Genomic DNA, 210611 nt, shown 5'->3' with positions numbered 1-210611 from the left:
TCGGGGTGTCGGTGGGGGCGGCCGTGACGGTCTTCTGATCGGGGGTGGATGTGTCTGATGAGACCAGGACAAGAGACATCACTGGATTCCTTGGCATGATCCTCGCCGATTGGCGGGCGATGCGGGGCCGCGGGAAGGTCGGGCCGGGAAATCGTCTGCGGGAACCGGGAGGGGGGTTCTCGATATTGTGGGGGACAGGATGAGCCTGTCAGCCTATTAATGCAAGACTTTATTTAATTGATTAATAATTGTGGGTGCAGGCGTGATGGACCGGCCCCCGGGTGGGGCCGGTCGGAAATCAGGCTGGTGTATGGCCGTCAGGCTTGCCGTTGTCCTGCGCCCCATCCTGAACCGGCGGCTTTGGAGTGGCGGGGGCGTCATTGGCAGGAGCCGGCAGGGCGACGTCTGCGGTGATGCGCATGGCGTTGCCGGGCGGTGTCGTGAAGTAGGACGTGCCCGTGTAGAACTTGACACTTGCGGCAGCGAGCTGATTGGTGATGCGGCGGTAGAACTCGCGTTTGACCTTCCATTTCATCATGGGCGTCGTGCGGAAGCTGCCGAGGAGGGTGGCGCCGCCGCTGTCGCTGTTGTCCACGCCCAGATCGTTGTAGTCCGACAGGATCATGGGGCCGAAAACCGGATCGTCGCGCATTTCCTTGAGCGTTTTCGCCATGATGGCGGTGACGCGGGGCAGGTCCTCGGAAAGGTCAAGCTGCTGCTTGACGATGACCTGGTTGTAGCCGCGGGCGGTGTTGGCGATCGAGGAGACGGACGAGAACGGGATGATGTGAAGGTCGCCGTTGATGTCGCGGACCTTCACGGTGCGGATCGAGAGGTTTTCCACTGTTCCCGATACGCCGCCGGTCGTCACCCAGTCACCGACCTGGATGGCGTCTTCCACGAGCATGAAGAAGCCCGTGATGAAGTCCTTGACCAGGCTCTGCGAACCGAAGGCGATGGCGGCACCCATGATGCCTGCACCCGTGAGCAGCGGGGTAACGTTGATGCCGATCTGCGAGAGCGTTGTGACCGCGACGATGATGATAATGATCGCCAGAAGGACTGTCCGGATGATGGGCAGGACCGTGCGCAGGCGGGTTGCGCGCGACATCTGGTCCGACTTCTCGAAGCGGGTGAGCTGCTGGCTCAGGAAGGCGTTGATGATTTCCCAGATCGTGACGGCCACGGTGAGGGCGACCAGCATCGTCAGGACGGCATCCATCAGGTGACGGCCGACGGCGTTGTGCATGAAGAAGCCGAATGTGGGCAGGCCCCAGGCTTCGGTCATGGCGATCAGGGTCAGGAACAGCAGAACACCGGTCAGGATCCTGCGGGCGAAGGGATAGTAGCGGTCGGCGCGCTTCTGAAGATCGGGAAAGCGCTCGGTCAGGACCGGGTTGATGCGGAAGAATCGGTCCTGCAGGCCGTAGGCCATGACCGCGACCAGCCGCGAGGCGACCAGGATGCCGATGGTGATGCCGGTGGTGTCGAGGATCCAGCGATAGCCGCCGGGCAGATGCGCGGCCCAGACGACCCAGAGCGAGACGTCGAGGAACATGGCCGGGACCCACCACAGGCGTGTGATGGCGACGATGAAGGTCCACATCGCGGTGTCGGGAACGGCGCGGGGCTGAAGCGCGCGGCTGACGAGGTGCCGGATGCGCCAGATGAAGATGGCGATCAGGATGTGCTCGATCAGGACCACGCCACGGATCATGGCGTCCGTGCCGCGCGGGGAGAGGTTGAACTGGCTGCCCAGTGTGGAGAGGCAGAAGATGATGGCTGGCGCTGCCACCAGCACGTTCCACCAGCGGGTCAGCAGGAAAGCGGTCGCATCCGTTGCGGGCAGCAGGCGGATGGTGGGGGAGCGGGGCGCGAAGCCTGTCTCGACAAACAGATACAGGCAGCGGGCGGCAGCATAGCAGTTGGCGAGCGTTGTGATGACGTTGTCGGTCTTCTCGCTCCAGGGCAGGACCAGAACGGCGAGATAGGCGACGGCCAGAAAGGCCAGGACGGGAATGGCCTTCAGCGCGAAATGCCCCAGCGCGTAGGGGACGCGGGCAAGGAAGCGCAGGGTTTCGACCTGTCTCCGCTGGTCCGCGGCGCGGGTCTGGCTGGAGCCGTCGACGATGGGTTCCTGCGGCGTGGTGGCCTCGGTTTCGGTGGTGTTGCGCTGTTCCCTGTTTTCAGCGTTCTGCGTGAGCTGGCGAAGGGGTTTGCGCAGGCTGAGGGAGACGATCCGCTCCAGCACGAGGCCGCAGACCATGGCCACGAGGCCTCCAGCGAAGGCATGGAGAATCGTGGTGCGGGTGTCGGCCGAGGCGAGTGTCGTATGCGCCCAGCGACCGACGATTCCGAGATCGCTGAACAGGCCGAGGAAATTGTGCAGATAGCCCAGCGCCTGAAGGCGGATGCTGCTCAGGCCGGTATGGATATCGGGCGGGACTTCGGCGACGGGCTTGGCGGCGGCCGCTTTGGCCGGTGTGGCTTTTGCCGGCGCTGCGGTCGCAGGTGCCGGTGTTGCTGCCGGGGTTTCAACCTGAAGGCCGCGCGCCATCAGGGAGAGGGTATGGGTGAAGGCGTCCCGCTCCTTGGGGTTGTTCAGGACGTTGAGGAGCTGCTGTGCTTCCTGCTGGTTCAGGGGGGTGGCTGTGGTGGTATCGGCCGCCCGGACCGGGAACAGCGTCAGGACACCGAGAAGCAGGAAGAGGAAGATGCCGAGGACGGCGCGTCCGGTTCGGGTGGGAGACGATGGAAACGGATCGGGACGGGGTATCGACGGCATCGGTCTGATGAGTCCTTGCAAATTACGCGGTCTGCCGCGCGGTCCGGTGTCCGCACGGGATGGTCCGCCGGGGGCGGTCTGGTGCTGTAAACATGGCACAGGGCGGCGGCCCTGTCCTACCCTCTTCATGCGGGTGTTTCATTCGGAAGGGGGGATCTCGTTCCGTGCGAGCCGGTCGAGGGCGTCGGCGTTACGGATGGCCCAGTGATAGAGAAGCTCAACGGGCTCCACGAAGGTCTGTCCGAGTTCCGTCAGGCTGTAATCGACATGCGGTGGCATGATCTGCCGGACGTTGCGGCGGATAAGACCCTGCGTTTCAAGATCACGAAGAGTCTGGGTCATCATTTTTTTCGACAGATCGGGAATGCTGCGCTGGAGCTTTCCGGGGCGGGCCGTACCGCCCAGAAGATGCAGTGTGTGCAGGATCATGGTGGTCCATTTGCCGCTGAAAAGCCTCAGGATCCGGCGCGGTGCACAGTCTTCGGCGAAGGGTGCCTGACGGTAGTGATCGGGCAGCGGCGATGTCATGGAGTGGGCACCTTCTGGTCACCAGGGCACGAAAAGGTGCCGTCTGGTGGAAATGGGGATGTCGTATCAGATGTGGAGCAGACCCCGTTTTCTGCAAAGGAAAAATCCCATGACCTCTTCTGTTCCTGCTGTCACACTAGGCCGGACTGCCCTGGTGGTCGGGGCGACGGGTATCGTCGGCCAGAATCTTGCGGCGCGTCTCGTGGCTGAAGGCTGGACGGTGCATGGTCTGGCGCGTCGGCCGCGTCATGACGTGGCGGGCGTGCTGCCCGTGGCGGCCGATCTGCTGGATCCATCGTCGCTTGCCGGGGCGCTGAAGGACCTGCGGCCGAGCCATGTCTTCTTCTGCTCCTGGATGCGTCAGGCGACCGAGGAAGAGAACTGCCGCGTCAATGCGGCGATGGTGCGCAATCTGTTTGCGGCGCTGCCGGAGCCGGGGCTTCTGGTTCATGCGGCGCTGACGACCGGCATGAAGCATTATCTCGGCCCGTTCGAGGCTTATGCGTCGGGAGAGCCGCCCGTGACGCCGTTCCGGGAAGAAGTGCCCCGGCTGGATCTGCGGAACTTCTATTACGATCAGGAAGACGCACTGTACGAAGCGGCTGAGCGACATGGCTTTTCGTGGAGCGTGCATCGTCCCCATACGGTGATCGGCTATGCGGTCGGCAATGCGATGAACATGGGAAGCACGCTGGCGGTCTATGCGACGATCTGCCATGAGACCGGGCGGCCCTTCGTGTTTCCGGGATCGCCTATGCAGTGGGATGGCCTGACCGACCTGACCGATGCGCGGCAACTGGCGCGGCAGCTGCTCTGGGCGTCCACAAATGCGGCGGGTCGGAACGAGGCGTTTAATATTGTGAATGGCGATCTGGTACGCTGGAAATGGCTGTGGCCGCGTCTGGCAGCGTGGTTCGGGATCGAGGCCGCACCCTATCCGGGCCATGTCACCTCGCTTGAGGAAACGCTGTCTGGCGATGCGGAACTCTGGGAGCAGATTGCCGCGAAATACGGTCTGACGGAGAGCCGGATCGGGCGGCTGGCCTCGGCCTGGCATACGGATGCGGATCTCGGACGTCCGGTGGAATGTGTGACGGATATGAGCAAGAGCCGCCTCGCCGGGTTTGTGGATTACCAGTACACGCCCGACTCTTTCACCGATCTGTTCACCCGTCTGCGGGCGGAGCGGCTGATCCCGTAAGGGACGGTTTTTCAGGGCATTTGCGGTTTCACTACCGTAAAGGTCCTGTTTTCCGTTTCAGTCAGTGATATGGTTGCGGTTCTGTCCTGATTGTTGGAATGAGCCTGTCTTGCATCGAGTGTTCAGCATGTCCGCCCTGCTTCTGGCAGGGTTTCTTGGTCTGGGGTCTGCGTCCGCGCTGGCAGCGGAGAGCGCGCCCGTTACGTCCGGGAATGATACCGCAACCCTTGTCACGGATCGCGATGCGGTCGGGCCGGACCAGCATCTGCGTGTCGGACTGCGGCTTCAGCTCAAGCCGGGCTGGCATACGTACTGGATCAATCCGGGCGATGCCGGGGACACGCCGACGCTGGATGTGACGGCGGACGGCGCTGCGACGGGCAAGGGTGGTCCGATCCACTGGCCGGTGCCGGTGCGTATCAGTGAGGGCGGCCTCATGTCCTACGCCTATGTCAACGAGGTGACGCTGCCGGAGGATCTGGTTCTCAAGGGTTCGGGTGGCACGACGCTTCATGCGCATGGGGAGTGGCTTGTCTGTGCGCAGGTCTGCATTCCTGAAAGCGGTGATTTTACACTGACTCTGCCGGCTTCGGCTCAGGACGCTCCGGAAGGGGCACAGGCTGCCCTGTTCCATAAAGCGGATGCGGCCATGCCGGTGGCGTCGCCGTTTGCGGCCAGTGTTTCTGCTGATGGCGTTCTGACGCTGTCGGGCAAGGGGCTCTCTGCGGCATCCGTGTCGCAGGCGTGGTTCCTGCCGCAGGATGGGGGCGTGATCGATCAGGTGGCGGACCAGCCGTTGCATGTGTCGGACGGGCAGCTGACGCTGGGGCTGAAGTTCCTGAAAACGGCGCATCGGGACAGGCCGCTGGCGGGTGTGGTCGTACTCAAGGATGCGGCGGGGCAGGAAAGTCCGTTGCAGATCGAGGTGCGGCCGGTTGGGGGAGCGGCTTCTGCGCCTGTGCAGGATGCTTCGGCTCAAGGTCAGGCATCGGGTGCGGAGGTGCCGACGGGCGCGGGATGGCTGCGGGTTCTGCTGTTTGCCTTTGTGGGCGGGCTGATCCTGAACCTGATGCCCTGCGTGTTTCCGGTTCTGGCGATGAAGGCGCTGTCTCTGGCAAAAATGGGCGGTGCGGGACGGGGTGTGCAGCTTCAGAGCGCGCTGTTCTATACGATCGGGGTGATGGGCGCATTTGCGGCTCTGGGTATCGTCATGATCGGGCTGCGTCTGGCCGGGTCTGCGGCGGGATGGGGCTTTCAGTTCCAGTCGCCGGGATTTGTGGTCGCGGTCTGCTGGCTGCTGTTCCTGATGGGCCTGAATCTGCTGGGTGTGTTTGAAGTCAGCGCCGGGCGTCTGGGTCAGATCCAGACCGGGAGTGGTCGTGGTGGTGACATGATGACGGGCCTGCTGGCGGTCATCGTGGCGACGCCCTGTACGGCGCCGTTCATGGGAGTCGCTATCGCCGGGGCGCTGGGCGGGCCGCCGGTGATGGGCGTTCTGGTGTTCCTGTCGATGGGGCTCGGGTTGGCGTTTCCCTATATTCTGGTGGCCGGCGTTCCGGGCGTGGCGTCACGCATGCCGAAGCCAGGAGCCTGGATGGGGATTCTCAAGCAGGTTCTGGCATTCCCGCTGTTCGCAACCTGTGTGTGGTTGCTCTGGGTCGCGGCGATCCAGCGGGGCGTGACGTTTGTGGCGCTGACGGCCGGGGGCGTTGTCCTGCTCGGGTTTGCAGGCTGGATCTATGGCGTCGGCCAGCGGCGTTCGATGTTGGAAGGGGGGCGTGGGACGGTGGCGTTCTGCCGTGTTGTGGCAGCGCTGTGCGTCGTGGTGTGTGGTGCTGCGCTGGCGCAGGGACTGCGGGCCGCGCCTGCTCCCGTGGCGGCTGGGGCAGCGGAAGCGGGTGTCGAGCCGTTCTCCGAGGCGCGTCTGGCGGAGCTTCGGGCGCAGGGCAAGCCGGTGTTCATCGACATGACGGCATCCTGGTGCATCACCTGCATGGTCAATGAGCGTGTGGCGCTGGATGTGCCGTCTGTTCAGGAGGCCTTCCGGTCCCGCGGGATCGTATTCCTCAAGGGTGACTGGACGAACCGCAATGCCGCGATTGCGACGTTCCTCAAGGCCCACGGGCGCGATGGCGTACCGTTCTACATGTATTACGCGCCGCATCAGGACGGTGTGGTGCTGCCGCAGATCCTGACGCCTGGCATCGTGACCTCGACGATTGGAAAATGAGCGCGTTACTTCTTTGAATTTTGAAAACCCTGTTCCCGGCTCGGGAGCAGGGTTTTTATATCCCGCGGTTTTCAGCGACCCGTGTTGCGGGGATCGTCCTGCGGGTTCACGTAAGTCATGCTGAACGGCCCCGTGCCCGAGACCTGAAGAACCGCGCCCTGGCTTCCGGCCTTGATGGCGTGGGGGACGTTGACCGGCAGATGCACGAAACCACCCGGACCCATATTGCGCTTCTGTGCTGCGGAAAAATCCTGTCCCACGAAATGCTGGATACTGCCGCTGATGACGGTGAGCATCTCGTCCAGATTATGGGTGTGGGGCGGAATGAACGAGCCCGAAGGCATCATGACGCGGAGGGTAAACGGGCCCGGCTTGCTGGTATCGCCGGTCAGGATGGCCATTTTCGTTCCATGCGGGAACATGGGCGGCGCGGGCTGCCATTTTACGGCGTCCGAGCCCGGAATGATGGTGACGGCGGACTGGTTGGGTGCGGGTTCCGGCGGAACCGGGGCGCTGTGCGCGTGCGATGTCACAATGAGCGTGGTGCAGAGCAGCAGGGCTGAACTGGCGAAATGCTTTTTTGAAATATTGCCGGGGGGCATGGGGGTCTCCTCCGTCCCTTAAGGGCGTATGCGTGCCGTCTTGCGGCAACGCGCTGGAGGAGAGCCGGTTTGGAATGCAGGGACAGGAACCGGTGGGTTGCTGTCCCACAGGATCAGAAGGCGGTGGAGACCGTTCCGGTCATGGTGAAGCGCGGAGCGACCATGAAGGAGTTTCCGTAGCCGGTATAGGACGCCATGTTCCCGCTGTAGACGGTGCTCGGGTCCTTGGCGCTGTAGACCGCGCCCATGGCGCCGGTGCGGACGACGGAGCCGGTCAGGTTGGTGAAGTTCAGGCGGAAGGTCGGGGACTTCGCGAACATGAACGGCTTGAAGTGATAGCCCATGGAGAGGGTATCGGTGACGTAGCCCGGAATGCGCTGGTCGCCGGCGATGCTGACGGACTGCGGTCCGGTGTAGTGGACGGAGCCGTTCGCGAAGAAGCCCTTATAGGTATAGGTCAGGCCGAAATTCGCGATGACATGCGGGGCCATGACGGCCTGCGTGCCTTTGGAATGCAGCATCGTGTTCAGATACGGATCGAAAACGTTGCTGTCCTGGGTGGCGTGCAGGTATTCGACCGAGGCGTAGGGGCTGAAGCCATGGATCGGTCGTGCCGCGACCATGACGTCAAAGCCGCGCATCTGCTGGCTGCCGATATTGAACGGCTTGTAGCTGTTCATGCCGACATACTGGTCCACGATGCGGTTCGTGACGTTGTAGTTGAAGAAGGCAACGTCCGCGATGATGTGGTCGTCATGATAGCGGTAGCCGAGTTCTTCCTTGATGGAATACTGGTTCTTGGGGATCGCAACACTGGTGTACAGCCAGCCGAGATCGACCGCGCTGGGCTGACGGTAATCACCTTCCACGTTCAGGTAGATCTGATGGTGGTTGTTGATGCGGTAGCCGATCGAAAGCTGCGGTAGCGGCGCCGTGCGGTTGCCTTCCTGGCGGCCGTAATAGTCCTTGTTCCAGATGTTCGTCATGACGAACTTGAAGCCGGCATCCACCGTCAGGTGATCGTTGAAATACTTGGCGGTGTCATGCACGAACAGCGAGTGGATCTCGTAACCGGCCGTCTGCTTGTCGCCAGCAGAAATCAGATAGGCTGCGTTGTTCGGGCTCGGCGCATTGCCGTCCGGCATCTGGTAGCTGGTGGGGTAGGACTGGATCGTCTGGGTGTTTTCATACCAGTAGCCGACCGAGAACGTGTTGTGACGGTCGATTTCCCAGTTGAGTTTCGCGACCGTACCGACCGAGCGGTATTCGTTCTGCAGGAAATAGCTGGTCAGACCCCGTGTTACGCCGTTTGAATCGGTTGTGGTGCCATCCGGCGACGCGTCCCAGCCCTGTCCGAAGCTGAAATAGGGGTGGATGTCGAGCGACAGGCGGGACGGCAGGGCAATATGGACCGGAGCCGAGATGAAGATCTGGTTCCAGTGATCGTTGTTGTTGCCCCAGTAATTGTTGCTCGTCTTGTCGTTCGTACGGCCATAGCCCTGACCGGTATGCTTGTAGCGGAAGAACTGGTCAGAGGTCGGGTAGTTGTCGATGATGAAGTCGGCGGAGTTCCAGGACAGGAAAAATTTGGCATTGGAGCCGTTTTTCCAGTCTTTCTGCAGGCCGAAATCGATGTGCTTGCGCTGGTTGATGCCAGCGCCCATCCACGACCGGGCATGCGTGTTGGAGAAGGAGAAATAGCCGCGCACGCCGCTATGGCCGATTTCGCCTGATTCGAGGCGGATGAACTCGCGCGACAGGTTGTTGGTGCCGTAGGAGAAGTCGATCAGGCCACCGCGCTTCTGCGCGGGGGTGCGGGTTTCCTCGGCCATGACGCCACCGGCTGCCGACATGACGGGAAGATCCGTTGCGGAGGAACCCGGCGTGACGCTGACGCTTTCAAGGTTCTCGGAATCGACGTTTTCGCTCAGATACTTGGCTGCGGCGGCGGGGGCGCCGTCCACCATCAGGCCCATGTCCAGATCGGTCAGGCCGCGGGACTGGATCTGTCCGCCTTCCATGCCTGACGAATCCGGCGTCGTAACGTTGAGGCTCGGCAGGTTCTGGATCAGGTCAAGCGCCGTGCTGGTCGGCGCGCGCATGTTGATGAATTCCTTCGTGACGGTCTGCACTGCATGTGGCGCGGTTTCGACGCGCATCATGCCGCCTCCGCCGTTCAGGGCGCGGCGCGAGGAGGTGACGGAGACCGTTTCGGCCGCGGAGGCATCAAGGGCATGCGGGCGCGGTGCCGCTGCGGGCCGGTTCGGCGCTGCGGTGCTGCGGGCCGTGCTGCGGACGGGGGCATGATGACGCGAAACGGGGTGTTTCGTGGTCTGCGCGGCGCGCGCGTCCGTGCCGAATGCAACAAGGGCGCTGCCGGCGAGACAGGTTACTGCAAGAAGCTGGCGTCGATAGCCCGGTGACCAACGGTTGTCTTTCATGCTGCCGGGCTCCTGTCCTGTCGAAACGAAAGGTTCACTTTGGGAACGGTATTTATTCGAAATGTGGATGTAAAACGGATGGCCTATCCGCACCAAAGATAAAATGCAGGGCAGGCCATTGCCGTTTTTAGGGTGGTGCAAAAATGTGACAGTCTATGTCTCCCAATAGACGCAGAGATCAGGGGGCGGGCTGGGACTGGGCCAGAGGGGACAGGAACTCCTTTTCGAGTTCGGAAATCACAAGCCGTGCAGCGCCCGAAAGCTGGCGGGAATGGTCCACGCACAGGGCAAGTGTCAGGGGGGCAAGATCGTGATTGGAAATCGGAATGAAAGCCAGTTCGCCGCGCGTGATCTCTTCCATGACGTCGAGTTCGCTGAGGATTCCGAGGCCGACGCCTTCGCGGACCAGGGACTTGATCATCTGGATGTTGTCGGATGTCGCGGCGGCCTGGATGTCGAGATTGCTGTCGATTTCAAGGATTTCGATCTGGCGTTGCAGGGCAAGCGGGGCCTGGGGCATGATCATCGGGTAGTTCATGGCCAGACTGAAGCGGGCACTCTTGCGCTCGGCGACGGGATGGTTCGGCAGGCAGATGAAGCCCAGCGGAAAGTCCTTGTGGGCGCGGACCAGAAGCCCGCGGGCATGGGTCGGATTGAGCAGCAGGGCGACATCGACCGCCCCGTCGATCAGAGTGCCCTGGATGCGGCTGTTATCCAGGACGTGGGTGCAGATGGTGATGCCGGGATGGGTGGTTCGCAGGGCGCGCAGCAGACGCGGCAGGAACCCGCGGGTCAGGGCGTCGGGGACGGCGATGTCCACCTGGCCCCGGCGCAGGCCGCGCATGTCCTCGATCTGGACGCACATATTGGTCAGGTCCCGCGACCACTGCTTGCCGTGGGCGTAGAGGAGTTCACCCGTCGCTGTCAGGCGCAGGCCGGTGGGAAGACGTTCGAACAGGGGCGTGCCGAGAGACTCCTCGCCCTGCAGGATCTGCCGGTCGATGGCTGAGGCGGCGATGCGCAGATGTTCGGAAGCCCGGCGGATCGATCCGTGCTGGGCCACGGCAAGAAAGTAACGCAGGAAGCGTGAGAAGACAGGCATGGAAGAACTGCTCTCTTTTTGCGAACGGGAGATGCGTTTTTATGGAGTATACGCCCTTACAACGGTATGAAACTATCCCGACCGACAGGTGACCTGTCATTTTGTTGCGGAAAGACGGTCTGGCGGCGTCCGGATGCTGCTTTGTCCGTACCGGTTTTTTGGGATTTGACCACATGACATCCACCGTTTCTCCCGTCGATGCTCTGGCTGCGCTTTCGGAGCGTGTGCGGGAGGATCTGGCGAAAATCCGCTATGCGACCGGCAACTGGAGCCTGACGCAGGAGCGGGACGGGAAGGCGGTTTTGGATGTGGCCATCATTGGCGCGGGACAGGGGGGTATCACGTCCTGCTTCGGTCTGCGCCGTCAGGGTGTGACCAATGTGCAGGTATTTGAAAAGGCTTCCAAAGGCGGCGAAGGGCCGTGGGTGACGTTTGCGCGCATGATCACGCTGCGTACGCCCAAGCATGTAACCGGGCCGGACCTGGGGATTCCGAATCTCACGCCGCAGTCCTGGTTTGAAGCGCGCTATGGAGCAAAGGCCTGGGAGGATCTGGACAAGATCTCCCGCCATGACTGGCAGGCCTATCTGGACTGGGTCCGGGAGACGCTCGATATCCCGGTCGTGAACGATCAGGAACTGGTGCATGTCGGCTGGGACAACGGGCTGCTGAGGCTGACGTTCCGCAACGCGGCCGGTCAGGAAACGGTGCGTCTGGCACGGCGGATGGTGCTTGCGACGGGTATTGAGGGCGGTGGGACGTGGCATGTACCGTCCTTCATTTCCGATACGCTGCCGAAATCCGTTTATGCGCACACGCATGAAGATATTGATTTCGACGCTCTGAAGGGCAAGCGGATCGGCGTTCTGGGCGCGGGGGCATCTGCGTTCGACAATGCTGCCACGGCGCTGGAAAAGGGTGCGGGGCGGGTGGATCTGTGCCTGCGTCGGGCGAAAATCCCTGCCATTAATCCGTATCGCTGGATGGAAAATGCAGGCTTTCTTGCGCATTTCTCGGAACTGCCGGATCTGACGCGCTGGCGTTTCATGCGGCAGATCTACAGCCTGAACCAGCCGCCGCCGCAGGATACGTTCTGGCGCTGTCGCCGTCATGAGAACTTTGCCTTTCATCCCGGAACGCCCTGGACAGCGACGCGGATGGACGGGGATGAAGTCGTGGTGACGACGCCGCAGGGCGAGATGCGGTTTGATTTCCTGATCATTGGGACGGGGTTCACAATCGACCTGTCGCAGCGGCCGGAAACGAGGGATGTTGCGTCATCTGTTATGCTGTGGCGCGATCATTTCACGCCGCCTGAGGGGGAAGACAGCGCGCTTCTGGGCAGCCATCCGTATCTGGGTGCGCGGTTCCAGTTCCTCCCGAAGGATGCGTCTGACCCCAAAGCACCGATGCTGGCGGCGATCTACAATTTCACGTTCGGGGCCATGCCGAGCATGGGGCTTTCGGGTGCGTCCATCAGTGGCATGCGCTTTGGGGTGGAGAAGCTGGCTCGGGGCATTGCGCGGGATCTGTTCGTCGAGGACGGCGAGAAACATCTGGCGAGCCTTCTGGCCTATGACACGGAAGAACTCGTCAGCCTTGATCCGCCGGTGCTTTGAGAAGGAAGACGCCCATGACGCAGGACAGCTATCCGCGGGACATGATCGGTTATGGCCGCACGCCGCCTGACCCGAAATGGCCGAATGGCGCGCGCATCGCCGTGCAGTTCGTCATCAATTACGAGGAAGGCGCGGAGAATTCGGTCCTGCATGGTGATGCGGGATCGGAAGCGTTCCTGTCCGAAATGGTGGGCACGAAATCCATTATCGGGGCGCGTTGCGCGCAGATGGAAAGCCTGTACGAATATGGCAGTCGGGCGGGGTTCTGGCGTCTGCGTCGTCTGTTCGATGAAGCCGGGATGCCGGTGACGGTGTTTGGTGTGGCGAAGGCGCTGGCCCGCAATCCGGACGCCGTGGCAGTCATGAAGGAGAGCGGCTGGGAAATTGCGTCCCACGGTCTGCGCTGGATTGATTATCAGGATTTCCCCGAGGATTTGGAGCGGGCGCATATCCGCGAGGCCATTGCGCTGCATACCGAAGTCACGGGAGAGCGGCCGCTCGGTTGGTATCAGGGGCGCACGAGCCCGAACACCGCACGTCTGGTCGCGGAAGAAGGCGGGTTTGTCTATGACGCCGATTCCTATGCGGATGACCTGCCGTATTATGACCGTTCCAATGGCCGGGCGCAGTTGATCGTGCCCTATACGCTCGATGCCAATGACATGAAGTTCGCGGCGCTGAACGGTTTTACGGAAGGCGAGCAGTTCTTCATCTATCTGCGCGATGCGTTCGACATGCTATATCGCGAGGGCGGACGGATGATGTCGGTCGGGCTGCACTGTCGTCTGGCGGGCAAGCCGGCGCGGGCAATGGGACTGCTGAAGTTTCTGGAGCATATCCGCAAGCATGAGGATGTCTGGGTGGCGACGCGGCTGGATATCGCGCGGCACTGGCTGTCTGTGCATCCGGCATGAAGATTTCTGACGTCAATGCGCTGTCGGATGAGGCGTTCGTTGCGCAGTTCGGTGGGCTTTATGAGCATTCGCCCTGGGTGGCGGAAGGGGCGCTGAAGGCGCGGCCTTTCGCGGATGTGGACGCTATGCTGTCCGCGTTTGCGCGGATCGTGCGGTCTGCGGGTTCTGAGGCTCAGCTTGCGCTGGTGCGGGCACATCCGGAGCTTGGGCACCGGGCCGGGATTGATCCGGATCTGACGGAACATTCCGCGTCAGAACAGGCTTCGGCGGGGCTGGATCGTCTGACGCCTGCGGAATATGAGCGGTTCCGGGGGCTGAATGACGCGTATCGCGCACGGTTTTCCATGCCGTTCGTGATCTGCGTGCGCAAGGTCGCTGCACCCGGAAAAGCTGCGAAAACCGTGATTATGGATGAGATGGAGCGTCGTCTGGCTGGCACTCCCGAAAAGGAACTGACCGAGGCGCTGACGCAGATTGATGCGATTGCAGCGCTTCGTCTGAAGGATATGTTTACGGCATGAGTTCTTTATCCACGCATGTTCTTGATACGGTTTCCGGCAAGCCGGCTGCAGGGGTGAGTCTGCGTCTTCTGCAGGGGGATCGGGTTCTGTTCGAGGGGCAGACCAATACGGATGGGCGTTGCCCGGAACTGCGGGATGTTGCAGTTTCGAAAGGGATTTATTGTCTGGAGTTCCGGATTGGCGACTATTTCCGAAAAGAGGGGCAGGTTCTGTCCGATCCGCCGTTTCTGGATGTGGTGCCGATCGTATTCGGACTGGCAGCGGAGGCTCATGCACATGTGCCCCTGCTGGCGGCGCCGTTCGGATATTCTACCTATCGCGGAAGCTGAGGGCTTTTCATGACTGCCGAGAACGCCGCGACGACCGGTCTGCATCCCGTTGACGAGAAACTGCCGGTCTGGCGGCTTGGGGCCTACGGGTTGCAGCATGTGCTGGCGTTCTATTCGGCGGCGGTTATTGTTCCGATCCTCGTGGCGGGTGCGCTGCATCTGCCGCGCGAGACGCTGATCCATCTGATTGATGCGGATCTGTTCACCTGCGGGATTGCGTCCCTGCTTCAGGCAGTGGGGTTTGGCCCGGTCGGAGTTCGGCTACCGCTGTTGCAGGGCGTGACGTTCACGGCCGTGGGGCCGATGATTGCGATTGGCTCTGCTGTTGGGGGTGGAACACCGGGGCTTTTGTCCATTTACGGGTCCGTCATCGTGGCGGGTTTCGTGACGTTCCTGATGGCGCGGCATTTCGCGGGGCTGGTGCGGTTTTTCCCGCCGGTTGTGACGGGGTCTATCATTCTTATCATCGGTCTGGCGCTCTTGCCGGTGGCGGCGAATGACATTGTTTCGGGTGCCAGTCCGTCTGTGATGCAGGACCATGTTCCGCTGCGGAGCATCTGGTACGGGCTGGGGACACTGGCGTCCATTCTGGTGATCCAGAGGCTGTTTCGCGGCTTTATCGCTACGATCGCCGTGCTGATCGGTCTGGTTCTGGGAACGCTGGTGGCCTGGGCGCTTGGGGATGCGAATTTCGGGGATGTGGCCTCCGCACCGCTTCTGTCCATCACGCACCCGTTTTATTTCGGAACGCCGACATTTCATCCGGTCTCGATCCTGTCGATGGTGATCGTCATGACGATTTCCATGATCGAGACGATTGGCAATGTTTATGCGACGGGTGAAATCGTCGACAAGCCGATCACATCCGAAGATATCGCTCGCACGCTGCGGGCCGATGGAATCGCGACCATGCTCGGCGGCGTGCTCAACTCCTTTCCCTACACCTGTTTTGCCGAAAACGTCGGTCTGGTGCGGATGACGGGGGTGAAGAGCCGATGGGTCGTAGCGGCTGCGGCGGTCATCATGATGATGCTCGGCTGCCTGCCGCGTCTGGGCGCGCTGGTGGCTGCGGTGCCGTTGCCGGTTCTGGGTGGGGCGGCGCTGGCGATGTTTGCGACTGTGGCGGTTGTGGGCGTGCAGACGCTGTCTCGGGTGGATTTCAACCGGCAGAGCAATGTGATCATTGTGGGCACCAGCATCGGGCTGAGTATGCTGGCGACGGCCCAGCCGCATATCTCCGACACGTTTCCGATGTGGGCGAAGATCGTGTTTGGAAGCGGGATTACGCTCGGATCGCTGTCAGCGATCCTGCTGCATCTGATTTTTAATGTGAAACGGACGATTCACGAGGTGGCTCATGCGACGGATGTTCCGCGTGAGGCGCTGATTGACGAGCGGATCCGGGAGGGGTGAGGCTCACGGCTCTACCCTGAAACCCGCCAAAGGCCAGGGGCTTCCGGACACCGTTTCATAAAATCAGGGTGCAGGGATCAAGATCCCTGCCGGGCCCGGGCAGAGCCCGGAATGTCCCGTCAGAAGCCGGTCTGGGCGGAAAAATAGAACCCCGTCTGATCCTTGTAGGTCGCGATCGTACCCAGAGACACATACGCCAGCGTGACGTTCAGATGCTTGTTGACGAAATAGCTGGTGTAGACGTCGAACCAGTTGCTTTCATCGGTGAAACGCTGGTTGCGTGGTTTGGTGCGGTATTCGACGCCGACGACCAGACCAGGGATGAAAGACGGCAGATAGCCGAGCGAACCCTCGAACTGGGCGTGATAGTTGTTGTCCCTGTCACCGCCGAAACCGAGGATGCCCCACTGGTTGCCTTTGGTGAAGCGGACGGTGGTGTCGATCAGGATGCCGATTTTCGGAAACAGCTTGGTGACGGCAAGGTAGGCGTCTCCTCCATCCGTGTGCATCGAGCCGACTTCGTGGATGACCTTGCCGTCACTGTCATGCTTGTACATGCCGCCGATGGCGACCTGCGGGATCAGGGTGTTGTCCGCGACGTGACCAAAGAGGCGGACCTTGGCACCTGCGACGTCGAGATCGAACTGGTAGCCGTTGCCGATACCAAGTTTCGCGCCGGTGCCGCGGGTCTGGAAGAAGTTGTGGGTGTAGGAAATCTCGACGCGGTCGAAGAAGCCCATCGAGGCGCCGACATTCTGGTCCCAGTAGCTGGTAAGGTTCACATAGCTGTAGTGCATGGCCATGCCAGCGCTCTTGCTGGAGCCATAGCCGCCGATTGTGGCCCAGCTTGCGATGCCGCCGCCGCTTGCCCCTTCGAGCGAAGAAAGGCCGCTGGTCCCAAGTGCGCGCTGTCCGTCAAAGAGGGTGCGGAACATGGACTGTCCGTTGCTGTTTCCGTCATCGCCCAGCGTGACCTGAGGTGTGGTGGTGCTGGTAGCGGCTTTGGCGTCCTGTCCCGTGATGAGGGTGCCGAGGGACAGGAGGGCTGTCATGGACGTCAGGATACGGAAGGACTGAGCAGCGGTGGGGAAACGGTGCATGATTCCTGCTTTTAAGTCGCGCGCCCGAAGAGGAGCTGGAGTATTCCCGTAGATGAAATACCTTTTGCTGTATTTACTGCCGCGAGACTGAAAAATAATTAAGACAACTCTAGAGTTCAAAAATTTCCCCATGTCAAAGAAAAACGGCACTGAGTGCCATTTTGAATTTAATGTGTGTTCCTCCGGCTTCAGACCGGGCTGCGTTTGTGCAGGAGCTCGCCGGCGACATAGGTAGCGGCGATGCTGCGGTCGTCCCCGAGCATGGTCAGGGCGAAGAGGCGGTCGGCGAGGGTTTCAGCGGTCCGGGCGCGGATCCGTCCAAGCGGCGTGGCGGCCGGATCGAAAACGCACAGATCGGCGTATAACCCGGGCCTGATGCTGCCGATCCGGTGTTCGAGTCCGAGGGACTGCGCGCCGCCAGTTGTGGCGAGCCAGAGTCCCTGTGCGGGATGGAGTTTCGTCTGAAGGCCTTGGGCGACCTTGTAGGCGTCGGACAGGACCTGAAGCAGGGACAGGGACGGTCCGGCGCCGATATCGCTGCCGATCCCGACATGGACGCGGCGTTCAGGATTGAGAGCCTTGAAGAGCGGGAAGGAGCCGCTGCCGAGGAACTGGTTCGAGCCGGGGCAATGCGCGATGGAGCATCCGGCGTCGTGGCAGCGCTGGAAATCGGCTTCTTCGGCATGGACGGCATGGGCGAGGATCGCGCGTGGACGCAGGAGACCGGCCTTGTCGTACACGTCCAGATAGGAGGCGCGGTCGGGGAAGAGTTCGCGGACCCAGGCGATTTCCGAACGGTTTTCCAGCAGATGGGTCTGCATGAACAGGTCGGGTTTCGTGGCGAGCAGGGCGCCTGCGAGATCGAGCTGTTCGGGTGTGCTGGTGGGGGCGAAACGTGGGGTGACGGCATAAAGCTGTCGCCCGCGGTTGTGCCAGCGGGCGATGAGTTCGGCGGACTGGTCATAGCCGCTCTGGGCGGTGTCGCGCAGGTTTTCGGGTGCGTTGCGGTCCATCAGGACCTTGCCGGCGATCATGCAGGTATTGAGGCGTTCGGATTCCTCGAAGAATGCATCCACGGAGTGGGGATGGACGGTGCAGTATACGGCGGCCGTGGTGGTGCCGACGCGCAGGAGTTCGGTCAGGAACTGCCGGGCGACAGCGCGGGCATAGGTGATGTCGGCGTAGCGGGCTTCTGCGGGGAAGACGTAGTTTTCCAGCCATTCCAGAAGCTGCTCGCCGTAAGACGCGATGACCGGAAGCTGCGGGTAGTGGACATGCGTGTCGATCATGCCGGCGGAAATCAGCATGTCGGGATAGTAGTCTACGGCTGTTCCGGCGGGGATGGTGTCGCGCAGGCTGTCCCAGGAGCCGGCGGCGGTGATGAGACCGTTTTCGGTCAGGATCAGGCCATCGGGCTCGTGGTGCAGGGCGTCCATGGGATCGGTGGTGAACGGATCGGCATGGAAGGTCAGGAAGGGGCCGCGGATGGCTCGGATCTGGGTCATGCGGGTACCTTACGCAGGGATTTCGGTGCGGGGAACGGGTTTGTGGGGCCAGGGCGGGTTGGCGGCCGGCATTGGCAGTCGGTGCGCGGCTGGCTTACAACACTGGCAGGAAGAACCGGCTCCTTGCGCGTTCTTCAGCATGAGCTCTGGAGTATCCGCAAATGATGTCGAATGATCCTGTTTCGCCGCCTGTTGCACTGGATGTGCCGGAAGGACTTGCCGCTTCCGTGGACGGAAAGGCGAGCGGTATGGATGCCGTACCGGTTCCTGATACTGCGGATGTGACGGATTCCGGCACGGGCGGCGATGATGGTTCAGCGTCTCCGGCGTCTGGCAGTATCGAAGGGCCCTATCTTGCCCCTCCGCGTGTGCCGGTTCTGGAAGGCGCGAGGGGGGTGCGGTTCGATTTCAATGATGGGGCGCGTGTCATGGTGCCGTCCCTGGAGTGCGATGGTGTGCCGTCGGGTTCCCAATGGCATGTGCGGCTTTCGGACCATGTGACTGGAAATGTGCTGTTTGATGCGCGTCTGAAGGGCGGCACGGTGGCGTCCACCAAGAAGTTCTTCGTGCCATTTCGGGTGGATGTCTGGCTGGAAAAGCCGGGCGAGACGCCGGAGCAGGTGCTGCATCATGATCTGGCGCTGTCGGGACGGCCGGTTCTGGTGCAGCTTCCTGTCGGAACGCTGGGGGATACGCTGGCCTGGTTGCCTGCGGTGCGGCGTCTGGCGCAGGAGAGCGGGGCGCAGGTGACGTGCTCGGTCTCCGAAGCGATCCTGCCGCTTGTGATGGGCGCCAATCCGGAACTGACGCTCGTGGGGCATGACCGCTTGAAGGCGGAACCGGATTTCACGGCCCGGTTCTATGCAAGCTACAATATCGGGCTGTTTTTTGCGGACAGGGAGCATACTCGCCAGCCGACGGATTTCCGTCATGTCGGGCTGCACCGGACGGCGGCTTACATCCTTGGCGTGGATCCCTGGAACGATGCGCCGCCGGGCATCACTATTCCCGATGGCGGGATACCGCCCGTTGCAGAACCGTATGTGGTCATCGCTACGCAGGCCAGTACGCAGTGCAAGTACTGGAACAATCCCGGTGGCTGGCATGAGGTGATCGCGTTTCTGAAAAAGGCGGGTTATCGCGTCATTTGTATCGATCAGAAGCCGTATCATGGCACGGGGTATGTCTATAACCATATCCCGCACGGGGCCGAGGATCAGACCGGAAACCGACCGCTGACCGAGCGCGCGCGGTGGCTGAAACATGCGAGTTTCTTCATCGGTCTGTCGAGCGGGCTGGCCTGGCTGGCGCATGCGGCGGGGACGCCGGTGGTGATGATTTCAGGGTTTACGCATCCGGACAACGAGTTCGCTACGCCCTATCGGGTCATCAACTGGCATACCTGCAATTCATGCTGGAATGACCCGGCCTTCCAGTTCGATCACAAGGACTTCTTCTGGTGCCCGCGCCACAAGGGCACGGACCGGCAGTTCGAGTGCTCCCGCCTGATTACCGGGACGCAGGTCATTCACACCATCAGGCGGCTGATGAAGGATGGCGGCCTTGCAGGAGCCGACAGTCAGCTTGCGGCGGTGGGGTAACGCTTCCGAAAACTGGGTCTGTGCTGGCATGGCGGGCGTGGCCCTGATATCTGCAGGGTCTGAATGTCCCACCTGATCGCGGCTCTGTCTGCGATCCCCATGTCCCGGATGGTTGCCCCATGTCTGATGCGCCTGATGCCCTGGAACCGATCCGCATTGTCGCGCTGTATCATTTCACGCCGTTTGAAGATCCGGCCGCATTGCGCGGGCCGCTGTTGGAACTGTGCGAAAAGGAGGGAATCAAGGGGATCCTGCTTCTGGCGCGTGAGGGGATCAACGGGACGATTGCCGGGACCGATGAGGGCATGGAGCGCGTGATGGCGCATATCCGTGCGCTTCCGGGCTGTGCGGATCTGGAGAGCAAGGACTCACGGGCTCCGGAACTGCCGTTCCGCCGCATGAAGGTGCGGCTGAAAAAGGAAATCGTCACGATGGGCGAGCCGGATATCGATCCGCGCCAGGGCGTGGGACGGTATGTGGCGCCGGAAGACTGGAACGCGCTGATTTCCGATCCGGATACGATCCTGATTGATACCCGTAATGATTACGAAGTGGCGATCGGGACGTTCAAGGGCGCGGAAGATCCGAAGACGAAATCATTCCGCGAATTTCCCGAATGGTTCCGCAGGCGTCGGCAGGAACTCGAAGCGAAAGGCCGTCTGCCGAAGATCGCGATGTTCTGTACGGGGGGCATCCGCTGCGAGAAATCGACGTCCTTTGCGCGGGCGGAGGGTGTGGACGAGGTCTATCATCTCAAGGGTGGTATTCTGAAATATCTGGAGACCGTTCCGGAAGAAGAAAGCCTGTGGGAAGGCGAGTGCTTCGTGTTCGACCAGCGTGTGTCGGTGAAGCATGGGCTGGAAATCGGGACGCATGATGTCTGCCATGCCTGCCGTCGACCGCTGAACGCGCACGACAAGGCCTCGCCGCTGTTCATACAGGGCGTGTCGTGCCCGCATTGCCATAACGAGCGGACGGAAGAGCAGCGTCGCCGTTATGCCGAGCGTGAGCGTCAGGAAGCGCTGGCTCAGGCGCGGCGGGCCGGGCATCTGGGTGTTCGTCAGAAGTGATGGCGGGCGCGACGGCTGCTGAGGGTGTTCCGCAGCGGCCGGATGTGGCCCGGCGGATGTTCCGGATTGCGGGGCGTTATGCGCTGATCAATGCCCTGATCGCCATCCCTCTGCATCTTCTGATTCGTGCCGCGGGGTTCGGGGGAAGCACCGCGACGTGGAAGCATGGAGCTGTCGTGCTGGCCGTGGCGGCCGTTGTGGTTGCGCCCATCATGGAAACGTTTCTGTACTTCTGGTTGCCGATCGTAGTGGTGCGGAAGGTGCTGGGGCAGCGGTCTGTGACGCCGTTTGTGGCGTGGTTCGCCTGTGTGGGGCCATTTATTTACGTTCATTATGGCGGCGATCTGGGACGAACTGCTCTGACCGCACTCTGTACCGGAGTGGTGGGCGGAAGCTGTTTCTATTTCTGTTTTCTGACCGCCGAGAAGAATGCGGGGATCAGCCCGTTCTGGACGACGGCGCTGTGCCATACCCTGTTCAATGGCTCGCTTTTGGGCGCCGTCGTGTTGGCTTATGCTTTAGGGGTCTGGTCCTGAAGAAGATTTGACGCTTCAGGACCAGACCGGGTCAGGCTTTGGTTTTGTTGCGGGATCCGGTGGGGCGACCTCTGGGCTTCTTTTCAGCGCTGGCTTTTTCGACTGCCTTGTCCTTGGCAGCCTTTGCCTTTTTCGCGGCTGTGCGTTCGGCTTTCGGCGGCGGCAGGCTGGCGGCGAGCATGGCCTGCGTGATCTTGGTGGCCGTGACCTTGCGCGGCTGTCTCGCGCCTGGTGCGTCCAGAAGCGGGGCGAGGAAGCGGCCGGTATGGCTGGTTTTGCAGGCGGCAATATCTTCCGGCGTTCCCGCTGCAACGATCTGACCGCCGCCATCTCCGCCCTCGGGGCCGATATCAATCAGCCAGTCCGCTGTCTTGATGACTTCCAGATTATGCTCGATCACCAGAACCGTGTTGCCCTGATCGACGAGGGTGTGCAGCACTTCGAGCAGCTTGCGGACGTCTTCGGTGTGCAGGCCGGTTGTGGGTTCGTCGAGGATATAGACCGTGCGGCCGGTGGCGCGCTTGGCCAGTTCCTTCGACAGCTTGACGCGCTGGGCCTCGCCGCCCGAAAGCGTGGTGGCCTGCTGGCCGAGGGCGACATAGCCCAGCCCGACCTGTTGCAGGATGGCGAGACGGTCGCGGATCTTGGGGGCGGCCTGAAAATACGGCAGGGCCTCGTCCACGGTCATGGCCAGCACGTCTGCGATGGATTTGCCGCGGAACTTCACGTCCAGCGTTTCGCGGTTGTAGCGCGCGCCCTTGCAGGTGTCGCAGGTTACGTACACGTCCGGCAGGAAGTGCATCTCGATCTTGAGAACACCGTCGCCCTGACAGGCTTCGCAGCGCCCGCCCTTCACATTGAAAGAGAAGCGTCCCGGCTTGTAGCCGCGCGCCTTGGACTCGGGCAGTTCGGCGAACCAGTCGCGGATGGGAGCGAACAGGTCCGTATAGGTTGCGGGGTTGGAGCGTGGGGTCCGGCCGATCGGGGACTGGTCGATCTCGATGATTTTGTCGAGATTGTCCACGCCTTCCAGACGGTCATAGGGGAGCGGCGTCTGGCTCGATTTCATGAGCTGGCGGGACAGCGCCTTGTACAGCGTGTCGATGACCAGTGTGGATTTACCGCCGCCCGAAACGCCCGTGACGGCGATGAATGTGCCGAGCGGGAAATCGACCGTCAGATCCTTGAGATTGTTGCCGCGTGCGCCGTGTAGGGTAAGCATTCCGCTGGGCTTGCGGCGTTCGGTCGGCACGGGAATGACCTTGCGGCCTGACAGATAGGCGCCGGTGATGCTGTTGGGGTTTTGGGCGACCTCGGCCGGGGTGCCGACGGCAATGACTTCGCCGCCGAGCTTGCCTGCGCCCGGTCCCATGTCGATCAGATAGTCAGCGGCGCGGATGGCGTCTTCGTCATGCTCAACGACGATAACGGTGTTGCCGAGGCGCTTGAGGCGTTCGAGCGTACCGAGCAGGCGTTCATTGTCGCGCTGGTGCAGGCCGATTGAAGGTTCGTCCAGCACATACAGCACGCCCGTCAGGCCCGAACCGATCTGCGACGCCAGACGGATGCGCTGGCTCTCGCCGCCGGACAGGGTTGCGGAGCCGCGCGAGAGCGTGAGGTAGTCCAGCCCGACATCATCGAGGAAGTGCAGGCGGTCGGTGATTTCGCGCAGGATGCGACGGGCGATCTCGGCGCGTTGTGGGGTGAGGGTGGCTTCCACGGTGGAGAACCAGTCGAGCGCCTTACGGATCGGCATGTCCGAGGCTTCGGCGATGTTGAGGTCCTTAACCTTCACGCACAGGGCTTCGGGCTTGAGGCGTGCGCCGTGACAGGCATGGCATGGCTTGTCGGACTGGTAGCGGGAGAGCTCCTCGCGCACCCACATGCTGTCCGTCTGGGCCATGCGGCGGCGCAGGTTCTTCAGCACGCCTTCGAACGGCTTGGTGATGATATGGACCTTCCCGCCGTCGGTATAGGGAATGTCGATCGGCTCTTTGGAACCGTTGATGATGAGATCCTGCGTGGCGGGCTGGAGGTCAGACCAAGGCGTGTTCATGTCATCGCCGCAATGGCGGGCGAGGGCGGCGAGCGTCTGGTCGTACCAGTCCGTGCTCGCGCCCTTCCACGGGGCGATGGCGCCTTCGGCCAGTGTCAGACTGTCATCCGGGACGATCAGGTTCGCGTCGAAATGGGTCTCGGTGCCGATGCCGTCACAGACCGGGCAGGCGCCCATTGGCGCGTTGAAGGAGAACAGGCGCGGCTCGATTTCCTCGATCGTGAAGCCGGAGACCGGGCAGGCGAAGCGGGAGGAAAACACGACATGCGCCGGGGCCTCCTTTTCGCCTGCGCGTTTGACTTCCTCGGCGTAGGCCAGACCATCGGAGAGTTCGAGCGCGGTTTCGAAACTGTCGGCGAGGCGGGATTCAAGCCCTTCCTTGACGACAATCCGGTCCACCACAACCTCGACCGTGTGGCGCGTCTTGCGGTTCAGTTCCGGGGCGTCGGCGATTTCATACAGTTCGCCGTCGATCTTCACGCGGGTGAAGCCCTTGCGCGTCAGTTCGGCGAGCTCGCGCTTGCAGTCGCCCTTGCGGTCCCTCACGACGGGGGCGAGCAGCATCAGGCGCATGCCGTCCGGCATGGCCATGACGCGGTCCACCATCTGGCTGACGGTCTGCGCCTCGATCGGCAGGCCGGTCGCGGGAGAATAGGGAATGCCGACACGCGCCCAGAGCAGGCGCATGTAGTCGTGGATTTCCGTGATCGTGCCCACGGTCGAGCGGGGGTTCTTGGACGTGGTTTTCTGTTCGATCGAGATGGCCGGGGAAAGGCCCTCGATGGAGTCCACGTCCGGCTTTCCCATCAGTTCGAGGAACTGGCGGGCATAGGCGGAGAGGCTTTCCACATAGCGCCGCTGGCCCTCGGCATAGATCGTGTCGAAGGCCAGGGAGGACTTTCCGGAGCCCGAGAGCCCCGTGATAATCGTCAGGGAATCACGGGGGATCGTGGCGTCGATATTCTTGAGATTATGGGCGCGGGCCCCACGGACACGGATCGAATGGTTGTCTGGAAAGCTCACGGAGACCCCGGAATATGGAGAAAAGGCGATTGTGAAAGCTGAACGCCCTGAGAAGGACGCTGGATCAATTATAGATGGGCGTTTAGGATAGGATGAAAAGAACAATTCGAGAAAATTGGTTGGGACGGGAATGGCAGGCAGCGTCAACAAGGTGATTCTGGTTGGAAATCTGGGCAAGGATCCGGAAGTCCGCAACACGCAGTCGGGGGCGAAGATCGTCAACCTGACCGTTGCGACGTCCGACACCTGGAACGACAAGCAGTCGGGGGAGCGCAAGGAGCGCACCGAGTGGCATCGCGTGGTGATCTTCAACGAGCGCACGGCCGATGTGGCCGAGCGTTATCTGCGCAAGGGCCGCAAGGTCTATATCGAGGGTGAACTCCGTACCCGCAAATGGACCGACCAGTCCGGCCAGGAAAAATACACGACTGAAGTCGTGATCGACCGTTTCCGCGGCGACCTGGTGCTGATCGACAGCAATCGCGGCGGTGGCGGCGATGATGGCGGTTTTGACAACGGTGGTGGCTATGGTGGCGGTGGCGGCTTCGGCGGCGGAAACCGGGGCGGCTCAGCTGGCGGCTCGGGCGGCTTCGGCGGTGGATCCCGCGGGAACACGGGCGGTGCTTCGGGTGGAAGCCGCTCGGGTGGCAGCAATGGCGGCTGGGATGCACCGCCGGATAATGATCTGGACGACGAAATCCCGTTCTGATCCGGTCAGGAAAATCGGGTAGCAGACAAAAAAAGGCGGATGTCGGTCGACATCCGCCATGGCAGGGTGTTTTCCTGTCAGCCCGTGGATCGGGTCTCAGAAGATCGCGCGGTCCGGAATACTGGACGGGTCAGGCGTCACCACGGCAACGGAGTTGGCGAAATGGCTTCGACCATCGGTTCCATTGGCAACACCGCTTGAGCAGGCGGACAGGGCAAGAGCGCAGGACAGTAATACTGCGTCGAATACCAGAGCTTTCTTTCTGATCATCATTGTTATTCTTCCTTTTCTGATCGTGATGACCATACGATCCTGAAAAAGGAGAGTGAAATCTTATGTTTCTATCTGTTCATAAGTACCACTTATGATCGGAGCTATGATGCGCCCGCCCAGGAAAAGGCAATAAAAAAAGCCGGTGCATCACTGCACCGGCTTTCCCGTAGTCCTGCTTTTTCAGCAGCACTCAGGCTTCGACATAAGCCTTGACGATGGTGTCGGGGTCCTTGACCACGCCACCGGCGCCCGAACCGCGCTTGAGCTGGTCCACGTATTCCATGCCTTCGATCACCTTGCCGACAATCGTGTACTGACCGTTCAGATGCGGGCTGTCGGCAAACATGATGAAGAACTGGCTGTTGGCGGAGTGCGGGGCCATCGTGCGAGCCATGCCCACCGTGCCGCGCTCGAACTTGGCCTTGTCCGTGAACTCGGCCTTGAGGTCCGGATAGGAGCTGCCGCTGGTGCCGGTTCCCGTCGGGTCGCCACCCTGGGCCATGAAGCCCTCGATCACGCGATGGAACGCCACACCGTCATAGAACCCTTCGCTGGCCAGACGCTTGAGGCGTTCGGACGCCAGCGGGGCCAGATCGGGGCGCAGCTCGATGACGACCTTGCCAGTCTTGAGCTCGAAAACCAGCTTGTTGCCGTCGGGCACTGCAGTATCGGACATCTTGGAACCTTCCAGAAAACATTGAAGGTTCCTATGTCGGCCCTCGACCCAGTTTCGACAAGACGATACGGGCAACATCTTCGCTGACGAAGGGAGAAATATCGCCCCCCAGCCGTGCGATTTCCTTCACGATGCGGCTCGCCGTGCTGCGATGTTCTTCGGATGACAGCAGAAAGACCGTCTCGATTTCCGGCGCCAGGCGACGCAGTGCACCGGAAAGCTGGCTTTCATAGTCGAAATCGCCCCCCGAGCGCAGGCCGCGCACGACCGTTCCCGCGCCCGCCTGACGGACGGCATCGACCAGCAGTGTATCGAAGCCGACGACCTGGATCCGGTCGCCATGCGGCAGCTTGTCCACTTCATGGCGCAGGGCGGCAAGGCGCGCGTCCAGATCCAGCAGCGGCTGCTTGCCTTCATTGACCGCTACGCCGACCAGCAGGCGGTCGAACAGGGCCGAAGCCCTGTGGATGATGTCGAGATGCCCGAACGTGACCGGATCGAACGTGCCGGGATAGAACCCGACACGGGGATCGGTCGGCACGTCAGGCGTCAGGTGCAGCATCGTCACCAGCGGAGGGCGCTTCGGAAGCCGCGTCAGGTGAATCTGCCTCGCCAATCACCTTGGCGCCGGCTTCGGACCCTTCGTCGGTGTCGCCTTCTTCCGTGTCGTCTTCGAGGACGGGGAAGACGCAGATGACGGTCTCGCTGTCATTGAGACGGAACAGGGTCACACCGCTGGCCTGACGGGACATGACACGGACCTGCGAAACCGGAAGACGGATCAGACGGCCCGTATCCGTGACGAGCATGACGTCTGTCCCGTCCAGCGTCGGCAGGGTGCCCACCACTTCCTTGCCGCGACGGTTTGCGGAGAAGGTCATGTTGGTGATGCCCTGACCGCCACGGCCCGACACGCGGTAGTCATAAGCCGAGGAGCGGCGACCGAAGCCACCATCCGTCACGGTCAGGAGGATTTCCTCCTGCTGTTCCAGTTCCTCGAAACGCTCCTGCGTCAGATCGCCCGTGATCTCGACGGTTTCCTCGTCGCCGGAAACGGTCTCGTCTTCGGCACTGTCATCCAGAGCCGCATTTTCGGCGCGGCGCTTGGCATTGGCCATGCGCAGATAGGCTGCGCGTTCTTCGACACTGGCATCTACGTGATTGAGGATGCACAGGGAGATGACCGCATCGCCCTCGCCTAGGCGGATGCCGCGAACACCCGTGCTGCCACGGCCGGCGAACACACGAAGTGTTTCATCCGTGATCTGGAAGCGGATGCAGCGTGCATTCTTCGTCGCCAGGAAGACGTCCTGACCCTCGCGGCAGGTTGCTACGCCGATGAGGGAGTCCCCTTCATCCAGCTTCATGGCGATCAGGCCGGAAGCGCGGATGTTGCGGAAATCGCTCAGGCGGTTGCGACGCACATTGCCGCTGGCCGTCGCGAAGGCGAGGTGCAGGTCTTCCCACAGCTCCTCGTCCTGCGGCAGCGGCAGAACGGCCGTAATGGAGTCCGTGCCCAGTTCGGGCAGCAGGTTGACCAGCGCGCGCCCCTTGGCGGTCGGCGCGGCTTCCGGCAGGTGCCAGACCTTCATCCGGTAGGCCTTGCCGCCCGAGGAGAAGAACATCACCCACTGATGCGTGTGCGCATTGAAGCTGCGGACGATGATATCGTCCCCACGGCGTCCGGAGGCCGTGCGGCCACGGCCGCCACGGTTCTGGGAGCGGAAGACCTCCAGCGGCGTACGCTTGATGAAACCGTCGCGGGTGATGGTGACGACCATCTGACCCGGTTCGATCAGGCTTTCATCCGTCTGGTCACCGAGTGCGTCGGAAATTTCCGTCACGCGCGGCGTGGCAACCTCGGCGCGGGCGGCCAGCAGCTCCTCGCGCATGACTTCCATCCGGCGCGGACGGCTCTCGATGATCGCCAGCAGTTCGCCGATTTTCTGCGCGACTTCGCCCAGTTCGCCCTGGATCTTCTCGCGCTCCAGACCCGTCAGGCGCTGCAGGCGCAGTTCCAGAATGCCGCGGGCCTGTGCTTCCGTGAGGCGGACCTTGCCATCGATGATGACATTGCCCTCGTCATGGATCAGTTCCAGAAGCGGGATGACTTCCGAAGCGTCCCATTCGCGCGCCATCAGCGATTCACGGGCCGTGGCGGCATCCGGAGCCGCGCGGATCAGCGCGATGACCTCGTCGATATTGGCAACAGCCAGAACCAGACCAACCAGCAGATGCCCGCGGTCACGCGCCTTGTTCAGATCGAAGCGGGCGCGGCGCAGGATGACTTCCTCGCGGAAGCGCAGGAAGGCTTCCAGAATGTCCTTCAGCCCCATCGTCCGCGGCTTGCCATCGTCGAGCGCCAGCATGTTGGCGCTGAAGGACGTCTGAAGCTGCGTGAAGCGGTAGAGCTGGTTCAGCACCACATCCGGGGTCGCATCGCGCTTGAGCTCGATGACAACACGCATGCCCGAACGGTCGGACTCGTCGCGGATGTCGGAAATGCCTTCGATTTCCTTGGACCGCACCAGATCGGCGATCTTTTCCTGCAATGTGGCCTTGTTCACCTGATACGGGATCTCGGTGATGATGATGGCCTGACGGTCCTTGCGGATCTCCTCGATCTCGGCGCGAGCCCGAACCGGGATGGAGCCGCGACCGGTCTCATAGGCGCGACGGATGCCGCTGCGGCCCATGATGATGCCGCCCGTCGGGAAATCCGGACCCGGGATGATCTGCATCAGTTCGTCGAGTTCGATGGCCGGATTGGCAATCATGGCCAGCGTGGCGTCGATGACCTCACCCGGATTATGCGTCGGGATGTTGGTTGCCATGCCGACGGCAATACCGGCCGCGCCGTTGACGAGCAGGTTCGGGAAAACCGCCGGCAGAACCTTTGGCTCGTTCTCGCTCTCGTCATAGTTCGGCTGGAAATCGACAGTGTCACGCTCGATATCATCCAGCAGGAAGGACGAGGCCTTGGCCAGACGCGCTTCGGTATAACGCATGGCAGCCGGGCTATCGCCGTCCACCGAACCGAAATTGCCCTGACCGTCGATCAGCTTGACGCGCATCGACCAGTGCTGCGCCATCCGGACCATGGCGTCATAGATCGAGCTGTCACCATGCGGATGGTATTTACCCATCACGTCACCGACGGCACGGGCCGACTTGCGGTAGGGCTTGTCGGCGGTGAAGCCGCTTTCACGCATGGCGTAGAGAATACGGCGATGGACCGGCTTCAGACCGTCCCGAACATCCGGCAGCGCACGCGATACGATCACGGACATCGCATAGGCCAGATAGGAGGAGCGCATCTCCTCCTCGATCGTCACAGGAAGACGGCCGGAAGGGGTCAGATCAGTCGGCTCGGTCAGCTCGGTCAAGACAGGTCACCACGCTAGAATTCAGTTGCCTGATCATACCGCATGCGTCGCCGACACGCCACACCCGGCTCCTGCAGGAAGCGTCTCCGTCGTGGAGGGTTCCTGTTCCCTCATGCGGCAGGAAATGTCACGCGCACGAAAGATTCACGAATTTGCACAGGATATGGGTCTTGGTTTGTATATTATTAACTTGCGCAACTTATTTGAAGCCGTTAGCAATTCACAAACACGCTCCGGCGAGTCTCTGCCGGAAATCTTTTTGGAAGATCTCATCATGGCCGATACGACCACCGGAACCGACGACGTCACCTACAACAGCAGCGAAACCAGCTTTCACCAGCATGATTATGCCTGGCGCTGGGTTGGCCCGGCTACGGGTGGTGACTGGTCCGATCCGAACAACTGGGTCCTGAGCAATTCCGGTAATCCGGTGGACACGACGGGCGATTCCTTCAGCGGCTATGCCATCCCCCAGAGTGAGCAGAACGCTGATGTCAATGTCGGTTCCTACGGCAGCGCCACCCCGAGCGTGGTTGTCTCGAACGCCATACTCTACAATCAGATCCGCAGCCTCAGCGTCTGGCAGAACAGCACCCTGAAGATCACCGCACAGGGTGGAAACGGAAACGTTTTCGCAACGGCCGGTCTGGAAAACTATGGCACGGTCATCATCGATACTCCGTCGAAAGTCGAACTCGGTGGCGTGACGGCGGGTGACGGCATCCTGACGATCATGAACAACGACGGGAACGTGACGCTCGATGATGCGCACCTGAACAACGGTACGCTGAACCTGGTCAACTCGACCCTCGGCAGCGTCGCCTCTCCCGTTACGGTCTCCGGTGGTACGATCAACCTTCAGCAGAGCAGCACGCTCGTTGCGGACCTTTATGGTGAAGGCTCTACGCTCAATGTCGATCCGGCAAGCGTCAACACCATCTATGTCAACGACCGCAACTCCAACAACAGCGGTTCCGTACAGAGCACTGTCATCAATGGTGTGTCCGAAAACACCCATTTCGGCATCCTGAGCGGCACTTCCAAGCCGACCGCCGCCACCTACACCGAGAACTCCGACGGGTCCTACACCCTGACGATCAAGCTCGATGACGGTCATTCCATCACCTATCCGACGGTTCATGTCGCAGATGGCTTTACGCCTGCTGCCCAGGCCACGATCGTTCAGGATGGATCGAATGGCTGGTTGATCGAAGATACCGGTACGGCAACGGCTTCGGCCTCTTATGCTACCAGCGACCTGCACCAGCAGATGGCTTCGACGGCCGCTGCCGCAGCCAGCGCCGGAGGTGATACTTCCCAGTACAGCATCAACGCCGTCAGCTATCACAATCACGATGCCGCATGGCGCTGGACCGGTCCCGCCACTGGCGGTGACTGGTACGATCCGAAGAACTGGACGCTGTATAACAGCCAGAACCAGCCCGTTGACACGACAGGTACTTCTTTCAACGGCGACGCCATTCCGCAGAGCGAGCAGAACGCTGACGTCAATGTCGGCTATTACGGCAACACCACGCCGACCACCGTTGTCGCCAATGCACCGTCCTACAACCAGATCCGCAGCCTCAGCGTCTGGCAGAACAGTACGCTGGAAATCACGGCACAGGGTGGCAGCAATTATAGCGGTTATGTCTTCGCAACAGCCGGTTTCGAGAATGACGGCACGATCCTGATCAATACCCCGTCGAAGGTTGAACTCGGCGGCGTCACCATGAATCGTGACGATGGCACGATCACGATCATGAACAATGACAACAATGTCGTGTTTGATGGCAACAGCGTGAACAACGGTGGCACGATCAACCTGATCAACGCCACGCTGGGAACTGCCACGAACCCGATCTCCATCAATGGAGGGACGGTCAATCTCGAGAAGGGCAGCAGCCTGTATCTGGCGCCAAGCGAAAGCCTCAGCACCGTCAACGTTGATCCTTCGACGGTGAACACGGTGTATGTTGAAGCCAACGGTTACCTGCACAATAACTCGGCCAACACCCAGAATTTTGCGATCAACGGCGTTTCCGCCAACACACATTTCGGGATCTCCGGCGTGTCTTCCGCTCCGACGGCAGCCACCTACACCCCGAATGCCGATGGCTCCTACACCCTGACGATCACGCTGGCTGACGGTCGTGAGCTGACCTATGGCGATATCCATACGGCTGACGGCTTCACGCCGGCTGCCACGGCATCCATCGTTCAGGACGGCACCAATGGCTGGATTGTCGAAGATGCCGGCGTCACGACCTGCTTCCTCGCAGGCAGCATGATCCGCACGCCGGAAGGTGATGTCGCTGTCGAGAGCCTGCGCCTGGGCAGCACGGTTCTGGCCTTCGTGAACGGCGAAGCCGTGGAGCGGACCGTGACCTGGGCCGGCCGTGCGCACATGCTTGCCAAGGCTGGACTGAGCGATGCCGAAGCCGGTTATCCGGTTCGCATTCTGAAGGACGCGTTTGCCGAGGGTGTGCCTTACAAGGACATGCTGGTCACCCCGGAACACTGTCTGTTCCTGAATGGTGGTTTCGTTCCGGCCCGTATGCTCGTGAACGGTCGTTCCGTGATCTATGATCGCTCCCTGCCGTCCTACGATTACTTCCATGTGGAAACGGCCGAGCATTCCGTCATCATGGCAGACGGCATGCTGACGGAAAGCTATCTCGACACCGGCAACCGCCATTCCTTCCGCCAGAATGGCACCGTCGTTTCGTTCGGTGGTCGTACACGCAACTGGAACGATGATGCGGCAGCCCCGCTGGTTGTCAGCCGCGACGTGGTCGAGCCGATCTTCCGTCAGATCGAGGCCCGCGCCATCGAAGCCGGTCTCGAGAGCACCATCCAGGCTCCGGCCCTGACCGAAGATGCCGGTCTGCACCTCGTCACCAGCACCGGCCAGACCATCCATCAGGTCCGGACGGCCAATGGCCGCGCGATGTTCATGATCCCGTCCGATGTGACGGAAGTGCACCTCGTGTCCCGGACCTTCCGTCCGAGCGAGACGGTTGGACCGTTCGTGGATGACCGCCGTCAGCTCGGCGTTCTGGTTGGTGAAGTCACGCTGTTCGACTCAGGCAACACGATCCGTATCGATCAGCATCTGACCGATGCCGGCCTGGCGGGCTGGGACGTTCAGGACGATGCGGCTGCCCGCTGGACCAATGGCAACGCTCTGCTGTCCCTGACGGCTCGCCAGCCGAACAGCCTCGGCATGCTGGCCATTCAGGTCCTGGAAGCAGGTCCGTACGTGCTGGCTTCTGAAGGTGAAGCCGAAACGGCACACACCGCCTGAGACCAGACGAACTGAAACGGAAAAAGCCTCGTCCCTTCGGGGATGGGGCTTTTTTGTCCATTTTCCCCGTGTGGGTGCAGGGCACGACCCCAACGAAAAAAGGCGCCCCTGTATGGGACGCCTTTTTCTGTAGGGTAGTCTGGGAGCGGGCTCAGAAGTTGGCGTTGATCCGTCCGTAGTAATAACCGCCGGTGATGGGGACCTGCAGCGAGAACTGGTCGTAGATCTGGGCGCCGCGGGAGTTGTTGACCTGCGGGACGCGACGGGGGCGGACGTTGAAGATGTTGTTCGCGCCGATGGCCAGATGCCAGTTGCTGTTGAAGCGGTAGCCGACTTCGATATCCGTCAGCCAGCGCGGCGTGTTCTTGAACTGCGAGAAGCAGCTGTTGGAATAGGCCAGGCTTCCGCCGCTCGGGCAGGGGAGCGTCTTATCCGTCCAGTCATAATAGGTCAGCATGGACGTGGTTTCGCCATACCGTGTCTGGCGGACGTTGAAGTCCCATTTTCCGACCGTATACAGCGCGTTCAGGATGATCTTGCTGCGTGGATAGGCGGTCGTGATGTAGGCGATATTCTGCGCATTCAGCAGCGGATTGCCGTTGGTGTCGGTGCCATTGTGGTGCAGACGCGTCCGGTTCAGGTCCAGCGCCATGCTGAGGTTCAGGTTACCGGCATTGTGGAAGCGGATCATGTAGTCCGCCTTGATATCCAGACCCTGCGTGCGGGTGCTGGCGCCGTTGGTCATGTAGTATGCAGAGACGTTGTCAGGCGTGATGCTGTTGAGCGGCAGGGAGTATCCCATGGCCTCGATGGCCTCGATTGCGGCCTCGCCCTTGACGGTGCCACCCCCCACGATGCGGTCACGCAGATTGATCTGATAGACATCCGCTTCGACATGGAAGTTCCTCACCGGCTCCACGACGATACCACCGCTGGCACTGACGGAGCGCTCCGGCTTCAGGGCACTCGCCCCCAGGACGCGGGCAGCCGTTGAGCTGACGGGCAGCAGACCGGAGGCCCCGGTCGGGTCCACGTTCATGGCGCTGTAGTGCTGTTCGGCCAGGGTTGGGGCACGGAATCCGGTGCTGATCGTGCCGCGCAGTGCAATCTTGCTGGTCACGTCATAACGGGTCGAGACCTTGCCGTTTTCCGTGTTGCCGACATCGGTATAGTGCTCGAAGCGCCCCGCGAAATCGAGATCCCAGTGCTTGAGTGGGTGGAAGTCGCCATCGACATAGGCCGCCCAGATGTCACGGCTCCAGTTGCCGGCACTGTTGGGGCCGAGACCGGCATAGCCCTGCGTCCCGCCCAGTTCATAGGACGGCGGAGTACCAGCCTTGATCTGGTAGGTTTCGAGGCGATGCTCGCCACCGAAAGCCAGTGTCATGGGGACAGTATGGGCAATGTTGAACTGGCGGCGGAAGTCCAGATTGTTGGTCCACTGCGCCATGCGATAGGTCTCGGCACGCGTCGTGCTGGGCGACCAGCCACAGCCATCGGTCGAGTAATAGGATGAGGTCGGATCGGTCGAGCAGGTGCTGGCGAGCATGCCCGTATTGGCGGTGTTCTTGTTGCCGATCTTGTTGCCGTCAGCACCGTAAGTGGTGCTCAGATCCCAGTCGAACCCGAAGAAATTGTCGCCCTTGAGGCCCAGCGTGGCAGCGTAGTCGTTCTCTTCCGACGTTTCGAGCGGGGAGAAGCCGGCCGGATACATTGTGGGGGCGATATTGGGCGTCCGGTAGTTCTCGTAGGCCTCGCCGTGGCGGTGCATGTAGGTGATGAGCCCGTAGAAGTTCACGCCTTCGGTGATGGTTTTGCCGAAATCGATGGCGAGGCTTTCACGCGTTTCTTCGGGCGTGCTCATGATCTTGTTGGAATCAGCGGGCACGTTCATCGCGTTTGGAACGACACCGTTATAATATCCGGTCGTGGTGGCGTTGTTGGGCCAGCTTCCGATCAGGCGGTGGTCGCGCGCGCCGACGACCATGTGATCGGTGTGGTAAACTTCGCCGCTGAGATGCAGATAGCCGTCATTGCCCCATTTCACGCCACCATCGGCATCGACCTTATACTGCCAGCCGTCGCCGTTATAGGCGTTCGCGCCGGTCTGCACCGAGGTGTGCATGCCATGGGCCTGCTTCTTGGTGATGATGTTTACCACCCCGGCAATGGCGTCGGAGCCGTACATCGCGGCGGCACCGTCTTCGAGCACTTCGATATGGTCGATGGCGCTTGCGGGGATCGTGTTCAGATCGGCGCCTGTGGAACCGAACTGCGGGCCAGCATCGGCGGTGATGTTGGCAGTGTTATGGCGGCGCTTGCCATCCACCAGGACCAGAACTTCGTTCGGGCCGAGCCCGCGCATCTGGATGGAGGATGTCAGGGCTGCGGAATCCGCGCCCATGGCCTGTACGTTGATGGAAGCGTAGGTCCGGGTCAGGGCATCCGCGACGTTCATCATACCGGAATGGCGCAGTGTTGCGGCTGAGATCACGCTGACGGGGGACGAGCTTTCACGGGCCTTGCGGTTGGTCGCATGCGTACCGGTGGTGACGTTGATGGTCTCGGCTTCGCCCGTGAAATTGACGTCGGTCTTCTTCTTGCGTGGCGCAGCAACGGCGGGTGTGGCCGTCGCAGCCGCAGGATGGGCAGCACTGTGAGCGGCGCTGCTGGGCTTAGCGCTGTGATGACGTGTGGCGGGATGCGCCGTGGTGGTTGCTGCCAGGGCAGACATGCAGGGCATGACGGAAACTGCCGTTGTCACGAGCAGGGAGATGCGATGCCGGGATTTCATTACTACTATCTATACCTCCATGATCCGCCACTCTTGGGTTCAGAGGGGATTTCGATATAGTAATAATAAAATTTCGTTACACGAAAGTAGCAAATATGATTCTTGTGACAGAGTTCTTTCCTGTTGCAGAATGGCAACAAGATGTATTTTCGGTCGATAAATTAGAAATGAAATTCCGCAGCGGATACGCTTTGAGAAACATATCGCTGATCAGGATGTCCGGGGGGGCTGACAGGGTGCTTGGAAGGAAATACTTGTTATTGCAGCGTACCGAGATTTGTCATTCGTCCAGACGGACCTTGCGGTTGCGTTTGATGCCGGCCCGGTGTGATTTTCCGTCAAGGCGACGCTGCCGGGCCGCTTTCCCGGGGCGGGTGGCTACGCGGAAAGTGGGGCGATGGGCCGCCTTGCGAATCAGCTCCGCCAGACGTTCGATGACGTCCTCACGGTTTCTCTGCTGTGTGCGAAAGCGGCGACCGGTGATGACGATTTCGCCATTCTGGGTCGCGCGGCTGCCTGCGAGTTCGATCAGGCGTGTCCGGACGCGGTCTGACAGGGCCGGAGAGCGCGCGGCATCGAAGCGGAGCTGCGCGGCCGTGGCCACCTTGTTGACGTTCTGTCCTCCCGGACCGGATGCCAGGATATAGGTGACTTTCAGCTCGTCCTCTTCAAGCAGGAAGCCGGGAAGAATCTCGATGGGCATCTGTTTCTTCCTTTCGGGACTGAAAAAAGGATGGCTGCTGTCAGGAAATGCAGGACGTCGCGCCCATAGCCTCTTTCGGCGCTGGAGACCATGGAGCGATGTGACGTGTTGTCATGCGGATGAGGACGAAAGCCTGTTTTTCCGGATGGCGAGGTTGACGCCCTCATGGGTTGTGAGGTAGCCAGCGTGCGGATGAACCGGTAGCTCAGTTGGTAGAGCATTCGACTTTTAATCGAATGGTCCTGGGTTCGAGTCCCAGCCGGTTCACCAACAACTCCAAATTTCCCGCAGGAAAAGCCATTTTTATCAGGATTGGCTTTTTCGCCCACGTTCAAACCCATGTTTGATAATGGGTTTCAGAGGGACGTTGGAAAACACACAGTGACAAAATCTGGGGTCGCTTTTGTAGTGCATGCTGATTCGTCATTTATTTAATCTGCAAGAAACTGAAGCCTAGGGCCTGTTAGGTCTTGAGATGATCTGCGGTTGCGGCGATGCAGATAACGGCCATGAAGGATGTGGCGGTTTTTTCGTATCGTGTGGCGACCGCCCTCCACTCCTTGAGACGTGCCCACAGGTTTTCGACGAGATGTCGGTGCCGATAGGTCCATTTGGGGTAGGCGACCTGTGGTTCGTTGCGTTTTGTCGGGATGACCGGGCGTAAGCCCCTGTCCCATAGGGCTTCCCGAAACCGGTTCGAGGCATAGCCCCGATCGCAGACGACGTAGCGCGGAGCCGGTGGCAATGCCCCGCATAAATTCCATGAATATCTCTGGAACCGGGGATCTCGTCCTGTCATCTCGCCAAGAAAGAATGATCCAGAAGTCGCCTGTCCCAGATGGGCTTACAGACATCGGCATCTGGTCGAAAACCTGTGGGCAAGGCTCAAGGAGTGGCGGGCTGTCGCCACACGATACGAAAAGACAGCCGCGTCTTTTCTTTCCGTCATCCTCATCGCTGCTACAGCAGACCATATCAAGACCTAACAGACCCTAAACTATGCAATAGAAATGCACCATTCTTTTTACCAACCAGCCTTATCGATCGCGGAAATGGGTGCTTGCAGAGGTTCCCAGCCGCGCGTGCGGGCACGCTGAAACTTGGCGCTGGCGTCATATTGCCGTTCATTCGGCAGCAGGTCAGACGCCTGCAAGCGTCCCATCGCAGCCAACAGCATCGCTTCAGCCACAATCGTATCGTGCCGACTGCTCGCAAGCTCCACCTGCGCCGTACGTAAATTCTGGTCGGCATAAAGCACATCCGTCGTGCTGCGCAGACCGTATCCGTATTCCAGCTGATAGCCTTTCAGCGTCGTCTCACCCGATTGAACTTCGGCCATACCGGCTTTGATCGCTTCCAGGCCGTTCTCCACGGCCTGCCAATTCGTCACTACAGTTTGAAGAGCAGTACGCTTGGCGAGTTCAACGTTCTGTCGTGCCTGCTCGTCCTTTGCACGTGCCTGGCGGATCTGGGAATTGTAAAGGTCGCCATTGTAGATCGGCTGTACCAGCGAGACAGTTCCTGCAACCTGCTCACTATATTCCCGCCCACGAAACGGCGAGCCCGGGCCGATCGTACCAAATGTGCCCTGGACCTGAATCTGTGGTCCCCATTGCGAACGTGCGGTGTCAATATCGGCGATCGTGGCATCCCTGGTTTCGCGCATCTGGGCAAGCTGGGGATTGGCAGCGATTGCTGTTTGCACCGCTTGCTGGACGTTTGAAGGAATGCCCGGAAGACCATCGGGCATGGTCAGGTTTTGTGGTTCGACACCGATCACTGCTCGAAACAATGCTTCCGAGGCAGCGAGCGTCGCCTGAGCCTGTGTCAGTGCCACTTCTGCCGAGCGACGGCGTGTCTCCGCCTGCTCGACATCGGTCCGTGTGACCTGCTCGCTTGGCTGACCGCCAAGGGTGTAGCGCGATGTGGTCAGCTCCACCTGCCGCGCTAGCATATCCAGGTCAGCACGACGCACCTCCAGAACGTTCCGGTCCCGCAGGACGTCCATGTAAGCAGTGATTGCATTGGTAAAGACCTGTGATTCCGTCAGCCTTAGAGCATGGCCTTCTGCCCGTGAGCGCGCGTCCGCGGCCCGGACCTGATTGGCCACGTGGCCAAAAGAATAAAGCGTCTGTTTGGCCGTGACATAGCCTTCGGCATAGTTCGACGTGTATGTGCCCAATGCGAAAGCGTTCGTATAGGGTCCCTGCTGATAATTGGCATCCATGTTAACCGTAACGGTCGGACGCCAGCCGGCTCGCGACTGCGACGAATTCTCCGTCACCGCACGCTGATTGGCCTGCTCGCCCAGCAGGGTCGGGTTGTTGCGATATGCCAGCGCGAGAGCCTGCGTCAGGGTCTGCGCCTGAGCCGCGGTCGAAAGAAGCAATGTTGTTCCGATAAGCGACATTGTGATTGAGCGCATATTCGTTACTCCGCCCTGAGTGCACGCGCAGGTTCGGCGCGTGCAAGACGGATCGTCTGTCCCAGCACGGTTAATCCGGCAATCGTCAGCGCCCCGCCCACAGCAATGATGAAGGACACCGGCCCAAGCGAAATCCGTTCATCGAATTCTGAAAGCCAGTCTCGCATGATGGCCCAGGCAATTGGGCAGGCAATGAGCGAAGCAATGATGACGGGGCGAAGGAAGTCCCGTAGCAAAAGCATCGTGACCTGCAAACTCGTTGCACCCAGCGTCTTACGAATACCCATTTCATGGACGCGTCGTGCGGCTGCAAAGGCAGAAAGCCCGTAAAGACCAAGCGCTGCGATCGCGACCGCAGCGACTGCTCCGAGCGTGAAGATGCGTCCACGCTGTTCGTCGCCACGATAGAATTTTTCCAGCCGCGCATCGGCTGTCTGGAAATGGCCTTGCACGTCAGGCAGAACGCTTGACCAGGCGAGCCCCAGACGGCGTTCCATTTCTGGGACCGGCACGTCGGAAAAGCGGATAGCGGGGATCGGCTGTTCAAACTGCGTATTGAAACGAGGATTGAACGTCATGATTTCAGGATAAACAGATTGGCGTGGGGATTCGAAACGTAGATCCGCCATGACACCTATGATGGTTGCGGACCGGCCACCGGCTTCGATGACCTTACCGATGGCGTCGGCTGGTTTTGCGAAACCGAACCGCGTCGTCGCTGTCTCATTGAGAATGATGTTGGTCATCGCCGTGGGCGTCTTTTTGTAATCTGGTCGACTGTCCTGCCCTCGTGATGCATCGAACCAGCGACCGGCCAGCATGCGGGGCTGATAGACCTGAAGATAATTCTCATCGCATCTGTCCTGTAACAGATGAACCCGCACCGGGCCGTTGGGGCCATCATAGGTAAACGTCGAATGGCTCCTATTATTTGGGCTGGGGGCGAGCATGCCATAGGTCACAGCCAACACGCCGGGAACAGAGGCAAGACGGTCATGCATCCGTTGCTGCGTTGCGATGTCGTCCGACGGAATAGCTGATCCAATCAGGAGCCCCGACCGGACAAACCCTTGGTCCGCGTGTTTGAGAAACTCGGTCTGCTGATGGATGACGAGCATGCCGATCACAATAGTGATCGCGATTGCGAATTGTCCGATGACAAGACCATCGCGCATGCGACCGGCCATTCGTCCCCCTGACGGCATTCTGGCGGCCGCTAGAACACGGGCAGGCCGATACCCAGACAAAATGAGGGCGGGATAGAGCCCACTCGCAAGGCCGCATCCGAGAATAACCAGCGGCAAAACAGCCAATACAAAGCCATAGGAAATTGTGATGTTTTCGCCCGTCAGACTGGCGATTCCGGGCACCAGAAGTTCGCACAAGGCCACCCCGATTAAGCCTGCAACGAGTGTCAGGACCACCGCTTCGCCGAGGAACTGTACCAACAACGCCTTGCGCGTGGCGCCGAGAGTCTTGCGAATTGCGACTTCTCGTGCGCGAAGAACTGAACGCGCTGTGGCCAGGTTGATCGCATTGGCACAGGCCAGCGCCAAGGCCAGCAGTCCGACAAGGCCGATCCCGTCGATGACGTTGCGCTCCACGCCGTCATCAGACGCTACGACATGCGCATCGTAAAAACGCCCGTTACGGAGGGGCGCCAGGGTCAGCGCATATGTTTTGTCAGGATGTGGTCCAAGGCCGATATCGCTATCGTCAGGCCCTGACGCGCGGCGCATGACGAAGTCGTGCAGGTGTGACTGGATGAATTCCCGATCCTGCACGTGTCTGAGCTTAAGGTATATATTGCCGCAATCGCTGCCCCATCGTGAATAGCAGCTTGAAATCCGTTCGTGTTCCGATGAGATCGGAATCATCATTTCCGTATCAGAGAGGAAATTTGGACCGGACATGTCCTTCGTAACACCTGTTACGATGTGACGGCTCATCTGACCGTAGTCATCGACCGTAACAGTACGCCCCAGCACATCTGACGTTCCGAAAATCCGTTTTGCCGCATTTTCCGATATTACGATCCCGTCAGGCCGTCCCAGCGCGTTAAGCTGCCCGCTGATGAGTTGAAGGCCAAAAACGTCCAGAATGGATGGATCGACGAAGGCCCCCTGAAAGGTGACAAGTGTTCCATTCAGACGCACCTGAAGAAATTCTCCCTCGATACGGACGCTGTCTTTGATCTCGGGAAAATCTTGCCTCAGGAATGGCAGAGCATAAAATGTCGTACCAGCATATTCGTGGGTTTCGGTTCCCGGGTTGCTGGCAACGGTGTCGAGCCTGAACAGGCGATCCACATCTGCAAAACTAGAATTGTAGCTGTATTCGAAGCGCACGAGCAGAGCGAGGGTGAAAAAGACGCCGATGCCGAGCGCCAGACCGAACACATTCAGCCCGACATAGAGTGGATGCCGTCTTGCCTGTCGAATGACACTGCGCAGGATGGTCGTAAGCATCTTTCGCTTCTCCCTCAGATTGCGTTGCGCACGGAGATCACGACCTGGCCGTCGAGCATGTCGATGCGGCGTCGGGCGAGATCGGCGTGGCTGGGGGAGTGCGTAACCATGATGATGGTGGCGCCCTCGTCGTTAAGGCGCTGGAGAATATCCATCACCTGTGCGCCGTTCTCCGTATCGAGATTGCCGGTCGGTTCATCAGCGAGGATCAGGCGCGGCTCGCCGACGATCGCGCGCGCAATGGCCGCACGCTGCTGCTGGCCGCCGGAAAGCTGCGACGGATAGTGCCGGCCGCGATGCGCGATGCCGACCCGGTCCATGGCATGCGCCACACGGGTGCGGCGTTCACCTTTGGGCATGTTGCGGTAGACCAGGGCAAGCTCGATGTTTTCTTCGATCGTCAGTTCGTCGATCAGGTTGAAGCTCTGGAATACATAACCAAGATGCTCACGACGGAATCTGGCCAGCGCCGCTTCGTTCAGCGCCGTCAGTTCATGCTCGCCGAACCGGTAGGAACCCGCTGTCGGACGATCGATCGTGCCGAGGATATTGAGCAGCGTGGACTTCCCGCAGCCCGACGGTCCCATGATGGAGACGAAGTCGCTTGCCTCGATCTGCAGGTCGATGTCGTGAAGTGCTGTGGTTTCCACTTCATCAGAGCGATAAAGGCGCTGGATGTGCGAGAGTTCGATCAGCATATATGGAGCCTTTTGCTTAGTGGACTGCGAGATGGTTGAAGTTCTTGTAGGAATTGTAAGAAGAAACGATCACCTGATCGCCCTCGTGCAACCCACCAGTGATTTCCACCTGGTCCGGGTTGCGCCGACCTGAGGTGATACTGACGCGGTCTGCCGTACGACCGTTCGAGGCCATGACGAAGGCCGACGATCCTCCACTGGCTTCCAGCCACGCCCCATTCGGCAATACGAGCGCACGATGCGTTTCGCCCAGTGTGATGCGCAGATCCACACTCTCGCCGCGGCGTAGGTCGCCAGGAGGAGGCCTGTCGAAGGTCAATTCGGCGCGAAACTGACCGCTCGTAACTTGTGGATGGACGCGCGAGACAGTCATGGGAATTTTGGTGTTGCCGAGATCGGCTTCCGCGCGCTCGCCCACGGCGACACGACCGAGATAGAATTCATCGATGTCCGCATCCAGCCGATACAGGCCCTCGCTGTCGATCTGTCCGATCTTGTCGCCTGCCTTTAGCGACTGCCCGGACTGAAGATCGAAATTGGTGAGGCGCCCCGGCAACGACGCGCGAAGAACAAGAGCGTCCAGACTGGACTCGACCACATCGAGATTGGAGCGCAGACGCTGCGCCTCCTCGTCAATTTCCGAGCCCTGACGGTCTGCAATCTTGAGGTCTTGCGTCAGCGCGCCTTCCAGGCGTTTGAGGCGCTGGTCGTAGTAATTCGCCTCGTCTCGGTAGGACTGCACATTGGCGTCGGATTCAAAGCCCTGACCGTGCAGTTGTTCACGGATCGAAAGCTCGCGCTGCGCTTTGAGAAGATTGTAGCGCGCTTCTGCCAGTTGTGTTTCCTCAGTGGTACGCGTCTGCTGCAATGTTAGCCGTTGTGCACTGACTGCGCCGAGCTGGCTTGCGATCTGTGCCTCGCGCGACGTGACGTCCAGTTGCAGTTGCGGGTTCGTCAGACGGGCGAGGATCTCTCCTTTCTTCACGAGGGCACCGTCCCGCGCGACTACCTCAGCCACTTCGCCCCCCTGCACGGCATCAATGTAGGTGACGTTTAACGGCGCGACCGTCGCGCGGACCGGCAAGTAATCGAGAAATGGTGCGGAACTGACTGTTGCCAGTGAAAACTGGTCGTGCGGCACGGAGAGCGTGCCGGCTGCGGGCACAAGCCTCCATCCGGCCACAAGCGAGGCAACGATCGCGATGGGCACGCCGTAGCGCAAGGCACGGCGAGCCAAAGTTCTTCGTTTTGACGGCCGGACCGCACGATCCATGCCGGTGCCCGGCGCGGAAGGCGGCCTGTCGGTGTTGGAAAGACTGTGGGGGACCGGTCGATCCATACGCTGTTTCTCCTCTTGGAAAAAAGTGTATCATGGTGCCAACAAATGTTAGTTCGTTGAAAAACAACGATTATTTTCCTATCATGATCTCTGCATGTCCGCTTCCGGACATAATGTCCGGAAGCGGACACCCTCAGGCACCGTGTCAAGAGGAAAACAAATGGATGACGTAACGAATCGACAGGATCTCTGATGGTGCAGCACGATGAGAAGCCGTTAATGCTGTTTGTTGATGACGATCCTGACGTTCAGTCAGCAGCGCGGCTGCTGTTCAGACATCGCGGTTTGGATATCGTGTGCGCCCATGATGCGCAGTCGGCCCTGACGCAGCTTGCGACGCATGCAATCGATCTCGTGCTGCTTGATCTAAACTATAGCAAAGGAGCAACGAATGGTGCCGAGGGGCTGGCGCTGTTGAAAGACATGCTCGTTCTGCGTCCTGAGTTGCCGGTTGTGGTTGTCACTGGGCATAGCGGTGTTGCGATCGCCGTTGCAGCGATGCGAACCGGCGCGCGCGATTTCGTCATGAAGCCATGGAATAACGAGCGTCTGATGACGCTGATCGAGAAGATCCTAGCCAGTCGGCCAGTTGAGCGCAAAACGGCGACAGAGCATACCATGATCGTGGCCTCGGCGGCGTTGGGGCGGATCGTCGCAGAGGCGGATCGTCTCGCGCCCACACGCGCGCCAATTATCATCTGCGGCCCACCGGGCAGCGGCAAGACGCTTCTGGCACGGCGTATTTTTGCCCTGTCCCGCGATGCAGGACGTGAAATCCTGATCCGTGCGGACGAATGTGGCGCATTACCGGAGGAACAGGGGAACTGGCTAATCCGTGATGTTGAGGCGCTGACACCGACGCTCCAGCGCCGATTGGCCGACAGTCTGGAGAGGACGGATCTGCCGCGTGTTGTCGCGCTCTCATCTCTTGATCGGAACGTTCTGGAAACGCGTTTTGATCCCAGATTGATGCTTCATCTCGGGATGGTGGTGTTAACGGTGCCGCCCCTGGATCAAAGACCGGATGACATTATGGCCCTGACTTCTCATTTTTTACATTATTTTGCTACCCGTCACGGCCTGCCGGAGCCTGAGGTGGACGATGTCTGTCTTGCATCCCTGAAAACGGGGGACTGGCCGCAGAACGTGCGGTCCCTTCGTGTCCGGGTCGAGCGCGCGGTTTTGACGGGAACCTGGCAAATCCCTTCCAGCGAGCAGCATGGCAATGCAGGAGTTCCCACAACGCTTTATGAAACGGAACGCCTGCTCATCGAAACGGCACTGCGCAAGCACGGATTCAATATCACACAGGCCGCGCGGGAGTTAGGGCTGACGCGCCCGGCACTGTATCGCCGGATGGCGCGGTACGGGCTATAGATGCGTATCGTTCTCGCTATATTGGCAAAATTGTCAATCATCATCGCAGCCTGTCTGCTGACAGGCCCGGCCTGGCAGAACGGGTTTTTTGCGACGGCCGTGCTTATCGTATGTATGGCTGTATTCAGCATGGTTTCGCTCATCGCAACGCAGCTTGAACTGTTACGCCACACTCAGCGTCAGGAACCATCCGTCGTTCAGCCTGCAGAGCGCGAAACACTGCTTAACCGTGTTCTTCTCGATCATGCTCCGGTGCCGCTGCTGTTTCAGAAGACAGACGGTACGCTTCACGCCGCCAATCGGGCAGCGCGACGTCTTTTCGAAACGGAAGGACGGCTGATTGCACCACCATCCTCTCTTCTTGCTTTTATCGAACCCGATAAAAGCGCATCGGAGAATGCTATCATCCGCCTGCCCTCATCGGGGGGATCGTCGCGTGTCTATGCCGTGTCGGTCGGCCAGGGAGGTGGCGTTGGTGGAATCGTCGCTTATCTGGCGCTCATGGATGTTGAAGCGCGCATGAACGCCGCCGAGGCACAGGCGCTTCGCGAGCTGCTCCAAATTCTCAGCCATGAGATCATGAACTCCCTGACACCGATCGTCTCTCTCTCGGCGACGGCAGCCGAGTTGTTCAGCGAAGTTCCGACGCGTGAGACAGGGAGAATGATCAACGAGGCCCTCGCAACAATCAGGCGACGTGCCGACGGGCTGGATCGGTTCGTGCGCGGCTATCGCGATCTTGCGCGCCTGCCGACACCAGACCTCCAGCCGATAGACCTTGGGGAGTTGCTATGTGAGACGGCACGACTCTTCGATGCGCGATGGGCCGGTCGCGTCGCGCTCGAACTCTCGTTGCCGCCGGAGCGGATCATGGTCAGGCTGGACCGGGGGCAGATGGAGCAGGCACTGCTCAATCTTTTAAATAACGGAGCGGAAGCCGTTCTGGGGTACCCTTCGCCGCGCGTAAAACTCGCTGGGGCATGGATTGACGAAGCTGTTCGGATCACAGTGCAAGATAATGGCAAGGGCATCGACCACACACAGCGTGAGCGTATTTTCGAACCCTTTGTTTCCTTCAAGGCGAATGGAAACGGGATCGGCCTGAGCCTCGCAAGGCAAATCGTACGCAGCCATGGTGGGACACTGGCTCTGGAAAACGAAACGGCGCCAGGAGCATGGACGACACTATTTTGCATCCGCCTGTGAAAACAGCCTTTTGGAGAAACATCAGTAAATTTGGACGTTGATCAAAGCAAAGCTCTGTCTGAACGTCGGCTTTCCGGAAGCTCGAACAGCTTTTCTTACGACCGGGATGAGGCGCATCCCGCCTGTCTGCTTCATATTCCTTGAGTAGACAGGCAGTTTTCGGGGGGTAAGCAGATGGTCTGTTATCAGGCGACGAAGCCGGAAAACGGACATTACCACCCCACTTCCATTTGGCGCAGTAAAGCGCTTTTCAAGTGATCAATGGTTTGAACGCCTTATGATCGTCAGGGCCCGCTCAAGCACGGCGTCTTCTTTGTCCACCAACATCTCCCGGGTCAGCGGGATATCGACGTCCGGTCGGACACCAATACCTTCAAAGGGTGAGCCGTCGGGATAGTATTCCCGCCGGGTACTGACGCGAAAAGTCATTTTTAACTCTGGAAATCCCACACTGTAGGGCTGTCCGGTGCTGCCCTCAGTGGTTTCTCCCAAGATCGTGGCACGATGCGATATGCGCATGGCGGCCACGAAATCTTCGCAGGCCGATACACAATGGCGGTCGGTCAGCACAAAAACACGTCCATGGAATACAGGATGATTGGGTTGGATTAGCTCGCCACCGTCCCGAACCATGGCGTTAGGCAGCATACCGTCACCGGATTGAGACCATGCCTCCACAGTTCCTATATGTAGGGGCGTAGCGCTCAGCATATCGTGCATTGGCTTTTCCAAAACGGTATAAATGAGATTAATCGGCGTTGATCCTCCACCATTACCACGTAGATCGAATAGGAGAGCGGGTGCGTCAGTATGAGCCTTAACTGCATCGACGGCAGCATTTTCATATTCAGGCTTGCCGAAACTGGGGATAGCAATCCGGACAATGCCATCTTTCGAAACGTTGGTTTGCGTATTGCTGGGCGGCATCGGCAAGCCACTTGATGAACCAGTATTAAGAGCGTCTCGATCAATTATGACCTGTTTGCCGTTACCAAGGAGCAGTGTGAAGCGAGCCGGCCAAACTAATCCAAAAGTAAAAAGATGATTCTCGCTGGCGACGAGATTGCTGCCTCGAACGTAGGGCAGCCGCTGTTCGACCCACTTGCTAAACGGTTCACCATCGATTGCAGTAATGATATCGCCGGGTATCAAATTGGGATGATGCGATCGAGTAATAACCCAGCCGCCCTGCATATTTTGAGCTCGAAACGGCAATGTATCGCGGCAAACTAATTCTTTATCGAAAAAATTGGTATGTCCGTTAGCGAGGCTTCCGAACAATTTCATGACAGACAGGTCAAAAATGATCCGGGTCTTCGCGGTGATGGCCTGATCAATAAAGGCTCTGTATTGGGTATCAAATTCATAATCCGATGGGAGTGCCTCCCAGTGCGCGAAATAATGCTTTACGGTGTCGTAAATCCGAGTTGCAATCCAAATTTTTTGATCGAGCGACGGTGCTGGTAATAGGGCGGCGGCACTCGGCGCTAGGCAGGGTGTAGCTGCGCGAATGCTCGAAAAAGTGCTGACTGTGACAAGCGTCCCTATGAGAAACAAGAATACCCGCATTGCTACTACCCCTTTACGATTTCGCAACAATATGCGGCACTGGCCCGATCAAGGGAAGGCCGTTGACTGCCGCTATTGGCAGTATTCCATCAAATTGATTCGATTGTCGCCAAAGTCCGTCAACGGGAAATCAAATCGCGGCAATACGTGTCCGACATGAGGCGAGACCGGAAGCGCAGCTACCGTCGACGGATTATGACGGTTACCTTGGTATGCTTTTACCTGAGGTCCAGATGAAGGAATTGATTGAATTCACCCGGAACGTAGGAGCCAAAGGCTGTACCCTTCACAAACCCTCGACGCTGATACAGCTTGAGCGCAGGTTCGAATGCCGGTCCGCTACCTGTCTCAAGGCTTAATCGTTGTACACCATGCCTTTTGGCAGCGGCGATAATGGTCTCAAGGACAGCTGCACCGGCTCCCATGCGCAGGAAGTCCGGATGAGTTCGCATGGATTTCACCTCAGCAGTGCCATCTTCTGTAATTTTCAGCGCGCCAATGCTAGCAATGCGCTCCCCGTGCCAAGCTGTCCACACGGTTACGCCCGAGCCTTGCAAGCCTGTGAGATCTAGCGCGAAGACGCTACCCACTGGCGAGGAGGCGTGCATGCCTGCGAGGTGAAGTGTCAACAACGCACGTGTCTGATCTCCGGAGAGATCATCCTCCTTGATCTTAAACATCCTACCCTGATCCTCAGTTGCGCCTACGATGCAAGATGTCCGCTCTCCGCCTCACGCACAAGACCCGCCTACGGCTCAGATGTAGGCGTAAACCGCAGGTCCGCTTCCGCCGCTTGAGCGGGCCCAACGTCCCCGCTCCGAGGGGACAAGAGGTCCAATCATCGACTATTCCTGATCCGTCAGATCGCCTCGTGTCATGCCTGTTCTCTCTGCCCGTTATCCCACAGCCAGAAAGTGAATCAGATCTTGCCCCAGACCAATAGGTCTTTTGTCAACGTGACCCAGGTAAAAATTACCACTCCTTCGATCCTTCCCTCTTCGCCTTCCCCGAGTGTTGCTGGCCGGGAATGGCGCGGAGCAGCGTCTGTGTGTAGGGGGAGGCAGGTTCCCTGAAAATTTGTTCCGCATCGCCGTATTCCTCCTGTTTGCCATACCGGATGATGGAGAGCGTATCGGCAATCTGTCTGACAACGGCGAGATCGTGAGAGACGAAGACGAAGGTCAGATTGAGTTCTTTCTGCAATTCGGACAGAAGCTCCAGAATCCGGGCCTGTACTGTCACGTCCAGTGCGGAGACGAATTCATCCAGTACAAGGATGTCAGGTTGGGCCGCCAGTGCGCGCGCCAGGGCAACGCGCTGGCACTGGCCGCCGGATATTTCCGAGGGATAACGCTCCAGAAGGGCCAGCGGCAGATGCACGCGTTCCAGAAGGTCATGAAGACGTGCCTGACGCCAGGCCTGCCCTTCAGGAAAATAATTGCGCAGAGGTTCTTCAATAATGCGACGGATTGTCAGTCGTGGATCCAGAGAACTCCAGGGGTTCTGATAAACGAGTTGCATGCTCCGCAGACGCTGTCGGCGTTCTGCGGACGTCTCGGAGAAGATGTCTTTGCCCTGAACATGAACAGAGCCGGATTGCGGGGGGATGAGCCCCATCAGGCATCGCAGGAGCGTCGTCTTGCCGGAGCCTGACTCTCCAATAATACCGTGCGTTGTTCCGGGCTGCACGTCGAATGAAAGGTGACTGACAGCGGTTCGTGAGCCGTATGCGATCGTAAGATCTTTAACCTGAATGGCTGGCTGCGTGCCTGAAACAGGGCGCTCTGGTGTTGCTGGACGTGAGTGGAAAGCAGGAGAATCGGCGAGCAGCTTTCTGGTGTAGGAAGACCGGGGATTTTCGAACAGATTACGGGTCGTGTTCTGCTCTGCGATCTGGCCATGCCGCAGGACGATCATGTCGTGTGCGCGATCCCGTGCAACGGCAAGGTCGTGGGTGATCATCAGCACAGAGGATCCGCTTTCTTCCCGCAGACGGTCAAGCAGGTCCAGGATCTGGCCCTGAATGGTGACGTCCAATGCGCTTGTCGGCTCATCGGCAATGATGAGGGGAGGGGCAAGGGCTACGGCAATGGCAATGAGCACGCGCTGCTTCATGCCGCCTGACAGCTCATGTGGGTACTGTAAAAAGCGACGTTCGGGTTCGGAAAAGCCGACATGCTCTAGAAGGTGCAGGACGTGCGCGCGTCTTTCTGCCCGGCGCTGGGACGTATGAAGGCGGAGTACCTCTTCAATCTGCCTGCCGACGGGAAGACGCGGATCGAGCGAACTGGAAGGATCCTGCGGAATAAAGCCGATCTGGTGGCCGCGGATGGCATTCAGAGCGCGTGGTGTTGCGTCCGGAAGGGAGATGCCGTTCAGGGTGATGATGCCGTGCGTAACGCAGGCACTGGGCGGCAGCAGCTGAATGATCGCTTTGGCAATGGTTGATTTTCCCGACCCGGATTCCCCGATCAGCGCCATCGTCTGGCCGGGAAATGTCTGGAAGGAGATGTTTTCCACGGCCGGCTTTCCATCATAGGAAATGCCCAGGTGACTGACATCGAGGACAGGGCGCTGCGTGTTCATGGCTGATCCCCCCTCGTGCGTGTCATGGCGTGACTAAGGCGGTTTGTTGCGAACGCGACGGTCAGCAAGGCCAGACCGGGAAAGGTGGTCATCCACCAGGCGGTAGCCAGATAGTCACGGCCTTCTGCAATCATCAGTCCCCATTCCGGCGTTGGAGGGGGCGCGCCGTAGCCGAGAAAGCCGAGTGTGGCGAGGGAAAGGATCGCCATGCTGTAACGCAGAACAGCCAATCCCAGAACCGGGCGGAATGCATTGGGAAGGATGTGCCACCAGATCATGCCCCCAAACCCTGTTCCCGACAGGCGCGCTGCCTCGATATAGGGCATGGCGCGCAGACTGCGGACCAGATTGCGGATGATCCGTGCAAAGCCTGCGGTCTGGCTGATGCCGACGGCTATGGCGGCATGAACGGGGCCGAAACCTGTCAGGATCACGACGGTCAGCGCCAGAAGCAGTTCCGGAATAGAGAGAAGCACATCAATGATGCCTGAAAGGGCCGCATCCACAACCGGTGCGGACAGCGCTGCCAAGCCGCCGATAAAAGCGCCGAGAACCACGCCAGTCAGGGTTGCCAGAAGCGCCGCTGGCAGCGTTTCCCGTGCTCCGTAGACGATGCGCGTCAGAACATCGCGGCCGAGTTGATCTGTTCCGAACCAGTGCGTCCAGCCTGGGGCCAGAAGATGCTCCTTCGCAACGCCTGTCACGGGATCACTGTGGGTCAGGGTGAATGGGAAGAGGATTGCCAATCCGAAAACGGCAAGAACCCCTATGGACACGACGCTTTCCGGGCCGGGAGGGAGGAAGCGCTTCATGATCCGGATGTTTCCTTCCATCCGGCTGAGGAACGCAGGCTCGGATTGATCAGTGGAATCAGCAGGTCAACCACCAGGTTGGCGGCCACGAAGCCCGTGGCGCCGATCATGACAACAGCCTGCAGGACCGCGACATCCTGTCCGGACACGGCATCGCGGGTGAGACGTCCCAGCCCGTTCAGCCCGAAGATGGTTTCTGTCACGATGGCTCCCGCAATCAGTTCACCGAAGGAAATACCGGCCATCGTCAGGCACGGCGTGACGGAATTGGGCAGGATATGTCTGAAGAAGACGGACCGCTGACTGGCGCCCTTGGTGCGGATGGCCATGACGAAGGGCAGTCTTTCGGTTTCCTCAATCTGCTGGAGCAGAAGTTTGGCCTGTGGAGCTGCGATCGGCAGGCTGACGGCAAGAGCGGGAAGAATGGTCCCTTCCCAGGGACCTACGCCCACCACAGGCAGAAGACGGAGTTTGAAAGACAGGACCTGGATGATGAATATCCCTGACCAGTAGAGGGGGATTGCGCTCCAGAATCCGGGGATCGCCTGAAAAATCTGACGCAGCGGGCGAGCTGGAAGAAGGCTGGCTCCTATGGCAATCAGGAGTGTCCAGACAAGCGAGAGGATAAAACCTACTACGGCCAGACGCAGAGTGACGGGCAATGCAGCTTCGATCAGCGTCCGGACAGGTACACCGAGCTGGACGGAATATCCGAAATCTCCGTGAAGCATCCGCAGGATGGTGTGGAAATACTGGAACACCGGGCTTGAAGAGCCGCTGTAGAGAACACGCATGGCTTCGATCTGTTCGGGGGAGAGGCCAAGCTCGGGATCCATGAACCGGACCATGACGGCATCGCCGGGCATCATCTGCAGCAGGAAAAATGTCACCGTGAAAGCACCCCACAGGATCAGAAGGGCGCGGATGAGCTGTATGCAGACATGTCGGAAGCTGCTCATGGGCGGTTCAGTTCCACATTCTGAAAGACAGGCCGCCCAACAGCTTCGAACCCGAGGCCCGTCAGGTTTGGAGAGGTGGCATAGACCTGCGGTTCCTCGAAAAGCGGGATGTCATAGGCCTTGTCGATCAGGTATTCCTGCACCGCAACGACCTGTTTCAGACGTTCGGCGCGATCGGTTCGGGAGGCGATATCGAGCAGCATTGCGTTCAGGGTTTCGTCCTGAAAATGCTGTACCTTGTTGCTCTGCCCACCTTTCTGCAAAAGGGCATCCCGGTTTTTGGGAAAGAATTCGCTTTTCAGCACATCAGGATCTGCCCGGCCGACTTCCGAAACAGTCAGAGGGGTTCTCTGCGGGTCAAGGTTGTCGAGCAATACCCCTGCGGCAGAGCCAGACATGATATCGAGTTCAACACCCAGCCGGCGCCACTGCTGCGCCACAAGCTCAAGCATTGTCTTGTTCTGCGGATGAGGGAGGGAGATGTGAATTCCCAGACGCAGCGGATGTCCGTCCTTGTAGCGCAGGCCGTTTTCGCCGCGTCTCCATCCCGCGCTGTCGAGCAGTTGACCGGCAAGGACGGGATCAAACTTCAGTTTCTCCGAAAGATCCACAAATCCGGCGGCTTTCGACGACAGCACGGAACGCGCCAGAGGATAGTTCTCCGAATAGAGAACAGTAACGATTTCCTGTCGGTCGGTTCCGTGTAGCAGAGCTTTGCGAACGCGGATATCCGCCACAAGGGGGTTATCGGGCCGAAAGGCGATGCCAGTGTTTACACCACGGGTCGAGGGCGCATGGAGGCTGTAACCAGCATGTCTGATCTGTTCTTCGTCATAAGCCTCGACCTGACGGATGATATCCGCCTGACCGGCCAGAAGTGCGCCGACACGGATGCTGTCTTCTGGCACGACCAGAATCTTGATCTGGTCCGTCTTTGCCCGCGCCGGACGGTTTTCCGGACCCCAGTTGTAGTCCTTGCGGGCAGAAAGATCGACTTCCTTGCCCGGAATATCTGCCGAGACGACGAAGGGTCCGGAGCCAATGATGTTGGTGGCTGTTCCCAGTTCGTCGAAAGAGCGTTGCAGGGTGCCGGGTGAGACGATCCCCGATCCCAGAACGGAGGTGGCCTGCAGGAAGCCGGGCGCGGGATGGGTGAAGTGAAATCTTACGGTGAGGGGATCAATGACCTCCGCGCGGTCGAAATTGCTGATCGCCTCTGAAACAGGAAAATGCAGCGCTGGGTTGCCTTTTCCATAGGTTTGGTAATTCTGGGCTACGGCCCGCGCGTCAAGCGGCGATCCATCCGAGAACGTGACACCGGGACGGATATGGAACGTGTATTCCGTATCATCCTCATTCATGGACCAGTCCGTTGCCAGCCATGGCCTGATTTCCAGCGTCGTGGGGTCCTGCCAGGTCAGACGGTCCGTAATCTGGCTCAGAATTCCACCATTGGGATAAAATCCTCCAGCGGGCGGATAAAGGTTCGTGTGCTCCTGCGGGTCCAGATACGTGATGGTTCTGTTCTGGGAATGACCTTCTGCGCCAGGCATGGAAAGCGCGCAGATCAGCGCAAACAGGCCCGCGGGCAGCGACCGGAGAGGTGAGGCAGCGGGAACCGGCATTTTTACCTTCGCAATGATGTGGTCGCAGGCAGAATGAGGAACATTATCAACATAAAATATTAGTGTTAATTGGGATTATGCTATCTTGGAATGATAATTATGGACAGGGGCTGGCAATGAGATCAGAAAAATTTCCTGTCTGTTTTAAATGCGACACGCTCCTTTTTGGCCATGATTCAAGGAAAATCCTTGGTTTTTTTGGGAATATAAAACACTATAAAATATAGCTTAATTAAAATAATAACTTGCAACAAAGTTTTTCCTGTATCAGAAATCACTAGGAACTTTTCTACATAGTGATTCGCAGTCGGAATAACATCATGCCTGTTAGTGAAATAGAGATGCTGTACAGACGGAGTTATGATCGCCTGCAGTATGCAGGCATACGCCCCGTGACGCTTGCGACCACCCTGCTTCTGTCTTTGGGCGTAGCGCCTGTGGCTGTCGCATCGGATGGAACAAAGCATACCGATGATGAACGGTCGGTCCGGAGAAGTCACAAGGAAAGCCGCATGACGGCTGAGGTGGCTCAGGCGCGTCCTGAAGGTCATGTATCCGCACGTCAGACGCGTCCTGGAGCGGAATTACATCCCGTTGGCTCGAGGGATGTGGAAGATCATGGTGCTGTGGAACAGGTCGTGGCCAGGGGAAGTCGGGAGAATGTTGCTTCTGCTTTCCGGGTCTCCACGCCAACGAAGAGTACGGTGCGGGTTGCGACCGTGACGGGGGCTCAGCTTCTTCAGACCGGGCAGACCAATGTCATCGCGGCATTGCAGCAGACATCCCCTGAGTTGAATGCGCCACCGGGTGGGGGTGGGGGTGCCTATTCCACAACTCCAACTCAGACTGTCATCTTAAGAAACCTGAACGCCGATGAGACCCTCGTTTTGGTCAATGGTGTCCGACGCCATATCAGTGCCCTTGGAAACTGGGGGGACGGCCCGGCGAAGGGGACTCAGCCGGCCGATCTGAGCCTGATTCCCCTCAGTGCAATTGATCATATCGAGATCATTACGGAAGGTGCTACGGTTCTTTACGGGCAAGATGCCATCGGGGGCGCCATTAATATTGTTCTCAAGTCCGGTGCCAGAAATGGTGGCACCGTCAATCTCATGAACAGTGGATATTATGCTGGAGATGGTCAGGCCGTTGAGGCTTATGGCGACATTGAACGCAAGATAGGCAATCAGGGCGGTGGTATCGATATTGCCTGGCAGGTTCTGAACCAGCTTCCCAGTCATCGTGATGCCCTGAATACGGCCAATCTCTACTCTCTGCCGCAGGATGCGGAGATGCAGCGTCGCGTCGGGCAGGACGTCAATCGCGTCGAAGGTGTCAGCAAATCTCTTGCGGAAGTGTTCAGCTTCAACGGGCATATCCCCATTACGGATCGGGTGGAGGGCTATGCGACCGGAACGCTGGCACATCGTTCGACGGATCGCGTCGGGTTTTTTCGTGGTCCGGCCAACAACAATACAACGCGCGAACTTTATCCGAATGGATATTCTCCAATCGAAACATTTGATGAGCTGGATTTTCAGGTCAATGGTGGCCTCCGTGGCGTTCTCAATGACGGGCTGGCCTGGAATACCTATGCGTCCTTTGGTCGTGAGCGGGTGAACGAAGATGTTGAAAATGATGAAAACCCGACATTTGGCGTTGATAGCCAGACAAGTTTTCATCAAGGCCAGCTGATTGCATCCGAACTGATCGGCGGAGCCAAGTTCTCGAAAAAATTCGCTATCCCGCGTCTCGCCAAACCTGCGGAGCTGAATTTTGGCCTTGAGTACCGGCACGATACCTATCAGATCGGCCAGGGTGACTATCAGTCCTGGGCGACCGGACCCGTGCTTGTCGGGCAGACGGGTGTCCAGCCAAGCTCCGGTGCAGCGGGGTATGCCGGGTTCGAACCCCAGAATGCTGGCAACTGGTCGCGGGATATTTTCGACGGGCACGTTGGATTGGATCTGTTCCTGACGCAAAAATGGGAAATGACGATCGGGGGACGGGCTGTCAGCTATTCCGACAAGGGGGCTGCGCCGACTGGCTCTATCGGGATGCGGTATAATTTCAGCAAGCGTTTTGCGCTGCGTGCCAGTGTCAACACGGGTTATCGCGCGCCTACTCTGGGGGCCGTTCATTACAATGCGACATCTACCGGTCCGGGACAGGTGACGGAGAATCTTTCGTCATTTGATCCGGTGGCCAAGCTTCTGGGTGCTACGGGCGTTAAAGGTGAGACATCCCGCAGTTACGATATCGGGTTCGACTGGTCTCCGCTCGATGCGCTTCATCTGTCGCTGGATGGCTACCGCATCGATATCAATGACCGGATCGAAAGCACAACGGAGTTTTCCGGAACCCAGATGAACGAATTCCTTTACGCCCAAGGCATCACCAGCAGCCCGACGGACAGGATATTCGTCAATTACATGACCAATATCGGCAATACGACAACCAACGGTTTTACGGCCAAGCTGAGCTACCAGTTTCCGCTTGCGCCACGTTGGGGGGTGCTGATCGGAAGTGTGCAGGCCAATGTGGCTGATACGGAAGTCACCCACTACGCTGCCACACCCGCGGTTCTGCAGCAGTTGGGGCAAACGTATTACGACAGCCTCTCGCGCAACAATCTCCTGAGGGCTTCTCCCAAGAACAAGGAGTCCTTTGCCCTGAACTGGTCCAAGGGGCGGTATAATGTGTACGTGCAGGAGCAGCGTTATGCCGGGGTGGAATGGATCAACTACAGCGGCGATCCGTCCTCGACCTGGACGCATATTCGTCCGCAGGTTCAGACCAATATTGCGTTCAGTGCGCAGGTTGGACACGGTTTTACCCTGACGGCAGGGGCAAACAACCTGTTCAATAAATTTCCGACCCGGGTGAAGGAAAGCACGCTTTCTGAAACCCAGGGAACCATCAAGTATCCGACGACCGCTCCTGGCGGATATGAGGGTGGATATTACTATGCGAAGGTCGGATATGTCTTTTGACCCACCATTTTACTTCATTCTTTTTGGGTGATTCGATGACTACAGGATTTTCCTTCGAAGCGGAGCCGCCTCAGGACCTTATCGATTATGTCGTTGGGATCGAGAGCGGATCATGGCTTGATACTCTGCGGCGTGGCCGCAACGCTCTGCGTGATAATGCCCAGCAAAGCGCGGTGCTTCTACTCAACCCGGAGCGAGACGAAGGCTTTTCAAGGACAGAGCGTTTGGCCGTCGCGTCATTTGTCGCGGGACTGCATGGGGAACAGGACATTTATCGCCTGTATCTGGGTCTTCTGGAACGGAGCGGAGAAGGCCATGCTCTCTCCGCCGCCATCAGACAGTTCGTAAGTGAGGGCAGAACGAGAGGGCCTTACGGGGCTTACCCGAAAGGGGCACTGTCTAAGGAAGATCTCAATGGCCTTGTGTTCGATGTTTCTGCCGGGAAAATCGGAAATCGACTGTCTGCCGCTCTGAAGCATGCGCATCTTCTTGTGTATCATCCGCGCGATGCGTCGGCCGACGCGCTTGAGGCTCTACAGCAAGCAGGGTGGAGCGAAACAGCCATCGTGACGCTGTCCCAACTCGTTTCGTTTCTCACTTTTCAGGTCAGGATCATTCATGGCCTGACAGTGCTGCGTCATGCCGGCCCCGCCGTGGGTCAGGGTCTTCCGGAGAGCACATCATGAGCATTACCCAACAGAACGCATCCCCCCAGGAGCACCGGGAACCTGCCCTTTTCACTACGGCCCTTCTGGACTGGCATCCCTGGCTTTCGCCGCTTGAAGAAAGCGAACTGACGGAAGTTCATTATGAAGGGCTGGTGGACCGCGCCCGCGCCAAGTCCCCGTATTTCATGCTGCTGGCGCGTGATCCGCAGGTTCTGGGCGCGCGGACCCGCAGCGACAAGGATATCTTTTACAACACGGCTGGTGGACTTCCTCGCAGGGAGCGTGAACTCGCTGCAACGGCTGTTTCACGGTTCAATGGCTGCATTTACTGCGCGTCTGTTCATGCCCGTTTCAGCGAACGGCAGGGAGGTTCAGCCGAGGCGCTGGCCGTCTTGCTTGCAACCGGAAGCCTGCCCGTCGATGCGACGGAGGCATGGTTGCTTGTCGCGGAAGTGGCCCGCCAGATCTCGGAAACGCCCGTTGGTTTTTCAGACGTTCATGTGCGTGTTCTGCGTCAGGCCGGTTTTAATGATGCGGAGATCTTCGATCTGATCAATGCGTCCTCGTTTTTCAACTGGGCGAACAGGCTGATGCTGTCTCTGGGGTATCCGACCCTTCCGGTAGAAAAACAGGCCTGAGAATTCCTCCCGGAAAAGGTCATTATTGCGGACGCATGGAAAGATCCTGCGCCCGGCTTTATTGGGAACATATTGAAAGCGATTTCGACCGTGTCACGAAAACAGTTCGGATTTTTCACGCGTCTTCTGGATGCCGTTCCGGCCAGCCAGCGTTACGCGCTGGCGCTTGAACAGATCAGGGCCGCAGAGACTTACGGTTTCAAAAGCGCCTGGGTGGCGCAGCACCATTTCCACGGCGATGAAGGGGGGCTGCCGTCTCCTTTTCCTTTCCTGTCCTATGTTGCGGCGAATACGTCTCGTATTCGTCTGGGGACGGGAGTGGTCACTCTCGTGATGGAAGATCCCGTGCGCGTGGCCGAAGATGCGATCGTGACCGACATCCTGTCACAGGGGCGGCTGGAAGTTGGATTCGGTTCGGGGGGAACGCCAGCGTCCTATCTGGCGTTCGGGGAGCGTTTCGAGAATCGTCATGCAACCTTCAACCATAACCTGAATACGGTCAAATCCGCCTGGAAGGGCGAAGAACTTCCAGGCGGGAATCATCTGTGGCCGCAGGGGACGGGACTGGAAAAGCGGAGCTGGCAGGCGACTTTTTCGGCATTTGGTGGCAAAAAGGCCGGAGAAGACAGTGACGGCCTGCTGCTCTCCCGGACGCAGCCGCGCCCTGCCGGACGGCCGGACGCGAGCCTGTCGGATCTTCAGTTGCCGATCGTTGAGGCATATCTTGAAGCTCTGCCATCGGGGCAGGAACCCCGGATCCTTGCTTCGCGATCGGTTTTCGTCGCAGATGACCGGGAAGAGGCCCTGCAACTGGCCAGAAAAGGTCTGTCGCGGCAGGTGAAAAAATTCAGGGCAGCGGGGCATACGATTGACGATACGAATATCGATACCCTGATCCGGACATTTGATGTTCATCTGGGAACGCCAGATGATGTCTTGGCCTCTCTGTCAAAAGACAGAACGCTCGATCATGCGACTGAAATCGCTATTCAGGTTCATTCCGTCGACCCTGAACACCATTTCATTCTTCGGTCCCTGGAGCTCTTCGCTACTCAGGTCGCGCCCCAATTATAGATCGAAGTAATCGAAAACCAGGTCACGTTGACAAAAGATCTATATGATCTGCCTGAGATCTGATTCACTTTGTGCCCCTTGGTTAAGGGGCAGAGCAAAGAGATATGGCCTAAGGCGGGCTGACGGATCAGGAATGGACGATGATTGGCAGCATCGTGGTCCGTGCTCACTCACAGGCTGTTTGCGCAAAGGGGCTCATCCGGAGGGCTTGGGTGGATTACGTGGCGGCGTTACAGGGACTGCAACCGCATCGAGCGGATGTTCAGCCACCTCAAGCTGCAACCCGCTACGACAAGACTGCCCTGTTCTTCATCAGTTTCCTCAACCTCGCCGCCGCAAGGTTCTGGGTCAGGTCTTTTGTCAACGTGACCTAAGCTCTCACGGCAGAGCAAATTCTACCTCCCGTGCCAGTTGGGCATCTTTATGTTTTTCGACGCGCTCGACTTCGTTCCAGAGTGTGCTTCGGTCCAGAAAAGCCTCTGACGCGCCTTTGGGGAGCAGGATCCGGGAGTGGATGACCCCTGCCTTTCTCGTGAAGATGAGAGAGAGAGCCATGCCGAAAGCGTCACTTCGGCACTTGCAAGAGAGACCAATGTACAGGCGCGCACCTGCCTGATCCGGCTGGGATGAAGAGGCGGCAGATCCTGTGAGCAAGAGGCCTGACGCAGGCTTTCAGGCTGTCGAGAGGTAGCTCAGGGCCGTTTTGCGGCGTAGGATAGCGCAACGGAACGACATTAAGGGGGAAACGCTGATGACGCGCGTTCGGATTGGGGCGGCGCTTGCGCTGCTGGCGGCTCTTGCGGCCTGTGGGCCGGATTATGGTGGTCAGGGGTCGCGACAGTTCCGTGGCGATGACTACGGAAATGTCGGTGCGGGGCGGAGCAGCTACGGCTATCAGGGTGGTCCGACCTGAGGCTTGCTCAGGCCGGGAAGGTTCAGGACAGGGCGTCCTGAACCAGTTTTTCCTGCTGGGCGGCATGGACGCCCGGTAGTCCTGTCGCGGGAGAGGCAGCGCCTTCGCGGCCGACATAATCCGGGCGCTGCACGCGATGATTGCAGCTTCGCAGGGCGCGTTCGATGCGACGGTCCACGAAAATCCATGCGCCGTTGTTCTGCGGCTCTTCCTGACACCACAGAACCTGTTCCGCATCCGGGTGGCGGATGAGCTGCTCCATAAGGGCGTGGTGCGGGAATGGGTAGAGCTGTTCGACACGGATGATGGCGACGTCGTCGCGGTTCTGGCGCGTCCGTTCGGCAACGAGATCATAATAGACCTTGCCGGTGCACAGGATGACCCGGCGTGCGCCGTCTTCCTTTGCCGGGTCCGCGATGACGGGCTGGAAGCGCGTATGCGGTCCCATTTCGTCCAGCATCGAAACCGCATCCTTGTTGCGCAGCAGGGATTTGGGCGTGAAGACGACCAGCGGCTTGCGGCAGCGGCGCGCAATCTGGCGGCGCAGGGCGTGGAAGTAATTGGCGGGTGTGGTGATGTCGCACACGCGCATGTTGTTTTCGGCGCAGAGCTGAAGGATGCGCTCTGGGCGGGCTGAGGAATGTTCCGGGCCGCCACCTTCATAGCCATGCGGCAGAAGCAGGGTCAGGCCGGAGGTCCGCAGCCATTTGGTTTCACCTGATGCAATGAACTGGTCGAGGATGATCTGTGCGCCATTGGCAAAATCGCCGAACTGCGCTTCCCACAGAACCAGGGCTTCCGGATCGCCGAGGGAATAGCCGTATTCGAAGCCAAGGACGGCATATTCCGAGAGCGGCGAATTCCAGATGTTCAGTGGTGCCTGATGGGGCGCGATATGGGTCAGGGGCGTGTCTTCGCGACCCGTTTCCTGATCGAAGAGGACGGCGTGACGCTGGCTGAACGTCCCACGGCGGCTATCCTGCCCTGACAGACGGACGGGGTGTCCGTCCATCGACAGGGTGCCGAAAGCAAGGGCCTCGGCCGTGGCCCAGTCGATCGGGCCGCCATCGGCGACGGCCTTGCCGCGCGCCACGATCTGCCGGGCCAGACGGGGATGAACGGCCAGATCTTTCGGGATCGTGCCGATGGCCTCTCCGACTTCCTGAAGGCGCCTGAGAGGGACGCCGGTCATGGGTTGGATACGGTCCTGCTCATCCTGCAGGCGCGTCGGGTCTTCCGGGCCGTCCAGCCAGTCCGTGCTGTTCGGACGATAGGTCTTGGATGTTTCGAACTGTTCTTCCAGACGGTTCTGGAAGTGGGTCCACATCTCTTCGACCTCGGCTTCGGTCATGACGCCGGTGCGGACCAGATGCTGGGCGTAGAGGCTGCGTGTCGTGGCGCGGGACTGGATGGCGTGGACCATCGCAGGCTGCGTGAAGGCGGGTTCGTCGGCTTCGTTATGGCCGTGGCGGCGATAGCAGACGACATCCAGCACGATGTCGGACTGGAAGGTGCGGCGCCATTCATGGGCCAGAAACGCACAGCGGGAGACAGCTTCGGGATCGTCGCCATTGACGTGCAGGATGGGGGCCTGAACGGATTTGGCGATGTCGGTGTTGTGCAGGCCGGAATGGGCGTCGGACTGGACGGTGGTGAAGCCAATCTGGTTGTTGATGATGACGTGAACCGTGCCGCCCGTCCGATAGCCTTCCAGCTTCGAGAGGCTGAGGGTTTCGTACACGACGCCCTGTCCCGCGAAGGCTGCGTCCCCATGAACGAGAATGCCCAGATGGTGCTGGCGGTCCCGGTCCTTCTCGCGATCCTGATCGGCGCGCACACGGCCGAGCACGACCGGGTCCACGGCTTCCAGATGGGATGGGTTGGGCAGGAGCGAGATGCGGACGGTGTGTCCGGCGTGCTCGAGCGTCGTGGCGGTGCCGAGATGGTATTTTACGTCGCCCGAACCCTCGATGGTGTCGGGCTTGAAGGATGCACCGGCGAATTCACTGAGGATGGCGGCAAACGGCTTGCGCAGGATGTTGGCCATCACGTTCAGGCGGCCACGATGGGGCATGCCGAGCGAGACGGAGCGCACATCGTCCTGTGCGGCGGTATCAATCAGGGTCCGCAGGGCCACGATAACGCTCTCGCCGCCTTCAAGGCCGAAGCGGCGCATGCCCATGAAACGCTTCTGGCAGAACTGCTCGAAGCCCTCGGCGCGGGTGAGGGCGAGGAGAATGCGCTTCTGGTCCAGCGAAGGTGCGGGGGCCGGATTTTCCAGACGGTCGATCCACCACTGGCGCTGGGCCTGGTCCTGAAGATGCATGAACTCGACCGCTGTCGTGCCGCAATAGGCGCGGCGCAGACGGGCGATCAGGTCCCGGTCTGCGCCGGGAGGCGTCAGTTCGGGGATGTCGGGTGTGGGGGCGAGGCCGAGCGGATCCAGTGCTGCGATGGAATGTCCGCGCAGGCGATAGGCGAATTTCAGGCTCTCGGCGCTGGCGTCGGTCTGATCAGCCGTATCCGTGCCGGTCAGACGCTCTGAGCCGAGGGTCTCGAACAGGGAGGCGAAGGCCGGGTCCACGGAGGCCGGGTCGTGCTGCCAGCGTGTGTGCAGCTCCGCCAGATAGACGGTGTTTTCGCCGTTGATGGCGTCCCGGTCATCACGATGGTCGCCCATGAACTTGTCTCCTGTGTCCCCGGCTCCTGTGACCTGTGGGGAGCCGGGGGCCTGTCTGGTGGTCGTGCACTCTAACGGATTGGCGGAACAGGGCCAATCTTCGTCTGTCCCGCGCGCCGTCTGTTCAGAGACCGAAGCCGCGTTTCATGGCGTCGATGCGACGGGTGATGGAGTGGGTGGCGACCGGGGTATCTGTCCGGTCGAAGATATGGCAGGCGCCGGGTACGATTTCCAGCTCTACAGAGATTCCCTGATGGATCAGGCGCTGTGCGTAGGCGAGATTTTCATCCAGAAACAGGTCCAGCGCGCCGACGGACAGGTAGACCGGGGGCAGATCGGACAGGTCGGTGGCGCGGGCCGGGGCGGCATAGGGCGAGACGTCGGCCGAACCGGGCGCTACGGGATTGAGGAGGGCCGTCCACATGAAGGTATTGCTGGTACGGGTCCACAGGAACTCGCCCCCGACCGGGGAAGCATCGGGCTGGCCCGTAATCGTGCAGTCATCGAGCACGGGATAGATGAGGTTCTGGAACAGCAGTGCCGGTCCTTCCCGGTCCCGGGTCAGGAGCGCCAGTCCCGCAGCAAGGCCGCCGCCCGCGCTCTCGCCGGTCAGGCCGATGCGGGCGGGATCAATCCCGAGTGTGTCGGCGCTGCGGGTGATCCAGCAGAGCGTGGTGTAGGCGTCCTCGATCGCGGCCGGAAAGGGATGTTCCGGAGTGAGGCGATAATCCGGGGAGATGACCACGCAGTCCAGTTCCTGTGCGAACTGGCAGAGCTGGGTCGTGGTGAGCTCGGGCTGGCCGGCGAAATAGCCGCCGCCATGCAGATGCAGAAGAACCGGGCGCGGGCCTGTGGCCTCTTTGCGGGGACGGACGGTCAGGAGGCGGATGGGAGGTGCGTTTTCCGTGCCGGGGATGTTCAGGCGCTCCAGGGTGACGGGATAGTCTTCGGCCTGAAGAAAGGACTGTCCGGCGGCCTGTTCGAGGCCAGCGCGAAAGGCGGGCAGGGATTCCGCAGAAAGATCGACCGTCGGGATCTCTTCAAGAAGGGGAAGGAGTTCGGGAAGGACGAGGGAGCGTGTGTTCATGAAAGGACGCCTTGGGTCGAGGAAGGGGCGAAAAATGAGGCAGGAAAATCGAGCATAATTCCAGTGGTCGGACCGCTTGAAGGCAAAAATCTGTTCATTGTGCCACAAAGTTGCCGCAACTTTTCAGGGCTGAGAGTCGTCTAGTCTGGTGACCGGTCCTGAGCCGGCCTTGTTGGGATGGGAGTTTCGCTGATGCGTGCTCTTCTGTTTCTTGCAGTTCTGACGGGAAGTGGTCTTGCGCTGACGGATGTGTCAGCTGGAGCGCAGGAGCTGCGTCGGGACGGTCTGTCCGCGCATGCGGTTCTGACGGATGAAGTCAGCCAGTCGGGTGTGGATCACCGGATGCTGGAATGCCGGACCGATCCGCGCCTGCTTCATACGGTCTGGGACGGGCGCTCCTCTCCGCATCCGGAGCCCCATGTCTGCACGGGTGGTGCGAACCACCTGGGGGCAGGATATGTCCGCTATCTGGCGACGAGCCGGATGGTGAAGGCACATAAGCCGCTGCGGGGGTAATATTCTTTCGCAAAAGGCAGGTCTCACATGTGTGGAATAGGCCTTGTCGCCGACGTGGGCCGCGTCTAGCCTCCTGCGCCATGAGCAGGATTTCCCTTGATTATGATGCGTTCGAGAGCATGCCCGTTGCGGAAAAACCGTTTCCGCATCTGGTGGTGCCGCATTTCATCGGCAACGACGATCTGAAGGCGGTTGTCTCGGACCTGCCGGAAATGAAGTCCGGCGGCTCCTTTCCGCCGGAAGCGCTGAAGCTGACGCCGCGTGTCTCGGCCATGATTGCGGAATTGCAGGGGCCGAAGCTCAAGGCGCTGGTGGCCGAGAAATTCGGGCTGGATCTGGCGGATGCGCCGACCATGCTGACAATGCGCGGGCGCACGCGGGAAAAGGACGGGCGGATCCATCGGGATTCCGAGGCCAAGCTGGTCACGATCCTGCTGTATCTGAACCCGCGCGGGGAAGATTGGGCGTCGCGCGATGGCTGTCTGCGGCTGCTGAACGGGCCGGATGATGTCGAGGATTTCGATGTCGAAGTGACGCCTGCGGAAGGGACGCTGCTGGTGTTTCCGAACGGTCCGGCAACCTGGCACGGGCATCGGCAGTTCGTGGGAACACGGTATGCGATCCAGCTCAACTACATGGCGACGGGGCGCAAGGCCCGCTACGAACTGCGGCGGCACCGTCTGTCGGCGCTTTTAAAGCGTCTGCCCTTTTCGGGCTGATTTTCAGGGAACGGGAAAAGATCATGGGTTATCGGGTTGCGGTTGTTGGCGCCACGGGTGCGGTGGGGCGTGAACTGCTGCGAATTCTGGCGGAGCGGGACTTTCCGGTCGATGAAGTTGTGGCGCTGGCCTCTCCGCGGTCGGCCGGGCGTGAGATTTCTTTCGGGGACAAGAAAGTCCTGAAAGTCCAGAACCTCGAGACGTTCGACTTCAAGGGCTGGGACATTGCGCTGTTTTCGCCGGGTGGTGCGGTTTCGGCCGTCTATGCGCCCAAGGCTGCGGCTGCGGGCTGTGTGGTGATCGACAACACGTCGCATTTCCGCATGGAGCCGGGCGTGCCGCTGATCGTGCCGGAAGTGAATGCGGCAGCGATTGGCAAGGCGAGCCGTGGCATCATTGCCAACCCGAACTGCTCGACCGCGCAGATGCTGGTGGCACTCAAGCCGCTGCATGATCTGTTCCGGATCAAGCGCATCGTGGTCTCGACCTATCAGGCCGTTTCGGGCGCCGGTAAGGACGGCATGGATGAGCTGTTCGCCCAGACCAAGGGCACGTTCGTCAATGATCCGCCGACGGTCGCGCAGTTCACCAAGCAGATCGCCTTCAACGTCATTCCCCATATCGACCGTTTCATGGACGACGGTGCGACCAAGGAAGAATGGAAGATGGCGGTCGAAACCCGCAAGATCATGGACCCGGACATCAAGGTTCTGGCGACATGCGTGCGTGTTCCGGTCTTCATCGGACATTCCGAGGCCATCAGCATCGAGTGCGAGAAGCCGGTTGATCTGAAGAAAGCGCGTGAGGCGCTGCGCAAGGCGCCGGGCGTGATCCTGCGCGACGAGCGCGAAGACGGCGGCTACGTCACGCCGATCGAATGTGTGGGCGAAGATGCGACGTATGTCTCGCGTCTGCGGATCGATCCGTCGGTCGAGAACGGTCTGGCGCTGTGGTGCGTGTCCGATAATCTGCGCAAGGGCGCAGCGCTCAATGCGGTCCAGATTGCGGAAAGCATCGTGGAACAGGGACTTCTGAAGGACGGGCAACTGTTCCGTCGCAACGAAGTACCGGATGAAGATGAAGACTGAGTGATGACGTCATCCCGCACAGAGACGGTTCTTGCGGCCAATGAGGATATCGAGCGTCTGTCGCTCGATGTTCTTCTGGACCGGCTTCTGACGTCCCAGAAGGCGGCTCTGGACCGGGTCGGTGAGGCATTGCCGTCCATCGAGCGTGCCGTTGAGGCCGCTGTGCCCCGGCTTCAGGCCGGCGGGCGGCTGGTTTATGCGGGGGCGGGGACGTCCGGGCGGATCGGATTGCAGGACGGTGTTGAACTGACGCCGACCTTCGGTCTGGCTCCGGAGAAACTCGTCCTGCTTCTGGCCGGCGGGGCGGGTGCGACGACCCAGGCCGCCGAGGGCGCAGAAGACCGGGAAGATCAGGCGCGGCTTGATCTCATGGAACATCATCCGAATGAACATGATGTGGTGATCGGCGTCGCGGCGAGCGGCAACACGCCCTATACCTGCGCCATCGTTCAGGTCGGGCGGGAAGCGGGTGCGCTGACGATCGGTGTCAGCGGCAATCCGGAATCGCGTCTGCTACGGGAAGCGGAACTCGGGATCTGCATCCCGACGGGTGCTGAGGTTCTGGCGGGGTCCACACGCATGGCTGCCGGGACTGCACAGAAAGTCACGCTGAACCTGTTTTCCACGGCGCTGATGACGCGGCTGGGGCACGTCTATCGCGGGCGCATGGTGGATATGCGCATCAGCAATGACAAACTTCAGGCGCGTGCGGAGCGCATGGTTATGGAGCTGGCTGGCGGGACGGCCGAGGAGGCGCGTGAAGCCCTGAAACTGGCTCAGGGGAATACGAAACGTGCGGTCCTGCTGCGGCGTGGGGTGGCTCTGGCAGACATCGAAGCACTTCTGGAGCGGTGTCAGGGCAATCTGCATCTGGCGCTTGCGGAGCTTTGAGCGCGACACGAAACACAGGCGCGCCCGCGATGGTCTGGGCACTCGGGCTGATGAGCGGCACGTCCCTGGACGGTGTGGATGCCGCCCTGATCGAAACGGATGGCGTGCGCATCGGGCGGATGGGGCCGTCCCTGACCGTGCCTTACAGCCCGGAGCTGCGCGCCCGGACCCGCGAGCTTCTGGATCGTGCGACAGGTCTTGCTGCTGATGATGCCGAAGTTCTGGCCGTCACGCGGGAGCTGACCCTCCGGCATGTGGACGCCGTGCGTCTGCTGCGCGAGAAAGCGCCGGGTCTGGAGCCCGCGGTCATAGGCTTTCATGGCCAGACCATCCTGCATCAACCGGAACGCGGCCGAAGCTGGCAGATCGGGGATGCCCGGCTGCCGCAGGATCTGTGTGGTGTGCCGGTCATCCACGATTTCCGGTCGCGGGATCTGGAAAATGGGGGGGAAGGGGCGCCGCTGGTGCCGGTGTTTCACGCCGCCCTGCTTCAGCAGGAACAGCGCCCCGTGGCCGTTCTCAACATTGGCGGAGTCGCCAACGTGACGGTTCTGGGCCCCCAGGACCAGCATGGGCAGCGCGGCGTCTGGGCCTGTGATACCGGCCCGGGCAATGCCCTTCTGGACGACTGGGCTCTGCGGCATACCGGCAAACCGTGTGATTTCGGGGGCGCGCTGGCGTCTTCAGGAACGGTTCGTCAGGATGTTCTGGAGAAGCTGCTGGCGATCTCATATTTCGCGCGGCCCATGCCCAAATCGCTTGATCGGCTGAGCTTTCATCCGGAAGCCATGGCGTATGTACGGGATCTGTCTGCGGAAGATGGGGCGGCGACACTGGCAGCCTTTACCGTCGAGGCCGTGGCCCGGACGCCGTTTCCGGTGCAGCCTGAAACGTGGTTTGTCGCAGGAGGCGGGCGCCATAACCCGGTGCTGATGGACGGATTGCGTTGTCTGGGGAATGTGGCATCCGTGGATGTCCTGGGATGGGACGGGGATGCTCTTGAAGCGCAGTGTTTCGGCCTTCTGGCCGTGCGCTGTCTGCGGGGGCTGCCTTCTTCCTGGCCGGGAACGACCGGTGTCAGACAGCCCTGCATTGCGGGAAGAGCCGTCTGACGGCTTCCCCGCAGGTCTGAGCGGGATCAGACGGAAGCGAGTTCCGGCCAGCCGGTTTCCGGGCGGTCGAGATGCTTCAGAAGGTCGTGGTCCGGCGTGTTGACGAGATCCTTGACCAGGGTCTTGAAAAGCTTCTTTGCCGTCGGCTTGTCGAGATGCTCGCGGATTTCGTGCGAGGCCTGAGCCGGAGCAACAAGCAGAATGCCTTCGACGTCGCTGTTCTGTGCGGCCTTGTTGATATGGGCGGCCAGATCGCGCGTGAAGTGCTCCTTGAGCTGCTCATGCGGGTTTTCGCGCGGCGCCTTGATGGAACCGACATCCGTTTCCGCGTTGGAGCCCTTGTGCAGGTCGAAATTTGCAATGGTGCGCAGCTGTGCCCCTTCGAGGCGCAGGAAGCGGGCTTTTTCGCCGTCAGCAACAACGTAAATGACGGGATCCTGTGTAGCCATGTCTGGAAAACCTTGTTTCAAAATCAGATGGTGTGTCTGTAACAGCTTCGAGATGGGATGGTTGCCTGCAGACGACAAGATCATGCAGAGTCGTATTCTTCTAACCCATTGAAAGTATTTGGATATTTCGTTTCTTTGAATGTTTTTTGAAGAATTCCGAATTTTTTTGTTGAAACACGGGGAAGATGTGCTCAATCTCTGAATTGAGCCTACCAGAAAATCTTTTCCAAAGGCTCAAAGGAGGCAAGTATGGCTCTGACGAATACTCTTCTGCCGTATGTTGGTCCTATGACCGTCGCTGTTGCGGTGTTTGCCTATACTTTGCTGCAAGGGACCCGGAAACCGGATGTTTCCTATGCGAAGGTAAGGCATCGACGATAGCGTCCCGCAAGGGGCGCGTATCTCCAGACGCTTTCCCTCTTTCCTAAGTCAGTGCCCGGTTCCACAGTAGAGGGCACTATGGCATTTCTTCACAAAACACCCCGCATCGCTCCTCCGCCAGAAGGCCGGACCGGTATTCTCCTTATCAATCTCGGAACGCCTGATGACACAGGCTATTTTTCGGTAAGGCGATATCTGAGCGAATTTCTCTCTGACCGTCGTGTCATCGAGAGCCCCCCACTGATCTGGCAGCCCATTCTGCAGGGTATCATCCTGACAAAGCGCCCCTTTGCCAGCGGCGCAAACTATGCGCGGATCTGGCATAAGGAAGAAAATGCCTCGCCATTGCGGGTCTATACGCGCAGGCAGGCCGAAGGGCTGGCTGAGCGGCTTCGGGCCGATGGTGTGCCTGTCGAATGGGGCATGCGCTACGGCCGTCCTTCCGTTGCGAAGGCTGTTGAGAGCCTGATGGATCAGGGCTGTGACCGGATTATCAGCATTGCGCTTTATCCGCAGTATTCCGCTACGACGACCGCAACCGCCAACGACCAGCTTTTCCGCGCGCTCATGCGTCTGCGTCGTCAGCCTGCCGTCCTGACTGTTCCGTCCTTTCCGGATCATCCTGCTTTCATACGCGCCCTCGAGACGTCCGTGCAGGACACGCTTGCGGGTCTGAGCTTTAAGCCGCAGCAGATCGTGGCGTCGTTTCATGGCCTTCCCAAAACCTGTATCGAAAAGGGCGACACCTATCGCGATGAGTGCGAGCGCACGATCTCGGCCCTGCGTCAGGCTTTGGGGCTGAGTGAGGAGCAGATGCCCCTGACGTTCCAGTCCCGTTTTGGGCCGCTGGAATGGGTCCAGCCTTATACGGCGCCCTTCGTCCAAGCCCTGCCGGCCCAGGGAATCACGAAGATTGCCGTCATCATGCCAGGCTTCATGGTGGATTGTCTCGAGACGCTGGATGAGATCGGAAACGAACTTCGGGAAGAATTCATGGAAGCGGGGGGGGAAGAGTTTGCCCTTGTGCCGTGCCTGAACGATTCGAAAGGAGCGATCGATCTTCTCGAAGACCTGTCCCGCTCTGCCATGGCAGGCTTTCAGCGCGGCTGAGCCTCGCCGCTTTTCAACTGTCCTCAGGACCCTACCCGTCAGCGGATGGGGTTTTTGTGAGTCTAGGGTCGGAAAGACCGGTGCATTTTATTTAGCTTGCAGTGCGCGCAGCTTTTTCCTATAACTATGGCACTGAGCCATAAAAGATAGTCAAAAATCGGTTCAGAACGCAATTTCACAGAATGATTTTCATAAAGGCCACTCTCTCGGGGAGCGGACTTTTTTTGTTGCGTACGTCAGAAGCAAGACACGTTTTCCTGCACAAATATTACGGCTCAGGACAGGATTTCGACCGTCTCTTCTGTTCGGTCTCCAGTAGCGGTGTTCTTCCGGTTACTGGAGACCGTCTGATTCTTTTTCATTTTCAGTTACGGGAAAAATCATGAACGCTGTTTCCAGCACGCAGAGCGCAATCCAGTCGGGTTCGCGCTGGACGATCGCTGACGCGATGAAGATTCATACCGATGATCCGACGACGACCATGCCGGTCATCGATTATGCTTTCCCGGTCATCGATTCCGATGTGTGGCAGTGGGATACCTGGCTGCTGCGCGACATCCACGGCAAGACCGTGACCTTCAAGGGCTGGTACGTCATGTTCGCCCTCGTGGCCGACCGCTCCGCAACGGGCGATACGGTCGAGGGCTGGCACAGCCGTAACAACTATTCCTATATCGGCTACTACTACAGCCGTACCGGCAACGGCGCGGACTGGACGTTCGGCGGCCGTGTCATCAAGGAAGGCGCCAATTCCCGCAGTTGGGAATGGTCCGGCTGCGCGGTCATGCGCGAGAACAGCAACAGCACGGTTGATCTGTTCTACACCTCCGTCAATGACACCCCCTCCGAGTCTGTTCCGTCCTACACGACGGGCCGTATTCTCGCGGACGCCAACGGCGTGTGGTTCGAGGGCTTCGATGTCTGCACGGACATGTTCCAGGCGGACGGCGTGAATTACGCCAATATCGTCGAGGACCAGTACTGGGACTTCCGCGATCCGCATATCTTCCGGAACCCGGACGACAATCAGATCTACGCCCTGTTCGAAGGCAATGTCCCGGGCATGCGCGGTGACTTCACCATCGGCTCTGACGAAATGGGTCTCGTGCCGCCGGCCACGACCGTTCCGGCCGGGGCGCAGTACGGTGCGGCCGCGATCGGTATTGCGCGCCTGACATCCGACGCCACCAAGGGCGATTTCTCGCAGTGGGAAATGCTGCCGGCGCTTGTCACCGCGCTCGGCGTGAATGACCAGACGGAACGCCCTCATGTCGTGTTCCAGGACGGTCTGACCTATCTGTTCACGATCTCTCATCACTCCACCTTTACCGGCAATAGCACGGGCCCGGATGGTGTGTATGGTTTCGTGTCGCGCAACGGCATTTTCGGTCCGTATGCTCCGCTGAACGGCTCCGGCCTCGTGCTCGGCAATCCGTCTTCGGCGCCGTACGAGACCTACTCGCACTTCGTGGATCCTGCTGGCTACGTGCAGTCCTTCATCGATACCCTGCCGCAGCCCGGTTCGGCTGATCCGCAGAATCCGGAAACTTATCGTATCGGCGGCACGCTGGCGCCTACGGTGAAGATCGTTCTCGACGGCGAACGGACCTATCTGACGGAAGTCCACGCTTACGGGCAGGTCTACGCCCAGGGCGTCTGGCCCACTTCTTCGGCCTGGGACAAGCGTTCCTGAAGCCATTTTGCCCTCTCCCGAAAGGGGAGGGCATCTTTTTGCGTTTCAGGCGCAGATATGCGCTGGCCTATGGCCAAGAAACGGTTTTAGCGATTTCTGAAGAAATTATCGGCTGGTCGGAGTGAGAGGATTCGAACCTCCGGCCCCTGCGTCCCGAACACAGTGCTCTACCAGGCTGAGCTACACTCCGGCCGACGGCGCTTGTCCTACAGGGGTTAACGCTTTCCTGCAAGGGGGCTTGGGTGAAAAATCAGAGAATGAGTGCCGTTCGGCTGAGATGCCGCCATGACCAGAGGACAGCTCTCGCCTGTCCCTGAAGATTCCATACGGGCAGAAGCCCCACGCCTCCGTCGGCAACGCTGACGCGGGAGTCGGCGGAATTGTCGCGGTTGTCCCCCATGACAAAGAGATGGTTTGCGGGAACGGTGAAAGGGGTGACGTTATCCAGTTCGCCGTCCTGCGACAATTTGAGGATATCGTGCCGCACATTGCCCGGCAGGGTCTCTTCATAGCGCTCTGCGGGCAGCCAGACACCTCTGCGGCTTTCCTCTCGCGCGGGCCCCCTCTCTTTCCAGGGCAGTTCCGTGCCGTTCAGGATGACGTGTCCATGAACAAGTGCAATCCGGTCACCGGGAAGGCCAATGACGCGTTTGACCCAGCTCTGATGCAGATTGGCGGGCGCGCGGAACACGACAACGTCTCCGCGATGGGGTAGGTGTCCGAAGAGGCGCCCTTCCGTTTCTGACGAGGGCCTGAGAGCGTCTCCGAATGGGAGGTTGGCGGTGCTGAGACCATAGCTTGGCACAACGACGCCGATCTGGTCGCCAATCATCAGGGTAGGCTCCATTGAGGCCGAAGGCACGACATAGGCCGCGGCAAGAGCGCTGTGAATGGTCAGAAAGCCCAGAAGGACAGGCAGGAAAGACAGAATGTCACGGGTCAGTTGGCGCAGGGTCATGATGAGGGTCTCCGTAAGAGGAAGAGTGCCTCATGGGGACCGGAGTGCCAGTTAAACCTGTGTCAGGTCCTGTCATGAAAAAAGGGGCGTCCCGTCATGGGGCGCCCCTTTTTTGCCGTTTCAGGAACAGGACGCCTTACAGCGCCTTTTCAAGCTCAGGCAGGACTTCGAACAGATCGCCCACGATGCCGTAATCGGCAACCTTGAAGATTGGGGCTTCCGGATCGGCATTGATCGCCACGATGACGCGGCTGTCCTTCATGCCGGCCAGATGCTGGATCGCACCGGACAGGCCCACTGCGATGTAGAGTTCCGGCGCCACGATCTTGCCGGTCTGGCCGACCTGCATTTCGTTCGGGGCGAACCCGGAATCCACGGCCGCACGGGATGCGCCGATGGCGGCGTTCAGCTTGTCGGCGATGGGTTCGAGCAGCTTGAAGTTTGCAGCGTCCTTCATGCCCTTGCCGCCGGAAATCACCACGCGGGCGGATTCCAGTTCCGGACGGTCGGATGCGGAAAGCTCAACCTTCACGAAGACAGACTTTTCGCTGGTCGGAGCCTCGATCGTCTCAATGGCAGCAGAGCCACCCTCGGCAGCGACCGGATCGAAATTGGAGCCGCGGATCGTCAGCACCTTGATGCTGTCGGCGGAGCGGACCGTCGCCAGGGCGTTGCCAGCATAGATCGGGCGCACGAACGTGTCGGCATCCTTGATCTCGACCACATCGGGAATGGGCTGCACGTCCAGCAGGCCTGCCAGACGCGGCAGGATGTTTTTTCCGGTGGCGGAGGCGGCGGCCACGATGTGGCTGTAGTCCTTCGCGCGGGCAGCCAGCAGATCGGCGGCAGGCTCGGCCAGATCGTTGACCAGACCCGGCACGCTGAGAACGCGCGTCACACCCGGCAGGGCAGCAGCGGCCTGTGCGCCGTCTCCGAACACGATGGCATCGACGGCACCGAAGCGGGAGGCCGCGGCAACGGCCGAACGGGAAGCCTGACGGACCGCGCCGTTTTCGACTTCAACCAGAACAAGAGCGGTCATCAGATCACCTTCGCTTCTGTCTTGAGCTTCTCGACCAGTTCGGCCGCGCTGTTCACCTTCACGCCTTCCTTGCGCTCGGACGGCTCGGCCACGGAGACAACCGTGAGGCGCGACGCCGTATCAACGCCGAGGCTGTCGATCTCGATCGTCTCGAGCGGCTTCTTGCGGGCCTTCATGATGTTCGGCAGGGACGCATAGCGTGGCTCGTTGAGGCGCAGATCCGCCGTAACCACGGCCGGGAGCGTGAGGGACACGACTTCCGTACCGCCATCGATCTCGCGGGCAACTTCGACGCGGCCATCGGCAACCGTTACGGCACTTGCGAACGTGCCCTGCGGCCAGCCGAGCTTGGCGGCCAGAATCTGGCCCGTGGCATTCATGTCGTCGTCGATCGCCTGCTTGCCCATGCAGATCAGACCGGCTTCCTCGCGCGTGGCGATCGCCTTGAGCACGTTGGCCACGGCGCGCGGCTCAAGCGCGTCGTCCGTGCGGACGAGAATGGCGCGGTCCGCACCCATGGCCATGGCCGTACGCAGAACATCCTGCGCGGCCTGTGCGCCGATGGTCACGGCCACGACTTCCTTTGCGGCGCCCTTTTCACGCAGGCGCACCGCTTCTTCGACCGCGATTTCGTCGAACGGATTCATGGACATTTTCACGCCCTGCGTTTCGACACCGCTGCCATCGGCCGCTACACGTACCTTGACGTTGTAATCGACCACCCGTTTGACTGGGACCAGAACTTTCATCGTCATCTTTCGCTGCTGTCGCCGCCACAAAAACGGGCGTCACCGTAGCGGGACTGACCGGAAAAGTCACACTCCGTTCTGGCGGTGCCCTTTTGCGGGAAGAAAATTACATCCCGACCGGATAGTTCGGACCGCCACCGCCTTCGGGCGTGCACCAGTCGATGTTCTGCGTCGGATCCTTGATGTCGCAGGTCTTGCAGTGCACGCAGTTCTGGGCGTTGATCCGGAGCTGCCAGGCGTTTTCGCCCGTCTGTTCCTGTTCATACACACCAGCCGGGCAGTAACGGCTCTCCGGCGAATCGAACACGTCATGATTGACGGTGCGCCAGATGGCCTCGTTGCGCAGCTTGAGGTGAACCGGCTGGTTTTCCTCGTGATTCGTGCCACTCAGAAAGACCGAGCTGACGCGATCGAAGGTGATCTTCCCGTCCGGCTTGGGATACTCGATCTTCGTGCACAGCGACGCCGGACGCAGCGTCTCGTTATCGGCATGCGGATGGTGCAGCGTCCAGGGCGCACGACCACGCAGGATCATGCTGTCGATCCCGGCATAGAGCGCGCCGAGCTTCATGCCCCATTTCGCGAAAGCCGGGCGGATGTTGCGGACGTCGCGCAGTTCGGACCACAGCCAGGACTGGCGGACGCGCGCCGTCATGCTGGCGGCTTCCTTTTTGTCCTTTTCCAGAGCCTCGGCCACGGCTTCGGCCGCGATCATGCCGGACTTCATGGCCGTATGCGTGCCTTTGATCTTGGGCACGTTCAGGAAGCCTGCCGAGTCACCAGCCAGCACACCGCCCGGGAAGGTGAGGCGCGGAATGGACTGGAAGCCGCCTTCGGACAGAGCACGTGCGCCGTAGATCAGACGCTTGCCGCCCTCGAAATGCTCCCGGAAAGCCGGGTGCAGCTTGGTGCGCTGCATTTCCTCGAATGGGGACAGATAGGTGTTGGCGTAATCGAGGCCGGTCACGAAGCCGAAGCTGACCAGATTTTCCCCGAAATGATAGAGCCAGGCGCCCCCATAAGTATGGTCATCGAGCGGCCAGCCAAAGCTGTGCTGCACAAGACCGGGGCGGTGCTTTTCTGCCGGGATTTCCCAGACTTCCTTGACGCCGAGGCCATAGGTCTGCGGATCGACGCCTTTGCGCAGACCGAAACGCTTCATGGCGTGGCCCGTGAGGGAGCCGCGTGCGCCCTCGGTCAGGATGGTCTGCTTGGCGCGCAGGATCATGCCGGGCGTGAAGTTCGGCCCGTGCTCGCCGTTGCGTTCGATGCCCATATCGCCCGTGATCACACCGGCGACGCGGTTGTTCTCGATGAACAGTTCCGCGCCCGAGAAACCCGGATAGATTTCCACGCCAAGGGCTTCGGCCTGCTCGCCGAGCCAGCGGCAGACTTCCCCGAGCGAGACGACATAATTCCCGTGATTGGCCATCTGCGGCATCACGCGGTCCAGATACGGAACTTCGAACGAGCGCGTTTCGGTGAGGAACAGCATCCGTTCTTCCGTCACCTGCGTGCGCAGGGGGGCGTCCAGATCGCGCCAGTTCGGCAGAAGTTCGTCCAGCGTGCGCGGCTCGATGACGGCGCCCGAGACGATATGGGCGCCGATTTCGCTGCCTTTTTCAATCAGGCAGATGCCCGCATCCGGCATCAGCTGTTTCAGGCGGATCGCGGCGGAGAGACCGGCGGGACCGCCACCGACCACCACGACATCGAATTCCATTTCTTCGCGTTCGATCTGGATCATGATGTCAGGAAACTCGCTGAATAACTGGATTGGAGATTTCAGGGACGGCGCGTGAAGGTCCAGTAGAACGGCACGCGCCCTTCGCGGAAGGCCTTGGCCTCATAGCGCGTGGGCGACCAGCCGTCGGGACGTTCCCTGGCCGGAGGCGGCGCATCGAACAGGTCCTGCTGGCCCATCACTTCCGTGACCCACTCCTGATAGACGGGATGGTCACTGGCGACGCGCCAGATGGCTCCGGGTTTCAGGACGCGGTGCATCTGCTTGATGTTTTCCGGATGCACGAAGCGGCGCTTGGCGTGCCGGGCCTTGGGCCACGGGTCCGGGAACATCAGATAGGCCCGGTCCAGGCATGCGTCGGGCATGTCCTTGAGCAGCAGGCGGGCGTCTTCGGCCCAGATGCGGAAATGGGGCGGCGGCGTGGCCGTGTCTTCCTCACCCTCAGGCACGAGACGCGAAAGCAGGGAGCACAGACCGTTCTCGAAGACCTCGGAAGCGATATAGCCGACATCCGGGTTCAGTTCGGACTGGCCGATGGCATGTTCGCCGCCGCCAAAACCGATTTCGAGAAAGACGCGTGAGACCGCATCGGAGAATCCCGCAGCAGGATTTTCCGGTGAGGTAAAGGAAAGCCGGGGCAGCGCTTTCTCAAGAAGGTGCTGCTGCCGGGCCCGGAGCGGATGGCCGCGCTGGCGGCCGTAAAGCCGCTCCGGCTGGGGTTTGAGAGACTCGACCAGGGGTTTTCTGCCAGATTACCGGTTGAGGGCGCCACGCAGCGTGGTGACCAGATCCGTCTGCTCCCAGGTGAAGTTGTCCAGAACCGGATCCGGCGCACGACCGAAATGGCCGTAAGCGGAGGTCGGAACATAGATCGGGCGGTTCAGACGCAGATGCTTGCGGATGCCGCGCGGGGACAGGTCCACAACCTCGTTGAGGATCGCACCCAGACGGGCTTCGTCCACGTCCTTGCCCGTTCCGTCGAGGTCAACATAGACCGAGAGCGGCTTGGACACGCCGATGGCGTAGCTGAGCTGGATCGTGCAGCGGTCGGCAAGGCCGGCAGCGACGACGTTCTTGGCGAGGTAACGTGCGGCATAGGCTGCCGAACGGTCCACCTTCGTGGGGTCCTTGCCGGAGAATGCGCCGCCACCGTGCGGGGCTGCGCCACCATAGGTGTCGACGATGATCTTGCGGCCCGTCAGGCCGGCATCGCCGTCCGGTCCACCGATGACAAAGTTGCCGGTCGGATTCACGTAGAACTCGTCTTCCGGGCAGGTCCAGCCTTCCGGCAGGATGCCGTTGACCACGTCGCGCAGCGTCTCGCGGATCGTGTTTTGGCTCATGCCCTCGACATGCTGCGTGGAAATCACGACGGACGTGACACCGACGGGCTTGCCATCGACATAACGCAGCGTGACCTGGCTCTTGGCATCCGGCAGAAGGCCGACGCCGCGGGCATCGCCGTTCTTGCGGTAGTCGCGGATGCGCTCGAGGATCGTCTGCGCGTAATACAGCGGCGCAGGCATCAGGTGCTCGGTCTCGCGCGTGGCGTAGCCGAACATGATGCCCTGGTCACCGGCGCCCTCGTCCTTGTCGCTGCCGCTGTCAACGCCCTGGGCGATGTCGGCGGATTGTGCGTGCAGGTAGGAGGTGATGTCGGCTTTCTTCCAGGAGAAACCTTCCTGGTCGTAGCCGATGTCCTTGATGGCTTCACGGGCGCGGTCGATCAGCGTGTCTTCGACCTCTTTGGGGCCGCGGACTTCACCGGCCAGGATGACGCGGTTGGTGGTGACCAGCGTCTCACAGGCAACACGCGCTTCCGGATCGGCCTGCAGATAGGCGTCCAGAACGGTATCGGAAATGCGGTCCGCCACCTTGTCGGGATGGCCCTCGGAAACGGACTCGGACGTGAAAAGAAAATCGCCGTGATTGCGCACTCAGGGACCTCGCAGGGAATGAGTGGTGAGAAGGGCCACAGGGTGTCTTGGCAGACAGGCTGTGGCATTCAGGGAGGGGACGGCTTGGCGGAATTGGACGCAAGGGTCAAGGGGTAGCAAGAGGTCTGAACCCGGTTTTCTGCGGAAAAGGCCCGGAAAACGGCAGATGATCACAAAAAAGAGAGGCTCGGAACCCTCCTTCTTTTTCAACCGTGAGGTCTGGTTGACGTTCAAATGCAGATCGGCAATCCATCTGTCAGATGGGATGCGTTCCTCATGAACAGTCGAGCAGGACAAGCATAATGGCTGAGCAGTTTAGCGGTAAAGTCTGTCTGGTCACCGGCGCAGGTGGCAATATCGGTCTCGCGACCGCCCTCCGTCTGGCCGGGGAAGGAACGGCCATTGCCCTGCTGGACATGAACCGCGAGGCTCTGGAAAAGGCTGAAACAGCCGTTCGGGAAAAGGGCGTCGAAGCCCGCTCCTATGTCTGTGACGTCACATCCGAAGACGCCGTGACCGGGACGGTGGAGGCCGTGGTCCGGGATTTCGGGAAGATCGACTTCCTGTTCAACAATGCCGGGTATCAGGGCGCTTTCGCCCCTGTGCAGGACTACCCGTCCGAGGATTTCGCGCGCGTTCTGACGATCAACGTCACCGGCGCGTTCCACGTGCTCAAGGCCGTCACGCGCCAGATGATCGCGCAGAACTATGGTCGCGTCGTCAACACCGCCAGCATGGCCGGTGTGAAGGGGCCGCCGAACATGGCCGCCTATGGTGCCTCCAAGGGCGCCATCATCGCCCTGACAGAAACCGCCGCGCTCGATCTCGCCCCCTACAACATCCGCGTGAACGCCATCAGCCCCGGTTACATGGGCCCCGGCTTCATGTGGGAGCGCCAGGTCGAGCTTCAGGCCAAGGTCGGAAGCCAGTATTTCTCCACCGATCCCAAGGTCGTGGCCGAGCAGATGATCGGCAGCGTCCCGATGCGCCGTTATGGCGACATCAACGAAATTCCCGGCGTGGTGGCCTTCCTGCTGGGGGATGATTCCAGCTTTATGACGGGTGTGAACCTGCCGATTGCTGGCGGCTGATCGGGGGAGTCCGGGCTCTGCCCGGGCCCGGCAGGGATCCTGATCCCTGCACCCTGATTCCGGCTCAGGGTTTGAGCGCGTCGGCCATTGTGTAGAGGCCAGCGGGACGTCCTGCTAACCATTTTGCGGCCAGCAGCGCGCCTCTGGCGAAGACCCTGCGGTCCAGTGCGCGGTGGGACAGGGTGATCTGTTCGTCGGCGGCCATGAGGACGAGATCGTGTTCCCCTACGATCTGTCCGCCGCGCAGGGAGGCGAATCCGATCGCTCCATCCGGCCGGCGACCATTCTGGTCGGTCCGGGCTACGTCCTCGAAACTGACTCCACGTCCTTTCGCCACAGCCCGGCCAATCGCCAGCGCCGTGCCGGACGGGGCGTCCAGCTTCTGACGGTGATGAACCTCGAGAATTTCCGCATCATAATCCGGCAGGCCTGCGCCAAGCTGACGGGCCAGTTCCAGAAACAGTGTCAGCGCCGGTGAGAAATTGGCGGCCTGAAGAACGGGAATATGCTGCGCCGCCGCGTTCACGGCATCCTGCGCCCCCTGATCGAGGCCCGTCGTCCCCAGAACCCAGGCGCATCCGGCCTGCGCAAAGGCTGCCGCATGAGCCGGGACGGTCGAAGCATGGCTGACATCAATCACCACATCGCAGCTTTTCGCAAGCGTGGCAGGGTCGGTGGTGATGTTGCGCTGGGCGTCCGCAGTACGGGACAGGCCGCCCACGAGGGCAGACCCGGCCTCTTCGGCGCAGAGCGTTCCAAGCCGGCCCGTAATGCCGGCGATACCAATACGGGGAGCGGAAATCAGGGTCATGGTCGGTCCATCAGAACGGAAAAATCAGGTGTTGGCGTCAAGTCGGGCGTCAAAACGGCTGCGGGCCGCCTCGATTTCGGGGCGGTTCGACAGCGCCCACTGACCAAAGGCTTCGGTCAGTGTCCACAGTGATTCCCCAAGCGTCGTGAGTTCATAATCCACGCGCGGCGGAGTCGTCGGCGTCACGGTCCGCAGGACGAGGCCATCGCGTTCGAGATTGCGCAGGGTGAGCGTCAGCATCCGCTGTGAAATCCCGTCGATCGCGCGGCGCAGTTCGCTGAAACGGTGTGGTCCCCGACCGAGCGACTTGACGATCAGGATGCTCCATTTGTCCGTCGTGCGCGCCAGAATGGAGCGGATGACGGCGCAGGCATCGCTGTTCTGCGCGCAGGTTGACGGGGATGGGGACGGGGCAGTCTCGCTGACGCGAACATCCATGTGCCTATGGCTCCGGAATGTGCCTTCTTGCGGCGGGGTTCAAAGGTTCCTTATCTGGTGCTGGTTACGATCAGGAACCGGAAAGATCAAAATGAAACTTCTCCACATCGATTCCAGCATCCTCGGTGACAGCTCCGCCAGCCGTCAGGTCAGTGCCGCGGCTGTCGCCCAGTTCCGCAAAAAAGACCCGTCCGTCGAGGTCATTTCCCTCGACCTCGCCAGCGATCCGCTGCCGCATCTCGATGTCGAAGCCCTGTCCTGGCTCGGCAAGGAGCTGACGCCGGATGTTTCGGGCCGCCCCGAACTGATCGCTGGCGCCAATGCCCTGAAGGACTTCAAGGCCGCGGACATCGTTGTCATCGGCGTGCCGATGTACAACCTGTCGATTCCCAGCCAGCTCAAGGCCTGGATCGACCGCATCATGGTGGCGGGCCAGACGTTCCGCTACACGTCCGGCGGTGGGATCGACGGTCTGGCCAAGGGCAAGAAGGTCGTGCTCGCCGTGGCCCGTGGCGGCCTTTATGGCGAGGGCTCCCCGGCCGCGTCTTTCGAGCATCAGCTCAGCTATCTGAAGTCCGTCTTCGCCATGATCGGCATCACGGACCTCACCGTGATCGAGGCCGAAGGCCTCGCCACGAATGGTGGTGCGGACCGTGCCCGCATCCTGTCGGACGCGGAGCAGAAGGCCAGCGCGCTTTAATCAGTCCGTCACGCCCGTATCCGGTCCGAACGTCTCGTAACGCAGGCGTTCGGCCGGAACACCGGCTGCTGGCAGGCCATGCACCATGTCATGCATGAAGCCTGTCGGACCACACAGATAGGTCGAGACACCGCCAGGCAGCTGCTCGGCGACCCAGGCGGCGGTCGGGCGCCCCTCTTTCTCCGTCAGGCGTGTGACCACTCGGATGCGACCTGCCGAATTGCGGGACAGTTCCGCCAGCCGCTCCGCGAACGGCGCGGTTTCTGCGGAATGGGCGATCTGCACGACATGAACGGGTGCCGTGACGCCGGGCTGAGCCAGTGCTTCCAGCATCCCGATCATCGGCGTGATGCCAATTCCGGCGCACACAAAGGCCAGCGGTCCCTCGACCTTTTCCGGCAGCACGAAATTACCGGCAGGCGGCGATAGCAGGACCTGCGTCCCCTCACATGTCCCGCTGTTCAGCCAGCCCGAAACCGCGCCGTTCGGAACGTGGCGCACGCTGATGCGATAGCTCTTCCGGTTCGGGCTGGACGTGATGCTGTAATTGCGGCGCGTCCGGCCATGGCCCGGAATATCCAGATCGACGCCCAGATACTGCCCCGGAACGGCGCTGATGACCGGCTTGCCGTCCACGGGTTCCAGTTCAAGCGACGTGACATTCGCACATTCCGGCACCGCGCGGGCAATGCGGAAAGGACGCCAGCCGGTCCAGCCGCCTTCGGCATGGGCGCTGCTGTCGTAAAGCTGATGCTCACGGCCGATCAGGATATCCGCGAGCGCCCAGTAGGCCTTGCCCCAGGCATCGAGGATTTCCGGTGTTGCGGCATCGCCCAGAACGGCCGAAATCGCGCCGAGCAGGGCCGTGGCGACATGCGGATAGTGTTCCGGCTGGATTTCGAGGCTGGCATGTTTCTGTGCGATCCGTTCGACCGCACCACCCATTACACCCAGATTGTCGATGTTCTTTGCATAGGCCAGCACGGCCATGGCCAGCGCCCGGGGCTGCGTTCCGGTGGACTGATGGGTTGGGTCGAACATCTCCGCAATTGCGGGATCGGCCAGCAGGCGGCGGTACATTTCGGACGTGATCGTCACGCCATGGGCTTCGAGCGCCGGGATGGTCGCCTTGATGATGGCGATGGTCTCGGGCGTGAGGCTGCGGTCGGCGGAAGTGGACATGAGCGGTCCCCTTAAAGGTGTATTTGAAATACATCTTTAAAAACGTGACCTGCGCCTGTCAATCTGGCAGAGGAGTCGCCATGCGCCTGACACTGCACACTGATTACGCCCTGCGCGTGTTGATCCACCTTGGCGTTCACACGTCACGCCGCGTCTCCATCCGCGAGATCGCGCAGGCCTATCGCATTTCCGAAAACCATCTGGTGAAGGTCGTGCACCGTCTGGGGCAGGGCGGTTTCGTCACGACCGTCCGCGGGCGTGGTGGCGGGCTGGAACTCGCGCGTCCGGCTTCAGAGATCAATGTGGGCGCGGTCGTCCGTTTCACCGAAGACGACATGATGCTGGTGGACTGTGAAGGCCGCAACAGCACGGACGGACGGCCCTGCGTCCTGTCCCCGGCCTGCGTGCTGCGTGGCGTGCTGGGCGATGCGCTGGACGCGTTTCTGGCGGTGCTGGACCGCTACACGCTCGCCGATCTGCTGACAGGTCGTGAGGCAGGCCTGCTGGGCCTGAGCATTCCGGAAAACTGATATTTCCAGAACGTGAATGGACCCTTCTGTGCCCCCGTGCGTCATCTGGGATGAACGCAAAACAAGCACAGATCCGAGGAGCCTTTCATGAGCCAGCAGAATTTCCGCAGCATCCTGACCGGATCGTTCTCAACGCCCTGCGACGACAACCCGACCGTCGCCATGATCGAGGCCGCGTACCGGCACCATGAGATCGATGCCCGTTACATCAACTGTGACGTCAAGGCGGAGGGTCTGAAGGACGCGGTCGCAGGCGCGCGGGCCATGGAATGGGTCGGGTTCAACTGTTCCCTGCCGCACAAGGTCGCGGTGATCGAGCATCTTGACGAACTGGCAGAGTCCGCCCGGATCATCGGTGCGGTGAACTGCGTTTCCATCCGGGACGGGCGTCTGATCGGTGACAATACGGACGGGAAGGGCTTTCTGGCATCACTGAAACAGGTCGCGGACCCATCCGGGAAGAAAGTCCTGCTTCTGGGTGCGGGGGGAGCCGCGCGTGCCATCGCCGTGGAACTGGGGCTGGCGTCCGCTGCCCACATCACGGTCATGAACCGCGATCCCAAAAAAGCGGAAACCATTGCAGCCCTTGTGCGGGACAATACATCCGCCGGAGCCGACGTTCAGGCCTGGGACGGTGAGGCCAGTGTGCCTGAAGGCGTGGACATCCTGATCAACGCGACCTCCATCGGTCTGGGTGATGCCGATGCCATGCCGCCCCTGAAGGCTGAAACCCTGCGCAAAGGGCTGATCGCTGCCGATGTCATCCCGAACCCGCCCAGAACGCGTCTGCTGCGCGAAGCGGAAGGCAGGGGCTGCACCGTGCTGGACGGGCTCGGCATGCTTGTCAATCAGGGCGTGATCGGCGTGGAGCACTGGCTGGGGAAAACGCTGGATGCCGGGGTGATGGAGCAGACCCTGAAGGATATTTTCGGCGCGGCCTGACATGAAAAAACCCGGTGTCTCCGTAGAGAGCACCGGGTTTTTGCAGATCTGAAAGATCAGCGGCCTTCGAAGAAGTCGCGGACCTTGGCAAAGAAGCCGCTGTTTTCGGGGCTGCCTTTGGCATGGTCGTCCCCGGCTTCCTTCTCGAATTCTTCGAGAAGTTCGCGCTGGCGCTTCGTCAGATGGCTCGGCGTTTCGACGGAGACCTGAATGTACATGTCCCCACGGGCCGAGGAGCGCAGGACCGAGAAGCCCTTGCCACGCAGGCGGAATGTCTCGCCCGTCTGCGTCCCGGCGGGGATACGGACCTTGCTGCGGCCACCATCCACAACCGGAACCTCGACTTCCGTGCCAAGCGCCGCCTGCGTCATGCGCAGCGGAACGCGGCAGTAGATGTTCGCGCCGTCGCGCTGGAAGATGTCATGCGACAGGACGGAGATGTGGACATACAGATCGCCCGGCTGCACGCCTTCGCCACCGGCCTCGCCCTTGCCGGCCATGCGGATGCGCGTGCCATCCTCGACCCCTGCCGGGATGTCGATGCTGATGGTTTCCGTCTTTGCTTCCGTGCCCGTGCCGTGACAGACCTTGCACGGATTGGCGACGGTACGTCCCGAACCATGACAGGTCGGGCAGGGGCGCTCGACGAGGAAGAAGCCCTGCTGTGCGCGGACCTTGCCCGCACCATGACAGGTCGGACAGGTGCTGCTGCCAGCCTTCGGATCGGCCGAACCCGAACCATGACAGGCTTCACACGTCACGCGCGTCCGGACCTCGACGTCCTTCGTCACGCCCGTGAAGGCCTCCATCAGCGTGATGTCGACCTGGACCTGGACATCCGCCCCGGTCCGGCGTCCACCACCCCGACGACCCCCCATCATGTCGCCGAACATCTGGTCGAAGATGTCGCCCAGACCGCCTGCACCGGCAAAGCCACCACCGAAGCCGCCGCCCATTCCGCCCATGCCACCTTCGAAGGCATCATGGCCGTAGCGGTCATAGGCTGCACGCTTCTGCTCGTCCTTCAGGACGTCATAGGCTTCGTTGATTTCCTTGAACTTCTGCTCGGCGGCATCGTCACCCGGATTGCGGTCGGGATGGTACCGCATGGCCTGTTTGCGGAAGGCTTTCTTCAGCTCGTCCTGCGAGGCCGTGCGGGAGACTTCAAGGGATTCGTAGTAGTCGATTCTGGTGGCCATGGTCGGTCCTTGGGGCGGTCCTGAAGGCGGTCCCTGTGGAGGGCCGGAAAACAAGAATGGCGCCCACCCCCTTGCGGGAACGGGCGCCCTCGGAAAACAGGGTCAGACGGAGCGTTCAGCTCCGCCTGCGGAAGTCACCCGATCAGTGCTTCTTGCTGTCGTCTTCGAGGTCTTCGAAGTCGGCATCAACGACGTTTTCGTCTTTCTTTTCGCCTTCCGGAGCAGCAGCTCCTTCAGCGCCCTGACCAGCCTGGTACACGGCCTGACCAACCTTCATGGCAGCCTGCGTCAGCTTCTCGCTGGCGGCCTTCAGGGTGTCGAGGTTTTCGCCACCCAGAGCTTCGCGGGCTTCGGCGATCGCGGCTTCAGCTTCGGACTTGTCAGCCGCCGGAACCTTGTCGCCACCTTCAGTGATGGACTTCTCGGTCTGGTGGATGAGGCTTTCCGTGCTGTTGCGCAGCTCGACCAGTTCACGCTTGGCCTTGTCGGCAGAAGCGTTGGCTTCCGCGTCCTTGACCATGCGGTCGATGTCGGAGTCGGACAGACCGCCAGAAGCCTGGATCTTGATCTGCTGTTCCTTGTTCGTGGCCTTGTCCTTGGCAGACACGTTCACGATGCCGTTGGCGTCGATGTCGAAGGTGACTTCGATCTGCGGCACGCCACGCGGCGCCGGAGCAATGCCCTGAAGGTCGAAGTTGCCCAGCAGCTTGTTGTCAGCTGCCATCTCACGCTCGCCCTGATAGACCTTGATGGTCACGGCGTTCTGGTTGTCTTCGGCGGTGGAGAAGGTCTGGCTCTTCTTGGTCGGGATCGTCGTGTTGCGGTCGATCAGACGGGTGAACACGCCACCCAGCGTCTCGATACCCAGCGACAGCGGCGTCACGTCGAGAAGCAGGACGTCCTTGACGTCACCCTTCAGGACAGCGCCCTGAACGGCGGCACCGATGGCGACCACTTCGTCAGGGTTGACGTTGCGTGCCGGATCCTTGCCGAAGAATTCCTTAACCGTCTCGATGACCTTCGGCATACGCGTCATGCCGCCGACCAGGATGACTTCGTCGATCTCGTTGGCGGAGACGGACGCGTCCTTGATGGCTGCACGGCACGGGCCGAGCGTACGCTGGATCAGGTCTTCGACCAGGCTTTCCAGCTTGGCGCGGGACAGCTTGACGACGAGGTGCTTCGGACCGGAAGCGTCAGCCGTGATGAACGGCAGGTTGATCTCGGTCTCCTTGGAGGAGGACAGCTCGATCTTGGCCTTCTCGGCGGCTTCCTTCAGGCGCTGCAGGGCGAGCTTGTCACCACGCAGGTCGATGCCCTGGTCCTTCTTGAACTCGTCGGCCAGGAACCCGATGATGCGGTTGTCGAAGTCTTCACCACCCAGGAACGTGTCACCGTTCGTGGACTTCACTTCGATCACGCCGTCGGAGATCTCGAGGATGGAGACGTCGAACGTACCACCACCAAGGTCATACACGGCCACCGTGCCGGAATCGCGCTTGCCAAGGCCATAGGCGAGGGCGGCTGCGGTCGGCTCGTTGATGATGCGCAGAACTTCGAGGCCAGCGATCTTGCCGGCATCACGGGTTGCCTGACGCTGGGCGTCGTTGAAGTAGGCCGGAACCGTGATGACAGCCTGGGAGACGGTCTCGCCAAGATAGCTCTCGGCGGTTTCCTTCATCTTGCCCAGAACATAGGCCGCGATCTGCGACGGAGCATACTTCTCGCCACGTGCCTCGACCCATGCGTCGCCGTTGTCGCCACGGACGATGGCGTACGGCACCATCTCCTTGTCCTTCTGGACGGTCGGGTCGTCGTAACGACGGCCGATCAGACGCTTGACGGCATACAGGGTGTTGGCCGGGTTGGTGACGGCCTGACGCTTCGCGGCCTGTCCGACGAGACGCTCACCGTTGTCGGTGAAGGCGACCATGGACGGCGTCGTGCGGGCGCCTTCGCTGTTTTCGATGACCTTGGTTTCGTCACCCTCGCGTACGGCAACGCAGGAGTTGGTGGTACCAAGGTCAATGCCAATGACTTTGCTCATGTAATATCAGTCCTCTCAGCGGTCCGTCCCGGCCCTGTGAGGCACCGGGTCGGACCCTATTGACGTATCCAGACCCTCACGGGCCTGTGTTCCGACTACTGATCTAGGCAACGGCGCAAGGTGTTTCAAGCACTTGGACGACACATTTCGTCGAGAATGTTCGCTTCATGGGGCCGGAAGGGGAAGATGGCTGTTTCCGATACGGACATCCCCCTCTAGTAAGGTTGGACCTTCCGCTTTGCCTGCCAATGGGACAGTCTTCAGACAGCCATGCCGAATCATCCTTACTTTCGTGCCACGCTGATGGCTGCCCTGGCCGTTTTCTCCGCAACCGGTCTCTCCGCCTGTGGCCCGATGGGGCCCGGAAAACTGCGGAACGACCAGCTCGAATACTCCCGTGCGCTGGGCGATACCCAAAAGCACGAGATGCTGCTGAACATCGTTCGGCTGCGCTATGCCGATCCGCCGACGTTCCTTGATACGACGCAGGTGATTGCGGGCTACAGCGTTTCCAAGAGCATCAGCGGCGGCTTTTATGCCTATCCGGCGACGGCGGTCGGGAACTACCTGTTCGGCACGGGAACCATGTCCCTGGGTGAGAGCCCGACTTTCACCTATCAGCCGGTGACGGGGCAGCAATATGCCGAGAACGTGGTCCGGCCGATCTCGCCGACGGTCATCATGCCGCTCAGCCTCGGTGGCCTGCCGATCGACACGCTGCTGCGTTTGACGGCACAGTCCATTGATGGACTTTCCAATGTCCGCGGGCTTGGCGCGGGACCGTCTGGGGGTGGCTCGGTCCGCTTCTATCTGCTTCTGCACGACCTGCGGCAGCTTCAGATCCAGGGGGCCATGACCATCCGGATCACGAGCGAGACTCCGCCCCCGCCCGACAGCAAGAAAAACGGGGGCAAGTCCGACAGCAATGGCAACGGGGGAAGCAGCACGGGCACCGAGCGCTCCTATCTGGTCCTGACCTCGACATCGGACAGCAACCTTCTGGCGATCCAGGCGGAGGTGCGCCGTCTGCTGCATCTCGACCCGGGGGCTGAGGAAGCTGAGATCGTCTATGGCCCGTATCCCAAGCATCCCGGCAAGCAGATCGCGATCCTGACGCGCTCCATGCTCGCGATGCTGACGCAGCTCGCCTACGAGGTCGAGGTACCGGAAGATGACATCAAGAGCGGCCGTACGCCCCCCACGATCGGGCAGGTCGGGATCGAGAACCGTCCGGAAGTCGTGATCCATTCGAGCCGGGAAGAGCCGGACTCCCGCTATGCCGCGGTCAGTTACAACAACACCTGGTTCTGGATCAGCGATCGCGATTTCCAGAGCAAACTGGCGTTTACGATGGTGCAGGTTCTTGCGGCCCTCGCGGCGACGAACCATACGGCAGGGGCGGTTGTAACAATCCCGGCCGGGTAATAAAGGTAACGTGTATTTGAATTTGTTGAAGTGCAACCGTGTTATTACACGGTTTTGTTAGAATTATATTCAACAATATTGAAAAAGAACCGTAGCTTTCCTGAAAGTCTGGACTTACCGTCCGGACTTTCAGTTCTGGAGGCTTTCACCAATGCCAAATACTTATGGCAGCAGAACCCTGACCGAGTGGCTCACACTGCTCCTGGGGGGTGTCATCATTCTGGTGGGGCTGTACTTCGTGATCGCCGGGGGCGACCTCGCGATGCTGGGCGGCTCTGTCTATTACGTCATCTGTGGCATTCTGCTGGTGGCTGGCGGTGTTTTCATGGTCATGGGGCGGACGCTGGGCGCATACCTGTATCTGGGTGCGCTGGCCTACACCTGGGTCTGGTCCCTGTGGGAAGTGGGCTTCAGCCCCGTTGACCTTCTTCCGCGCGCTTTCGGCCCGACGCTGCTGGGCATTCTTGTCGCCCTCACCATTCCGGTTCTTCGCCGGATGGAAACCCGCCGTACCCTGAGGGGAGCCGTCTGATGCGCAGATCCCATCTTCTCGCCACCGTTGCCTGTGCCACGCTGGCCTGTGCACCGCTGGCTGCCAATGCCCAGTTCGCCCCCGCAGGCAGCGGTGGTTCGCCGACCTCTTCCGTGCCGGGCCCCGGCAATGGCAGCGGCAATTCCTTCGAGCCGACCGAGAACACGCCAGCCGCGAAGAGCCGCTTTTCCGGCCCGTCCCCCTATGCGCCCCAGGCTCCGGGTGTGAACGCGGCCAACCTGCCGGATATCGGGTCCATGGATCCGAATGATGTTCCGCAGATGGCCCCGCAGCAGAGCGCCAGCCCCGCCTCCGGAGACTGGGCCGCCTACGGCCATGACGACAGCCAGATGCGCTATTCGCCGCTGTCAGAGATCACGCCGCAGAACGCCGATCAGCTCAAGGTTGCCTTTGTCTATCATACCGGCAGCTATCCGCGGCCGGGCCAGACGAACAAATGGGCTGCCGAAACCACGCCGATCAAGGTGGGTGACGGCCTCTATATGTGCTCGGCCCAGAACGACATCATGAAGCTCGACCCGGCGACGGGTAAGGAGATCTGGCGTCACAACATCAACGAGAAATACGAAGCCATTCCCTACACCGCCGCGTGTAAGGGCGTGACGTATTTCACGTCGTCGCAGGTGCCGGAAGGCCAGCCCTGCCATAACCGTATCCTTGAAGGCACGCTCGACATGCGCCTGATCGCGGTTGATGCCGCGACCGGCAATCTGTGCGAGGGCTTCGGCAATGGCGGCCAGGTCAACCTGATGCAGGGTCTTGGCGAATCCGTCCCCGGCTTCGTTTCCATGACGACGCCGCCGCCGGTCGTGAACGGTGTGGTTGTGGTCAATCATGAGGTTCTGGATGGTCAGCGCCGCTGGGCCCCGTCGGGTGTGATCCGTGGCTATGACGCCGAAAGCGGCAAGTTCCTGTGGGCTTGGGACGTGAACCGCCCCGATGACCACAGCCAGCCGACCGGCAACAACCATTACAGCCGTGGCACGCCGAACTCCTGGGCTGCGATGACCGGCGACAATGCGCTGGGCCTCGTCTACGTCCCGACCGGCAACTCGGCTTCCGACTATTACAGCGCCCTGCGTAGCCCTGAAGAAAACAAGGTGTCGTCCGCAGTCGTCGCGCTGGATGTGAAGACCGGCTCTCCGCGCTGGGTTTTCCAGACCGTTCACAAGGACGTCTGGGACTATGATATCGGCTCGCAGGCCACGCTCATGGACATGCCCGGCCAGGATGGTCAGCCTGTCCCCGCACTCATCATGCCCACCAAGCGCGGCCAGACCTTCGTGCTCGACCGTCGTGACGGCAAGCCGATCCTGCCGGTCGAGGAGCGTCCCGCTCCGTCGCCGGGCGTGATCCCGGGCGATCCGCGTTCGCCGACGCAGCCCTGGTCCACGGGTTTTCCGGCCCTGCGCGTACCGGATCTGAAGGAAAAGGACATGTGGGGCATGTCCCCCATCGACCAGCTCTTCTGCCGTATCAAGTTCCGCCGTGCGAACTATACGGGTGAGTTCACGCCGCCGAGCGTCGACAAGCCCTGGATCGAATATCCGGGCTATAACGGCGGCAGCGACTGGGGCTCCGTGTCCTATGACCCGCAGAGCGGCATCCTGATTGCGAACTGGAACATCACTCCGATGTACGACCAGCTCGTGACCCGCAAGAAGGCTGACGAACTTGGCCTGATGCCGATCGATGACCCGAACTACAAGCCGGGTGGCGGTGGTGCCGAAGGTAACGGCGCCATGGACGGTACGCCTTACGGCATTGTCGTGACCCCGTTCTGGGATCAGTACACGGGCATGATGTGCAACCGTCCGCCCTACGGCATGATCACGGCCATTGACATGAAGCATGGCCAGAAGGTGCTGTGGCAGCATCCGCTGGGAACGGCCCGCGCCAATGGTCCGTGGGGTCTGCCGACGGGTCTGCCGTGGGAAATCGGTACGCCGAACAATGGCGGCTCTGTCGTGACGGCCGGTGGCGTGGTGTTCATCGCGGCGGCTACGGATAACCAGATCCGTGCCATCGACGAGCACACCGGCAAGGTGGTCTGGAGCGCGGTTCTGCCGGGCGGCGGTCAGGCGAACCCGATGACCTATGAGGCCAATGGCCACCAGTACGTCGCCATCATGGCGGGTGGTCATCACTTCATGATGACGCCGGTCAGCGATCAGCTGGTCGTCTACGCCCTGCCCGATCACAAGGGCTGAGAACGCGGGGGCTGAGGCCTCCGGATGACGGAAGGGGTAGTTTTCGTGCCGGAAATGGCACGGAGACCGCCCCTTTGTCGTTTCCGGGGCCGTTTTTTCCATTTTTCGGGTGGGAAGCGCATCCAGACCCGGCTACAGGCTGTCTTCCTTCACAGAGATCTTCCCGGAACAGGCCACCTCCGACCGTCATGACCGACCGCTCTCCCGTCATCCTTCAGGTTCTTCCCGCGCTGGGCACGGGCGGCCTGGAGCGCGGGGCTGTGGAGATTGCCGCGGCAATCTCGCAGGGCGGTGGAACGGCACTGGTTGCCTCGCGCCCCGGCCGGCTGCTGGTGCAGCTCCGTCATGCCGGCGCACGGCATATCGAACTTGATCTGAAGAAAAAATCCCCTGTCGCCGTGCTGCGCAGGGCGCGGGATCTTCAGGCGATCATTCGCAGCGAGGGCGTGGATCTTGTGCATGCCCGCTCGCGGATTCCGGCCTGGGCCGCGTGGATCGCCTGCCGCCGGGAAAACATCCCGCTCGTGACGACATGGCATGGCGTTCATGAGGCGAAATGGCGGGCCAAGAAGTTTTATAATTCCGTGCTGGCACGCGGCACCCGCGTCATTGCGATTTCGGAGTTCATCGCCCGCCGCCTGCGCAGCGAATACGCCGTGCCGGAAAGCCGCCTGCGCGTCATTCCGCGTGGGGCGGATCTGCGGGAGTTCACGCCCGGCACGATCTCCGGCGAGCGTGTGCAGAAACTGGCCGAGGTCTGGCGCGTGCCTGTCGAGGCAAGGATCATCCTCATGCCCGCACGGCTGACGGCATGGAAAGGGCAGGGCGTTCTGGTCGAGGCGCTGGGCCTGCTGCGCCCGCGGATGGGGAGAGGCTGGATCTGCGTTCTGGCCGGCCCGGAGAACGACCGGAAGTTCTCCCGCAGGCTGCAACAGCGCGTGCGGGAACTTGGCCTTGAGGAGCATGTCCGCTTCGCCGGAACCTGCACCGATATGCCAGCCGCCTGCGAACTGGCGAGCGTTGTCGTGGCGCCCTCGCTCCGGCCCGAGCCGTTCGGACGCACACTGGTGGAAGCGCAGATGATGGGTCGCCCCGTGATCGGCACGGCACAGGGGGCCATGATGGAGACAATTCTGCCCGGTGAGACGGGTCTGGTCGTGCCTCCGGATGATCCGCAAGCTTTGGCGGACGCGCTGAAAAGCGTTCTGGAAACAGACGAAGACGCGCTGGACTGGCTGGCGGAAAAGGCCCGGGCCCATGCCGTCGCCAACTATACGACAACGCTGATGCAGGCCCGCACGCTGGGTGTGTATGACGAACTTCTGGGCACCCGTCTGCGGGAGACATTCGAGGAATACAGCCATGACCAGTAAGGACGCAAAACCGACAGAGCAGATCATCCGTGACCGCGCCGCGGCCGCGAAGGAAGAGCGTGAAAACCGTGAGGCCAAGGCGCTCCGGGCCAATCTGATGCGCCGCAAGCAGCAGCAGCGTGCGCGGCCGCAGGATGACGCTGCCTCATCTTCTAGTGATGATCGCTGAACCTCTGTGAAACGCAGCTTTCCCCTTCCTACGCCGCAGGAACTGGCGCTGACGGGCGTGACGGTGCTGTGGGGCGGGACATTTCTCGTGCTGCACATCGCCATGCAGCAGTGCGGACCGCGTTTTTTCGTCTTTGTCCGCTTCATGATGGCAGCGGTGTTCGTCGGGCTGCTGGCCGGGCGGAAACTGCTGGATTTCAACCGACGTGAAATCCGGGCGGGCGCGCTGATCGGTGTGGCCCTGGCGACCGGCTACGTGCTGCAAAGCGCCGGCCTTCGCGACATCACCAGCAGCCGCTCCGCCTTCATCACGGCACTGTATGTACCGCTGGTGCCAATCTTCCAGTGGGCGTTCCTGCGCAAGGCGCCACATCTGATGAGCTGGCTGGGGATCGCGCTGGCGTTCGCCGGACTCGTCTGTCTGGCGGGGCCCGCTGCGCTGTCGCTGTCCTTCGGGCGCGGGGATCTTCTGACGCTGTTCGCAGCCATCGCCATTGCGGTCGAGATTGTCCTGATCAGCCTTTACGCGCGGGGTGTGGACAGCCTGCGCGTGACGGTCATGCAGCTTTTTGCCGGAAGTCTTTTCGCCGGGTTGATGGTCCCGGTTTCGGGGGAGGCGATTCCTGCGTTCTCGTGGATCTGGTTCAGCTGTGCACTGGCACTGGGCGGCCTGAGCGCGCTGGTGCAGGTTGTGATGAACTGGGCGCAGAAATCCGTCTCGCCCACAAAGGCGGCCGTGATCTATGCCGGAGAGCCGGTCTGGGGCGGGCTCGTAGGCTGGCTGGCGGGTGATCATCTGCCCCCTGCGACCCTTCTTGGTGCCGCGCTGATCGTGGGAGGCGTGCTGACCAGCGAACTGCGCCCGCAATGGCTGGAGACCCTGCTGGGACGTGTGCCACAGACGCTCACGAAAAATGACTGACCCGACACATTGCGTGATCGTCCATCGCTCGCTAGAGCAGGTGGGTTAAGACGCAGAGAGCGGTTTCAGCCGCTCTCGTTCAGGAGTGCCTTCATGCCCATCATGCCCGACACATGGATCCGCCAGATGGCCCGGGAAAAAGGCATGATCGAGCCTTTCGTGGAGGCCCAGAAGCGCGAAGGCGTCATTTCCTACGGTCTGTCGTCCTATGGCTATGACGCGCGCGTGGCTGATGAATTCAAGATCTTTACCGACGTGGACAGCGCTATCGTCGACCCGAAGAACTTTGCCTCCAACAGCTTCGTAACCCGCACCGGCGACATCACCATCCCGCCCAACAGCTTCGCGCTGGCGCATACGGTTGAGTATTTCCGCATCCCGCGTGACACGCTGGTGGTATGTCTCGGCAAGTCCACCTATGCGCGTTGTGGTATTATCGTGAATGTCACGCCGCTGGAGCCGGAATGGGAAGGCCAGGTCACGATCGAGATCAGCAACACCACGCCGCTGCCCGCGCGAATCTATGCAAACGAGGGCATCTGTCAGTTCCTGTTTTTCCAGGGTGCCAGCCCCTGTGAGGTCAGCTACGCCGACCGTGCTGGAAAATACATGCGCCAGTCCGGCGTCACCACGCCCCGCCTCTAAAGCCCAGCTCTCAAGGCCTGTTTCTCAAGGATCGCACCATGGACCGTTTCATCATTCGCGGTGGCCGCCGCCTGACAGGCGAAATCGAGATCGGGGGGGCCAAGAACTCCGGCCTCAAGCTCATGGTCGCGGGCCTGCTGACATCCGAACGGCTGGTGCTGTCCAACGTGCCAGCCATTGCGGACATCAAGACGATGCGCGACCTGCTGGTGGGGCTGGGCATCACCGTCGAGGAGGCGGGGCCACGCACGCTCTCCATCGGTGGCGAGATCGGCTCCGTCGAGGCGCCGTATGACATCGTCTCCAAGATGCGTGCCTCCATTCTGGTGCTCGGCCCTCTTCTGGCACGGGCCCGTGAGGCGAAAGTGTCCCTGCCGGGTGGCTGCGCCATCGGAACGCGCCCTGTGGACATGCATCTCAAGGGGCTGGAGACGCTGGGCGCCGAGATCCGTCTGGAGAACGGCTATATCAACGCGACTGCTCCGGACGGGCTGAAGGGTGACCGGATCATCCTGCCGTTTGCCAGTGTGGGCGCGACCGAGAACCTGCTGATGGCCGCAACGCTGGCCAAGGGACGCACCCATATCGTCAACGCCGCGCGCGAGCCGGAAATCAGCGATCTGGTGCACTGCCTCAACGCCATGGGCGCGCAGATCACGGGCGAAGGCTCGGGCACGCTGGTCATCGACGGTGTTGAGAAGCTGCACGGCGCGCATTATGCCGTCATGCCGGACCGGATCGAGTGCGGCACCTATGCCTGCGCGGCCGGCATCACGGGCGGCGACCTGCTGCTGGTGGGCGGACGGGCCGATGATCTGGGCGCCGTGATCCGCACGCTTGAGGAAACGGGCGTCGAAGTTGTGGAAGAGGCGCGCGGTCTGCGGGTCCGCCGCAGCGGCACGCTTCAGGGCGTGGACATCATGACGGAGCCGTATCCCGGCTTCCCGACCGATATGCAGGCGCAGTTCATGGCGATGCTGTCGGTGGCCGAGGGCGCGTCCATGATTACCGAGACGATCTTCGAGAACCGTTTCATGCACGTCCCGGAGCTCAATCGCATGGGCGCACGCGTCAACGTGCATGGCCGTTCCGCCATCATCCGTGGTGTGCCGAAGCTGTCGGGCGCGCCCGTCATGGCGACCGATCTGCGGGCGTCGTTCTCGCTGATCCTGGCAGGCTTGGCTGCGGAAGGTGAGACGCAGCTCAGCCGCATCTATCATCTGGATCGTGGCTATGAAGGCGTGGACCGCAAGCTCGCTGCCTGCGGTGCCGATATCGCCCGCGTCTCGGACTGACAGGTACAAAAGTTTTTGGTGAAGCTTTTTTCAAAAAGCTTCAAAGATCTCCGCCTTTTTGAAAAAAGGCGGAACCCAAAAACTTTTATACGTTTGCGACCAGATCCTTCAGGACGGCAGCCGTGCCGCGTGTTTTCAGGTCTTCGCGGGTCTGGATGAAGCGCGTGAGGAACTCGGCCGAGGCTTCAAGCCCCCAGCCGGCAAACACGCTCATATCCAGAGCCTTTGCGGGGTTCGCATCCAGCGCCAGAGCACGGTCTTCGGCGCTGAGGCGCGGTTCCGTGACGGCGAATGTGGCCTCCACGTCATCGCGGCCGGTCAGATAGGCACAGTAACAGGCGAGAACGAAGGCGATCCGGCGCGGGTCCTGAGACTTTTTCAGAACGTCCTCGGCCGTGGCCCGCAGGAAGACCGGCAGCTTGGACGTGCTGTCGGATGTGATACGCAGAAGCTGGTCGCTGACGGCATGGTTGCGGAAACGCTGCAGAAGCTGGGCCGCGTAATCCGGCAGACTGATGCCCGGCGGGGCGGTAAGCTGCGGCTCGACATCATGGCGCAGGAACTGCTGCAGCAGGGCGGCCAGATGTTCGTCGCCCATGGCCTCATCGACCAGCCGGTATCCCATCAGCACGCCCGGCAGGGCCAGCGTGGAATGGGACGCGTTCAGCATCCGCAGCTTGACCTGTTCGTAAGGCTCGACATCGTCCGTGAACAGCACGCCGACCTGCTCCCAGGCCGGACGTCCGGCCGGGAAATGGTCTTCCACGACCCACTGGATGAAGTCCTCGCAGAACACGGGAACACGGTCCTCGATCCCGCTCTGCGCATCCAGACGCGTCACGTCGGCGGGGTGGACGGCCGGGGTGATGCGATCGACCATGCAGGACGGGAATGCGACATTGGCCTCGATCCATTCCGCCACTTCCGCGTCCCGCAGGCGTGCGAAGGACAGCACGGCGTTGCGCGCGACATCGCCATTTGCGGGAACGTTGTCGCAGGACAGGATGGTGAATGGCGCAACGCCGGCGTCCCGGCGCTGACGCAGGGCTTCCGTCATCAGGCCAAACGCCGTGTGCGGGACCGGGCGGTGCAGGTCTTCGGCAATGGCGGGATGTTCGGTCATGAACCGACCGGCCTCATCCATGTAGTAGCCGCCTTCGGTCACCGTCATGCTGACGATGCGGATGGCCGGGTCCGTCAGACGCTTCAGCGCGGCCTCACGGTCGGCAGGGGCATGGATGTATTCGACCAGCGACTTCACGATCCGGACTGTATCGGGCCGGTTCGGCGGGCATTCGCGCAGGGTGTAGAGCCCGTCCTGCGCGTGCAGGGCCTCGGCTTTCGCCACTTCCGCCGGATGGTCCATCAGACCCATCCCGACAATGCCCCAGCCCGACTGGTCCGCCAGCGCAAGCGCGCGGTCCGTATAGACGGCCTGATGGGCACGATGGAAATTGCCGACGCTCAGATGGACAATGCCAGGCGTCACCGCATCCCGGTCGTAGGACGACGTCAGGATGGAGTCCGGGAGGTGGGACAGGGTCTGGGAAGTCAGGATCATGGACAGGATCTTTCAGGCGAAAGGACCGGCTTCTTTTAGAAGCCTCCCATTCCGAGGAAACCGTTTTTGTATTTTGTGAATTATTTCTAATAATGCTCCCGAATACGCGAGCATTAGCGGAAATGGTTATTTCCCATAAATATGGCGACCTTTTCCGTTTTTTCCCGTCTGTCCTATGATCGGCGGACCCATTCTTCGTTTTTTGCAGGACAGTTTCTCATGAGTGCCCCCATCCATCGTCTGAGCGTGGACGAACTCGTCCCCATGGTGCGGTCTGTTCTGCAGACCGAGACGGACATGATTGCCAATATGGCCAATATCGCGGCCCTGCTGTTCGAGGCTTTGCCACAGATCAACTGGGCCGGGTTCTATCTGTGGAAAGAGGCAGACGGGCAACTTGTGCTCGGGCCGTTTCAGGGCCGTCTGGCCTGTACGCGGATTCCGCTCGGGCGCGGCGTCTGCGGGACAGTCGCGCAGAGCCGGGAGACGCTGGTGGTCCCGGACGTGCATGCGTTTCCCGGGCATATCGCCTGTGACGCAGCATCGGAATCGGAGATCGTGCTGCCGGTCGTGGCCAGAGGTACGCTCGTGGGCGTGCTGGACATCGACAGCCCCGTAAAGGACCGGTTTTCCGACGCCGACCGCACACGGCTGGAAGAGGTGGTCCGTCTGCTCGTGGCCACACTGGAAGGTTGAGCGGGGACTGGCCCCGCTCTTTCGGGAGTCAGGCCGGAACGCTGACGGACAGGTGGCTCATCAGGTCCGGCACGTCCTCGACGACCGTGAACAGCTTGCGGGCCGACGGGTCCGCAAACCCCTGATCGACCGCATCATTCAGCGTGTTAACCAGGGACGTGGCCCAGCCGCCGATATTGACGATGTAGATCGGCTCCTGATGCAGGCCGAGCTGCTTCCAGGTCATGATTTCCATGAGTTCGTCGAACGTGCCGAGGCCGCCGGGAATGATGGCGTAGGCGTCGGACAGCTCGAACATGCGGGCCTTGCGGGTGTGCATGTCCGGCGTGACCTCAAGCTGCGTCACACCCTTGTGCATGACTTCGCGGGCATGGAGAAATTCGGGAATGACGCCGATGACCCTGCCGCCCGCCTGAAGGGCTGCATCCGCTACCGTGCCCATCAGCCCGACATGGCCGCCACCATAGACCAGTGTGATTCCGTGTCGCGCCAGGGCCGTTCCGATCTCTTTTGCACCTTCGGCATAGACGGGAGAGTTGCCGAAGCGGGAGCCACAGAAGACGGCGCAGGAACGAATGGTCATGTCGGGTCCGTGTAAGTTGAAGCGAGGATCTGTCACGTGCTCCGGCGGCCCAGGGAACGGCTGATCACCACCCCCACCAGACAGCAGATGGCGGTGGTGGCGAACATCGTCCTGTAACCGGCGAACTCGATGACCTGTCCAAGAAACAGCCCCGAGCACGCGATGGCAAGGTCAATGAAGATGGAATAGGCCCCAAGAGCCGCCCCGCGGTTCTCCGGACCCGCGCTGTTAACGGCCAGAACGCCGAGGGCCGGGAAGAGCAGCGAGAAGCCCGCCCCCGTCAGTGCAGCGCCCACAAGGGCGGCGGATGGTGTCTGGAAAATGCTGAGCGTGGCGAGTCCGAGTGCTTCCACCAGCAGCGAGACGATCGCCACGAACACGCCCCCCCGCTTTGCGATCTGCGAGGCGAAGAAAAACCGGATGACGACGAAAGTGAATCCGAACACTGCCAGCGCCGTCGCCGCCCCTTGCCAGTGCAGCACCGAATAATACAGCGCCAGGAACGACGAGATCGCCCCGAATCCAATGGACCCCGCCGCCAGGGCTGAACCATGCGGGAGGACGAGTCGGAGCGCGCGGGCAAAGGGAATGGGCTGGCTGGTCGAGGGGATGGGTTTGACCGCCGGATAGAACCCGATCAGCGCCAGACCGAACAGCGGCAGGGCCACCGAGAGTATGCCCACCGAAACCAGCCCGCCATAGGGTGCGTCCAGCATGGACAGCTTGGCTCCGATCGGCGCACCCAGCGCAATCCCGCCATAGGAGCAGATGCCGTTCCACGAAATGGCGAGGGCAGTATTTTCTGCTCCGGCGCGCCGGATGTTCCAGACGATCACCCCGGTCGCGGCCCAGCTTTCCGCCCATCCCAGCAGCAGGCGGCTGAACAGCAGGACGCCCAGCGACAGGAGCGGCGTGGCGGCCAGCAGTCCCGATCCGGTTATCAGAAGGCCGGACAGCAGACAGGTGACGAGCCCGCCGATGACTACGGGTTTGGGACCGATCCGGTCTACCAGCCGCCCGGCGGAGGGGCGGGCCGCGAAGGTCGCGAAATACTGGAGCGAGAATGTGATGCCCGCGACGGTTGTGCTGTAGCCCAGGCCCTGATGGACGAAAATCGTCAGGACGGCATTGGGCAGGCCGATCACGATATAGACGAGAAGATTGAACAGGACGACGGCAAGAACGCGTTTCGTCGGTGAGTCCGCCGGCGTGTCTTGCGCGGTCATGGTTCTGCTCTCCTGAGGCTCGGCTGTAAAAAAGATCTTCTCTGGCATAGGCCAGATGAGGGAGGTCGTCACGGGGCCGTGTTTTTTCGCACTTCACAATAGCGCGTGAAATCGTCTGCAATCAGAGGCTAAACGGGCTGACGCAGACGGGACGCAATGGACGTGCAGACAGTCTGGCGCAGTGGCATGGGCATGGACGGCAGGGCATACTGTTCGCGCTGTCCTGTCCGCAGGCTGAGGGCCTGAAGAATGCCCTGTTTTCCCGTGACATAGGCCCGGTCGGTCTGAACAGGGGCGGTGGCACTTCCGGTTCCGTTTCCCGTCAGCATGGCGTTCTGCCGGCAGTAATGCAGTGTCCCCACGAGGTTCGCGGGGGTCGCCGAGGACAGGTCCGGTTCTCCCAGAAATGCTACCGAATTGCGGGCCGGGGAGAAAGGGTGTCCCTGCTGGTTGCGAGAGAGGGTTTTCTCGAAATCCGGCGACAGAGCGGTTCTGGAGGCACAGCCTCCCATCATCAGGAGCGGCGCCAGCAGGACAGTGGCCGGAAAAGTGGGGCGGGGCATGCGTTGGTCCATGCGGTGGAAAAAGGGCCCGTTCAGAACAGGCTGATCCCCAACGCATCAGACGCCGGAAAGAATGCAATTCTGTCCGGCCAGCGCCGGGCGCCCTTAGAACAGCAGTTCCATCTGGTCACAGGGCGCGCTCTTCGCCGCATGAAAGCCCGACAGTGTCAGCCCGAGCAGTCGCACGCCGGGTACGAACGGAAACAGCGGCGTCATGAGGCTCTGGCCCGTCTCCAGCAGGACGTCTTCGGACGGAACCGATGCAGAGAGGGTTCGGGCGCGGGTGATCTGGCGGAAGTCGGCGTATTTGACTTTCAGGGTCACGGTCCGGGCCTGAAGCTGGCGGCGCTGTGCGCTGCCCCAGAGTTTGGCGGCGATCTGCGCCAGTGCCTGATGCGCGTCGTTTCTGGAAGTCAGGTCCTGAAGATAGGTCTGCTCCGTGCCGAGGGATTTGCGTTCCCGGTTCACGACGACAGGGCGGTGATCGATCCCGCGCGAAATACCGTAATAGAACGTCGCCGCCTTGCCGAAATGCCGGGTCAGCGTCTCGATGTCCCGCTCCCGCAGATCGGCTCCCGTCTCAATGCCGAGAGCACGCATTTTCCGCGCCGTGGCTGGCCCGATACCGTGAAATGCATCGACGGGGAGGGCAGACACGAAGTCCGGTCCCATCGCGGGCGTGATGACGAAAAGTCCGTCCGGCTTGCGGTAATCCGAGGCCAGCTTGGCCAGAAACCGGTTGTAGGATACGCCGGCCGAGGCAGTCAGTCCCGTCTCGGCATGGATATCCGCGCGGATGCGGTCCGCGACAAGAGTGGCCGAACCATAGGCGCCCAGATGGTCCGTCAGGTCCAGATAGGCTTCGTCCAGCGACAGCGGCTGGATCAGGGGCGTGTAGCGCGAGAAGATGTCGTGGATCTGCGCCGAGACGCTGCGATAGACGTCAAACCGCGCAGGCACGAATACAAGCTCCGGGCAGAGGCGCCTGGCCGTGACCGACGGCATGGCCGAGCGGACCCCGAAACGCCGGGCCTCATAGCTTGCGGCGGCCACAACGCCGCGTGCCTCGCCCCGCCCAACCGCGAGCGGGCGGCCGCGCAGGGAGGGGGCGTCCCGCTGTTCGACAGACGCGTAAAATGCGTCCATGTCGATATGCACGATCCGGCGTTGCTCCATGATGCAAGTTTCGCCGATTCGGAAGAACGAAACAAGATCAGGATCCGTCCATGAGCTCCGATAAAAGCCCCGGGAAAAGTCTCGAAGACGCCCGCAAAGATGCCGGTTTCCAGACGCTTTCGACCCGACTGGCCTATAGCAACCCCTGGACCGCCCTGCGCGAGGACATCATCGTCCATCCCAACGGCAAGCAGGGGCTTTATGGCATTGTCGAGCGTGGCGAGTTCGTCGTGATCCTGCCCCTGCATGCCGACGGCAAGATCACGCTGATCCAGCAGTTCCGCTATCCCGTTGGCGAGCGGCTGTGGGAGCTTCCGATGGGGATGTGGGAGACGAAAGAGAACGTCGATCCGGTCGAACTCGCGCTGGGCGAACTGCGGGAGGAAACCGGGTTGCGCGCCGGTGAGATGATCCATGTCGGCAGCATGTATCAGGGTGCAGGCTACTCGAACCAGAAAGGTCATGTCTTCCTGGCCCGCAACCTGACGCGTGGCGAAACGGATCGTGAGGCGACGGAAGAAGACATCACCTGCCACGACATGACGCTTGAAGCGTTCGAGACCATGATCCGGGACGGCGAGCTGAAATGCATGGTCTCGCTGGCCGCTTTTGCGCTGACCCGGGCAAAAGGGCTGATCTGAGGGGTTTTCCTCCGACCTCACGGAACCGGAGATGTGTCTGGGACGCTAGCTGTGCTCCAGCACATCATGAAGGTCCCGATGGTCGAAACCGCATCGCCGTCTCCCGATACCAGCCAGATCATCGCACGCGGCCATCCGACCGATAATGAACTCCTGGCCTTTTATCGCTCGGAAATCCGGTTCGAGACGGAAGTCGTGAACGGCCGCCTTCAGGCCCTTCTGGGGTCGCAGGCGTTTCTTGTCATCGCCTATGCGACGGCCATGACCGGTTCGACCAAAAGATGGGGTGACAGCATGGTGCTTCTGCTCCCGCCCCTGTTCTCACTCCTTGGGTTTGTCCTTGCCCTTATGGCACTGCCGGGCATCCGGGCGGCCTATGCGGCAATCGGGAAATGGGAGGGCAAGCAGCGGATCCTGCATACCCGCAGCCCGGACCTGACCGATTTTACACTGGCCCCCAATGAGGACGAAACCCGCGACATGATGCGCCGTGCCCAGCGTGGCGCACTGTTCGCCCATCAGGCCCCGTTCATCTTCATGATCGCCTGGGCACTCTTCGGGATCATCCCGTTCTATCTGTACCTGAAATAGCGTCAGATCACGGTGTCAAGAAAGACGACTGTCGATCCGCCCCCTTCGACCAGATGCGTAATCGTCTGGTTGAACACCCTGCCGTGCTCGGTTGCCATGTGAGCCTCGAAGGCCGCATCATCCCGGTAGGTTTCTTCGACATGAAACATGTCGGGGTCCGAGGCGAGCGTATAGACCATGAAACGCTCACAGCCGGGTTCGGCGCGAACGTCCCCAGCCAGTTTCGTCAGCAGATCGCGCAGGGTTTCGCGCTTTCCGGGCAGCGCTTTGAGCGTGGCGTAAAGGGACTTGGCCATGACGCGGAACCTCGTGCTGTTGGAAGGTCCGTTATCATTGAGCCGTTAAGGCCGATCCGCAACGGCACAGCTGCGTGAGGCTAGGATTTTTCCAGCAGGGCCTTGCAGCGCATCCAGGACATACGGTCGCGGAAGATGAACAGAACGTAGTAGTCCAGCTCGCGACTGCGGGTTTTCGTGGTGCGGGTATAGAAGGGATAGACGTCGAACGGCCCCTGAAGTCCGGTCGGCGCGGGTTCGGACGGCAGGATGCAGTTTACCCGGAACAGCGGCATATAGACCGCATCGTCCCCGGGATTGCGCCGCACATGCCACAGGTTGCGCCGGAACTTCTTCAGCCGTTCAGGCAGAAGAAAGACCATCGATTTCTCGATGAATCCCTCTCCGAAATGCTCCGGCCGGTAATACCGCATGTCCTCGGGCATGTTGCAGAAATGGGGATGGTCCTGAACGATCATGGCCCATCCTTTACGGCATTGTGCCGTCCGTTGGGAGAGGTGCTCCAGTGTTCCCCGCCTTATTCGGCCGGAGCATTTTCCGAAGACGCCTCGTCAGCAGCCGGGGCGCCGATTTCCGCAGCGGCACGGCGCAGGATGGCCACGATCCGCCGCAGTTCGTTCGCATCCGCGCCACGGCGGGACTTAAGGGCGGCCTTCAGCGCAAAGCGCGCATCATGGAACTCCTGCCCCAGCGTCGGGTCGAGGTCGTTGATGCCGGTAAAGGCCTCGCGGACATCAGCCATACGGGCACCGATCCGGCTGAGAACATCGAGGATGCGATCGGCCTCCTCTTTGTTGGCCTCGTGATGCGCCTTTCCTTCATCCGTCAGGCTGTAGAGCTTGCGGTTGCCTTCCTGGGTAACGGCGGCAAGACCGGTTTCTTCCAGATAGGTGAGGGACGGGTAGATCACGCCGGGGCTGGGCTTGTAGAAGCCGCCGGAGCGCTCCTCGAGGCGCCGGATCAGCTCATAACCATGGGCGGGGGCTTCGGCGAGCAGGGCCAGGATGACGAGCTGAAGCTCATCGGCCGTCAGCTTGCGACCGCGTGTGAAGCCTTCGCCTCCCAGATCACCACCAAAGCCCTTGCCGAAACGGCCCCCCCGCATTCCGCCGCCCATTCCGCCGCCACGGCCGCCATGCCGACGGCCGAAACCGCCTTCACCGCGCTCCATGCCCCGATGGCGTCCGCCGCGTCCTTCGCTGCGCCCGCGGTCTTTGTTGGGGCCCTGGCCCTGCTCTGCTCCTTCTGCGACGGGGCCTCCCATGCGGAAGAAACCGCGGCGATGGCCGCGATGGGGGCGCTGTCTAGCATCCGGACGGTCTGTGTTGAAGCGGTCAGTCTTGTGTTTGAACATTGTGTTCTCCTATTCGATATATCGAACGATATAGTATCTTAAGATATATCTTCAAGAGAAAAAGATAGTGGGTCGATTTTTTCCCCGGCCCTTGTTCCGGCACCCCCGGTGCAGGCATGAAATGCTGTTTATGGTCCGGGCCGTAGCCGAAGGGCGCTCCGGCTGGTATCGGGCAGGGATGGGTAGCCCGATTCCTCTTCCCCCCGATCCGGAACTGCGTCGCACGCTGCGACAGCTCGTCCCCTGGCGCGCGGCCCTGACGATCGGCGCGATGCTGGTACTGGTGGCAGCCCTTCAGCGCCTGCCGTTCATTCATCACCTGCTGGAAAACGCGCCGCACTGGCACGAGACGCCGGGCGCGCCGCTCTGGTTCCTGCTGCTGGCCGTGCCCTACAGCGCGTGTGGACTGCCGCGACAGGCGCTCTGCGTGGCGGCCGGACTGGCATTCGGACTGTGGGGCGGCCTTGTCCTGTGTTCGCTGGCCTATATGCTGGGGGCGGTTCTGGCCTATGGATGGGCGCGCGCACTCGCTCCTGCTGCGTTCCGGGCGCGGCTGCATGACAGACTGCAGGCGGACTACGCGGCCCTGGCCCGGACGCTCCACGCCAAGCCTTTCCGGGCGGTTCTGACGCTGCGCCTGATGCCGGTGGGATCCGCCCTGCTGGTCTCGACGGCGGCGGGACTGTTCGAGCTGCCGCTGCTGCCATTTTCGGTCGCGACATTCCTGGGAGGGCTCCCGCAGACCCTGATCTTCGTGCTGGTCGGCTCCGGGACGCGGATCGGGCATGTCCTTCAGTTGGGGCTTGCGGGAATCCTGTTCGTCGTGTCGGGTGTGCTGGGCGCCATTCTGCTCCGGCAGCATGGCCAGGCCGTCCCGAAGGACAACGCAGACACTCCGGCTTCCTGAAAAAGCTTCACACCACGCAACCTGAATTGAACAGGCAGACGCGCATGACAGATCAGAACATGACATTCAGACGGGGAGATCCCCTGCCCGCATGGCTGCCGGTTCTGCTGGGAATCTTTACGGCTGTCGGGCCGGTCTCGACGGATGTCTATCTGCCGGCCCTGCCTGAAATGGAGCGTCAGCTTCACACGGCTGCGGGCTCGGGCAGTGCCACGATGGCAGCCTGGGTGATCGGGCTGGCCATCGGGCAGATCACCATCGGCCCGATCTCGGACCGCTTCGGCCGCCGCTGGCCGCTGCTGCTCGGCATGCTGGGTTATACGCTGGGCGAGATCGGCTGCGCGCTGGCGCCGAGCATGACGTTCCTGTGCATCTGCCGTGTTTTTTCCGCCATCATGGCCTCGGCCGGACTTGTGGTGCCGAATGCGTGCATCCGCGATCTGACGGAAGGCGATGCCTCGTCGAAAATGATGTCCCGTCTGATCGTCATTCAGGGCACGGTGCCGATTCTGGCCCCCATGCTGGGCGGCTTTGCGCTCAAATTCGTGGACTGGCGCGTTATCTTCTGGGCCACGGCCGTCTATGGCGGCCTCTGTACCCTCCTGCTGATGACGATCTTCCCCGAGACGCTCGCTGCGGAAGACCGGCGGGACCTGCGTCCCATCTCCATCATCGAACGTTATATCTATATCCTGCGGACGCGCAGTTTCATCACGAACGGTCTGGTCTGGAGCTTCCTGGGCTTCGTGACTTTCACCTATCTGACGGCCGCCCCCATGCTGTTCGAGGACGTGTTCGGCATGTCGCCGTTCCATTACGGCATGCTCTTCGGCCTGTTCGCGATCTGCATGATCGGTGCGTCGGCCATCAACGGGCAACTCGTCGGACGGGTCAGCACAGGACGGATGCTGTTCTCCGCGCTGGGCGTCAGTCTGGCGGGCTGTGCCATCCTGCTGCTGCTGGCGCTGGTTTCGAATTATGATCTCGATCCGCAGGGGCACATCAAGGCGATGTTCCTGTGGCCACTCATCGTCGCGCTCATCATCACGATGGGACCGACGGGCATCATCGGTCCGAACTCCATGGTGGGCGTCCTGTCTGAACAGTCCGACCGTGCCGGTTCGGCCTCGGCGCTCGCAGGGACAATGCAGTATCTTTTCGGCGCCGTGGCGAGCGCCCTGTTCGGACTGATGCCGTCGGGGACCGCCGTTCCGATGGCGATCTTCATGTGTTTTGCCTTTGCCGCGGCCATGGGGTTCGCCCTGCTGCGTCCCAACCTGCCTGCCGTGGCAGAACCGTCGCACCACTCCTGAGGAAATATCCATCATGAAGGCCCTTCTGGTTGAAGACGATGCCGCCATCGCGCTGGTGGTCGAGACGGTTCTGGTGCGTGAAGGCTGGACCGTGCGCCATGTCCTGGACGGTGCCTCGGCGCTGGAAGGGGATGAGGCGCCGGATCTTCTGGTGACGGATCTCAACCTGCCCGGTGCGCAGAACGGGCTGGAAATCGCGCATCTGCTGCGCGAGCGCCGCCCGCAGATGGCCGTCGTGCTCATGTCGGGGGACTACGAAGAAAGCGATATGGCCCCGCAGGGTATGGCCGTCCTGCCCAAACCGTTCCGCAGGGCAGGGCTTCTCGCAGCCATCGCACAGGCCACCGAACAGGTACGGGATCAGACGTAAGGTCAGGCGTCCGGCGCAATCCGGGCTCGAGGACAGGGGTTGAGTTGGGGGGGAGACTCCCCTACATGCCGCGCTGTTTGCCATGACCAGATGAAAGCAGTGCCGCCATGTCGTTTCAGGATCCCCAGCCGCTCGATCTCAAGAACTACATTCGCGAGATTCCGGATTTTCCGAAGCCGGGCATCCTGTTCTACGATATCTCGACCCTGATCCGCTCGCCTGACGCCTGGCAGGTTGCCACTGCCCGTCTGGCCCGCGTGATCGCCGCCTGGCAGCCGGACATCCTGGCCGGAATCGAAAGTCGCGGCTTCCTGACTGCCGCACCGCTGGCCCTGCGTCTGGGTTGCGGCTTCACGATGCTGCGCAAGCCGGGCAAGCTTCCGGGCAAGACCATTTCCCTGAAATACGGCCTCGAATACGGCGAAGACGAACTGCATATCCAGGCGGACGCCATCAAGCCGGGCCAGCGCGTCGTGGTTCTGGACGATCTTCTGGCAACGGGCGGCACGCTGGCGGCGTCCATTGATCTTCTGCGCAAGGTCGGTGCCGAAGTTGTGGGCGCTTCCGTGCTCATCGAACTGGCGGGCCTGAAGGGCCGCGAGAAACTGGACGTTCCCCTGAACGCTTTGATGACATACGACGACTAAGGCGACGAACAAGGAAAAATCAGATGTCGGGCACCTCTTCCGAAAGGATTTCCACGCTGTGGCAGACACGGTACCGCACACCGGCGCCGAAAACACTGCCGGACAACGCGGTGCTCGACCTGCTGATGTCGCATCATTCGGTCCGGACCTATCTGCCCGATGCCCTGCCTGAAGGCACGCTGGAAGCCGGTATCGCCGCGGCATCCTCGGCCGCCACGTCCAGCAATCTTCAGGTCTGGTCCGTTGTAGCCGTCGAGAATCCGGAGACGCGCGCAAAGCTGGCCGAGCTGTGCGGAGGACAGAAACATATCGAGGTCGCGCCGCTGTTTCTGGCCTGGATCGTCGATCTGGCCCGGCTGGAGCGGATCGCCGAGCGGGCCGGGATGGGTCATGAAGCGCTCGACTACGAAGAAGTGTTTCTCATGGCGACGCTCGATACCGGGATCGCCGCCCAGAACGCCGTGACCGCGTTCGAATCCCTCGGTCTGGGCACGGTCTATATCGGTGGCCTGCGCAACCATCCCGAAGAAGTCGCCACGCTCCTTTCCCTTCCGCCGCGTTCGGTCGCGGTCGTCGGGCTCTGTGTCGGCAAACCCGATCCGGCCACCCAGAACGGCTACAAACCGCGTCTGGGACAGGACGTCGTCCTGCATCGCGAGCGTTACAGCACGGAAAACGAGGCCGAAGGCATCGCCGCCTATGATCGCATCGCGGACGACTACCAGAAAGAACAGGGCCTGACCTCGCGGGCCTGGTCGGAGACGGTGGCAAAACGGGTGGACAGCTTCAGAGGCCTGAGCGGACGCCACGTTATCCGCACGGTGTTGCACAGGCTCGGCTTTCCGCTCCGCTAAATGTGAAACCCGTGTCGGGAAAGAAATTCCGTCTGCACCAAAAGTGTCCTGGAAAGATGAAAGACGTCTTTTTTCAGGGATTTGGTGCAGATACTGGAACTCAAAAATAAACCATTCCCCCGGAGCTTCCTTTCGGGAAATATGCGGAGAGGGTTTTATTTTAAACTTGCGTCCCTCCGGAAATTGACGGCATATTCAGAGCGCAGCTGTTTTTCTGGCTGGAGAATATCGTCCTGCGTTTATGCGCATGGGCGCACCTTCCCCCTCTGAAAAAACTGATTACGTGAATGTTTGCGCGTAAAGCTGCGTTATCAAAGGAGACCTGCAATGGCGACAGGTACAGTAAAGTGGTTTAACGCCACGAAGGGCTTCGGTTTCATCCAGCCCAGCGACGGCACCACAGACGTTTTCGTTCACATTTCTGCTCTCGAAAAAGCTGGGCTGCAGAACCTGGACGAAGGCCAGCAGGTCTCTTACGAGATTGAAGACGGCCGCAACGGACGCAAGTCCGCAGGAAGCCTCAAGGCGATCTGAAGAAATGGTGGCTTCGGCCACCATTTTTCGTTTCAGGTGCTTTTCCGCGCCATCGCTTTCGCGCAGGCGCACGGTATAACAGCGGCTCTGCCCTGCTGTGCCGGAGCCGCGCCCTGACTTTTACCCTTCCTCCCGAACTTCCCGTCACGGCGATCCTGCCGGCGCTTCTGGCCACGCTGGAGACGCAGCCCAACGCCGTCCTCGTCGCTCCTCCCGGTGCAGGCAAGACGACACTGACGCCGCTCGCCCTTCTGGACGCGCCCTGGCTTGGAACGCAGCGTCTCATTCTCGTGGAGCCCCGTCGCGTGGCGGTCCGTGGTGCGGCCTCGCGCATGGCGTCGTCGCTGGGCGAGAAGCCGGGCGGCAGCGTGGGATTCCGCACCCGCACCGATTCCGCCGTCTCCGCCCGAACGCGCATCGAGGTCGTGACCGAAGGTCTGCTCCTGCGCCGCCTGCTGACTGACCCGCTGCTCGATGGTGTAGGTGCGGTGCTGTTCGATGAAGTGCATGAACGCTCGCTGGATCTGGACGCGGCGCTGGCGTTCTGTCTGGACATGCAGCGCGAAATGCGGCCGGATCTGCGGATACTGGCCATGTCCGCCACGCCGGATGGCCGCGCGTTCACAACGCTGATGAACGGCCCGCTGATCGAGAGCGAAGGCCGGCAATACCCCATCGATATCCGCCACACTCGCGACATTCCCCACATGCGGGACCTGCCCGAAGCCTGCGCCCGCGCGATCCGTCAGGCACTGGCGGAAGAAGAGGGCGACATTCTCGCCTTCCTGCCCGGAGTGGGCGAAATCCGCCGCACACAGGCGCTTCTGGACGGTACGGTTCCGGTCTTCCCGCTGCATGGCGAACAGACGACCGAGGATCAGGACCGCGCCATCGCCCCGTCCGACACGCGCCGTGTCGTGCTGGCGACGTCCATTGCCGAAACCTCCGTTACCGTCTCCGGCGTGCGGATCGTGGTGGATGGCGGTCTGCGCCGGGCTCCGCGCCTTGACCCGAATACCGGCCTGTCGCGGTTGGAAACGCTGAAAATATCCCGCGCCACCGCCACCCAGCGGGCAGGCCGTGCGGGGCGACAGTCTCCGGGTATCGCCATCCGTCTGTGGTCGGAAATGACGCAGCGCAGCCTGCGCCCGCAGGACGCTCCCGAAATTCTTGTCGCGGATCTCACGGATTTCGCGCTCGTCACGGCCGCGTGGCAGGAGGTCATGGGGACGGCGCCCGATAGCCTGCTCCTGCTGGACACGCCCCCAACGGGCGTGCTGGCGGGGGGGCGTGAACTGTTGCGTGAACTCGGCGCACTCGATGACGCCAACCATATTACCGTCCTAGGCAAACGCATGGCGTCTCTTGGCACGCATCCGCGTCTGGCCGCGATGCTCTGCGCGGCCCGTACCTTGCCGGAGCGTGTGACGGCGGCCTGTCTGGCAGCCCTTCTGGAAGAGCGCGATCCACTCCGTCCGCGTCCGAACCGCCCTTCCGGTCCTGCGCCGGGGGCCGATATCCGCGTACGCTTCGCCCTGTTTGAGCGTGACGATCCCCGCGCGGATCGGGCCAGCCTGTTCCATATGCGTCAGTCCGCCAAACGCTTCCTGCGCCGTATGGGCGACCGGGACGCGCCGCTCGCACCGCTGCCGGACCACGCAGGCGCGCTGCTGGCCGCCGGTTTCCCGGACCGTGTTGCACAGGCTGCTGGCGAACTTGGACGTTTCCGGCTGGCAGGCGGGGGAAGTGCCCGCGTCTCGGCCAATGACCCGCTGGCCCGCGAAAAGCTGCTGGCCGGTGCGGCGTTCCATACGCGGACCTCAACGGAAATCACGCTCGCAGCCCCGCTGGATGCCGAGAACCTGCCTCAGACCCTGCTGGACCGGACCCGCGAGCAGGTGGAAACGACTCTGGACGGCACATCCGGCCGCATCATCGCCCGCCGCAGGCTCCGTCTCGGCGCGCTGGTTCTGCGGGACCGCAACGGTGAAATCAGCCCCGAGGAAGCTCAGGGCCTCCTGATGCAACAGGTCGCTGCGAATCTGGCGCAGGCCCTGACCTGGACGGACGCCGGGCGCCAGTTTCAGGCCCGCGTGGCCCATGCCCGCGCGACCTACGCGCCCCATCTGCCGGACCTGTCCGATGACGGGCTGGCGGCATCGCTCGACTGGCTGGAGCCCTATCTGGCCGGGTGTGACCGGCTGTCTCAGGTCAAGGCGCTGGACCTGCTGTCCATTCTCCGCGCCCGTCTGGACTACGCCGATCTCGGCGCGCTGGACCGCAAGCTCCCGCCGCGCCTGACGCTCAAGGCCAGCACGCACGACATCGACTATACCGGTGCGGTCCCCACGGTCTCTGCCCGCGCGCAGGCCTTTTACGGCACGGCCCGGACGCCGGAGCTCGCCGATGGGCAGCTTGCCCTGCAATGCGCGTTGCTGTCCCCGGCGGGGCGTCCTCAGGCGATCACCGCCGATCTGGCGGGATTCTGGAAAGGAAGCTGGGCCGATATGCGCCGGGACATGCGAGGGCGTTATCCCCGCCACGACTGGCCTGAAGATCCCGCGACCGCCGAGCCACCCAAACCGCGCCCTAGGCGTTGAATCGCCATGATCTTAGGATGTGGAACAATTCTGTGTTAGCAGCAGGGCTATGACGATGTTCCTGTCCTGTTTCCCATGAACCGCACCCTGCAGGCTGCTGCGATCGGTGCCGGAACAGCCACTGTCGTGACGGTGGGGCTGATGCTGGCTTTGCGCGGCCACGGGAATACTGCGCAGCCGCTCCCGCATCCTGCAGAACGGCCGCAGAAGCCGCTGGTCATGCAGGCCCCCGCGCCCAAAATGCTCCCGACGATCATTCCCGACCGCACGGTCGCGGGTGAAAACACGGACGCACAGGGCATTCCCACACAACCCGCCGTCGTGCCTGCGCCTGCGCCTGCTCTGCCACCGCTTCTGGTCAAATACGGCCCGCTGAGCTTCGCCCCGCTGGTGCGGCAGGTGATCCCGGCTGTCGTCAACATCGCCATCACCCAGAACAGCCCGGACGGTCACGACCACATCCCGCCCCAGATTCGCGGCACCCCGCTCGAAAAGCGCTACCGGGACCGGATGAAGCGCCAGCAGGAAGAAATGGTCGGCGCCGGATCGGGCTTCATCGTTGATCCATCCGGCATCATCGTTACGAACCGCCATGTCGTGGGCGGGGCGGACAAGGTCGTGGTCTCGCTCTCCAACGGGCATGAAATGCCGGCGCGCCTGCTGGGTGCCGATCCGCTGACGGATATTGCCGTCATCAAGGTCGACAGTCCCGAGCCGCTCCCGCATGTCACCTGGGGCGACAGCCAGCAGACCGATATCGGGGACTGGATTCTCGTCGCGGGCAATCCGTTCGGGTTCGGGTCGTCCGTCACGGCGGGCATTGTCTCGGCGGTCGGGCGCGATCTGGGGATCGGGTCGCTCGATGATTTCATCCAGCTCGACGCCCCGATCAATCCCGGAAATTCGGGCGGTCCGGCCTTCAACATGCGCGGACAGGTCGTGGCCGTGAACGCCGCCATCGTGACCCCGGCTGGCGGCTCGGTCGGCATCGGCTTCGGCATCCCGTCCGAAATCGTCGCTCCGATCGTCGCGGAAATCGAGGCGACCGGCCACGCCGAGCACGGCTGGCTCGGCATCACGCTCGATGACGGGGATACCGCCATCGGTATCGCCGGTGTCGATAATGGCGCTCCGGCCCAGAAGGGCGGTCTGCGGCGCGGGGATATCGTGACGCAGGTGGATAATGTGCCCGTCACCAGTGCGCGGATGTTGCTGCGGAGTATCGCGGCGGCCCGTCCGGGGGTGGTTCTGACGTTCCGGATCCAGCGGGGAAAACAGTCCCTGACGCTGCCCATCCATATCGGCGCGCGCCCCCGCGATGCCGATGACTGAGCCGCCATCGGGCAGAAAAACCCACATGGGATTGTGTGGTGTCTTTCTGCTGGGCGCGCTTGCAGGATGCAGCGCCGTTCCCTCGTCGCATGATCGCAGCGGCTACCGGGATGGACTGTCAGAAGCGTCCCCGTTCTCGTGGGGACCGATCAGCGCATCGTCCCTGCGTGATGCGCAGCAGGACGATTTCGACAACGCCATCCCGCGCTAGACGCACCTTTCTGTAGCAACCGCCTTTGACGGCTCCTCTCAAGCCGGTATTCTTCCCCGCAGGAACGGCAAGACTGCGTTCGGAAGGAAGAGAGACAACGATGCGTATCCTGCTGGTCGAGGACGATCCGACTGTCCGTGCTTTCGTGCTCAAGGGTCTGCGGGAGGCCGGGCATGTCGTGGATGAAGCGGATAACGGCAAGGACGGCCTGTTTCTGGCCGTCAGCGAAAATTATGACGTCGTGATCCTGGACCGGATGCTGCCGGGTGGCATCGACGGTCTGCGGATTCTGGAGACCCTGCGCGGGCAGAAGAATGCAACGCCCGTCCTGCTGCTCTCTGCGCTGGCGGATGTGGATGAGCGCGTGGCCGGTCTCAAGGCCGGTGGCGACGACTACATGACCAAGCCCTTCGCCTTTTCCGAACTTCTGGCGCGTGTCGAGGCGCTGGGCCGTCGTGGCCGCCCCGAAAGCGCCCCCCAGACGCGGCTTGTGGTTGGCGATCTTGAAATGGATCTGCTGTCCCGCACCGTCAAACGCGGCGGCGAGAAGATCGACCTTCAGCCGCGCGAATTCCGTCTGCTGGAGTTTCTGATCCGTCACGCCGGACAGGTCGTAACCCGCACCATGCTGCTGGAGCGCGTGTGGGACTATCATTTCGACCCGCAGACCAACGTGATCGACGTGCATGTCTCGCGCCTGCGCCAGAAAGTGGACAAGCCGTTCGACAAGCCCATGATCCACACGATCCGCAACGCCGGCTATATCCTGCGAGCGGACTGAGGCCTGATGTTCCGGCGTAAGGTCCGCCGTCTCGGACGGTTCCTGAAGCGGCGCCTGCGCTGGCCCATCCGTTCGGCCGGGCTGAACTTCGCCCTGGCTTACGGCCTCGTCTTCGTGATTTCGGCCGGGGCGTTCCTGTCCTTCATCTGGTGGAACACGACCGGCCAGCTCGACAGTCAGGTCGAGATCGCGGTGCAGGTCGATGCCGTGGACCTGTCCCATCGCTGGGCTCAGGGCGGCCCGTCCGCGCTCAGCCTCGCCATCCAGGACCGGCTGGACCAGAACGTCGATGACGACGAGCTGTATCTTCTGGTTGGCCCGGACGGCCGCAAATTCGCCGGAAACCTGCCGGGCTGGCCCGTCGTCATCACCCGCCTGGACACGTTTTACGAACTGGCCATCAAGCGCGACGGTTTTCGCACCAACGCCAAGATGCACGCCTACCCCCTGACGCAGGGTTTCCGGATGATTGTCGGGCGTGATGTTCGCGGGCGACAGCTCGTCCGGCACGTTCTGACCGATACCCTGATCTGGGCCTGGATCATGGTGACATTGCTGGCAGCCGGTGGCGCGCTGGCGATCCGGCGGATCTTCCGGCAGGTCGTCCACTCCATCGCCCGCACCACAGCGGCCGTGGCGCAGGGCGATCTGAGCCAGCGTATCCCGCTCACTGGCAACGAGACGGATCTGGTGGGCCAGACCGTCAACACCATGCTCGAGCGGATCAATCGCCTGATGGATGGCGTCAAACAGGTCTCCAACGCCATCGCCCACGACCTGCGCACCCCGATCGCCCGTGCCCGTGCCCGGCTCGAGGACGCCAACCGCACCGCCACGTCTGCCGAGGAGCTGCATGCTGCCATCGACCGGGCGGTCATGGATCTCGACCGGGTGACGTCGATTTTCGAGGCCCTGCTGAGAATCGCCCAGCTCGAAGCCGGGGCCAGACGCGCCGCCTTCACGGTGCTGGACATCCGCCCGCTGCTGGAAGGGCTGAGCGAACTCTACGAGGCTTCGGTCGAGGATGCGGGACTGCGTCTGGATTTCAGGGCAGGGGCGGTCCAGCCGGTCAACGGCGATCCGCACCTGCTGCAACAGGCGGTCGCCAATCTGCTGGACAACGCCATCAAGTTCGCCCCCCCCGGAACCACCATCACCCTGTCGGTGGACATGCAGGGCGAGCGTCTGGCCATCACCGTCGCCGATCAGGGGCCCGGCATGAGTGAGGACGATCTGGGCCGTGCTTCGGAGCGCTTCTTCCGCGCCGAAACGGCCCGCAACACACCAGGCGCCGGGCTGGGTCTTTCGCTGGTGCAGGCCGTGATGAGCCTGCATGGCGGCGCGCTGGAACTCAAAGCCGGTGAAGTGCAAACCGGACAGCCCGGCCTGACCGCGACGCTCCTGCTTCCAGTCGTCCCGGCTGTTTCGAAAAAGGGATGACGGAAGTTTCATCCGCACCCCACCCTGCGCTTAGCTGGAATGGGCTAGACAATCCGTGATGCGCTTCTCCCTGCCTTCACCGACCGTTCTTCCGGCCTTCTGTCTGCTCGGCTGTCTGGCTGCGTCACCGGTCCTGCGCCCGGTGCAGCATCAACCGTCGGGACATTCGGACGATGCCATTTCGGTGACGTCCGAAAACGCGGAATACTGCGCCCGCCTGCGGAAAAACGTGGATACCCGGCTGGCCGCTCCTCCCGCCGCCATCCCGCTGGGAATCATGGAAGACGCCCGTCACCTGCGCGCGCAGGGCGACCTTCTCTGCACGCAGGGCCATGTCCGCGCGGGGATCGAACGCCTGCGCCGGGCGTTGGTGCTGCTGAAACACGCTCCGGAACCGCGCTGACGGCATTTCGGACGTCCTCAAGACACCTGTTCTCAGGAGACCTGATGATCCGTTTTTTTTGCCTCCGTTCCGTTCCGCTACTGGCGGCGACTCTGGCCTTCTCGCCCGTCGCTCTGTTCGGGGCGGGTGCTTTTCCCACCGCACAGGCAGCCGACATGCAGCAGAATACGACCCAGCTTGATTTCAGCGTCATGGGGCAGGCCCATGCGGTCCCAACGGAACTGACGGTGCGCCTTTCCGTCCGCTCCGACAGCCCGTCCGCCGCAACGGCCCAGAAGGACGTGAACAGCCGGATGGCCGCAGCCATGAAACTGGCTGGCGGTCAGGACGGAATCGTGGCGAAGGCGGGGGGATACTCCATCTATGAAAATACGCCCGAACATGCCCCCAGGAACTGGACGGCCCGGCAGGAGCTTGAACTCAGTGGACAGGATTCCGTGCGGCTGCTCGGTCTGGCCGGGCAGCTTCAATCACAGTCCCTGATGCTGGAAGGCCTCGACTGGTCGCTCGACGACGGCACCCGAGACCGCCTGCTCCAGGAAGCCCGCACGGAAGCCCTCAAAAAGGTCCGCTCCCAGGCCGAACAGAGCGCGCAGACCCTGGGCCTGCGCCTTGCGCGCCTCAAGGAAGTCCGCATTTCCTATCAGGAACCGGGACCGCGTCCTGTGATGCTCATGGCGGCCCGCATGGCCGATGCCGCTCCACCGCAGCGCAGCCCGGACGAGCAGACCCTTCGGGTGAATGTTTCCGTGCAGGCCGAACTGTCGCCATGACCATCCCCCGGGCGGGGCTTTTCGGGTCATGGTGACGGTCTGGTTTGACGGCGGCTGTCCGCTCTGCCGGCGCGAGATCGCGTTGATGAAACGTCTGGACCGCCGTGGTGCCATCCGCTTCATCAATCTGGAGTCGGCCCAGGGATGCCCGCTGGACCGGGCCACCCTGCTGGCCCGGTTCCATGCCGAGGAAGACGGGCATCTTTATGAAGGTGCTGCTGCCTTCGCCGCCATGTGGCGCGCCATTCCCCTGCTGCGTCCTCTGGGTCTTGCAGCCCGCAATCCGGTCGTTCTGGCCGTTCTGCAATGGGGCTACGGCAAATTCCTGCGCATCCGCCCGTTTCTGCAGCGCCTGACCCGCACACTGGAAGGCTGAATCGCACAGCAGGACGGGAAAACGGAGGATTTTAAGGGTTTCTTAGGAGGCGTTCGCTACGACGGAAAAAAAAAGGAGCCTTCATGCCCAACTCTTTCCGTTTGCTGGCGCAGGACATTCTCGCTCTTGGTGAGGCAGGTGACATCCCGTCTGCGCTCGAAAAGCTGCGTGAAGGCATCCAGACCCTCCCTCAGGATCCCCATTCCACGTTTCTGGCAGGATGTCTTTATGAACGCTTCAGGGACTGGCCGCAGGCGCGCAGCTTCTATCTCCAGAGCCTGCACATGAACGTGCATGCCCCGAGAATCTGGCATCGTCTGGGCATTGTCTGTCTGGAAGCCGGAGACCTGGACGGTGCGGAGAGGGCGCTGAAAGTCGCGATCCAGCAGAAGCCGTCCGAGGCCCCCTATTACATCGATCTCAGTCTGGTTCAGGCCCGCAGGGGGCTGTTTGACGACGCTTTGGAGAACGCCGTAACCGGTGACGCGCTTTTCCCCGACCATGTCCCGGCCATCAATAATATCGCGCATGCCCTGCAATGCCTTGGCCGAAGCGAGGAGTCGCTGCCGTATTATGACAGGGCCATCGCACTGGCTCCCGAAAACGGTGTCTGTCGTTTCGGACGTGCGGTCAGTCTTCTGAAAACCGGAAATTTCGACGCCGGATGGCGGGAATATGAATGGCGCTGGCGCTGCTGCCAGACCCCGCGCACAGACCTCACTGTCCCGCAGTGGGAAGGGGAAGACCTGAGCGGCAAGACCATTTTGGTCCATCACGAACAGGGCTATGGCGACACACTGCAGTTCATCCGCTTTGTACCCCTGCTCAAGGCGCGCGGAGCCACGGTCGTGGTTCAGGTCCCCATCCCGCTGGTCAGGCTTCTGGAACGGGTGGAAGGGATCGATCAGATCGTCTCTGTGCTCGATCCCTCGCTGCATCTGGACCTGCACTGCCCGATGGTCGGCCTGCCATTCCGCCTGAAGATGACGCCGTCCACAGCGCCCGGCTGCCCATACCTGTCCGTTCCCGTTGAAGAGCAGGTCAGGGAAGGAGGCGCGCTTCGTCAGAGCCTGACGGAAAACACCGCACAGCCCGATCTGATTGTCGGGCTCGTCTGGAACGGTGACCCGAGAACGCATGATCCTGTTGCCACACAGGTTGATCGACGGCGGAGTGTGCCTCTGGAGAAACTCGCGCCCCTGATGGAAGTGGACGGCATCCGTTTCGTCAGTTTCCAGCTTGGCATGCCCAAAAACCAGATTGCCGAAACGGGTCTGCCCGTGCTCGACGTGACGGACGGGATCACGGATTTCGCCGATACGGCGGCCCGGCTTTACGGTGTGGACCTGCTGGTCAGCGTGGACACATCCATAGTCCATCTGGCTGGTGGACTCGGTCTGCCGGTCTGGATGATCTCACGCAGCGATGCATGCTGGCGCTGGGGCGAAACCGTCACGACGACGCCCTGGTATCCGAGCATGCGGATCTTCCGCCAGCCCCGTTCGGGGGACTGGGAAACCCCGGTCACCGAGATCGCAGGAATGCTGCGGCAGTTCGTTGCGCTCTACCGGACGAATCTCGAGGCCGAGGCAGCCTGACGGACAGGGCATAAAAAAACCGGCCGATCCCGAAAGGGTGGCCGGTTTTTCATTTGCGGACTGAAAGCGCCCCTTAGCGGGGTGCAATCACCATCAGCATCTGGCGGTTTTCAAGGCGGGGCATCTGCTCCACCTTCGCCTTTTCCTCGACTTCCTGGCGGATACGCTCAAGCATCTTGATGCCGAGCTCCTGATGGGCCATTTCGCGGCCCTTGAAGCGCAGGGAAATCTTAACCTTGTCGCCCTCGTCAAGAAAGCTGTGAATGGCCTTGAGCTTCGTCTGGAAGTCATGCTCGCCCGTACCCGGACGAACCTTCACTTCCTTGATCTCAATGACCTTCTGCTTCTTGCGGGCTTCGTTCTTCTTCTTCTGCTGCTCATACTTGAACTTGCCGTAGTCGAGAATCTTCACGACAGGAGGAACAGCGGTCGGGCTGATTTCCAGAAGGTCGAGACCCACCGAAAAAGCGCGCATCAGGGCATCCCGGGTCGTCATGACGCCCTGCATTTCGCCTTCTTCGTCAATCAGACGAACCTGCGGAACACGGATTTCCTCGTTGACGCGCGGTCCTTCACGGGTGGGCGCGGCCTGCATCGGCGGTCTAGCTATGGTCAGCTCCTGTCATCAGTTTCGTTCGGGCCCGGTCACCAGCATCCGCCTTCACGAAGAAAGGCGGGATACGGCCATTCCCGATCCCGTTCCTTCTGCACATAGTCCTGCCTTACGCCCGGTGCAAGGGGATTACGTTCAATCCTTTGCAAAGCGCGCGATGTCGGGGGCCTGCGCCTCTTTCGCAAGGGCTGCAACGGCGTCGGCGAGCGACAGGATCTCCTGTGCCGCGCCGCCCAGACGCCGCATGGCAACCTTGCGTTCCTCGGCCTCGCGGCGACCCACGACAAGAATGACCGGAACGCGCGCAAGGCTGTGTTCGCGGATCTTGGCGTTGATCTTGTCGCTGCGGGTGTCGGTCTCCACCTGGAGTCCCGCCGCCTTCAGGGTCGCGGCCACTTCGTTGGCATAGTCGCCGGCGTCGGAGACGATGGACGCCACGACAACCTGCGTCGGCGCCAGCCAGAGCGGGAACTTGCCGGCATACTGCTCGATCAGGATGCCGATGAAGCGCTCGAAACTGCCGAGAATCGCGCGATGCAGCATAACCGGGCGATGACGGTTGCTGTCCTCGCCAATGTAAGACGCATCCAGACGCTCCGGCAGGACATAGTCCACCTGAAGCGTACCGCACTGCCAGTCACGGCCGATGGCATCCGTCAGTACGAATTCCAGCTTCGGACCGTAGAACGCGCCTTCGCCCGGGTTGTACTCGTACTCGACGCCCGCGATTTCACAGGCCTTCTTGAGCGAGCCTTCGGCCCGGTCCCAGACTTCATCCGAGCCCGCACGCGTTTCCGGACGGTCGGAGAACTTCACGCGGAAGCTGTCGAATCCAAGATCGGAATAGACCTCCGCCAGCATCTTCACGAACTTCGCGGTCTCGTCCGCAATCTGGTCGTCCGTGCAGAAAATATGGGCGTCGTCCTGCGTAAAGCCGCGCACGCGCATGATGCCGTGCAGCGCACCGGACGGCTCGTAACGGTGACACGCGCCGAATTCCGCCATCCGCAGCGGCAGCTCACGATAGGAGCGCAGACCGTGACGGAAGATCTGCACGTGGCACGGGCAGTTCATTGGCTTCAGTGCGAGGGTCTTGTCCTCGTCCTCGACAGTCGCGATGAACATGTTCTCGCGATACTTGTCCCAGTGGCCCGAAGCCTCCCACAGGGCGCGGTCCACGAGCTGAGGGGTGCGCACTTCCTCGTAGTTGTTCCGCTCCTGCGCACGACGCATGTAGTCCTGAAGGACCGTGTACAGGCGCCAGCCCTTGCGGTGCCAGAAAATCTGCCCGACGGCTTCTTCCTGAATATGGAAGAGATCCATTTCGCGCCCGATGCGGCGATGGTCGCGCTTTTCGGCTTCCTCAAGGCGCAGGAGATGGGCGTCCAGCTCCTTTTTGTCGCGCCAGGCGGTGCCGTAGATGCGGGTGAGCATGGGGTTGCGATGATCGCCGCGCCAGTAGGCCCCCGCCACGCGCATCAGCTTGAATGCCGTGCCGACATCGCCGGTCGTGCGCAGATGCGGACCACGGCACAGATCGAGCCACTCACCCTGACGGTAGATCGAGATCTGCTCGTCTTCTGGCAGATCCTGGATCAGCTGGGCCTTGAAGTCCTCGCCCTTTTCTTCAAAGAAACGGATGGCCTCGTCACGGTCCCACACCTCGCGGACGAACGGCGTATTGGCCGCCACGATCTCGCGCATCCTGGCTTCAATGGCCGGGAAGTCTTCCGGGGTGAACGGCTTCTCGCGGGAGAAATCGTAATAGAAGCCGTCCTTGATGCTCGGTCCGATCGTGACCTGCGTTTCAGGCCACAGGGACTGCACGGCCTCGGCCAGGACATGCGCCGCGTCATGGCGGATCATTTCCAGCGCATCCTCATCCTTGCGGGTGATGAACTTCACGGACGCATCGCTGCTGATTTCGGTGCCGATATCGACGGGCTTGCCGTCCACTTCCATCGCCATGGCAGCCTTGGCGAGACCCGGCCCGATGGAGGCTGCGATCGTCGTGCCCGTCACCGTCCCGTCGAATGTGCGGACGCTTCCGTCGGGGAGTGTGATGGCGGGCATGGAGATCGCTCCTGTGCGAGTGGGGACGGCAGATCACTCTGCCGAAAAACGAACCGGTAAATGGCCTCAATCCCCGCCGCCCTGCAACCCCCAGACGGACAGACAGTCCGTTTTCAGGTCGCTTTGTCCATCTGGAGCACGAGGGGCGGGACATTACCGGGATCGGACTGCCGCTCTTCGTCCCATCCACAGGTGAGATAATGGACGAGCGGCCAGATCCCGTAATAGGCATCCTGCGCCACATCCGGGTTGTTGCGAGCATAAAAAACCGGATCGAACACCCGGTATTCGTGCTGCTGTCCGTCATCCCGTGCCCGATGCGTGACAAAGCCAGCTGGAACGTCGAGGGACGGATGCGGAATGGTATTGCCGGTTCCAAGCAGGATATCCGGATCAATTCCCAGTTCCCGCAGACGCTGTGCGATCACGGGAGCATAGATATTCGGGACGGGCCGGTATCCGGCGGCAAAATCTGCGGCGCCGGTTTCGAAGTAGAAGTGAAGATGCGTCCCATCCTGAGGGTGCTCCAGCGTCTCGCCGGCGTCCGAAGCAGCCAGTTTCTGCCGCGCGAAACGGCGGATTTCTTCATAGTCCGGGCGATTGTGCAGATGGAGATGCACGAACGGCGTGCGGACGTAGCGCTCGGGATAGATGCTCTGAGGGTTGTGAAACCCGCGGTCCAGACTGACGAGCGTCTGCGCCCGGAACAGCCCGCGCCGCACGATCTGGGGCAGATAGTAATCCGGAGCCTCCGGCACATTCAGCAGCAGCCGGTCCGTAATGAACGTGGCGTTTTCCTGCACCAGATACTCGAACTGCCGCCGGATGACCTCCGGATCGAGCGAAAGCTGGTCCAGAAAGACCGTCAGGAACTCGTCGCAATCCAATGGTACGGCAAAATCGCAGGCATTCTCCGCGTCCCACTGCCGGATGATCCCGGCAATGACATCCCCCTTGTGCAGGAAATCGCCGGGGGACGCATGGTCCCTGACGATGTGGACACCTTTGCCTTCATACCGCGTCTGGATGTCCAGAACCGTCGGATCGGTTGAGCCGTTGTCGATGACAGTCAGATTTGAAAAACCGAAGATCGCTGCGTGCCACAGAATCCAGGGCTCCAGCAGTGTCGCCTCGTTCTTCTGCATCATGACGCAGCGGACCCGGGTCATCGGGAGAGCATCGCCTCCATGCAGGTTTCGACCCGGGAGGCGGGCAGCATCGCCAGATCAGGCACCACGATCAGATCCGTCCGGCCTGCCGTGGGGGTGAGGGGAGCCGTCAGGCGCGGATCGCTGTCATGCCCGAAGAGCGTGATGCAGGGCGTGTCCATTGCAGCGGCCAGATGCATCGGGCCGGTGTCGTTCCCGATTACGATTTTCGCCCGGTCCAGCACGCCAGCCAGTTCCAGAAGCGTGGTCCGGCCTGTCAGGTCGAGGGCGGTAGGGCAGAGGCGCAGAATGTCCTGAGCCAGCGGAGCCTCGGCCTGCGTTCCCACGATGACCGGGCGAAGGCCTTTGGCCACAAGCGCAGTGGCGATCTCGGCGAAGCGCGACGTGGGCCAGCGTTTCTGCGGGCGGTGGAACGCCGCCCCCGGCACCAGAACGGCGTAGGGCGCTGCGATTTCAGGCCCATGTCCCTGAAGCCAGCGCGGAACACTGCGGGGCAGTGGTGTGACGCCGGCATCATGAAGCTGGTCATCCAGACGGGCCAGCGTATGCATGTCGTTGCGTGACGGATTGCCGTGCGGATGGCAGCACCCGCCGGAAATGCCCGACCAGTTTGCGGGCTGTCCGGCAAGGCGGAAATAGGTTTTCGAACGCCCCGAGGTCTGAAGATCGAAGACCCGGTCGTAGCCGCGGAGTTTTCTGGAAAGGCGCCACAGTCCCGGCAGGTTGCTCATCGACGGGCGGTCATCCGTCAGGATTTCGTCGAACCACGGCGCAGCACGGGCCAGATCCACGAAAGGCGCAGTGGTCAGGAGGGTGAGTGTGGCGTGGGGAAAAGCGGCCCGGATGGACGCGAAAGCTCCGAATGCCTGAACGAAATCGCCCAGGGCGCCGAGCTTTATGACAAGAATGCGACTCATGAGCCGACTTTAGCAGGGTGTTGCGGAACGCCAACCATTCCCGGTTGCCGTTCCGCAAAGAAATCCCCGACGTGGGATTTCGGTCCTTCGCCCCTCTGCTTCGGGGGAAAGGATCAGACCGTCTTGTCGACGCCCTGAGGGGCAGCCTGTGCGCCACCCTTGGCAACCACGACCATGGCCGGCTTCAGCAGACGGCCCTTGAGCAGCCATGCCGGCGTCCAAGACTGCATGACGTGACCCGACGGATGCTGGTCGGACGGCTGTTCCGCCATCGCCTGGTGCAGGTTGGCGTCGAACGGCTTGCCGGTCGGGTCTTCGCAGGTGATGCCGTGGCGTTCGAGAATGTTGATGAAGGAGCGCTCGGTGCCTTCGATTCCCTCACGCAGCTTGGTGATGAGGACATCCTCGCCTTCCGTCTTGGCAGGCAGGGATGCCAGGCCACGCTGAAGGTTTTCGGCAGCCTCGACCACGTCACGGGCGAATTTCTGGATGGCGTACTGGCGCGCATCCTCGATATCGCGCTTGGCGCGGGCGCGGATGTTCTGGCTTTCGGCTTCGGAGCGGACCCAGCGGTCCTTCAGTTCCGCGACTTCGGCCTCAAGGGCTTCGATCCGGGCTTCCGGTGTGGTCTCTTCCAGCGTTTCACCGCCGGTTTCGTTCATGCCCGGAGTCTCATGGCCGGAGGTCTCGACGCCCTGTTCAGGCACGTCGTGGGCCGTTTCCGGCGATGCGTTGTGGTCTGTCATGTCACGACCTTCTTTAGTGGGACGGGCCATCATGCGGCCCCGTACTTCTTCAGGAGATAACGCTGATTGTCTCAAAGACAAGGGTTGCGCGGTCGCATAGCGACGCATCATGTCATTGAAAAGCCTATTTTCCGCCATCATGGATCATGGGTTATAGGTAAAAAGCCGCAACAGTTTTCAGCAGACGGACCCCTCATGGAGACGCCCCGAACCCCCTACGCGCCGTCCGCGCCTGCCTCGCAGACGCCGACCGGAGCCTCCGCCGCGCCGATCATCGCGCTGGTGGACGATGACCGGAACATTCTCGCCTCCGTCCAGATGACGCTCGAAGCCGAAGGATTTACCGTCCACACCTATACCGATGGCGAAAGTGCGCTTCAGGGCATCACCTCGCGCCCCGTCAGCCTTGCGGTTCTGGATGTGAAGATGCCGCGCATGGACGGCATGGAACTGCTCCAGCGCCTGCGTGCGCGCTCGAACCTGCCGGTGATCTTCCTGACGTCCAAGGACGAGGAACTCGATCAGCTCATGGGCCTGCGCCTGGGGGCTGACGACTATATCACCAAGCCGTTCTCCCAGCGCCTGCTGATCGAGCGCATCCGCGCCCTGCTGCGCCGTCAGGATGCCAGTCGGGCCGAGGCCACGGGTGTTGCCGCCGTCGGCTCCGCCATCGTGCGCGGCCAGCTCTCGCTGGACGAAACACGCCATCAGTGCCTGTGGGGCGGCCAGGACATTGCGCTGACGGTCACGGAGTTCCTTTTGGTCAAGGCGCTCGCTTTGCGTCCGGGCATGGTGAAGTCGCGTGATCAGCTCATCGACGCCGCCTATGGCGACAACATCTATGTCGATGACCGCACGATCGACAGCCATATCAAGCGCGTCCGCAAGAAGTTCCGTCAGGTGGACGATGAGTTCAACCAGATCGAGACGCTGTACGGCATCGGCTACCGCTACCGGGACGAGTAAGCGCGCGTGGATGATGACTCCGCTTCCTTCCCGACAGGTCAGGCACTGGACGCTGACCGGCTCGAACAGGGCCGCGACCGGCGCCGCGCCGAATCGGCCCGTGCGGGGCTGGGCGAGTCCCTGCGGAGGGTCGGCGCAAAGATCCTGAGGCGTCTGCGCCCCCGCCGGGCGTCGGAGATCTCCCTGTCGCGCCGGCGTCTGGCTTCGCCGCTTCTGGTGCGGATCCTGCTGCTCAATGCCCTGCCCCTTGCGCTTCTGGCCGTCACGCTGCTGTTTCTGGACCAGTTCCAGAACGGCCTGCTGGAAACCGACGTCAATGCCCTGCGCGAGCAGGCCCATATCTATGCCGGAGCGCTTGGTCAGTCCGCCGTCCGGGTGAGTGCCCATGCGCCCGGTCATCCGGCGCCCGGCGGCAATCTGGAACTGGACGTCGCGCAGGCCCGCCCCCTGCTGGCCCGTCTGACCGAACCGAGCCCCAATGCCCATGCCCTGCTGTTCGATCCGGACGGCAAGCTTGTCGTGGACAGTCGCACGGCTTCGCGTGGCAAACAGGATCATGCCGCTCCCGACCCTGTCGATGGAGGATCGTGGCAGCCGCCCCGGAACAATATTCTCGAAAGTTTCTACGACTGGCTCCTGTCGCTTCTGCCGCTGACGTCCAGCGAGGAAGTGACGCTCGACACCAACGACACCGCCATGGACGGCCCGCATGATGCCCAGCCATTCCATTCCCAGGCGGAACTGCCGCCCTTCATCCGGCGCACCAAGGACCATCAGCTTGTTGTGACGGTCGTGGAGCCTGTCGTGCGCGATGGCGTGACGGTTGGCGAGATCCAGCTGACCCGCCATGCGCCCGAAGTGGATCGCACGCTCTTTGCCGTCCGGTCCTCGATCCTCTCACTGGTTCTGGCGGCGCTGGTCGTGACGGTCCTGCTGTCCTGGTACCTGTCGCTCACGATCGCCCGCCCGCTGCTGACGCTGGCACGGGCATCCAACGACATGCGCGAGACGGATGGCCGCAAGGATCTTGTGCCGGAGCGGCTTCTGGCCCGGCGTGACGAAATCGGCGTTCTGGCCCGGTCGCTCCGCGGCAGTGCGCTGGCGCTGTGGGCGCGGATGGATGACATCGAACGCTTCGCCGCCGATGTCAGCCATGAGATCAAGAACCCGCTCTCTTCCATCCGCTCGGCCATCGAGACGCTTCCGCGCATCCAGATCGCCGAACGGCGCGAGAGGCTGCTCGGCATCATCAACAGCGACGTCAAACGGCTCGACCGTCTGATTACGGACATTTCCGATGCCAGCCGTATCGACGCGGAACTCTCCCGCGTACGTCCCGAGCCCGTTTCGGTCGTGGCTCTTCTGTCCATTCTGGCGGAAATGCATCAGACGACACGCCGTGAGAATGATCCTGTCCTGCGGCTGGACGTTCGCGATCAGGATCCGCCGCTGAAGGCGCTGGCCGTGGAGGACCGGCTGGTGCAGGTCCTGCGCAATCTGATCGGCAATGCAGTGTCGTTCTCGCCGCCAAAAGGCATCATCGCCCTGCATGCCAGCGCGCGCGATATTGCAGGGGAAGGGCCCGGGACCGGCAGTGTGGTTGAAATCACCATCACCGATCAGGGCCCCGGCATTCCGCCCGGAAAGCTCGACAGCATTTTCGACCGTTTCTATTCAGAACGGCCCCAGACCGAAAACTTCGGCCAGCATTCCGGACTCGGCCTCGCGATCAGCCGGCAGATCATTCACGCCCTGCGCGGCAGTCTGTTCGCCGAGAACCGGATGGATGCGTCCGGGGCGATCCGTGGCGCCTGTTTTGTGGTGCGGCTGCCCCGCGCGCCCTGAGGCTGGCAGCCCGGCCGGGGCCTGAATGGTAATGGCCGGTCCTGAGGACAGCCCGTCGATCACGCCCGGCACGAGCGTCGCCGCAAAGGGGAGGGCCAGGACCAGCAGCGGGAGGAGATGTCGGGCCATGACCGTTACTTCCTGCCAGATAGTGCAAGGAAGACATGTCCGTTCCTGCGGCTGGCCCGCTGCTGGTCGCGCAGGTCATACAGAGTGGTCCGGGCATCGGAGAGGGCAGCCTGTTCGCAGTCGGTCACATCGGTTGCGAGCAGCCAGTCCTCCTCCTGAAGCTGGTGGCAGACGGCGTGGGAGGCCTGCGTAATCTGCTGCGTCGCCGTTTCCCAGCCCTTCCGGGATGTGAGATCCAGCGAGGAGAGATCGACTGTCATACTGACTCTGCCAGTGCTGGCCGGGGTCGGAGTAGCCTGAGCGGCCTGAAGCGGGAGGACAATGCTGGCAGACAGGGCGCAGAGCAGAAGGGAAGAAAAGCGGGTCATGGCATGAAGCTCCTGAAGAGGAATCCGACGCTCGTGGCGTCTGGAAATCTTCAATGCATGAAGCGTGCCAGTTTCTGTTTTTCGCGCCTTAAATTCGTTCGGGAAAGTTATTAAAAGCCATTGATCCGTAAAAACGGCACTTCACGCCATAAAATGGCGTGTTTTGCTGTTATTTATCTGGAGTAGCGGTCAGAGTGAGGGCGATGCGCTGCTCGGGCAGGGGAAAACGCTGCACGATCTGCAGGGTCAGCGCGGGTTTTGCCGCTGCCAGTGCCTCGTTCAGGGCGCCCTGACACTGGGCGAAGGTCTGGCCTTCGCGAATCATGGCGGCGACGTGCCGGGTATGGCCCAGGGTGAGGCCATGGTCGGCCAGAGCTTCGGAAATGGCGGAAAGTGCTGCCTGACATTCATCCGACAGCCGGCCTGGACGGTCCCCGTCCGGACTGAAGCCACTGAAATCGGTGCAGGTGACTTCGTCTCCATGTACGGTGACGGTCTGGTGAGGGAAGGATGCGCCCATGGGTTCGTGGTCCTGCTCCGTGTCAGGGATCCGTCATGCCCCTGTCCAGCCCAAGGTCTTAGTCCGCTCCCGTGGAGGTCGCAATCCATCATGTCCGTCCTGTCATTTCTGCCTGAAGGCTCGGTCCATGCCTGCTGTGTGGCGTGGAACGGAGACGGCGTGCTGATTTCCGGCCCTCCCGGCTCGGGGAAATCCGAACTGGCCCTGCGGCTGATGGATGCGGGTTTCGATCTCGTGGCGGATGACCGGGTTGTGCTGGACGGCGCCGTGGCCTCGGCTCCTGAACGTCTTGCGGGGCTGATCGAGGTTCGGGGGGTTGGAATCCTTCGGACACCTTTTGTCATAAAAGCAGCGGTGCGTCTGCGGGTCTGCCTGGGGGAGGGGCAGCCGCGTCTGCCGGAGCCCTGCCGGGACCCCTGGACGGGAGCGGTCATGCTGCGTCTGGAGCCCGGTTTTCCGGGAACGGTGGCGCGGATCAGGGCGGCCCTGAAGGCCTGTTGCGGCACCTATGAATGGGTCGCCGGCGCAGGCGAAAATGTTGCGGAAACGTGAAGGTGCGAAATAGTTCCGCACAAAAAGAAAAAGGGCTAGAGTGTGGCGCATGGCATCGGCGAACCATCCCGAGTCTGGCTCCATATCCGGATATGATCATGGTTCCCGCCGGATCCTGATCGTGACGGGTCTGTCCGGGGCGGGAAAATCATCCATATTGCGGGTTCTGGAAGATCTGGGTCATGAGGTCGTGGATAACCCACCCCTGAACCTAATCCAGGCGCTCGCCTCACGGGCCGGACAGAATCTGGCCATCGGGATCGATGTCCGCAGTCGCGGGTTCGAGGCCTCCCGCGTGCTGGAAGAGCTTGAACGCCTGCGACTTCTGCCCGACTGCTCGGTCCAGCTCCTTTACGCCACCGCCGAACCCGAAATCCTTCTGCGTCGTTTCACCGCCACGCGTCGCCGCCACCCTTTGGTGACCAGCGGCACCATTCTTCCCGGAATCGAACAGGAAACCGCTCTTCTGGCCCCGCTGCGGGCCAATGCGGATCTGGTTATCGACACGTCCGACCTGCCATCTCCCGAACTGCGACAGCTGATCGAGACGCGCTTTGGCAGCACGGGCGGGGAAGGGCTGACGGTTGCATTGATGTCCTTTGCCTATCCGTCCGGTCTGCCCCGCGAGGCGGACATGGTTTTTGATGCACGCTTCCTGCGCAATCCCCATTATGATTCCGCTCTTCAGCCCATGACCGGGCTGGACGGGGCAGTGGTGCAGTATGTGAAGTCGGACCCGGCCTATCCCGCATTTTTCGGCCATATCCAGAGCCTTCTTGAGCTTGTGCTTCCCCGGTTTGTGGCGGAAGGCAAGAAATACGCGACCATTGCCATCGGGTGCAGTGGCGGTCGCCACCGCTCGGTGACGATCGTTGAAGAACTCGCCCGCATTCTCCCGAAAACCGTACCGGTCGGGCCAATGATGGTCCTGCACCGCGAACTTGCCCGCAAGGGTCTGGCGTCCTGGCGCTGGGCCGTTCCACCCCAGGATCCCTCACAGGACACAACGGTATGATCGGACTGATGCTGGTAACGCATGGGCGCCTTGGGGATGTCCTGCTGGAAACGCTGGTTCACGTCGTGGGACCCCAGACCCAGGTCGGTGTGGTGGGCGTGGCGGATGATGATGATCCGGCGATGCTCCGCCCGGCGGCCGAACGTCTGCTTCAGCGTCTCGATACCGGTGACGGGGTGCTGCTGCTGACGGATATTTTCGGCAGTTCGCCGTCCAATCTGGCGCTTTCCCTGCGGGAGCCGGGACATGTCGAGGTCGTGTCGGGTGTGAATGTGCCCATGCTGGTCAAGCTGGCGAAAACGCGGCGGGATCTGGACCTTGCAGGCTGCGTGGAAAAGGCCACAATGGCCGGGCGGAAGTATATCGCCGTGGCGTCCCAGCTTCCGGACCCCTGTCTTCATGGCGGGCCGCGTGCCTGTACGCTGCCGGTTCATTGAATTGAGTTCACTGAATGAGCGACACGACCCTTTCTCCCGGCACAGTTGCCCCCCGCACCGTCACCATCGTCAATCATCTGGGCCTTCATGCCCGGCCCGCTGCCAAAATCGTCACCACGGCCGAGCGTTTTGACGCCGAGACCACGATCGCGCATGGCACCAATGTCGTTTCCGCCCTGTCGATCATGGGGCTGATGATGCTGGGTGCGGGAGAAGGGCAGGACGTCACGCTGCGCGCCCATGGTCCGCAGGCGGCCGAAGCGCTCGATGCGCTGGCAGCCCTGATCGCGGACGGGTTTGGCGAGCGTGACTGAAGCCTCAGGGCGACCGACCCGCAGCCGTTCCGCCCGCTCCTCCCGCCGCAGCCCGCGCTCCGGCGTTTTCCTTCAGGGCAAGGCCATCACGCCGGGCATGGGGCTTGGCCCCGCAGGGCGTGTCGAGGAACTTCCCCTTCCCGACATTACCGAGCGCTACAGCGCCATCGGGCCGGAAGCCGAGGGCGTCCGGCTGGATGAGGCGATCGCCCGCGCGCTTCACCAGATCGAAAAGATGCGGGACCGGCTGGTCGGCTTGCCGGAAGAGGGCCGCGAGGAAATTGCCTCCCTTCTGATGGTCTATGAGCGGATGCTCGGCCCGTCGCGGCTGCTGCGTCAGGTCCGCAGCCGCATCGCCGATGAGGGGCTGTGCGCCGAGGCCGCCGTTTCAGAAGTTACGCGGGAACTGGCGTTGCAGGTCTCGCGCATGGCCGAGGCCGTGGCGCGCGAGAACAATACGCAGGAAGCCGATGCCAATCTGCGTCTGGCGGGAGAGTTCGAGGAAATCGGCCGCCGCCTCGTGCGGAACCTGACCGGCATTTCCTATCGCGCGTTTTCCAGCCTGCCACCTGGCTCCGTTCTGGTGGCCGAGCAGCTCCGTCCGGCCGATGTCGCCATGATCGACCCGGCCCGGATTGCGGCCGTGGTGACGCAGGGCGGTGGTGGGGCCGATCACACGGCCATCCTGCTGCGCGCGCTCGACATTCCCGCCATCCTCGCCGTGCCGAACCTCATGGCGCAAGTACAGGAAGGCGAGATGGTGGTCGTGGACGGGCATCTCGGCACCGTCACGCTTTCCCCCAACGAAACCGAACTGCGTCTGGCGGCGGAATCCGCACAGCGTGAAGTGAAGGAAAAGCGGGCTTTCGGGCGCCTCAAGCGCCTCCCAGCCCAGCTTCAGAGCGGCGAAGACATCGAGCTTTCCGCCAATCTTGAACTTCCGGCGGAACTGCCGATGCTGATGCGCAATGGCGCCAAGGGCATTGGCCTGCTGCGCAGCGAGTTCCTGTTCGGTGAACGCGAGGATCTGCCGGACGAAGACGGCCAGACAGACGCCTATCGCGCCATCGTCCAGGCCATGGACGGCCGCCCCGTCACGATCCGCGTGCTGGACTGGGGCGGCGAGAAGGGGCGTGCCTGCATGCGCAGGCTGGGTCTGGCGGAGCAGGTCGCGGATGGCGACAATCCAGCGCTGGGTCTGCGGGGCGTGCGGCTTCTGCTCCGGGTGCCGGAGGTTCTGGAGACGCAGTTCGCGGCCATTCTGCGGGCCGCCGAGCCTGCCGAGGGCGTTCCCCCCGGCCGGGTGCGGATCCTGCTACCGATGGTCACGTCCCCGGACGAAATCGTGGATGCCCGCGAGATTTACGACCGCGTTGTGCGCCGCCTCAAGCGCAAGGGACACACGCTCCCCGATCCGCTGCCCCCGCTGGGGATCATGGTCGAGACCCCGGCTGCGGCCCTTACGGTGGATACGCTGGCCCGGCACGCCGATTTCATGGCGCTCGGCACCAATGACCTGACGATGTACACGCTCGCCGTGGACCGCGCGGATTCCATGGTGGCGGACCGCTACAGCCCACTCCATCCCGGTGTGCTGAGGCTGATTGCGGCTGCGGCGGATTCGGCGCTGCGCGCGCGCCGTCCGATTTCGGTCTGTGGGGAAATGGCATCCGACCCGCGGGTGGTGGCGCTGCTGATCGGCCTGGGTCTGCGGTCCTTTTCCATGAACTCCGCCTCCCTGCCGCGGGTGAAACGCCTGATCCGCACCCTCACGCTCGAAGACTGCGACCAGTTGCATCGGCAGGTCATGCTCGAAACCGACCCGGTCGTGATCCGAGATCTGGTGCGGCAGTTCGCGACCTGATGGCTGTTTGTGGCGGGGTCTCTCGGCAAAGCGCGACGGGGATGCCATATTGACCCTCATGCCGGATTCTTCTGCCATTGCTGACACGCTCACATTCTCGCCCGAGGTCACGGAACGCCTCGACCGCACGGCCGAATGGTGCCAGCGCAACGGACAGCGCCTGACGGAAACCCGCCGTCTCGTGCTGGGTCTGATCCTGTCGAGCGAAAAGCCCTCGGGCGCCTATGACCTGCTGGCCAGACTGCGCCCCGCCCATCCGAAAGCCGCGCCGCCTACGGTTTACCGCGCGCTGGAGTTCCTGCTGGAGAACAGCCTGATCCACCGTCTGGAGCGGCTCAGCGCCTTTGTCGGCTGTTCGCATGCGGTGGAATGTCCGCATGGCTGCAATCATCATGACGCTGGCGGGATGCACCGCGCGCAGTTCCTGATCTGCCGTGGCTGCGACCGCGCCTGGGAACTGGAGCAGGACGCCATCGCCCCGGTCCTGACCCGCGCGGCGCAAAGCATGGGATTCCGTGCCGAAGCCGCAACCGTTGAAATCGAGGGCCTGTGCGCGGCCTGCCAGAAAGCCGGCGTTACGCCGGTTCGGCGTCCCAAAACCGCAGCGGGCTGAGACATCATGGGCCGCCGTTCCCCGCCCCCGGCGTCCCTGTTTGAAAAGCTGCCGAAGTCTCGCCGTCGCCGCTCCTCCAGTGCGCCACTTCGCGTTCCCGCGCCTGCGGCGGAACAGCCGGACCTTCTGGACTGGAGCCCGCCGCTCACACATCTGGCCGCTGCGGATGTCGAGGCCTGTTTGCTGGATCCCGCCGGTTTTCGCCCTCCCGCGGGAGAGGCGTTTGTGTACCATCTGACGGATGCCGGAACCGCCCTGGACTTTGTGGAAAATGGTCTGCCGCTGGCGGACAGCCTCATGTTCCGCACGGCCATCAATCTGGCGGAAGACCTCGCGGATATCTCTGCCGCCGGCGAGATGGGCGTTGTCCGGGTGCGGCGGCGTCTGATCCAGCCCTGGCTGACGGAGGATCGCCAGGACGGCCGGCCGTGCTATGTGCTCGGACCATAAACGTCATGACAGACACCATGAGAGGCAGGGAGAGGAATTCTTTATGGCAGCACAGTCGGGCCTTCTGGCCGAGGTCACGCGCGGCGGACGTGTGGAATCCCACCATCTGGGCCGGGCCGTCGTCGTGGATGCTGATGGTGGCATGGTCTGGTCCTGCGGTGACGTGGATGCCGCTGTCTTCCCGCGCTCGACCGTCAAATCCTTGCTTGCCATCGAACTGGTGGAAAGTGGCGCGGCTGACCGTCTTGGACTGAGCAGTGACGCGCTGGCTCTGGCCTGCGCCTCGCATGGCGGCGAGAAGGCCCATGCCGAAATGGCTGCCACGATGCTGGCTTCCGTGGGCCGGGATGTCGGGTCCCTGGAATGTGGAACTCACTGGCCCACCTATGAACCCGCGGGCCGCGCTCTGGCTGCCGCCCATCAGAATGCCTGCCCGCTGCATAACAACTGCTCCGGCAAGCATGCGGGTATGGTGTGCCTGTCCTGCGATCAGGGCATCGATCCGACCGGCTATATCGATCCGTCCCACGAAATCCAGCGCCGCGTGACTGATGTGCTCGCCGCGATGATGGATACGCCGCATGACGACAGCAATCGCGGTATGGATGGCTGCTCCATGCCGACTTACGCCGTTCCGCTGAAAGCTCTGGCGAAAGGTTTTGCAAGATTTGGCGCGGGAACCGGACTGTCCGAAGGGCGTTTCCGTGCGGCTACACGACTTCGTGAGGCCGTGGCAGCCAATCCGTTCATGGTCGCCGGGACGGGGCGCTACGACACGAAGATCATGGATCGCTTCGGCACAAGGGCTTTCGTGAAGATGGGCGCGGAAGGTGTGATGATTGCCTCCCTGCCTGAGCTGGGCCTCGGTCTGGCGATCAAGACCGATGACGGCGCCAACCGTGCCGCAGAGGTCGCGATGTCCGCCCTGCTGCGTCGCTTCGGCGGGGAAACCCTGTGTGTGGACGCAGCAGACCGCGACATTCTGGACACGACATCCGTCCAGACGCTGCGGAACTGGAACGGCTTCACGGTCGGCGAAATCCGCAGTGCCCTGCCGCTGTAAACGGTTTTGTGCTATAGATTATGGCTATGACATCCCGGCAACAGGAGGGTGTCACTTTATGACTGAGTGAAAGGAACGCACGACCAGATGAATGATCAGGCCGGAACGACAGAGACCCTCTTGCCGCAGGATGACACCAGCACATCCATTTTCGATGCAACACGCTTCAAGATCATCGCCATCGGCGTGATCGCGGCGCTGGCGGGCCTCATGTCCGGACTTGATATCGGGGTAGTCGCGGGTGCGCTGGATCTTTTCGGCAGGGAATATCACGCGTCCACCGTTGCGCTGGAATGGGTCGTCAGCTCCATGATGGCCGGTGCGGCAGCAGGTGCGCTGAGTGCGGGCTGGATGTCCAAGGCGCTTGGCCGCAAGCATTCCCTGATCGTGGGCGGCGCGATTTTCGTCATCGGGACGATCGGCTGTGCGATGAGCTGGTCGGTCGCCTCCATGATTTCCTTCCGGGTCGTCATGGGGATTGCGGTCGGCATTTCCGCCTTCACGGCACCGCTCTACCTGTCCGAAATTGCCAGCGAGGATGCGCGCGGGGCGATGGTCTCGACCTATCAGCTCATGGTGACGGTCGGCATCTTCATCGCGTTCCTGTCCGATACGTATTTTTCCTATAGCGGCAACTGGCGCTGGATGTTCGGCGTCGCCGGTATCCCGGCTGTTCTGTTCCTGATCGGCGTCCTGTTCCTACCTTACAGCCCGCGCTGGCTGATGGCGCAGGGGCGGCAGAAAGAAGCAAAGCAGATCCTGCTGGACCTGCGGGATGATCCGCTGGAAGCCGCCAAGGAAATCCGCGCCATCCGCGAACAGCTGGAGACGAAACAGGAAGGCTTCAAACTTTTCCTGACCAACTCCAATTTCCGCCGCTCCGTGGCGCTGGGCGTGATGCTGCAGATGATGCAGCAGCTCGCGGGTATCAACATCGTCATGTATTACGCGCCCAATATTCTCGCGGCCGCGCATTTCGATGCACAGTCCCAGATGTGGTGCACGGCGATCATCGGTCTGGTGAACATGCTCGCGACCTTCGTGGCGCTGGGCCTGGTCGATCGCTGGGGCCGCAAGCCGATCCTCTATGCGGGTTTCACGGTCATGGCGCTTGGCATGGGCGTGCTGGCCATGCTGCTCCAGACCGGAATGACCACGCAGTCCTCCCAGATTGCTGCAGTCTTCCTGCTGATGATCTTCTGCGCCGGTTTCGCCATGTCGGCGGGGCCGCTGACATGGGTCCTGTGTTCGGAAATCCAGCCGCTGGCTGGACGCGATTTCGGGATTGCCATTTCGACCTTCACCAACTGGATGACAAATCTTCTGGTGGGTGTCAGCTTCCTGACGCTCATGCAGACGCTGGGAACGGCGGGTACGTTCTGGCTCTTCGCCGGGCTGAACGCGCTGTTCCTGCTGCTAACGATCCTCTTCGTCCCCGAGACCCGGGGTATGTCTCTCGCGGTCATCGAAAAACGGCTCATGCAGGGTGTGAAACTCCGTAAACTGGGCCGCTAGAATTTTCCGGGCATCACCATCGAGTGACCATGCGCCCGGCCCCTCTGGCCGGGCGTTTTCATGTAAACCTTCATCAAGGAAACGCGCTTGAGCGAATTCTCCAGATCTTCCCGTGACCTCAGCCGCAATGTGGGCAAGGGCGGCGTCCTGCTCGTCTATGCGCTTTATATCGCCCGCTTCTTTACGGGGATCAGCCTTCTGGCGGGTGTGATCCTTGCCTATATTCTGCGCGGATCGAGTGGCGGCGTGGAGCGGCTGCATCTGAACTGGCTGGTGCGCCTGTTCTGGTACGACGTGGCGTTCATCATCGGCACGGCCGCCCTGTTTCTGGCCTGCTTCATGACGGAACCGCCGGGAAGCTCAGGGCCCGGTCAGCTTCTCTTCCTGCTCCCGATCGGTATTTTCGTTGTGTGGAACATCGTCCTGCTGGTTGCGCTCATTGTGGGCCTGCGGGGCTTTCTGGCCGGACGTGGCCCGCTGCCGGAACGCTTCCGCGTTCTGGCCGAGTAGGTTTCGCCGTCGAACTGGCGTAATTCGCCAGTTTCCCGGATTTTGGACTGGCTGGTCTTGCCAGAGAAGCGGGAAAGCCGGTTCTGGCACGGTTCATGCATCAAGGTTGCTGTCGAGTTTTTCTCAGAGGAGCTTTCCCTCATGTACGCATCCTACGCCCCGTATGAACCCGCAAACCGCTACGGCCGCGGACACGACGCTGAAACAGGGCGTGATCTGGTCCTGCTGGTTTATGCCCTGTACATCGCCGGCTTCTTCACGGGCGTGACCGCCCTGATCGGGGTGATGATCGCGCATTCAGGGCGCCGCTCCGCGACGGGTCTGAAGCGCGCACAACTGGACTGGCAGATCCGGATGTTCTGGTACGGTGTTCTGGCCCTGACGGTCATCGGGATGATCCATCTCATGGTCGCGGGTCTGGGCGCCATCACGGGCGGTCTTGGACTGGTGTTCATGGTGGTGCCATGGGGGCTTACGCTTGCCTGGGGAATCCTTACGGCCTGGGCGATCGCGCGCGGCGTTCATTCCGCTCTGCTCAATCGCCCCGTTGCCACTGCACAGTTCTGAAGCCGGAAAGATCGCACCCCATGACCCGTTTCACGCTCTCTCTTCCCGTCCTCGCTCTCGGGAGCGCACTGGCCTTTCCGGTCTGCGCCGCACCGCTGAGCCAGTCCTCGATTTCGGACGATATTTCCCAGTCCACCCTGCCCGAAGGCGGGAAGCTCTCTACCATCAGCGGAGATGTCAGCGTCGGGACATCGGATGGCAGCCTGTCCGTCCGGACCGTCAGCGGTGACATCCACGTCACGCAGTCGCGAGGCCCGCTCGACGTCCATACGCTCAGCGGTACGCTGGATGTGGAGCACGCCGCCGGAGCCGTCGAGGTCCGCAGCGCGAGTGGAAACGTCACGCTGGATCACGCGGACGGCGCCGTCTCCATCCGCACCATGAGTGGCGAAAGCACTCTCGATCACGCGGGCCGGGACATCATGATGCGCAGTGTCAGCGGAGACATGACCCTGATGCTCGACACCGCGCCCCAGATGCGCACGATTGATATCGGCACGCTCAGCGGCGACATGACGATCCATCTGCCTCACGGCTTCGGCGGAACATTCGATATCCGCCTGAAACAGCGTCGTTCAGAGACGACGCTCCCTCTTCAGCAATCCCTCGGTCTCACGGTGCAGATGGGGAACTGGGAGAAAGAATCCGGCCATTCGGAAGAAGTCCGGACGATTACGGCCACCGGCAAGGTCGGCGATGGCCGCGATCACATCATCGTTCGCAGTGTGGTCGGAACCCTGAAACTCGTTCAGGACTGAGCGACGCTTTCAGAACCCATCGCCCGCAGCGTCTCCGCCATGAACTCTGGCGGAGCCGCCTGCGCGCTGAGCGTGTCAGACGGCAGGTTCAGTTCCAGACTGCGGGCCAGAAGATGCAGCACAGGCGGGGTTGATCCGTCCGGAGCCGCGGTTCCGTAAACCGGATCGCCAAGGATTGGTGTTCCGAGCTCTGCGCAATGGATGCGCGCCTGATGCGTGCGCCCCGTAAGCAGTTCCAGTTCCACCCAGCACAGACCTTTGCTCCGCCCCAGAACGCGCCAGCGTGTGCGGGCCTCGTCGCCCTTTGCATCAACGACCATCCGCCAGCCTAAGGCGTCAGACTGACGCAGAAGCGGCGCGTCGATTTCGCCGCTGTCCTGCGGAAGATCGCCCACCACGACGGCCCAGTACAGCTTGCGGACCTGCCGCTCCTGAAACGCCTTCTGCGCTTCGATCAGTGCCGTCTTGCGCCGTGCGACCAGCAGACAGCCGGATGTATCCGCGTCCAGCCGATGCGCCAGCCACGGTCCCCCGCGCGGATGCGGGAGCAGTCGCGTTTCAACGGAATCCCGTGTGGATGGCCCGGGATGAACCGCCAGCCCGGCTGGTTTGTCCAGGATCAGGAAGCGGGGTGTTTCCAGCAGGACGGGAATGTCCATGCCGGGGTGAAATGGTGTGCGGAGCCCTTCCGGGGCAGGGGAGGCGGCCTGCTGGGGCAGGCGCCGTGGTTTGTGTGCGTTGCGCGCGGCTTTTGCGCGGCGGATCCGGTCTTTCCGGTCAGTCTTCATGCTCTTCCTTGCGGCGGATCAGGATCTCGCGTTTGCCCACATGGTTGGCAGCGCCGATGATGCCTTCCTTTTCCATCTGGTCGATCAGTTTGGCCGCGCGGTTGTAGCCGATGGAGAGATGGCGCTGGATGAAGCTGGTGGAGGCACGGCCTTCGCGCATGACGATGTCCACCGCCTGATCGAACAGGCTGCCTTCTCCGTCCCCGCCCGAACCGGACCCCGCCGTCAGGCCGCCCGCGCTGTCGTCATCCTGCCCGGAGACCACGTCATCATTATAGATCGGGTCTCCCTTGGAGCGCAGATCCGCCACCACGGCTTCGACTTCATCGTCGGCCACGAACGGGCCGTGGACACGCGTGATACGTCCGCCACCCTGCATGAACAGCATGTCACCCTGGCCCAGAAGCTGCTCCGCGCCCTGTTCCTGAAGGATGGTGCGGCTGTCGAACTTGCTGATGACCTGGAAGGAAATCCGGGTTGGGAAGTTGGCCTTGATGGTGCCGGTGATGACGTCAACGGAAGGCCGCTGCGTCGCCATGATGACGTGAATGCCGGCTGCACGGGCCTTCTGGGCCAGACGCTGCACCGCCGTCTCGATTTCCTTGCCCGCGACCATCATCAGGTCGGCCATTTCGTCGATGACGACGACGATATAGGGCAGGTTTTCCGTCGCGACCTGCTGTTCGTCGAACACCGGACGGCCCGTCTCGGGATCGAAGCCGGTCTGGACCCGCTTGGTGACCATTTCACCCGTGGCGCGAAGCTGGTTCACGCGCTCGTTGTAGCCGTTGATGTTGCGGACCTGAAGCTGCGCCATCAGGCGATAGCGCCGATCCATTTCCTGCACGGTCCATTTCAGCGCGCTGACGGCCTTGGCGGGTTCCGTCACGACCGGCGTCAGGAGATGCGGAATGCCATCATAGATCGACAGTTCGAGGATCTTGGGATCGATCATGATCAGGCGGCACTCTTCCGGGCTGAGCCGGTAGAGCAGCGACAGGATCATGGCGTTCACGCCCACCGACTTACCCGAACCCGTCGTACCTGCGACGAGCAGATGCGGCATTTTTGCGAGGTCCGTATAGACCGGCACACCGGCAATATCCTTGCCGAGTGCGATCTGAAGACGTCCGGTGCCGTTCAGCCATTCCGGCGTGCGCAGCAGTTCGGAGAAATAGACCGTTTCGCGCTTGGCGTTCGGGACTTCAATACCGATCACATTGCGACCCGGCACGGTCGCGATACGGACACTCAGAACGGAAAGCGAGCGCGCCACGTCGTCGGCAAGCCCGATCACGCGGGACGAGCGGATGCCGGGTGCGGGCTCGAGTTCGTAAAGTGTAACGACCGGGCCGGCATGGATATCGCCGATCGTGCCCTGCACGCCATAATCAGCCAGAACGCTTTCCAGCAGGCGCGCATTGGACTGCAACGTCTCCTGCGACGGACCCGTTACCGCATGCGGCGGCGGCGGGTTCAGAAGGGACAGGGAAGGCAGTTCCCAGCCGGTCGTTACGGCATTGCGCGGCGCAACAGGGCGTGCGGGCACAGGCTCGGGCGGACGTTCCGGACGGCGCATTCCGAACAGGCCGCGCTTCTGCGGCTCGGGTTCGGGAGGCGTGTCGATGCTGCTCTGCGGCAGGTCCTCGTCCATTTCGTCGTCGATCTGGCGCCGCGCGGGCGGCAGCGGCGTGTCGCGCTGGCGGGCGATCTGGGCCAGACGCTCGGCATAGGGGTTGGACGGGACGTCCTCTTCTTCGGGTGCGGGGGTCTGGCGCGCGCGGGCGGCCGCGGCTTCCGTCTGGCTGACCGGGCGCGTTTCCGCGGCAGGCTGGCTGTAGGGATCGTCCTGCGTTTCCATCGGTGGCTGCATCCAGCCGGTATTCTGCGGCACGAAGGGCGCGGGACGGGAGCGCGGATCGCTCTTGCCGAAGCTGCGGCGCAGGAAAGAGAGGGGGGCCGCATCCGCAGCGGGAGCGCCACCAGCGGGGCTCGGCTGGAATTCATACATCCGCGGGTCGGGCGCGGGTCGATCGGTGGTCTGCGGGCCGTTCATGCGCTTGGCGAGCGAGAAGGGCTGGCGGCCCAGCAGCATGAGTGTCTGACCCAGTGCGCGCCATTCGCGGGCTTCAAGACCCATGGCCAGCGGGAGCAGAAGCCCCATCAGCAGCAGGACCAGAATGACGGCAATCGCGTTTCCGGCGGAACCGGCTTCCGCATGGGCCGCGTCCAGCAGGCGATGCGCGCAGGACACGCCCATTTCCCCGCCCAGACCGCTGGCGGTCGGCCAGGCGACTTCAAGCCCGGGAACGAGTAGCTGGAGCGTGCCGATGAAGGTGGCGCTGGCGGGCAGGAGGGCGAGGGCAGCCACGATCCGCAGGATCGGCAGGCTCATGCCGTGATGGCGGACCATGCGCCAGGCCCAGGCCAGCAGGATGACGATCGGCATGCCGCTGCCGAGGCCGAGCCACTGAATCAGTCCGTCCGAAATGGTCGCGCCTGTACGGCCCAGCAGGTTCGTCGGCTGCGTTCCGGTCGAGGTGTTGAAGGACGGATCGTGCGGATTGAAGCTCCACAGGGCGATTCCGACCGCCACGGCGAAGATCAGCAGGACAAGCCCGAGCAGCTCCATGCAGCGTGCGCGCAGGGCACTGCGCAGTTTTGGTGTCATGTGCCGGTCATGCGCGTTGCGGACGATGTTGCGCACTGTACTGGTCGATCGGCTGAACGCGGCCAAGTCTCGTCACCCCGTCGGTTTTCTGGATTAGCGGCTTGTAAAATTCACTCTGAACTATAGCCGACAGGGTACTGAATACAGAGGGAAAATTAAGGAAAAGTGGAGGAATGCCTCCAGATCGTCACCTTCGCGGCCCCGAAACGACGCTCGCAGAGGATTTCTGGCGTCAATGTGGGCATAAAGTGTTCGGAAGGTGGTACGATGGGCGTGAATTCTTCCGTGGCGCCCGTCTCGCCCACGATCAGCGCGCCTTCCGCCAGCCAGCCGGTCCGCGCCAGCGCCCGCAGACCCGATTCGACCAGACCTTTGCCGTAAGGCGGGTCCAGAAAAACCAGCGTGTAGGGTTCCGTGGCTTTGGGCGGATGCGTGACGCTGCAACTCAGGACGCGGGAGCGGTCTCGGGCCTTGCAGATGTCCAGATTGGCGCGCAGGGCTGCAAGCGCATTCCGGTCGCGCTCGATGAACGCGGCCTTCTGCGCCCCGCGCGACAGGGCTTCGAGGCCCAGCGCACCGGTTCCGGCGTAACAGTCCAGCACGAGCGCCCGTTCCAGCTCGTCCCGCCCGTACCAGGGGGCATGGGCGAGCATGTCGAAAATCGCCTGTCGCGTGCGGTCCGATGTGGGGCGCGTACTGGTTCCGGACGGCGCGGTCAGGGCGCGGCCCTTGTTGTCTCCTCCAACAATCCGCATCGATCAGCGTGTCCGGTGGCGCTTCGGTGCGGGAAGGTCCGGTACCTGTTCGCGCAGCGTCTTGCCGGGAACTTCCTCAAGCTCGCGCGCCTTCAGCGAACCAAGCTGGAACGGTCCGTAGGACAGGCGGATCAGGCGGCTGACATGCAGGTTCAGCCCTTCCATGACGCGCCGGATCTCACGGTTCTTGCCTTCGCGCAGACTGACCGTCAGCCAGGAATTGTCGCCCTTTGTGGAGTCCAGAGCGGCCTCGATGGAACCGTAGCGCACGCCTTCATATTCGAAACCGTCGATCAGCGAGGCCAGACGCTTTTCATCCACGACGCCAAAGACGCGCACGCGGTAACGGCGCACCCAGGAATTGCCCGGAAGCTCAAGGCGGCGGGCCAGTTCGCCGTCATTGGTCAGCAACAGCAGGCCTTCGGAATTGATGTCCAGACGCCCGACGCTGATGACGCGCGGCATGCCCTCGGGCAGCGTGTCGAACACGGTCCGGCGGCCCTGCGGGTCCTTGTGGGTCGTCATCAGGCCATCGGGCTTGTGATACCGCCACAGGCGCGTGCGCTCGGGGGAGTCCACGGGCTTGCCGTCCACCAGCACGATGTCGCCCGGCTGCACAAAAGTCGCCGGATGCGTGACGATCTGTCCACCCAGCTTGATGCGGCCATCCTCGATCATGCGTTCGATATCGCGGCGACTGGCTACGCCGGCGCGGGCCAGCGCCTTGGCGATGCGCTCGCCTTTCGGGCCTGAGGTTTCCATGCCGGGGGCGGTGTTTTCGGTATTGTCGTCGGTCATCGTGCAGTCTCCACAAGCGCCGCATACAGGCGACGGTCGCCGGGGTCGAGGGAGAATTCGGGATGCCACTGTACGCCGATGGCAAAACCGGGGCCTTCAAGCTCGATGGCCTCGATCGTTCCATCCGGCGCGCGGGCGCAGATTCTGGCCGCTCCGGGGTCGCGCACGGCCTGATGGTGCGAGGAGTTCACCGCCATACGGTCCGCTCCCACGATCTGCGCGAGTTTTGTGCCGGGGACGATCTCGACGTCATGTCCGGGCTCGTGGCGCGGATTGGGCTGTTCGTGTTGCAGGGCCCCCGGTTGCTCTTCCGGCAGATGCTGGATCAGCGTGCCACCGGCCTCCACAGCCAGAAGCTGCATCCCGCCACAGATGCCCAGAACCGGCTTGCCCTGCGCCAGCGCAGCGCGGAGCAGAGCAAGTTCCGCGGCTGTCCGCGCCGGGCGCGGGCTGGTCATTGGATGAGCCGGCTCACCATACAACGCCGGATCGACGTCAAATGCTCCGCCCGTGACGATCAGCCCGTCCAGCCGCGCCATCAGGGCTTCGGCATCGCAGTCATAGCCCAGACAGACCGGCATCCCGCCAGCATCGCTCACAGCCGTCAGGTAGTTTTCCCGCAGCGCATGGAACGGATAGCGCGAGAACTGCCCCGGCCCACCGGGTTCATGATCCAGTGTCAGGCCGATCAGTGGCGCGCGGCGCGAAGGGGATGGACGGGGAAGGGTCATGCGCCGCATCATCGCATCATGATTCAGGGTGAGACAAGGATTCAGACGGATATCGGCCCGGCCATGCAGACCGCACTGCAGGCCGCGCGTGAGGCGTCGTCGTGCGGAGAAGTGCCGGTGGGCGCGGTCGTGCTCGGTCTCGACGGGGGCGTTCTGGCCGTTGCGCGCAATCACGTGGAGGGTACGCATGACGCTTCGGCCCATGCCGAGCTTCTGGCGATGCGTGAAGCAGCATCTCGACTGAAAAATCCGCGCCTGACGGACTGTACCCTGGTCGTGACGCTGGAGCCGTGCCCGATGTGTGCGGCGGCGATCGTGCATTTCCGGATCGGGCGCGTCGTGTTCGGGGCCTATGATCCCAAGGGCGGCGGCGTGGAACATGGGCCGCGCATTTTCGAGCGTCCGTCCTGTCTGCACCGTCCCGAAGTGATCGGCGGCGTCTGCGAACGCGAGGCGTCGGAACTGCTGAAGGCGTTTTTCCGCAGACTGCGCACTCCCGCGCAGAAGAGAGTTCCGGACGCCTGAATTCACAGTCCGTCATGAACTTACGGATGTTTCACACGCCGGTCAGCTTGCGGAACGGGAACGGGGTCCATAGTTCAACGCTATAGCCATGATGTTTTCGTAACCAGTCGGGATTGACATGACCTCACGTTTTCGCGCGTCCCTCTCCGCCCTCGCTGCCACCACGATGCTGGTTTCGGCGCCGTTCGCTTTTGCGGAAGCGCCCTCGGCGGCTCCCCAGGCAGGTGCCACGACAGCCGCCAGCGGAGCCATCAAACCGCAGACTGGCGTCCAGACGCTTCCCAACTTCGTCAATCTCGTCAAGCAGGTGAAGCCGGCCGTCGTCTCCATCACGTCCCACATCAAGGCGGATGTGGCCGATGAAGAGGAAAACGGTCCGGGCGGTGGCGGCGGACAGGGCGGCGGCATGCCGTTCCCGTTTCCCTTCCCGTTCCAGATGATGCCGCAGCAGCAGCCCAACCGCACGGTTGAGGCCCGCGGTTCGGGGTTCATCATCTCGTCTGACGGCTATGTCGTGACGAACAACCACGTCGTGAACGGCGCGACCAAGGTGACGGTCACGCTCGATGACGGCACGACGCTGCCCGCCAAGATCATCGGACGCGATCCGAAGACGGATGTTGCCCTCCTCCGCGTCAAGCCGACCGGCAAGCTGCCGTTCATCGAGCTTGGCGATTCCGATGAGGTCCAGCCGGGTGAGTGGGTCATTGCCGTGGGCAATCCCTATGGTCTGGGCGGCACGGTGACGGCGGGTATCGTCTCCGCGCTGGGCCGTGACCTGCATTCGGGCGCCTATAACGACTTCATTCAGGTTGATGCGCCGATCAATCACGGCAACTCGGGTGGCCCGCTCTTCACGCAGGACGGCAAGGTCGTGGGCATCAACTCCATGATCATCTCGCCCAATGGGGGCGGCTCGATCGGCATCGGCTTTGCGATCCCGTCCGACACTGTGAAATCCGTCGTGAGCCAGCTTGAAAAGACCGGCCATGTCACGCGCGGCTATCTTGGCATTGAAGGACAGGACATCTCGCCGACCATGGCGCAGGCCCTGAACCTCCAGTCTCCGGAGCCCGGTGCTCCGCCGCGCGGAACGCTGGTGGCGTCTGTCTCCAAGGGCAGCCCGGCCGAGAAGGCCGGCATCAAGAGCGGCGATGTCGTGACCACGCTGAACGGCAAGCCGATCAAGAACGGCCACGATCTCGCGGTGAAGGTCGTCTCCATTGCGCCGGGCACGCCCGCGACGCTCGGACTGCTGCGTGACAGCAAGCCGATGACGGTGAACTTCACGGTCGGCAACCTGTCCGCCCAGGATCATTCCTCGGGCGATGCAACCGACAGCGCACAGTCCGGCGCGGGCAAGCTGGGCGTGTCTCTGGCATCGCTGACACCGCGGGCGCGTCAGGAACTGGGCCTCGATGACAGCGTGCAGGGCGCAGTCGTGGCCGATGTCGTGCAGGGTTCTCCGGCCGATCAGTCCGGCATCCGTCCGGGCGACATCATCGTGGCGGTCGGCAACCACGTCACGCCGTCGCCCAAAGCCGTTGTGGCGCAGGTGCATGAGGCGCTGGGCCGCAAGCAGCCGCCGCTCCTGCGGATCCTGCGTGACGGACAGCAGCTCTTCGTTGCCGTCTCCCCGAACGGTTCGGACGACGACAGCTCTGACGACGCCCAGTAAGAGGCACATAAGAGGCACACCAGAACTAGAAAAGGCGGGACGGGTCAGACCTTCCCGCTTTTTTGTGTTTGTTTTCGTATCGTATTCGAAATACTGTCGGGCTTTCACCCGAGCCGGGACTGTGTTGGCGTGGACCTGATCACTGTTATGAAGTTCGTCGGCGCAGCATTGGCTTTGCTGGCACTGACCTTTCTGCCGACGATCATTGCGCTCTGTACCCGCAAGGTTCACTGGCGCGAGGCGTTTGTAGTCAATCTGGCATTTGCCTTCACGTTTGCGGGCTGGTTCGCCGCCATTGCTTGGGCCGCGACCGGAGACGATGCGAAGATCAAAACCCGCTTCAGGGCGCTTTCAACCCGCAAGAAGGTTCTGCTCGTTGTGGAACTGGTCTGCGTGGAAGTGGCAGTGACGGGGTATGCCGTATTCCACCATTCCTCCCACGCCACGCATCTCCTGCACTGAGCCTCTATCCGGGTCAGCGCTCCGCCTTGCCGATGCGACCGTAAAAGAACCACACGCCCAGTATCTGCGAGAGCAGGATCGTGGCATTGCACGCCGCCGTCGACAGGCAGGCCCCCGCCAGCCCGAAATGCCGGGTCAGGACATACAGTGCGGGGAAATAGACCGCCATGATGGCCGTGCGGTTGGTCATGAGGAACTTCACATGTCCCACGACGATCAGCAGCGGCTCCAGTGGAATGACCAGCAGGCTGAACACCGCCGCCAGCAGCATGATGGAAATATAGAGCGACGTGTGATGCACATGGACATGCAGCAGGAAGCGGAAAATCGTCGAGCCAAAGAACGCCGAGAGCAGCAGAAGCGCGACTGAAAGCCCGCTCAGAACGCCGAACATCTTCCACGTCACGCGCTTGAGCCCCCGCCAGTCCTGCCGGTCCCGCATCCGGACCAGTTCGGGATAAAGGACCGGAGAGATGAGCTGCGCAGGAGTGACGATCCCGTCCGCGATCTGGCGGCAGACGCGGAAGACGGCGGCTTCCGCCGGTCCCAGCCCGTTGCCGACCAGCAGCGTTGCGACATGGCCCGAGATGTTACCCAGCGTCTGGTTAACGCTGGCCGCGCGCGTGAACTGCCACATGCCCGGAAGCTGCCAGCGCCAGTGCCGGAAGGCCCGGAAATACCGGAACTGGAATTTCCGGTGCAGGATATCCAGCGCGTAATGGATGTAGAAGCCGTAATCGATGACGATCGTCATGGCCCAGACGAACAGGAAATATCCGAGCTTCAGATGCAGCACATAGCCCAGCAGGACCCCGAACGTCTTGGCGAGGGCCGCACAGCTGTCGATAATCGGGACGAGATGGAATTTCCCCGCCATCCGCAGGATGCCGTTCGCCCAGCCTGAATACATCAGCGGACTGACGAACACATACAGGTCCGCCAGGAGCCGGACATGGGTGGACCAGTGTGCGGTGTGTCCATAGATCTGCACGCCCACCAGTCCAAACACGATGGCGAACGCGGCCGAGAGCGTGTCGAGGCGGATGCAGAAATGGATCACCCGGTGCAGGAGATCCGTATCGCCATTGCCGAAGCTCTCGCTGCCGAAACGGATCAGCGTCTGCCAGGACTGCATCCGTGACAGGACCGAACTGGTCGAGGCCAGCGAATGGATCAGGATCAGCAGTCCGAAATCGGACAGGCCCAGCGCCCGGACGGCCAGGGCGATATAGATGAAGCTGCACAGCGCATTGGCGATGCGGCCAAGGGTGAGCACGCTGACGTTTCGGAAAATGGATCTGAAAACGGAGCGCTCGCCGGACATGCGGGCCTTACTGACCACAAAGCCCCGAAACTGTCCATGCTGCGTGGCCATGCCGCAGGGGAATGTCGCGGGAGGCGGATGTTTCTTGACAGGGGGCGGTCAGGGATTATGAAGGAATTATTACACATCTCGTTGTCAGGGTTTCTGCAGACGGGATCTGGCAGCGATCCGTTTTTCCTGAAGGCCACACCACGAAAAAATGCAGGTTTCAGCCTGTTTTTTCAGGCAGGACGCATCTGATCAGTCATGAAAATCGCCTTCATCTACATCGCTGAACCATATCAGTGCTACCACACGGCCTCGGTCGCCAGCGCCCTTGCCGCAATTCCGGGTCATGACGTGGTGGAGTATTACAGCTTTCCGGAAACGGTGGAGCATCTCTCCCGCATCCGCCAGGCGCTGGACGTGCCAGCCCTGCCGCTGAAGGCTTTTCCCAAATCCCTCAAGGCCCGCCTACTGAAGCGCGCAAGACGGCTCGATCAGGAGCGACTTGTGGTGCTGCGGGAGAACATCGCCGAGCTGAACCGGTACGATGCGGTGGTGGCGACGGAATACACGGCGGGTGTTCTGAAGGAGATGGGACTTTCCGGCCCGAAACTCATCCTGCTCATGCACGGTGCCGGGGACCGCTACGTCAATGACGAGCATCTCGTCCGTGAATTCGATCTGACGCTCGTGCCCGGTCCGAAAGTGGAAGGCTATTTTCAGGACAGGGGCCTGCTGCGGCCGGAGACCACGCGCGTTGTCGGCTACCCGAAATTCGACGTGTTCGAGGCCGTGCAGCGGGAGAAGACGATCTCGTTCGCCAATGGACGACCGTTTGCGCTGTACAATCCGCATTACCAGCGCAAACTTACCTCGGCATCAGGCTGGATGATGCCGCTGATCCGGGGCTTCAAGGCCCAGAGCGATTACAACCTCGTGGTGGCGCCCCATATCAAGACCTTCCACAGGGGCTTCGGCATCCGCGAGCGTCAGCTCAAACGCCAGCGCAGTCCGGAAGTGATGGTCGATACGGGATCGTCCGCCATGCTGGACATGACTTACACGTCCCAGGCCGCGCTCTATATCGGCGATGTCAGCAGCCAGGTGTACGAGTTCCTGGGCATCCCGCGTCCCTGCGTCTTCCTGAACCCGCGCAAGCTGCCGTGGCGGGATGATCCGTATTTCCTGCACTGGACGCTCGGGGAGGTGGTGGAGGATCTCGACGATCTCATGCCCGCCATCGCCCACGCGCAGGAGCGTCATGCGCTTTATCGCCCGGCGCAGGAAAAGCTGTTTCGCGAGACTTTTGGTGAGCCTCTGCTCGGAGCGTCGCAGCGGGCCGCCGATGCCATCGCGCAGTTCATGATCGTGGCCTGAGCGCCCTCAGCATAATACCATCAGCATTCAGGGAAATTGACTGCCAGACCGCCGAGGGACGTTTCCTTGTACCGATGGTTCATGTCGCGGCCCGTCTCGGCCATCGTGCGGATGACCTGATCGAGCGAGACGTGATGCGCCCCATCGCCGTGCATGGCGAGGGACGCCGCGTTGACGGCCTTGATCGCCCCGAAGGCATTGCGCTCGATACACGGGATCTGCACCAGCCCGGCGACAGGGTCGCAGGTCATGCCCAGATGGTGCTCCATCCCGATCTCGGCCGCGTTCTCCACCTGGAGCGGGGTTGCTCCCAGAGCCGCAGCAAGTCCGGCCGCCGCCATTGAGGACGCAACGCCGACTTCGCCCTGACAGCCGACTTCCGCGCCTGAAATCGACGCATTCAGCTTGAACAGTCCGCCAATGGCCGCAGCAGTCAGCAGGAACCGGCGCTGCCCGTCGAGCGAATATTCAGGGCAGAACTCGCGGTAATAGCGCAGCACGGCCGGGATCACGCCCGCAGCACCGTTGGTGGGTGCCGTCACGACCCGCCCTCCAGCCGCATTCTCTTCGTTCACGGCAATGGCGAACAGGCTGATCCAGTCCATGATCCCGTGCGCGGTGGGCTGGTTGCTGCGGCTCTGTTCCTGAAGCCGTTCGTAGAGTGCTGCGGCCCGTCGGCGGACGTTCAGCCGTCCCGGCAGCGTGCCCGAACGGTGCAGCCCTGCGTCCACGCAGTCCATCATCACGACCACGATCTGGTCCAGATACGCCTCGACCTCGGCGCGAGGCCGCAGCACGCTCTCATTGGCCAGAACCACACCCGCGATATCGAATCCCGTTTCCTGCGTGCGGGTCAGGAGTTCCGCGCCGCTGGTGAAGTCATACGGCATGTCGGGCTGGGCATAGGTCGCGGTTTCGGTCGCCTGTTCGGGGACGATGAACCCGCCACCCACCGAACAGAACCGCGCGCAGGCCAGCAGGCGGTCTTCGGCATCGAATGCCTCGAACTGGAGCGTGTTGGGATGAACCGGCGGGATGGTCTTCGTGTCGAGGACGATGTCTGTTTCCGGCTCGAACGGCGTGGGATGGCCCCTGAACGGGATCAGATGCGTCTGGTTCACGGAGGTCACGATGCTGTCCGCCAGCATCGGGTCCATCGTGTCGGGCTTTTCTCCCGCCAGTCCGAGAATGACGGCCCGGTCCGTCGCATGGCCCCGCGCCGTCCAGGCGAGCGAGCCGTAAAGCGTGACGCGCAGACGCGACACCTCCGCCGCATGGGGCAGGGTATCTGCGAAACGTGCGGCCGCACGCATGGGGCCGACAGTGTGCGAAGAAGACGGACCGATCCCGATCTTGAACAGGTCGAACAGGCTGATCATTCAGGCGGCAATCTCTGCAAGCAGTGCGTCAACGTCCTGCTCCCGGGTGTAAAAGCTCGGCACAAGCCGGATGAGGGTGCCCGACACCCCTTCCGGGGTCGGCCAGCGATAGAAGGCGTAGCCCGCGGCTTCCAGTTCTTTGACGAGAAGGTCCGGCAGGATGACAAAGACCTCGTTGCCCTGCGTCTCGAAGGGGAGCTGCGCTCCGGCATGACGGCGCAGACCCTCGACGATCCGCTGCGCCATGGCATTGGCATGCGTGCTGTTCTTCAGCCACAGCCCGTCTTCCAGCAATGCGAGAAGCTGCGCGCTCAGGAACCGCGCCTTGGACCACAGATGGCCGCTGCGCTTGATGCGCCGCTCGAAATCCTTCAGCGCCGGGCGCGTGCGCTCATTGACGAAGAACACGACCGCTTCCGCCGCCAGCGCGCCGCATTTCGTGCCGCCGAAAGACAGGACATCCACCCCGGCTTTCCATGTCGCTTCGGCCGGTGTGCAGCCCAGATGCGCGATGGCATTGCTCAGCCGCGAGCCATCCAGATGGACGGGCAGGTCCTGCTCATGGGCGATGCCGCACAGCGCCGCCAGATCCTTCAGGGCATAGACCGTGCCCCATTCGGTGGCCTGCGTCAGGGACAGCGCCTGGATGGGGGGCTTGAGAATCCCGCCCTGCGCATTGGCCTGCAGACCCGTTCGCAGAGCCTCAGGGCTCATCCGGCCATCGGCGGAAGGCAGCGTGACGAGCTTGGCGCCATGCATGAAGAATTCCGGCGCCCCGCCCTCGTCATTGCTGATATGCGCGCTCTGGTCGCACAGCACCGCGCCATAGGGCGCCACGAGCGCGGAAAGCGCCAGACTGTTGGCCGCAGTCCCCGTCACGACAGGGAAAACCGCGACTTCTGCCTCGAAGACCTCGCCGAACCGCGCATTCAGCGACCGGCTCAGGATATCGTCGCCATAGGATCCGACGCTGCCTTCATTGGCGCGCATCATGGCCTCCATCACGGCGGGGCAGGCGGGGGAAACATTGTCACTGGCGAAGTTCTTGCGTATTTCGTCGGTCACGAGACCATCCTCAGTTCCTGCGGCCGTCACGGCCTGTTCGTCAGCGTAACTGAAATGACTGCCAGTTGTCATCCGGAGTGCCCATGAGCATGTTGTCCCCCGAGAAGCCTTCCGAACCGGCATCCCAGATCGTTGATGGCAAGATCATTGACGGCAAGGGCATCGCCCGCGCCCTGACTGATCAGGTGGGGCGTGAAGTGGCAAAATTCGTCGAGCAGGGCAATACCATTCCCGGCCTTGCCGTTGTTCTGGTGGGTAATGACCCGGCCTCTGAAGTCTATGTGAAGAACAAGGCGATCCAGACCCATCGCGTGGGCATGCGCTCGTTCATGCACATGCTGCCGCAGAGCACGTCGCAGGATGAACTGCTGGACCTGATCGCCCAGCTCAACGCCAACCCGAAGATCCACGGTATTCTGGTGCAGCTTCCGCTCCCGGCCCAGATCGACCCGGTTGCGGTGACGAACGCCATTGCCCCGCACAAGGACGTGGACGGTCTGGGCGAGGTCAATGCCGGCCGCCTGTCGCTCGGGATCGACGGAATCGTGCCCTGCACGCCGCTGGGCTGCCTGATGCTGCTCAAATCCGTCCATGAGGACATGACCGGCAAGCATGCCGTGGTGATCGGTGCGTCCAACCTTGTCGGCAAGCCGATGGCACAGCTCCTGCTCAAGGAGAACTGCACGGTTACGGTCGCCCATATCCACACCCGCAACACAAAGGAACTGGCCCGGGAAGCGGACATCCTGGTCGTGGCAACGGGCAAGAGCGGGCTGGTCCGTGGCGACTGGATCAAGCCGGGAGCGACCGTGATCGATGTTGGCATCACCCGTGTTCCGGCCGAAAACGGCAAGACCCGTCTGGTCGGTGACGTGGCGTTCGATGAAGCGCTTCCGATCGCCGGTCACATCACGCCGGTTCCGGGCGGTGTGGGACCCATGACCATTGCCTGCCTGCTGCACAACACGCTTCAGGCCGCCCGTGCAACGCAGGCGGTTGCGGAAGCGTCTTCATGACCCGCGTTTCGGTTGAGCTGGTTCCGCGTTCGGCAGAGGCCCTGCTGACGGATGTGCAGACCGTGCGCGATGTCCTGCCGCAGGTCAGCACGCTGAATGTTCCGGACCTGATGCGCTTCCCCCTGCGTAGCTACGATGCCGCCTCTCTGGTCACGAAACAGGCGCCGTTTGAGGTCATCCCGCATATCCGTGCCGTCGATATCGCTCCGGGTGCGCCGCTGCCGGGCGCGGACCGTCCGGAACTGACGTCCATCCTCGTCGTCGCCGGCGATCCGCCACCAGCCGGAAGCGACTGGAAGGTCTATCCCAACACCTCCGCCCAGATCATCGAACGCTACCGCCGCGAAGCCCCGCATCTGAAGGTCTATGCGGTGTTCGATCCCTATCGCCGCGCGCCGTATCAGGAACTCGAAGATATCGCCCGCAAGCGCGACGCCGGAGCCTGCGGGTTCTTCACCCAGCCGCTGTTCGACATTCCGATGCTCGAATACTGCATGGACTGGCTGCGGGACGACACGGTGTTCTGGGGCATTTCTCCCGTTCTGGGCGATAAATCCCGTCGTTACTGGGAGCGCGTTAACCATGTGGTATTCCCGCGTGATTACGATGGGACGCTGGAGGGCAATATCGCTTTTGCGCGTCGGATGCTGGATGTCATCCGCGGGAAAAACGACAATGCCTATCTGATGCCCCTGAAAGTTGACCTGGCATCCTATCTGGGAGCGCTTGACGACATTATAACGGGGTAACATCGAACCACCGAACGGAGGGTCCGCCCCGGATGTCTGTGCGCCTTTTTCTGCTTCCTCTGCTGGGAGGCGTGCTCGTTCCCGCTGCCCTGCTGCCCGAGACCGTTACTGCAAAAACACTCGCCGATCCGGCAGCCGTCTTCGCCCCCCTGACCCTCCCTGATGCTCCGAACGCCTATCGCTCTGGGTCGGGTCTTCCGGGGCCGCAGTACTGGCAGAACCGCACGGATTACGTCATCCATTCGCGGATCGACACACAGGCTCACGTCCTGCACGGTTCCGAAACCGTGACCTACAGCAACAACAGCCCCGAGGCGCTGGACGTCCTGTGGCTCCAGCTCGATCAGAACATCTACCGTGCCGATACGCGCTCTGCGATCGGCGCGGTCGTCAGCAGTCACAATCTGGCTGGCAATCACACCGACGGCATGGTGATCGAGCATGTCTCGGTCGTTCAGGGTGGCCGCGAAGTGGATGTCACGCCCCTGATTTCTGATACGCGGATGCAGCTTACGCTCCCCCGCACGATTGATCCGCATGGCGTGGCTTTCGTGAAGATCGACTGGCACTACACGCTGCCTGGTCCGTGGGGTGGCCGCACGGCTGTTACGCCGACACGTGAAGGCGACATCTATGAAGTCGCGCAGTGGTATCCGCGCCTGAGCGTCTATGATGACCGCCGCGGCTGGAACACACTGCCTTATCTGGGGCAGGAGTTCTTTCTGGAATATGGCAGCTTCGATTACAGCGTCACCGTGCCGTGGAACTACACGCTCGTGGGGTCCGGCGCGCTGCTCAATCCCGAACAGGTTCTGACACCCACCGAGCGCAACCGTCTGGCGCAGGCAGCCCAGAGCGACACGCGCGTCATGATCCGCACGCTCGATGACATCACCGACCCGAAAAGCCACCTGAAGCAGAGCGGCGAAGTCACCTGGCATTACGCCATGCGCAATACGCGCGACGTGGCATTCGCGGCCTCGCCGGCTTTCGTCTGGGACGCCGCGCGGATCAACCTGCCGCCGATCGTGCCCTGGTCGAACTATCATGCCGTGCCCCGGCTTGCGATGTCGGTTTATCCGCGGGAAGGGATCGGGCCGCATGGCTGGGACCGCTCAACGGATTACGTCAAACACGCCATCGAGTATTTCTCGTCGCAGTGGTTCGAATATCCCTGGCCGAACGCCGTCAATCTGGGCGGACATGGTGCGGGCATGGAATATCCGGGCATCGTCTTTGACGGCATGAGCGACCGCGATCCGCAGTTGTTCTGGATTACGACGCATGAACTGGGCCACGGCTGGTTCCCGATGATCGTCGGCACGGATGAACGGCGCAACGCCTTCATGGACGAGGGCTTCAACACGTTTATCGACGTGTATGCCTCAGACCACTTCAACAACGGCGAGTTCGCTCCCAAGCGCGATTCCGAATTCGCTCCCAGGACCGGCAATCCCGCGCAGGACATCGTCCCCGTCCTGACCGATCCGGATGCGCCCGTGCTCATGACGGCTGCAGACAGCGTGTCCGAAAAATATCGCCACAGCGTGACCTATTTCAAAAGCGCCTATGGACTGAAGCTTCTGCGCGAACAGATCCTCGGCCCGGTCCGGTTCGATGCGGCCTTTCGGCGCTATATTTCCGAATGGTCGTTCAAGCACCCGTCCCCGTCCGACTTCTTTCGGCTGATGAGCAGCGAAGCGGGCGAGGATCTGGGCTGGTTCTGGCGGGGCTGGTACTTCACCAATGCTGCTCCGGACTATGCGCTGGGCGATATCCATCATGATGCCGGAAAGCCCGCGACCGTGCAGGTGCGCAATTACGGAGCCCTCCCGCTTCCCGTTCTTCTGCGGGCGGATTATGCGGATGGCAAATCGGAGGAAATCCGCATTCCGACAGAAGCCTGGCGTCAGGGCAGCGATATCGTTGTCTCGTTACCGGTGCATGACGGACTCAAGGCTGTCACGCTGGACCCCGATCACGTCATCCCGGATATCGACCGGTCGGATAACCGGATAGCCGTCACCCCCTGAGGTTGCGGAAAAGTGCGGGGCACGGAATGCCTCGTACTCCCTGTTGCGGCCAGGGCATGAAAAAAGGGCGCCAGGCTGAGCCGGTGCCCTGAAACAGCACATCAGAACCGGGGATGGCAGAACCAGGCAGCCCCGCCGGATTTCAGCCAACGAGTTCCAGCGAGGATCTCGCCGGGGCTGCGGAATAGGCACCGGGCATGGTGGGTGCCACGTTCTGGGGCACTGGTGCAGCGGCCAGGCCTTCGATCATGTCGTTGTTGATGTCGATGAGGGGCTGCAGATCCTTCGGCGCGTTGAAGGCGGAATTGGAATAACGCATCGACCAGGATCCGACCTTGATCAGATCGTCGCGCAGAACAGGCGGCAAAGGGCAGTCGACCCGCTCGACGCTCAGGGACAGCAGGCTCCAGAGTTTCAGATTGGCGGCCAGAGCTGCAACCTTTGCCGCGTGATCGGAAGCCTGCGTCAGCAGTGCATTGACGTGCCGGAACGCCATGACCTCGACTTCCCGCGAAGAAAGGTAGCTTCCGGACTGTTTCTGATACTGTGAGGATGCATAAGTCACGAAGGCAAACTCCTTTCTGGAAAGACTGTTTCAGGAGACGCTGCGGGATGGGGCCGCAGGCTTCTGAAGCAGTCATGCATATCGGCAGGGGTTCAAGGTCTGGGCCTGAAGGGCGCCGGATAAACCGGCGCCCTTCAGAAACCTGATCAGCCGCGGAAGAGGCTGAGCAGGGTGGACGACTGCGAGTTCGCAATCGACAGCGACTGAACAGCAAGCTGCTGCTTCGTCTGAAGCGAGGTCAGCTTGGCGCTCTCTGCTGCCAGGTCGGCGTCCGTCAGGGCGCCCACACCCGTCGTCAGGGCGTCAGACAGGCTGGACGTCGTGGTCTGGAGGTTGGAGATCGTCGTGCTGGAATAACCAATCGTGGACGCCGTGCGCGTCACGCTGGAAATTGCAGCCTGAACGACGGCGCTGACAACCGACGCGCCGGTGACGGCGGTGGCCTTGCCAGTGAAGCCCGTGGTGGTATCGGCTGTACCGGCCGTGAAGGCCCCGGCGCTGACCGTACCCATCTCCGTGGACGTCGCGTCAAGAGAGTTTCCGGCGATCGTCAGATTATTGCTGGAATCGCGGGAGACGCCAAAACCCTGATATTCCATAGCCTGCGTCATCAGGTCGACCTGCTTGACGCTCTGGGCGCTGGATGTACCACCCGTAGTGCTCAGCGACGCTGCGGAAGACGTGTTGACGTCCGTGATGACGGACTTGGTCGTAACGTTGCCATTGGAGTCGAATGCCGTGTTGGCAGTGTAAACGGAGTTGCCATTGCCATCCTTGGACTGGACAATGCTGTCTCCGTTTGACAGCGAATAGGTGATCGATCCGTCGGATGCCGTGGTCTGGGACTTGATTGTAACCGAGCCGGAGCTTGTCAGCTTGCCGTCCTTGCCAAGCGCGAGGTCCGAGCCTGATCCGCCGATCGCCAGGCTGACCATACCCAGAGCCGTGCCCTGTCCGGCGGTCGATTGGTCGTCCGCGATGAAGTCATAGGTAACGGACGGCGTCGTTGCACTCGGCGTAGCTGTTGTGGTTGCGGCCGTCGTGTTCTTGAGCTGGATGACGTTGTTCGTGCCAAGCGCCGTTGCCGTGGACGTACCGGTGCTGCTGCCCAGCGCCAGCGAAGAGCCGGACATTTCCATGCTCAGGTTCGTCAGACCGAGTCCCGCGGACGTCACGTCGAAGCCATTCTGGGTGAACATCGTGCCCTGGGAATCCATGGCGGTGGACAGGGTCGTGTAGGTCGTACCATTGCCCGTCTGGCCGGACAGCAGGTTCACGCCCTGGAACTTCGCGCCGGTGGCAGCAGAGTCGATGGACGCCAGCGTCTTGGTGATGGCGTCGTCCAGGGTCGAGTTGTCGACGCCCGTCGTGTTCGTGCCGATCGTGGTCGCGAGCGACTGAAGTGCGCTGGAGATGCTCGACAGGCCGGTCGTTGCGGTGTTCAGCACCTGGGCGGAGAACGCGAGGCCCGTGGAGACGCCCGACAGCGTCGAGATCTGGGCGGTCATGTTCTGGGCAATGGAGTACATTGCAGGGTTATCAGAGGCCGTGTTGACCGACTTGCCCGTGGAGACCGCGTTTTCGGTCTTGGTCAGGTCAGCCGTCGTCTGGTTGAGGCTCTGGAGTGCGGCCATTGCCGCAGTGTTTGTATTGATTGACAATGACATTGAATCTGTTCTCCGTCGGTGCAGGTTTGCGGAGTCAGGATAGGGGGGAGTGGTTAACGGAAGCTGAATCTGCCCCGTTAAAAAAAGCCCCCCGGAAATAACGGAAAACTGGGAAACAACTGGTTAAATTAACGATTCTTCTTGCGCTTCGTATTCTGGAACGAAATAAGAACATGCAATGAAGAAATCTCTCTCCCAGCGCCTGGCGATTCTGTCCGATGCGGCGAAATACGATGCGTCCTGCGCGTCGAGCGGGTCGGGGCGCAGGGACTCGGCCAAAAGCGGCGGCCTGGGCTCCACGACGGGAAACGGGATCTGCCACGCCTTTACGCCGGACGGCCGCTGCGTGTCGCTGCTCAAGATCCTGCTGACCAACTTCTGCGTCTATGACTGCGCCTACTGCATCAACCGCTCATCCTCGAATGTGGAGCGTGCCCGCTTCACGCCCGAGGAAGTCGTGTGGCTCACGCTGGAGTTCTACCGGCGCAACTGCATCGAGGGGCTGTTCCTGTCATCGGGCATCATCCGTTCGTCGGATCACACGATGGAACAGCTCGTACAGGTGGCGCGGGATCTGCGGCTGAAGCACGGGTTCCGGGGGTATATCCATCTCAAGACCATCCCCGATGCCTCCCCGCGCCTGCTGGAAGAAGCCGGGCGCTATGCGGACCGTCTGTCGATCAATGTGGAAATGCCGACCGTGGCCGGGCTGGAGCAGTATGCGCCGCAGAAAAAGGCGGGGGGTATCCGGCAGGCGATGGGCGAGATGCGTCTGAAGATCGACGCGGGTAAGGAGCGCAGCCATACCGGGCGCCGGGCCGAACGCTTCTCGCCGGGTGGGCAGAGCACACAGATGATTGTAGGCGCGGATGCGGCGTCCGATCAGGATATCCTGGCCAGCAGCGCCAATCTTTACGGCTCTTACGGGCTGCGTCGCGTCTATTATTCGGCTTTCAGTCCCATTCCGGACGCTTCGGCTTTGCTGCCCGCGAAAAGTCCGCCGCTTCAGCGCGAGCACAGGCTCTATCAGGCGGACTGGCTGTTCCGGTTCTACGGGTTCGCCTTCGGGGAACTGACGGCCGGGCGCGCGGACGGAATGCTCGATCTGGAACTGGACCCCAAACTGGCCTGGGCGCTGGACAACCGGGCGCTGTTTCCGGTGGATCTGAACCGGGCGTCGAAGGAAATGCTGCTGCGGGTGCCGGGGCTGGGGGTCAAGGCCGTGGCGTCCATTCTCAGGGCGCGGCGGCATCAGGCAGTACGGCTGGAGGATCTGGCGCGGCTGAACGTCTCCATCCGCAAGGTGCGCCCGTTCGTGCAGACGCCGGGCTGGAGTCCGGGCCGCCTGACCGACCGGCAGGATCTGCGCAGCCGGTTCAGTCCCGCGCCCCGGCAGATGAGCCTTCTGTGATCCGCTATGTTCTGACTCTTGAGGACAGTGCGGATTTCGAGCCCTGGCGGGACATGGCACGGGCAGCCTTGCAGCGCGCGATCCCGCCCGAAGCCCTCGACTGGCGCATCCGGGATGGGGAGACGGATCTTTTCGGCCAGATCACCGATAACGGCGACGGGCTGGAGGCGCTGACGGCCCTGCCTGTCGTGAAAACCGTGACCTTGCGGGCGTCCTGCATCGCGCTGCTGCGGGACCTGCTGTGCCATTCCGATCCCGGTCGGTTCGCACTTGCCTACCGGATCGCCTGGCGGGTGCAGGGGAATCCGCATCTGCTGGACGTGGTGACGGATGTCGATATCGCAAAAGCGCGGATCATGGTGCGGCAGAACCGGGAGGACTGCCACAAGATGGCGTCTTTTCTCCGCTTCCGGGAAGATCCCGTCCAGCGGGGCGAGGGGCAGGACGCGAGGCGACGGTTCCTCGCCTGGTTCGAGCCGCAGCACCACATTCTCGAACGCATCGCTCCGTTCTTCTCGAAGCGATTTACGGACATGGACTGGATGATCCTCACCCCGCGCGGATCGATCCGCTGGGACGGGAAAGAGGTAGTCTACAGTCCGGAACCCTGCGAGCGGCCGGAGCTGGATGATGGTTTCGGGGAGCTGTGGGACACCTATTATGCCTCGACCTTCAATCCGGCGCGTGTGCGCACGAAAGCGATGCGCCGCGAAATGCCCGGCCGTTACTGGAAGAACCTTCCGGAAACCCGCCTGATCCCGCAGCTCGTTGCCGGAGCCGAAGCGAGGGTGCGGACAATGGCGGAACAGGAGCTCCAGCCTGCACCGGCTTTTCATGAGCGCCTGCGGGCCCGTGAAACACGTCTGGTCACACAGGTGCCGGACATGGCGGAGACCCTTGAGGGGCTGGCTGCTCAGGTCCGGACCTGCACGGCCTGTCCGCTGCACTGTCCGGCGACGCAGGCCGTGGTCGGGGAGGGGCCTGCAGAGGCACGTATCATGGTGGTCGGGGAGCAGCCGGGCGATCAGGAAGATCTGGCCGGACGTCCTTTCGTCGGTCCGGCGGGGCAGCTCCTGCATGAGGCCCTCGGAGAGGCCGGGGTTGAGCGCGGCGCGCTGTATCTGACGAATGCCGTCAAGCATTTCCGCTTCCGTCTTCAGGGCCGCCGCCGCATCCATCAGAACCCGGATGCAGCGCATGTGGTGGCCTGCCGGCCGTGGCTGGAGCAGGAAATCGCGCTGATTCGTCCCAAACTCATCGTCTCGCTGGGCGCCACGGCGCTCAGGGCGCTGGACGGGCCGGGCATGGCGATGTCGGATGTGCGTGGAACGTCATGGACCGTGGGGACAGGCGAAAAAGCCGTCCGGCGTCTGGCACTTGCCCATCCCTCCTGGCTGCTGCGGCTGGGGAACGGGGCGCAGGGGGGCAGTGAGCGACGGCACTTCGGTGAGGGTCTCTCCCGTCTGCGGGAGTTTCTGGATCAGCCGGGGGCGTAAGGGGCGGGGCTGACGAAAGAATGGAAACGGATCAGTTTTTTCCAGCTTGAAGCCCGTGAGACGATATGTCATGGATGACCGAACCGATCGGTCAGTAGAGGGTTTCCAGGCCCCGCACAGCACATCCGGTCACGATCTGACAGACCTGTTTTCAAAGCGAGACAAACATTATGGCGCAAGGCGATCAGGCCGATCACGCGCAGGGTGACACGACATCCGACAAGAACGGAACGCCGCAGAAAAAGCGCCATCCCCTTGTCCGTGTCGCGCTGATCCTGCTGGTGGTTCTGGTTCTCGTGGGTATCGGGGCCTATCTTTTCCTGACCCGCAACAATATCGAGACGGATGACGCCTACACGGCCGGTCGCAAGATCGCCATTGCGCCCCACGTCAACGGTTACGTCACGCAGCTTCTGGTGAACGACAACCAGTTCGTCCATGCGGGCGACCTGCTCGTGCGGATCGACAGCCGCGACTATGCAGCGTCCCTGAACAAGGCCGAAGCCGCCGTGTCGCAGGCGAAAGCCAATATCGACGCATACCAGCTGATGCTGGCCGTGGCGCACAAGAACTTCCCGGGACAGCTCGTCACCGCACAGGGTAATCTTGCTGCGGCACAGGCGCAGCTCGTCAAGGCTGAAGCCGATTACCGCCGCCAGCGCTCGGTGGCCCGTGCCGCGACGTCGCAGCAGGACATCGACTACGCCCGCGCCGCACTGGATCAGGCCAAAGCCCGCGTGCTTCAGGCCCAGGGTCAGCTCACGCAGGCTGAGCCGGTCAAGGAAAACGTGGCCAATGCCGATGCCCGCGTTTCGCAGGAACAGGCCGCTCTCGCTTCGGCCAATGCGGATCTGGTGCAGGCCCGTCTGAACCTGGAATGGACGGAAGTCCGCGCCCCGCATGACGGCTGGATTTCCCAGCGTAACGTTGAGCGCGGCAATTTCGTGCAGACCGGCCAGCAGATGTTCTCCATCGTCGAGCCGGAAGTCTGGGTCGTAGCGAACTACAAGGAAACGCAGCTCACCCATATGCGTCCGGGCCAGAAGGTGGACATCGAAGTCGATGCCTATCCGCAGCTCAAACTGCACGGCCACGTCGATTCCATCCAACTCGGCTCGGGTGAATCCTTCAGCGCCTTCCCTCCGGAGAATGCGACCGGCAACTTCGTGAAGACGGTGCAGCGTATCCCGGTGAAGATCGTGCTGGACAGCGGGCTTGATCCGAACATCCCGCTGGCCCTTGGTCTGTCTGTCGTGCCGACGGTCTATGTGAAATGAGCGATACTGCCGGGCATCAGGACTGGAAACCCAGTCATAATCCGTGGCTTGTGGCCGTCACGGTCACGCTGGCGGCTTTCATGGAGGTGCTGGACACCACCATCGTCAACGTGGCGCTGCCGCATATCGCGGGGTCGCTCGGCAGTTCGTATGATGACGCCACCTGGGCGCTCACGTCCTATCTGGTGGCGAACGGAATCGTCCTGACGATTTCGGGCTGGCTGTCGCGGCTGTTCGGCCGCAAGCGCTACTTCCTCATCTGCATCACGATGTTCACCGTCTCGTCCTTCCTGTGCGGACTGGCGACGTCGCTGCCCATGCTGGTGGTGTTCCGGCTCATGCAGGGCTTCTTCGGAGGCGGCCTGCAACCGAGCCAGCAGTCCATCATTCTCGACACGTTCCCGCCCGAAAAGCGCGGCGCGGCGTTCGGCCTGACGGCCATCGCCACCATCGTCGGTCCGGTTCTGGGCCCGATGCTGGGCGGCTACCTGACGGACAATTTCTCCTGGCGCTGGATCTTCTTCGTCAACGTGCCCTTCGGCATCATCACGGTCATGGCCGTGACAGCCTTCGTCGAAGACCCTCCGTGGGAGCGCAGGAAGCGCGAGAAGGTGGACGTGATCGGCATCAGCCTGATCACGCTGGGCCTCGGCTGCCTCGAAGTCATGTGCGACCGCGGCGAGGATGACGACTGGTTCGGCTCGCCCTTCATCGTCACCATGGGCATTCTGGGCGCCATTGGCGTCATCGGGGCGATCGTCTGGCTGTGCTATGCGAAGAACCCGCTGGTCCGCCTGTCGGTCCTCAAGGACCGCAACTTCGCGACTGGCATGCTGCTGATCTCGATGGTCGGCGCCACACTGTACGCTTCCGCCATCATCGTTCCGCAGTTCGCCCAGCAGGTGCTCGGCTACACCGCGACGAATTCCGGCCTGCTGCTCGCCCCCGGCGGCGTGGCGGTGATCTGTCTGATCCCGATCGTGGGGCGGCTGATGAAGTTCATCCAGATGCGCTACCTCATCGCATTCGGATTCTTCGCGATGGGCATGGCCATGTTCCAGGCCTCGAACCTCTATGCCGGGACGGATTTCAGACATCTGATGTTCTACCGCATCAGCCAGACGGCCTCTCTGGCCTTCCTGTTCGTGCCGATCTCGACGATCGCCTATTCCACCCTGCCGCGCGAGCTGAACTCCGATGCCTCGGCCCTGTTCTCGATGGCCCGGAACTATGTCGGCTCGCTGGCGATTTCGCTCGCCACGGCCGCCATCATCGAGACCCGGCAGCGGCATCAGACCTATGTGACGGACCACATGACCCCGGCCAACCCGGAGTTCAATGCCTATATTGCCAACGCGCAACAGGTCGCGCAGGCCCATGGTCTGCCAGCCGCGCAGGCGCACAGCTTCGCCATTTACCGGCTTTTTCAGGAGTTTACCTCGCAGGTCGCCATGCTGGCCTATAACGAGGTGTTCGACTGGATCGGCGTGATCGCGCTGTTCGTGGTGCCGCTGTGCTTCCTGCTGTCACCCAACGGCAAGAAGGAGGCCCAGGCCTCGGGCGGCGGTCACTGATGGCGCGGTTCGTACATCTTCAGAAAGCTGTCGGCGGTGAAGGCGGCGAACTTCGCGATGGCGGCATCGCTGTCGTCGACCGGCAGCCCGAACCGGCGCCGCTGTACGATACTGACCTGACACATAAGCATGAACTGCTCGGCCGACAGGCGCGGATCGGCGATGTCCAGCTCACCGCGGGCCACGCTGCGCGTCAGGTATTCCGTCAGGTTGCTGAGCGTCCGGTCGAAGCCGTAGCGCCAGAACGTGTCGGCCAGATTGGGGAATTTATCGACCTCGCCGACGATGATGCGGTACAGCCCCAGCGCCACGGGCGACACAAGCAGATGGACGACCATGTCCGCAAACCGGACCAGCGTCACGCGGATGGACTGTCCCTCACCGCGCGAAAGAGCCTCGATGGGCGCGAGGCGGCAGCGGGCCTGCTCCTCGAAGAACGCGGAGAACAGGGACGCCTTGCCATCGAAATGGTTGTACAGCGTCCCTTTGGACACGCCTGCCATCTGCGCGATGCGGGACATGGACGCCCCTTCGTATCCATTCGCCAGAAAAACCGTTCCGGCACCTTTCAGGATCTGTTCGCGCTTGGCGCACCCCGCAGGATCGGCGCTGCCGGCCTCATCGGCCCCGGCGGAAGTGCCCGCTCTGCCGTCGTCCATGATGCCCGTCATGTGAGCGAGAGATCCTTCTGTCCGTCAGGTCGAGTTCCTGACATGCTGACCGAACCGGTCGGTCACCGCAAGATCATTTCCGCCTCAGGAGTTTCTTTGTGAGCGCAGCCTTCACTTCCCGCGCGCTGCTTTGCGGCTGCGCCCTGTTCACCCTGTCCGGCTGCCTCATGGTGGGGCCTGAATACCACGCGCCCAAGCCCTGGTCGCCGGCGCATTACGCCGACCATACAGCTGGGGCGCCTGACAGCATCGTCAGCGAGATGAAGGCCGACAGTCACTGGTGGCAGGTCTTCCACGATCCGGAACTGACGTCGCTGGAAGACCGTCTGGTCAACCAGAACCTGTCCTTCCGCCTCGCGACCGCCAATCTGGCGCAGAGCCGCGCGCAGCTCATCATGGCGGGTGCCGAACGCTTCCCGGCCCTGAGCGCCTCGGGCTCGTACCAGCGCAGCCAGTACAGCACCAAGCAGTTGCAGGAAATCATCGGCCATGTCGCGGGCGGCATCGCGAAATCCGAAGGCGGCTCGATCGGCAGCACCGTTGGGCCGATGCTTCAGAACGCGGCTGGCGGGGCGACCATCCCGCTGCTGAACCAGTGGCGCAGCGCGATCGATGCGACGTATGAAATCGATCTGTGGGGCCGCGTGGCGCATCAGTACGATGCCGCCAAGGCCGACCTTCAGGCCACGGATGAAGAGCGTCGCTCGGTCCTCATCGCCCAGCAGGCCGATATGGCACATGGCTATATGAGCCTGCGCGGCGACCAGCAGCGCCTGAAGATCCTGCGCGACAACATCCAGATTCTGACCCAGATCGCCACCATTGTGCAGGAGCGCTATCGCGGCGGTCTGGTGACGGAACTGGACGTGGATTCCGCACAGGCCCGCCTGCACGATACGCAGGGTCAGGAAGCGCAGCTCGAACAGGCCGTGGCGCAGGAAGAAAATGCGCTGGCCCTGCTTCTGGGCGCGCCACCGGAAAGCCTGAACGCCGAACTGGAAAAGAACGCCGGCGTCCCGGTCGTCCCGCCGGTCGTGCCCGTCGGTCTTCCGTCCGAGCTGGCCCACCGCCGCCCGGATATCCGCGAGGCCGAGGCCCGTCTGCGCGGTGCTGTGGCCGAAGTGGGCGAGGCCACGGCGGATTTCTATCCGAAGGTCACGATCAACGCCGATTTCGGCTTTCAGACCCTGTCCTTCCGGGATCTGGGCTTCTGGAACGCCCGCGCTTGGAACGTGGGCCCGTCCATCTCCCTGCCGATCTTCCAGGGCGGCCGTCTGTACGGCCAGCTCGAGCTGAAGAAATACGCACAGAAGGCGGCCGCGATTTCCTATCAGCAGACGGTCATCAAGGCCTGGCATGACGTGGACAACGCCCTGATCGCGTATCGCGACGAACAGCTGCACCGTCAGGGGCTGCAGAACGCCGTCAACGACAACGGCAAGGCACTCGCGCTGGCCCAGAGCCAGTATCGCAGCGGCCTGACGAACTATCTGAACGTCCTGAACGCTCAGGCGCAGCTCCAGTCCGCCCAGCTCGACCTCGCCAACAGCGATGCCACGCTGGCGACCAATCTGACGCGGCTTTACAATGCGCTCGGTGGCGGATGGGAAGACGCACTGCCCGACAGCCGCGATGTGGCCAAGGCGCAGCTCGCTTCGGCCACGCCCGGCCCCTGAAGCCCGGAAACCCTTTCAGGAGGCCAAAGCCTCCTGAACGCCGGTCCCGTCAGGATTTGCGGGCGACGGACCTGCCTTTGGAGCCCAGGATCTCGAAGGCTTCATCCAGCCGCTCGACGATGGACTTCTCACCCACGCGCAGCCATTTGCGCGGATCGTAGAGCGACTTCATCGGCTTGTCGGTGCCGGGATCAATCTGGTGCTGGAAGGCCACCGGATGTTCCAGAACATAGCTGCCCACACCATGCGCGAACGCGAACTGGATGTCGGTGTCGAGGTTCATCTTGAACACCCCGTACGAGACGGCCGCGTCGATTTCCGCAATCGTGGACCCTGATCCGCCATGAAAGACCAGCGGCAGCGGCTTGGGACCGCTTTGCGTCGCCTTCTGAACGGCATCCTGCGAGTTCTTCAGGATTTCGGGGCGAAGCTGCACATTGCCCGGCTTGTAAACGCCATGAACATTGCCGAAAGACGCGGCGATCGACACCGTCCCGATCGGGGAGAGCAGCTCCCAGGCCTTCAGCACGTCCTCGGGCTGCGTGTAGAGATGCGCGTTATCTGCACCCTCTTCGAGGTCATGGCCGATGCCATCTTCCTCGCCACCCGTCACGCCCAGTTCGATTTCCAGCCCCATGCCCAGAGGTGCGAGACGCTTCAGCATGGAAGCCGAAGTCGCCAGGTTTTCTTCCAGCGGTTCCGTGGAAAGGTCGAGCATATGGGACGTGAACAGCGGCTTTCCGGTCGCCTTGAACTCGTCCTCGCTCATCGTGATGAGGTCGTCGAGCCAGGGGATCAGCTTGCGGTCGGCATGATCGGTGTGGAGAATGACGGCGATGCCGTATTCCTTCGCCAGAAGATGGACATGACGCGCCATGGACGCCGCGCCCAGCACACGGGCCCGATGGGCATCCGGCAGGCCTTCGCCCGCATAAAACCGCGCGCCACCGTTGGAAACCTGGATGATGACGTCCGATCCGTTGCGGGCAGCCGCTTCCAGAACCGCGTTGACGCTGTCGGTGCCGACGACATTGATGGCGGGAAGGGCATAGCCCCCTTCGTGGCAGGCCTTGATCAGGGCCGTATAACTGGCGCCACTGACGACGCCGGGAGAAACTCGTGACATGGGCGACTCCGACTGAACGCATGAAACGGGCCAGCAGAACGGGCATGGCCGTGATGCGTTGTACTGTACGATGCTAATCTCTTTTCGTCATGAGCGCTAAAGTATCGGGAACAGTTGTTGTCAGGATTTGTTGCTTGTGATGCCAACCCTGTGGAGACTATGGAAAAGACATGGTGCCAAATCTTTCTGACCCCGATCTTCCCGCCCGTATCCTCGTCGTCGAAGATGACGCGGGCATGCGGACCCTCATTCTCCGTGCCCTTCAGGGCGGCGGTTTCCGTGCCCGTGGCGTTGCCTGCGGGGACGAGATGTGGGCTGCGCTCGAAGTGGCTCCCGTCGATCTCATCATCATGGACATCATGCTGCCGGGCAAAAGCGGCATCGAACTGTGCCGCGCGCTGCGCAGCGGGCAGGGCGCCACGCATGAGAACGAAACCCCGCCGGCCCAGGTGCCGATCATCATGGTCTCGGCCCGTGGCGAGGAACGCGACCGCGTGAACGGTCTCGAATCGGGTGCGGACGACTATGTTCCCAAGCCTTTCGGCCAGCGCGAACTTCTGGCGCGCGTGCGTGCGGTTCTCCGTCGTGGCATTGCGACCGGCGCCCCGCAGGAGCGCGTCCGTCGTGAGACGCTGCGTTTCGCGGGCTGGACGCTCGACCTGCGCCGCCGTGAACTGACGGACCCGTCCGGGGCCACCGTCGATATTTCCGGCGCGGAACACGATCTGCTGACAAGCTTTCTCGACAACCCTCAGCGGGTCATCGCCCGTGACCGGCTTCTGGAACTGTCGCGGACCCGTCTGGGCGACGTGTCGGACCGCAGCATCGACGTTCTCGTCAGCCGTCTGCGTCGCAAGCTGGGTTCGGACGCCGATCAGCTGATCCGCACCGTGCGCGGCCTCGGATATATCTTTGTTGCCGAGGTTGAACGGGTCTGAACATCCAGAATCGCATTCTGCTGTGGCCGCTGGGGCTGGTCGGGCGCGTCTGCGTTGTCCTGGCCGTCGCAGTGACACTGGTGTTCCTGACGAACGCCATTTTCTACGGTCAGGCAGAGACCTACATCGTTGATGACGTGCGCATCGCCCAGCTGGGCGAGGCGCTGAGCACGGATCTGCGCGTTCTCGCCGCCGCCCCCGTCAGCCAGAGATCCTTTCTGGCCGTCATGCTTTCGGGCAGCGAACTCAGCGTGGCGTGGCAGCCCGCCTCGATCACGCCTGCGCTGCCGGGCCATCACCCGGTCGCGCTCACGCAGCTCGTCAGGCGTCTGACCGCAGACGATCCCATTCTCGAACAGGCCCATCTGGACCTCTACACATTGGGACCGGGAAGCGCGGACGTGCTGGGCTCCCAACGCCTGCCGGACGGAAGCTACATTCATTTCCGCGTGCCCGGCATGCTCGGCCATCACCGTGTTACGCGCGGTCTCGCCTCGGCCGCCATCGCAGCGGGTGCGGTGGCCATTGCGGCGGCCATGCTGATCCGTGGTCTCAGCATGCCGCTCCGTGCGCTGGTCTCGGTCGCGGACCGCATCGGCTCCAGTGAAAAATGGGTGCCGCTGGCCGAACGCGGACCACCCGAAGTGCGTGGGCTGGCCCATGCCATCAACGCCATGCAGGACCGCATCCAGAGCCTCATCAATGATCGCACACAGGCTCTGGCAGCCGTCTCGCACGATCTGCGCACGCCGCTAACCCGCCTGCGTCTGCGCTGTGGTTTCCTGAACGACGGGGAGGCACAGGCCGCCATCGAGGCCGATCTGGACGAAATGGAAGCCATGGTGAACGGCATTCTGGCGTATCTCGCTGGCGCCGATGATCCGGAAGTGCCCCGCACCATCAATATCGTCGCCACGCTTGAAACTCTCGTGGACGACCATGTCGATCGCGGGCACGAGGCCCGTTACGAAGGGCCGGACCGCGCTCTGGTCCATGTTCGTCCGCTCGCCATGAAACGCGTGCTGTCGAACCTGATCGAAAACGCCATCAACTATGGCGGCAATGTCCTCGCCACCCTCCGCACCCGCGAGGACGGCGCGTTGGAAATCGCCATCAGCGACAGCGGTCCCGGCATCCCCGAAAGCGAATACCAACGCGTCCTGACTCCGTTCTACCGTCTGGAAGGGTCGCGCTCGCGCGCTACGGGGGGAATCGGGCTGGGGCTTGCAATCGTCCAGCGTGAAATCGCGCGCGAGGGCGGCTCTCTGGTTCTGGGGCGTGGAGATGCCTCGAGAGGCTATGGCGGCCTGCGTGCAACCATCATCCTGCCCCGGGGACTCCCTTCTCCGGCAAGGAAAACCGAGGGGCAGGGCGAACAGGTCTGAAAACATCCGGCCTGCCGTTAAAAACACGGGAAGTCGGACCAATGCAGTCCCGACACTTGCACCTTGGGGAGAAGTGGCACATGTCAGGGCGACTGGAACGCAAGGACATGACCACGATGTTCATCGAGACCGAAGACACTCCCAACCCCGCCACCCTGAAATTCCTGCCCGGCCGCAGCGTGACCGGCGATGCCCGTCCCGTCGATTTCGGCGATGCGGATGTCGCTGCCGGACGCTCCGAACTGGCAACCGCGCTGTTTGACCAGCCCAACGTGCGCCGCGTCTTCCTCGGCGGCGATTTCGTCTCCGTCACCAAGTCCGACGACATCAGCTGGGGCGATCTCAAGCCCGTCGTCCTGGGCACGATCACGACTTTCTTCGAAAGCGGCCGTCCGGTTCTGTCTGGCACGCAGTCTGCTCCGGAACATGACGTGTCGCCCGAAGACGCCGAAGTCGTCAGCCGCATCCAGGATCTGCTTGATACCCGTGTGCGCCCTGCTGTTGCCGGTGACGGCGGCGACATCGCCTTCCGCGGCTACAAGGACGGCGTGGTCTATCTGGCCATGCAGGGCGCATGCTCCGGCTGCCCGTCCTCCCGCGCGACCCTGAAGCACGGCGTCGAGAACATGCTGCGGCACTATGTTCCCGAAGTCGTCTCGGTCGAACAGGTCGAGGACTGAACTATGGACGGCCAGACAGTCCCTGATTGCGCACCGGTTCCGGGCGCGGAAGCCCTGTTCACGCAGGCCCGGACGCCGCGCAGCTTCTCGCCGCGCCCGGTCGGGGAGGATGTCCTGCGCCGTCTGTATGATCTGGTGAAGCTGGGGCCGACCTCCGGCAACTGCTCACCGGGTCGCTTCGTCTTTCTCACGACGCAGGATGCCCGCGAGCGCATCCGCCCCGCCCTGTCGCCGGGAAATGTGGCCCGTGCCATGGCGGCCCCGGTGCTGGCCGTCGTCTGTCATGATCCGCTGTTTTTCGAGGCGCTCCCCCGCCTGAACCCGCAGGAAGGCCTGCGCGACTGGTTCGCCGCCGATGTGGGCCTGTCCGACGAGACGGCCTTTCGCAACGGCACGCTGGAAGGCGCCTATCTCATCATGGCCGCCCGGATGCTTGGCCTGTCCGCCATGCCGATGTCCGGTTTCGACAGCTTCATGGTCGAGGACACGCTGCTGAACGCGACCGGCTGGCGCGTGAACTTCCTCGTGGGCCTCGGTTATCCGGCGGAAAACGAGCCCGCCCCCGACCATGCCGAACCCCGCGCGCCCCGTCTGGACTTCGGAGAGGCGTGTTTGTGTCTGTAAAGACGGGGTCTGTAAGGATAGTCGTTTTCAACGGGGCAGGGGCTGGAACCGGCCTGACCAGTCTGGTGTCGCTCGTCGAGGACGGGCGTATCGTCGCGGAAAAACTGATGGCCGGTCGCGGCGCGTCCGAGCATTTCGCGCCCGCCATCCGTGAGCTGCTGGCGCAGAACAACTGGACCACGGCTCCTGATCGCATCGTTGCCGTCATCGGGCCGGGCTCCTTCACGGGCCTGCGGTCTTCCCTGTCGCTGGCGGCAGGACTGGCGGCAGGCTGGAACTGTCCCACGATCGGTGTCACGCTGGGGGCGGCCATTCGCGCCACACTCGCCCGTCCGGACGCCGTCTGTGTGAGTATCGCCCGTCGTGGCCGGGTTTTCGTGGATCCGCCGCACGGTCCGGTCACAGCCAGCCAGATTGTTGATCTCGATCCTGCAGGCTGGGCCTGTGTGACGGGCGACGCCATTTCTGAAAAGACCGACTGGCTCTGTCCCGTGCTTCCCTGCGAGGCGCCTTATGCGCTGGGCATCATACAGGCTGCACAGGGCGTCACGCCCGGTCCGCTGATGCCGCTCTATGTCGATCCCCCCGAAGCAAAGCCCCCCGCTGCCGGTCTGAGGCCTGCGCCACTGTGAACAGTCCTGAAAAGGATTTCCAGTTAAGGGTCATGGGGATCGAATGTGCGCCGCTTCTTGGTGCGCTGCATGAAGTCACGTTTCGCGGCGGAGAAGTCTGGGACGCAACTTCATTTGCCGCCCTGCTTTCAGGCCCCGGGACTGAAGCGACGCTTGCCGTGATCGACACTGTCCCCGTCGGCTTCATTCTTGCGCGGACCATTCTGGACGAGACGGAAATCCTGACCCTGGCCGTACACCCGGATTTCCGGCGCCGTGGCATCGGTAAGGCTCTTGTGCAGAACGTTCTGCGCAAAGGTAAAGTATTTCTGGAAGTAGCAGTCTGTAACAATCAGGCAGCTGCGCTGTATGAGAAGTGTGGTTTTGTAAAAGCGGGGCTCCGTCGCGCTTATTACAGGGACGGAAGCGACGCCCTGGTACTTGTTTCTAGCGATGTTTGACGGTCAGGCAGTAAAGATCCGGGCTGTCAGTAACAGGTGAATCCGCCAGAATTGCGTGACCGAGTGCCTTTACCGACGCGCCAACATTCTTCCGTGTCTCTGTTCCGCGAAGTCGGACCTCAAGTCTCTGCCCGGAAGTCATGGTGTCGAGTTTTGTTCGGACATATACTGTGGTCATGGGGCATTTTTTTTCAGTTATATCTATGAAAAATGTTTCATTTTCTGTCACGCACATGTTTCTTTCTTTTTATGCTTGAACTGGGCAATTTATGACTGCTACATGCTCACTCGCTCAAGGATGAAGGACTTAACTACAATGTCGCAAGAGACAAATGCTCCCGAACTGCATCAGCTGACCGCGCAGATCGTTACGGCCTATGTATCGAACAACGATATTCCGGCTGACGCTCTTCCGGCCCTGATCCGGTCCGTCCATGACTCTCTTGCAACGGTGAACGTTCCGGAAGAGGCTCCTGTTGAAAAGCCTGTGCCGGCCGTTTCGCCGCGCAAGTCGGTTTTCCCGGACTACATCATCTGCCTCGAGGACGGAAAGAAGCTGAAGCTGCTGCGCCGTCACCTCAAGACCGCTTACAACATGACGCCGCAGGAATACCGCGAGCGTTGGGGTCTGCCGCCGGAATACCCGATGGTTGCGCCGAACTACGCGAACCACCGCTCGTCCCTGGCCCGCAAGATCGGCCTCGGCCGTCGTCGCGAAGACTGAGAGCCGCTTTTTCCTGCCGCCGGTTTCTTCATCCCGGCGGCAGGAAAAGCCTGACAGGCGCCACGAAGTGGACAAGACGCCTGTTTTTCGGCTAGGCCGCAGATATGGTCGCAGATACGAAAATCGCCGAGAGACGCGCCGGCCCAGGGAATCGGAAGGCCCCGTCTTCCCCTGTGCCGGATGATTCGCACATTGCCCGCCTGTGTGTGGAAAGCGGCCTGAAGATGACCGGGCAGAGACGGGTGATCGCCCATGTCCTGTCCGTGGCTGACGATCACCCGGACGTCGAGGAGCTGTATCGCCGCGCGTCCGAGATCGACAGCCGCATTTCCGTGGCAACGGTCTACCGCACGGTCCGCCTGCTGGAAGAAAAGGGCATCCTTGAACGCCGTGATTTCGGCGGCGGTCGTGCACGTTACGAAGCCAGTGACAGCGGCAATCACTATCATCTGATCGATGTGGACAGTGGCCGCGTCATCGAGTTCGAGGACGAGGAGCCGGTCCGTCTTCTGGCCCAGCTTGCCCAGCGTCTGGGATTTGATCTTGTCTCGCATCGGATCGAACTGTTCGGCCGCCGCGCCGAACCCGATGACAGGAAAAAATCTCCTTCAGAAAACAGAAACAAGAGCGGATCATGACCACCAAACCGGCTGGCACACCCCTTTCCGTTCCAGATGACGCCACTGTCGCTTCAGTTTCGACTCCTGCATCGACTCCGGCACCCCATACGCTGGCCAGCAGCGAGGAAACGCTGCGCCAGATGGAGACGCTCTCCACGCTTTCCCTGAACCGCGAAGGCGGCTTTCAGGAACTGCGCGGCGGCACGCTGGGGGTGCGGATTGCCGAGACGGCCGAGGAACGCGACGCCGCACAGGCCCTGCGCTATCGTGTTTTCTTCGAAGAACTCGGCGCCCGCCCCGACGAGCGTGCCTTCCGCACCAAGCGTGACGTGGACGAATTCGATGAGGCCGCCGATCACCTTCTGGTCATCGACCACGCCAAAGGCCCCGGCGCCGCCGGCGTCGTCGGCACCTACCGTCTGCTGCGCTCCGATGCTGCCGAGAAGGTCGGGCGTTTCTATACGTCCTCCGAATACGATATCTCCACCCTGACGGAATTTCCCGGTCGCCTGCTTGAAGTCGGGCGGTCCTGCGTGGCGAAGGAATATCGCGGCCGCTCCGCGATGCAGCTCCTGTGGCGCGGGATTGCGTCCTACATCTTCCTGCACCGGATTGACGTGCTGTTCGGCTGTGGCAGTCTTCCGGGCACGGACCCGGACGCCCTGGCCGACCAGCTCACCTACATGCATCACAACCACCTGGCCCCGCCGGCCCTGCGCATCCGCGCGCTTCCGGACCGCTATGTGGAAATGCAGCGGACCGATCCGCATGTGCTCGACTACCGCGCCTGCCTCAACAAGCTGCCCCCGCTAATCAAGGGCTATCTGCGACTGGGTGGCTATGTCGGCGACGGCGCGGTCGTGGACGAGCAGTTCAACACCACGGACGTCGCCGTTCTGGTGAAAAGCGAACTTCTGGCGGATAAGTATTACCGCCATTACGAGCGCCGCCTGCGCGACGCCCTCGACTGAGCTTTCCCGCAGCCGGATCCTCACGATCCGGCTGTTTTTCTGTTTCAGCCTTTTCGTCAGCCGGACGGTTCCTTCATGATTTCGACGCTCCCTGTCCGTGGCTGGCGCCTGGCCGGACTGATGCTGTTCGCCGGTGGGCTGGCAGCCCTGTCCCTGCCGCCGGTGCACGCCCTGTTCCTGCTGCCCGTGGGACTGACGATCCTCTATCGCGCGTCCGAAGACGCGCGGTCATGGAAACAGGCGGCCTGGTGCGGCTTCCTGTTCGGCATGGGATTCCACACGGTCGGGCTCTACTGGCTGACCAACGCCATCCTCACCCGTGTCCATGAATTCTGGTGGGTCGTCCCCTTCGCATCCCCCGGCGTGGCGCTACTGATCGCCCCCTTCATCTGCGTCCCGGCGATCCTGTGTCGCGTAGTGCGGCCCGGCTGGCGGCGCGTGCTGATGTTCGCGGGAAGCTGGACCGTCATGGACATGGGCCGCGTCTTCATGTTCTCGGGCTTTCCGTGGAACCCGCTGGGAAGTGACCTGGAACTCCCGGGTTTCGCCGGAGACGTCATGATCCAGCCGGCTTCGGTTCTGGGCGTGGACGGCCTGTCGCTCGCTTTGGTGCTCGGCTCTCTCGCCCTGTTCCGTGGCAGACGCGCGGCTGTGGCCGTGCTGGCTGTGTCCGTGCTGTGGATCGCCGCAGGAACATGGCGCCTGTCGTCCGTCATGCCGCTGAACATTACCAATCCCCGCGCCGTGCTGGTGCAGGGCAACGTGCCCGAAGCCGAAGTCATCAGCCATGCCGACGCGGTCGGTAATTTCCGCCGCTATCTGAACCTGACTGCGCAGGGCGCACAGAAAGCCTTCGCGCAGGGCGGTCGTCCGCCCGTGGTGATCTGGCCGGAATCCGGCTTCCCCGGCCTGCTGGACGAAGACGCACTTGCCCGCCAGATGATCGCCCGCGCCGCCGATGGCGCCCCGGCGCTGATCGGTTCGGACCGTGAATCCGGCAAGGACTGGTTCAACAGCCTGATTGCCGTCGCTCCTGATGGCAGTATCGCGGCGATCTACGACAAGAGCCGCCTCGTCCCGTTCGGGGAATACCAGCCCTGGATCCTGCCCTTCAACGTCCTGCCGGGCGTCCTGACACCGGGGCCGGGCCTGAAGACATGGGATCTGCCGGGAATAGGGCGCGTAGGCCCGATGGTCTGCTACGAGATCATTTTCTCGGGCTCCGTCACGGCCCGCAATGAGCGCCCGAACTGGCTCGTCACGATCTCGAATGACGCCTGGTACGGCAACAGCGCCGGCCCCCGCCAGCATCTCGCCACGGGGCGGATGCGGGCCGTGGAAGAGGGGCTTCCGGTCGTCTTCGCCAACAATACCGGCATTTCCGCCATCTATGACGCGACCGGGCATGAAACCGCCCGTCTGGGCTGGGGCCGGGCCGACGTGCTGGTCAGTGACATCCCGTCACCGCTCCCCCCGACCTTCTTTTCCCGCTTCGGCCGCGCCACGCCGCTTGCGCTTTCGATCCTGTGCATGGTTCTGGCGCTCGTCCCCACGGAACGGAAGAAGCGCGACTGGGACCTGGGGGTGTATAAAGGTTAACATTGACAATCCAGGGTTGTCTTATTAACCATTTACATGTGTCAGAAAAAGATTCCTCCCCGGATCGCGCCCGCCCTGAATCCCGTAGTTCCGCTGCGGCCGGACCGGTGGACGTCCATGTCGGCAACCGCATCCGGCTGCGTCGTACACTCATGGGGCTGTCGCAGGAAAAGCTGGGCGAGGCTCTGGGACTGACCTTCCAGCAGATCCAGAAATACGAGCGCGGCGCCAACCGTGTGGGTGCCAGCCGCCTGTACGATCTGGCGCAGGTTCTGGATGTGCCAATCGGCTTCTTTTTCGATGATATGCAGGAGGCACGGCCGTCCGCGCCGTCCAGCGCGCCACGGTCGTTTTCCGGTTCCGCTCCGACATTCAATCCGGCTTTCGGCCAGACGTCCGCCACGCCGACGTCCGCCACGCAGGCCCCCGTCACCGGGTTTGCCGAAACGCAGTCGGCATTCGGAGCTCCACCGCCACGCGCTCCTGCTGCACCGCCGCCACGCCTGTTCGATCTCCCGGTGGACGAAGCCGCCCTGTTCAGCCGCCGCGAGACGGTCGATCTGGTGCGCTCCTATTACCGCATCCCGGACCCTGCGGTCCGTAAGCGGATGCTGGACCTGATCCGCTCTCTCGGCCCGGCAGACGTTAAACCGGACTGAGCCTTATTCCCGGCGCAGGATGCTGTCATTGACGAAAGACGCCAGCTTCCCGGCCTTGAAATCGGCCCGCAGACGGTCCTCGTCATACTCGTCCCGGACCCAGTCCAGAAACGGCACACGCCCTTCGGCTTCCTTCTGATAGCGCAGGAAAAACGCGTCCAGAATGCCCGTGCGCGAGCGGTTGAAATGCCCGAACCGCCAGTGCAACTGCCCCAGCGCGTCCTGCGCCGTGCCGCCTTCAAACATCAGCACCAGACCTGATGCCAGACCCGCCCGGTCCGCACCGGACTTGCAGTGCATGAGCATGGGGAAAGCGAGTGTCTGGTACATGTCGTAAAAGCGCAGAATGCGGTCGCGGTGTGGTGCCCCCCGGCTCTCGAAAGCCATGTCCAGATGGGCCAGCCCCAGCTTGGCGCTGGCCCCGCGGGACAGCGCATCCGAGCCGCATTTGCGATGCCCGCGCAGGTTCACGAGCGTCTTCAGATGCAGGCGCCGCGTCAGGCTGCGCAGGCGCGCGGGCGTGGGATGATTACAGCGCCAGACCTTGCCCGGCACGACGGGGGCGAGATTGGTCCAGCCCAGCCGGAAGATGGAGTGGTCCACGAACAGACTGTCCCACCAGGCGCGGCGCCGCGCGGCGGGAGACGTGATCCGGCCTTCGAACATGGTGAATGCATCCTTGCTGGACATGCCGCTTGGCAGGGGCGGGCGGCGGGAAGAACGCGCTGTGTCCCATCCCGCAAAGGGATGCGTCAACCGCCGAAAAGTGCTATATTGCGTCTTATGCGCTTCGTTTCCCCTTTCCTCATGCTCTCGTTTCTCGCCACGGCGGGATGCGGGTCCATGTTCAGCGGGCCCGCGCCGGACATGGCCGCCCTCCCGCCGCCAGGCGCAGCACCTGGCCACCATCCCCACAGCAGCACCCATCACCGTCAGGCCAGCGGCATGTCCTATGCCGATGACGCGCCGGTCATGCCGATGCCGCCGGGTGCGGAAAGTCCGTCCTCGCCCTCGCATGACACCGCCAGCAGCTCGTCCCCGGGCGGCATGTCCTTCGGCGGCGGTCAGGGCAACAGCGTCAATATAGCGCCCCAGCCCGCAACCCCCGATACCGAAGTCTCCTACGGACAGAACAGCGGGTCCAACTGACCCGAAGACTGTCGACCGTTCTTCATGATTGCGTAACTCTTGGTGTGTTACGGGCATTGCCCTGAACACGCGCCAAATCCACGCTCTGGAGACTCCGACTATGACTGAGCAGGTCAAGGCAGACATTGCCGAGCGGCTGCTGTTTCTTGGCATCGGCGCAGCTGAGAAAGCCCATCTGGCCAGAATTCGCCCTCAGGCGCTGGGGGTGCTCGGGCCTGCGCTGGACCGCTTCTATGGCCGGATTCACAAGACTCCGGCCCTGAACCGCTTTTTCGCCAACGAGCAGCATCGCATCGGTGCGCGCAACCAGCAGGAAAAGCACTGGAAGCGGATCCTTCAAGGGGACTTCGGCGCCGATTACGTCGAGAGCACCCGCGCCATCGGCAACACCCACGCCCGGATCGGCCTCAAGCCGCAGTGGTATGTCGGCGGTTATGCCCTGCTGATCGAAGGCATGGTGACGGACCTCCTCCGTCAGTACTGGCCGCAACCGCGCCGCAGCTTCCTGGACCGCCTCCTGCGGCGTCCGGCCCGGGGAACCACCGCCGAGGAGGCTGCCGCGCAGATTGGCCTGCTGATCCGCTGCGGTCTTCTGGACATGGAACTCGGGCTTGAAACCTACACGCAGAATCTGGACGTCCGTGAGCGTTCACGCGCCGAAAGCGAGCGGATCCAGAGCCTTGCCGCCCTGTCGGACGCGCTGGCGGATGCGCTTGATCGCATGGCGGGCGGCGATCTGGTCCAGCAGATTGACCCGGCGCTGGAAAATGGCTCGACCCGCATGAGCGGCGCTTTACACCGGGCCTGCGAAGGACTGGGGCGCATCGTCCATGCCGTCCGCGAAACTTCCGGGGCCGTGGAGCAGCGCGCCCGCGAAATCAGCGGATCCACCGAGAACATCACCTGCCGCATCGCCGAACAGGTTGACGCCCTGGCGGCCGTAGCGCGCAACATCACGGAACTGACGTCCTCGGTGAAGGAAGTCGCGGACGAGGCCCGGCAGGCCGATACGACCGTGGCCGACTGCTGTCAGGAAACCGAGCAGGGTCGCGATATCGTGGCCAAAACCGTCGAGGCCATGGCCAAGATCTCGTCATCCTCCAACCGGATCGTCCAGATCATCGGCGTGATTGACGAGATCGCGTTCCAGACCAATCTTCTGGCCCTCAATGCCGGCGTCGAAGCTGCCCATGCCGGAGACGCGGGGCGTGGTTTTGCAGTTGTCGCACAGGAAATCCGGGCCCTGGCCCAGCGTTCCGCCACGGCAGCCAAGGAAATCAAATCCCTGATCGCCAGCAGCATGGAAGACGTGCAGCGCGGCGTGCAGATGGTCGACGAGACCGGTACGGCACTGGGCAATATCAGCACATCCGTCGAGCGTCTGGGAACAGCGGTGGGACAGATCGCCTCAGGGGCCGAGGCTCAGGCCCGACGCATCATGGACATCAACGCCAGCACGACACAGCTCGAGGGGGTGACCAAGAGCAACGCCGCGATCGTTCACCAGACCAGCGGCGCCAGCCAGAAACTGGTCGGCGATGCCGGCGAACTGACGCGCGTCGTACGGAACTTCAAGGTCCGCAAAAGCCCGCCCCGACCGTCACAGCGTGCGCTGGAGGTCCGGAAAATGCCGTCTCCGGCCGGTACGGCAGAAAAGGTCTGATCCCCCGAACAGGGATCAGGCGTCGATCTGGCGTGCCTCTTCGGGCAGCATGATGGGAATGCCGTCCCGGATCGGGAAAGCCAGCTTCGCCCGGGGGCTGATGAGCTCCTGGGTCTCGCGGTCATAGGTCAGCGGCCCCTTGGTGACCGGGCAGACCAGAAGGGACAGGAGGCGGGGATCGAGTTCTGTAGTCATGACTATTCCATGCCCCTCTCAAGCAGATCCAGCAAGAGCCCCGCGCGTTCATCCAGCGTCATGGCTTCCAGAAGAGACTGTTTTTCCACCGGCGTGAACGGCACGAGCATCGGCAGGACAACCAGCAGCGTTTCATCGTCCATATCTTCAATCAGCGGCCAGCTTGCCTGCAGGTCGCGGGATTCGAGATAGGTTTTCAGGCCGTTCAGCAGTAAGTCGCGGTTGATCGGCAGTGGATCTTCCTCGACGAGGTCTGCCGCGAAGGGCGTGGCGTCTATGATGCCTTCGCGCCAGCCTTGGTCCGTCGGCGTCTCGCGGATCAGGCGAAAACGGGAAATGCCGAGGAGTGTCACGGAAAACGTGCCATCGACATGCTCGGTAAATTCCGTGATGCGGCCCAGCGTTCCGGTCCGGTAGAGCAGGGGGTGCTCGTCCGTGTCCGGGTCCATGAGGGGCTGGATCACGCCGATCATCCGCCGCCCGGCCAGCGCATCCTCAAGCAGGGCCACATAAGGCGGCTCAAAGACCAGAAGCGGCAGATGTCCGCCCGGCAGCAGCAGCGCACCCGAAAGCGGGAACAGGCCGACGCGTGGCGGAATGTCCGCCAGCGTCAGTTCCGTCAGGGGAGGCGCGCGGCGGGGACGTTCGGCGGATGGAAGGTCGGGCGTTTCGGTCATCGGCTCACGAAAACAGAAGGGAAGAGAGTTTGCGTCGTGCCGCCAGCGTATCAGGATCCGTATGTCCCCACGCCTCGAAAAAGCGCAGAAGCTCGGTTTTTGCGGCGCCCTCGTTCCAGTTGCGGTCCTTGCGGAGGATATCCAGCAGGGTATTGGCGGCTTCAGCCCGCTCACCTGCGCCGTTGAGGGCGGCGGCCAGTCTGACGCGCAGGTCGAAATCGTCCGGTGCGGCAGCGCTCTGCTGGCGAAGCGTTTCAAGCTCTGAGGCGGCCTTGGCGCCCTCGGCATGGAGCGCCAGCGCGGCGCGGGCACCGGTGATCTCGGGATGGCTGTCCAGCTTTGCAGGCACCTGAGCGGAAGCGTCCTGGGCGGCTTCGGGTTCGTTCAGGGCAATGAGCGCCCGGATCATGCCGCCCCAGGCTTCCGGGTTTTCAGGCTCGGCTTCCAGAAGCTGCGAGAACAGACCGGCGGCCTGATCCGCGTGCCCGTCAGCCAGGGCCTGACGGGCTGCTGCCAGGATTTCCGTGGCGGGCATGACGTCACCGGCCAGTTTCAGAAGGGACTCCACGAAGCGGCGGACTTCGCTTTCCGGCTGGGCGCCCTGGAAAAGATCCAGGACCTGACCTTTCCAGAAAGCCACGACGAGCGGGATGGACTGGAGCGGCAGACCCAGTTGGCCGAGCTGTGCGGCGAGGGCCTGGTTGGCTTCCACATCGACCTTGACGAGTCTGATCCGCCCGCCAGCCGCATGGACGACCTTTTCGAGCACAGGGGTGAACTGTTTGCACGGACCGCACCAAGGGGCCCAGAAATCGACCAGAACCGGGATTTCCCGGCTGGCTTCCACGACATCCGCCATGAAGGTCGTCTGATCGGCGTCAATGATGGTGGCGGCTGCGCCTGCCGGGGCCTTGCCGGAAGACTGACCAATCAGGTGTTCGTCGAATGTGCTGCTCATGGGGGCGGGAACCGTTCGCTGGAAAGACAAGTTCCCTGAAAGATCGGATGTGCGTGCCCCGTGTGCAAGTCCCGGGTGCACGGCTGTGACGTAGGGTGCTGTGCCCGAAAGAGGATATTGCTCCTGAATCGAAAAATCCCTCTTGCGCGGTGGCGCTGATTCGGTCATAAGCCCCACCACGGAGTGCGGGCGTAGCTCAGGGGTAGAGCACAACCTTGCCAAGGTTGGGGTCGTGGGTTCGAATCCCATCGCCCGCTCCATCGAAAAAGGCACCTTCGGGTGCCTTTTTTCGTTTCAGATTTCCCATCCTGATATCCCTCCATCTGCGTGTCTGAACCCTGTTGATGGAAGGCGCATGTTGCCTCTTGCATGATATTCGGGATTCGGTCATAAGCCCCCACGGAGTGCGGGCGTAGCTCAGGGGTAGAGCACAACCTTGCCAAGGTTGGGGTCGTGGGTTCGAATCCCATCGCCCGCTCCAGAAGAATTCCAACAGACTGAAAATTATTAATCCGCTCCGGTTTGCGGGAACGGTTTCTGCTGTTCTTTCGCGGCTTGCACGGGGTTTCGAGAACGTCTGTTACGAAACGTCCCGCTCAGTTTCTGTTGTTTCAGCCATGCTTCGTTTCGCAGACGATCCTGTGGAGAAAAACGGCAGCATGTCCCCTTCAGACCGGCCTCTCATTGCCATTATCGGGGGCGGGGCCAGCGGAACGCTGCTGGCCTGGAACCTGCGCCGGCTGCATCTTCCGGCGCGGATCATTGTGATTGATCCTGCGGAACGCCCTGCGGTCGGGCTGGCCTATTCCACGCTGTCTCCCTGCCATTTCCTCAATGTTTCAGCGGGCGGCATGAGTGCTGATCCCGATGATCCGGAGCATTTCCTGCGCTGGCTCCGCGTCCATCACGATCCGGACGTCACGCCCGACCAGTTTATGCCGAGGGCCGTATTCGGGCAGTATCTGTCCAGTCTCTGGGCGGAGGCGCGTCCTGAATGGCGGCAGACCAGCGTTCTGTCGTGCCAGCGTGTTGCGGGGCGGCTGGAACTGGCACTCGGGAATGGAGAGAAGCTTCAGGCAGATCAGGTTGTGCTCGCAACCGGCAATTTCGGCCCCGCGCCTGTCACCCGGGTAGACCCGGATCTGGCCCTGAGCGGGCAGTATCATCCCTCGGGCTGGGATAACGGCTTCTATGACCAGGTCGCGCCCGATGCGGCGGTTGTCCTGATCGGAACGGGACTAACCTTCCTCGACGTGCTGATGCGCCTGCGCGAAAACGGCCATCGGGGGCGGGTTGTGGCCCTGTCCCGTCACGGCTGGTGTCCCGAGCGTCATGCGCCCTCCACTCCCGCAAAAACGGACATCATTCCTCCGGGAACACCTGCGACGGCGCGGGCGTATTTCCGGGCGTTCCGGGACCGGCTGGCCGAAGGGATCGGCTGGCGCAGTGCGGTCGATGCGCTGCGTCCGCGGATCAATCCGCTGTGGCAGGCTCTGGATCTGGCGGAAAAAAGGCGCTTCCGGCGCCATCTTCAGCGACGCTGGGACATCGTGCGGCATCGTATCGCGCCGGAGGTGGCGGATTTCATGGTTGCGGAACTGGAAAACGGCATGCTGCGCTGTCGGTGCGGGCAGGTAACCCATCTGGGTTTTGAGGTCGGGCGAGTTCTGGTCCGGGCACGTGACAAGACAGGCCCGTTCACGCTGTCCGCCGATCATGTCGTGAACTGTACGGGGCCAAGCCGGGCTTACCGACAGATGGTGGACACTCTCCCCCATAGGCTTCTGGCGGACGGAATGGTGCGGGAGACTGCTCTGGGCGGATTGCACTGCCGCGAGGATGGCGCGCTGACTGATGCGGCCGGACGGTGTTCCGGAGATCTGTTCGCGGTGGGGCCGATGCGTTGGGGAACATTGTTCGAGACGACGGCCATTCCGGAAATCCGCAGGCAGGCAGCGGATCTGGCCACCCTGATGAAAGAACGGTGTGGCCGGAATGTCCGGGAAGCATCGTGCGAGACGGTGCTTCCCGGATAGGGGCTCAGAAGAACTGGATGTGGCTCTTGAAGCCGAGCATCGCGGCGTCCTTGAGCGCCTTCTGGGCGCCCGGGCGGAAGTAGTACTGGAAGTCGGGCGCGAAAGTGATCCCGCGCATGACATGGATGCGGTAGGTCGCTTCGAGCACTTCGCCAAATGTCTGCGGCGTCAGGGAACTGGACATGAGGGGCAGTCCGTACATGGCCTGCAGACGCTCCGTTGCTGTCGCGTATTTGGAGACGCGCACATAGGAGAAGTTGATGCCGATCGTATCCAGCGGGCGGGCTGCCCAGAATCCGCTGTCGATCAGGCCGGCGGAATACTGCTGCGCCCTGAGCTGCGTGCGGGGGCTGTTGGCGTACATGCCGCCCAGCAGAATCAGACCCGCATCAGCATTGCCCTTGACGTGATGGCGCAGGATCATCTGGTCCGCGAGTGCCCAGGCCGACCATGAATAGTTCAGGGTGCGGGCCGAATTCCCGGTCAGGACATACGGTTGCCCGTTCACATCGTAATAGTTGTCCTTGTGCGGTGCATTGTCGATCGCATAGCCGACCTTGTAATGGCCGGGCAGCTTGTCCTTGCCGAACAGCGGCTCCCAGCCGGCTTCGACCGGGATGGCCTCGCCGTGGATATCCGCACCGTTGAACTTGAAGCCCGTACGATACTGCGTGTTGGCGTAAATGCCGGCCTGGGAGAAATAGACGCCTGTCTGGATGTAGGTGCTGGTGGTGGGACGCGTCCGCACGCGGAAGGCCCAGCTTGCATCGGGATAGGACGAATGGGTGATGTTGTCGGAAGACGCTTTGGGGTTTCCGCAGAACGCGTTGTTCTGGAAGGTGCAGTACAGCGGGCTGGCCGAGAAATCGTTCAGCAGCGGAATACGGCCGCCCGCAAGGTCCACACGGCCCTTGGCGATCGTCTCTTCCGCATAGACGTAGACGAGATGGACGACCACGTTGCCGCCGGCGCCGTAAATTTCGGAGCTCGGGTTGAGGTTGTCACCGAACATGCGGCTGCCGGGAATGCCGTACCGGCCCACGACAAGCGCATGGGTCGAGAAGCCGCGCACATTGGCGAGCTTTTCCCAGTCGATGTCGTTTTCAAGGCTGTACTGGCCGGCATTGCTGCTGCCCTGACGCAGGCCATAGCCCTTGGTCGGGCTGGTGATGGCACCCGAAAACTCGTTGGTCGTATCCATCATGATGGCCACGCCCCGGTCCCGCAGCCAGGTATTCCAGCCGAACGGATCGACGAGAATGGCTTCGGGATGCGGCAGGGGCGGGACCCATTCATGGCCGAAATAGACCTGGTTCAGCGGCGTGTTGACGCGCTCGCTGGGGAGTTCGGAGTTTTCGGACGGCCAGACGACCGGCGTATCGGGCTGCAGGGGCGCAGTGACCTGGATCTGGGTCACTTTTGCGTTGGGAGTGTAGCTCTGGACGGTTGATGGCGTTGAGCTGGAAGCGGATCCCGTGCTGGAGATGGGAGATGTCCGTGCGGTGCCATCCTGAGCTGTGGTGCTTGTGGCTCCAAGGCTCTGGGCGATTGCGCAGGACGGAAGAAATGTGGCCAGGCAGAAAGCTGCGTGAAGATGAACTCGAGACAAGCCGCTGATTCCTTGGAAAGCAGGTTAGCAACGGCGGGATAACACGCATTGACCGCTAAAGATCATAAAATAATGTTACCTGTATCATAGATAATCACAAATTCATGTGATGTTGGGCAAGAAAAAACCCTGTTTCCCAAGGGAGACAGGGTTTTTTGCAAAAGCATCAGACAGCGCCGTGAGTGGGGCGGATGCGCCCGGCCTGAGCCTGATTTGCCTTACTTGGCGGCGGCGAGCGCTTCCATGATGACTTTGCCGGCTTCGGTCTTGTCAGCCCAGCCCGTGACCTTGACCCACTTGTTGGGCTCCAGATCCTTGTAGCGCTCGAAGAAATGCGTGATCGCCTTCTTCGTGATTTCCGGCAGGTCATCCACGGAATGCACATTGGTGAACTGCGGATGCACCTTGTCGTGCGGGACGCAGATGATCTTCTCGTCCTGTCCGCTCTCGTCTTCCATCTTCAGCATGCCGATCGGACGGGCGCGGATCACGGAGCCCGGAACAACGGCAGCCGGCGTCAGGACAAGGGCGTCTGCCGGATCGCCGTCGGCGGCCAGCGTGCCCGGAATGAAGCCGTAAGCTGCCGGATAGGCCATCGGCGTGAAGAGGAAACGGTCCACGACGAGCGCGCCGCTGTCCTTGTCCACTTCGTACTTCACCTGCGAACCCTGCGGGATTTCGATGACGACATTGATGTCGTTGGGCAGGTCCTTGCCGGGCGAGATCTTGGAAACGTCCATGATGTCCATGTCCTGAACTGTTTGGAGAGGCGGCGATACTACCGGTGCCCGAAGCCTCTGCCCAGAGTGGAATGGGGAGAAGTCATGCCCAGTGGCGGGAAGCAGACATAAAAAAAGCTCCCCGTGCCGTATGGCAGGGGGAGCTTCTGAAGATCCGTTCCTTGCGGAATGGGCTTCAGAGCATCGGCTGTGCGGCCTTGACGGCGGCGTGACAGGCGGCGCGGCGATCGTCTTCGTTCGTGTAGGCCACGAGGTAGTAGCGCTTGCCGTTGCTGTCGAAATAGCCGGCCGTGCCGAGCGCATAGTCGAAGTTGCCGACCGTCTGTTCAGTGGCCTTGTACTTCTCGCTCAGTCCGTACAGGACCGGGTTGCCTTCATCGTAGGAGACATACTGCTGCTCGACGCAGTAGTTCATGATGCCGGCCAGGTTGGTGGGCGAGACGCCCGTGAAGTCCTTGCCAGGCGTACCCTGAACGGCCGGCGGGGGCGGGGGGGACTGTTCCTGTGCCATGGCAGCCTGGGAAGCCAGACCCAGCCCGAGGGCGAGGCCGAGGACGGGCACGATACGACGAAACATCACGGTATCCTTAGTTCTGAAACCCAGTAGGTCTTAAACCTGTCGTCCGCGGTCACCCGCGGCTGAAATCGAACAATTCTCCGGTTTCCCGGAAAAGGGAAGTGTGTTGCAGAACATTTCTTCGTGATCAGTTCGTGAGGTTTGTGTCAGCCGGGGAAAATCCGCGGACTCAACCGGTGGATTCCAGCTCCGCGGGCGTGAGCGAGGGGTCTAAATACGGGCTTCGGGCATCGAAGAAGATGCGGTTCGTGTCCAGTTCCGTGGCGATGACGTCCAGACTGGTCAGGGCTGCGATCAGGACGAAGCGCTCACGCGGGCGGTCTTCATTGCGCTCGCAGGTCCGCAGACGGAGAATCGCAAGCTTCGTCGCCCGCAGGGTGCGGCCGTAATGTCCGTGATAGCGGCCACTGAAATGGCTCATGCGTCCCATGACCAGTGCCAGGGCCTGTCTGGCGTCGGGGCTCAGTTGCATGTCACGCCGGATGGCCTGAAGCCGTAGCAGGTTGAGCATGACGCGCATGCCTGACAGGATTCCCGTCAGATAGGCCTGGATGACGGGTGACGGCGTCGAGCCCGAATTGGTCATGAGCCGGACGAAGCGGTCCACGTTGCGCGACACCACGCTGTCCACCGTTTCCTGGGCCCGGCCATCGGCGATGCGGTGCAGGTCCCGCAGGATGTGCTCGCGCATGGTCCAGCGCTGGTGGGCGGGATCGTAGGGCAGGAAGACCCGGTACATCCATGAGGCGTAGAGCAGGCCCAGAACCAGGGGCAGGGCCGTGTTGAAATAGACGATCTCGTCCGTCTTCGCCTGATTGGACGGCCCGATGAGGATGGGCAGGAACAGGTTGTAGGACACAGCCGGAAGGGTCAGGGGCGGGTAGGCGAAGGCCAGACCGCCGATCATCATCGCCAGACCGGACCACATGCCGAGCATCTCGAACGTCGTCGATTTGCCCATCAGGGCCAGGTTGAGGATGCCCGCCGCGACGACCGCACAGCACGCACCGCGCAGGAAGGCCTGTGTGGCCAGCGCCGGCCGCTCCAGCGTGGAGAACAGGCTGCACACGATGCAGACGAACATGATGAAGGTCAGTCCGCTCGGCCAGGCCGTGCAGATCCAGATCAGGCCCGCGCCGAAAACCGTGACGGAGGAGCGCAGGCTGTTGGTGATGGCCTGCTGCCAGTCGCGGTAGGAGCGGATCGGTGAATGGAAATGGTCGTGGGCCTCAGGATGGCGGCTGGCCTCGAACTGGGTCAGGGCCATGCGCAGGGAATCAATCAGCTCGACGAGGGCCTGCTGGAGCATGCCGTGGCGCAGGACGGCCTCGCGGGTCGCATCGTCCGGCTGCGCGGTGTTGAAATCCGAGACGACCTTCTGGCGGCACTGACGGCGCAGGGTTCGCAGGTCGGCCAGGATGGAGGCCATGCTCTCCGTTCCTTCCAGCCGGGCGGGCAGCTTCAGGAACATGTCGCGGATGGCCTCGGCCTCACTGTGGAACATGTCGTCCTGACTGAGCGGCAGGCGCATGAGGGTCGCAAGATCGAGTGCGCGGGCGAGGAGCACCGCGATGTCGGCCAGGGCCGCGCGGGCGTGATCTCCGGCATGGTCGTGGCGGCCGAGCTCGACTTCCGCGAACTCCACCTGATCGCCGAGCGTCGTGATCTGGGTGAAGATGGCCTGCACGTTCTGCATGGCCCCTTCCTTGCCGACCAGAATGCCTGCAATGGCGGTCAGGGCCGGCTTAAGCGTGTCTTCGAACGTGCTGGCGAGCTGGTGGCGGGTGCGTTTGGTCAGGCCTAACTGGAACAGGCCCGAAATCGAGGCTTCGAGCACGATGCCGAGCAGGATGTAGGTGGCACGCGACATCGAGATGGCGAAGATGTGGTGCGGGTCCGCGATGCCGTCGAGCGAGACGATGGCGTAGGTGAAGCCCGAGGCGCGCATGCCGTGGATGCGGTAGTTCGTCATCGATGCCGGACCGGGCATGAACGTGCCGATCATGCAGAACGTGCCGATCCCGACCGCCAGCAGAAGGATGAACATCAGCGGTGCCTGCGGGAAGGCCGCGACCAGCGTAATGCCGCTGATGACGCCGACGACCATGCCGAACAGGTGCCATTTGGCCTTCGCAAGGCTGCGTCCGCGCGTGCCCTGTGCGACCATCCAGACGGTCAGCGCGGCCCATTGGGGGCTGCCGAGTTCCATCCACAGGGCGATGCCGAGGGCGAGCAGGGACGTGCAGGTGGTCCGGAGCGCATATCCGGCCATGACCGGATCGGGAGCGTAAAGCCATCGCAGTTTGCGGATGAGCGCGACCGGCCCGGCCTGTATCATGTCAGATGGGCACCGCTGTGCAGTTTTGCAGTATATGCAGGCATCGGACATTCCTTCGGGCAATACGGACCACTGGCGCCATCTCGCAACGGCAGCAAAGGTCGCCTGAACGGCCTTTCAGGAACGGGAAGGCGTGACACACTAACTTAAAAAGACATGTTCCACCATGTCGGCCCTTGCAAAAAGACCCGAGTTGGGCGATTTCGGACTGCACCCGCGCGCCTGTAGCTCAATTGGTTAGAGCCGGCCGCTCATAACGGCTTGGTTGGGGGTTCGAGTCCCTCCGGGCGCACGGTGTGTCGACCTGATTCATGCGGGACGGATGTTCCGCTTCTTCCCCGCCCATCCACCGATTGAGGAGACCTCCCATGGCCGCCTACCAGTACGTCTATGTCATGAAGGACCTCACCAAGTCCTATCCGGGTGGGCGTGAAGTCTTCAAGGGCATCACCCTGTCCTTCCTGCCGGGGGTCAAGATCGGCGTCCTTGGTGTGAACGGCGCGGGTAAGTCCACGCTGCTCAAGATCATGGCCGGCATCGAGAAGGAATATGGCGGTGAAGCCTGGGCCGCCGAAGGCGCGCGCATCGGCTATCTCGAACAGGAGCCGAAGCTCGACGAGAGCCTGACGGTTGGCGAGAATGTCGCTCAGGGTTTCGGTGAGCTGAAGAAGGCCGTGGACCGCTTCAACGAGATCTCGATGAAGTTCGCCGAGCCGATGTCCGACGACGAGATGACGGCCCTTCTGGCCGAGCAGGCCGATCTTCAGGAGAAGATCGACGCCGGCGACGGCTGGGAACTGGACCGCAAGCTCGAGATCGCGCTCGATGCCCTGCGCTGCCCGTCCGCCGACAGCCCGGTGACGAACCTCTCCGGTGGCGAGAAGCGCCGCGTGGCGCTGTGCCGCCTGCTGCTCGAAAAGCCCGACATCCTGCTGCTCGATGAGCCGACCAACCATCTCGACGCCGAGAGCGTAAGCTGGCTCGAAAAGACGCTGCGTGACTATGCCGGCACCGTCATGGTCATCACCCATGACCGTTACTTCCTCGACAACGTCACCAACTGGATCCTCGAGATCGAGCGTGGCCGCGGCTATCCGTTCGAAGGCAACTATTCCTCCTGGCTGACCCAGAAGCGCAAGCGTCTGGCCCAGGAAGAGAAGGAAGAAAGCTCCCGCCAGCGTGCCCTGGCGGCCGAACAGGAGTGGATTTCCAGCTCGCCCAAGGCCCGTCAGGCCAAGAGCAAGGCCCGTATCACGAAGTACGAAGAAATGCTGGCCGCCAATGCCGAGAAGGCTGGTGGCACCGCGGACATCGTCATTACGCCGGGTCCCCGTCTGGGTGGCACGGTCATCGAGGCCGAGAACCTCACGAAGGGCTTTGGCGATCGTCTGCTGATCGACAATCTCAGCTTCAAGTTGCCGCCGGGCGGCATCGTGGGTGTGATCGGACCGAACGGCGCGGGCAAGTCCACGCTGTTCAAGATGATCACCGGTGACGACCAGCCCGACAGCGGCTCGCTCAAGATCGGCGAGACGGTGAAGCTGGGTTACGTCGACCAGTCCCGCAACACGCTCGATGACAGCAAGACGGTCTGGGAAGAGATTTCCGGCGGTACGGACGTCATCCAGCTCGGCAAGCGCACGGTTCCGTCCCGCGCCTATGTGGGGGCGTTCAACTTCAAGGGGTCCGACCAGCAGAAGCGGGTGGGCGTCCTGTCCGGTGGTGAGCGCAACCGCGTCCATCTGGCCAAGATGCTCAAGCAGGACAGCAACGTCATCCTGCTCGATGAGCCGACCAACGATCTTGACGTCGATACGCTGCGTGCCCTCGAAGACGCTCTGGCGGAATTCGCAGGCTGCGCCGTGATCATCACCCATGATCGCTGGTTCCTTGACCGTCTGGCCACGCATATCCTCGCTTTCGAGGGTGACAGCCATGTCGAGTGGTTCGAAGGCAACTTCCAGGACTACGAAGCCGACAAACGTCGCCGTCTGGGTCCGGATGCGACCGAACCCGGCCGTATCAAGTATCGCCCGCTGGCCCGCTGATCCGGCGTTTTCCCCTCGGTGGGCGGGATATTCCGTTCACTGAGGGTCTATGCTGAAGGCCCGGGGAGAGCTGAGTGCTGGGGCGTGAAATCCGTACCGCCCGGCTTGTCCTGACTCCGGTCAACTGGCCGGATCTCGAAGATATGGTTGCCCTCAAGGGCGATGCTGGTGCCTTTGCCAGGATGCTAGGTGGTGTTCGCAACCGGACCACGACCGAAGAGGAAATGGCGGAGGACGTCAGTTTCTGGGCCCGGCGCGGCGTGGGGATCTTCGCCATCCGCGAAAATGGCCGCTTCGTCGGCATCACGGGCGTTCACGAACGTCCTGACGGGCGCGGTCTCGGGCTGCGCTTTGCCCTGTTCCCCTGGGCCGCCGGGCGCGGCATCGCCCGCGAAGCCGCTGCGGCCGCCCTGCGCTATGTGCTCGACTGTGGCGAGAAACGGATCGTGGCCGTTGCGCGGGAAGACAATCTTGCGTCCCGCACGGTTCTGGGCAGTCTCGGCCTGCACCACACCCAGACCTTCGATCGCAACGGCGACACCATGCTTCTGTACGAAATCACGGCGGACTGACGCACGGGCGCCCTATCGGGGGCGCAGGACGTGCAGGGACGGGAACCCCTCGACCGGCATGTAAAGGCTGGCCAGTCTTTCCCTGACGCAGGCGAAAAACGGCCGGACGGTCAGGGACGCGGGATCGCTCTCGGGCGTATAGACGATCAGGGGCGGCGGGTCTTTCAGCAGGCTCTGACACAGATCATGTGGATAGCCCGGGATGGCGTGCCGGGCATAAACCCAGTCCCAGGGCAGATACTCGTAATATCCATAAGGCGGTCTCCGGTCGGCCATCCAGTAGAATTCGGGCATGTAGGGCAGCATCAGGATGGGCTGTCCCGGCGGGACGAGGGCTCGGACCTTCTGGCTGATGGCGTCATTGACCGGCTGATAGAGCGTGTAGGGCGGCCTGTGGGTGGTGTCCCGGTAGGTCCAGCCGAAGGGGGTGTTGGTGGCCAATTGGCTGCCCCCCCAGAGCGCCAGCACTGTCAGAATGGCGCAGGGCAAAGCTTTGCCGACCGTCTTGCCCGGCTTTTCCCGCTGTTGGAAAAACGCCATGAGCCCCAGTCCTGACAGCGCGAACGCTACGATCAGGGTCTGCCCGTCCTTGAAGCCCACGGCGGCCCGCACGTTGAGAAGGATAATGCCCGCGAAGCCGATCAGAATGGCGATCCTGTTCCGTCCCGGCCGCCGGTAGAGCAACAAGAGAAGCGAGCCGATGAGCAGGAGATGGGCGAGGGTGGGGTAAAACGCTTCACCCTGAAAAGAGGGCAGGAGCGAGAGCAGGAAGGTGCCCGGTCCGAAATGGATGAACGGGGCATAGGCGATCTGGTTGAAGAGGATATGGAAGACCACAAAACTTCCGAGATCTGCATATCTCATGAACCACAGACCCAGCAGGAATACACCCAGGAGGGCGCCCCCTGCGAAGGCCCTGATGGTTCGGTATTCCTTTTGTCCGGCAAGAAGCCAGATGGCGGACGCCACGATCAGGAGCGCCCCCGGACCATAGGCATAGGCGCATGCCAGGATCAGGATCAGGATCAGACCGGCAAGCGCTGAAGGCAGGGCGGCGGGGGTTCTGCCGAACCAGGCCGGGACGACGAACAGGGCCAGCAGTCCCACGGTCAGAAATCCGGCCACGGCGTAGAAACTGACCATGTAGAACGCGTCCATCAGCCAGTAGGACGCAAGTCCCCCGACGAAGACCAGACTGGCGAGAAGGCGCTGTCGGGGTCCGGGGAGGGCGGATGTGGCACAGAGGGATGCGGCGGCCATGAGCGCCAGAAGCGGCAGGAACAGCCGTGCGCCCTGCGGGAAATGCCATCCGAAGAGGGCGCCGTAGAGCTGGGACAGCATGAAGATGACCGGTCCGTGGGTGTCCACATAGGACACATAGAGCCTGCCGCCCTCGTTCAGCATCCGGCCGCCCAGAAGATGTTCGCCCTCGTCGCAGAACGAGAGGAACCACAGGCCTTTCCAGCATGCCCAACCGAAGAATGTCAGACAGGCGAGGGTGAAGATCGCCAGTAGGATGCGCTGAAGCCCGAAAACGGGAAGACCCTTTCTCCGTACGGTTGTTCCGGCTTCTGGAAACGTCGGGTCTGTCATCCGGTCTTGTCTCATGGGCGCTGGATAGCAGAACGGACGGCCTTCCCACTGGAAAGCCGTCCGTTTCAGGAACTCACAACCGCAGAAGCGGTGTCTGGAGCAGTATCTTACTGATGATGGCTCAGCTGGCGCTCAAGGGCGGCGTTCAGCGCATCGACGTCGCCGTTATGGCGGGCCAGATAGGAACTGTAATCGCCGCGCTGGTTCATGCGCAGGCTGGCACCTTCGCCATACATGTCCACGACCTTGGGCGGGTTGCCGCCGATGATCAGCTGCATGTTGACTTCCGGCTGGCCCGGGCGGTCGATCAACGCGTTGACGCGCTCGCCTTCCGGTGTCGTGGTGGTGGTCGTGACACGGAAGCTCACGCCCTGATAGTTGCCGATCTGGTCGGTGATGGTGTTGACCAGCACTTGATCGAACAGGGAGATGTACTTGTCACGCTGGGCGGGGGTTGCGGTGCGCCAGTACTTGCCGAGGCAGTAGCGGCCGATCCCGGTGATATCGACATTTTCCTGCAGCAGCGGGAGAACCTCTTTCTTCTTCTCGTCCAGCGACTTGCCCGAGTTGACCACGGCAGCCAGACGGCCCCCGAAGGAGTTCACGAAATCCGTCGCCGTGCTGGCGTGAGCGGCCCCCGTTGCAACGGCGAGGGAGACGACGGCCCCAAGAACAGTGCGGCGCGAAAATACGTTGAACATGTCGTTCTCCTCAGTTGTACCAGTCAGGGGTGGTTGCGCGATCGTCGCTCTTTATGGTGTCGATCTGGCTCTGACGGTTCTGCTGCCAGGCACTCCGGATATAGGAGTACGGGTCCAGGCTGTCCTGTTCGAGATGGTCGATCTGGTCGATGGAGCTGGCATAGCCTTCCATGGTCCCGGCCACGTTGTAAGCCCAGTTGAAGGTTAGCAGATCATAGCCGCGAGGCACATAGTTGATCGGCGTCAGGCCCTGACTGATGCCGTAGCCGATGCCGTCGCGGATGTTGGTCGGGCCGACAAAAGGCACGAACAGGTACGGGCCGCCCGCCACGCCCCAGGTGCCCAGCGTCAGGCCGGGATCGGTTTCGTGCTGCTTGTAGCCGACGAGGCCGGCGACATCGAAAAAGCCAGCCACGCCAGCACTCATATTGATGGCAAAGCGCATGAAAGCATCTCCGGCACGACGCGGCTTGCCCGCGCCCACGTCGGAGAAGAACACGGCAGGCTCGCGCCAGGTTTCATTCACGTTTGCAATGGAATGACGCACGGGTTTGGGAACCGCCCAGATCCAGGCCTTGCCCACCGGGCGCAGGACCTTGTGATAGGCCCACATCTGGAGGTTGTACATCTTGCGGTTTGCGGGCTCGTAGGGGTCGTTGGCGGCCTTGTAGTCCGCCAGGTCGTCCGGATCCTTCGGCGGCGGGTTGCGCAGCGAGCCACAGGCTCCGAGCGTCAGCAGGGCGAGGGCCCCTGCGAGAGCCCTGCCGCGGCGTGACACACGACGTGAGCGCGTCTCCCGGATTTCGTTTTCGTCCTGCCGAAAGTCCATAACCATCCCCAAAATGCCCTTCCCGGCCCTGCGCTCACGAAGAAGTCACAGGAAAACGGAAATTTTCATAATCCGTTCCCTGCAGGACTCCATGAACCCCGATGGGCCACACGCCATCCGTCGCGGAAAACTGCGGAGGGGCGTAGTCATAACGTATCCTCCGATAGCGTGCATCCCTGTATGTCTGCAAATGCTGGTCGTTTGAAGAGGGCATCTGCTTTAACGATCCAGAGGCTCTTCCGTCCCTTTCGGGGCTTTGACCCCTCAGGGTTTTTGGGACCACTGTGGCCCCAACTCAACACCCGGGAGGTTTTCAATGTCCAGATTCTTCAGCTCCAGAAGCGCGCTTCTTGCGACTGTCGCGGCCCTCTCCGTAGGCGTCGGTGTGGCACAGGCGCATCCCACCGTTGCAAGCCAGCCCTGGGGCACCACGCCGGACGGCAAGCCCGTGCGGATCGTGACCCTGAAGAACGGCCTCGGCACGACGGCCCGCGTCATCACCTATGGCGGCATCATCCAGTCCGTCGAGACGCCGGACCGCGAGGGGCATGTTCAGGACGTGGTTCTCGGCTTCGACAACCTGAAGGGCTACACGGTCGACAGCGCCAAGGGCGGCCTGTTCTTCGGCGCCATTATCGGCCGCTACGCCAACCGTCTCGCGGGCGGTAATTTTCCCGTTGAAGGCAAGATCTATCACACCGACGTGACGGCTCCGCCGAATGCCCTGCATGGCGGTAAGAAGGGTTTCGACAAGAACGTCTGGACGATCGAAAAGACCGGCACCAATGCCAGCGGTGCGTATCTGACGCTCAAGCTGGTCAGCCCGGACGGGGATCAGGGCTTTCCTGGCAAGCTGACGACGCATGTGACCTATACGCTTGGCACGGATAATGCCCTGTCGCTGCATTATGTCGCCACGACCGACGCACCGACGGTTCTGAACCTGACGAACCACAGCTACTGGAACCTGAACGGCGAAGGCTCGGGCTCCATCGAGCCGGAAGTGCTTCAGATCAACGCCGATGGCTTCACGCCGACGGACGCAACGTCCATCCCGACCGGCCAGATCGCGCCTGTCGCCGGCACGCCGCTCGATTTCAGCAAGCCGACCGTCATCGGGGACCGTCTGCGCAGCAACGATCCGCAGATGATGTACGCGCGTGGCTATGACATGAACTGGGTCGTCAACGGGCCTTACGGTCAGGCGCCGCGTCTGGCGGGCAAGGTCTATGATCCGCGTTCGGGCCGCAGCATGGAGATCCTGACGAACCAGCCGGGACTGCAGGTCTATACGTCCAACTCGCTGGATGGCGGCTATGCCGGTGTGTCCGGTCATGCCTATCGTCAGGGCGACGCGATTGCGTTCGAGGCCGAGCACTATCCCGACAGCCCGAACCACCCGTCTTTCCCTACGACCGAACTGAAGCCGGGCCAGACCTTCGATTACACGACGACGTTCAAGTTCTCGAACAAGTAACAGCTCTCAGGGGGCCGGGGCGCAGGCTCCGGCCCCTGAAATGTAGGTCAGGCTGGCCGGGGCGTGGTGCCCACGATCCGTGCCGGGTTCCCGACGGCAGTGGCATAGGCAGGGATGTCTTCCAGCACCACGGAGGCCGCGCCGATCCGCGCATACTCTCCGATGACGAGGCGCCCGAGGATTCTGGCTCCGGCGCCGATCATGGCCCCGCGACGCACGATGGGGTGACGGTTGCCGCTGAGCTTGCCCGTGCCGCCCAGCGTGACATCCTGAAACAGCGAGACGTCGTCCTCGACGATGCTGGTTTCGCCAATGACAATTCCCGTTCCATGATCGATGCTCAGCCGCCGTCCGAGACGGGCGGCAGGGTGGATGTCGATGGCGAAGAGTTCGTTGATCCGGCTCTGGAAATGATGCGCCAGATGCTGGCGGCCTTTCGTCCAGAGATGGTGCGAAATCCGGTAGGCCTGAAGCGCCTGCCATCCCTTGAAGAACAGAAACGGCGTGACGAGGTCCGGGCACGCCGGATCGCGGTCATAGGTCGCGAGAATATCTGCTGCTGCCGCTTCCGCGATGTCGGGCTCGGCACTCAGGATTGAGGCGACGAGGCGGGTGATCGTCGTCGCGGGGATGGAGCGGTCCGCAAGTTTGGTGCCCAGCAGGGAGGCCAGTGCGGATGCAAAATCCGGATGATCGCCGATATTGGTGGAAAAGACATCCTGAATCAGTGGGTCATGGCAGCTGCATGCCTGGGACTGCATGTCCTTCCAGAAGGCCACGAGGTCCGATGACCTGTCGGTAATGGAGGTCTCCTCGGCCGCTCCCATCATACGCCCATGGCCTTTCGTACAAAGGCCCGGCGCAGGGCGGGAAAGCGCTGGACGCCCGCAATGCCGATATCGCGCAGACGGCGCAGGACGGGATTGTCGTTGCCGAACAGGCGCTCGAGCGCATCCGTTGCGGCGAGCATGGCCATGTTGCCCGGCCGCGTGCGGCGCTGATAGCGGACCAGAAGCTCGCGGCTGCCCATATCCTTGCGGTTCCGGTGGGCCTCGATCAGCAGGTCAGCGAGTGAAATCACGTCCCGGAAGCCGATGTTCAGGCCTTGCCCTGCGATCGGATGGATGCCGTGCGCGGCGTCACCGGCCAGCGCCAGACGCGGGCCGATATAGCTCTGGGCGTACTGGGCCGAGAGCGGATAGATCCAGCGGCGTCCGACCGGGATGATCTCACCCAGATCCTCATCCGCCATGCGGGCCTTGATCTCGCGTCCGAAGATTTCGTCCGGCAGGGCATGGAAACGCTGGGCGCGGCCTTCGCCTTCGGCCCAGACAATGGCGGAGCGGTGCGGGTGTTCGGTCGTGCCGGGCATGGGTAGGCGTGCAAACGGCCCTTCCGGCAGGAAATATTCGAGCGCCACGCCATGATGCGGCTTTTCATGGGCGATCGTCGCGACGATGCCGTATTCATTATAGGGGATCTTGGTCAGGCCAATCCGTGCCTGACGGCGCAGCGGGGAGCGACGCCCTTCCGCGGCTACGGCCAGCTTGGCCGTGACGGTTTTCCCGGAGGCCAGACGGATGGAGACATGATCCGGATGGAACGTGAAGCTCCCCAGATCCGGCGCCAGCACATCAAGGCTGTCATACTGCTTCAGCGTCCGGTTGATCGCCAGTCGAAGGTCCCGTGCCTCGACCATCCAGCCAAAGCTCTGGCCTTCGGGGGCGTCTTCGGGGCCGAAATGCAAGGTCAGCGGGGACGGGGCCTCATGCGGGCGCCCGTCCGCCACGAGGATCTCATGGATTGGCTGGGCCACGTTGGGCAGATTGTCCCAAATGCCTGCGTCCGCCAGCATCCGGCGAGAGCCTTCTGCGATGGCATAGGCCCGGCCGTCCAGGGCAGGATCTTCCATGCCGGGCAGGGCACTGCGGTCGATGAGCAGGACGCGCACGCCCTCTGCCGCCAGACGACACGCCAGCGTGGCGCCCACGGGGCCGGCACCGTTGATGCAGAGGTCGTAATGGGTTTTTTTCATCGTACTCATCTCCCTGCCCCTGTCCTACTCCTGCGACGGTTTGAGCGGAAGGGGGCGGCGCGCGTTACGACCCGCAGCGCGCCAGCTTCAACTGCAGCAATGCCAGAGCGGCCCGATGAAACAGGCGGGCCGGAGACTTCCGAGGGTCTGAGGAGAGGGCGAAGCAGAGCTCTTCATCGCGCTGGATGACGTCAAACCGTTCTTCCAGCGTCAGGCTACGGCCCGTGCGTCCTGTCCAGATGGGGCTCGGGTAATACTGAGGTCATAACCCATGGGCACTCCGGAAATCTGCAAACTATAGCGTTAAAGAGAGGCGACGGGAGGTACGGTTTTTCGAAGTCAATCATGATGCCGAAAGCGTCCGCGCCAAGAAAATTTTACTCAGGTAGCCATTGCTGTGCTTCACTGTCATCCTGCGGGAGAAATTTTTCTTCCGGTAATTTCGCATGATGCCCGGAAGGCAGGGAACAATTCATTCCCCCTGATGTTCTGTCCTGCGTCAGCATGACCGTCCGCGGAAGAAAGGCCTGAGCCTCTGCCGCACATCTCCCTTTCCTGACAGCGTGCCGGGAAGGGACAGACTTTGAATATGCAGAGGAAAGGGCACCGAACAGCGCATGATCGAACATTCCTACGTCAATTCCATGAGCCGGGTCGGGAATCTTCTGAGCTGGCTTCCCGCTCCGCTGGGTTCGATCCTCCTGCTGCTTCTGGCGGCGGGAATTGCGCTGCTGTTCAGCCGTGTCATTACGGAAGCCCTGCCACGGCTGCCGGGCCTGCGCCGCATCCAGTTCATTCATGCGATCATCGCGCGCCTGCGGACGACCATCCGTAACTTCCTGATGATCATCGCGGCCAGTGCCGCCCTTCAGGCCACGACCGGCTTCACCTCCGCGACGATGACCTTTCTGGAACAGGCGTTCCTGTGCCTGTTCATCCTCAATCTCGGTTTCGGCATCATCAAGACGTTCCGTCTGCTGACGGATCAGTACCTTAATCGCATCACGGCCAAGGAACACACGGACGACATCACCGCGCGTTCGCACCAGACGCAGATCCGCGTCCTGCGGCGGCTGATTGAGATCTCGTTCGGCGTGCTGACGGTCGCGTCCTCGCTGATGGTGTTCCATTCGGTGCAGAAATTCGGCGTCTCGCTGTTTGCGTCCGCCGGTGCTGCTTCCCTGATCGTCGGTCTGTCCGCCCGTCCGGCCCTGTCGAACCTGATTGCAGGCATCCAGATTGCCGTGACCCAGCCGATCCGCATGGAAGACATGCTTATCCTGAACGGGGACTGGGCCTGGGTTGAGGAAATCAACGCGACCTATGTCGTCCTGCGCACCTGGGACCGCCGCCGTTACATCGTGCCGATCTCGTACTTCCTTGAAAATCCGTTCCAGAACTGGACGCACAGCTCACCGTCTCTGATCTGTTCGCTGTTCCTGTGGCTGGACTATCAGACGCCGGTCGAACGCCTGCGGGAGATCTATTTCGAGGAACTCGCCAAGTGCCCGGACTGGGATCAGGACAAGACCTCCATCGGCTGCCAGATCGCGGACAGCAATGCACAGGTCATTTCCATCCGGCTGATCGCGGGTGCTGCGGATGCGAACGGGATGTGGAATCTGGGCTGCGACATCCGTGAGCGCATGCTGCGCCGTCTGCGCACGGAAATGCCGGAATGTCTGCCGCGTGGCCGCACTGCCATTGTCTCCGGGACGCCGGACCAGAACCCCTGGCCGGATAATCTGGTCGCCCCACCGGTCAACCGTCCGCAGGATGGCCCCTATCGCGGCCCGGACATGCCGGCTTCTCCTCCCGCAGCGACGTCCGGACGCTCCTGAGGAGACGCGTTTGGGCAACAGCATCCCGCGTTCAGGAAAATTTCGGCGAAAACGGCATGGGCGGTCTGCCAATATCATTATGAGACTGGCATGATCTGGGGCATACTCTGATACAGATTGCCAGACCGCAACGAGGATATGCCGTTCGTGAAGCTCGTTACTGCCATCATCAAACCGTTCAAGCTTGATGACGTCCGCGAAGCCCTGACCCCGCTTGGGGTGCAGGGCCTGACTGTTACCGAGGTCAAGGGTTTTGGCCGCCAGAAGGGCCAGACCGAAATCTACCGCGGTGCCGAGTACCACGTCAGCTTCCTGCCCAAGCTCAAGATCGAGGTCGCTGTTTCCGACACGATCGCCGAGGACGTGATCGAGGCCATCATGACCGCAGCCCGCACCGGCAAGATCGGTGACGGCAAGATCATGGTCTCCAGCCTCGACCAGCTTATCCGGATCCGTACGGGAGAAACCGGCGAGGGCGCTCTCTGATGGCCGCCTGTGCGCTGAAGCGCGCCGCGTTTTCCATCGCAGCCGGCACCGCCATTCTCCCTGCGCTCGCTCAGGCGGCTCCGGCCGCCGCACCTATCGATACGGGTGATACGGCCTGGATGCTCGTCAGCACGGCTTTTGTGCTGATGATGACCATTCCTGGTCTGGCGCTGTTCTATGGCGGCATGGTCCGTAAGAAGAACGTACTGGCGACGCTGATCCAGTCCTTCATGATCTGCTGCATCGGCAGTCTGGTCTGGATGGTCGCGGGCTACAGTCTGGCGTTCGCGACCGGATCGCCCTGGATCGGGGATCTGTCCCGCGTTCTGCTGCGGGGTGTGGCGGACAACTTCCATGAAGGTGTTGATTCCGCCTTCACACTCGGTGCGGGCACGCCCGCTGCCGTGCCGATGACGATCCCCGAGAGCGTCTACATGATGTTCCAGATGACGTTTGCCGTCATCACCCCGGCGCTCATCACCGGCGCCTATGCGGAGCGCATGAAGTTCTCCTCCATGTGTGTCTTCACGGTGGCTTGGCTGCTGCTGGTCTATGCGCCGGTTGCGCACTGGGTCTGGAGCCCGACGGGCTGGGTCGCAGGGCTTGGTGCGGTGGACTTCGCCGGTGGTACGGTCGTGCACATCAATTCCGGTGTGGCCGGTCTGGTCTGCGCGATCGTTCTCGGGCGCCGCAAGGGCCTTGGGACCGAAGACCTGTCTCCGTTCAACCTGACCTACGCCATCATCGGCGCATCCCTGCTCTGGGTTGGCTGGTTCGGCTTCAACGCCGGCTCCGCACTGGGCGCCAATGGCCGTGCGGGCATGGCCATGCTGACGACGCAGGTCGCTGCGGCAGCGGGCGGCGTGGCCTGGATGGTCGTCGAATGGGCGCGCACGGGCAAGCCAACGGCTCTGGGCATCATCTCGGGTGCGGTGGCCGGTCTGGTCGCCATCACGCCGGCCGCAGGGTTCGTCCTGCCGGGCAGCGCGGTCCTCATCGGTCTGATCGCCGGTGCGGGATGCTTCTGGAGCGCCACCTGGCTCAAGCACCGCTTCAATTATGATGACAGTCTCGATGCGTTCGGCGTTCACGGTACGGGCGGCATCATCGGCGCCATCCTGACCGGTGCTTTCGCCTATGGTCCACTATCCGCCTCGGCTTCCAACCCCGAAGGGACGGTTGCCAGCGTCCATCAGGTGATTGCACAGGCAGAGGCCGTGGGTGTGACCGTGGTCTGGTGTGTTATCATGACGACGCTGATCCTGAAGGTTCTGGATCTGGTGATGGGCCTGCGGGTCTCGCCGGAAGAGGAGCTTGAAGGTCTCGACATGGTTCTGCATGGTGAGCGCATCAACTGACTGCGCCCATCGGGCGGTTACGCTGCGGGGGCTGTTTTCTCCCGCCGATTTCAGAATGAAGGTTCTTTCTGTATGACGTTTACAAAAGCCTTTTCCGGCCTCTCCCTCGCGGCACTTCTGGCCGCCGGGCTGAGCGTTGCCCCCGCGCATGCCATGACGGCCAAGGAATGCCACGCTGCATTCAAGACGGCCAAGCAGAACGGTTCCCTGAACGGCCAGTCCTACAAGGCCTTCAAGGCTGCCAGCTGTGGCGAAACGACCAAGGCTGCCGCCGCTCCGGCCGCCGCGGCTGAAACTGCCCCGACCGCTGCGGCAACCCCCGCTGCTTCAACCAGCGCCGCAGCGTCGGACTCTTCTCCTGCCGCGACAAAGGCTCCTATCGCACCCAAGGCCGCGGTTGCTTCGTCTGGCAATGTCGTGTTCCCGACGGCCATCTCGCCGGAGTTCAGCAAGCTCTCCGCTGGCAGGGCCCGTCAGAAGACCTGCGTGGCCCAGTACAACGCCAACAAGGCGAACGGCGGAAACGGTTCGCTGAAATGGATCCAGAAGGGCGGCGGCTACTGGTCGCAGTGCAATTCACGCCTCAAGGGTGAATGAGCGCCGCTTTTCAAAAAAAGGCTCCTTCCTTCGGGAAGGGGCCTTTTTTATTTGATCATACGTCTCATCAGCATGGCTGTTGGAGAGGAACGGAAGGCGTTATCTGTCTTTCCGCTCCCTCCCGATCAGTTCCAGCCCTTTTTCATACGTCGTGACAGAAAATTCCGGAAAATGACGCTTGAATTTCGCTGAATCAAAAAGATTGTCCTGTTCATAACGCGGGAGCAGTTCCCTGATCTCCCGTATCTGCTTTGAAAAAATGCCCGCCATGATCAGCGGCCACTTTCCGAGGAGCGAATAGGAAGGCGTCCGTCCGAAAACTCTGCTCGCCATGGCGACAAATGTCTTATAGGTCGGCCGATCATCACAGCATGGCAGGTGCCAGGTCTGCCCGAAAGCAGCCGGTGTATTGCCCAGCATTGCCAGCGCACGGCTTGCATCCGGCGTCCAGATGAGAGTGCGGCGTGTATCGTCACGGACAGGAACCAGAGGCCTTTTTCCGGTTTTCAGCCTGTCGATGATCAGGGCATTGGTGAAGCTCTGTGTTTTCCCCGGACCATAGAATTCCGGTGCGCGGGCGATGAGCACGGGAATGTCTCCCCGCGCCATTTCTTCCAGCACCATGGAGGCCATTGCGGCGCGGACCCGACCTTTCCGGCCAACGGCCGCGAAGCGGGTTTCTTCCGTCTGAAGCTGACTGTCCTGCGGATACATGTAGGTATTGTCGAAATAGGCAAAGCTCGCGCCAGCAGTCCGGCAGGCCTGCAAAGCATTCTTCAGCATGATGGGAAACCGGTCTTCCCAGAGTTTGCTGTCCGGAGGCAGACCAGCTGTGAAATAGACGATGTCGCTGCCTTTCACCGCTTCGGTGGTCTGTCGGACGTCCATCAGGTCCGCAGCCATAACAGCATCGTCTTCATTGACCTTGCGGGGATTGCGGCTCACCAGACGCAGGTCACGCGTATGATCATGATGCAGGCTCTGCGCCAGTTCGGTGGCGATCTGACCGTTCGCGCCAAGAATTGTTTGCATATGTCTTAGCCTCTGCGTTGTCTGACAGATGAGGGATATGCAGCTTAACGTTCGAGTCAGATTTAAGGTCAAACAGGAGATTGACCTTCAGCCAGGATCGAACGTTACAGGATGGGTGTTTGAGTACCCTGCCACACGAAAGGGGCCAGTCATGAACCGCCGTATCCTTCACGTTGCCACCAACGTCGCTCATTTCGACAATCCTGCTCATCCTACCGGATTGTGGCTGTCGGAACTGACACATGCCTGGGATGTGTTCGCCGCCAGGGGGTTTGAACAGCATATTGTCAGTCCTCGAGGCGGGAAGGTTCCGCTTGAGCCCAAGGCTTTGAAATGGCCCATGTGCGATCAGTCGGCCAGGGCATGGCTGAACGATCCCGCAGGAATGGCTTTGCTGGACTCTACGCAAAGCCCTGATGACGTGCGGCCCGAGAATTATGACGCGATCTACTTCACCGGTGGTCACGGCGTGATGTGGGACTTCCCGGACAGTGACGGTCTTCAGGCCATCACCAGCGCGATCTGGGAGAAGGGCGGCATCGTATCCGCTGTCTGTCATGGATATTGCGGGCTTCTGAACATCCGGCGTGCGGACGGTTCTTTTCTGGTCTCCGGCCGAAAGATCACCGGTTTTTCATGGACCGAGGAAAGACTGGCGGGTGTTGTGCGCGAAGTGCCTTATAATGCGGAAGCGAAAGTGAAGGCACGGGGGGCGATTTACGAAAAGGCACTCCTGCCATTCATGTCCCATGTCGTGACCGACGGACGGCTGGTCACAGGGCAGAACCCCTTTTCTGCCAGGGCGACGGCCAAGAAAGTCGTGGCGCTTCTGGATGGGGCTTAACGGGGTGCCGTCTTTTTGCGGCGGCTAGGGCTGAGCGACTGACGGCGGTCCTTCGTATCCAGAAGGCGGATATCGCCTGATGTGACGTCGAGGGCTTCAGGGTTTTCCGCAAGCATATTCGTCAGGACACGATGTGCATTGGCTGCACAGTCCATGTCGTCGGGGCGCGCCTGAATATCCTCAATCAGACGAAGCAGATGCGCTCTGCTCTGGGTCAGGCGTACCTGCAGCGCTTCGATATCCGCAATCTTGCGTGTCAGGGCATCCATCAGCGCAGCATGATCCCAGTGCGTCAGATCAGAGGGTAGCAGGGTGCGGATTTCGTCCAGCGTAAACCCGGCCCGCTGCGCCGTAATGATAAGACCCAGGATCATCACGGCCTGCGGTGGATAGGTCCGGTATCCGTTGGGACGACGCCCGACCGCCTTCAGGAGGCCAATCTGCTCATAGAAGCGGATGCGCGAGGGCGTAAGTCCGCTTTGCTGTGCCAGTTCTCCAATCTTCACGATTTACCTCCGGTCATGAACGCAGCTTGACCTTGAAGTTAGCTTCAAGGTTAGGTTCTGACCAGTATCCCGTTATTGATCAGCCAGGAGGCGTATCATGTCCTTTGTCACCACATCTGACGGTGTAGAGATTTTCTATAAGGACTGGGGATCGAAGGATGCCCAGCCGATTGTTTTTCATCATGGCTGGCCGCTGAGTGCCGATGACTGGGACGCGCAGATGCTGTTCTTCCTGAGCAAGGGATTTCGCGTCATCGCGCATGACCGTCGCGGTCACGGAAGGTCGGCACAGGTGAGTGACGGTCATGACATGGACCATTACGCGGCCGACACCTCGGCCGTTGTGGAACATCTCGATCTGAAAAACGCCATCCATGTCGGCCATTCAACAGGCGGCGGACAGGTGGCCCGCTACGTCGCAAAATATGGCCAACCTCAGGGGCGCGTTGCCAAAGCTGTGCTTATCAGCGCAGTGCCCCCTCTGATGGTACAAACAGAGCGAAGCCCTGAAGGTGCTCCGATCGAAGTTCTTGATGGATTGAGGGCCGGACTGGCAACCAATCGGGCACAGTTCTTTCTCGATGTTCCTACCGGACCGTTCTACGGCTTCAACCGCACGGGAGCAGAAGTTTCCGAAGGCACGATCCGCAACTGGTGGCGTCAGGGCATGATGGGCAGCGCCAAGGCCCATTACGAGGGTATCAGAGCCTTCTCCGAAACGGACCAGACCGAGGATCTGAAGGCCATCACCGTGCCGGTGCTTGTGCTGCAGGGCGATGATGATCAGGTCGTGCCTTACCAGAACGCGGCTGTCCTTCAGGACAGGCTGCTTCAGGACAGCACGCTGAAAATCTATCCCGGTTATCCGCATGGCATGCATACGACACATGCAGACATCATCAACGCCGATATTCTGGCGTTTATTACCCGATAAAGCATGTACCTTGGGCAGGTGAAGGCTTTGTGGCTTTACCGGAAGAAAAGCTGCTTCGTGGCGTAGGACAGCCAGATCTCGTGATGGGCGAACCAGTCCGAGCCCAGCAGCATGTCTGCCTGATCGTGAACCGGGGCGACTGTCAGGACCGGTCGTGTCCAGACGGTACCGCCCAGTTCCAGGCGCCCGAAATGGTGCCAGTGGTACTCGCGCTCCTTCATGTCCACGCCCGCGGTCAGGCCACCCGGGTCGAGCGCGAGCTGGTCGTCAGTCAGGCCCAGGCGATGAGCGAAATCCGTACTCACGATATGTGAGCGCGCACCGCTGTCCAGAAGGGCCGTGCCCCCTAGGCCGTCCAGCGTGAAAGCCACGCTCAGGCGTCCGGATTGCCGGTGTACGGGCGTGGTCGTCCAGTGCCCGGTCCAGGCAGGGGGCTGCTGACACAGACGGGAGCCCAGACGGATGGTCCATAAAGTCAGGCGCTGGTGTGGGACATCGAATTCCAGATCGTAATCCGCCAGAACATCCGCCCCGAGCAGACCCAGAACGGGGGGCGTGATCATCGGCGAACCCGGGAGCATCCCGACGGCCATCGTCCCGGGGCCAAGGGGAAGCTCCGCCGCAGGATGCGTACCAAGCCGGAGATCCTGAATCCGGACGTTCGGTACCAGGCGCGGACTACCATTGGGGCCCTGCATCATCGTCCGGTGTTCGGGATCGGTCGGCAGGCGCAGGGCGGAAACGCCGGCCGGCGTCATGAGGCTTCCTTCCGAGCCCGTATCCACGATCATCGAGGCCGCTCGGCCGTTCACCGTGACGGACACGCTCAGATACCCCCCGTCATCGCGAAGTGGCAGTACGACGGCGCGGCTCATCTCGCAGACGGGGGCGGCATGAACCGCTGTCGCGCACAGCGCCATGCCCAGGATCAGGGCGGCTGGCAGAAGGTGCCTCATGACTCCTGACCCGCCCGGGGATGGGCTTTGCGCCAGACATCCAGCAGGTGTTTCTCGTCCGCCAGCGTATAGGCCTGCGTCGTGGAGAGGCTGGCATGGCCCATCAGTTCCTGAATGGTGCGCAGGTCGGCCCCGCCTTCCATTAGATGGGTCGCGAAGGAATGGCGCAGGGCATGGGGCGTTGCGGAATCTGGCAGGCCTTCGCCCTTGCGCCAGGTCCGCATGGCGCGCTGGGCCACGCCGGGATTAAGCCGTCCGCCGCGTACCCCGCAGAACAGTGGCGCATCGGGAGTGGGGGACGGATGGGCTGCTTTCCAGCTCTCCAGGGCCTCGATCACTGCCGGAAGCAGGGGCACGAGCCGTTCCTTGCCACCCTTGCCGACCACCCGGAGCATGTTGTGCCCCGCATTGTTCAGATCGCGGATATTGAGCGACAGCGCCTCGCCAATCCGCAGTCCGGTGCCATAAAGCAGCGTGAACAGCGCGCGGTCCCGCAACGCGGCCAGACTGGTTTCGGCATCGTCGGAAATACCTTCTGCCGCCGCGCGGGCGGCGTCTTCCCCGAGAGGACGCGGCAGGCGCTTTTTGGTGCGTGGCGTGGCGAGCAGGGAGGGCGCGGGATTGGAGAGGTCATGCCGCAGGCCCAGATACCGGAAGAACGACCGCAATGCGGAGACATGCCGCGCCCGCGAGCGTGCCCGCGAATCGGCGCTGGTTGTGCGGCGGGTTGGCTGTTCGCTGCGGGCCGTTTCATGGGCGAGCCAGGCGCGCAGGTCCGCGAGTGAGAGTTTTCCCAGGTCCGCCAATGTCACCTCGGCGCCCAGATGCTGCTGAAAAAACGTCAACGCCAGCAGGATATCGTGCCGGTAGGCTTCGACCGTACGTGGGCTCGAACGCCTTTCATGTGTCAGCCATTCGGTCCAGTCCCGCAGGGCATCGAGCGCCATTACTGTGGCCGTCATGGCATTTCGGAGCGTGGGAGGTTAGATACGGTCATGGCATCCAACAGCCTATCCAAGCCTGCCCCGTGGCGAAAGCCATCTTCCGCCGGAACGCGCGTTTCGGTGCTCGTGCCGCTGCCTTTTCCGGGGCCGCTCGATTACCTCGCCCCTATGCCGCTTGAGCCCGGAGAACTCGTCACGGTCCCGCTGGGCCGACGCGAAACCGTGGGTTGTGTCTGGGAAACCGATCGCACCCTGCCTGCCGATTTTGCCTTGCCGGTCGGCCGTGAAGTTCCGCTTGCGCGTCTGCGTCCCGTGGCGGGAAAGCTGGATGTTCGGCCTCTTCCTCAGAGCCTGCGCCGCTTCATCGACTGGGTTGCCGCCTATACGCTGACCCCGCCGGGTCTGGTGCTGGCGATGGCGACGCGTATCCATCTGAAGGATGCGCCCAGACCCGCTCTGGGCTGGGTACGGACGGAAATGCCGGAAGGCGATCTGCGCATCACGCCGGCCCGTCGGTCCGTCCTCAATTTTGCTTCGTCCACACCCATGACGACTGCCGAACTGGGTTCCCGAAGTGGGGCAAGTGCCGCCGTGATCCGTGGTCTGGCCACTGCTGGTCTGCTGCGCGAAGCCGTTATCGCCGTGGCGGTCCCATTCGCAACGCCGGACCCGAGCCATGGTGCACCGAAGCTCTCCGAAGAACAGGCTGAGGTCGCGCAGGAACTCTGCGGGCCCGTCGAGGCCGGGCGGTTTCAGGTCACGCTGCTGGAAGGCGTGACCGGATCGGGCAAGACGGAGGTCTATTTCGAGGCTGTGGCGGCCTGTCTGGCCAAAGGCAAGCAGGTTCTGGTCCTGCTGCCGGAAATCGCGCTTTCCGCCCAGTGGACGGACCGTTTCATCCGGCGTTTCGGGGCCGAACCGGCTGTCTGGCATTCCGATCTCGGGGCCAAACGGCGGCGCGAGACATGGCGTGCGGTGGCGGAAGGCAGCGCTCGTGTTGTAGTCGGTGCCCGCTCGGCTCTGTTTCTGCCGTTTTCCGATCTGGGCCTCGTCGTGGTGGACGAGGAGCATGAAAGCGCCTTCAAGCAGGAAGAGGGCGTCATGTATCATGGCCGGGACATGGCGGTTGTCCGCGCCCGTCTGGCGGATGCGCCGGCCATTCTCGTTTCCGCCACGCCATCGCTCGAAACGCTCGCGAATGTGGAGAGCGGTCGTTACCGGCATGAACTTCTGACCGCGCGGCATGGGGGGGCGACCCTGCCGGATGTTTCACTCGTGGATATGCGGGCCGATCCACCGGAACGCGGCCTGTTTCTGTCGCCCAAGCTCTGCACCGCCATCGACGAGACGCTGGAGAAGGGGGAGCAGGCCATGCTGTTCCTCAACCGGCGCGGCTATGCGCCGCTGACGCTCTGCCGGGCGTGCGGGCACCGGATGCAGTGTCCGAACTGCTCGGCTTGGCTGGTGGAGCATCGGGCTCGGGGCATTCTGACGTGCCATCACTGCGGCCATACTGAGCGCATTCCGAAGGATTGCCCGGAATGTCACGCGGAGAACTCCCTCGTGCCCATCGGGCCGGGGATCGAACGCATTACGGAAGAGGCGAAGCTACGGTTCCCGGACGCGAAACTGCTGGTGATGTCGTCTGATACGCTCGGTTCTCCGGCGGCCACGGCGGAAGCGGTCCGGAAAATTTCCGATGGTGAGGTCAACCTCATCATCGGCACGCAGATCGTTGCCAAGGGCTGGCATTTCCCCAAGCTGACGCTCGTGGGTGTGGTCGATGCCGATCTGGGGCTGGGCGGTGGGGATCTGCGTGCGGCGGAGCGGACGGTGCAGCTTCTGCATCAGGTGGCGGGCCGTGCGGGGCGGGCTGAGCATCGCGGGCGCGTGCTGCTTCAGAGCTATGTGGGGGAGCATCCCGTCATGACAGCGCTGGTTTCCAACGATTTCCAGACCTTCATGGAGCAGGAATCCGAACAGAGACGCCCATCCTTCTGGCCGCCTTATGGACGGCTGGCCGCCCTGATCGTGAGCGCACCAAGTGCAGAAGCGGCAGATGCGCTGGCGAGAGAGATTGCACTTTCCGCACCGGAGCGGGAAGGGGTGCAGGTCTTGGGACCGGCTCCGGCGCCGCTCGCCGTCCTGCGCGGACGGCATCGCAGGCGGTTACTCTTGCGGACGATGCGCGGCATCGCCGTACAGCCGATCCTGCGTCAGTGGCTTGGGGATATCAAACCTACCGGGGGAGCAAAGGTCGATATCGATATCGACCCCATTTCCTTCCTTTAGGGCGGAAAAATCAGCCCTTGCGCTTGCGAAAGAACTCGACCGTGGCGGTGACGACTGCGATGACGGCAAGAATCTGCTGGAAATACGGGCGGAAGCGCTTGGGCCCGAAGGTTGCCATGGCCGTCATGCCAGCAAGGCCGATTTCGCGGGCGCGCGTAGCCTTCTGACAGCAGGTCTTCATCTTGGAGCAGCAGCTCTTCTTGGCTTCGGCCTGGGGGATGGCGGTTGCGTGGGCGGGGGACTGCTTTGTCATATAAAATCTCCTGAAAAAAGGAATCAGGGGATGAACACCCGGCAATACAAGGGGTTGCCAGAGCAACAGGTGGTCGACACCGCCAGAAGCGTCAGTCCTGCTGGCCGTCCCGGGCCTGTTCCAGCGTTTTGAGCTGTTTGTCGGAATCGGGGGATTTCGGATTCAGCAGCAGCATCTGATGGAAGGCCTTGAGAGCAGCCTCGGGCTCATGCCGCTCATGTTCCGCTTCCGCAAGCATGCCCCAGGCCGTCGGATCGCCGGGATCTGCCTGAAGCTGGACGCCCAGATCGGCGATGGCCCCGTTGCTGTCGCCCGCAGCCAGCCGGATGGCGGCGCGCTGACGGTAAAGCACGGACTGGTCAGGCTGGATCGTGATCGCGGCCGTCAGATCGTCCTGCGCCTGCTGGAAATCATGTTTCTCCAGCGCATCATGCGAATCGCTGATGAGCATCTGCACGCTGCCGGTCAGGGCGCGGCTGCGGAGGGCTTCGGCACGTTCGGAGATTTCGCCAGCCTGCTTTTCGTTCCCCGCCATGGCGAGAGCCTTTTCCGCATCCACAAGGCGGTCATGGAGCGTTTTGCGTGGCGGATGGGGCGATGAAGCAGGAGGCGTGGCCTTTGCGGTTCCCGCCTGGGAGCCGGGAAGGGCAGGCTGTGCAGCAGAAGGCGCTGCGGGGCCGGACGCGGCAGGATCTGCGGCGCGTGCAGCCTGAACTGGCAGAAAAGTCAGGGCCGGGCTACAAAGCAGAACGGCGCCAGCCATCAGCCAGCGCCGTCCATCCGTCATCCGGCAGACCAAGGGGTTCAGCCCTGGCGAGCCTTCATGCGCGGGTTCTTCTTGTTGATGATGTAAACGCGGCCGCGGCGGCGGACAACGCGGCAGTCCTTGTCGCGGACCTTGGCGGACTTCAGGCTGTTGCGGATCTTCATGGTGACAGGCTCTCGACGGGTAAGGCCCTTGCGGACCGGACAGCGGGCCGGAACGCCCGCGAAAGAATGGCCCCGATTACCTATCCCGCCCTGCAGAGTCAAGCTGGCAAGCCATGCAGGCGGCGGAATTCCTCGCTGCGGCCTGTTTGCAACAACCTGCAACAGCCTCGTTCAGGGTCTTTGTCCGGTCCGGATTTTCTCCTAACGTAAGAGTCATGATCAAGCGCCATTCCCGTCCCGCCCTGCTGCTGGCTCTTCTTCCTCTCGCTGTCGCCCTCGCCAGCCCTGTCGCGGCCCGGGCCGATGATGGCGAGGCCAAGACCAATGACGACGATCCCACGATTAACCAGCAGGGTTTTGCCATCAACAAGATCCTCCGGGTGCTGCAGACCAATCCGGACGCGGCGGGCGACTCCTGCATCAACGCGCTCAAGGAGATGCACCAGGCGCAGACGGCGCTGAGCAAGGAAGAAGGCATCGATCCCGAACACAATCAGGATATTGGCGTCGCGCGTGACGTTCTTTCCTCGGAAATGGAGGATGTCACGAATATGTGTGGTGCTGATGCCCGAACCTATTGCCGCACGGCCACAGCCCATCCGGATCCCAAGCTGACTGCGGCCTGCAACGCTCTCCCGCCCGAGGAAGACTAGTCTCCCGGACGGCGCAGATGCGAAAACGCCGTCTGTCAAAACATGTCCAGAGGATTCGAGGACTAACTTTTCCGGGCAAGCGCTCCTAAGGTTGGAAGTCTGATTCTGGTAATGAGGGCCGTGGGACTGTTTCTGATGAAGTCTGTGCCGGGTAAGGGGTATCGCTCTTGACCGCGGCACTACAGTCAGTTCTTCGCCCGGGGTGGCTCCAGTTCAGTCTCAGGACCTGGTTTGCACTTGTCCTGGCGCTTGGAACGGCCTTCTGGTCGCAGCTTGACTCTCCGGCCAGTGCGGGCGTGACAGTCATGATCCTGGCGCAGCCTTTGCGCGGTCAGGCGTTGTCCAAGGCGTTCTACCGCCTGGCCGGCACCGTGCTGGGCGTCAGCGTCTCCATCATTCTTGTTGCGATGTTCAATGAGGAGCGCG

General features: G+C 61.8%; 197 protein-coding genes, 5 tRNA genes and 1 pseudogene (1 of these 203 only partly in view). 114 read left to right on the top strand and 89 right to left on the bottom strand.

Annotated elements, in window-relative coordinates; translation table 11 throughout:
• Positions 1-298: 298 nt before the first annotated feature.
• Together KP701_RS01765 and KP701_RS01760 are read right to left on the bottom strand one after the other, a co-directional pair.
• Positions 299-2785: a mechanosensitive ion channel family protein gene (locus KP701_RS01765; RefSeq protein ID WP_215745428.1), complete on the bottom strand. Its 2487-nt coding sequence runs from the start codon at positions 2783-2785 to the stop codon at positions 299-301.
• 138 nt (positions 2786-2923) lie between these two features.
• Positions 2924-3313 (bottom strand): helix-turn-helix domain-containing protein, encoded by a 390-nt coding sequence (locus KP701_RS01760; protein ID WP_215745427.1) that lies wholly within the window; start codon positions 3311-3313, stop codon positions 2924-2926.
• A 109-nt stretch (positions 3314-3422) separates the two neighbouring features.
• On the opposite strand from KP701_RS01760, the gene KP701_RS01755 reads away from it, so the two are divergent.
• The gene (locus tag KP701_RS01755) at positions 3423-4514 is read left to right on the top strand and encodes an SDR family oxidoreductase (protein ID WP_215745426.1); all 1092 of its coding nucleotides are present in this window, start codon (positions 3423-3425) and stop codon (positions 4512-4514) included.
• Positions 4515-4641: 127 nt separating this feature from the next.
• On the top strand, positions 4642-6744 hold the full coding sequence (locus KP701_RS01750) for a protein-disulfide reductase DsbD (protein WP_215745465.1): 2103 nt from the start codon (positions 4642-4644) through the stop codon (positions 6742-6744).
• A gap of 71 nt (positions 6745-6815) precedes the next feature.
• Here KP701_RS01750 and KP701_RS01745 read toward each other — a convergent pair whose 3' ends face one another.
• The 3 genes from KP701_RS01745 to KP701_RS01735 all read right to left on the bottom strand — a co-directional run bounded on the left by KP701_RS01745 (position 6816) and on the right by KP701_RS01735 (position 10889).
• Positions 6816-7346, bottom strand: a complete 531-nt coding sequence (locus KP701_RS01745; RefSeq protein ID WP_215745425.1) for a cupin domain-containing protein — start codon at positions 7344-7346, stop codon at positions 6816-6818.
• A 113-nt stretch (positions 7347-7459) separates the two neighbouring features.
• Positions 7460-9787, bottom strand: a complete 2328-nt coding sequence (locus tag KP701_RS01740) for a TonB-dependent receptor (protein WP_215745424.1) — start codon at positions 9785-9787, stop codon at positions 7460-7462.
• 178 nt (positions 9788-9965) lie between these two features.
• A complete protein-coding gene (locus KP701_RS01735; protein ID WP_215745423.1) occupies positions 9966-10889 on the bottom strand; it encodes a LysR family transcriptional regulator in 924 nt (307 codons plus the stop codon).
• A 173-nt stretch (positions 10890-11062) separates the two neighbouring features.
• Here KP701_RS01735 and KP701_RS01730 point away from each other — a divergent pair, with 173 nt between their 5' ends.
• Genes KP701_RS01730 through KP701_RS01710 form a run of 5 tightly spaced genes read left to right on the top strand, consistent with a single transcriptional unit; the run spans position 11063 to position 15685 of the window.
• Complete coding sequence (locus tag KP701_RS01730; protein WP_215745422.1) at positions 11063-12508, top strand: SidA/IucD/PvdA family monooxygenase; 1446 nt, start codon at positions 11063-11065, stop codon at positions 12506-12508.
• A 14-nt stretch (positions 12509-12522) separates the two neighbouring features.
• A complete protein-coding gene (puuE, locus tag KP701_RS01725) occupies positions 12523-13422 on the top strand; it encodes an allantoinase PuuE (RefSeq protein WP_215745421.1) in 900 nt (299 codons plus the stop codon).
• Complete coding sequence (gene uraD, locus KP701_RS01720) at positions 13419-13943, top strand: 2-oxo-4-hydroxy-4-carboxy-5-ureidoimidazoline decarboxylase (RefSeq protein ID WP_215745420.1); 525 nt, start codon at positions 13419-13421, stop codon at positions 13941-13943. The genes puuE and uraD overlap by 4 nt, the downstream gene beginning before the upstream one ends.
• A complete protein-coding gene (gene uraH / locus KP701_RS01715) occupies positions 13940-14272 on the top strand; it encodes a hydroxyisourate hydrolase (protein ID WP_215745419.1) in 333 nt (110 codons plus the stop codon). The genes uraD and uraH overlap by 4 nt, the downstream gene beginning before the upstream one ends.
• Before the next feature lie 9 nt (positions 14273-14281).
• Positions 14282-15685, top strand: a complete 1404-nt coding sequence (locus tag KP701_RS01710; protein WP_215745418.1) for a nucleobase:cation symporter-2 family protein — start codon at positions 14282-14284, stop codon at positions 15683-15685.
• 119 nt (positions 15686-15804) lie between these two features.
• Here the strand turns inward: KP701_RS01710 and KP701_RS01705 are convergent, their stop codons facing one another.
• Together KP701_RS01705 and guaD are read right to left on the bottom strand one after the other, a co-directional pair.
• Complete coding sequence (locus tag KP701_RS01705) at positions 15805-16785, bottom strand: DUF3034 family protein (protein WP_215745417.1); 981 nt, start codon at positions 16783-16785, stop codon at positions 15805-15807.
• 188 nt (positions 16786-16973) lie between these two features.
• The gene (gene guaD, locus KP701_RS01700; RefSeq protein ID WP_215745416.1) at positions 16974-18290 is read right to left on the bottom strand and encodes a guanine deaminase; all 1317 of its coding nucleotides are present in this window, start codon (positions 18288-18290) and stop codon (positions 16974-16976) included.
• 161 nt (positions 18291-18451) lie between these two features.
• Here guaD and KP701_RS01695 point away from each other — a divergent pair, with 161 nt between their 5' ends.
• The 3 genes from KP701_RS01695 (at position 18452) to KP701_RS01685 (ending at position 21497) form a co-directional block, all read left to right on the top strand.
• Positions 18452-19891 carry an autotransporter strand-loop-strand O-heptosyltransferase gene (locus KP701_RS01695; protein ID WP_252345320.1) on the top strand — a complete coding sequence of 480 codons (1440 nt, stop codon included), beginning with the start codon at positions 18452-18454 and terminating at the stop codon, positions 19889-19891.
• 119 nt (positions 19892-20010) lie between these two features.
• Positions 20011-20961 (top strand): rhodanese-related sulfurtransferase, encoded by a 951-nt coding sequence (locus tag KP701_RS01690; protein ID WP_215745415.1) that lies wholly within the window; start codon positions 20011-20013, stop codon positions 20959-20961.
• Entirely contained in the window at positions 20961-21497 is a 537-nt protein-coding gene (locus KP701_RS01685) for a hypothetical protein (protein WP_215745414.1), read from the top strand. Before KP701_RS01690 ends, KP701_RS01685 begins: the two co-directional genes overlap by 1 nt.
• 31 nt (positions 21498-21528) lie before the next feature.
• On the opposite strand, the gene uvrA is transcribed toward KP701_RS01685, so the two are convergent.
• Complete coding sequence (gene uvrA / locus KP701_RS01680) at positions 21529-24576, bottom strand: excinuclease ABC subunit UvrA (protein ID WP_215745413.1); 3048 nt, start codon at positions 24574-24576, stop codon at positions 21529-21531.
• Positions 24577-24706: 130 nt separating this feature from the next.
• Here uvrA and ssb point away from each other — a divergent pair, with 130 nt between their 5' ends.
• A complete protein-coding gene (ssb, locus tag KP701_RS01675) occupies positions 24707-25285 on the top strand; it encodes a single-stranded DNA-binding protein (RefSeq protein WP_215745412.1) in 579 nt (192 codons plus the stop codon).
• Positions 25286-25381: 96 nt separating this feature from the next.
• Here the strand turns inward: ssb and KP701_RS01670 are convergent, their stop codons facing one another.
• The 4 genes from KP701_RS01670 to gyrA form a co-directional block, all read right to left on the bottom strand.
• Positions 25382-25558, bottom strand: a complete 177-nt coding sequence (locus KP701_RS01670; RefSeq protein ID WP_215745411.1) for a hypothetical protein — start codon at positions 25556-25558, stop codon at positions 25382-25384.
• Between the two features lie 190 nt (positions 25559-25748).
• Positions 25749-26234: a peptidylprolyl isomerase gene (locus tag KP701_RS01665; RefSeq protein WP_215745410.1), complete on the bottom strand. Its 486-nt coding sequence runs from the start codon at positions 26232-26234 to the stop codon at positions 25749-25751.
• Positions 26235-26265: 31 nt separating this feature from the next.
• Complete coding sequence (coaD, locus tag KP701_RS01660) at positions 26266-26796, bottom strand: pantetheine-phosphate adenylyltransferase (RefSeq protein WP_215745463.1); 531 nt, start codon at positions 26794-26796, stop codon at positions 26266-26268.
• The gene (gyrA, locus tag KP701_RS01655) at positions 26777-29620 is read right to left on the bottom strand and encodes a DNA gyrase subunit A (protein ID WP_215745409.1); all 2844 of its coding nucleotides are present in this window, start codon (positions 29618-29620) and stop codon (positions 26777-26779) included. The genes coaD and gyrA overlap by 20 nt, the downstream gene beginning before the upstream one ends.
• Positions 29621-29894: 274 nt before the next feature.
• Here gyrA and KP701_RS01650 point away from each other — a divergent pair, with 274 nt between their 5' ends.
• A complete protein-coding gene (locus KP701_RS01650; protein WP_215745408.1) occupies positions 29895-32927 on the top strand; it encodes a Hint domain-containing protein in 3033 nt (1010 codons plus the stop codon).
• A gap of 151 nt (positions 32928-33078) precedes the next feature.
• Here the strand turns inward: KP701_RS01650 and KP701_RS01645 are convergent, their stop codons facing one another.
• Complete coding sequence (locus KP701_RS01645) at positions 33079-35721, bottom strand: TonB-dependent siderophore receptor (RefSeq protein WP_215745407.1); 2643 nt, start codon at positions 35719-35721, stop codon at positions 33079-33081.
• Between the two features lie 280 nt (positions 35722-36001).
• Positions 36002-36424 carry an alternative ribosome rescue aminoacyl-tRNA hydrolase ArfB gene (gene arfB, locus KP701_RS01640; RefSeq protein ID WP_215745406.1) on the bottom strand — a complete coding sequence of 141 codons (423 nt, stop codon included), beginning with the start codon at positions 36422-36424 and terminating at the stop codon, positions 36002-36004.
• A 194-nt stretch (positions 36425-36618) separates the two neighbouring features.
• Here arfB and KP701_RS01635 point away from each other — a divergent pair.
• Positions 36619-36694: transfer RNA gene (locus KP701_RS01635), tRNA-Lys, on the top strand.
• Positions 36695-36887: 193 nt separating this feature from the next.
• Here the strand turns inward: KP701_RS01635 and KP701_RS01630 are convergent.
• Positions 36888-37181, bottom strand: a pseudogene (locus KP701_RS01630) (transposase); the annotation flags it as partial.
• A 40-nt stretch (positions 37182-37221) separates the two neighbouring features.
• Between KP701_RS01630 and KP701_RS16540 the strand changes: the two are divergent.
• Positions 37222-37410 (top strand): transposase, encoded by a 189-nt coding sequence (locus tag KP701_RS16540; RefSeq protein ID WP_371818864.1) that lies wholly within the window; start codon positions 37222-37224, stop codon positions 37408-37410.
• 38 nt (positions 37411-37448) lie between these two features.
• On the opposite strand, the gene KP701_RS01620 is transcribed toward KP701_RS16540, so the two are convergent.
• The 4 genes from KP701_RS01620 to KP701_RS01605 are packed head-to-tail and all read right to left on the bottom strand — an operon-like array spanning position 37449 to position 43354.
• Positions 37449-38849 (bottom strand): TolC family outer membrane protein, encoded by a 1401-nt coding sequence (locus KP701_RS01620; protein ID WP_252345319.1) that lies wholly within the window; start codon positions 38847-38849, stop codon positions 37449-37451.
• Positions 38850-38854: 5 nt separating this feature from the next.
• Complete coding sequence (locus tag KP701_RS01615) at positions 38855-41317, bottom strand: ABC transporter permease (protein ID WP_215745404.1); 2463 nt, start codon at positions 41315-41317, stop codon at positions 38855-38857.
• Positions 41318-41331: 14 nt separating this feature from the next.
• Entirely contained in the window at positions 41332-42015 is a 684-nt protein-coding gene (locus tag KP701_RS01610) for an ABC transporter ATP-binding protein (protein WP_215745403.1), read from the bottom strand.
• Positions 42016-42031: 16 nt separating this feature from the next.
• On the bottom strand, positions 42032-43354 hold the full coding sequence (locus KP701_RS01605; RefSeq protein WP_252345318.1) for an efflux RND transporter periplasmic adaptor subunit: 1323 nt from the start codon (positions 43352-43354) through the stop codon (positions 42032-42034).
• A gap of 192 nt (positions 43355-43546) precedes the next feature.
• On the opposite strand from KP701_RS01605, the gene KP701_RS01600 reads away from it, so the two are divergent.
• Both KP701_RS01600 and KP701_RS01595 read left to right on the top strand, forming a co-directional pair.
• Complete coding sequence (locus KP701_RS01600; protein WP_215745402.1) at positions 43547-44731, top strand: sigma-54 dependent transcriptional regulator; 1185 nt, start codon at positions 43547-43549, stop codon at positions 44729-44731.
• A 129-nt stretch (positions 44732-44860) separates the two neighbouring features.
• The gene (locus KP701_RS01595; protein ID WP_252345317.1) at positions 44861-45937 is read left to right on the top strand and encodes a PAS domain-containing sensor histidine kinase; all 1077 of its coding nucleotides are present in this window, start codon (positions 44861-44863) and stop codon (positions 45935-45937) included.
• Positions 45938-46195: 258 nt separating this feature from the next.
• Here the strand turns inward: KP701_RS01595 and KP701_RS01590 are convergent, their stop codons facing one another.
• The 6 genes from KP701_RS01590 to KP701_RS01565 all read right to left on the bottom strand — a co-directional run bounded on the left by KP701_RS01590 (position 46196) and on the right by KP701_RS01565 (position 53488).
• Positions 46196-47506, bottom strand: a complete 1311-nt coding sequence (locus tag KP701_RS01590) for a S41 family peptidase (protein ID WP_215745400.1) — start codon at positions 47504-47506, stop codon at positions 46196-46198.
• A gap of 218 nt (positions 47507-47724) precedes the next feature.
• Positions 47725-48186 carry a GNAT family N-acetyltransferase gene (locus KP701_RS01585; protein ID WP_215745399.1) on the bottom strand — a complete coding sequence of 154 codons (462 nt, stop codon included), beginning with the start codon at positions 48184-48186 and terminating at the stop codon, positions 47725-47727.
• A 292-nt stretch (positions 48187-48478) separates the two neighbouring features.
• Entirely contained in the window at positions 48479-50092 is a 1614-nt protein-coding gene (locus KP701_RS01580; RefSeq protein ID WP_215745398.1) for an ABC transporter ATP-binding protein, read from the bottom strand.
• Positions 50089-50904: an ABC transporter permease gene (locus tag KP701_RS01575; RefSeq protein ID WP_215745397.1), complete on the bottom strand. Its 816-nt coding sequence runs from the start codon at positions 50902-50904 to the stop codon at positions 50089-50091. Before KP701_RS01575 ends, KP701_RS01580 begins: the two co-directional genes overlap by 4 nt.
• Positions 50901-51863, bottom strand: a complete 963-nt coding sequence (locus KP701_RS01570; RefSeq protein WP_215745396.1) for an ABC transporter permease — start codon at positions 51861-51863, stop codon at positions 50901-50903. The genes KP701_RS01575 and KP701_RS01570 overlap by 4 nt, the downstream gene beginning before the upstream one ends.
• Entirely contained in the window at positions 51860-53488 is a 1629-nt protein-coding gene (locus KP701_RS01565; protein WP_215745395.1) for a TIGR04028 family ABC transporter substrate-binding protein, read from the bottom strand. The genes KP701_RS01570 and KP701_RS01565 overlap by 4 nt, the downstream gene beginning before the upstream one ends.
• A 512-nt stretch (positions 53489-54000) precedes the next feature.
• Here KP701_RS01565 and KP701_RS01560 point away from each other — a divergent pair.
• From KP701_RS01560 to KP701_RS01540, 5 genes are all read left to right on the top strand, one after another.
• Positions 54001-56481: a TonB-dependent siderophore receptor gene (locus tag KP701_RS01560; RefSeq protein WP_252345316.1), complete on the top strand. Its 2481-nt coding sequence runs from the start codon at positions 54001-54003 to the stop codon at positions 56479-56481.
• 35 nt (positions 56482-56516) lie between these two features.
• Positions 56517-57167: a CMD domain protein gene (locus KP701_RS01555; RefSeq protein WP_215745394.1), complete on the top strand. Its 651-nt coding sequence runs from the start codon at positions 56517-56519 to the stop codon at positions 57165-57167.
• A complete protein-coding gene (locus tag KP701_RS01550; protein WP_215745393.1) occupies positions 57164-57787 on the top strand; it encodes a peroxidase-related enzyme in 624 nt (207 codons plus the stop codon). Before KP701_RS01555 ends, KP701_RS01550 begins: the two co-directional genes overlap by 4 nt.
• A gap of 90 nt (positions 57788-57877) precedes the next feature.
• Complete coding sequence (locus KP701_RS01545; protein WP_215745392.1) at positions 57878-58861, top strand: putative FMN-dependent luciferase-like monooxygenase; 984 nt, start codon at positions 57878-57880, stop codon at positions 58859-58861.
• 140 nt (positions 58862-59001) lie between these two features.
• Complete coding sequence (locus KP701_RS01540; RefSeq protein ID WP_215745391.1) at positions 59002-59235, top strand: hypothetical protein; 234 nt, start codon at positions 59002-59004, stop codon at positions 59233-59235.
• A 4-nt stretch (positions 59236-59239) separates the two neighbouring features.
• Here KP701_RS01540 and KP701_RS01535 read toward each other — a convergent pair whose 3' ends face one another.
• Positions 59240-59416 carry a MobA/MobL family protein gene (locus KP701_RS01535; RefSeq protein WP_215745390.1) on the bottom strand — a complete coding sequence of 59 codons (177 nt, stop codon included), beginning with the start codon at positions 59414-59416 and terminating at the stop codon, positions 59240-59242.
• 196 nt (positions 59417-59612) lie between these two features.
• On the opposite strand from KP701_RS01535, the gene KP701_RS01530 reads away from it, so the two are divergent.
• The gene (locus KP701_RS01530; protein WP_215745389.1) at positions 59613-59774 is read left to right on the top strand and encodes a hypothetical protein; all 162 of its coding nucleotides are present in this window, start codon (positions 59613-59615) and stop codon (positions 59772-59774) included.
• Between the two features lie 22 nt (positions 59775-59796).
• Here the strand turns inward: KP701_RS01530 and KP701_RS01525 are convergent, their stop codons facing one another.
• Positions 59797-62454, bottom strand: a complete 2658-nt coding sequence (locus tag KP701_RS01525; protein ID WP_215745388.1) for a 2-oxoglutarate dehydrogenase E1 component — start codon at positions 62452-62454, stop codon at positions 59797-59799.
• Positions 62455-62578: 124 nt separating this feature from the next.
• On the bottom strand, positions 62579-63541 hold the full coding sequence (locus KP701_RS01520; RefSeq protein ID WP_215745387.1) for an alpha/beta hydrolase: 963 nt from the start codon (positions 63539-63541) through the stop codon (positions 62579-62581).
• Positions 63542-63733: 192 nt separating this feature from the next.
• On the opposite strand from KP701_RS01520, the gene KP701_RS01515 reads away from it, so the two are divergent.
• The 5 genes from KP701_RS01515 (at position 63734) to KP701_RS01495 (ending at position 67867) form a co-directional block, all read left to right on the top strand.
• Positions 63734-64057, top strand: a complete 324-nt coding sequence (locus KP701_RS01515) for a hypothetical protein (RefSeq protein ID WP_215745386.1) — start codon at positions 63734-63736, stop codon at positions 64055-64057.
• An 80-nt stretch (positions 64058-64137) separates the two neighbouring features.
• Positions 64138-64776: a 2OG-Fe(II) oxygenase gene (locus tag KP701_RS01510; protein ID WP_215745385.1), complete on the top strand. Its 639-nt coding sequence runs from the start codon at positions 64138-64140 to the stop codon at positions 64774-64776.
• A gap of 23 nt (positions 64777-64799) precedes the next feature.
• Positions 64800-65864 carry an aspartate-semialdehyde dehydrogenase gene (locus tag KP701_RS01505; protein ID WP_215745384.1) on the top strand — a complete coding sequence of 355 codons (1065 nt, stop codon included), beginning with the start codon at positions 64800-64802 and terminating at the stop codon, positions 65862-65864.
• A 3-nt stretch (positions 65865-65867) separates the two neighbouring features.
• A complete protein-coding gene (locus tag KP701_RS01500; RefSeq protein WP_215745383.1) occupies positions 65868-66755 on the top strand; it encodes an N-acetylmuramic acid 6-phosphate etherase in 888 nt (295 codons plus the stop codon).
• Positions 66756-66784: 29 nt separating this feature from the next.
• Positions 66785-67867: an anhydro-N-acetylmuramic acid kinase gene (locus tag KP701_RS01495; RefSeq protein WP_215745459.1), complete on the top strand. Its 1083-nt coding sequence runs from the start codon at positions 66785-66787 to the stop codon at positions 67865-67867.
• Between the two features lie 26 nt (positions 67868-67893).
• Here KP701_RS01495 and KP701_RS01490 read toward each other — a convergent pair whose 3' ends face one another.
• Positions 67894-68316 (bottom strand): host attachment protein, encoded by a 423-nt coding sequence (locus tag KP701_RS01490; protein ID WP_215745382.1) that lies wholly within the window; start codon positions 68314-68316, stop codon positions 67894-67896.
• Between the two features lie 459 nt (positions 68317-68775).
• Between KP701_RS01490 and hemH the strand changes: the two genes are divergently transcribed.
• Positions 68776-69807 carry a ferrochelatase gene (hemH, locus tag KP701_RS01485; protein WP_215745381.1) on the top strand — a complete coding sequence of 344 codons (1032 nt, stop codon included), beginning with the start codon at positions 68776-68778 and terminating at the stop codon, positions 69805-69807.
• A gap of 382 nt (positions 69808-70189) precedes the next feature.
• Complete coding sequence (locus KP701_RS01480; RefSeq protein WP_215745380.1) at positions 70190-71500, top strand: glycoside hydrolase family 68 protein; 1311 nt, start codon at positions 70190-70192, stop codon at positions 71498-71500.
• 113 nt (positions 71501-71613) lie between these two features.
• Here the strand turns inward: KP701_RS01480 and KP701_RS01475 are convergent.
• From KP701_RS01475 to metK, 7 genes are all read right to left on the bottom strand, one after another.
• A tRNA-Pro gene (locus tag KP701_RS01475) sits at positions 71614-71690 on the bottom strand.
• A 60-nt stretch (positions 71691-71750) separates the two neighbouring features.
• Positions 71751-72458 (bottom strand): signal peptidase I, encoded by a 708-nt coding sequence (gene lepB / locus KP701_RS01470; protein WP_215745379.1) that lies wholly within the window; start codon positions 72456-72458, stop codon positions 71751-71753.
• A 136-nt stretch (positions 72459-72594) separates the two neighbouring features.
• A complete protein-coding gene (locus KP701_RS01465) occupies positions 72595-73500 on the bottom strand; it encodes an FAD-binding protein (RefSeq protein ID WP_215745378.1) in 906 nt (301 codons plus the stop codon).
• On the bottom strand, positions 73500-74249 hold the full coding sequence (locus KP701_RS01460) for an electron transfer flavoprotein subunit beta/FixA family protein (protein WP_215745377.1): 750 nt from the start codon (positions 74247-74249) through the stop codon (positions 73500-73502). The genes KP701_RS01465 and KP701_RS01460 overlap by 1 nt, the downstream gene beginning before the upstream one ends.
• Before the next feature lie 106 nt (positions 74250-74355).
• Positions 74356-75996 (bottom strand): electron transfer flavoprotein-ubiquinone oxidoreductase, encoded by a 1641-nt coding sequence (locus KP701_RS01455; RefSeq protein ID WP_215745376.1) that lies wholly within the window; start codon positions 75994-75996, stop codon positions 74356-74358.
• A gap of 38 nt (positions 75997-76034) precedes the next feature.
• On the bottom strand, positions 76035-76730 hold the full coding sequence (locus KP701_RS01450; protein WP_215745458.1) for a tRNA (guanosine(46)-N(7))-methyltransferase TrmB: 696 nt from the start codon (positions 76728-76730) through the stop codon (positions 76035-76037).
• A 15-nt stretch (positions 76731-76745) separates the two neighbouring features.
• A complete protein-coding gene (gene metK / locus KP701_RS01445; protein WP_011252436.1) occupies positions 76746-77930 on the bottom strand; it encodes a methionine adenosyltransferase in 1185 nt (394 codons plus the stop codon).
• Positions 77931-78232: 302 nt separating this feature from the next.
• Between metK and KP701_RS01440 the strand changes: the two genes are divergently transcribed.
• Positions 78233-79021 carry an SDR family NAD(P)-dependent oxidoreductase gene (locus KP701_RS01440; protein ID WP_215745375.1) on the top strand — a complete coding sequence of 263 codons (789 nt, stop codon included), beginning with the start codon at positions 78233-78235 and terminating at the stop codon, positions 79019-79021.
• Between the two features lie 64 nt (positions 79022-79085).
• Here KP701_RS01440 and dapB read toward each other — a convergent pair whose 3' ends face one another.
• Complete coding sequence (gene dapB, locus KP701_RS01435; RefSeq protein WP_215745374.1) at positions 79086-79832, bottom strand: 4-hydroxy-tetrahydrodipicolinate reductase; 747 nt, start codon at positions 79830-79832, stop codon at positions 79086-79088.
• 24 nt (positions 79833-79856) lie between these two features.
• Positions 79857-80270 (bottom strand): helix-turn-helix domain-containing protein, encoded by a 414-nt coding sequence (locus KP701_RS01430; RefSeq protein ID WP_215745373.1) that lies wholly within the window; start codon positions 80268-80270, stop codon positions 79857-79859.
• Between the two features lie 91 nt (positions 80271-80361).
• On the opposite strand from KP701_RS01430, the gene KP701_RS01425 reads away from it, so the two are divergent.
• Entirely contained in the window at positions 80362-80970 is a 609-nt protein-coding gene (locus tag KP701_RS01425; protein WP_215745372.1) for an FMN-dependent NADH-azoreductase, read from the top strand.
• Here KP701_RS01425 and hmpA read toward each other — a convergent pair whose 3' ends face one another.
• Positions 80971-82152, bottom strand: coding sequence for an NO-inducible flavohemoprotein (hmpA, locus tag KP701_RS01420; protein WP_215745371.1), 1182 nt, complete (start codon positions 82150-82152; stop codon positions 80971-80973).
• Positions 82153-82232: 80 nt separating this feature from the next.
• Here hmpA and KP701_RS01415 point away from each other — a divergent pair, with 80 nt between their 5' ends.
• Both KP701_RS01415 and aroE read left to right on the top strand, forming a co-directional pair.
• Positions 82233-82682, top strand: a complete 450-nt coding sequence (locus KP701_RS01415) for an Rrf2 family transcriptional regulator (RefSeq protein ID WP_215745370.1) — start codon at positions 82233-82235, stop codon at positions 82680-82682.
• 87 nt (positions 82683-82769) lie between these two features.
• Positions 82770-83624 (top strand): shikimate dehydrogenase, encoded by an 855-nt coding sequence (gene aroE / locus KP701_RS01410; RefSeq protein ID WP_215745369.1) that lies wholly within the window; start codon positions 82770-82772, stop codon positions 83622-83624.
• Between the two features lie 56 nt (positions 83625-83680).
• On the opposite strand, the gene dnaJ is transcribed toward aroE, so the two are convergent.
• Both dnaJ and dnaK read right to left on the bottom strand, forming a co-directional pair.
• Complete coding sequence (gene dnaJ, locus KP701_RS01405) at positions 83681-84823, bottom strand: molecular chaperone DnaJ (RefSeq protein ID WP_215745368.1); 1143 nt, start codon at positions 84821-84823, stop codon at positions 83681-83683.
• A 142-nt stretch (positions 84824-84965) separates the two neighbouring features.
• Positions 84966-86870, bottom strand: a complete 1905-nt coding sequence (gene dnaK, locus KP701_RS01400) for a molecular chaperone DnaK (RefSeq protein WP_215745367.1) — start codon at positions 86868-86870, stop codon at positions 84966-84968.
• A gap of 270 nt (positions 86871-87140) precedes the next feature.
• On the opposite strand from dnaK, the gene KP701_RS01395 reads away from it, so the two are divergent.
• The 8 genes from KP701_RS01395 (at position 87141) to murA (ending at position 95461) form a co-directional block, all read left to right on the top strand.
• Positions 87141-88295, top strand: a complete 1155-nt coding sequence (locus tag KP701_RS01395; RefSeq protein WP_215745366.1) for a hypothetical protein — start codon at positions 87141-87143, stop codon at positions 88293-88295.
• 151 nt (positions 88296-88446) lie between these two features.
• On the top strand, positions 88447-88827 hold the full coding sequence (locus KP701_RS01390; RefSeq protein ID WP_215745365.1) for a glycerol dehydrogenase: 381 nt from the start codon (positions 88447-88449) through the stop codon (positions 88825-88827).
• Positions 88827-91058: a pyrroloquinoline quinone-dependent dehydrogenase gene (locus tag KP701_RS01385; protein ID WP_215745364.1), complete on the top strand. Its 2232-nt coding sequence runs from the start codon at positions 88827-88829 to the stop codon at positions 91056-91058. Before KP701_RS01390 ends, KP701_RS01385 begins: the two co-directional genes overlap by 1 nt.
• 188 nt (positions 91059-91246) lie before the next feature.
• On the top strand, positions 91247-92431 hold the full coding sequence (locus KP701_RS01380; RefSeq protein WP_215745363.1) for a glycosyltransferase family 4 protein: 1185 nt from the start codon (positions 91247-91249) through the stop codon (positions 92429-92431).
• Complete coding sequence (locus KP701_RS01375; RefSeq protein ID WP_215745362.1) at positions 92421-92600, top strand: hypothetical protein; 180 nt, start codon at positions 92421-92423, stop codon at positions 92598-92600. Before KP701_RS01380 ends, KP701_RS01375 begins: the two co-directional genes overlap by 11 nt.
• Positions 92601-92606: 6 nt before the next feature.
• Positions 92607-93521, top strand: coding sequence for a DMT family transporter (locus KP701_RS01370; protein ID WP_215745361.1), 915 nt, complete (start codon positions 92607-92609; stop codon positions 93519-93521).
• A gap of 93 nt (positions 93522-93614) precedes the next feature.
• Complete coding sequence (gene dcd, locus KP701_RS01365) at positions 93615-94166, top strand: dCTP deaminase (protein WP_099285777.1); 552 nt, start codon at positions 93615-93617, stop codon at positions 94164-94166.
• Between the two features lie 38 nt (positions 94167-94204).
• Positions 94205-95461 carry a UDP-N-acetylglucosamine 1-carboxyvinyltransferase gene (gene murA / locus KP701_RS01360; protein WP_215745360.1) on the top strand — a complete coding sequence of 419 codons (1257 nt, stop codon included), beginning with the start codon at positions 94205-94207 and terminating at the stop codon, positions 95459-95461.
• An 85-nt stretch (positions 95462-95546) separates the two neighbouring features.
• On the opposite strand, the gene KP701_RS01355 is transcribed toward murA, so the two are convergent.
• Complete coding sequence (locus KP701_RS01355; RefSeq protein WP_215745359.1) at positions 95547-97022, bottom strand: mannitol dehydrogenase family protein; 1476 nt, start codon at positions 97020-97022, stop codon at positions 95547-95549.
• 219 nt (positions 97023-97241) lie between these two features.
• Here KP701_RS01355 and KP701_RS01350 point away from each other — a divergent pair, with 219 nt between their 5' ends.
• The gene (locus KP701_RS01350) at positions 97242-97718 is read left to right on the top strand and encodes a GAF domain-containing protein (RefSeq protein ID WP_215745358.1); all 477 of its coding nucleotides are present in this window, start codon (positions 97242-97244) and stop codon (positions 97716-97718) included.
• A gap of 28 nt (positions 97719-97746) precedes the next feature.
• Here KP701_RS01350 and KP701_RS01345 read toward each other — a convergent pair whose 3' ends face one another.
• The 4 genes from KP701_RS01345 to dinB all read right to left on the bottom strand — a co-directional run bounded on the left by KP701_RS01345 (position 97747) and on the right by dinB (position 101266).
• Positions 97747-98301: a TIGR00730 family Rossman fold protein gene (locus tag KP701_RS01345; protein ID WP_215745357.1), complete on the bottom strand. Its 555-nt coding sequence runs from the start codon at positions 98299-98301 to the stop codon at positions 97747-97749.
• A gap of 32 nt (positions 98302-98333) precedes the next feature.
• Complete coding sequence (locus KP701_RS01340; protein ID WP_215745356.1) at positions 98334-99527, bottom strand: MFS transporter; 1194 nt, start codon at positions 99525-99527, stop codon at positions 98334-98336.
• A 128-nt stretch (positions 99528-99655) separates the two neighbouring features.
• Positions 99656-100090, bottom strand: coding sequence for a hypothetical protein (locus KP701_RS01335; protein WP_215745355.1), 435 nt, complete (start codon positions 100088-100090; stop codon positions 99656-99658).
• Positions 100091-100195: 105 nt separating this feature from the next.
• Positions 100196-101266, bottom strand: coding sequence for a DNA polymerase IV (gene dinB, locus KP701_RS01330; RefSeq protein WP_215745354.1), 1071 nt, complete (start codon positions 101264-101266; stop codon positions 100196-100198).
• A 50-nt stretch (positions 101267-101316) separates the two neighbouring features.
• On the opposite strand from dinB, the gene KP701_RS01325 reads away from it, so the two are divergent.
• Entirely contained in the window at positions 101317-101907 is a 591-nt protein-coding gene (locus KP701_RS01325) for an NUDIX hydrolase (RefSeq protein WP_215745353.1), read from the top strand.
• A 33-nt stretch (positions 101908-101940) separates the two neighbouring features.
• The gene (locus KP701_RS01320) at positions 101941-102498 is read left to right on the top strand and encodes a hypothetical protein (RefSeq protein ID WP_215745352.1); all 558 of its coding nucleotides are present in this window, start codon (positions 101941-101943) and stop codon (positions 102496-102498) included.
• A gap of 2 nt (positions 102499-102500) precedes the next feature.
• Here the strand turns inward: KP701_RS01320 and KP701_RS01315 are convergent, their stop codons facing one another.
• From KP701_RS01315 to KP701_RS01305, 3 genes are all read right to left on the bottom strand, one after another.
• Positions 102501-102794 carry a putative quinol monooxygenase gene (locus KP701_RS01315; protein WP_215745351.1) on the bottom strand — a complete coding sequence of 98 codons (294 nt, stop codon included), beginning with the start codon at positions 102792-102794 and terminating at the stop codon, positions 102501-102503.
• Between the two features lie 80 nt (positions 102795-102874).
• On the bottom strand, positions 102875-103252 hold the full coding sequence (locus KP701_RS01310) for a hypothetical protein (protein ID WP_194689721.1): 378 nt from the start codon (positions 103250-103252) through the stop codon (positions 102875-102877).
• Positions 103253-103311: 59 nt separating this feature from the next.
• Positions 103312-104148 carry a PadR family transcriptional regulator gene (locus KP701_RS01305; protein ID WP_215745350.1) on the bottom strand — a complete coding sequence of 279 codons (837 nt, stop codon included), beginning with the start codon at positions 104146-104148 and terminating at the stop codon, positions 103312-103314.
• A gap of 130 nt (positions 104149-104278) precedes the next feature.
• Here KP701_RS01305 and KP701_RS01300 point away from each other — a divergent pair, with 130 nt between their 5' ends.
• The 15 genes from KP701_RS01300 (at position 104279) to KP701_RS01230 (ending at position 118287) form a co-directional block, all read left to right on the top strand.
• Complete coding sequence (locus KP701_RS01300) at positions 104279-105055, top strand: TVP38/TMEM64 family protein (protein ID WP_252345314.1); 777 nt, start codon at positions 104279-104281, stop codon at positions 105053-105055.
• Between the two features lie 44 nt (positions 105056-105099).
• Entirely contained in the window at positions 105100-106368 is a 1269-nt protein-coding gene (locus tag KP701_RS01295) for a multidrug effflux MFS transporter (RefSeq protein ID WP_215745349.1), read from the top strand.
• Positions 106369-106381: 13 nt separating this feature from the next.
• Complete coding sequence (locus tag KP701_RS01290; protein ID WP_215745348.1) at positions 106382-106738, top strand: response regulator; 357 nt, start codon at positions 106382-106384, stop codon at positions 106736-106738.
• 107 nt (positions 106739-106845) lie between these two features.
• The gene (locus tag KP701_RS01285) at positions 106846-107385 is read left to right on the top strand and encodes an adenine phosphoribosyltransferase (protein ID WP_194689717.1); all 540 of its coding nucleotides are present in this window, start codon (positions 106846-106848) and stop codon (positions 107383-107385) included.
• Between the two features lie 23 nt (positions 107386-107408).
• A complete protein-coding gene (locus KP701_RS01280; RefSeq protein ID WP_215745347.1) occupies positions 107409-108239 on the top strand; it encodes an NADPH-dependent oxidoreductase in 831 nt (276 codons plus the stop codon).
• Positions 108240-108566: 327 nt separating this feature from the next.
• Positions 108567-108773: a cold-shock protein gene (locus KP701_RS01275; protein WP_215745346.1), complete on the top strand. Its 207-nt coding sequence runs from the start codon at positions 108567-108569 to the stop codon at positions 108771-108773.
• 92 nt (positions 108774-108865) lie between these two features.
• Positions 108866-111373, top strand: coding sequence for an ATP-dependent helicase HrpB (hrpB, locus tag KP701_RS01270; RefSeq protein WP_215745456.1), 2508 nt, complete (start codon positions 108866-108868; stop codon positions 111371-111373).
• Between the two features lie 75 nt (positions 111374-111448).
• Complete coding sequence (locus KP701_RS01265) at positions 111449-112705, top strand: S1C family serine protease (protein ID WP_215745345.1); 1257 nt, start codon at positions 111449-111451, stop codon at positions 112703-112705.
• Positions 112706-112730: 25 nt separating this feature from the next.
• Complete coding sequence (locus tag KP701_RS01260; RefSeq protein WP_215745344.1) at positions 112731-112916, top strand: hypothetical protein; 186 nt, start codon at positions 112731-112733, stop codon at positions 112914-112916.
• 100 nt (positions 112917-113016) lie between these two features.
• Positions 113017-113697 (top strand): response regulator transcription factor, encoded by a 681-nt coding sequence (locus KP701_RS01255; RefSeq protein WP_011252400.1) that lies wholly within the window; start codon positions 113017-113019, stop codon positions 113695-113697.
• Between the two features lie 6 nt (positions 113698-113703).
• On the top strand, positions 113704-115137 hold the full coding sequence (locus KP701_RS01250) for an ATP-binding protein (RefSeq protein WP_215745343.1): 1434 nt from the start codon (positions 113704-113706) through the stop codon (positions 115135-115137).
• A 58-nt stretch (positions 115138-115195) separates the two neighbouring features.
• Positions 115196-115540, top strand: a complete 345-nt coding sequence (locus tag KP701_RS01245) for a hypothetical protein (protein WP_215745455.1) — start codon at positions 115196-115198, stop codon at positions 115538-115540.
• A 44-nt stretch (positions 115541-115584) separates the two neighbouring features.
• Entirely contained in the window at positions 115585-116313 is a 729-nt protein-coding gene (locus KP701_RS01240) for an SIMPL domain-containing protein (protein ID WP_215745342.1), read from the top strand.
• A gap of 28 nt (positions 116314-116341) precedes the next feature.
• Positions 116342-116689, top strand: a complete 348-nt coding sequence (locus KP701_RS01235; protein ID WP_215745341.1) for a DUF393 domain-containing protein — start codon at positions 116342-116344, stop codon at positions 116687-116689.
• Between the two features lie 83 nt (positions 116690-116772).
• On the top strand, positions 116773-118287 hold the full coding sequence (locus KP701_RS01230; RefSeq protein WP_215745340.1) for a tetratricopeptide repeat protein: 1515 nt from the start codon (positions 116773-116775) through the stop codon (positions 118285-118287).
• Between the two features lie 73 nt (positions 118288-118360).
• Here the strand turns inward: KP701_RS01230 and infC are convergent, their stop codons facing one another.
• From infC to KP701_RS01205, 5 genes are all read right to left on the bottom strand, one after another.
• Positions 118361-118882: a translation initiation factor IF-3 gene (gene infC / locus KP701_RS01225; RefSeq protein WP_011252394.1), complete on the bottom strand. Its 522-nt coding sequence runs from the start codon at positions 118880-118882 to the stop codon at positions 118361-118363.
• A gap of 153 nt (positions 118883-119035) precedes the next feature.
• Entirely contained in the window at positions 119036-120973 is a 1938-nt protein-coding gene (thrS, locus tag KP701_RS01220; protein ID WP_215745339.1) for a threonine--tRNA ligase, read from the bottom strand.
• A gap of 113 nt (positions 120974-121086) precedes the next feature.
• Positions 121087-122142, bottom strand: a complete 1056-nt coding sequence (locus tag KP701_RS01215) for a glycosyltransferase family 2 protein (protein ID WP_215745338.1) — start codon at positions 122140-122142, stop codon at positions 121087-121089.
• The gene (locus KP701_RS01210) at positions 122139-123059 is read right to left on the bottom strand and encodes a glycosyltransferase family 9 protein (RefSeq protein ID WP_215745337.1); all 921 of its coding nucleotides are present in this window, start codon (positions 123057-123059) and stop codon (positions 122139-122141) included. The genes KP701_RS01215 and KP701_RS01210 overlap by 4 nt, the downstream gene beginning before the upstream one ends.
• Before the next feature lie 113 nt (positions 123060-123172).
• Complete coding sequence (locus KP701_RS01205; RefSeq protein WP_215745336.1) at positions 123173-123838, bottom strand: nucleotide exchange factor GrpE; 666 nt, start codon at positions 123836-123838, stop codon at positions 123173-123175.
• 162 nt (positions 123839-124000) lie between these two features.
• Between KP701_RS01205 and KP701_RS01200 the strand changes: the two genes are divergently transcribed.
• A complete protein-coding gene (locus tag KP701_RS01200) occupies positions 124001-124771 on the top strand; it encodes a response regulator transcription factor (protein ID WP_225198703.1) in 771 nt (256 codons plus the stop codon).
• A 6-nt stretch (positions 124772-124777) separates the two neighbouring features.
• Positions 124778-126616, top strand: a complete 1839-nt coding sequence (locus tag KP701_RS01195; protein WP_215745335.1) for a stimulus-sensing domain-containing protein — start codon at positions 124778-124780, stop codon at positions 126614-126616.
• Positions 126617-126750: 134 nt separating this feature from the next.
• Here the strand turns inward: KP701_RS01195 and KP701_RS01190 are convergent, their stop codons facing one another.
• Entirely contained in the window at positions 126751-127113 is a 363-nt protein-coding gene (locus KP701_RS01190; protein WP_215745334.1) for a UrcA family protein, read from the bottom strand.
• A gap of 169 nt (positions 127114-127282) precedes the next feature.
• The gene (locus tag KP701_RS01185; protein WP_215745333.1) at positions 127283-127633 is read right to left on the bottom strand and encodes an endoribonuclease L-PSP; all 351 of its coding nucleotides are present in this window, start codon (positions 127631-127633) and stop codon (positions 127283-127285) included.
• A gap of 90 nt (positions 127634-127723) precedes the next feature.
• On the opposite strand from KP701_RS01185, the gene KP701_RS01180 reads away from it, so the two are divergent.
• The 12 genes from KP701_RS01180 (at position 127724) to KP701_RS01125 (ending at position 137291) form a co-directional block, all read left to right on the top strand.
• The gene (locus tag KP701_RS01180) at positions 127724-128185 is read left to right on the top strand and encodes an HPr kinase/phosphorylase (protein WP_215745332.1); all 462 of its coding nucleotides are present in this window, start codon (positions 127724-127726) and stop codon (positions 128183-128185) included.
• Positions 128186-128234: 49 nt separating this feature from the next.
• Complete coding sequence (gene rapZ, locus KP701_RS01175) at positions 128235-129200, top strand: RNase adapter RapZ (protein WP_215745331.1); 966 nt, start codon at positions 128235-128237, stop codon at positions 129198-129200.
• Entirely contained in the window at positions 129197-129637 is a 441-nt protein-coding gene (locus KP701_RS01170) for a PTS sugar transporter subunit IIA (protein ID WP_024716673.1), read from the top strand. The genes rapZ and KP701_RS01170 overlap by 4 nt, the downstream gene beginning before the upstream one ends.
• A 14-nt stretch (positions 129638-129651) precedes the next feature.
• Positions 129652-129951 carry an HPr family phosphocarrier protein gene (locus KP701_RS01165; protein ID WP_011252383.1) on the top strand — a complete coding sequence of 100 codons (300 nt, stop codon included), beginning with the start codon at positions 129652-129654 and terminating at the stop codon, positions 129949-129951.
• Positions 129944-131815, top strand: coding sequence for a phosphoenolpyruvate--protein phosphotransferase (ptsP, locus tag KP701_RS01160; protein ID WP_215745330.1), 1872 nt, complete (start codon positions 129944-129946; stop codon positions 131813-131815). The genes KP701_RS01165 and ptsP overlap by 8 nt, the downstream gene beginning before the upstream one ends.
• Before the next feature lie 58 nt (positions 131816-131873).
• On the top strand, positions 131874-132428 hold the full coding sequence (locus KP701_RS01155) for a Fur family transcriptional regulator (protein ID WP_215745329.1): 555 nt from the start codon (positions 131874-131876) through the stop codon (positions 132426-132428).
• Positions 132429-132434: 6 nt separating this feature from the next.
• Positions 132435-132878 carry a hypothetical protein gene (locus tag KP701_RS01150; RefSeq protein ID WP_215745328.1) on the top strand — a complete coding sequence of 148 codons (444 nt, stop codon included), beginning with the start codon at positions 132435-132437 and terminating at the stop codon, positions 132876-132878.
• Positions 132879-132921: 43 nt separating this feature from the next.
• Positions 132922-133941, top strand: coding sequence for an asparaginase (locus KP701_RS01145; protein ID WP_215745327.1), 1020 nt, complete (start codon positions 132922-132924; stop codon positions 133939-133941).
• 87 nt (positions 133942-134028) lie between these two features.
• Positions 134029-135456 (top strand): sugar porter family MFS transporter, encoded by a 1428-nt coding sequence (locus tag KP701_RS01140; RefSeq protein WP_252345312.1) that lies wholly within the window; start codon positions 134029-134031, stop codon positions 135454-135456.
• Between the two features lie 87 nt (positions 135457-135543).
• Positions 135544-135966: a hypothetical protein gene (locus tag KP701_RS01135; RefSeq protein WP_215745326.1), complete on the top strand. Its 423-nt coding sequence runs from the start codon at positions 135544-135546 to the stop codon at positions 135964-135966.
• A gap of 141 nt (positions 135967-136107) precedes the next feature.
• Positions 136108-136533 carry a hypothetical protein gene (locus KP701_RS01130; protein ID WP_215745325.1) on the top strand — a complete coding sequence of 142 codons (426 nt, stop codon included), beginning with the start codon at positions 136108-136110 and terminating at the stop codon, positions 136531-136533.
• A gap of 20 nt (positions 136534-136553) precedes the next feature.
• Entirely contained in the window at positions 136554-137291 is a 738-nt protein-coding gene (locus KP701_RS01125; RefSeq protein WP_215745324.1) for a DUF4097 family beta strand repeat-containing protein, read from the top strand.
• Here the strand turns inward: KP701_RS01125 and KP701_RS01120 are convergent.
• The 5 genes from KP701_RS01120 to KP701_RS01100 all read right to left on the bottom strand — a co-directional run bounded on the left by KP701_RS01120 (position 137282) and on the right by KP701_RS01100 (position 143046).
• Positions 137282-138079, bottom strand: a complete 798-nt coding sequence (locus KP701_RS01120) for an RluA family pseudouridine synthase (RefSeq protein ID WP_215745323.1) — start codon at positions 138077-138079, stop codon at positions 137282-137284. The genes KP701_RS01125 and KP701_RS01120 overlap by 10 nt on opposite strands.
• The gene (locus tag KP701_RS01115; protein ID WP_215745454.1) at positions 138069-140786 is read right to left on the bottom strand and encodes a DNA translocase FtsK; all 2718 of its coding nucleotides are present in this window, start codon (positions 140784-140786) and stop codon (positions 138069-138071) included. Before KP701_RS01115 ends, KP701_RS01120 begins: the two co-directional genes overlap by 11 nt.
• 119 nt (positions 140787-140905) lie before the next feature.
• On the bottom strand, positions 140906-141505 hold the full coding sequence (gene rsmD, locus KP701_RS01110) for a 16S rRNA (guanine(966)-N(2))-methyltransferase RsmD (RefSeq protein WP_215745322.1): 600 nt from the start codon (positions 141503-141505) through the stop codon (positions 140906-140908).
• Between the two features lie 3 nt (positions 141506-141508).
• Positions 141509-142303, bottom strand: a complete 795-nt coding sequence (locus KP701_RS01105) for a pseudouridine synthase (RefSeq protein WP_215745321.1) — start codon at positions 142301-142303, stop codon at positions 141509-141511.
• Positions 142300-143046 carry a gamma-glutamyl-gamma-aminobutyrate hydrolase family protein gene (locus KP701_RS01100; protein ID WP_215745320.1) on the bottom strand — a complete coding sequence of 249 codons (747 nt, stop codon included), beginning with the start codon at positions 143044-143046 and terminating at the stop codon, positions 142300-142302. Before KP701_RS01100 ends, KP701_RS01105 begins: the two co-directional genes overlap by 4 nt.
• 51 nt (positions 143047-143097) lie before the next feature.
• Here KP701_RS01100 and KP701_RS01095 point away from each other — a divergent pair, with 51 nt between their 5' ends.
• The 3 genes from KP701_RS01095 (at position 143098) to KP701_RS01085 (ending at position 145699) form a co-directional block, all read left to right on the top strand.
• A complete protein-coding gene (locus KP701_RS01095; RefSeq protein WP_252345311.1) occupies positions 143098-143559 on the top strand; it encodes a nucleoside deaminase in 462 nt (153 codons plus the stop codon).
• A gap of 118 nt (positions 143560-143677) precedes the next feature.
• The gene (locus tag KP701_RS01090) at positions 143678-145237 is read left to right on the top strand and encodes a Do family serine endopeptidase (RefSeq protein ID WP_215745318.1); all 1560 of its coding nucleotides are present in this window, start codon (positions 143678-143680) and stop codon (positions 145235-145237) included.
• Positions 145238-145366: 129 nt separating this feature from the next.
• Positions 145367-145699, top strand: coding sequence for a superinfection immunity protein (locus KP701_RS01085; RefSeq protein WP_215745317.1), 333 nt, complete (start codon positions 145367-145369; stop codon positions 145697-145699).
• 13 nt (positions 145700-145712) lie between these two features.
• On the opposite strand, the gene KP701_RS01080 is transcribed toward KP701_RS01085, so the two are convergent.
• On the bottom strand, positions 145713-147074 hold the full coding sequence (locus KP701_RS01080; RefSeq protein ID WP_252345310.1) for a lipopolysaccharide biosynthesis protein: 1362 nt from the start codon (positions 147072-147074) through the stop codon (positions 145713-145715).
• A 195-nt stretch (positions 147075-147269) separates the two neighbouring features.
• Between KP701_RS01080 and KP701_RS01075 the strand changes: the two genes are divergently transcribed.
• Entirely contained in the window at positions 147270-148385 is a 1116-nt protein-coding gene (locus KP701_RS01075) for a hypothetical protein (RefSeq protein ID WP_215745316.1), read from the top strand.
• A 20-nt stretch (positions 148386-148405) separates the two neighbouring features.
• On the opposite strand, the gene KP701_RS01070 is transcribed toward KP701_RS01075, so the two are convergent.
• On the bottom strand, positions 148406-149764 hold the full coding sequence (locus tag KP701_RS01070; protein ID WP_215745315.1) for an L-serine ammonia-lyase: 1359 nt from the start codon (positions 149762-149764) through the stop codon (positions 148406-148408).
• Entirely contained in the window at positions 149765-150901 is a 1137-nt protein-coding gene (locus KP701_RS01065; protein ID WP_215745314.1) for a low specificity L-threonine aldolase, read from the bottom strand.
• 11 nt (positions 150902-150912) lie between these two features.
• Here KP701_RS01065 and folD point away from each other — a divergent pair, with 11 nt between their 5' ends.
• Genes folD through KP701_RS01050 form a run of 3 tightly spaced genes read left to right on the top strand, consistent with a single transcriptional unit; the run spans position 150913 to position 154627 of the window.
• A complete protein-coding gene (gene folD / locus KP701_RS01060; protein WP_215745313.1) occupies positions 150913-151845 on the top strand; it encodes a bifunctional methylenetetrahydrofolate dehydrogenase/methenyltetrahydrofolate cyclohydrolase FolD in 933 nt (310 codons plus the stop codon).
• Positions 151842-152594: a methylenetetrahydrofolate reductase gene (locus tag KP701_RS01055; protein ID WP_215745312.1), complete on the top strand. Its 753-nt coding sequence runs from the start codon at positions 151842-151844 to the stop codon at positions 152592-152594. The genes folD and KP701_RS01055 overlap by 4 nt, the downstream gene beginning before the upstream one ends.
• A 32-nt stretch (positions 152595-152626) precedes the next feature.
• Positions 152627-154627, top strand: coding sequence for a M1 family metallopeptidase (locus KP701_RS01050; protein WP_215745311.1), 2001 nt, complete (start codon positions 152627-152629; stop codon positions 154625-154627).
• Between the two features lie 142 nt (positions 154628-154769).
• Here KP701_RS01050 and KP701_RS01045 read toward each other — a convergent pair whose 3' ends face one another.
• Positions 154770-155192 (bottom strand): flagellar biosynthesis regulator FlaF, encoded by a 423-nt coding sequence (locus tag KP701_RS01045; RefSeq protein ID WP_215745310.1) that lies wholly within the window; start codon positions 155190-155192, stop codon positions 154770-154772.
• Between the two features lie 146 nt (positions 155193-155338).
• Complete coding sequence (locus KP701_RS01040; RefSeq protein WP_215745309.1) at positions 155339-156859, bottom strand: flagellin; 1521 nt, start codon at positions 156857-156859, stop codon at positions 155339-155341.
• A gap of 178 nt (positions 156860-157037) precedes the next feature.
• On the opposite strand from KP701_RS01040, the gene KP701_RS01035 reads away from it, so the two are divergent.
• From KP701_RS01035 to KP701_RS01020, 4 genes are all read left to right on the top strand, one after another.
• Positions 157038-158270 carry a putative DNA modification/repair radical SAM protein gene (locus tag KP701_RS01035; protein ID WP_215745308.1) on the top strand — a complete coding sequence of 411 codons (1233 nt, stop codon included), beginning with the start codon at positions 157038-157040 and terminating at the stop codon, positions 158268-158270.
• Positions 158267-159766: a UdgX family uracil-DNA binding protein gene (locus KP701_RS01030; protein ID WP_215745307.1), complete on the top strand. Its 1500-nt coding sequence runs from the start codon at positions 158267-158269 to the stop codon at positions 159764-159766. The genes KP701_RS01035 and KP701_RS01030 overlap by 4 nt, the downstream gene beginning before the upstream one ends.
• Positions 159767-159936: 170 nt before the next feature.
• Positions 159937-161043 (top strand): HlyD family secretion protein, encoded by a 1107-nt coding sequence (locus KP701_RS01025; RefSeq protein WP_215745306.1) that lies wholly within the window; start codon positions 159937-159939, stop codon positions 161041-161043.
• On the top strand, positions 161040-162617 hold the full coding sequence (locus KP701_RS01020) for a DHA2 family efflux MFS transporter permease subunit (protein ID WP_215745305.1): 1578 nt from the start codon (positions 161040-161042) through the stop codon (positions 162615-162617). Before KP701_RS01025 ends, KP701_RS01020 begins: the two co-directional genes overlap by 4 nt.
• On the opposite strand, the gene KP701_RS01015 is transcribed toward KP701_RS01020, so the two are convergent.
• Positions 162611-163288, bottom strand: a complete 678-nt coding sequence (locus KP701_RS01015; protein WP_215745304.1) for a TetR/AcrR family transcriptional regulator — start codon at positions 163286-163288, stop codon at positions 162611-162613. The genes KP701_RS01020 and KP701_RS01015 overlap by 7 nt on opposite strands.
• A gap of 98 nt (positions 163289-163386) precedes the next feature.
• On the opposite strand from KP701_RS01015, the gene KP701_RS01010 reads away from it, so the two are divergent.
• Positions 163387-164964 carry an efflux transporter outer membrane subunit gene (locus tag KP701_RS01010; protein ID WP_215745303.1) on the top strand — a complete coding sequence of 526 codons (1578 nt, stop codon included), beginning with the start codon at positions 163387-163389 and terminating at the stop codon, positions 164962-164964.
• 49 nt (positions 164965-165013) lie between these two features.
• Here the strand turns inward: KP701_RS01010 and fbaA are convergent, their stop codons facing one another.
• A complete protein-coding gene (fbaA, locus tag KP701_RS01005; protein ID WP_215745302.1) occupies positions 165014-166090 on the bottom strand; it encodes a class II fructose-bisphosphate aldolase in 1077 nt (358 codons plus the stop codon).
• Between the two features lie 170 nt (positions 166091-166260).
• Here fbaA and KP701_RS01000 point away from each other — a divergent pair, with 170 nt between their 5' ends.
• The 6 genes from KP701_RS01000 to rimI all read left to right on the top strand — a co-directional run bounded on the left by KP701_RS01000 (position 166261) and on the right by rimI (position 170789).
• Positions 166261-167028, top strand: a complete 768-nt coding sequence (locus KP701_RS01000; protein WP_041111363.1) for a response regulator — start codon at positions 166261-166263, stop codon at positions 167026-167028.
• A 20-nt stretch (positions 167029-167048) separates the two neighbouring features.
• A complete protein-coding gene (locus tag KP701_RS00995) occupies positions 167049-168413 on the top strand; it encodes an ATP-binding protein (protein WP_215745452.1) in 1365 nt (454 codons plus the stop codon).
• Between the two features lie 116 nt (positions 168414-168529).
• Positions 168530-169093, top strand: a complete 564-nt coding sequence (locus KP701_RS00990; protein WP_215745451.1) for a NifU family protein — start codon at positions 168530-168532, stop codon at positions 169091-169093.
• A 3-nt stretch (positions 169094-169096) separates the two neighbouring features.
• Positions 169097-169717, top strand: coding sequence for a malonic semialdehyde reductase (locus tag KP701_RS00985; protein ID WP_215745301.1), 621 nt, complete (start codon positions 169097-169099; stop codon positions 169715-169717).
• Positions 169702-170349, top strand: coding sequence for a tRNA (adenosine(37)-N6)-threonylcarbamoyltransferase complex dimerization subunit type 1 TsaB (gene tsaB, locus KP701_RS00980; protein ID WP_371818858.1), 648 nt, complete (start codon positions 169702-169704; stop codon positions 170347-170349). The genes KP701_RS00985 and tsaB overlap by 16 nt, the downstream gene beginning before the upstream one ends.
• Positions 170350-170381: 32 nt before the next feature.
• Positions 170382-170789, top strand: a complete 408-nt coding sequence (gene rimI / locus KP701_RS00975; protein ID WP_215745300.1) for a ribosomal protein S18-alanine N-acetyltransferase — start codon at positions 170382-170384, stop codon at positions 170787-170789.
• On the opposite strand, the gene KP701_RS00970 is transcribed toward rimI, so the two are convergent.
• Entirely contained in the window at positions 170776-171024 is a 249-nt protein-coding gene (locus KP701_RS00970; RefSeq protein ID WP_215745299.1) for a sulfurtransferase TusA family protein, read from the bottom strand. The two genes, rimI and KP701_RS00970, sit on opposite strands and share 14 nt — an antisense overlap.
• Positions 171025-171105: 81 nt before the next feature.
• Here KP701_RS00970 and KP701_RS00965 point away from each other — a divergent pair, with 81 nt between their 5' ends.
• The 5 genes from KP701_RS00965 to KP701_RS00945 all read left to right on the top strand — a co-directional run bounded on the left by KP701_RS00965 (position 171106) and on the right by KP701_RS00945 (position 175362).
• On the top strand, positions 171106-171513 hold the full coding sequence (locus KP701_RS00965) for a MucR family transcriptional regulator (protein ID WP_011252343.1): 408 nt from the start codon (positions 171106-171108) through the stop codon (positions 171511-171513).
• A 104-nt stretch (positions 171514-171617) separates the two neighbouring features.
• Positions 171618-172151 (top strand): Fur family transcriptional regulator, encoded by a 534-nt coding sequence (locus KP701_RS00960; protein ID WP_215745298.1) that lies wholly within the window; start codon positions 171618-171620, stop codon positions 172149-172151.
• Between the two features lie 122 nt (positions 172152-172273).
• Positions 172274-173104 (top strand): GNAT family N-acetyltransferase, encoded by an 831-nt coding sequence (locus KP701_RS00955; protein ID WP_215745449.1) that lies wholly within the window; start codon positions 172274-172276, stop codon positions 173102-173104.
• Positions 173105-173179: 75 nt separating this feature from the next.
• Positions 173180-174703, top strand: a complete 1524-nt coding sequence (gene lnt, locus KP701_RS00950) for an apolipoprotein N-acyltransferase (protein ID WP_215745297.1) — start codon at positions 173180-173182, stop codon at positions 174701-174703.
• Between the two features lie 107 nt (positions 174704-174810).
• Positions 174811-175362, top strand: coding sequence for a helix-turn-helix transcriptional regulator (locus tag KP701_RS00945; RefSeq protein ID WP_215745296.1), 552 nt, complete (start codon positions 174811-174813; stop codon positions 175360-175362).
• A gap of 3 nt (positions 175363-175365) precedes the next feature.
• On the opposite strand, the gene KP701_RS00940 is transcribed toward KP701_RS00945, so the two are convergent.
• The gene (locus KP701_RS00940) at positions 175366-176028 is read right to left on the bottom strand and encodes a tyrosine-protein phosphatase (protein ID WP_215745295.1); all 663 of its coding nucleotides are present in this window, start codon (positions 176026-176028) and stop codon (positions 175366-175368) included.
• Between the two features lie 177 nt (positions 176029-176205).
• Between KP701_RS00940 and KP701_RS00935 the strand changes: the two genes are divergently transcribed.
• Positions 176206-176511, top strand: a complete 306-nt coding sequence (locus KP701_RS00935) for a hypothetical protein (RefSeq protein ID WP_225198738.1) — start codon at positions 176206-176208, stop codon at positions 176509-176511.
• Positions 176512-176611: 100 nt separating this feature from the next.
• The gene (locus tag KP701_RS00930) at positions 176612-178174 is read left to right on the top strand and encodes a globin-coupled sensor protein (protein WP_215745293.1); all 1563 of its coding nucleotides are present in this window, start codon (positions 176612-176614) and stop codon (positions 178172-178174) included.
• Between the two features lie 15 nt (positions 178175-178189).
• Here KP701_RS00930 and KP701_RS00925 read toward each other — a convergent pair whose 3' ends face one another.
• From KP701_RS00925 to KP701_RS00915, 3 genes are read right to left on the bottom strand one after another with little or no spacing between them, the layout of a single operon-like run.
• Positions 178190-178369 carry a Trm112 family protein gene (locus KP701_RS00925; RefSeq protein WP_011252335.1) on the bottom strand — a complete coding sequence of 60 codons (180 nt, stop codon included), beginning with the start codon at positions 178367-178369 and terminating at the stop codon, positions 178190-178192.
• Between the two features lie 2 nt (positions 178370-178371).
• The gene (locus KP701_RS00920) at positions 178372-179046 is read right to left on the bottom strand and encodes an LON peptidase substrate-binding domain-containing protein (RefSeq protein ID WP_041111357.1); all 675 of its coding nucleotides are present in this window, start codon (positions 179044-179046) and stop codon (positions 178372-178374) included.
• Positions 179047-179050: 4 nt separating this feature from the next.
• Complete coding sequence (locus KP701_RS00915) at positions 179051-180004, bottom strand: co-chaperone YbbN (protein ID WP_215745292.1); 954 nt, start codon at positions 180002-180004, stop codon at positions 179051-179053.
• Positions 180005-180189: 185 nt separating this feature from the next.
• On the opposite strand from KP701_RS00915, the gene KP701_RS00910 reads away from it, so the two are divergent.
• The 3 genes from KP701_RS00910 to KP701_RS00900 all read left to right on the top strand — a co-directional run bounded on the left by KP701_RS00910 (position 180190) and on the right by KP701_RS00900 (position 182040).
• A tRNA-Gly gene (locus KP701_RS00910) sits at positions 180190-180264 on the top strand.
• A gap of 146 nt (positions 180265-180410) precedes the next feature.
• Positions 180411-180485 (top strand) — tRNA-Gly (locus KP701_RS00905).
• A 178-nt stretch (positions 180486-180663) separates the two neighbouring features.
• Positions 180664-182040 carry an FAD/NAD(P)-binding protein gene (locus KP701_RS00900; protein WP_215745291.1) on the top strand — a complete coding sequence of 459 codons (1377 nt, stop codon included), beginning with the start codon at positions 180664-180666 and terminating at the stop codon, positions 182038-182040.
• A gap of 4 nt (positions 182041-182044) precedes the next feature.
• Here KP701_RS00900 and KP701_RS00895 read toward each other — a convergent pair whose 3' ends face one another.
• The 4 genes from KP701_RS00895 to KP701_RS00880 form a co-directional block, all read right to left on the bottom strand.
• The gene (locus tag KP701_RS00895; RefSeq protein WP_215745290.1) at positions 182045-183649 is read right to left on the bottom strand and encodes a carbohydrate porin; all 1605 of its coding nucleotides are present in this window, start codon (positions 183647-183649) and stop codon (positions 182045-182047) included.
• 218 nt (positions 183650-183867) lie between these two features.
• Entirely contained in the window at positions 183868-184389 is a 522-nt protein-coding gene (ppa, locus tag KP701_RS00890; RefSeq protein WP_215745289.1) for an inorganic diphosphatase, read from the bottom strand.
• Positions 184390-184564: 175 nt separating this feature from the next.
• Entirely contained in the window at positions 184565-184966 is a 402-nt protein-coding gene (adhS, locus tag KP701_RS00885; RefSeq protein WP_215745288.1) for an alcohol dehydrogenase subunit III, read from the bottom strand.
• Positions 184967-185135: 169 nt separating this feature from the next.
• Complete coding sequence (locus tag KP701_RS00880; protein ID WP_215745287.1) at positions 185136-187304, bottom strand: FUSC family protein; 2169 nt, start codon at positions 187302-187304, stop codon at positions 185136-185138.
• A gap of 218 nt (positions 187305-187522) precedes the next feature.
• Here KP701_RS00880 and KP701_RS00875 point away from each other — a divergent pair.
• The 3 genes from KP701_RS00875 to KP701_RS00865 all read left to right on the top strand — a co-directional run bounded on the left by KP701_RS00875 (position 187523) and on the right by KP701_RS00865 (position 189924).
• Positions 187523-187596: transfer RNA gene (locus KP701_RS00875), tRNA-Ile, on the top strand.
• A gap of 76 nt (positions 187597-187672) precedes the next feature.
• Positions 187673-189352, top strand: a complete 1680-nt coding sequence (ettA, locus tag KP701_RS00870) for an energy-dependent translational throttle protein EttA (protein WP_215745286.1) — start codon at positions 187673-187675, stop codon at positions 189350-189352.
• A 74-nt stretch (positions 189353-189426) separates the two neighbouring features.
• Positions 189427-189924 carry a GNAT family N-acetyltransferase gene (locus KP701_RS00865; RefSeq protein ID WP_215745285.1) on the top strand — a complete coding sequence of 166 codons (498 nt, stop codon included), beginning with the start codon at positions 189427-189429 and terminating at the stop codon, positions 189922-189924.
• Between the two features lie 12 nt (positions 189925-189936).
• Here the strand turns inward: KP701_RS00865 and KP701_RS00860 are convergent, their stop codons facing one another.
• From KP701_RS00860 to KP701_RS00850, 3 genes are all read right to left on the bottom strand, one after another.
• Positions 189937-191517 (bottom strand): hypothetical protein, encoded by a 1581-nt coding sequence (locus tag KP701_RS00860; RefSeq protein ID WP_215745284.1) that lies wholly within the window; start codon positions 191515-191517, stop codon positions 189937-189939.
• Positions 191518-191624: 107 nt separating this feature from the next.
• A complete protein-coding gene (locus tag KP701_RS00855) occupies positions 191625-192218 on the bottom strand; it encodes a phospholipid-binding protein MlaC (RefSeq protein WP_215745283.1) in 594 nt (197 codons plus the stop codon).
• A 10-nt stretch (positions 192219-192228) separates the two neighbouring features.
• A complete protein-coding gene (locus KP701_RS00850; protein ID WP_215745282.1) occupies positions 192229-193047 on the bottom strand; it encodes a VacJ family lipoprotein in 819 nt (272 codons plus the stop codon).
• Positions 193048-193363: 316 nt separating this feature from the next.
• Between KP701_RS00850 and KP701_RS00845 the strand changes: the two genes are divergently transcribed.
• Positions 193364-194524: an aldose epimerase family protein gene (locus tag KP701_RS00845; protein WP_215745281.1), complete on the top strand. Its 1161-nt coding sequence runs from the start codon at positions 193364-193366 to the stop codon at positions 194522-194524.
• Between the two features lie 47 nt (positions 194525-194571).
• Here KP701_RS00845 and cysE read toward each other — a convergent pair whose 3' ends face one another.
• Both cysE and KP701_RS00835 read right to left on the bottom strand, forming a co-directional pair.
• The gene (gene cysE / locus KP701_RS00840) at positions 194572-195354 is read right to left on the bottom strand and encodes a serine O-acetyltransferase (RefSeq protein ID WP_215745280.1); all 783 of its coding nucleotides are present in this window, start codon (positions 195352-195354) and stop codon (positions 194572-194574) included.
• Positions 195351-196568: a UbiH/UbiF/VisC/COQ6 family ubiquinone biosynthesis hydroxylase gene (locus KP701_RS00835; RefSeq protein WP_215745279.1), complete on the bottom strand. Its 1218-nt coding sequence runs from the start codon at positions 196566-196568 to the stop codon at positions 195351-195353. The genes cysE and KP701_RS00835 overlap by 4 nt, the downstream gene beginning before the upstream one ends.
• A gap of 608 nt (positions 196569-197176) precedes the next feature.
• Between KP701_RS00835 and KP701_RS00830 the strand changes: the two genes are divergently transcribed.
• From KP701_RS00830 to KP701_RS00815, 4 genes are all read left to right on the top strand, one after another.
• A complete protein-coding gene (locus KP701_RS00830) occupies positions 197177-198400 on the top strand; it encodes a mechanosensitive ion channel family protein (RefSeq protein WP_252345308.1) in 1224 nt (407 codons plus the stop codon).
• 147 nt (positions 198401-198547) lie between these two features.
• Positions 198548-198886, top strand: coding sequence for a P-II family nitrogen regulator (locus tag KP701_RS00825; RefSeq protein WP_024716650.1), 339 nt, complete (start codon positions 198548-198550; stop codon positions 198884-198886).
• Complete coding sequence (locus tag KP701_RS00820; RefSeq protein WP_305798391.1) at positions 198886-200244, top strand: ammonium transporter; 1359 nt, start codon at positions 198886-198888, stop codon at positions 200242-200244. The genes KP701_RS00825 and KP701_RS00820 overlap by 1 nt, the downstream gene beginning before the upstream one ends.
• Positions 200245-200316: 72 nt before the next feature.
• The gene (locus tag KP701_RS00815; protein ID WP_215745278.1) at positions 200317-200841 is read left to right on the top strand and encodes a hypothetical protein; all 525 of its coding nucleotides are present in this window, start codon (positions 200317-200319) and stop codon (positions 200839-200841) included.
• Between the two features lie 99 nt (positions 200842-200940).
• On the opposite strand, the gene KP701_RS00810 is transcribed toward KP701_RS00815, so the two are convergent.
• Positions 200941-201873, bottom strand: coding sequence for an SDR family oxidoreductase (locus tag KP701_RS00810; protein WP_215745277.1), 933 nt, complete (start codon positions 201871-201873; stop codon positions 200941-200943).
• A gap of 151 nt (positions 201874-202024) precedes the next feature.
• On the opposite strand from KP701_RS00810, the gene KP701_RS00805 reads away from it, so the two are divergent.
• Entirely contained in the window at positions 202025-202717 is a 693-nt protein-coding gene (locus KP701_RS00805; protein ID WP_215745276.1) for a type 1 glutamine amidotransferase domain-containing protein, read from the top strand.
• Here the strand turns inward: KP701_RS00805 and KP701_RS00800 are convergent.
• Positions 202714-203223 (bottom strand): MerR family transcriptional regulator, encoded by a 510-nt coding sequence (locus tag KP701_RS00800; RefSeq protein WP_215745275.1) that lies wholly within the window; start codon positions 203221-203223, stop codon positions 202714-202716. The genes KP701_RS00805 and KP701_RS00800 overlap by 4 nt on opposite strands.
• Positions 203224-203320: 97 nt before the next feature.
• On the opposite strand from KP701_RS00800, the gene KP701_RS00795 reads away from it, so the two are divergent.
• Complete coding sequence (locus KP701_RS00795) at positions 203321-204157, top strand: alpha/beta fold hydrolase (RefSeq protein WP_215745274.1); 837 nt, start codon at positions 203321-203323, stop codon at positions 204155-204157.
• A 35-nt stretch (positions 204158-204192) separates the two neighbouring features.
• Here KP701_RS00795 and KP701_RS00790 read toward each other — a convergent pair whose 3' ends face one another.
• On the bottom strand, positions 204193-205113 hold the full coding sequence (locus KP701_RS00790; RefSeq protein ID WP_215745273.1) for a retroviral-like aspartic protease family protein: 921 nt from the start codon (positions 205111-205113) through the stop codon (positions 204193-204195).
• Positions 205110-206075 (bottom strand): tyrosine recombinase XerC, encoded by a 966-nt coding sequence (locus KP701_RS00785; protein WP_215745272.1) that lies wholly within the window; start codon positions 206073-206075, stop codon positions 205110-205112. The genes KP701_RS00790 and KP701_RS00785 overlap by 4 nt, the downstream gene beginning before the upstream one ends.
• 33 nt (positions 206076-206108) lie before the next feature.
• Between KP701_RS00785 and KP701_RS00780 the strand changes: the two genes are divergently transcribed.
• Positions 206109-208349: a primosomal protein N' gene (locus KP701_RS00780; protein ID WP_215745271.1), complete on the top strand. Its 2241-nt coding sequence runs from the start codon at positions 206109-206111 to the stop codon at positions 208347-208349.
• Between the two features lie 10 nt (positions 208350-208359).
• Here KP701_RS00780 and KP701_RS00775 read toward each other — a convergent pair whose 3' ends face one another.
• The 3 genes from KP701_RS00775 to ykgO all read right to left on the bottom strand — a co-directional run bounded on the left by KP701_RS00775 (position 208360) and on the right by ykgO (position 209532).
• Positions 208360-208602 (bottom strand): hypothetical protein, encoded by a 243-nt coding sequence (locus tag KP701_RS00775; RefSeq protein WP_194263932.1) that lies wholly within the window; start codon positions 208600-208602, stop codon positions 208360-208362.
• 91 nt (positions 208603-208693) lie between these two features.
• Positions 208694-209389 carry a M48 family metallopeptidase gene (locus KP701_RS00770; protein ID WP_252345307.1) on the bottom strand — a complete coding sequence of 232 codons (696 nt, stop codon included), beginning with the start codon at positions 209387-209389 and terminating at the stop codon, positions 208694-208696.
• A 17-nt stretch (positions 209390-209406) separates the two neighbouring features.
• A complete protein-coding gene (gene ykgO / locus KP701_RS00765; RefSeq protein WP_007281615.1) occupies positions 209407-209532 on the bottom strand; it encodes a type B 50S ribosomal protein L36 in 126 nt (41 codons plus the stop codon).
• Positions 209533-209747: 215 nt separating this feature from the next.
• On the opposite strand from ykgO, the gene KP701_RS00760 reads away from it, so the two are divergent.
• Both KP701_RS00760 and KP701_RS00755 read left to right on the top strand, forming a co-directional pair.
• A complete protein-coding gene (locus KP701_RS00760) occupies positions 209748-210185 on the top strand; it encodes a hypothetical protein (RefSeq protein WP_062449390.1) in 438 nt (145 codons plus the stop codon).
• A gap of 167 nt (positions 210186-210352) precedes the next feature.
• A protein-coding gene (locus tag KP701_RS00755; protein WP_215745270.1) for an FUSC family protein crosses the window boundary here: on the top strand, positions 210353-210611 show its beginning. It continues 1751 nt past the right edge of the window; only the first 259 of its 2010 coding nucleotides appear in the window; the start codon lies at positions 210353-210355; its stop codon lies beyond the right edge, outside the window.

The sequence above is a fragment of the Gluconobacter sp. P1C6_b genome (assembly GCF_018811945.1).
Lineage (GTDB): Bacteria > Pseudomonadota > Alphaproteobacteria > Acetobacterales > Acetobacteraceae > Gluconobacter.
This window is presented reverse-complemented; position numbering and strand designations above follow the sequence as displayed.

What these genes read in the sequence shown, in the direction of transcription:
- KP701_RS01765 (WP_215745428.1), bottom strand. Translation starts at nt 2,785, where the DNA reads ATGCCGTCGATACCCCGTCCCGATCCGTTTCCATCGTCTCCCACCCGA.
- KP701_RS00770 (WP_252345307.1), bottom strand. Translation starts at nt 209,389, where the DNA reads ATGACGGATGGACGGCGCTGGCTGATGGCTGGCGCCGTTCTGCTTTGT.
- KP701_RS01145 (WP_215745327.1), top strand. Translation starts at nt 132,922, where the DNA reads ATGGCAGCACAGTCGGGCCTTCTGGCCGAGGTCACGCGCGGCGGACGT.
- KP701_RS01130 (WP_215745325.1), top strand. Translation starts at nt 136,108, where the DNA reads ATGTACGCATCCTACGCCCCGTATGAACCCGCAAACCGCTACGGCCGC.
- murA (WP_215745360.1), top strand. Translation starts at nt 94,205, where the DNA reads ATGGACCGTTTCATCATTCGCGGTGGCCGCCGCCTGACAGGCGAAATC.
- KP701_RS01415 (WP_215745370.1), top strand. Translation starts at nt 82,233, where the DNA reads ATGCGCCTGACACTGCACACTGATTACGCCCTGCGCGTGTTGATCCAC.
- KP701_RS01020 (WP_215745305.1), top strand. Translation starts at nt 161,040, where the DNA reads ATGAGCGATACTGCCGGGCATCAGGACTGGAAACCCAGTCATAATCCG.
- KP701_RS01460 (WP_215745377.1), bottom strand. Translation starts at nt 74,249, where the DNA reads ATGAAAGTTCTGGTCCCAGTCAAACGGGTGGTCGATTACAACGTCAAG.
- KP701_RS00920 (WP_041111357.1), bottom strand. Translation starts at nt 179,046, where the DNA reads ATGACCGAAACGCCCGACCTTCCATCCGCCGAACGTCCCCGCCGCGCG.
- adhS (WP_215745288.1), bottom strand. Translation starts at nt 184,966, where the DNA reads ATGTTTCGTCGTATCGTGCCCGTCCTCGGCCTCGCCCTCGGGCTGGGT.
- KP701_RS01730 (WP_215745422.1), top strand. Translation starts at nt 11,063, where the DNA reads ATGACATCCACCGTTTCTCCCGTCGATGCTCTGGCTGCGCTTTCGGAG.
- KP701_RS01080 (WP_252345310.1), bottom strand. Translation starts at nt 147,074, where the DNA reads ATGGCCACGCAGCATGGACAGTTTCGGGGCTTTGTGGTCAGTAAGGCC.
- KP701_RS00795 (WP_215745274.1), top strand. Translation starts at nt 203,321, where the DNA reads ATGTCCTTTGTCACCACATCTGACGGTGTAGAGATTTTCTATAAGGAC.
- hemH (WP_215745381.1), top strand. Translation starts at nt 68,776, where the DNA reads ATGGCATTTCTTCACAAAACACCCCGCATCGCTCCTCCGCCAGAAGGC.
- KP701_RS01755 (WP_215745426.1), top strand. Translation starts at nt 3,423, where the DNA reads ATGACCTCTTCTGTTCCTGCTGTCACACTAGGCCGGACTGCCCTGGTG.
- KP701_RS01000 (WP_041111363.1), top strand. Translation starts at nt 166,261, where the DNA reads ATGGTGCCAAATCTTTCTGACCCCGATCTTCCCGCCCGTATCCTCGTC.
- KP701_RS01055 (WP_215745312.1), top strand. Translation starts at nt 151,842, where the DNA reads ATGACCCGCGTTTCGGTTGAGCTGGTTCCGCGTTCGGCAGAGGCCCTG.
- KP701_RS00760 (WP_062449390.1), top strand. Translation starts at nt 209,748, where the DNA reads ATGATCAAGCGCCATTCCCGTCCCGCCCTGCTGCTGGCTCTTCTTCCT.
- ssb (WP_215745412.1), top strand. Translation starts at nt 24,707, where the DNA reads ATGGCAGGCAGCGTCAACAAGGTGATTCTGGTTGGAAATCTGGGCAAG.
- KP701_RS00785 (WP_215745272.1), bottom strand. Translation starts at nt 206,075, where the DNA reads ATGACGGCCACAGTAATGGCGCTCGATGCCCTGCGGGACTGGACCGAA.
- KP701_RS01670 (WP_215745411.1), bottom strand. Translation starts at nt 25,558, where the DNA reads ATGATGATCAGAAAGAAAGCTCTGGTATTCGACGCAGTATTACTGTCC.
- KP701_RS01025 (WP_215745306.1), top strand. Translation starts at nt 159,937, where the DNA reads ATGGCGCAAGGCGATCAGGCCGATCACGCGCAGGGTGACACGACATCC.
- KP701_RS01750 (WP_215745465.1), top strand. Translation starts at nt 4,642, where the DNA reads ATGTCCGCCCTGCTTCTGGCAGGGTTTCTTGGTCTGGGGTCTGCGTCC.
- KP701_RS01690 (WP_215745415.1), top strand. Translation starts at nt 20,011, where the DNA reads ATGTCTGATGCGCCTGATGCCCTGGAACCGATCCGCATTGTCGCGCTG.
- KP701_RS01180 (WP_215745332.1), top strand. Translation starts at nt 127,724, where the DNA reads ATGTCCGTCCTGTCATTTCTGCCTGAAGGCTCGGTCCATGCCTGCTGT.
- rimI (WP_215745300.1), top strand. Translation starts at nt 170,382, where the DNA reads ATGGGGATCGAATGTGCGCCGCTTCTTGGTGCGCTGCATGAAGTCACG.
- KP701_RS01285 (WP_194689717.1), top strand. Translation starts at nt 106,846, where the DNA reads ATGTCGTTTCAGGATCCCCAGCCGCTCGATCTCAAGAACTACATTCGC.
- KP701_RS01345 (WP_215745357.1), bottom strand. Translation starts at nt 98,301, where the DNA reads ATGACCATTCGTTCCTGCGCCGTCTTCTGTGGCTCCCGCTTCGGCAAC.
- KP701_RS01590 (WP_215745400.1), bottom strand. Translation starts at nt 47,506, where the DNA reads ATGCGGGTATTCTTGTTTCTCATAGGGACGCTTGTCACAGTCAGCACT.
- KP701_RS01575 (WP_215745397.1), bottom strand. Translation starts at nt 50,904, where the DNA reads ATGAAGCGCTTCCTCCCTCCCGGCCCGGAAAGCGTCGTGTCCATAGGG.
- KP701_RS00900 (WP_215745291.1), top strand. Translation starts at nt 180,664, where the DNA reads ATGTCCCCTTCAGACCGGCCTCTCATTGCCATTATCGGGGGCGGGGCC.
- KP701_RS01480 (WP_215745380.1), top strand. Translation starts at nt 70,190, where the DNA reads ATGAACGCTGTTTCCAGCACGCAGAGCGCAATCCAGTCGGGTTCGCGC.
- folD (WP_215745313.1), top strand. Translation starts at nt 150,913, where the DNA reads ATGAGCATGTTGTCCCCCGAGAAGCCTTCCGAACCGGCATCCCAGATC.
- KP701_RS01280 (WP_215745347.1), top strand. Translation starts at nt 107,409, where the DNA reads ATGTCGGGCACCTCTTCCGAAAGGATTTCCACGCTGTGGCAGACACGG.
- KP701_RS01525 (WP_215745388.1), bottom strand. Translation starts at nt 62,454, where the DNA reads ATGGGCGACCATCGTGATGACCGGGACGCCATCAACGGCGAAAACACC.
- KP701_RS01075 (WP_215745316.1), top strand. Translation starts at nt 147,270, where the DNA reads ATGAAAATCGCCTTCATCTACATCGCTGAACCATATCAGTGCTACCAC.
- KP701_RS00835 (WP_215745279.1), bottom strand. Translation starts at nt 196,568, where the DNA reads ATGAGTACGATGAAAAAAACCCATTACGACCTCTGCATCAACGGTGCC.
- KP701_RS00960 (WP_215745298.1), top strand. Translation starts at nt 171,618, where the DNA reads ATGGTCGCAGATACGAAAATCGCCGAGAGACGCGCCGGCCCAGGGAAT.
- KP701_RS00775 (WP_194263932.1), bottom strand. Translation starts at nt 208,602, where the DNA reads ATGACAAAGCAGTCCCCCGCCCACGCAACCGCCATCCCCCAGGCCGAA.
- KP701_RS01500 (WP_215745383.1), top strand. Translation starts at nt 65,868, where the DNA reads ATGACGTCATCCCGCACAGAGACGGTTCTTGCGGCCAATGAGGATATC.
- infC (WP_011252394.1), bottom strand. Translation starts at nt 118,882, where the DNA reads ATGCAGGCCGCGCCCACCCGTGAAGGACCGCGCGTCAACGAGGAAATC.
- KP701_RS01205 (WP_215745336.1), bottom strand. Translation starts at nt 123,838, where the DNA reads ATGATGGCCCGTCCCACTAAAGAAGGTCGTGACATGACAGACCACAAC.
- KP701_RS01515 (WP_215745386.1), top strand. Translation starts at nt 63,734, where the DNA reads ATGCGTGCTCTTCTGTTTCTTGCAGTTCTGACGGGAAGTGGTCTTGCG.
- KP701_RS01090 (WP_215745318.1), top strand. Translation starts at nt 143,678, where the DNA reads ATGACCTCACGTTTTCGCGCGTCCCTCTCCGCCCTCGCTGCCACCACG.
- KP701_RS01350 (WP_215745358.1), top strand. Translation starts at nt 97,242, where the DNA reads ATGAGTGCCCCCATCCATCGTCTGAGCGTGGACGAACTCGTCCCCATG.
- aroE (WP_215745369.1), top strand. Translation starts at nt 82,770, where the DNA reads ATGAGCCAGCAGAATTTCCGCAGCATCCTGACCGGATCGTTCTCAACG.
- KP701_RS00965 (WP_011252343.1), top strand. Translation starts at nt 171,106, where the DNA reads ATGTCGCAAGAGACAAATGCTCCCGAACTGCATCAGCTGACCGCGCAG.
- KP701_RS01185 (WP_215745333.1), bottom strand. Translation starts at nt 127,633, where the DNA reads ATGGGCGCATCCTTCCCTCACCAGACCGTCACCGTACATGGAGACGAA.
- KP701_RS01620 (WP_252345319.1), bottom strand. Translation starts at nt 38,849, where the DNA reads ATGCGCTCAATCACAATGTCGCTTATCGGAACAACATTGCTTCTTTCG.
- KP701_RS01355 (WP_215745359.1), bottom strand. Translation starts at nt 97,022, where the DNA reads ATGATCCTGACTTCCCAGACCCTGTCCCACCTCCCGGACTCCATCCTG.
- KP701_RS00860 (WP_215745284.1), bottom strand. Translation starts at nt 191,517, where the DNA reads ATGACAGACCCGACGTTTCCAGAAGCCGGAACAACCGTACGGAGAAAG.
- KP701_RS01495 (WP_215745459.1), top strand. Translation starts at nt 66,785, where the DNA reads ATGGTCTGGGCACTCGGGCTGATGAGCGGCACGTCCCTGGACGGTGTG.
- KP701_RS01705 (WP_215745417.1), bottom strand. Translation starts at nt 16,785, where the DNA reads ATGCACCGTTTCCCCACCGCTGCTCAGTCCTTCCGTATCCTGACGTCC.
- KP701_RS01275 (WP_215745346.1), top strand. Translation starts at nt 108,567, where the DNA reads ATGGCGACAGGTACAGTAAAGTGGTTTAACGCCACGAAGGGCTTCGGT.
- dinB (WP_215745354.1), bottom strand. Translation starts at nt 101,266, where the DNA reads ATGGAGCAACGCCGGATCGTGCATATCGACATGGACGCATTTTACGCG.
- KP701_RS01615 (WP_215745404.1), bottom strand. Translation starts at nt 41,317, where the DNA reads ATGCTTACGACCATCCTGCGCAGTGTCATTCGACAGGCAAGACGGCAT.
- KP701_RS01505 (WP_215745384.1), top strand. Translation starts at nt 64,800, where the DNA reads ATGGGTTATCGGGTTGCGGTTGTTGGCGCCACGGGTGCGGTGGGGCGT.
- KP701_RS01200 (WP_225198703.1), top strand. Translation starts at nt 124,001, where the DNA reads ATGGAGACGCCCCGAACCCCCTACGCGCCGTCCGCGCCTGCCTCGCAG.
- KP701_RS01685 (WP_215745414.1), top strand. Translation starts at nt 20,961, where the DNA reads ATGGCGGGCGCGACGGCTGCTGAGGGTGTTCCGCAGCGGCCGGATGTG.
- KP701_RS01215 (WP_215745338.1), bottom strand. Translation starts at nt 122,142, where the DNA reads ATGACCCGGGTCCGCTGCGTCATGATGCAGAAGAACGAGGCGACACTG.
- arfB (WP_215745406.1), bottom strand. Translation starts at nt 36,424, where the DNA reads ATGCCCATCGAGATTCTTCCCGGCTTCCTGCTTGAAGAGGACGAGCTG.
- KP701_RS00940 (WP_215745295.1), bottom strand. Translation starts at nt 176,028, where the DNA reads ATGTTCGAAGGCCGGATCACGTCTCCCGCCGCGCGGCGCCGCGCCTGG.
- lepB (WP_215745379.1), bottom strand. Translation starts at nt 72,458, where the DNA reads ATGACCCTGCGCCAACTGACCCGTGACATTCTGTCTTTCCTGCCTGTC.
- KP701_RS00935 (WP_225198738.1), top strand. Translation starts at nt 176,206, where the DNA reads ATGTTCAGCGGGCCCGCGCCGGACATGGCCGCCCTCCCGCCGCCAGGC.
- KP701_RS01035 (WP_215745308.1), top strand. Translation starts at nt 157,038, where the DNA reads ATGAAGAAATCTCTCTCCCAGCGCCTGGCGATTCTGTCCGATGCGGCG.
- KP701_RS01260 (WP_215745344.1), top strand. Translation starts at nt 112,731, where the DNA reads ATGGGATTGTGTGGTGTCTTTCTGCTGGGCGCGCTTGCAGGATGCAGC.
- coaD (WP_215745463.1), bottom strand. Translation starts at nt 26,796, where the DNA reads ATGCTGCACCTGACGCCTGACGTGCCGACCGATCCCCGTGTCGGGTTC.
- KP701_RS00990 (WP_215745451.1), top strand. Translation starts at nt 168,530, where the DNA reads ATGTTCATCGAGACCGAAGACACTCCCAACCCCGCCACCCTGAAATTC.
- KP701_RS01565 (WP_215745395.1), bottom strand. Translation starts at nt 53,488, where the DNA reads ATGCCGGTTCCCGCTGCCTCACCTCTCCGGTCGCTGCCCGCGGGCCTG.
- KP701_RS01210 (WP_215745337.1), bottom strand. Translation starts at nt 123,059, where the DNA reads ATGAGTCGCATTCTTGTCATAAAGCTCGGCGCCCTGGGCGATTTCGTT.
- KP701_RS01760 (WP_215745427.1), bottom strand. Translation starts at nt 3,313, where the DNA reads ATGACATCGCCGCTGCCCGATCACTACCGTCAGGCACCCTTCGCCGAA.
- KP701_RS01555 (WP_215745394.1), top strand. Translation starts at nt 56,517, where the DNA reads ATGACTACAGGATTTTCCTTCGAAGCGGAGCCGCCTCAGGACCTTATC.
- KP701_RS01745 (WP_215745425.1), bottom strand. Translation starts at nt 7,346, where the DNA reads ATGCCCCCCGGCAATATTTCAAAAAAGCATTTCGCCAGTTCAGCCCTG.
- KP701_RS01310 (WP_194689721.1), bottom strand. Translation starts at nt 103,252, where the DNA reads ATGATCGTTCAGGACCATCCCCATTTCTGCAACATGCCCGAGGACATG.
- KP701_RS01560 (WP_252345316.1), top strand. Translation starts at nt 54,001, where the DNA reads ATGACGGCTGAGGTGGCTCAGGCGCGTCCTGAAGGTCATGTATCCGCA.
- KP701_RS01510 (WP_215745385.1), top strand. Translation starts at nt 64,138, where the DNA reads ATGAGCAGGATTTCCCTTGATTATGATGCGTTCGAGAGCATGCCCGTT.
- KP701_RS01120 (WP_215745323.1), bottom strand. Translation starts at nt 138,079, where the DNA reads ATGAAGACTGACCGGAAAGACCGGATCCGCCGCGCAAAAGCCGCGCGC.
- KP701_RS01540 (WP_215745391.1), top strand. Translation starts at nt 59,002, where the DNA reads ATGATTGGCAGCATCGTGGTCCGTGCTCACTCACAGGCTGTTTGCGCA.
- dnaK (WP_215745367.1), bottom strand. Translation starts at nt 86,870, where the DNA reads ATGAGCAAAGTCATTGGCATTGACCTTGGTACCACCAACTCCTGCGTT.
- KP701_RS01550 (WP_215745393.1), top strand. Translation starts at nt 57,164, where the DNA reads ATGAGCATTACCCAACAGAACGCATCCCCCCAGGAGCACCGGGAACCT.
- KP701_RS01490 (WP_215745382.1), bottom strand. Translation starts at nt 68,316, where the DNA reads ATGGCTACACAGGATCCCGTCATTTACGTTGTTGCTGACGGCGAAAAA.
- KP701_RS00855 (WP_215745283.1), bottom strand. Translation starts at nt 192,218, where the DNA reads ATGTTCAACGTATTTTCGCGCCGCACTGTTCTTGGGGCCGTCGTCTCC.
- KP701_RS01300 (WP_252345314.1), top strand. Translation starts at nt 104,279, where the DNA reads ATGGTCCGGGCCGTAGCCGAAGGGCGCTCCGGCTGGTATCGGGCAGGG.
- KP701_RS00805 (WP_215745276.1), top strand. Translation starts at nt 202,025, where the DNA reads ATGAACCGCCGTATCCTTCACGTTGCCACCAACGTCGCTCATTTCGAC.
- KP701_RS00790 (WP_215745273.1), bottom strand. Translation starts at nt 205,113, where the DNA reads ATGAGGCACCTTCTGCCAGCCGCCCTGATCCTGGGCATGGCGCTGTGC.
- KP701_RS01665 (WP_215745410.1), bottom strand. Translation starts at nt 26,234, where the DNA reads ATGTCCGATACTGCAGTGCCCGACGGCAACAAGCTGGTTTTCGAGCTC.
- KP701_RS01535 (WP_215745390.1), bottom strand. Translation starts at nt 59,416, where the DNA reads ATGGCTCTCTCTCTCATCTTCACGAGAAAGGCAGGGGTCATCCACTCC.
- KP701_RS01190 (WP_215745334.1), bottom strand. Translation starts at nt 127,113, where the DNA reads ATGACCCGCTTTTCTTCCCTTCTGCTCTGCGCCCTGTCTGCCAGCATT.
- KP701_RS01250 (WP_215745343.1), top strand. Translation starts at nt 113,704, where the DNA reads ATGTTCCGGCGTAAGGTCCGCCGTCTCGGACGGTTCCTGAAGCGGCGC.
- fbaA (WP_215745302.1), bottom strand. Translation starts at nt 166,090, where the DNA reads ATGTCACGAGTTTCTCCCGGCGTCGTCAGTGGCGCCAGTTATACGGCC.
- uraH (WP_215745419.1), top strand. Translation starts at nt 13,940, where the DNA reads ATGAGTTCTTTATCCACGCATGTTCTTGATACGGTTTCCGGCAAGCCG.
- rapZ (WP_215745331.1), top strand. Translation starts at nt 128,235, where the DNA reads ATGGCATCGGCGAACCATCCCGAGTCTGGCTCCATATCCGGATATGAT.
- KP701_RS00830 (WP_252345308.1), top strand. Translation starts at nt 197,177, where the DNA reads ATGATCGAACATTCCTACGTCAATTCCATGAGCCGGGTCGGGAATCTT.
- KP701_RS00850 (WP_215745282.1), bottom strand. Translation starts at nt 193,047, where the DNA reads ATGGACTTTCGGCAGGACGAAAACGAAATCCGGGAGACGCGCTCACGT.
- KP701_RS01735 (WP_215745423.1), bottom strand. Translation starts at nt 10,889, where the DNA reads ATGCCTGTCTTCTCACGCTTCCTGCGTTACTTTCTTGCCGTGGCCCAG.
- KP701_RS01610 (WP_215745403.1), bottom strand. Translation starts at nt 42,015, where the DNA reads ATGCTGATCGAACTCTCGCACATCCAGCGCCTTTATCGCTCTGATGAA.
- KP701_RS00915 (WP_215745292.1), bottom strand. Translation starts at nt 180,004, where the DNA reads ATGAGCAGCACATTCGACGAACACCTGATTGGTCAGTCTTCCGGCAAG.
- dapB (WP_215745374.1), bottom strand. Translation starts at nt 79,832, where the DNA reads ATGACCCTGATTTCCGCTCCCCGTATTGGTATCGCCGGCATTACGGGC.
- KP701_RS01335 (WP_215745355.1), bottom strand. Translation starts at nt 100,090, where the DNA reads ATGCCCCGCCCCACTTTTCCGGCCACTGTCCTGCTGGCGCCGCTCCTG.
- KP701_RS01140 (WP_252345312.1), top strand. Translation starts at nt 134,029, where the DNA reads ATGAATGATCAGGCCGGAACGACAGAGACCCTCTTGCCGCAGGATGAC.
- KP701_RS01390 (WP_215745365.1), top strand. Translation starts at nt 88,447, where the DNA reads ATGCCAAATACTTATGGCAGCAGAACCCTGACCGAGTGGCTCACACTG.
- rsmD (WP_215745322.1), bottom strand. Translation starts at nt 141,505, where the DNA reads ATGCGGATTGTTGGAGGAGACAACAAGGGCCGCGCCCTGACCGCGCCG.
- dnaJ (WP_215745368.1), bottom strand. Translation starts at nt 84,823, where the DNA reads ATGGCCACCAGAATCGACTACTACGAATCCCTTGAAGTCTCCCGCACG.
- KP701_RS01290 (WP_215745348.1), top strand. Translation starts at nt 106,382, where the DNA reads ATGAAGGCCCTTCTGGTTGAAGACGATGCCGCCATCGCGCTGGTGGTC.
- KP701_RS00820 (WP_305798391.1), top strand. Translation starts at nt 198,886, where the DNA reads ATGGCCGCCTGTGCGCTGAAGCGCGCCGCGTTTTCCATCGCAGCCGGC.
- ettA (WP_215745286.1), top strand. Translation starts at nt 187,673, where the DNA reads ATGGCCGCCTACCAGTACGTCTATGTCATGAAGGACCTCACCAAGTCC.
- KP701_RS01695 (WP_252345320.1), top strand. Translation starts at nt 18,452, where the DNA reads ATGATGTCGAATGATCCTGTTTCGCCGCCTGTTGCACTGGATGTGCCG.
- KP701_RS01295 (WP_215745349.1), top strand. Translation starts at nt 105,100, where the DNA reads ATGACAGATCAGAACATGACATTCAGACGGGGAGATCCCCTGCCCGCA.
- KP701_RS01245 (WP_215745455.1), top strand. Translation starts at nt 115,196, where the DNA reads ATGCGCTTCTCCCTGCCTTCACCGACCGTTCTTCCGGCCTTCTGTCTG.
- KP701_RS00810 (WP_215745277.1), bottom strand. Translation starts at nt 201,873, where the DNA reads ATGCAAACAATTCTTGGCGCGAACGGTCAGATCGCCACCGAACTGGCG.
- KP701_RS01340 (WP_215745356.1), bottom strand. Translation starts at nt 99,527, where the DNA reads ATGACCGCGCAAGACACGCCGGCGGACTCACCGACGAAACGCGTTCTT.
- guaD (WP_215745416.1), bottom strand. Translation starts at nt 18,290, where the DNA reads ATGACCCAGATCCGAGCCATCCGCGGCCCCTTCCTGACCTTCCATGCC.
- KP701_RS01150 (WP_215745328.1), top strand. Translation starts at nt 132,435, where the DNA reads ATGGGCCGCCGTTCCCCGCCCCCGGCGTCCCTGTTTGAAAAGCTGCCG.
- KP701_RS01440 (WP_215745375.1), top strand. Translation starts at nt 78,233, where the DNA reads ATGGCTGAGCAGTTTAGCGGTAAAGTCTGTCTGGTCACCGGCGCAGGT.
- KP701_RS01380 (WP_215745363.1), top strand. Translation starts at nt 91,247, where the DNA reads ATGACCGACCGCTCTCCCGTCATCCTTCAGGTTCTTCCCGCGCTGGGC.
- KP701_RS00955 (WP_215745449.1), top strand. Translation starts at nt 172,274, where the DNA reads ATGGAGACGCTCTCCACGCTTTCCCTGAACCGCGAAGGCGGCTTTCAG.
- KP701_RS01255 (WP_011252400.1), top strand. Translation starts at nt 113,017, where the DNA reads ATGCGTATCCTGCTGGTCGAGGACGATCCGACTGTCCGTGCTTTCGTG.
- KP701_RS01395 (WP_215745366.1), top strand. Translation starts at nt 87,141, where the DNA reads ATGCCGAATCATCCTTACTTTCGTGCCACGCTGATGGCTGCCCTGGCC.
- KP701_RS00930 (WP_215745293.1), top strand. Translation starts at nt 176,612, where the DNA reads ATGACTGAGCAGGTCAAGGCAGACATTGCCGAGCGGCTGCTGTTTCTT.
- KP701_RS01425 (WP_215745372.1), top strand. Translation starts at nt 80,362, where the DNA reads ATGAAACTTCTCCACATCGATTCCAGCATCCTCGGTGACAGCTCCGCC.
- ppa (WP_215745289.1), bottom strand. Translation starts at nt 184,389, where the DNA reads ATGGACGTTTCCAAGATCTCGCCCGGCAAGGACCTGCCCAACGACATC.
- KP701_RS01315 (WP_215745351.1), bottom strand. Translation starts at nt 102,794, where the DNA reads ATGGCCAAGTCCCTTTACGCCACGCTCAAAGCGCTGCCCGGAAAGCGC.
- KP701_RS01605 (WP_252345318.1), bottom strand. Translation starts at nt 43,354, where the DNA reads ATGGATCGACCGGTCCCCCACAGTCTTTCCAACACCGACAGGCCGCCT.
- KP701_RS01595 (WP_252345317.1), top strand. Translation starts at nt 44,861, where the DNA reads ATGGTTTCGCTCATCGCAACGCAGCTTGAACTGTTACGCCACACTCAG.
- KP701_RS01015 (WP_215745304.1), bottom strand. Translation starts at nt 163,288, where the DNA reads ATGACGGGCATCATGGACGACGGCAGAGCGGGCACTTCCGCCGGGGCC.
- KP701_RS01740 (WP_215745424.1), bottom strand. Translation starts at nt 9,787, where the DNA reads ATGAAAGACAACCGTTGGTCACCGGGCTATCGACGCCAGCTTCTTGCA.
- KP701_RS01455 (WP_215745376.1), bottom strand. Translation starts at nt 75,996, where the DNA reads ATGATCCAGATCGAACGCGAAGAAATGGAATTCGATGTCGTGGTGGTC.
- hmpA (WP_215745371.1), bottom strand. Translation starts at nt 82,152, where the DNA reads ATGTCCACTTCCGCCGACCGCAGCCTCACGCCCGAGACCATCGCCATC.
- KP701_RS01125 (WP_215745324.1), top strand. Translation starts at nt 136,554, where the DNA reads ATGACCCGTTTCACGCTCTCTCTTCCCGTCCTCGCTCTCGGGAGCGCA.
- KP701_RS00780 (WP_215745271.1), top strand. Translation starts at nt 206,109, where the DNA reads ATGGCATCCAACAGCCTATCCAAGCCTGCCCCGTGGCGAAAGCCATCT.
- KP701_RS01155 (WP_215745329.1), top strand. Translation starts at nt 131,874, where the DNA reads ATGCCGGATTCTTCTGCCATTGCTGACACGCTCACATTCTCGCCCGAG.
- KP701_RS01645 (WP_215745407.1), bottom strand. Translation starts at nt 35,721, where the DNA reads ATGAAATCCCGGCATCGCATCTCCCTGCTCGTGACAACGGCAGTTTCC.
- thrS (WP_215745339.1), bottom strand. Translation starts at nt 120,973, where the DNA reads ATGCCCGCCATCACACTCCCCGACGGAAGCGTCCGCACATTCGACGGG.
- uraD (WP_215745420.1), top strand. Translation starts at nt 13,419, where the DNA reads ATGAAGATTTCTGACGTCAATGCGCTGTCGGATGAGGCGTTCGTTGCG.
- KP701_RS01100 (WP_215745320.1), bottom strand. Translation starts at nt 143,046, where the DNA reads ATGATGCGGCGCATGACCCTTCCCCGTCCATCCCCTTCGCGCCGCGCG.
- KP701_RS01165 (WP_011252383.1), top strand. Translation starts at nt 129,652, where the DNA reads ATGAGCGACACGACCCTTTCTCCCGGCACAGTTGCCCCCCGCACCGTC.
- KP701_RS00845 (WP_215745281.1), top strand. Translation starts at nt 193,364, where the DNA reads ATGTCCAGATTCTTCAGCTCCAGAAGCGCGCTTCTTGCGACTGTCGCG.
- KP701_RS01050 (WP_215745311.1), top strand. Translation starts at nt 152,627, where the DNA reads ATGTCTGTGCGCCTTTTTCTGCTTCCTCTGCTGGGAGGCGTGCTCGTT.
- KP701_RS01240 (WP_215745342.1), top strand. Translation starts at nt 115,585, where the DNA reads ATGATCCGTTTTTTTTGCCTCCGTTCCGTTCCGCTACTGGCGGCGACT.
- KP701_RS01105 (WP_215745321.1), bottom strand. Translation starts at nt 142,303, where the DNA reads ATGACCGACGACAATACCGAAAACACCGCCCCCGGCATGGAAACCTCA.
- KP701_RS01430 (WP_215745373.1), bottom strand. Translation starts at nt 80,270, where the DNA reads ATGGATGTTCGCGTCAGCGAGACTGCCCCGTCCCCATCCCCGTCAACC.
- cysE (WP_215745280.1), bottom strand. Translation starts at nt 195,354, where the DNA reads ATGATGGGAGCGGCCGAGGAGACCTCCATTACCGACAGGTCATCGGAC.
- KP701_RS01170 (WP_024716673.1), top strand. Translation starts at nt 129,197, where the DNA reads ATGATCGGACTGATGCTGGTAACGCATGGGCGCCTTGGGGATGTCCTG.
- ykgO (WP_007281615.1), bottom strand. Translation starts at nt 209,532, where the DNA reads ATGAAGATCCGCAACAGCCTGAAGTCCGCCAAGGTCCGCGACAAGGAC.
- KP701_RS01040 (WP_215745309.1), bottom strand. Translation starts at nt 156,859, where the DNA reads ATGTCATTGTCAATCAATACAAACACTGCGGCAATGGCCGCACTCCAG.
- KP701_RS01230 (WP_215745340.1), top strand. Translation starts at nt 116,773, where the DNA reads ATGCCCAACTCTTTCCGTTTGCTGGCGCAGGACATTCTCGCTCTTGGT.
- KP701_RS01385 (WP_215745364.1), top strand. Translation starts at nt 88,827, where the DNA reads ATGCGCAGATCCCATCTTCTCGCCACCGTTGCCTGTGCCACGCTGGCC.
- KP701_RS01650 (WP_215745408.1), top strand. Translation starts at nt 29,895, where the DNA reads ATGGCCGATACGACCACCGGAACCGACGACGTCACCTACAACAGCAGC.
- KP701_RS01095 (WP_252345311.1), top strand. Translation starts at nt 143,098, where the DNA reads ATGCAGACCGCACTGCAGGCCGCGCGTGAGGCGTCGTCGTGCGGAGAA.
- KP701_RS00815 (WP_215745278.1), top strand. Translation starts at nt 200,317, where the DNA reads ATGACGTTTACAAAAGCCTTTTCCGGCCTCTCCCTCGCGGCACTTCTG.
- KP701_RS01235 (WP_215745341.1), top strand. Translation starts at nt 116,342, where the DNA reads ATGGTGACGGTCTGGTTTGACGGCGGCTGTCCGCTCTGCCGGCGCGAG.
- KP701_RS01325 (WP_215745353.1), top strand. Translation starts at nt 101,317, where the DNA reads ATGAGCTCCGATAAAAGCCCCGGGAAAAGTCTCGAAGACGCCCGCAAA.
- lnt (WP_215745297.1), top strand. Translation starts at nt 173,180, where the DNA reads ATGATTTCGACGCTCCCTGTCCGTGGCTGGCGCCTGGCCGGACTGATG.
- KP701_RS01375 (WP_215745362.1), top strand. Translation starts at nt 92,421, where the DNA reads ATGACCAGTAAGGACGCAAAACCGACAGAGCAGATCATCCGTGACCGC.
- KP701_RS01070 (WP_215745315.1), bottom strand. Translation starts at nt 149,764, where the DNA reads ATGATCAGCCTGTTCGACCTGTTCAAGATCGGGATCGGTCCGTCTTCT.
- KP701_RS01710 (WP_215745418.1), top strand. Translation starts at nt 14,282, where the DNA reads ATGACTGCCGAGAACGCCGCGACGACCGGTCTGCATCCCGTTGACGAG.
- KP701_RS01600 (WP_215745402.1), top strand. Translation starts at nt 43,547, where the DNA reads ATGGTGCAGCACGATGAGAAGCCGTTAATGCTGTTTGTTGATGACGAT.
- KP701_RS00970 (WP_215745299.1), bottom strand. Translation starts at nt 171,024, where the DNA reads ATGTGCGTGACAGAAAATGAAACATTTTTCATAGATATAACTGAAAAA.
- KP701_RS00880 (WP_215745287.1), bottom strand. Translation starts at nt 187,304, where the DNA reads ATGATACAGGCCGGGCCGGTCGCGCTCATCCGCAAACTGCGATGGCTT.
- KP701_RS01465 (WP_215745378.1), bottom strand. Translation starts at nt 73,500, where the DNA reads ATGACCGCTCTTGTTCTGGTTGAAGTCGAAAACGGCGCGGTCCGTCAG.
- KP701_RS01570 (WP_215745396.1), bottom strand. Translation starts at nt 51,863, where the DNA reads ATGAGCAGCTTCCGACATGTCTGCATACAGCTCATCCGCGCCCTTCTG.
- KP701_RS01580 (WP_215745398.1), bottom strand. Translation starts at nt 50,092, where the DNA reads ATGAACACGCAGCGCCCTGTCCTCGATGTCAGTCACCTGGGCATTTCC.
- KP701_RS01585 (WP_215745399.1), bottom strand. Translation starts at nt 48,186, where the DNA reads ATGTTTAAGATCAAGGAGGATGATCTCTCCGGAGATCAGACACGTGCG.
- KP701_RS00925 (WP_011252335.1), bottom strand. Translation starts at nt 178,369, where the DNA reads ATGACTACAGAACTCGATCCCCGCCTCCTGTCCCTTCTGGTCTGCCCG.
- KP701_RS01530 (WP_215745389.1), top strand. Translation starts at nt 59,613, where the DNA reads ATGACGCGCGTTCGGATTGGGGCGGCGCTTGCGCTGCTGGCGGCTCTT.
- KP701_RS01265 (WP_215745345.1), top strand. Translation starts at nt 111,449, where the DNA reads ATGAACCGCACCCTGCAGGCTGCTGCGATCGGTGCCGGAACAGCCACT.
- puuE (WP_215745421.1), top strand. Translation starts at nt 12,523, where the DNA reads ATGACGCAGGACAGCTATCCGCGGGACATGATCGGTTATGGCCGCACG.
- KP701_RS01065 (WP_215745314.1), bottom strand. Translation starts at nt 150,901, where the DNA reads ATGACAACTGGCAGTCATTTCAGTTACGCTGACGAACAGGCCGTGACG.
- dcd (WP_099285777.1), top strand. Translation starts at nt 93,615, where the DNA reads ATGCCCATCATGCCCGACACATGGATCCGCCAGATGGCCCGGGAAAAA.
- KP701_RS01520 (WP_215745387.1), bottom strand. Translation starts at nt 63,541, where the DNA reads ATGAACACACGCTCCCTCGTCCTTCCCGAACTCCTTCCCCTTCTTGAA.
- KP701_RS00985 (WP_215745301.1), top strand. Translation starts at nt 169,097, where the DNA reads ATGGACGGCCAGACAGTCCCTGATTGCGCACCGGTTCCGGGCGCGGAA.
- KP701_RS01305 (WP_215745350.1), bottom strand. Translation starts at nt 104,148, where the DNA reads ATGTTCAAACACAAGACTGACCGCTTCAACACAGACCGTCCGGATGCT.